This window comes from Halolamina sp. C58, from assembly GCF_051195095.1.
Classification (GTDB): Archaea; Halobacteriota; Halobacteria; order Halobacteriales; family Haloferacaceae; genus Halolamina.
Genome location: NZ_JBNTJY010000001.1, coordinates 554,648 through 771,545, shown reverse-complemented (window position 1 = coordinate 771,545; position 216,898 = coordinate 554,648). Strand labels below are relative to the sequence as shown.

Genomic DNA, 216,898 nt, shown 5'->3' with positions numbered 1-216,898 from the left:
GGGGCGGGCGCCCCATAAGCCTGCACCGCCGACACCGATGGGCCTTACTCGGGGGCGCTCGAACCGCCGAGCATGAGCGACTCCGAGGGCGAGACCGAACTGACGGCCGGCGACGTGACCGCCAGCTACGTCGAGGAGGCGGGCGAACGCCGACTCGACTTCGTGCGTGAGGGACGAACCGCCTCGATCGCACAGAACGTCGACGGCTACGCCATGCTCAAGGTCCGAACCGGTCCCGAGGGCGACGAACTCGAACGCTACTACGGGTTCGACATGGCGCTGGATCACGCTGCGGAACTGCTCGGCGTCGCCGTCGACGACCTGCCCGTTCCCGGCCCCGCCGAAGACATGGGGATGTAGCGAGCGGGCGAGACTTTATCACCGATAGCGGGACCACCCGTCCCGTGGCGCGACCGCACCGATCACGGAATCCGAGCCGGCTGGCTGTCTCCCTGTTCCTCGTGAGCCTGTTGCTCGTCTCGCCGGCCGGTGTCGCCGTCGGTCACGCTGTTTCGTCTCCGAACGCCGACGTGGCCGGGACTACCGACCGGCCGAGCACCAACGAGACCGCTGCAGTCGTCGAAATCTACCCAGACCCGGTCCGGAACGGCGACGCCGGGGAGTACGTGGTGGTCCGACTCCCCGAACCCGGAAACTGGAGCCTCTCGGACGGCGAGTCGACGACGCGACTCCCGAACCGTTCCGGGAGGCTGCTGGTCACGCCCGACCCCGAGGTTGTCGCCGACCGTGCCGACGACGGGCTGCGGGTGGTCGAGGGGTCGTTCGCGCTCGCGAACACGGGCGAGACGGTCGTCCTCCGGCGCGCCGGGCGGGTCGTCCACCGCGTTCGCTACGCGGAGACGACCGAGGGCGAACGGTACCTCCCCGCGGTCGACGAGTGGCGGCCGCGGGGGCTCGATCCGCGACCACCCGTGACCACCGGACCGGCCAACGCAACTGCGTTCCTGCTGCCCGACTCGCCCGAGATACCGATCGAGACGCTCCGGCGCGCGGACGACCGCATCCTGCTCGCGGGGTACAGCTTCACGTCCGAGCGCGTCACCGAGGCGCTGCTCGCCGCCGAATCGCGCGGTGTCGACGTTCGGGTGCTCGTCGAAGCGGAGCCGGTCAACGGCGCCGCCGCACGGCAGGCCCGGCTCCTCGACCGCCTCGCCGATGCCGGGGTGGCGGTCCGCGTCGTCGGTGTCGGCGCGAGTCGATTCGCGTTCCACCACCCGAAGTACGCCATCGCGGATGGCCGCGCGCTCGTGCTCTCGGAGAACTGGAAGCCGTCGGGCGTCGGCGGCGCGTCGAGCCGCGGCTGGGGCGTCCGCGTCGAGAACGGCAGTACGGCCGACGCGCTCGCGGCGCTGTTCCGGAACGACAGCACCGCCCCGGACACGCAGCCGTGGGCAGCGTTCCGCGAGAACCGCCGGTTCGAGCCGATTCCGACTGCGAACGGGAGCTACCCGACCCAGTTCGCTCCCGAGCAGGTGACGGCGCGAAACGTCACGCTTCTGACCGCGCCCGGCAACGCCGAGTCGGAACTGGTCGCGGCCATCGACGCCGCCGAGTCGCGCGTCGACGTGCTGCAGCCCAGCCTCGGCCGGCAGGACAACGCGCTCGTCCGGGCGACGCTGCGGGCCGCCCAGCGCGGCGTCGAGGTCCGGATCCTGCTCTCCGGCGCGTGGTACTCGGCCGAGGAGAACGAGGCGCTGGTCGCGTGGCTGAACGACTGGGCCGATCGCAACGACGCGCCGCTGTCGGCGCGAATCTCCGAGCCAGCGGGGCGATACGAGAAGATCCACGCGAAGGGGCTGCTGGTCGACGACGACCTCGCCGTGGTGGGCTCGCTGAACTGGAACGAGAACAGCGCGACACGGAACCGCGAGGTGGCGCTCGCGCTCCGCGGGGCGGAGCCAGTCGCCTACTACCGCGAGAGCTTCGACGCCGACTGGCGGGGCGGGAGCGACGCCGGGCGGACGTGGCTGTTCGCTGCCGGAGCCGTCGCCGCGGTGCTAGTGGCGGCGTTAGTCGCGACGCGGTCGCTGAACTTCGCGGCGGTGGAGAAGTGGGAAGAGTGAGGTTAGTCGTCACAGAGGTGCGGCCGACGGTTGCCGCGCCTCAGTCGTCCAGCGCGGTTGACAGCGTACCGCGCTGATCAGTCGTCCAACGCGGCGGCGGTCGAGGAGAGCGCCTCGTCGATCTCGGCGTCGGCCATCTTCTCGACCAGCGCGTCGATCACCTGCTCGCGGCGGCCCTTCACGAACTTGATCGAGCCGACGACGAGGTGGCCGCCGCCGGAGACGCCGGCGCCGGGCAGCTCCTCGTTCAGCTCCTCGACCATCTCGGGGATGTCCAGCCGCACGCCGTCGCTCCGCAGCACGGCGAAGTCCGGCCCGTAACCGATCGTGATCACGGGGTCGCCCGTCTCCTCGACCTTCGTGTCGTGGAGCTCGCCGGTGGTCTTCCCCGGCGCGGGGTAGGTGAAGCGGTGGGCCCACTGGTCGAGGTCGATTCGGTAGAGGTGGGCGTCGCTCTCGAGAGTCTCGTGGTCGACGTGGTCCTCGACGGCGTCGAGCTGTTCGGCCACGTCGCGCTCGGCGCGGTTGGCGAGGAAATCGACGAGCTCCTCGTGGCGGTCGCGGTCGTCACAGCCGACGTTGAGCACGTCGTTGACGACCGAGTGGCCGCTGGAGTAGCGCAGGAAGTGGGCGGCGTAGTCCAGCGCCTCGCCGATGTCGTCGAGATCGCCGCGGTCGTACCCTTCTGCCTCGGCGAGCTCGACGTAGTCGCTCATCGCGTCGGCCCGCGAGCGGTCCGAGACGCCCGCGACGGCGGGGACGTGCCGGAGTTCGTCCGTGATCTGGGGGTCGATCATGCGGGCGAGCTCGACGCACATCATCCCCGTGGTGATGCTGTAGTCCTCGTCGTACAGGTAGGGGTTGACGTGAGCGTCGAGCAGCGGGTCGACGGCCTCCGGGTCGGGGTGGTGGTGGTCGACCACCGCGATGGGCATGTCGTAGTGGGCGAGGTTCCGGTACGCCGGGGTGTCCTCCTCGGTGCTCCCGTTGTCGAGCATCAGCAGGAACGGGAGCTGCTGGCCGTGGCGGGCCCGCCCCTCCAGCGCGAAGTTGAGGTCGCGAGTCACGTCCTCCATCTCGTAGAACGGCGCCTTCGCGGGGAGCCGCTTGAGCAGGTGGCGGCCGGCGTCGGGGTCGGCGTGGACCTCCTCGATGAAGCTCTCCAGCGCGCGCTGGACGGGGACGGCGGCACACATCCCGTCGCCGTCGGCGTGGTGGCGGACTCGGATCGGTCGTCCTTCGAGCACCGTCCGGCGGAGCAGTCGCGCGAGCTCCTCGAGGTCCGGCCGGAGCTTCTCGAACTCGGGCCACTCGACCAGCGGCTCGACCGAGTCGGGGCCGGCGCGTTCGGTGCGGGCCTCCTCGAGCCGCTCGCGGGCGGTCGCTTCCGTTTCACCGTCCAGCACGCTCACGTTGTCGACTTCGAGCTGGCGGACGCCGTCGTGGAGGCCGACCTCGCCGCTCACGCGGACGACGTCGCCGATCTCGGCCTCCGGGTAGGCGCGCACGCCGGCCTCCTCGAACGCGGCGGCGGCGACGATCCCCGTCTCGTCGCCGACGTGGAAGATCGTCGGGCCGCCGGTCTGTTTGATCTGGGTGAGCTCGCCCTCGACGGTGACCGTCTCGCCGCGGCGGAGCTCGTCGACGGCCGTGATCTCGGGCTCGTGCTCGACGGCGACGACGCGGTTCTCGGCGGGGTCGACCTCCTCGAACGCGATGTCGCCGTTCTCCCGGATCTCCGTCAGACGGACGACGAGCTCGTCGCCTTCCTCGTACTCACTATCGAGGCCGGACTCGTGGACCAGCCCCGAGACGTTCTCGGAGGCGTCGACGAAGATGCCGTAGTCGACCACGCCGTTGACTGTCACGAGGTAGCGCGCACCTTCTGCCACGTCGTCGACCGTACAGTCGTCGTCGAGATCGTAAACCACAGTCGCGTCGTCGGGAACATCCCGACGGGCCGAGGGCGAACCGCCCTCGGCGGTGCCGGCGTCCTCGCCGGCTGAGTGCTCAGTCATACGGAAAACTCGGCGGTCGCGGGTGTTAAGTCTTCCAGTTCGAACACGACACGCCCCCGCGGGCGTCCCGGAATCCTTAGTTGGCGCCGCCCCCGAGTACCCGGAGATGGGACTGTTCCGGTCGGGCGATGTGGTCGGCATCGCCGACGACGCCCTCACGTTCGCGCTCGAAGCGTCCCGCGAGACCCACCCCGACGAGTACATGGGGCTCCTGCGCGGGGAGCCCGCCGAGGAGTTCGGGCTCGACCACGAGGGGCTGCTCGTGACGGACGTGCTGATCATCCCCGGCACCGAGTCCAACCCGATCAGCGCGACGGTGAAGACGAGCATGGTTCCCAACGACTTCTCCTCCGTCGGGTCGATCCACTCCCACCCCAACGGCGTCCTCGAACCCTCCCAAGCCGACCTCGCGACGTTCAGCAAGGGGCAGGTGCACATCATCGTCGGCCACCCCTACGGCCGCGACGACTGGGTCGCGCTCGACCGCGAGGGGAAACGTCGGGGCCTCCCGGTGTACGACGTGGAACTGGACGATCCCGAGGAGTTCTTCGACTTCACGCAGGCGGACATCGACGCCGAACTCGGCCTCGACGGGGACGAGCCATGAGCGGGGAAGAGCCCGGCGACACGGGCGGCCCGACTCGCGCGGTCGCACAGGGCACGTTCGACCTGCTCCACCCGGGGCACGTCCACTACCTCCGCGAGGCCGCCGAGCACGGCGACGAACTCCACGTGATCGTCGCCCGGAGCTCGAACGTCTCCCACAAGGAAGATCCCGTGCTCCCTGCCCGCCAGCGCCGCGACGTGGTCGGCGCGATCGACGCCGTGAACGAGGCACACCTCGGCCACGAGTCGGACATCTTCGTCCCGATCGAGCGCATCGACCCGGACGTGATCGTGCTCGGCTACGACCAGCACCACGACGAGGAGGCAGTGGCGGCCGCGCTGGACGACCGCGGGATCGACTGCGACGTGGCTCGTGCCGGCCCGCACGAGCCGAAGTACGACGGGGAACTGCTCTCGACCGGGCGGATCGTCGAGCGAATTCTCGAGCGGCGCGGGTAGCCAGCGGTCGCCCCTCGCCCGCGTGCGTGACTCCCACCGCCCGGGCAGACGCGAAGCGGATAAGTATCGCCGGGCGCTAGCTCGCGTAGTGACTTCAGACCGCCAGTTCGCCGGCCTGCTCGCGGCCGCCGCGATGGGGGTGTACCTCCTCGTCGCCGTCGGCGCGACGACGGCGGTGACCGACGCCGCCGCCGCGTGCCGCGGCTGGCCCGCCTGCGGCGGCGGCTTCGCGCTCCCGACCTCCGCGGACGGCTGGTTCGCCCTCGGCCACCGGATCGGCGCCGTCGGCGCCGGTCTCCTGCTCGTCGGCGCCACCGCCGTCGCGTTCCGCCGCGGCGAGTCCCGGCGCGTGAAGGCCGCCCTCCTGTTCGCGCTCGCGCTGTTCCCGCTCCAGTCCGGCGTCGGCGCCGTCATCGCGACGACGGCCGTGGCGCCGACCGCGGCCGTCTCGGCGATCCACCTCGCCGTCGGCGTCGTCATCTTCGGCGGCGTGCTCGCGGCGCTTGCGTGGACGCTCGAAGCCGCCACGGGCGACCCCGACGACGAGCCCGAGGACCCGCTCGACGACGAACTCCCGCCCGTCGAGGACACCCCCTCGCCGTCGCTCCCCGAGCCGGGCTGGCCCCGGACGAAGGCGAAGCTCGCGGCGTACGCCCGACTCACCAAGCCCCGGCTGATGTGGCTGCTCTGTCTGGTGGCGGCGGCGGCGATGGCGCTGGCCGGCGGCGAGAACTTCACCGTCCCTGTCGTCGCGAAGACGCTCGTCGGCGGTGCGCTCTCGATCGGCGCCTCCGGGACGTTCAACCACGTACTCGAACGTGACGTCGACCGCCGGATGCAGCGCACCAGCGACCGCCCGCTCGCGGTCGACCTCGTGCCGGTCCGCAACGCCGTCGCGTTCGGCCTCACGCTCGCCGCGATCTCGGTCGGGCTGTTCGCCTCGATCAACGTCCTCGCGGCCGTGCTGGGGCTGATCGCGATCGCGTTCTACAGCGTCGTCTACACGCTGATCCTCAAGCCCAACACCGTCCAGAACACCGTCATCGGCGGCGCCGCCGGCGCGCTCCCCGCGCTGATCGGCTGGGCCGCGGTGACCGGCGAGATCGGCTGGGGCGGCGTCGGCCTCGCGACGGTCGTGTTCCTTTGGACGCCCGCCCACTTCTACAACCTCGCGCTCGCCTACAAGGACGACTACGAGGCGGGCGGCTTCCCGATGATGCCCGTCGTCCGCGGCGAGACGACCACGCGCCGACACATCCTCTGGTACCTCGGCGCGACGCTCGCGGCGACGGCCGCGCTGGCGCTGATCCCGCAGCTGGACTGGCTGTTCGTCGCCCTGGGGATCGCCCTCGCCGGGGTCTTCCTCTGGGCGGTCGTCCGCCTCCACTTCGAACGTACCGAGGCGGCGGCGTTCCGCGCGTTCCACGCCTCGAACGCCTACCTCGGCGGCGTGTTGCTCGCCGTCGTGCTCGACACGCTGGCGCTGTGACGATGTCCGTCCTCGACCGCGTGGGCGCCGACGATCTCCCCGAACCGCGGACGGTGCTGTTCTGGACGGGCGTGCTGTACGTCGAGGTGATGGCGCTGACCGGCTACTGGCTGTTCGGCGACACCGTCTCGGTCAGCCAGCCGCGCTTCGCGCTGTACGGCCTGCTCTGGCTCAACGTCTCGCTGTGGGTGTTCCTGCGGACCGACGCCCCCGACGCGAGCGCCGCGGCGGTCCGCCGCGCGGGCGTGCTCGCGCTCGGCTACCTCGCAGTGCTCGCGTACACCGGCGGCGTCGTCGCTCCCGGCATTCCGGTGACGTTCGACTACACGGCCGGCTTCTCGGTGCTGTGGCTCCCGCCGGGGTGGGGGCCCGCACTCACGTTCAAAAGCGAGTTCCTCCGACTCGTCCTGATGCCCGCCCGGGTCGTCGGCTACCTCGCGCTGGCGTATCTCGTCTACGTCACGGTGCTCGACGTGTCCGGCTCGGCAGTGTCGGGGCTGTTGGGGCTGTTCTCCTGTATCTCCTGTTCGTGGCCGATCGTCGCGTCGATCGGGACGGCGGCGCTGGGGGGCGGCTCGTTCGTCGCGGCGGCGACGACGACGTACGCCTACGACGTGTCGACGGCGGTGTTCCTGGTGACGGTGGCGCTGCTGTCGTGGCGGCCGTCGGTCGGCTCGTTGCGGTGAGCTATCGACCGATCGGCGGCATCAGTTCCGGCCGGCACGAACTTTAAGCGTCCGCGAGGATTGGGTTCGGTCGATGACGATCACGACCGAGTTCCGACTCCGGTCGCCGGCGCTGCCGCTCGTCAGCATCCCGGCGACGCTCCCACCCGACGAGGTCGTCTGCTCGCACGCTCTCTGTATCGAGCCCGAAGCCCGGGTGTTCATCGCCGAGATCGACGCCGCGGCCGGCGTCTCCGAGGCCGACCTCGCGGCACTCGACGAGATCCAGTCCGTCTCGTCTCTGGGGGAGCGCAACGGCGAGACCGTCTACAAGCTCACCGCAGACCTCGACGACTCGATCGCCCCGGCGTTCGATCCCGAACGGTTCGACGGCGCGAAGATGGAGTCGACGGTCGTCACGGCCGAGGGGTGGCACGAGACGAAGGTGTTCAAGGACTACGACGTGTTCCAGGACTTCCACACCACCTTCGAGAACCACGGGATCTCGTTCGAACTCATCTCGATCTCCTCCGACGGTTCGTCGTTCGATCGGAGCTCGGACGAGCCACTGACCGATCGACAGCGGGAGGCCCTCGAACTCGCCGTCTCGCGTGGCTACTACGAGAGCCCGAGACAGGTCACAGCCGCGGAACTGGCCGACGAGCTGGGGATCTCACAGCCCTCACTGTCGAGTCTCCTCCGCCGTGGCGAACGGCGGCTGCTCACTGCCTCCCTCGACGTGGAGGAGGACTTGAACACCCTTTCCAGATAGCGTCGAACTGAACCCCCCGGCACCCGTTCGTTCAGGGGATGACAGCCGACTTCGGTGCAGAACTGGAAGGACAGGTCGCGATCGTCACCGGTGCGTCCTCTGGGATCGGTGCCGCCACGGCGGAAGCACTCGCTTCCCGTGGCGCGGACGTCGTTCTCGCCGCGCGCCGCGTCGACGAGCTCGAAGCGGTCGAGGCCCGGATCGAGGAGACCGACGGCGACGCCCTCGTCGTCCCGACGGACATCACCGAGGACGACGACATCGACAACTTAGTCGAAACCACGCTCGGCGAGTACGACCGCATCGACGTGCTCGTGAACAACGCGGGGATCATGCCACTCGCACACGTCGCGGAGCTCGACCGCGAGACGATCGAGACGACGGTCGACGTGAACCTGACGGGGCTGATCAAGCTCACCAACGCGGTCGCGCCGACGATGATGGAACAGGAAAGCGGCCATATCGTCAACCTCTCCTCGGTCGTCGGGCGGTTCCTCCAACCCAACAGCACCCACTACAACGCGGCGAAGGCTGGCGTGAAGATGTTCGGCGACTCGCTCCGGCTCGACCTCGCGGAGGCCGGCGTCCACGTCGCGACCATCGAGCCGGGCGCGGTCGACACCGAACTCCTCGACCACATCCCCGACGAGGAGGTCCGGGAGAGCGTCGAGGAGCACGTCGGCTCGATGGACGCGCTCGCGCCGGAGGACATCGCCCGCACGATCGCGTTCGTCGTCACCCAGCCCCCCCGCGTCGACATCAACGAGGTTCTGATCCGCCCGCTCGATCAGGTCCAACCGTAGCTCGGCTCCCCCGTCGTGGGATAAACACCCTATCTTGATAGCGTCGAAACACAAGGACACTGGCCCCCGATCAGGGGTTGAGATGGAGATAACGAGCGGCAGTTCACGACCTTCCGTCGAGGGGCCCGACGAGTACTTCACCGGCGACACCCGGATCGACCCACTGTTCGATGCGCGCGACGAGGCTCGCGCCGCGGCGGCGAGTGTCACCTTCGAGCCGGGTGCCCGCACCGCGTGGCACACCCACCCGCTCGGCCAGCGGCTGGTCGTGACGAGCGGCTACGGGCTCGTCCAGCGCGAAGGCGGGGAGATCGAACGGATACAGGCGGGCGACGTGGTGTGGTTCCCTCCCGGGGAGAAACACTGGCATGGCGCGACGCCGGAGCACGCGATGACCCACATCGCGATTCAGGAGGAGGACGACGGCGAAGCCGTCGAGTGGCTGGAACACGTCACCGACGAGGAGTACGGGCCGGCGTCGGAGGACTGAGCCGCCCGACGAGGTGGCCGCCTCACCCCACGTCCAGATGCTCCGCGATCCCTTCGCGGATGATCTCCTCACAGTAGCCACAGCGCACGCCGTCGTCGAGCACGTCGAAGCGGCTCTCGACGGGCTCGTCGGCGTTCGTGATACAGCTACTGTTCGGGCAGGCCAGCACGCCCACCACGCTGTCGGGACGCTCGGCCTGCTTCTTCTCCTGTACGTCGTACTCCCGGACGATGTTCACCGTCGCCCGGGGCGCGATCAGCGAGAGCACGTCGACCTCGGCTTGGGAGAGTTCGCGCTCCTCGACTTTCACCACGTCCTTGGTGCCGAGGCGGTCGGAGGGGACGTTCATCGCGACGCTGACGCCGGTGCCCTCGCTGCCGTCGATCCCGAGCATCGCGAGCACGTTCAGCGCGCTGCCGCCGGGGAGGTGGTCGAGCACGGTGCCGTCGCGGATCTTCGAGACGCGGAGTTCGTGGTCACTCATGGTTCTGGAACAGGAAGTCGAGCAGCGCCATCCGGACCGGGACGCCGTTGTGGGCCTGCTCGAAGTAGTCGGCGTGCTCGGTGTCGTCGATCTCGGGAGCGATCTCGTCGACGCGGGGCAGCGGGTGCATCACCGTCAGATCGTCGGCGGCCGCGTCGAGCGTCTCGCGGTCGATCCGGAACTCCCCGGCGACTTTCTGGTACTCGTCCTCGTCGGGGAATCGCTCGCGCTGGATCCGGGTGACGTACAGCACGTCGAGATCGGGCAGTACTTCCTCGAGTTCAGTGTGTTCGCGGACCTGCGCGCCGGCCTCGTGGAGGTCGAACCGGACCGACCGGGGGAGCCGGAGCGACTCGGGGCTGACGAAGTGCATTCGCGTGTCGAACTCCGTCAGCGCGGTCGCGAGCGAGTGGACCGTCCGGCCGTACTTCAGGTCGCCGACGATCCCGATCGTGAGATCGTCCAGTCCCGCGGCCTCCCGGATCGTGTACAGGTCGAGCAGCGTCTGACTCGGGTGGTGGCCCGCGCCGTCGCCCGCGTTGACGACGGGCGCGTCGACGAACTCCGCGGCCATCTTCGCGGCGCCCTCTCGGGGGTGCCGGAGCACGAGCCCGTCGGCGTACCCCTCGATCACCCGAACGGTGTCGGCGAGGCTCTCGCCTTTCTTCACCGAGGAAGCGTCGACGCCGCCCATGTCGACGATATCGCCGCCGAGCCGCTTCATCGCGGCCTCGAACGACATCTTCGTTCGCGTGCTGGGCTCGTAGAAACACAGCGCGAGCAGCTTCTCCGGGTACCGGGCGGGGAGGTCGTCGCCGGCGTCGAGCGCGGCGTCGAACTCGGCGGCGCGGTCGAGCACCCGCTCGACGTCCGCCCGCGAGAGCTGCCCCGCGGCGACGAGGTGGTCCTGACGCATCACTCGTGAGCGGGATGGGCACGACCTTGAATCCCTCGGCTCCGTCTTCGGTAGTGGTGTACACGTCGATGGGGCTGCAAGCCGGGGGCGTTACGAATCTCGAAGCGCCCGGTCGGCGGCCGGGAACCGCATCCGGAGCAGCGGGTCGCCGTCGGTGTCGGCGACCGTGAACTCGCCGTCCGACTGCTCGACCGCCCACCGGAGCAACCAGAGTTCGAGCCCCTGCAGGTGATCGAGGGGGGTCTCCGAGCGCGTCGACACCAGTTCGAGGTCCTCGCGGGGGATCGCGCCGCCGCGGTCGCGCACGTCGAGGCGGACGTCCTCGCCCTCCCGGACCACCGCGATCTCCGCGACCGGCCGTTCGGTGTCGCTCAGCTGGTACAGCAGGTCCTGTACCGCCGCCCGGAGCGTCGGGTGAGCCTGAATCGCTACCGACCCCGACGCCCGGAACTGGACGTCGGCCGTGGGAAACTCCTCGCGCAGCGACGCCACGCCCTCGCCGACGACCGCGTCCAGTTCGATCGCGTCGCCCATCTGCTCCGACTTCCGGACGACGGTGTCGAACTCCCGGACCTGTTCGCTGATCGTGTGCAGCTCCTCGGCGGCGGCGACGATGCGCTCGGCGGCGGCCACCGGATCGACGCCGTCGTCGACGATCGCGTCGGCGTACCCCCGGATCACGTTGGTCTTGTTCCGGACGTTGTGTCGCAGGATACGGTCCAGCACCGCGAGACGCTGTTCGTTCCGGACGCGGTCGGTGATGTCCCGCTGGAGCCCGAGGTAGTGGGTGAGCTCGCCCGCCTCGTCCCGGATGGGTACGATGTCCAGCCGGTTCCAGAACGGCGTGCCGTCCTTCCGGTAGTTCAAGATCTCCACCGACTCGGGCTCGCCGGCGTCGATCGCGGCCCGGATCGTGTCGACGGTGGACTCGTCGGTGTTCTCCCCCTGGAGGAACCGACAGTTACGGCCGAGCACCTCACCGAGAGGGTAGCCGGTGATCCGCGTGAACCCGGCGTTGGCGTAGATGAGCGGCTGGTCGTCCGCGCGGACGTCGACGATCGTGATGCCGTGGGCGGCCGCCTCGACAGCGCGGCCGAACAGCCTGAGCCGGTCCTCGCGGCGATTCGCTTCGGTCCGGTCCTGAACGAGCAGTTGGACGACGTCCGACCCCTCGTAGCTGATCCGGATGGCGGCGACCGAGGCGTCGATCCGCCGACCGCGGGTGCCCCGGAACGTGAGGTCGACGAACTCGGACGCCCCGTCCCCGGCGGGGGGAGTGGCTTCGAGCAGCGCGGTCAGCGCCGTTTCGTCCGCCTCGTCGACGAACTGCGTCACGTCCTCGCCGTAGAGTTCGGTCGCGGCGTCGTCGAGCAGTTCGGCCGCGGCGGTGTTGGCGTAGACGATATCGCCGCCGTCGACCACCAGCACCGCCTCGGGGGAGAGCTCTACCAGTTCGCGGTACTGTGCCTCACGGTGGGCCAGTTCGAGCGACGCCCGCCGGGTCGCGAGGAGGTTCTCGATCCGGCGGGCGAGACCGGTTCTGCGCAGCGGCCGTTCGAGCACGTCGTCGATCAGCGCGTCGCCGACGCCGTCGGCCGTGTCGACCTCGTCCGGGTCGCTGTCGGCTCCGAGCAGCAGGTGCGGGAGGAACCCGTCCGAACTCGCCTTTCGCTCCCGGAGGCGCTCCCGGAACCGGTCGAACCCGGCGCCGTCGAGCAGACAGACGTCGTACTCCTCGGGAATCCCCTCGTCGCCGAGCCACACGTCGTAGCTCCCGACCTCGTCGAGCCACTCTTCGACGAGCTCCCGGTCGCGACCGGGCGCCATCGCTAACAGGACGTGCTCGGTACGACCGGACGACAGTTCCACGCGTACTCGGTACGGTCACACGACCATTATACCACCGAATTTTGTCGTCCCGTTGTCGAGACCGGCGGACGAGCCGGCGGGTGACATCCCGCGCCACGGCGCCGAAACGGCGGGAGCGCTAGGACTGCCACTCCGCGTCCGAGAGCGTCCGCTGGACTGCCTCCTCGCCGACCGCGGCCGCCAGCGACCGGAACGCCGCGCGCTCGTCGCGTTCGCCAGCGTTCGCGACCAGCCGCGAGACGATGAACTCCGGCGTCGAGCGCCCGACGGTGCCGAACCGGGGCTGGTAGTCGACGCGCAGATCGAGCTCGTCGGTCAGCCCCTCGGCGAAGATGCCGTCGATCCGGGCGGTGTCGGGCAGCGGCGAGAGGTCCTCCGCGAGGTGGGTGACGAACACGCCCAGCGCGCCGCGGTCGACGGTCAGGTCCACCAGCCCGTTGAGTAGGTCCGCCGCCCGGCCGGGCTCGGTGATCGCTTCGAACTCGTCGACGAGCATCAGCGCCCGCCCCTCCCCGGTCAGCGGCGGCACGACCGAGCGCAGCGTCGACTCCAGCACGCCCGCGTTGAACGAGGCGTGCCGGCGGTGGAACACGACCGTATCGAAGCGGCCGACCTCCGCGCGCTCGGCGGGCACGGGCAGCCCCATCGCCGCCAGCAGCGCGACGCCACACAGCGTCTCCAGCAGCGTCGTCTTCCCGCCGGAGTTCGCACCCGTCAGCACCGCCACGCGGTCGCCCGAAGGGGGATCAGCTTCGCCCCCGGAGACCGAGTGCGTCCCGACGCCGTAGGTGACCGGCTGGACCTCGCCGTCGACGAAGAGGTTCCGAGCGTTCCGGACGGCGAGCCCGTCCTCGACCAGCGACGGTCGCGTCAGGTCGTGGGTCGCGGCGAAGCGAGCCAGCGAGAGGTCGAACGCGAGCTCGTCGACCGCGTCCACCGCGGCCTCGACCCCCTCGCCGGCGTCGTCCAGCGTCTCCCGGAGGTCGGTCGCGACGGCCGCCTCGCGGTCGGCGACCTGCCCCTCCAGATCGGCGACCAGCGCACGCAGCGTCGCCGAGACGAAGTCGGTTTCGTCGCGGGCCTCGTCGGGCGCGACCGACCGGACCTCGCTCGCGGTCACGCCGGTCTCCTCGGCAACGTAGGAGATCACCGCGCTCTGGAACGCCTCCAGCGAGCGAACGTCCTGCCCCCGGACGGTCTCCAGCACGTCCAGCGCGGCGTCGTCCAGCCGTCTCGCGGCGGTCAGTTGGGTCCGGAGCTCGTCGAGGCGGTCGTCGGCGCCCTCCCCGACCGACAGCGGCTCGTCGCCGTCGCCGAACTCCCCCTCGACGGCCGCCAGCGCGTCGACGGCGGCTTCGAGCGCGTCGGCGTCGAGGTCGGCCAGCCGATCGAACGGGCCGCCCTCGCTCGTCCCCACGCGGCGGAGTTCGAGCGCGGCCTCGACCGCGGCGCGACGGCCGCCGCCGGCCTCGTCGTAGCTCGCAAACGCGTCGACCACCCGTTCGCGATCGTCCTCGCCGAGGTCGCTCCACACCTCGCGTGCTCGGTCGATTCGGTCCAACCGTTCGTCGGCCGCCTCGTGGCTCGCCAGCGGCGTGAGCACGCGGATCCGGTCGGCCGCGCCGCCGGTCAGCGCCTCCCCCGCGGCGAGTTCGAGCAGGTCGCCGTACACGTCGCGGGCGTCGCCGGTGCCCAGCGTGTCCAGCCCGGCCGCGCCCGTGGCCCGCCGGAGGATGCGCGTCGCCCGGCCACGCGGGAGCCCCGCGTCGACGAGCGTGCTCACGTCCGCGGACTCGATGGCGCGCACCGCGCGCTCGACGCCCAACTCGGCTTCGAGCAGGTCGGCCGTCTTCGGACCGACGCCCCAGTACTCCTGCAGTCGCATAGGTGCCAATGCGGCCGGGGGCTCTTCAGCGTTGTCAGAACTCGACGGGGATCTCGATCAGCGTCGGCCGGTCGCGGTCGAACGCCGCCGCGAGCGCGTCGGGCAGTTCGTCGGCGGCGTCCTCGAACGCGATCCGCCGCGCGGCGGCGCCGAAGCTCTCCGCCATGTCGACGAAGTCCGGGTTCTCGATGTCGGTGGCCATCGTCCGGCCGTAGTCCCGGCGCTGGACGTCCTCCAAGATGTCGTAGGAGTCGTCGTTACAGAGCACGATCGGGACGCCGAGGTCGTACTGCACCGCGGTCGCGAGGTCGCCGATCGTGAACAGCGAGCCGCCGTCGCCGACCAGCGACACCACCTGTCGGTCCGTCCCGATCGCGGCGCCGAACGCGGCGGGCGGGCTGAACCCCAACGTCCCGAACCCACGCGGGAAGAGGAACGACCGCGGCGCGCCGGTCGGGAACCGCGTCCGCGCGGCGTAGCTCACCTTCGTCATGTCGTTGACGACGACCGCGTCGTCGTCGAGCGCCTCCCGCAGCACCGCGAGCAGGTGGAGGCGGTCGTCCTCGTCGCCGACCGACAGCGGTTCGGGCCCGGCGTCGTCGGCCTCGGTCGGGCCGTCGTAGGAGGGCCCGCGCTCGCGCACTCGCTCGGTGAGCGCGTCGAGCGTCGCACCCGCGTCGCCGACGATCCCCAGCGCCGTCTCGTGGTTGTTCCCGACGTTCGTCGGGTCGATATCGATGTGGATCAGCCCGTCCGGGAAGGGCGTATCGCCCGTGTCCTGTGCGCTGAGCTCCGTGCCGACCGCGAGCACGAGATCCCGGCTCGCGACGAACTCGGCCGCGGGCTCGTGGCCCAGCGCCGTCGCGACACAGCAGTCGTGGTCGGCGGGGACGACGCCTTTCCCGGCAGCGGTCGTGATCACGGGGATATTCGTCTCCTCGACGAACGCTCGCACCGAGTCGGCGGCGTCGACGGTCCCCCCGCCGACGACGAGCAGGGGTCGGTCCGCGTCGGCGAGCAGCTCGGCCGCGTCCGCGACGCGCTCGGTGTCTGGCCCGGGCGGGGCGGCCGGCTCCCGGTCGACCAGTTCGACCGGCTCCGCGCGTTCGAGCACGTCCGTCGGGATCTGGACGTGGACCGGTCGCGGTCGGTGGCGGTCGAGGTAGTCGAACGCATCGGCGATCGTCCCCGGCACGTCCGCGACGCGGTCGACGTGGTAGCTCTCGGCGGCGATCGAATCCATCACACCCTGCTGGTCCTTGAGCTCGTGGAGGTGGCCCTTCCCGCGGTCGGCCTCGTTGGTCGCGTTCGTCGTCGAGATCACCAGCAGCGGCGAGGAGTCGGAGTACGCCTGCCCCACGGCGGTCGCGACGTTGGTGAGCCCGGGACCGGTGATGACGAAGCAGACGCCGACCCGGCCGGTCGCCCGCGCGTAGCCGTCGGCGCCGAACCCCGCCCCCTGCTCGTGGCGGGTGGTGACGTGGTCGATCCCGCTATCGAGCAGCGCGTCGTAGATCTCCAGCGTGTGGACGCCCGGGATGCCGAACGCCACGTCGACCCCCTCGCGTTCGAGCTGTGCGACGACCGCCTCGCCGCCGGTGATCCTGTCCATGTCCCGAGAGACGGTGGAACCACCGTAGTTCTTTCTCCGGACGGCGCCGGGGATACGGAGCTTTTTGCCCCTCCGGCAAGAGTCGCCGCTATGGCCGAGATCGACGCCGGAACGATCCACGCCGCCCTCGCGGACCGGCTGGGGACCGCGCTCCGCGGGGTGATCAGGTACGACGGCGGGGAGTTCGATCACTCCCTCCGGGAGGACGTGGCGGCCCAGTACAGCGACGACGAGATCAGGGCGTTCGTCGACAACAGCATCGTCCACCAGCTCGACGCGCCGACCGTCGAGTCGTCGTTCCGGCTGGGGAGTCTGGAAGCGGTCGTCCGGACGTTCGAGCGCTCGTGGGTGGTCCGGGTCGCCGACGGTCCGAAACAGGGCTGTCTGTTCTCCGTCGAGCGCGATCGCTCGGTGACGATGGCGGCCGTCGAGGACGGGATCGAGATCGTGCAGGACGAGCTCGGCGTCTGAGAAGCGGCGGGCGCGACGACCGACCCTACCGCGGCGTCTGTCGGTAGATCAGGTTCCGCTGGATCTCGTTGGCCCCCTCGTAGATCACGGGGATGCGGGCGTCGCGGTACGCCCGCGCGATCCGGCGGTCCGTGAAGATCGAGCGGCCGCCGTGGAGCTGCATCCCGCGTTCGGCCACGTCGACCGCGACTTCGGTCGACTTCGTCTTCGCCATCGCCGCCCAGTAGCCGGGGTTGTCGTGGTTCTTGACCTTCTCGGCGGCCTGCCAGTTCAGCGCCCGCGCGGCGCGGAACTCCGTCTGCATGTCCGCGAGGATGTGCTGGACCGACTGGAACTCGTTGATGTTGCGGCCGAACCCCTCGCGCTCGTGGACGAACGCTTCTGCCTCCTCGATCGCCGCGGCGGCGATCCCGAGCCCGTGGCCGCCGACGACGACGCGACCGTGGTTGAAGAAGTCCGCGAGCGCGTAGAAGCCGCCGCCCTCGGTGCCGACGAGGTTCTCCTCGGGGATCCGGCAGTCGTCGAACACGATGTGGCCCTGCTTCGAGGCGCGCATCCCCATCTTCTCGGGGATGTGTTCCGCCTCGTACCCCGGGGCGTCCGTGGGGACGATGAACAGCGAGTAGTTGCCGTAGCGGTCGTCGCGGTCGCCGGTCTTGGCGTAGACGGTGAGCCAGTCGGCCTCGACGGCGTTGCCGACCCAGTACTTCTCGCCGTTGAGCACCCACTCGTCGCCGTCTTTCTCGGCGCTGGTGCTCATCCCCGCGAGGTCCGACCCCGTCTCGGGCTCGGACACCGCGAGCCCGGAGATCTGGTCGTTCTGGGCGACGGGACGGAGGTACTGCTCGTGCTGTTCCTCGCTGCCGTACTGTTCGACCAGCTCACAGCCGAAGGAGGCGAGCATCAGCGTCAGCCCGATCCCCGCGTCGGCGCGGTAGAACTCCTCGGCGATCGCGAGGATCTGTTGGATGTCGAACCCGCGGCCGCCGAGCTCCTCGGGCAGGTCGGCGGCGACGAGCCCGGCGTCCATCCCAGCCTCCAGCACGTCCCACGGGTACTCGCCGGCCGCGAACTTCTCGGCGGCGACGGGTTCGATCTCGTCCGCCGCGAACGCTCTGGCCTCGGCTTTCGCCTCGCGTGCGTGCTCGGGGACGATCCCCTCGTCGAGCAGATCCATACCCCACGATAGGCGCGGGCGGGCAAAAAGCCACCCAGAACTGGCCCCCCGTGGTCCGGGGTTTCCGGCTACTCCTCGTCCGACGCTGTGTCCTCGGTACGTTCGTCCACGGTGTCCCCTTCGCGGCCGTCGCCCTCAGCCGCGGCGTCGCCCTCGACCCCCGCGCCGTCGTCACTCTCGCGGTCGTCGGAGCCCGACTCCTCGTCGTCGGCACCGACGCTCCCCCCGGTGAGTCGGTCGCTCGCCGCGTCGCCGGCGTCGTGCGGCGAGGAGAGGGCGGCGCCGCCCAGTCGCGTCTCGTCCGCGTCGTCGCTCACGCCGAGCGCGCTGTCGCCCTCCCGATCGTCGTCGAGCGCCGGGCGGGTCGAGCCGGCCTCCTCGGTCACGCTCTCGCCGGCGGCGGCGGGCTCCCGATCCAGCGCCGGCTCTTTGTCGGGGGCCTGATCCGAGCCTTCCGTCTCGCCGTCCGACGGCTCCTCGCCCGCCGAGAGTTCGGTCGGTTCGTCCTCGCGAGCGACCGCACGGACGCTCTCGGCGTCGCTGGCGGCGCGGGCACTCGGCTGGTCGCGATCGATCGACGCCACGTCGTCCTCGCGGAGTCGTTCTCGGACGGCGTCGCGTTCGACGGTGCCGGAGACGGTCCGGGGGAGCTCCTCGGCGATCCCGATCGTCCGCGGGAGCTTGAACCCGGCGAGGCGCTCGCGCAGGTGGGCTTCGAGGTCGTCGATATCCACGCCGTCGTCGGTGGGGACGAGCAGCGCGGCGACCTTCTCGCCCCACTCCTCGTCGTCCAGCCCGACGACGGCGGCGTCCTCGACGGATTCGTGGCTCCGGATCGCCTCGACGACCTCGCCGGGGTCGACGTTCTCCCCGCCGGTGAGGATGCGGTCGTCGAGCCTGTTCAGCACGTACAGCCGCCCGTCCTCGTCCTGATACCCCACGTCGCCCGTGTGGAGCCCGTGGGCGCCGATCGCCTCGCCCGTCGCCGCGGGGTCGTCGTAGTAGCCCGGCGTCACGGTCGGCCCGCGGACCACCAGCTCGCCCGACTCGCCGGGCTCGACCGGGGTGCCCGCGGAGTCGACGACGGTCACGTCGGTCCAGAGCAGCGGCCGGCCGACGGTGTCTGGGTGGTCGTACGCCTCCTCGTGGCGCGCGGTCGCGACCTGCGAGGCGGTCTCGGTCATCCCGTACGTCGGGCAGATCGGCACGGAGTAGTCCCGGCAGCGCTCGATCAGCTCCTCGGGGCAGGGCGCGCCGCCGACGAGCGCGAACCGGAGCCCGTCGGGCAGCGTGCCGCGGGCTTCGAGCATCCGGCGCAGCATCGTCGGCACCAGCGAGATGCAGGTGGCGTCGTACTCGCGCAGGTCGTCGACGGTGCCGCCGGGGTCGAACGACTCGCGGACGATCACCGTCGTCCCGTACAGCGTCGAACGGAGGACCGGCGCGATCCCGCCCATGTGGTGGAGTGAGAGCGGGACGAGCCAGCGGTCCGTGGGGTCGATCCCCAGCCGGAACGCGCTGGCGGTGGCGCTCGACAGGAGGTTCCCCGTCGTCAGCTGCACCGCCTTCGCCTCGCCGGTCGTCCCCGACGTGAACAGCAGGAGTTGGGTGTCCTCGCGCTCCCACGTCGCCGGGGTGAACGCCCCGGGTTCGGCGTCCGAAAGCGGCGTCGCGTCGTGCCAGTCGGCCTCGTCGATCGTGAACACTGGGAGCCACGGCTCGGCGCCCTCGACGGCGCCGCGGACCTGTGACTCCGTGTCGGCGTCACAGACGACCGCGTCCACGTCGGCGCGGTCGAAGCGGTCGGCCAGCTCCGGCGGCGTGAACTCCGGCGGGAGCGGCACCAACACCGCCCCCAGCCGCATCGCGGCGTGGATCAAACAGACCTCCTCGACGCCGGTCTCCATCACCGCAGCCAGGTGGTCGCCCTCGGCGACCCCCAGCGCGGCGAGCCGGCCCGCCATCTCCTCGACGGTCTCGTCGAGGGTCGCGTACGTCCACGCGTTGCCCGAACTCGCGTTGACGAGGGCCTCCCGGTCGGGCGTGCTCCGCGCCCGGTGGGCCAGCCAGTCGTGCATGGTCACTGAAGAGGACTGCTGGTACTTCCCTCTTGGCACATCCCGCCGGCAGGTGGTTCGCGACGCATCCGCGACCGCGTTCGGCGAACGGCGCCGCCCCGACGACGAGACCGGCGAGCGTTCGAAAACACACGACGGAGTTACGAACCGGCCGTCTTAACAGTTCGGACGAGTGACACGCTGCGGCGGCGAGAAAAAAGCTCGACCGAGTGATCGATCAGTCGCCGTGGCCCTTGCTCTTGCCCTTCCCGTTCCCCTTGCCCTTCCCGGGTCCTTTGCCGCTCTTGCCCGGAACGCCGGGACCGGCGCGGGGGCCCTTGTAGTTCGTGTCGGGGTCGTAGCCGCCGAACAGGCGGTACCAGTCGTCGAAGTTCGCCGTCGTCGGGAGGCTCGCGCGGTCGGCGAGGTTCGACGACTCGTCGATCACGCGCCCGCTGCCGAGTCGGAGATCCGTCGCCAGCCCCGCGGCGACGGCGTCGAGGTTCGCGCGGTGCTCGGCGGGCACGTCGCCGCCCAGCAGGACGACGCCGCCGCCGTCGGCGACGAACTCCTGCAGCGCGGTGAGCTCCTCGTCGGTGAACGGCTCGGCGGGCGCGGCGATCAGGATCGCGCGGCCGCGCTCCAGCAGGTCGCCGGTGAGGTCGTTCACCTGTTCGAAGCCGAGGTCGACGCCTTCGAGGTAGCGCAGGTAGTCGGCGGCGTCCTCCGCGCCGATCGAGCGGTCGGCGCCGAACTGGCCGTGGCCGCCGTCGATCAGCACGTCGCCCTCGCGGTCGGTGAGCCGGTCGAGCAGGCTGGTGAGGAACGCGTAGTTGCCGTACTCGCTCACGTCGCCGGGGAACTCCTCGTCCTCGAACTGCTCGTCGACGAGCGTCGATCCCGCCATCGCGACGCGGGCGTGCTGGTCGATCCCCACGAGCGGCACGTCGCCGTCGTACGTCAGGTCGGCGTCCTGCTGGGTCGCGGTCGGCGACGCCGCGACGGGCACGCGCTTGGCGTCGATCTCCCCGGCAGTGGTCCGGACGCTGGCCGCGTAGGGCGCGTACAGCTGCGTCACCTCGCCGTTGCGGATCGTCGGCGAGGCGTCGGGGTCGCTCTCTTCCCAGAGGCGCAGCCCCTCCTCGCGGGCGGCGAACTCCTCTTTCAGGAAGCTGTCGTGCTGGCCGAAGCCGGAGTCGTAGACGCGGGCGTACCCCTCGCGGACCGCGGCGCGGTTGTAGGGGTACTCGTAGCTCCCGTCGCCGTCCTCGTCAACGTCGATGTACGCGAGCAGCCGGCCGAAGTCGCCCCGGAGCGGCTCCTCGTCGTCGAAGCGGATCGAGACCGTTTGGTCGCCGAGTTTCTCCCACGCGAACGCGCTCGCGTCGTCGCCCCGGTCCTTGAGGTAGGCCTCGTCGTTCAGCCCCTCCCACTCGGCGAGGTTCTCCTCGGTACTGCCCGTCTCCGGCGTGTCGATCCCGAGGATGCGGACCGTGTCGACCCAGCCGTTATCGAACTGCACGTCGACGGTGTCGCCGTCGGCCACGTCGATCACGTCCACCTCGTACTGCTTGCCTTTCTCGAGGTCGGGCGGGGCGATCCCCGGCCGGTCGGCGAAGTAGTCGAACGCGTCGGTGTTGAACTGGTCGGTCGTCGGGACGAACTGAATCCCGTCGTTGTTCTCCTCGTCGATCACTTGGTCGTCGTTGAACCGGAAGCCGAGGTCGAGCGCCGACGCGATCTCGTTGAGGTTGTCCGTGGCGTCGTAGTTGCCGAAGTCGGACTGATCGAACAGCAGCAGCGTGCCGCCGTCGTCGACGAACGTCTCGAGCGCGTCGAGCTCGTCGTCGGTGAACGCGACCGAGGGCGAGGTGACGATCGCCGCGTCCGCGTCGGGCAGCGCGCCGGCGAGGTCCGTCGTCGCGTCGACCTCGTACCCGTTGTCCTCGGCGTAGCTACTGAACTGCGAGAAGCTGCCGCTGTCGTAGAACTGGCCGTGGCCGTCGTCGAACGCCACCGCCGAGCCGTCGGCCTCGGCGTCGAGGACGTTCAGCACGAACTCCTCGTTGCCGAAGCCGAACGCCGACCCGTTGTCGACGATCGGCGCGCCGAAGCCGACCACGCCGCCGTCGCTGCTGACCAGCGGGATGTCGCCGTCGTCCGGGTAGATTACGGCGTCGTCGTCGCCGTCCTCGTCCACGTTGGTCGCCGTCTCGGCCGCCCAGACCGCTACCAGCGAGTCGTCCTCCAGCGGCTCGCCGTCGGCGTTCAACTGGCTCGCCGTCGAGTCGAACACCAGCGAGTCGATCTCTCCCGTCGCCGCGAGCGCGCTCGTGCTCACGCCGACGCTCCCGAGCAGTGCACCGGCCGCCGCCGTCTTCAGGAGTGCCCGTCGTCGCATGCGGGTCGACGTGCTGAACGGTTCTGCATAAATCGGTCGGTAGCTAACCGAATATATACACTTCCGAGGGTTACGTGAAGGTATATACCTCCTGCACCAACTCAGTGCTCCACGAACTCCACCAACACGCCCGCGGTGTCCCGCGGGTGGAGGAACGCGATGTCGTGGCCCCACGCGCCCGGTCGGGGCTCGTCGTCGATCGTCTCGACGCCGAGGTCGCGGGCGTGGGCGAGCGCCGCGGCCGCGTCGTCGGTCGCGAACGCGACGTGATGGAGCCCCGGCCCGTCTTCCGCGACGTAGTCGGCGATAGTGCTCGTGTCGTCGAGCGGTTCGATCACCTCGACGTACCCGTTGCCCAGATCGAGGAAGACGAACCGCATCCCCCGGTCCTCATCGGTCTCCTCGTGGACGGTCTCGGCGCCCAACAGATCGCTGAACAGCGCGGCGGTCTCGGCGGCGTCGTCGGTCGCGACGCCCGCGTGGTCGAACTCCATGGACGGGGGTGAGAGCGCGTGGGGCAAAAGCGTGGGTCGTCGACGGCGCGGTTCGCGTGGCGCTGCCGCCGACACGATTATGCCCCCGGCAGAACGAACGTTCAGCCATGCAGACCTCCACTACCGAGACGATCGCGGGCGAGGAGATCGCGGAGACGCTGGGCACCGTCCGGGGGAACACCGTCCGGGCGCGGAACGTCGGCCGGGACTTCACCCAGAGCCTGCGGAACCTGATCGGCGGCGAGATGAAGGCGTACACCGAGCTGCTGTCGGACTCCCGCGAGCAGGCCGAGGAGCGCATGGTCGAGGAGGCCGAGGAGATGGGCGCCGACGCCGTCGTCGGGATGCGCTTCGAGACCTCCGAGATCGCCGGCACGGGCGCGGAGATGCTGGCCTACGGGACTGCGGTGACGCTGGAGTAGCACGCTTTCGGCGACGGTCCGACCCCGATCGGTAAAACACACATCGTAGCCACCGTTACTGTCAAATATCCGTCTCCCGTTTGCCAACACGTCAGCGGATCCCCGCTGACGAAGGCAGCCCCCGAACGAGGCGAGTGGTCGGTGTGGCTCGACCACTCGCCTGCTCCCCACCCTACTCCCCTTTTCGATCAGACCGAGACGCCCTGCTGGTACTCGCCGAACACGTCGCGGAACACGTTACAGACTTCGCCGACAGTTGCTTTCGCTTTCACGGCGTCGACGATGTACGGCATCACGTTCTCCTCGCCCTCCGCGGCCGCCGCGAGGTCGTCCAGCGCCGCCTCGACGGCGTCGTCGTCGCGCCGCTCGCGGAGTTCCTCCAACTGGTCGATCTGTCGCTGCTCGTCCTCCTCGTCGACCGACTCCAGATCCATCTCGGGCTCGGCGTCCTCGACCTCGAACTCGTTGACGCCGACGATGACCCGCTCGCCCTCCTCGATCTCCTCCTGACGGTCGAACGCGACTTCCTGAATCTGCCGCTGGACCCACTGCTCCTCGATCGCGCCGCGCATCCCGCCGCGCTCGTCGACCTCGTCCATGATCTCGAACGCCTCCTCCTCGATGTCGTCGGTCAGACTCTCGACGTAGTAGCTACCCGCCAGCGGGTCGATCGTGTCGGCGGCGCCGGACTCGTGAGCGAGAATCTGCTGGGTCCGGAGCGCGGTCCGGACCGACTCCTCGGTGGGTAGCGCCAGCGCCTCGTCCTTCCCGTTGGTGTGGAGGCTCTGGGTGCCGCCGAGCACCGCGGCGAGCGCCTGATAGGAGACGCGGACGACGTTGTTCTCGATCTGCTGGGCGGTCAGCGTCGAGCCGCCGGTCTGGGTGTGGAACTTCAGCTGCTTCGACTTGGGGTTCTCCGCGTCGAAGCGCTCCTCCATGATCTGGGCCCACATCCGGCGGGCGGCCCGGAACTTCGCGGCCTCCTCGAAGATGTTGTTGTGGGCGTTGAAGAAGAAGCTGAGCTGCGGCGCGAACTCGTCCACGTCGAGGCCGGCGTCGATCGCCGCCTCGACGTATTCGATCCCGTTGCCGAGCGTGAACGCGACCTCCTGCGCCGCCGTCGAGCCGGCCTCGCGGATGTGGTAGCCGGAGATGGAGATGGTGTTGAACTTCGGCGTCTCCTCGGCGCAGAACTCGAAGATGTCCGTGATCAGCCGCATCGACGACTCCGGCGGGTAGATGTACGTGTTCCGCGCGGCGTACTCTTTCAGGATGTCGTTCTGGATGGTCCCGCGCAGCTCCTCGCGGTCGACGCCCTGCTCGTCACCGACCGCGATGTACAGCGCGAGCAGCACGCTCGCGGGCGCGTTGATCGTCATCGACGTCGACACCTCGTCGAGCGGGATCCCGTCGAAGACGGTCTTCATGTCCTCGATGGAGTCGATCGCGACCCCCGAGCGCCCGACCTCGCCCTGGGCCATGTCGGCGTCGGAGTCGTGGCCCATCTGTGTGGGCAGGTCAAAGGCCATCGAGAGCCCGGTCTGTCCCTGATCGAGCAGGTAGTGGAAGCGCTCGTTGGTCTCGGCGGCGGTCCCCATCCCGGCGTACTGCCGCATCGTCCAGAGCCGGCCGCGGTGCATCGTCGAGTAGACGCCGCGGGTGTACGGCTCCTCGCCCGGGAAGCCGATCTCGTCCTCGTAGTCCTTGTCGGCGATGTCGTCGGGGGTGTACAGCGGCTTGACCGCCTGCCCCCCGGTGTCGGTGGTGAACTCCTCCTTGCGCTCGCCGAAGCGCTCGACGGTGGGGCCGTAGGTCTCCTCCTCCCAGCTCTCCTTCCCCTCGCGGATCGCCGCGAGGTCCTCGTCGTCGAACATGCCCCGAACTGGGGGCGGTTCGGACTTGAAGGGTAGGGAGACGCCGACGCCCCCGGGCGGCGCCGACTCCGGAGTCACCTGCCTTTATCGGCGATCGGACCAACAGCGGAGTATGGCGATCATCGACACCGCGTTCAGTATGCTCCACGTCCTGTTCGCCGGGATCTGGGCCGGGACGACAGTGTTCTACGCGTGGCGGATCCACCCGCTGCTCTCCGACGGCGACATCGGCGTCACCTCGGCAATGTCGATCACGACCGGCCTCCGCTGGCTGACCCGGATCGGCGCCGTCGTGTTCGTCGTCACCGGCGGCCACATGGCGGCGACGGGCTACCCGGACGGCGCGCTGTTCAGCACCAGCACCGGCCACGCCGTTCTCGGCATGCTCGCGCTCTGGCTGGTCGTCACCGGCCTGCTCGAAGCGTCGATCGGCAAGATTCAGGACTCGCTCGGCGACGGGAAGATCCAGACCGCCGGCCGCGAGAACCAGACGCTGATCCGGCTGGCGGCGACGTTCTCGGTGCTGCTGCTGCTGCTCGGCGGCTTCCTCGCGCGACCGCTGGTCTGATCGGGCCGCCACAGGCGGTTCGCCGGACCAAACGCTTACTTCTCCGCCGGCGAACCGACGCGCATGGATCTGGAGACCGTCGAACGATACGTCCGCGCCACGGGCGCGAGCCACAGCGAGATCCAGTCGGAGATGGCAGAGTACGCCGACGAGCACGGGTTCCCGATCATCGGCCCCGACGCGGGCGCGGTCCTGCGCATGCTCGCGCGCCTGACCGACGCCGAACGCGTGTTCGAGTTCGGCTCGGGCTACGGCTACAGCGCCTCGTGGTTCCTCGACGGCGGCGCCGACGAGGTGGTGCTCACGGAGATCGACGAGGACGAACTCGACATGGCCCGAACGTTCCTCGACCGCGCCGGCGACGCCGACCGCGCCCACTTCGAACACGGCGACGCGCTGGAGACCGTCGACGCGTACGAGGGCCCGTTCGACGTGGTGCTGATCGACCACGACAAGCCGCGGTACGACCAAGGGTTCGACAAGGCGCGAGAGAAAGTTCCCGAAGGAGGCGTGATCGTCGCCGACAACATGACCCGCGGGCCGATCGACCTCGACGCGCTGACGGCCTACTTCGCCGACGACGAACCGCTGCCGGAGGACGCCAGCGACGGCACCGAGGGGATCGCGAACTACGTCGAGCACGTCCGGGCCGACCCGGCGTTCGAGTCGTTCGTCCTCCCCGTCGGCTCGGGGCTCTGCCTGAGTACACGGGTCGCCGAGCGTTAAACGTCCGTCGCGCTCTCGGCGTCGACGTGCTCGCGGGGCATCAGGTCCGCGAAGCGCTGGTCGGCCAGCCACTCGGCCAACTGGATCAGCTCGTCGCAGGCCGCCTCGAAGATGCGTTCACCCTTCTCGGCGCTGGCGTCGGTGGGGTCGCCGAACGCGCCGTTCGCGGAGTTCTCGATCGTGTCGTAGTGGATCCGGGCGCCGTGCCGGCTGTGGCCGGCGCTCCCGAGGTCCTGTAGCCCGCCGTCGCGGGCGTTCTCGAACTCCGCTTCCTTCACCGTCTCCGGCGCGAGGTGGAGGAGCATCGAGGTCTCCTTCGGGCCGGCGTGGGGGCCGTTGGTCTCGAAGACCTCGTTCACCAGCTCGGGGATCGACTCGTCCCACATCCACGGCGTCGCAAACGCCGTCTCGTCCGCGCGGACGCGACGGCCCACTTCTTGCAGGTGCTGTGCGTTCCCGCCGTGGGCGTTCACGAACACCACGCGATCGATCCCGTGGGACGCGAGGTTCCGGGTGAAGTCCTCGACGTAGTTCCGGAAGGAGTCGGGTGACACCCACATCGTGCCGTGGAACTGTCGGTGGTGGTCGCTGACGCCGACGTTGACGGTCGGCGTACAGACGAACCCGGTCCGGTCGGCCGCCGCGCGGGCCAGCCCCTCCGCGATCACGTGATCGGTCGAGAGCGGGAGATGCGGCCCGTGTTGTTCGGTCGAACCCAGCGGCACGAACGCGACGGGGCCGGCGTCGGCTGCCGCGATATCGGGCCACGTCTGGTCGGCGAGGTACATGGAGGAAGCGAGGGGACCGGGGCGCCTAAAGGCTCCCGGGCGCGGCACGCCCCGCTCAGAGCCAGTCCGGCGTGGGTCGGCCGTCGTACGCCTCGATGTGCTGGATCTCCTCGGGCGTCTCGGCGGCGTCGTACGCCTGATACAGCAGGCTAATCGAGTCGTAGAACCCGGTCTGTTCGAGGAGTTCGACCCCGTACTCCGTGACCGCGTAGTACGTCCACGGGAGGTCCCCGCCGGCGTGTTTCTGTTCCTCGTCCTCGAGTTTGACGACGAACGGGCGCTCGCGCTGGGCCATCGCCCGGAGGTGGTCCCGGATCGTGCTGTCCGTCACGTCGGGGTTCCGGACCGCGAGCTCGGCGGGGCTCAGCGACCCCCACTCGGTCGCGAGGATCTGCTGGAGGAGCTTGACCTTCCGCGGTTCGAGGAGGTCCCGCAGGTCCCGGATGCGCTGCTCGTCCGGCGTCCCCTCCCCCGGGGCCACCCCTTCGGCGAGCGGTCCGCTGTCGACGGCCACGCTCCCGTACCCCTCGCCGTCGCCCGGCGTCGCCTGGCCGGCGTTCGGTCCGGTGTCGCTCATACGTCCCGGTTCGCGCCCCGCCGAGAAAAGGGTTGCGACGGCTGTCGCAACACCCACCCGCCGCTCGACAGCCTTTTCCTCGGACCGGGGGTAGCTGCAAGCATGAGTGACGGCGGGGACGTGCCGGACCACCTGTCCGAGGGGCCGACGTTCGACGACCCGGAGTACCTGTTCGGGGAGCGCACCGTCGGGGAGATCGGCGACACCCACGAGGTGATCGCGGACGTGGTGGACCGCCTGCCCGGCGGCTACCGAGACGACTCGGTGCGGTACTTCGTCCTCGGGAACTACGACGACCCCCAGAAGGAACGCCTCCGGACCGCCAAATCGCTGCTGGCGGACCCGCCGCACGTCTCGATCGCGCTGTTGCTCGACGACTTGGACGTGGCGACCGACGACTGGAACAACTTCTACCTCAAGTTCCGCGTCGTGCTCGACCTGACCGACTTCGCGGTCGTCGTCGCCGAGGACAACGACGGCGGCCACGAGCTCGAACTCGGGGAGCTCCCCCTCGACAGCACGTACGTCGCGAAACGCGACTACGCGGACGCCGCTATCGACGAGGATCTGGAGCGGGAGAAGTACGACGCGATGATGGCGAAGCTGTTCGAGCTGCTCGACGCGAACGACCAGCTGGTCGAGTGGCGGAGCCGGCGGGAGTTCGAGCACGCTATCGGCCGGATCGGCGTCTGGACGCTCCCGAACTGACCTGTCAGGGCGTCTCCGGCCGTACCGTCGGTCTCCGGCCCCTTCGCCACGTTTTTGACCTCGCCCCACCGACTCACGTCCATGTTTGGAGGCGGCGGACTCAACCCGCGCAAGATGCAGCAGATGATGAAGCAGATGGGGATCGACGTCGAGGAGCTCGACGCCGAGGAAGTGATCATCCGGACCGGCGACGAGGAGCTCTACTTCGACGGCGCCCAGGTCACCAAGATGGACGCCCAAGGGCAGGAGACCTACCAGATCGTCGGCGAGCCGAACGTCCGTGAGACGGGCAGCGACGAGGCCGAGGCGATCGAAGCGGGCGAGGAGGAGTCCGACGACGAGGGCGGCATCCCCGACGCCGACGTGGAGATCGTCGCCCAGCGTGCGGGCGTCACGGAGTCCACCGCGCGGGAGGTTCTCGAGGAGAACGACGGCGACCTCGCGGCGGCCGTCGATCAGCTGGAGTAGTCCTGTGGGCGCGTTTCTGCTCGTTCACGGCGACCGTGAGTACGTACGCCGTCCCGGTGAGGAGCTACAGACCGACCTCGGCGTGCTCGACGTGCCCGAGGACGTGAGCCACGGCGACGAACTCGAGACCCACCTCGGCGAGCCGTTCACCGTCCGCGAGCTCCGCGGGCCGGACCTGTTCGAGCACTTCGAGCGCACCGGCGCGCCGATGATGCCCCGCGACGCCGGCCTCGTGATGGGTCACACCGGCGCCGGGGGCGGCGACCGCGTACTCGACGCCGGCACCGGAACGGGCGTGCTCGCGGCGTACCTCGCCCGCGCCGGCGCCGAGGTGACGACGTACGAGACCGATCCGGAGTTCGCCGAGGTCGCCCGCGAGAACATGGAGCTCGGCGGCGTCGCCGACCGCGTCGACGTGCGTGCCGGCGACGTGACCGAGCACCTCGACGAGCTCGTCGCGGAGGGGCCGTTCGACGTGCTCACGCTCGACACCGGCGACTCCGCAGCCGTGGTCGAGCGCGCGCCCGAACTTCTCACGGCTGGGGGGTTCGTCGCGGTGTACTCGCCGTTCGTGGAGTCGGTTCGGGAGACCGTCGAGGCCGCCCGCGACGGGCTCACGGACATCCGAACGTTCGAGACGATCCAGCGCCGGATGGACGTGGGCGACCGCGGCACGCGGCCGTCGACGGCCGGCGTCGGCCACACCGGTTATCTGACGTTCGCAAGAAAGGAGTAGCTCCGGCCCGGGGAGAGAACGCTACCGCGTCAGTGGTCGTCCTCGCGCCACTTGTGGCCGCACTCCGTACAGGTGAAAAAGCGCGTCTCGGACTCGTCGGCCGCGCGGATCTGCTTCATCTCGTAGCTCGCGCGGTCGTGGCCGCACTCGGGGCAGCGGATCTCCGTCGTCGGGCCCAGCGTCTCCTCGTCGACGTCGGACATGTCGACGATGTCGCTCTCCTCCTGATCCTGCTGGGTTGTCATCCCGGACTCTTCGGCCTCGTTCCGGGCTTCGGTGGCGCCGCAGCTGCCACACACCCACTCGTCGCCCTCCGCTTTCATCATCGAACCGCACTCGTCGCAGAACTTCATTGGCGGCACCGTAGCGGGTCACCCGGTTTAAGCGTCGGGGTTCGGCGCCGTGGCGGCACCGACCGGCTGGCGCCCGGCACCCAGATCTCCCGATAACACCGTTGTAACCGGGTGACGACGGGGTTCGCGAGCCCTCAAGTGGTTCGCGCTCGTAGCAGGTGACGTGACGCAACCACACTCACACAGCGTATCGACGACGACCGCACCGACGGAGGGAGAGCGATGAGCCTGCTGCAGGCCGCCGCGCTCGACGGCGCCGCCGGGACGATCTTCCTCGTCGCCCGCCTCGTCTTCGGCCTCGTGCTCGCGTTCATGGGCCTGAACCACTTCATGAACCTCGAGACGATGACGGGGTACGCCGACGCGAAGAGCATCCCCGCGCCGGCGTTCGGCGTGATCGCCTCCGGGCTGATGCTGATCCTCGGCGGCCTCGGCATCGCCGCCGGCGCCTACCCCGTCCTCGCGGCGGGGGCGCTCGCGACGTTCTTCGTCGTCGCGACGCCGACGATCCACGACTTCTGGAACGCCGAGGACACGCAGGGCGAGATGACCCACTTCCTGAAGAACGCCGCGCTGCTGGGCGCTTCGCTCGGCTTCCTCGCGCTCGGCGGCGTCGACTGGCCGCTCGCGCTCAACGTCGGCCTGTTCTGATCCGACCGTAACGACCCGCTCACGCGGGATATCCGTTCGATAGAGTCGCCGTCTCTCGCGTCCGTTCGTCGAGCGATAGCGGCGCCCACAGTCTCGCGAACGATAGCCGGGACCCGATCTTTTTCCGGGACGACGGAGCAGTTCGTCCCATGATCCGTGCCGACGGGCTCGAGAAGCGGTACGGCGAGTTCGTCGCCGTCGGCGGCAGCGACTTTTCGGCCGACGCCGGCGAGATATTCGGCATCGTCGGTCCCAACGGCGCCGGCAAGACGACGACGCTGAAGATGCTCGCCGGGCTGGTCGAACCGACCGCCGGCGAGGCGACCGTCGCGGGGTACGACGTCGACGATCCCGAGATGCGCCGGGCGCTGGGGTTCCTCCCCGAGGAGTCGCCGCTGTACGAGAACATGACCGCCCGGACGTATCTCTCCTTCTTCGCGGACCTCTACGACGTGCCCGGCGACATCGCGGACCAGCGCATCGAGTCCACGCTCGACCGTCTCGACCTCGAACACCGTGACCGCCGGCTCGGCGACGTGTCGAAGGGGATGAAGCGGAAAGTCGCGATCGCGCGCTCGCTGGTGAACGACCCCGACGTGCTGGTGTACGACGAGCCCGCATCCGGGCTCGACCCGCTGACGACCCACGAGGTGCTCCAGTTCGTGCAGGAGCTGGCCGACGACGGCAAGACCGTGGTGTTCAGCGCGCACAACCTCTACCACGTCGCCGACCTCTGCGACCGCGTGATCGTGATGAACGAGGGATCGATCATCGCCCGCGGCGGCGTCGAGGAGATCCGCGAGGCCCACGGGCGGACCACCTACCGCGTGTACGCCACGGTCGAACTCCCCGAGAGCGAGCCCGCGGGCGACCGCTACCTCGTCGAGGTCGAGAGCCTCGACGCCGCCGACGCGGTTCGGGAACGAGTGCGGGAAGCCGGCGGCGAGGTGATCGACGTGCGCACCGACGAACCGAGCCTCGAAGACGTGTTCCTCGAACTCACCGGCGAGCACAGCGCCCACAGACGGCGTGAACGGGCGGCCGACTCGCGGGAACGCGAGGGGTCACGGTGAGCGGCGACGACGACCGGCGGGTCCGGGACCCGCGGCGACGCCTCCGCAAGGTCGGCCGGATCGCGCGCTGGGAGGTCGCACACTCCGTGGGCACCGTCGACCGCCGGACGGCGCTGCTCGGACTGCTGGCCGTTGCCGTCGCGCTCGGTGCCGGCGGTGCGACCGCCGCCACGGGCGGCGTCGCGCTCGACGCGGACCTCTACCGCGTGGCGGTCGACGAGGAGAGCCCGTACCACGAACCGGTCGCTGCAGCGTCCTCGTTACAGCCGGTGGGTACGAGCGAGGAGTGGGACGCCAGAATCGTCGACGCCGACCACGGCGACCGCACGGCCGAGTTCGAGGTGCGCGACTCGGGGAAGGGTGAGGCCGCGCTCGCGGCGCTTCGGAGCGCGGTGCGGCGGCAGAACGACCGATTGATGCGCGCCGAGCGGAACGAGTCCGCGGCGTTCCCCGTCGCCGTGACGCTCGCGTACGAGAGTCGGGCGGCGGTTCCCACCGGCGGAACGACCGGCGACGGTGCGGCCGAACCGACCGCGACCGCTACACCGGGAGACAGTACGGGAGTCGGAAGTGAGACGACCGAGACAGCCGCCGCCGACACTGACGACGACAGCGGCGGGTTCGCGATCCCGAACGTCGGGGACGCGCTGTTCCCCGACCCCGCGAGCGGATCGCCCGCCGATATTCGGCCGCCGTTCCCCTTCGCGTCGCTGATCCTCGCCTTCGCCTTCCTCGTCCCGTTGAACTTCGTCGCGCAGGCGTACGGCAGCACCGTGCTCGACGAGCGGATCGGCCGCCGGGGCGAACTCCTGCTGGTCGCACCCGTCGAGCCCGGCGACGTGGTGGCCGGGAAGACGCTGCCGTACCTGCTCGCGTCGGTCGCGCTCTCGGTCGTCGTCGCGCTCGCCGTCGGCGGCGGCGAGATCGGCCCGGTGTCGGTGCTCGCGGTCGTCCCGCTGGCGGTGCTGTATCTCGCGGGCACGTTCGTCGGCGGGATGTTCGCCCGGTCGTTCAAGGAGCTCACGTTCGTCACGGTAACGCTGTCGGTGTTCCTGACCGCCTACGCGTTCGTGCCCGCCATCTTCGCGAACGTCACGCCGGTCGCGTTCATCTCGCCGCTCACCGTGGTGGTCCGGGACCTGCAGGGGATCGCCGTCACCCCGGCGCAGTTCGCGTTCGCGACGGGGCCGCCGCTGTTTGCCGGCGGGACGCTGTTCCTGCTCGGGCTCGGTGTCTACCGCGAGGAGGACATGTTCACCCAGCGCGCGGTGCCGCTGAAGCTGTTGGACGCGCTCGACGCACGGCTGGCGGGCGCACGCTCGGCGGCGACGCTCTCGGCGCTGGCGATCCCGTTCGTGTTCGTCGCGGAGCTGCTCGTCGTCGCGCTGCTGTTCGCGCTCCCGATCTCGGTGAGCCTCCCGCTGCTGCTGGTCGCAATCGCCGGCATCGAGGAGGTCGCGAAGTCGGCCCACCTCTACGCCGGCTTCCGGACCGGAACGTTCGCCCGGACCGGCCGGGCGACGCTGCTGGTCGGCGGGCTCTCGGGGCTGGGCTTCTTCGTCGGCGAGAAGTTCACCGCCGTCGTGCAGGTGGTCGGCCTCCCCGAACTCACGCTCGGCCGGGCGGCGTTCTCCGCCACCGGCACCGGGCTCGGTGCGCTGGGGAACGGGCCGCTGGCGCTGCTCGCGCTGTTTCTCGCGCCGCTGCTGCTGCACGCCGTCACCGCGACGGTGTCGGCCGCCGGGGCCACACGCGGGCGGCGGGCGTACCTCCTCGCGCTCGGGGCGGCGACGCTGCTCCACGCGAGCTACAACCTCACGGTGGTGAGCGCCGTTGTCTGAGCCCCGCCCCGAACCCGGCAGCGACGCCGCGGGCGAGCGGGAGCCGGCCGAGGATCGCGGCCGCCTGCGCTCGATCTGGCACGACCCGCGGATCGTGCTCGCCCGGAAGGAACTGCGCTCGCTGGCCGACGAGAAGACGATCGTGCTCGCGTTGCTGATCCAGCTGTTCGTCGCCGCGTTCTCCTCGTTCCTCGTCGTCGGGCTCGTCTCGATGTACCAGCCCGGCGGCGTGGGCGGCGTGAGCGTCGACGCCGCGGTGGCCGGCGACGCGGCCGACGAGCTGCTCGCGACGCTCGACGACCAGCCGAGCGTCGACGCTCGTGAGTACGAGTCGCCCGACGCGGCCGCCGCAGCGTTCCAGCGCGGGACCGTCGACGCGACGTTCCTCGCGAGCCATTCCGACGAGAACCGGATCGAGGTGGCGGTGACGGTGCCCGACGAGAACGTCCGGACGACAGTGACGGTCGTACAGGTCCGGGACGCGCTGCGGGCGTTCGAGCGCGACCAGCGCGCGAGCCGCGTCGAGTACCTCGGCACCGCGCCGCTCTCGCTGCCGCCCGAGCCCGCGAGCAGCCCGTACTACGGCTTTAGCTACACCGTTCTGGTGCCGCTGCTGCTCCTGCTGCCCGCCTTCATCGGCGGCTCGATCACCGTCGACTCGCTGACCGAGGAGATCGACCGCGGGACGATGGCGCTGCTCCGCGTCTCGCCGCTGTCGCCGGCGGGGATCGTCGACGGGAAGCTGCTGGCGTCGGTGCTACTCGCGCCCGCGCAGGCGGCGCTGTGGATGGCGCTGCTCGCGGTCAACGGCACGCCCGTCGCGAACCTCCCCGCACTCCTGCTGCTGACGACGGCGTTCGCGCTCGCGGTGTCGGCGCTGGGCGCCGCGGTCGCGCTGCTCTCCCCCGAACGCCGCGCCGCGCAGTTCCTCTACTCGACGGGCGTGCTGGGGCTGTTCGGCGCCGCCGCCCTGTTGCCGGGAAGCCCGCCGAACACGATCGCGCGGCTGGCGGTGAACTCCGCGTCGGTCACGACCTACGGCGTCGTCGCGGGCTACGTCGCGCTCGGGATCGGCGCGTACCTCGCGGTCCGTGCGCTGGTCACGCGGCGGGGGGACGCCGCGCTCGAGTAGCCTACTCCACGTACGGCCGCTCGATGTCGATCTCCCCCTCGATGACGCGGTTGAGCCGGCGGGTCACCCAGTCGAACAGCGAGATCAGCGGCGAGAGCAGCCGCTCGACCAGCGCGACGGCGGGGGCGACCGTCAGCGACCACTCGGCGGCGTTGCCGAGGCCGTACGCCTTGGGCACGATCTCGCCGAACACGAGCACGAGCGAGCTCGTGACCACGGTCGCGGCGACGACCGCGGGTCCCGGCGGCAGGCTCCGCGCCACGAGGACGGTGACGATGCTGGAGATCGCGACGTTGACGACGTTGTTCCCGACCAGCAGCGTCACCAGCAGCCGGTGGGGGTCCTCCCGGAGCGCGGTGAGCGTCCGCTCCCTTGAATCGTCGCCGGGGACCGCGTCGTGGTCGGTCGGCAACGAGAAGATCGCGGTCTCGGAGCTGGAGAAGAAGGCGCTGCACGCGAGCAGTACCACGGTCGCGCCGACGCCGCCGACGACGAGTAGGTCGATCATGGACGGACGCTCGACCGGGAGGGTATTCACAGTTCCGCGTCCCCCGTCGTGCTGCCTGCCGTACACTTTTGAGGAGGCAGTACGAGGTACGTCCCATGCCGGCCAAATCGGGCGCCGCCCACTCGCTGGGCTACCTCGTCTGTATCGTCGTCAGCGGGTTCCTGAACAAGACGATCCTGACGTATCTCCCGCCGTTCGAGCGGCTCTCGCGGATCGCCGGGAACCTCCTGCAGGCGTACCTCGAAGTCCCCGTCGAGGAAGAGCTCGCGGGCGTGATGCTCGTCATTGGCGTGCTGCTCGCGGTCTGGGGTGCCGGCTACCACGTCTACCGGAGCTGACGCCCCCGCACCGACACGTCTAACCCGGGGCGCCGAGCAAAGCCGACAGAGATGCCGCTCAAGGCCACCGCGCGAGCCCACCCGATCCAGGGGCTCGTGAAGTACCACGGGATGCGCGACACGGAGCTCCGGCTCCCGTACCACGACTCGATCAGCGTCTGTACCGCGCCGTCGAACACCACCACGACCGTCGAGTTCCTGCCCGACGCGGGCGACGACACGTACATCATCGACGGCGAGGGCGTCGACGGCCGCGGCGCCGAGCGCATCCGGCACGTGCTCGATCACGTCCGCGATCTCGCGGGGTTCGACCACGCGGTCCGGATGGAGAGCGAGAACTCCTTCCCCTCGAACGTCGGCTTCGGTTCCTCCTCCTCGGGCTTCGCGGCGTTAGCGACGGCCGCCACCGAGGCCGCCGGGCTCGACCTCACTCGGCCGGAGATCTCGACGGTCGCCCGTCGGGGCTCCTCCTCGGCCGCCCGCGCGGTCACGGGCGCCTACTCCGACCTCTCCGCGGGACTGAACGACGAGGACTGCCGCTCCCACCGACTCAACACGGGCGAAGGTGAGGACGGGTTCGACCCGGAGGAGGACCTCCGGATCGTCACTGCGCTCGTCCCCGCGTACAAGGAGACCGAGGAGGCCCACAGGGAGGCCGAAGCGAGCCACATGTTCGACGCCCGGCTCGCCCACGTGCAGGACCAGCTCGTGGAGATGCGCGACGCGCTTCGGGCGGGCGACTTCCACCGCATCTTCGGCACCGCCGAACACGACTCCCTGTCGCTGACGGCGACGACGATGACCGGCCCCGCGGGCTGGGTGTACTGGAAGCCCGAGACGATCGCCGTGTTCAACGCGGTCCGCGAACTCCGGGAGACGGGCGTCCCCGTCTACTTCTCGACGGACACCGGCGCGTCGGTGTACGTGAACACGACCGCGGAGTACGCCGACGTGGTCGAGGAGAAGGTCGCGGAGACGGGCGTCGAGACGGAGGTCTGGGAGGTCGGCGGCCCCGCCGAGGTGCTGGACGGGAGCGAGAGCCTGTTCTAGGACTCGCTCGCAATCGTCACGTTTCCACTTTCGCCGGTGACTGAAACCGAGTCGACGAACGTGTCGTTCCCCGTGACGACCGCGACCGTCCGGTCGTCGACGGTCGCGAGCCGGTAGCGGTCGTCGTCGACGCGCCAGCCGTCGGCGGTTCGGTTCCCGCGGGCGTCGAGGTAGTCCGCGAATGCGGTCTCGAACTCGGCCGCGTCGGCGTCGGTGTCCCAGCGCAGGACCCAGACGTATCCCTCGGTGTCGCCCGTGACACTGACGAGCCGGTCGTTGCCCCAGCCGGCGGCGGCTTCGATCGCTCGCTCCTCGGGGAGTTCGGTACCGAGGGCGGTTCGGACGAACAGTTCGCCCTGCCGATCACGTTCCGCAGTCGCTTCCCAGCCCGTGGTTACCGTGAGGTTCGACGGCGAATCGGTCGCCTCGGGGTGGAGCACCTGTTCGGTCGTGTTCGGCAGCCTGAGGTCGCGGTTCGAGAGTTCGCTCGGGGAGTCGAGTCGGGCGGCGAAATACTGGCCGCCGTAACAGTAGGGGGCGTTCACGTAGCGTGCGTAGGGGGTTCCGTTCGCGTACTCCGCACACGTCCGGTCGAGCGAGGAGAACCTCAAGAACTCGCGGGTGTAAAAGTTCTCGACGTAAACCGCGGACCCCTCGACGATAGCCCGCTCGGCCGCGAAACTCTCGGTGTCGTCCGCCCGTTCTAGCAGCCCGATCTGGTCCTGTATCGCGTGGACGAACTCGTGGGCGAGGATCCGTTCGAGTTCGGTCGCGGAGCCGTTCCGCGTGAGGAGCAACACTCGATCCTCCTGCCGCACGTAGCCGCCGCCGGCGTTCTCGGCAGCGAACGCTTCTCCCCCTCGGCCGAGTCCGAGGTGGGTCGCGAACGGCAGCAGTATCGACGTTCCCGTCACGTTTCTGGCGCTTACTAGCGGTGGCTCGTACTCGCCGGGGAACAGTGACTCCACGCGCTCCCAGACCAGCGTGGCGTCGACGGACAGATTGCCGGCGACGGGGACTGGCGCCGGCGTCGAGGCTGCCGCCGGTGTCGCGGTTTCGGTCGGGGTGGGTACGGGTGTGCTCGCCTCGGTGTCCGTCGGCGTGGCGGTCGGCGATGGCGCACCACCGAACGCACCACAGCCGGCCAACACCGTCGCAGAGACCACTATCAGGGTAGCCAGCAGCCGTCGGTTCATCGTCGCCAACGTCGTGGAGGGAGCCCGACCATGAATCATGTAGTAAATGGAAGAAATAAATACCTTCGGGGACCGGTCCGGCTACCGGTTCCTCACTCCCGGTAACGGTCGCCGCCGGAGACCGTCACGTTCCCCTCCCGTTCGGTGACCGACACCGCGTCGACGAACGACTCGTTCCCCGTGACGACGGCGACCGTCCGGTTGTCGACGGTCGACAGTCGGTACCGCTCGTCCCCGGCGGTCCAGACCTCACTAGTCCGGTTCCCGAGAGCGTCGAGGTAGTCCGCGAACGCGGTCTCGAACTCCGTTGCGTCCGCAGCAGTGTCCCACCGAAGCACCCAGACGTACCCCTCCGTCTCGCGGCTCACGCGAACGACGCGGTCGTTCCCCCAACCGTCTGCGGCCTCGATCGCTCGGTCCTCCCGGAGTTCGGTCCCCAACACCGTCCGGACGAACAGTTCGCCCTCGCGGTCGAACGCGCTCGGCGTGGACCAGTCGATCGGCGTCTCGTCGACGACGGTGAGGTTCGCGGGCGGGTCGTTCGTCCCGGGGTGGAGCAGTTGTTCGGTGGTGTTCGGCAGCGTGGTGTTCGGCGACAGGAGCGCGTTCGGCGACTCCAGCGTTTGGTCGAAGTACCGGCCGCCGGGACAGTAGATCTGGTCCACGTAGCGGGCGTAGGGGGAGCCCTCCCGATAGCGCTCACACCGTCGGTCGAGCGAGGAGAACCCGAGATACTCCCGGGCGTAGGCGTCGGCGACGTACGACGCGCTCCCCTCGATCAGCGACCAGGAGATCCAGAACCCCTCGCGCGTGCTGCTCCGGTTGACGAACTCGGTCTGGTACTGGATCGCGTGGACGTACTCGTGAGCGAGGACGCGGGCGATCTGTGCGTCCGAGCCGTTCCTCGGAACGATTCGGACCTGTTCCGGCCGGTGGCGGTAGCTCCCGCCGACCTGCCCTGCACGGAACCGCTCCTTCCCCGCGGACAGGCCGAGGTGGGCGGCGAAGGAGTCCGTCTGCCCCACCAGCCCGGCGTCGGTCACCGCGACCGTCGGCTCGTCGTACTCGCCGCCAAGCATCGACTCGACGCGCTCCCAGACCAGCGTCGCGTTCACCGGCAGATCGCCGTACACCGTCACGCCGCCTTCCGGCGTGGGCGTGGCGGTCGGCATCGGCGCGTCGGTCGATGTGGCGGTCGAAGCGGGCGATGCAGTCGGCGTCGGGGTCGGCGAACGAGGTTCGGTGGGCGACGCTGTTTCCGGCCCGGCGTTCGGCGTGTGGGTCGCGGTCGGCGCGCTACAGCCGGCAACCACGAGCAGCACGGCCGTCAGGAGGGTCGCGGCGGCGTGGCGGCTCACGGCCACCACCACCGTGGCGGGCGATCGGCCATCGGTTCCCCGTTCACCAGTCAGCGACTAATCACTTCTGCCGGCTCAGACGAGCTTCATCATCCGCGTCTCGAACTTCCCAACCCGGACTTTCCACCAGCCCTGAAGCTCCTCGTCCAGTTCCGGATCGTCCGTGTCCGCTCGGAGCACGTTCACGCCGTCGAGCTTCGCCCGCGAGGCGACGATCGTCACGTCACACTGCCGGATCACGTCCGGGGAGAGCTGGGGGTTCCCGCGGCCGAACACGAACCCCTGCCCGCCGATCGGCGAGACGACGATCACGTTCTCCTCGCCCAGCGCGTCGAGGATCTCCGACTCCGCCGCGTCTCTCGCGACAACCTCGCCGTCGCGCCACACGTCGACGCCGATGGGCGAGCCCTCGAAGCCGAGTTCTTCTTTGATCGTTCCGACGGTCGATCCCGGGCCGAGCACGTACGTCTTCCCGGGCTCGGCGCGGATGTCGTCGGCGACACCTTCGGCGAGCGCGTCGACGGTGCCCCCGCCCAACTGCTTGGAGGACTGCATCGCCTCCGCGACGGGCACCCGTGCGACCGCCCGGAGTTCGGGGTTCACCTCGCCCTCGCGGTACTCGTCCTCGTCGATGTCCATCACCTCGCGGCGTTCGGTGCGTTCGTAGCTCGCAAGGATGTAGGCGGCGTCCTCCGGCGACACCGCGAACACCGAGGAGTACACTTTCACGCCGGCGGGGATGCCGAGCATCGGCGTGTCCGTCCCCTCCAGTGCCTCGGCCACGTCCGCGGCCGTGCCGTCGCCGCCGCCGAACAACACTACATCGACGCCGGCGTCGACGAACGCCGCGACGGCCGCGCTGGTGTCCGCGGGCCCCGTTTCCTCGCCGTCCGGCCGGCCGAGCACGTCGGGCTCGAACCCCGCCGCGCGGACCGCCTCCTCGCCCATCGGCTCGCCCCACGTCGCGATTTCGCTGTCCGGCAGGCGATCCCGGAGTTCGGCCAGCGCGCGCTCGGCGCGGTCGGGGGCGCGCGGCTCCGCGCCGCGGGCGCGGGCCTCGGCGACCTTCCCGTCGGTCCCCTTCAGGCCCACGCGGCCGCCCATCCCCGCGATGGGGTTGAGAACGAAACCTACGTGCATACCTCGGCTTCGGCGGGCAGGGGGAAAACGGCCGCGGAGACGTTCACGAGAGCGGTGCTCGCGAGCAGACGAGTCGGGGACTCGTCTTCGTCGACGGCGACCGACCACCAGAGCTAAGCGCCGGCCAGTCGAACGCGGGGGTATGCTTCAGGCTACGGCAGTCGAGGGCGTCTCGCTGGATCCGGCGCTGACCGGCGCCGTCGGACTCGTGCTCGCGATCGCGCTGACGGCGGCGTGGACGCTGGCGTTCTACCGGTAGTTACGACCCGTCTCCTTCGACGGGCTCGACGTGGTCGGCCAGCCACTCGGCCGCCCGGCGGGCGGTCTCGGGTTCGGTCGCGGTGAGTTTCACCGTCACCGTCTCCCCGGGGTAGGAGCCGACGCTCACGTCGAAGCGGTCCTGTACCTCCGAGAGCCGGTCGAGCAGCGCGCTCTCGGGCTCGGGGGTCTCGACGGTCTCGCTGTACGTTCGTTCGCCGTCGAACTCCCCGGCGACGCTGGCGAACATCGCCTGCATCTCCGCGGGGACGCCCGGGAGCACGTAGCAGGACTCGACGACGGCGCCCGGGGCCACGCCCTCGGTGTTGTGCAGCGGCCGCGCGCCGACGGGGAGCTCGGCGGTGCCGGTCGCGAGGTCGTCGGCCGCGTAGCCGCCCTCCTCGCGGAGCCACGTCACGGCCTCGTCGTGCAGTTCCACCTCGCGGCCGAACGCGGCGGCGACCGCCTCCATCGTCACGTCGTCGTGGGTCGGACCGAGTCCGCCGGTGACGATCACGGCGTCGTACTCGGCGTGGTACTCGTTCACGACGCGGGCGATGTCCGAGACGCGGTCCGGGACGGTGGTGACGCGCTCCACGTCGACCCCGCGGTCGTCGAGGCGGGCACAGAGCCACGTCGCGTTCGTGTTCTCGGTGTCGCCGGTGAGTAGTTCGTCGCCGACGGTCACGATGGCAGCGTCCATTTGTCGGCGGTACGCGCGAGCGGGGGAAAAGCGCGACGGCGGCGGCTACGGCCCAACGACCGCGTAGCAGTTCCCGCTGGAGAGCTCCCACTCCAGCAGCTCCAGATCGCTCGCCCGCAGGTCCGCCTCGAACTCGGCGGGGTCGTAGACGTGGTAGTATCGACCGACCGTCTCGCCGCCGGGCAGCGTCCAGTCGATCTCCGTGTCCAGCCCCGAGCCGTCGGTCTCCTCCTCGGCGAACCGGTCGTGTTCGGTGCTCCACGCGCTCACGAGCGCGCGGCCCCCGGGTGCGAGCACGCGAGCCAGTTCGTCGAGGCTCCCCACGCGGCGCTCACGGGGCCGGAGGTGGTGCAGCGTCGCGACGTACACCGCGAGATCCACGGTGTCGGTCCGGAGCGGGATCGTCGCGGCGTCGCCCGCGACGAGGTCGGCGTCGAAACCGCGTTCCGCGGCGCGGTCGGCCGCCTCGGCGAGCAGGCCCGTGCTGGCGTCGACGCCGACGACGCGCTCGGTGTGGGCGGCGAGCACCTCGGCGTGGCGGCCGTTCCCGCAGCCGAGATCCAGCCCGAGTTCGCCCGTCCGGCCGTCGAGGAACGACTCGATCTCCGGCCACGCGTGCTCGCGAGTCTTCGAGAAGTGGGCGGCGATACGGTCGTACGTGTGGCCGGCGTGGGACATGGTTCGGGAACGGACGCCTACAGGAAGAGGAACGCGATCACGGTCAGCGTCAGCAGGACGACGACGTGTTTCGCGCCGTCGGCGAGACTACCTTCACCGAGCTGGCCCGCGACCAGCCCCGAGAAGATCGCCTGCATCACGGCGGCGTGGTAGAACAGCAGGGTGTAGGCGGCGGTGTCGACGCTCCCCAGCCCGGCGAACACGCTGGAGGAGACGCCGCCGGGGAGCCCGCCCCCGCTGGCGCCGCCGAGGTTCGCGTTGTCGATCGCCGGGATGAACGACGACGAGAGCGCGAACACGATACCGATGAACACGAAGAAGGAGATGTAGATCACCATCAGGTACGTCAGCATCTCCTGTCGGCGCTCGCGCTGGAGCCGGCGGCTCGCGCGCGCCTCGTCGGCCGCGATCTCCAGTACGGGCGCGATCTCCCCGCTGGCGGTCATCGCGTTGGTGATCAACACCGTCGCGCGGGTCATCATCGGCGAGTCGATCCGGCGCTCCATCCGGCGGAACGCGGCGCGCACGTCGGCGCCCCAGCGCACGTCCTCCCACGCCCGCCGGAGCTCCGGGCTCAGCGCGTCGAGATCGGAGCGCGTGAGCCGCTCGATGCTCTGGACGATGCTCACGCCGGCGTCGTTGATGCTCGCGAGCCGGTCGAGGAAGTCCGGGATCACCCGCTCGATCGCCTTCACCCGCCGCTTGTTGATCTCGTACAGCAGCGCGAACACGCCCGTCGCGAACAGGATCGCCTCGACGACCGGCGTGTCGATCGTCCGGAGCGCCGCGAGCGGCGAGAGCGGCACCGCGCCCGACCGGACGCCGACCCACCAGAGCCCGATCGGGACCGTGACGACGAAGCTGTACCCGGGGTTGCGGAGCACCAACTCGCCGGGGCTGCGGAGCCACCCGAGGACCCTCTCGAACCTCGTGTACAGTTCGAGGCGCTCGCGGCTCGCCGCCCACTCGTCGGCGACGCCCTCCGCCGACGCCTGTCCGCCGTCGGTCAGCATCGCGTCGGGGATGTCGGTGATCCCGCTGATCTCGATCGAGGGGATCTCGGCACGCTCCTGTCCCAACGTCTCGCTGATCGTCTTCGTCGAACTGTCGATGTAGGCGATAAAGGCGAGGCTCGACAGCGGGATGCCGAGATACACAACCACCCGCAGGAGGTCGAGCGTCTCCTGTAACACCAGCCCGATCACGACGAGGATCGTGATCAGGAACAGCGGCCCCGCCACCAGCACCGTGACGTACGCCTCCGCGAACGTCGACAGCAGGTCGAGGTACTGGCGCTGCTGGGCCTCGGCCTCCTCCTGGTAGCGATCGTACTGATCCTTGAGGAAGTTCGAGAGCGACTGCCCCGAGCCGAGCACCGAGGCGAGGTTCTCGCCGAACTCCTCCATCCCCTCGCTGGGCGTGCGGTCGGCCATCCGGTCCAGCGCGCTCAGCACGTCGGTCCCGAACGTGTTCATGTCCCGGACGGCGACGCCGATCTCGACGGCCGCCTCGCCGTACACGTCGCGGTTACGGGTCAGCGTGTCGAGGATCGCGGGGAACGCCATCCCCGAGCGGGAGAGCGCGTAGATGAACGCGATCGTCCGGGGGAGCGTCGCCTCGATCTCGCTGGCGCGGGTGTCGGCCTTCTCGTCCAGCATCGCCCACCGAAAGTAGTAGGTGCCGAACGCGAGCGCGGTGCCGACGGTCGCGCTGGAGACGAACACCAGCACGAACAGGTTCGTGAGCCCGAGCTCGGTCACCCGGGTCAGATCCGAGAGGAACGCCAGCGCGGTCGGCAGCTGTGCGCGGACGGTGTCGCCGCTGATTCGGAGCACCCAGAGCAGCACCGCGGCGGCGTAGACACCGAGGATGCTGCCGCTGACCCCGAGCAGCAGGCTGTACAGCAGCGTCCGTGCGGCGTAGACGCGGTGGGTGGTCTCGACGTGGGCGGCCCGTAGCCGGGACTGCTGGTCCTGCTTGCGCGGGCTCTCGTTGGCGACGTAGTCGCCGAACAGCGAGAGCGACACCCGAGAGATCACCAGGTTCGTCCCCTGACTCACCTGGTCGGCCAGCAGCGGCGCCAGCAGCGCGGCGGCGAACAACAGCGGCAGCACCCACAGCATCTCACTCCACCGTGTCGGCGAGCTCGTCGCCCGCCGAGAGCTCCACGTCGGCGCTCTCGACCCGTTCCATCACGCGCTCGGGGTGGGCGTAGTACTCGTTGATCAGCGCCGTGAACGCCCGGTAGTCGGTGATACCGCGCTTGAGGAGGAACTCGAGGAACCGCTCGCGGTCGCGGATCTCCGAGAGCAGTTCGGACCGACTCCAGCCCCGTTCGTCCTGAATCTCCTCCAGCAGCGAGGAGTCCTGCCGGCGCACCGTGTCGGAGTCGGCCTCCCACGTGAACGCCGCGGAGTAGTCGAGCTCGCCCGTCCGCTGGTCGATGCCGCCGATCTCGCCGATCGTCTTCGCGCGGCGAACGCGCTCCTCGCCTTTGCGAGTCAGCACCTGGATCGAGATCATGTCGAGGCTCTGAACCATCGCACGGGGGACGTTGATCGGCTCGTTCTCGAGTCGGTTGATCACCGTCTCGATCGAGTCGGCGTGCATCGTCGAGAACGTCGTGTGGCCGGTGTTCATCGCTTGGAACAGCGTGACCGCCTCCGCCCCGCGCACCTCGCCGACGACGATGTACTCCGGGCGGTGGCGCAGCGCCGACCGCAGCAGGTCGTACATGTCGATGTCGGTCCCCTCGTCCAGCCGCTCGCGGGTGACCGAGGAGAGCCAGTTGTCGTGGTACAGCGAGAGCTCGCGGGTGTCCTCGATGGTGAGCACCTTCGCCCGCGGCGGGATGAACATGGAGACGGCGTTCATCGACGTGGTCTTCCCCGACGCGGTCCCGCCGGCGAAGATGAGCGACTTGTTGTGCTCGATGCAGAGCCAGAAGTACGCCATCTCGCCGATCGTGAACGTGTCGTACTTGATCAGGTCGATCGGCGTGAACGGCTCCTCGGCGTACTGGCGGATCGTAAAGGCCGAGCCCCGCGGGGTCACTTCCTCCCCCAGCGCGAGTTCGGCGCGGGAGCCGTCGGGCAGGGTGGTCTCGACGATGGGGTCGCCGACGGAGATGTGGCGGCCGGACTGCTGGGCCAGCCGGATCACGTAGTTGTCCAGCGCCTCCGCCTCGAAGGAGACGTTCGTCTCGATGTCGGTGTAGTCGTCGTGGTAGACGAAGATCGGGAGGTCGTAGCCGTCACACGAGATGTCCTCGATGTGGCGGTCGTTGAGCAGCGGGTCGACCTTCCCGAACCCGCGGAAGTCCCGGAGGAGGTAGTACAGCAGCGCGTGGAACGTCCCCATCCCGGCGTCGACGCCGTACTGCTCGAGCAGCCCCGAGAGCTCCTCGCGCAGCGTCTCCTCGTCGGCCTCGGTGCGGGCCGCGCGGTACAGTAGCGGATCGCGGATGTCCTCGACGACCCGGCGCAGCAGCAGCGTCTCGAACTCGTCGAGGTCGGGCTCGACCGCGTAGTACTGGTGTTCGCTGGCCTCCGGGTCGTGCGTGATCACCACGTAGGCGTACGGCGCGTTCACCCAGTAGCGGTCGACCTCCTCGTGTCCCTCGGGCACGTCGAAGGAGGCCAAGGGACCGTCCTCGCCGGGGCGGAACGGACGGGTCTCGAGCTCGGAGCCCCGGAGCATCTCCACGGTCCGGGAGATGCGTCGCTTGAGGTCCGAGAGCGTGTCCCCGAGATCCGCCCCGTCGATGAACTCCCCCGACATCCGTAGCTATCCTGGCTACCGGCCGGCCGGACTTAAATATGTGCGCCCGCCGCGACCCCGCGCGGACCCGCCGACTCAGCGGAGTATCGCGTAGAAGATCGCGACGAGCCCCACGACGTCCACGGCCTGACTCGTCGACGCGACCGCGAAGACGACCGCCGGGCTGTCGGCCGCGACGAGGGGGACGACGACCGGCAGGAGCAGTTTGAGCGCCGCGTGACCCACCGTCAACAGGAACAGGCCCGCCCCGAACAGCAGCATCGAGCGGTCGTCGTTTCGACGGTAGCCGCGGATCGCCTGATAAGTGAGCAGCGCCCCGATCGCCACGAGGGCGAGCAGGAGGACGGTCTCGACCGGCGAGGTGGCGCCCTGTTCGACGGAGACGCCCTGAAGCGGGGCGAGCGCCGGGCTGAACGCGGCGCCGACGGGTCGGTGCCGTCGGGTGCTCCGGGGGGCGAACCGGTCGTCGGCTGTGTGTTCAGCGGTCATAGATTGCGTAGGTGAGGACGGCCGCGCCGGCGAGGCGGCACAGTTCGGTCGCCGGGCCGATCAGCGCCGTCGACGACAGCGTCGACGAGAGGACGATGTTGACGAGCTTGGAGACCGAGACCAACAGCAGGAGCCCCACGCCGAACAGCAGGAGCGACCGCTGTTCGGTCCGTCGGTAGCCACGGAGCGCCCGGTAGCCGACGACGCCGCCGACGACGATCGAGACGACCGATCCGACGAAGAACAGGACGCCGGTGGCGGCGCCGAGTTCGGTGAGCTGGAGCGGGATCATCTGAGTTGGTTGAGCAGGTCGGTCATGCGGTCGGCGGGGTCACGGGTCCGGTCGAGCTCGACGACGAACTCGCCGTCGTCGAGACGGACGCTGAACTCCTCCAGCGTCGCCGCGTACACCTCGTAGTGGTGGCCGTCCGGATCGTACTCCTGGTAGCTCTCCAGCAGGTCGTGTTCCCGCAGTCGGTCGATACGTCGGTACGTGGTCGCTTTCGAGGCGTCACAACGGTCCATCAGTTCGGTGGCGGAGAGGGGCTGTTCGCTCGTGTGGCGGAGGATGGATCTGGCGTACTCGTCCTCGATCAACGAGGCGATCGCCGCCAGCTCCTCCTCGTCCATCCTCCGGAAGCTGTCGGCGTCGTCTGTTAAATCACCCGACATACCCGGCGACGATCGGGGCATCAGGCCAACTCGGCCGTCCGGAACCGCCAGTAGCCGACCGCGGGGACGACGGCGCCCCACAGGAGCAGCATCCCGAGCCCGAACCACGGGACTGCGTCGGCGGCGCGGGCGGCTTCGACGGGCGCGAACGCCAACTCCATCGCTTCCAGATACGCGCCCACCGGGCTGAGCGCGGTGACGAGTGCGGCGTCACGCGCGGACACCGTGAGCCCGACGGCGCCGCCGACCGTCTCGACGGCGTCGACGAGGTAGCTGCTCCCGACCAGCCACAGCACGTCGCCGACGACGTAGAACCCCGCCGCGAGACTCATCGCCCGGGCCCGCGATGCGGCGAGTGCGGACAGCCCCACCGCGACCGCGGCGTTGGCGAGCGCGAACACCGTCGAGATCGCGACGAACCGACCGAAGACGCCGGCGTCGACCGAGCCGAACATGACGACCGACAGCCCGAGCGCGACCGCGAATCCGGCGCCGAGACCCAGCACGACGGTCGCCCCGCGGGACAGGAGCTTCCCAGCGACGACGGCGAGGCGGCTGTCGGGGAGGCCGAGCCGGAACGTGATCGTCCCGTCCTCCCGCTCCCCGGCGATCGCGAGGTAGCCGGCGACGATGCCGACGACGGGGAGCACAACGGCGGTGACGCTCGTGACGCCCACGAGCAGTTGGGTCGCACTCGTGATGTCGCTCGTCGCCCCGGAGACCACGAGCAGAACGGTGAACAGCGCGTAGGCGCCGACGACGCCCCAGAGCAGCCGTGATCGGCGGACGGTCAGGAAGTCGTGGCGGGCGATCCTGAGCACGCTCCCCGTCACGCCTCCACCTCCGGCGCGCGGCCGTCGAGGGGTTCGCCGTCGGCCGCCGTGACCGTCTCGAACAGGTCGTCGAGCGACGCGTCGTCGATCGTCACGTCCCGGACCGTCGTCGCCGCGGCGACGCGGCTGATCACCGCCGCCTTGGCGGCCGGCTCCGTGCAGGTCACTCGCAGCTCCGAGCCGGCCGTCGTGGCCGCCGAGACGCCCGGCACGTCGAGGAGATCGACCTCGGGCTCGGCGTCGACCCGGAGCGTCACCGTCGACTCGGTCCGGAGCGTCTCTCGGAGTCCGTTGACGGTGTCGACCGTCGCGAGCCGGCCCGCACGCAGGATTCCGACCCGGTCACAGACCGCCTCGACCGCCGGGAGGAGGTGACTGGAGAAGAACACCGTCGTGCCGGCGGCGGCCTCTTCGCGGACCAGCTTGCGGACGTCCGCCATCCCCGAGGGGTCCAGCCCGGAAGAGGGCTCGTCGAGGATCAGCAGGTCGGGGTCGCCGACCAGCGCGATCGCCAGCGCGAGTCGCTGTCGCATCCCCTTCGAGTACCCGCCGGCCCGGCGGTCCCGCGCTTCCGGGTCCAAACCGGTCCGGTCGAGCAGCGCGTCGGGGTCGTCGGCGGCGTCTTTCGCCGCGATCGCGTAGTCGAGGTGCTCCCTCGCAGTCAGTCGGTCGTACGTGTTGTACCCCTCGGGGAAGATACCGATCCGACGGCGGAGCTCGCGTGACTCGGACTCGACGTCGTGGCCGAGGACGCGTCCGCTCCCCGCCGTCGGCGTCAACAGTCCCAGCAGGACGTTGATCGCCGTCGACTTCCCGGCGCCGTTCGGGCCGAGGAAGCCGAACACCTCCCCCTCCCGGACCGTGAGATCGAGGCCGTCGAGCGCCACTACGTCGCCGTAGCGCTTCGTGAGGTCGCGCGTTTCGATCGCTGCCATCGTTACCGTCGACTCGTGGCGCCGGCCCCATAACCCGGGCCGCACGGTTTCAGAACCAGAAACCGCGAGCCTCGACACCGTTCCCGGTGATTACGCCGCGCAAAGTCAGCCGAGCGCGTGGAGGCCCGCGGCGTCGCCGTAGTAGACGCGATCGCCGACCAGCGCGATCGGGTAGCTCCCGTTGGACGCGCCGGGCTCGACCGTCCACAGTCGTTCGCCGCTCGCGGCGTCGAACGCGCGGAGCACGCCCGACTCGGCCGTCGGCTCGCCCTCCGAACACGTCTCGTCGGTTGTCGTCTCCGCCGGGGTCCCGGCCGACTCCTCCCCGCCTTCGGAGACGCAGACGCTCGGTGAGCCCGGGTGGGCGCCGCCGGCGACGACCACCCCACCGCCGACAGCTGGTGTGCCGAGCAGTTCGCCGTCGTCGTGCCACTGCTCGGTCCCCGTCTCCCGATCCAGCGCGACCACCGAGGACTCCAGCGGATCGAGCGTCGCGTGGTAGGGAACGCCGTAGACGCGCTCGTCGTCGACCGCGAGCGCGCTCACGCCGCTCCAGTCGTACGGCGTCACCCAGCGTTCGTCGTCGGTCATGAGGTGGAACTGTCGGGCTGTCGCGTGCAGGTCGGCGACGCTGTCCCCGAACTGGCCGAGGTAGAACGCGCCGTCGACCAGCGCCGCCGAGACGATCTCCGGGTACCAGCCCGGCTCCAGCGTCTCGACGACCCGGGGCGCCGGCTCCCGGAGCAGGCCGTCTTCGACCTCGCCGGGTTCGAAGAAGCGCAGCCGTTCGCCGGTCACGACCGCGACCCGGCCGTCGTTGGCGACGAGCCGGGGGTAGCGATCGGTGTCGATCCGCCAGCGCTCCGCGCCGGAGTCGGCGTGGAGCCCCCGGAGTCGTTCGCGCTCGGTGACGTACACTGTCCCGCTGGACTCGAACACCGAGCCCGGCGCCATCTCCTCGGGCCCACGCCAGATCTCCTCGCCGGAGTCGGCGTCGAGCGCGACCAGCGTGTCCGCACTCACGTACAGCCGGCCCGCGACCCACGCGAGGCTGCCGCCGAACTCGACGCGCCACTGCTCGGTGCCGTCGGGGGCGACCGCGACAGTCGCGTCCTCGGAACTCGCGTAGACGAACTCCGGACCGACGATCACCGTGGAGACGACGCCCGGGAGCGACACTGACCACTCGGTCGCCGGTGCCGACCGCGGCGGGGTCGCGTCGGGGTTGTGGCGGGTGTTCCGCGCGCCGTAGTCTTCGGTCGGCCACGATTCGGCGGGCGGCGTCGTTCGGTGGTCGATCCGGCGCTGTGCAGCCGCCTCCGCGGGGTTCGATCCGCCGAGACAGCCCGCGCTGCCGACCGCGGCTGCGGCGGCGCTCGCCCGGAGGAAGCGGCGACGGGAGCGGGAGACCATAGCTCACGATGCGGCCTGTGCACACTTCGTTCCACCGGCCGCCGGTCGGGATCGGAGTGGCTCCCGAACGCACACGGGCGTTACGGTTTTAGGTGCCCGTCGCTAACTGTCGGGTACCGAATGAGGCGCGACTACTTCGAGCTGGACGTGACGAACGTCGACTGGGCGGCCGAGGGAGGCGAGCCCGCCCAGCCGCTGGTCGAGATCGACTTCAGTGGGCCCGGGGAGACGCTCCGGGAGCGCCTCAGCGACGCCGACGGCGACCTGCTCGACGGCGAGGACGTCGACGTGGCGTTCCGCCTGCAGGACGAGCTCGGGACCGACGACGTGGTGCCGGGGGTCGTCGCCGTCACCAACCGCGTCACCGGGGAGTACGTCCTCGAACTCAACGAGGAGTCCGACGACGTGCTGCGGTTCATCGAGGCCGCCCGGGCGTACGTCGAGGCCGAGGAGGAGGGCGGCTACCGCGTCATCGTCTCCATCGACGGCGACGAGATGGTCGAGTACGAGAAGGAGACGTTCCTCGTGTACGACGCCGACGGGGAGTTCCTGCGGGAGCGGAGCCTCATCCCGCCGGGCGTCGAGCTCTGAGTTTCTGCGGTAGAGGCGTTTTGCGAGCCGGTAGTGGTGTTCTCTCCAGTCTGTCGTGAGTAGGCAGGGTTGACGTTTTAGAGATTTACGGCGTTCTGAACATTGTGGAAATTCTGGATTTGATACGGTGTTCAAACGTTCTTTGGATTCTGGAACGGGGGAGACGGTGTTTGCTGCTTCGGCCACGAACAGGACCGCGGAGTGAGCTAGGCCACTTGCAACCGTGCCGCCCCGCACAGTCCTCAGACCTCCCCAGCCGATTCGCTCACTCCGTTCGCTCATCCCTCGCGCGCTCGTTCGCGCACGGAGGCGTCGTGCGGGCGACCCACGCGTCGCCCGCACTGCCAGCGAGACCGAAGGTCTCGCCCTGCTCACGTCGCGCGCCACCGCCGCCGCGGTGCGGTGGCAGTGGACGCCTCGCGGCCGGCGACGGTCGCCGGCCGCGGGGGGAGGGGTGGGGAATCGGCGCTGCGCCGAACCTCGTGTTCGGCGCACTGCGGTCGCAAGTGGTCAGCGATCGAGATGCTGTGGCGGTCGCTGTCCCAGTAGCCAACGATCGAGATGCTGTGGCGGCAGCCAACCGAAACACGGTCGACTCGCAATGCAGGTACACGTCACCGCCTCGCTCCGCGAAAACGGAACCCTAGACCGACTAGTTCCCGCGGCCCTGGAGCTTCTCCTCCTCGGGCAGGTCGACGTTCGACTCGCCCTTCATGCCGCCGCCCACGTCGGAGGCGATCGAAAGCAGCGCCTCGGGGTCGTCCCAGTTGTTCACCGCCTCGACGATCGCGCTGCCCATCTTCTCGGGGTTCTCCGCGCCGAAGATCCCCGACCCGACGAAGATCCCGTCACAGCCGTGGTACATCATCAGCGCGGCGTCGGCGGGCGTCGCGATCCCGCCGGCCGCGAAGTTGACGACCGGCAGCCGGCCGAGGTCGGCGGTCTCGTGGACGAGTTCACGCGGCGCCTCGTGCTCGCGGGCCCACATCTCGCGTTCCTCGTAGTTCATCCCCTCCAGCTTGCGGATCGCGCTCTTGATGTTGCGCTGGTGGTGGACCGCCTGATTCACGTCGCCCGTCCCGGCCTCGCCCTTGGTGCGGATCATCGCCGCGCCCTCGTCGATGCGCCGGAGCGCCTCGCCGAGGTTGCGCGCGCCACAGACGAACGGCGCGGTGAAGTCGCGCTTGTCGATGTGGTACGCCTCCTCCGCCGGGGTGAGCACCTCGCTCTCGTCGACCATGTCCGCGCCGGCGGCCTCCATGATCTCGGCCTCCTTCCGGTGGCCGATCCGGACTTTCCCCATGACGGGGATCGACACCTCGTCGGTGATCTCCGCGATCTCGGCGGGGTTGGCCATCCGGGCGACGCCGCCGCGCTTGCGGATGTCCGCCGGGACGGCTTCGAGGTGCATCACCGCGACGGCGCCGGCGTCCTCCGCGATCCGGGCCTGCTCGCGGTTCACTACGTCCATGATGACGCCGCCTTTCTGCATCTTCGCGAAGCCGCGCTTCACGAGGTCGGTGCCCCGTTTGAGCTCCTCGATGTCGTCCACTTCGTCCATACCCTCACTTGCGGCGGCCGGGACTTAAGGGGGGTGGCTTCGGCCCGTTCGGCCGGGAGTCGAACCGGCACCGGCAGCCCTTTGCCATCGCTGCCGGTCTGTCCGCACCGGCACCGGCAGCCCTTTGCCATCGCTGCCGGTCTGCCCGCACCGGCACCGGCAGCCCTTTGCCACCGCCGGACTGTCGCCCCAGTATGACTCTCCCGGGCTTCCTCCCGCGCTCGCGCCTGCCCGACCGCGACGCGCTGCCGCGCTGGCTCGCGCCGCTGCCCCGAGCGGTCGAGGACCTCGGACTGCGCGCGGTGTGGCTCGTCGTCCTCACCAATCTCCTCGGCACCGTCTTCGGCTTCTGGTACTACGGCGTCCACCCCCTCCCGCTGTCGGACCCGCTGATCACCGGCCAGCTCGCGGCGGAGCCGGCCGCGTTCTGGCCGCTGGTGCCGGACAGCCCCGTGGCGACGCTGTTCATCGCGCTGGCGTTCGGCGCGTGGGCGCTGGGCCGCGCGAACGAGTACCTCTCGGCGCTGGCCTTTTTCGGCTGCTGGAAGCTCGGCCTCTGGACGCCGTACGTGCTGCTGACGTTCTCGGACGCGTTCCGCGCGGTCAACCCCCTGCCGATGTACCTGTTCCTCCTGTTCAGCCACCTCGCGATGGTGGTGCAGGCGTTCGTCCTCCACCGGATCAGCGAGTTCCCGGTCCGCGCCGTCGCCGTCGCGGTGCTGTGGTACGGGCTGAACGACCTCGTCGACTACTTCGTCCCGGTGCTGGGCACGCCGCATCACACGCTCATTCCGGGGCAGACCATCGGCGTCGACGGCTTCTTCACCCACCCGCCGGAGATCCACGCGCTCGCGGCCGCCGGCGCGGTCGTGCTCACGCTGACGGCGACGTTTCTCACGCTCGCGACGCGAGTGAAGAAGCTGGAACTGCTCGCGAACCCGAGTTAGAGCCGCGAGATCACGGCGTCGGCCACCTCGTCGGTCGACGCCGCCCCGCCGAGATCCGGCGTTCGCGGCCCCTCGTCGAGGACACGCTCGACCGCCGAACGCACGTCCGCGGCCGCGTCCTCGTGATCGAGACTCTCCAGCAGCATCGCCGCGCTCAGGATCGCCGCCGCGGGGTTTGCCACTCCTTTGCCGGCGATGTCCGGCGCGCTGCCGTGGACCGGTTCGAACAGCCCGTTCTCCGCGCCGACGTTGGCAGAGGGGAGCAGCCCCAGCCCGCCCACGAGCCCCGCCGCGAGATCCGAGAGCACGTCGCCCGCGAGGTTCGGGCAGACGATCACGTCGTACTCGGTCGGATCGAGCAGCAGCTTCGTCGCCAGCGCGTCCATCAGCTCCGTCTCGTACGCCGCGTCACGCTCGTCGGCGACGGCGTCGACAGAATCGAGGAACTGTCCGTCGGTGACGCGCATCACGTTCGCCTTGTGGGCGACCGTCACGTCGGCGTCGCGCTCCGCGGCGTACTCGAAGCCGAACTCCGCGATCCGCCGGGAGGCGGACTCGGTGATCACACGTGTGAGCGTCGTCACGCCCTCGCCGAGATCGCTCTCGTGGCCCGCGTACACGCCCTCGGTGTTCTCCCGGACGAAGACGAGATCCGTCTCCGGCCGGAGCGCGTCGACGCCCGGGTAAGCCCGGGCGGGCCGGACGTTCGCGAAACTCCCCACAGCCTCCCGGAGCGGGAGGATCACGTCGGCCGCCGTCTCGCCCGCGGCGCCGAACAGCGTCGCGTCGGCGGCCTCGACGGTTTCGACGGTCGAGTCGGGCAGCGGCGTCCCGCGCTCCTCGGCGACCGCGTCGCCCGCCTCGGCCTCCCGGAAGGAGAAGTCGGGGTCGACGGCCGCCAGCACCCGCACCGCGGCGGGGACGACTTCTTGCCCGATCCCGTCGCCGGGGATCACGGCGATCTCGTCGGTCATCGGTCCGTGTAGGGCAGCGAGGCGGCCGTCTCCGCGACCTCCTCGGGGTTGGCGCCGAGCAGCGCGGTCGTGTCCCACTCGCCCGCGACGAGCGACTGGCGCTGTGCCGAGTCGACCGCGGCGTCGATCTCGCGGCCGTCGTAGCGCACCGTCTCGTCCGCCACGTCGACGGTGATCTCGGTGTCGGGGTGGGCCTCGACGTGATCTTGGAGCGCCTCGATTTCCTCGCTGTCGGCGGTCACGGTCGGAATACCGAGCGCGAGGCAGTTGCCCGCGAAGATCTCCGCGAACGACTCGCCGACGATGGCGTCGATCCCCCAGCGCATCAGCGCCTGCGGGGCGTGCTCCCGGGAGGAGCCACAGCCGAAGTTGGCGTTCACCACCAGCACGTTCCCGTTCCGGAAGCGCTCGTCGTTGAACGGGTGGTCCGTGGGCTGCTCGGCGGCCTCGCTCTCGGCGGCGAGCCCGTCGCCGCCCGCGTCGGCGCCGGTGTTCTCGTAGCGCTGATCGAAAAAGGCGAACTCCCCGAGCCCCTCGAAGGTGAGCACTTTCAGGAACCGCGCGGGGATGATCTGGTCGGTGTCGATGTCGTTCCCGCGCACCGGAACGCCCGTCCCCTCGACGGACTCGATCGCGGGCACGTCGACGGGGTCGCCGTCACCTCCGCTCATCGCGCCACCTCCGGCACCGCGTCGAGTTCGCGCACGTCGGTCACTTCACCCGTTACCGCGGCGGCGGCGACCATCTCGGGGCTCATCAGGATCGTCCGGCCGTCGGCGCTCCCCTGCCGGCCGACGAAGTTCCGGTTCGAGGAGGAGGCACACACCTCGTCGCCGACGAGCTGGTCGTCGTTCATCCCGAGACACATCGAGCAGCCCGCGCCGCGCCACTCGAACCCCGCCGCGCGGAAGATATCGTCCAGCCCCTCGCGTTCGGCGGCGGCTTTCACGCGCTGGCTCCCCGGGACGACGAGCCCGCGGACGCCGTCGGCCAGTTCTCGCCCCTCGACGACCTCTGCTGCCGCCCGCAGGTCCGGGAGCCGCGCGTTCGTACAGGAGCCCAGAAACGCCACGTCGACCGGGAACCCAGCCATCGGCTCGCCGGGCGTGACGCCCATGTGCGCCTGTGCGCGCTCGGCGACCGCGCGGTCCTCGGGCGGGAGGTCGGCCGGGTCGGGGACCGGCTCGGAGATCCCGACCGTCTGTCCGGGCGTCGTCCCCCACGTCACCGTCGGCTCGATCTCGCTGGCGTCGATCGTCACCACGTCGTCGTAGGTGGCGTCCTCGCCCGAGCGGATCGACTCCCAGTACTCCTTGCGTTCGGCGAACTTCTCGGCGTCGTTCTCGAAGGCGTCCGTCCCGGCCATCCACTCGTAGGTGGTCTCGTCGGGGTTGACGTAGCCCGCGCGGGCGCCGCCCTCGATCGACATGTTGCAGATCGTCATCCGGCCGGCCATCGACAGCGACTCGACCGCGGGGCCGCCGTACTCGTACACGTAGCCGACCCCGCCGTCGGTGCCGAGCTCGCCGATGATCGTCAGGATCAGGTCCTTCGCGGTGACGCCGTCGCCGAGTTCGCCCGTCACCTCGATCCGGCGGACGGCCTGCTTCTCCATCGCGACGGTGCCCGTCGCGAGCACGTCCCGGATCTGGGAGGTGCCGATCCCGAACGCCAGCGCGCCGACGGCGCCGTGGGTCGCGGTGTGGGAGTCGCCGCAGACGACGGTCATCCCCGGCTGGGTCAGCCCCTGCTCGGGGCCGACGACGTGGACGATCCCCTGCCGCCCCGTCTCGGGGTGGTCGAACGAGAGGCCGGCGTCGGCGACGTTTTCCTCCAGTTCGCTCATCATCGACTCCGCGGCCTCGTCGTCGTAGGGGCGCTCGCGGTCGTCCGTGGGGACGATGTGGTCGGCCGTCGCGTGAGTCCGTTCGGGGTAGGCAACCTCGAGGTCACGCTCCGCCAGCATCCCGAACGCCTGCGGGCTCGTCACCTCGTGGATGAGGTGGAGCCCCACGAACAGCTGGTCCTGCCCGCTGGGGAGCCGCCGGACGCGGTGGCGGTCCCACACCGCGTCGTACAGCGTCCCCTCACTCATACGGGCTCCTCGTCGGCTCCCTCCTCGGCTTCGCTCTCCTCGTCTGTCTCCCGGTCGACGCCGCGGACGTACGCCTCGTTCGCTTCGGGCGCGTCCTCGCGCGGCGTGTGGTCCACGTCGCCCATCGGCTCGTCGTCGCGGTCGCCCTCCTCGGCGGCCTCGGCCTCGCCGCCGTCGACCATCACGACTGTCCCGCGCTGGAACACCTGCGAGTCGCCGAAGCTCTCCCCCGTCATGGGGTTGGTGTGGCTCACGCCCCCCATCGTCCGCTGGCTGGTCTCCCGTCGGTCCGTCTCGTCGCGTCGTCGGCTCGTTGTGTCGGTGTGTCGGGTCATTGTCTCAGTCGTCCGCCGGCGTGTTGGCTGGCTCCCGGTTCTCCTCCGTCTCGCTCCACGCGAACAGCGCACGGAGCTCCTCGCCCACCTCCTCGATCTCGTGGTTCTTCTCGGCGGCGCGGCGCTGGCCGTAGGACGGCCGGCCGGCCTGATTCTCGGTGATCCACTCCGTCGCGAACTCGCCGTTCTGGACCTGTTCGAGCACGGTCTCCATCTGTTCGCGGGTGTGATCGTCGACGACCACCTCGCCGCGGGTGATCCCGCCGTACTCGGCGGTGTCGGAGACGGAGTCCCACATCCCGCCCATGCCGCCCTCGTACAGCAGGTCGACGATGAGCTTGAGCTCGTTCAGACACTCGAAGTACGCCATCTCCTCACTGTACCCGGCGTCGGTCAGCGTCTCGTACCCCGCCTTCACGAGCTCGGTGACGCCGCCACAGAGCACCGCCTGCTCGCCGAACAGGTCGGTCTCGGTCTCCTCGCGGAACGTGGTCTCGATCACGCCCGCACGGGTGCAGCCGATCGCGTCAGCGTAGGCAAGCGCCTCCTGTTTGGCCTCGCCGGTGGCGTCGCGGTACACCGCGATCAGCCCGGGCGTCCCCTCGCCGTCCGTGTACTGCCGGCGGACGATGTGACCCGGCCCCTTCGGCGCGACCATCGTCACGTCGACGTCCTCGGGCGGCTCGATCTGGTCGTAGTGGATGTTGAACCCGTGCGCGAACTGGAGCGTATCGCCGGCCTCCAGTTCGGGCGCGATGTCGTCGTACACGTCCGGCTGGACGTTGTCCGGGACGAGCATCGACACCACGTCGGCGGCCGCCGCGGCCTCCGTCGGCGTCGCGACGGTGAGTCCGTCCTCGCGAGCCGCCGTCCGGGAGGACGATCCCTCCCGCAGGCCGACGATCACGTCGACCCCGCTCTCCGCGAGGTTCTGTGCGTGTGCGTGGCCCTGACTGCCGTAGCCCAGCACCGCAACCGTCTTCGATTCGATGTAGCTGTGCGTCGCGTCCTCGTCGTGGTAGATGGTGTTCTCAGTCATCGTCAGTGTGCGCTCGCGCGCCCTCCGTGGTCGGCGTCGATCCGGCCGACGCCGCGTCGCTCCGCTGTCGTTCGTAGCGCGATTCCTCCGCGTCGGTGGTCCACTCGGTGCCGCGGGCCAGCGCGGCCGTGCCCGTCCGGGTCAGCTCCCGGACGCCGAAGCGCTGGAACGCCTCGATCGCCCGGTCGACCTCCGCGGAGCTGCCCGTCACCTCGACGGTGACGGTCCCGGGCTCGGCGTCGAGGGTTCGGGCGTCGAACATCTCGGCGACCGCCTCGACCGCCGCCGGGTCGTCGTCGTGGACTTTCAACACCGCCAGCTCGCGCCGGACGGCGTCCCGATCCAGCTCCCGGACCGAGATCACCGGCACCAGCTTCTCCAACTGCTTCTCGACCTGTCGGACGCCCGGCTCGGGCTCCTCGATGGTCAGCGTCATCCGGGCGGTCTCGGGGTTGGTCGTCGGCCCGACGGTCAGCGAGTCGATGTCGAACCGCCGGCGGCTCACCAGCCCCGCGACCTCCGCGAGCACGCCGGGCTCGTGTTTCACCAGCGCCGAGATGGTGGTCCGGCGCTCGGGGTGGCTGGCCTCGGCTTCCGGGTCGACGCGAACGCCCTCCGCCGATCGTCGGCCGCTGGGTCGCTCGCGCTCGTCCGGCCCGGGCCCCTGCAGGCCGTCGCGGTCGGCGTCGGGGTCGGCGAATCCGGCGTCGGTCGGCGACTCCCCGCTCATAGCTGCCCCTCCGACAGCGCGAAGCCGCTGTTGTCGCCGCCGCTCGGCACCATCGGGTAGACGTTCTCCTCGGGGTCGATCCGGGCGTCGACGACCGACGGGCCGTCGTGGGCGAACGCCGCCTCGAGCGTGTCGGCCACCTCGTCGTAGCCGTCGAGGGTGAACCCTTCCGCGCCGAACGCCTCGGCGATGGGCTCGAACTCGGGCATCCAGCCGTACTCCGAGGCGGTGTGTCGCCCCTCGAAGAAGGCGTCCTGCCACTGCCGGACCATCCCGATGGCCTCGTTGTTGAGCACGATCACCGTGATATCGAGGTTCTCGCGCGCCGCGACCGACAGCTCCTGCAGCGTCATCAGGAACGAGCCGTCGCCCTCGAAGCAGACGACCTCGCGGTCCGGTTCGGCGACTTTCGCGCCGATGGCGGCGGGCAGCCCGTACCCCATCGTCCCCAGCCCGTGGCTGGAGACCCAGCAGCGCGGGTCCCGGTACGTCCAGTATTGGGCGGCCCACATCTGGTGCTGGCCGACGCCGGTGGTGACGATCGTGTCGTCCGGTGTCGCGGCGTCGGCGGCCTCGACGACGAACTGCGGCTTCAGCGGCTCGTCGTCGGGCGCCGCGTAGGTCATGGGGTACTGTCGTTCCCACTCGTGGCACTGCTCGCGCCAGTCGGCGTAGCGGTCGTCGGCGTCGTCGGCCCGCGCCGCGAACGCGCCGTGGACCTGCTCGATCACCGCGGCGGCGTCGCCGACCAGCGGATAGTCCGCCTCGACGTTCTTCGAGATCTCGGCGGCGTCGATGTCGGCGTGGATCACCGCGGCCTCGGGCGCGAACGTCTCGACGCCGCCGGTCAGGCGGTCGTCGAAGCGCGTCCCGATCGCGAACAGGCAGTCGGTGTGGGAGATCGCCATGTTCGCCGCGCCGGTGCCGTGCATCCCCGCCCACGAGAGGCAGCGGTCGTCGTCCTCCGGGACGGCCCCGATGCCGGGCATCGTCGTCACCACGGGCACGTCGAACGCCTCGACGAACGCCCGCAGTTCCGGGCTGGCCTCGGCTTTCACCACGCCCCCGCCCGCGAGCACCAGCGGGCGCTCGGCGTCGGCGAGCGCGTCGGCCGCGGCCGCGACCGCCGACTCCTCGGCTCGGTCGGGCGTCTCGTAGTACTTGGGCAGCCCCGTCGCGGGCGCCTCGTCGCCCGTCGTCTCGCCGGTGGTCGCGTCCTTCGGCAGGTCGACCAGCGTCGGCCCGGGTCGCCCGGCGCCGGCGAGTTCGACCGCCTCGCCCACGGACGAGCCGACGGCGTCGGGCTCGCCGGCGACGTAGTTCTCCTTCGTGATCGGTCGGGTGACGCCGACGGTGTCGGTCTCCTGGAACGCGTCGTTGCCCAGGAACTCGGTCGGCACCTGCCCCGTCAGCGCGACGACGGGGTCGGAGTCCATGTCGGCGTCGGCGATCCCGGTCACGAGGTTGGTCGCGCCCGGGCCCGAGGTGGCCATACAGACGCCCGGCTCGCCCGTCACCTGACCGTACGCGTCGGCGGCGTGGGCGGCCGCCTGCTCGTGGGCCATCGTGACGTGCGTGGGCGCGGCGTCGGCCTCGGCGAGCGCGTCGTAGACGGGCATGATCGCGCCGCCCTGCACGCCGAAGACGTGCTCGACGCCCGCCGCCGTGAGCGCGGCGATCGCCGCGTCCGCGCCGGTAGAGGGCGCCTCGGACTCGGTCGACTGTTCGTCGCGCTGTTCCGCTCGGTCGTCGTCGCGCCGGCTCTCGGCCTCCCGTGGCCGTGCTGCGGCGCGTGCTGGCTCGCTCATCGTGTGACGTGACTGCAGGCTCGGTGGTCGGGTGGTGCGACGGTCGGTGGAGAAGTGGTGGCTGTAGGGGTCAGACCCCTACAATGATGAGCGAGACGCTGACGCCGAGCGAACCCGTGTGGCGTCGACGCGTCATATCCGGAGCGATGGCACCGACCGTGATAACTCTTTCCGCGCCACGTCACACCGTGACACGATCGCGAGCGCCGCGGCTGCCGCGGCGCGCCGTCGCGGGGTGGCATCAGGCTGGCCCCTCCGGAACGCGTTCGGTATCGCGGTCGACGTCGTGTGCCGCGGCGACGGCTTCGAGCGTCTCGTCGGTGATCTCGTCGCCGTCGGCGCCGCGATCCTTCACCTCGCGGGTGACCGCCCGTACCTGCTCGTCGGTCGGATCGTAGCCCGCCTCGCGCAGGCGCTCGCGGACGGAGTGGGTGCCGGTGTGCTTGCCCAGCACCAGCTCGCGTTCGGCACCGACCATCTCCGGCGTCATCACGCCGGGCTCGAACGTCGCCGAGTTCTCGATGACGCCCGCGGCGTGGATGCCCGACTCGTGGGCGAACGCGTTGTCGCCGACGATCGGCGCGTTGGCCGGCTGGTCGACGCTGCTGCGCTCCTCGACCGTGCGGGCGAGCCCGGTGATCGCCGTCGTGTCGATCCCGGTGTCGGCGCCGTAGACGCTCTCGGCGGCCATGACGACCTGCTCGAGGGCGGCGTTGCCGGCGCGCTCGCCGATGCCGCCGACGGAGACCTGCGCCTGATCGGCGCCGGCCTCGAAGCCCGCGAGCGCGTTCGCGCTCGCGAGCCCGAAGTCGTCGTGGGTGTGGACGTCGATGCGGGCATCCGTGTGCTCTCGGACCGTCCGGATCAGCTCCGCGAACCGCCCGGGAGTCGCGACCCCGCAGGTGTCCGGGACGTTGATCCAGTCGACGCCCGCCGCCGACACCGCCTCGATCACCTCGGCGAGGTAGTCGGGGTCGGTCCGGGTGGCGTCCATCGGGGAGAACATCACGTCTGCCCCCGACTCCGCGGCGCGGACGACGCTCTCGACCGAGCGCTCGATCACGGCCTCGCGGCTGGCGTGCATCGAGTCCTCGATCTGCACGTCGCTGGTCGACGCGAACACGTGGACCAGATCGACGCCGGCGTCGATCGCTGCCTCGACGTCGTCCTCGACGACGCGAGCCAGCCCGCAGACAGTCGTGTCGACGGCCGACGCGATGTCGCGGACCGCCGCGAACTCCGCGTCGGAGTTCACGGGGAAGCCCGCCTCGATCACGTCGACGCCGGCGCTGTCGAGTGCGGCGGCTATCTCGCGCTTGTCGTCGTAGGAGAACGAAGTCCGGGGCGACTGTTCACCGTCTCGCAGGGTGGTATCGAAGATCCGAGCTGTGGCGAACTCGGGATCAGTTCTCAACGTGCCCTGGGAGAACTCGATCCGCCGGGGTTTCCGACGCTCCCTCAGTGTCGTGAGACATTGCGTCCCACGCTACCTCGTACCAGTACTTGAAACTGTCGCCCGGAACCATCACGATTAATAGCCCATGTATCGTAGCTGAACGGTCTTCCACCACACCCGGGACGGAGTTAAGTGCGCCCGGCCGTGGGTGACGGTATGAGTAAACAGGACACACGAGACGGCGACGAGGCAGGTGGCGGGGGAAAATCCCCGGACCTGCGGAGCAGCGAAGTCACCGAGGGCGCCGAGCGCGCGCCCCACCGCGCGATGTTCCGCGCGATGGGGTTCGACGACGAGGACCTCTCCTCGCCGATGGTGGGCGTCGCCAACCCCGCCGCGGACGTGACGCCGTGTAACGTCCACCTCGACCGCGTGGCCGACGGCGCGATCGACGGCGTGGACGACGCCGGCGGGATGCCCATCGAGTTCGGCACGATCACCATCTCCGACGCTATCTCGATGGGGACCGAAGGAATGCGCGCGTCTCTGATCTCGCGGGAGCTGATCGCCGACTCCGTCGAACTGGTGGCGTTCGGCGAACGCCTCGACGCGCTGGTGACGGTCGCGGGCTGTGACAAGAACCTCCCCGGGATGCTGATGGCCGCGATCCGGACCGACCTCCCGAGCGTGTTCCTCTACGGCGGCTCGATCCTCCCGGGCCAGCACGAGGGGCGGGACGTGACCGTCCAGCACGTGTTCGAGGGCGTCGGCACGTACGCGCAGGGCGAGATGAGCCGCGAGGAACTCGACGAACTGGAGCGCAACGCCTGCCCCGGCGCGGGCTCCTGTGGCGGGATGTTCACCGCGAACACGATGGCCTCCATCAGCGAGGCGCTCGGGCTCGCGCCGCTGGGGAGCGCCTCCCCGCCCGCCGAGAGCGAGGGGCGGACCCGCGTGGCCGAGCGTGCGGGCGAGCTCGCGCTCGACGCCGTCGAGAACGACCGGAAACCATCCGACATCCTCTCGCGGGCGTCGTTCGAGAACGCGATCGCGGTGCAGGTCGCGATGGGCGGCTCGACGAACGCGGTGCTCCACCTGCTCGCGCTCGCGCAGGAGGCGGGGATCGACCTCACGATCGACGACTTCGACGAGATCAGTCGCCGCACGCCGAAGATCGTCAACCTTCAGCCCGGCGGCTCGCGGGTGATGAAGGACCTCCACGACATCGGCGGCGTGCCGGTCGTGATCCGGCGGCTCGTCGAGGCCGGGCTGTTCGACGGCGACGCGATGACCGTCACGGGTCGAACGATCGCCGAGGAACTGGAGACGCTGGACCTTCCCGCGGACAGCACGCTCGACGACACCGACTTCGTCCACCCGGTCGACGATCCGTATCAGGACGAAGGCGCGATCAAGATCCTCAAGGGGAACCTCGCACCCGACGGCGCCGTGCTGAAAGTCACGGGGGAGGACCAGTTCCACCACGAGGGGCCCGCCCGCGTGTTCGAGAGCGAGGAGGACGCGATGCAGTACGTGCAGGAGGGCGGCATCGAGTCGGGTGACGTGATCGTGATCCGGAATGAGGGGCCCCGTGGCGGCCCGGGAATGCGCGAGATGCTCGGGGTCACCGCCGCCGTCGTCGGACAGGGCCACGAGGACGACGTGGCGATGGTGACCGACGGGCGGTTCTCGGGGGCGACCCGCGGGCCGATGATCGGCCACGTCGCCCCGGAGTCGTTCGTCGGCGGCCCGCTGGCCGCGCTCGAGGACGGCGACCACGTCACGATCGACATCCCGGAGCGCAGCCTCGACGTGGATCTGCCCGACGAGGAGATCGAGGCACGGCTCGCCGACCGTGACCGTCCCGAGCCGGCCTACGCCGGCGGCGTGCTCGGGAAGTACGGCGCGCTGTTCGGCTCCGCGGCCGACGGCGCGGTCACCAACCCCGGGCTGGAGCGGTAGCCCGCCCCGGGGGCGGCGGCGCGCTCGGAAGGGAAACGCCTTAATCAGTTTCGGACCCACTCACACGTATGACTGACGAGGAGGAGCCGACCGAGGAAGAGGCGCTCCAGCTCTCCGCCGACGAGATGGAGTCCCGCCTCGACGAAGCGAGCGAGGCACTGGAGGCGGCCGAGACCGAGGCCGACCTCGACGAGGTCGAGGCCACCGTCGACGCCATCGCCGAGGCGTTCGAGACGGCGGAGTTCGAGGAGGACGACGAGCAGGCCGAGGAGATCGAAGGCCGCATCGACGAGCTCCGCGACGGGATCGACGAGCAGCGCGGCCCCTACGCCGAGGACGTGCTCGACGAGCTAGCGGAGCTCCAGACCCAGCTCACCGACACGCGCTGGACCGCCAACGGCGCGCCGGCGACGCAGGACGCCGTCGACGAGTACCTCGACGCCGCGGGCGACGCGCTCGACACCGAGTTCGGCACCGCGGAGGACGAGGAGCCCGAGGCGCTGGCCCACGAGCTCGACGCCGTCGCCGACGCGATCGAGGACGCCGGGCTCGACGCCGACGCGGACGCCGACACCCTCGACGCGCTGGTCGCGGCGACCGACGAGCTCGCCGACGCGCTGGAGGCCGCCGAGGAGTGGGACGACCTCGAGACCAACGAACAGCTCCGCGCGGAGGGGTTCTACGACGTGCTCGGCCACTACAAGGACTACCCCGTCGAGTGGGCCGCGCTGAAGGAGCACGAACAGCAGGGCAACGTCGAGCAGGTGCTCCGGGCGCTTGACGCGCTGGACTCTGAGTTCATGGAACGCCACTGCATGGAGGCGCTGACCCGGATGGGCGATCCCGCGGCGTTCGAGGAGATGCACGGCCGCGCCCAGAAGCGCGACAAGCCCGGGATCGAGGCGCTCGGGAAGATGGGCGCCGGCGCCGAGGACGCCGTCGACACGCTGCTCGAGTACGTCGACGAGGACTCCGACCCGCAGCTCCAGAAAGTCACGTTCCGCGCGCTGGGCGAGATCGGCAGCGAGGAGGCCACCCAAGCGCTCGCGAACAAGCTGGAGATGGAGAACGAGAAGGTCCGCCCGCTCGCGGCGCGCGCGCTCGGCCTGATCGGCGACACCCGCGCGATCGAGCCGCTGGCGGCGACGATCGAGGAGGACGAGGAACGCACCGTCCGGACCGCCGCGGCGTGGGCGCTCCGGCAGATCGGCACCGAGGCGGCGCTGGAGGCCGTCGCCGAGTACGAGGACGCCCGGGAGTACACGCTGCAGGCGGAGGCCGAGAAGGCCCGCGAGGCGCTCGAAGCCGACGACGCGACGGCGGTCGAAGCCTGATCCACCGCCTGACGGCGATTGCTGCCGAGGAAGCGATCTATTAAGACCCCTAGCCGCGAGGAGAAGGTGTGAACGAACGGTACCAGCGGCTCGTCAGACTCGTCGAGGAGGAGGCCAGCGACAACTTTCGGTCGGCGTTTCACTACGACGAGGACGGCTGGTCCGCGCTGTACGTCCGGGAAGATCTCGCGACGCCCGACCTCCAGCGGGTGGTACCGGCGCTCGCACAGCGCGCACGCGAGGAGGAACCGCTCGTCCGCGAACAGGATTACGAAGGGCTCGGCCCCCAGCGCGCGTCGATCTCGCTCCACGCCGAGGCGGTGCTGATCCACTTCCGCGAGGGCGAATCCGCCGGCGTCGCCGTCACCCTCGACAAGGACGTGGCCCGGAACCTCGCCGACTTCGTCGCGCGCTGTGAGGGTATTCTCGCAGCGACGGACGACTGATTCTCAGGGCGGCGGGACGAGGAGGTTCCAGTACCACAGCAGCCAACAGAGCCCCGCGAGCGACGCCGCGACCAGCGTGTAGTGGACTCGCCCGAGCCGGCTGCCGTCGCCCGCGAGCCACAGCCGGCCGGCGTAGCCGAGGCTCCCCACCGCGGCGACGAGCCCCAGCACCGGCCCCGCGAACAGCGCCCGGAACGTGACGGGCGGGTCAGAGAGGGCGCGGAACGGGGTCACCCCGAGGTGGACGATCACCAGCGCCAGCCCGCCTAGCGCCGCGACGAACCCACTCCCCGCCACCAGTTTCGCCCGGTTCGTTCGGGAGCCCAGAAGCGTCTCCCAACTCACGTCGTCGACCTCGCCGGCTCGCTCTGCCCGGAGCCGTCGGTAGAGCGCGCCGGCGGGCCAGCCCCCGACCGACGAGAGCGCTCCGAACATCGTGAGGAGCGCGAGGACGCCGTGCAGTTGGAGCCGGTCGACTCGCTCGACGCGGCCGAACGCGGTCGGGCTGCCGCCGCTGAACAGGTACTGGATCCGCCCGCCCGCCTCGCCGAACGCGATCCGGCGCCCGTCGGACTCGTGTTGGAACACCAGCGGCTCGATCTCCACCCAGCGGTTCGTGCTGTCGCCGCGTTCGGTGACCAGCGCGCCGTCGTCGGCGACGCGGACGCCGATCGTGGGGGCGTTCAGCACCGAGGTCGCGCGGTCGTGCCACGTGTGTGACTGCTGGAGCGCGCGGTAGGTTCCGGTCAGTTCGGCGGCGCGTGTCGGCTCCCCGTCGGGGGCGAGCGAGGGTGGCTCGGTGTCGGGCAGGACGGCGTCGAGCACGCCGTCGACCACGTCGGTCGCGGCGCTTCCGGTCGCGGCGTTGAGTCCGATAAACAGGCCGAAGTCGCGTTCGGGGACCAGCACGAACTGACTGTAGAACGACTGCGTCGCGCCGTTGTGCCAGAGCGTCCGTACGTCGCCGCGATGCTCCTCGATCAGCCCGAACCCCATCCCGTCGAGCTGCTCGTGGTGGGTCGCCCACTGCTCGTGCATCGCGTCGATCGTCCCGGGTTCGAGCACCTGCTCGCCGTCGACTGTGCCGCCGTGCAGGTGGAGTTCGAGGAAGCGCGCCACGTCGTCGGCCGTCGCCGACAGCGAGCCCGCGGGTCGGAGGCCGAGCAGGGGGAACTCGCCGTCGCGAAACGGGCCCAAGGAACTGTGGCCGGTCGCGTGGCTCGCCGCGATCGAGTCGGGGAGCGGCTGTTCGAAGCTGCTGTCGCTCATCCCGGCCGGGCCGAGGAGCGCGTCGTCGATCGCGCGGTGGAACGGGTCGTCGGCCGACGCCGCCAGCACCTGCCCGGCCAGCGCGTAGCCGAAGTTCGAGTACGAGCCGACGGTGCCGGGCTCGCGGACCTGCTTCTGTGGCTCCGTCGCGAGCAGCGTCGCGAGCGGCCGGAGGCTCCCCGCGTCGGGGTACCACATCCCGCGGTTCGAGGCCTCGAACCCGCCGCGGTGGGTGATCAGCTCCGCCAGCGTGACCGACCGTTCGGGGGCGACCCTTCCGTCGACGTGCTCGGAGACGGGCTCGTCCGGGCTGATCTCGCCGCGCTGGATCGCGTCCATCAGCGCGGTCGCGGTGACCGACTTCGAGACGGAACCCAGCCGGAACGCGGTCTCGGCCGGATCGACCTCGCCGCCCCGTTCCCGGTCGGCGACGCCGTACCCCTCCGTGAGGGTGGTGTCGCCGTCCACCACGGCGACAGTGGCGCCGGGCACGTCGTGTTCGTCGAGACTCGCCACCACCAGCTCGTCGAGCGTGGCTTCGATCTCGGACTGGGTGGGGGCGGGCGACGCGGACGCGGTCGCCGTCTGGGGACCGACTGCGGCCGCGGCACAGCTGGCACCGACGCCCGCGAGGAACCGGCGCCGGGAGAGGGCCTGTCGCATGTGTCGGCGTCTCGGTGGCCGCCGTGAAATAGCTCGGGAGTACCGAGTTACTCCTCCGCAACCTATACGTCGGACGAAGAACACGAACGGACGATGACGGGCAGTGACGGCGGGGACGCCTCCCCCCCTGCGGGACCGGACGTCGACGCCGACCCGTTCTCGACGCTGGGCAACGAGACGCGCCTCCGGATCGTCGACGCGCTGTACGAGCAGACGGTCGCCGACAGATCGCGGGACGGCTGTTCGTACTCCCGGCTCAAGGAGGCGGCGGGGGTTCGGGACAACGGGAACTTCAACTACCACCTCGACGTGCTGCGGGATCGCTTCGTGGAGAAAACCGACGCGGGGTACCAACTCGGCTTCGCGGGGTTCGAGATCGCCAAGTCGCTGCGGGCGGACGCGTGGCAGGACCACGAGCCCCGCGAGCCGGTCGAGATCGAGGCGTCGTCGCCGCTGGTCGACGGCCGGCCGCTGTACGCGAGCTACGAGGGGAGTCTGGTCGGGGTCCACGCGGCCGACGAGGAGCCGGTGTTCCGGATCGCCGTCAGACCGACCGGGGCGGCGTATCGGGACCTCCACGATCTCGCCGACGTGATGGCGGCACAGCTGGAGACGGCGATCGAGCAGGCCCAACGCGGCGTCTGCCCGTACTGTCACGCGCCGCCCGAGCGCTCGGTCGAGCGGTCGTCCGACGACGAGCCACGGCACCGCTTCGTCGCCGACTGCCCCGAGTGTGGCCCGCTGTTCGCGGTGCCGGTCGGCGCGGCGGTCGCCCGCCACCCGGCGGTGGTGTCGTTCTACTGGGAACGCGGCGTCGACGTGCGGGAGCGGCGGCTGTGGAATCTCGACGTGTACGGGGATCGCGCGGTCGAAGCGCACGGCGAGCGGACTCGGCTCCGGATCGAGCGGGGTCGGGCGGCGCTGACGCTCGTGCTCGACGACGAGGGGCAGGTGGTCGATTCGACAATCGAGGACGCGCAGGTCGCTCAGCGCCGCCAGTAGAGCACCGGCCCCAACACGAGGTACGCGAGTGCGACGTACAGCAGGCCGAACGCGAAGCCGCGACCGTACAGCCCCGGCAGCAAAACGGCGCCGGCCTGCACGACCCCCATCACCAGCGCGTCCTGCGCGTGGAGGTCGGGGTAGACGGTGTCAGAGAGCATTAGCGGCGTCAACACCGCCGCGAGCGCGAGCAAGAAGCCGGCGTCGTGAAACCCCATCAGCACGGTTCCGGCGCCGCGGTAGCCCGTGAGCACGATCGCGCCGAAGATCGTCGCCGCGAGCGTCGTCGGGACGCCGACGGTCTCGTCGCTGTCGGTGTCGTAGGCGGTGTACAGCCCCAGTCTGGTGACCGCGGCGGCGACGTACAGCGCGGGCACGACGACGCCGGCGAGCGCGAGCAGGCCCTCCGTCGAAACGCCGGAGAGCAGCGCGGCGGGTGTCCCCCACGCTCGGCGGGTGACGACGGCGACGAGGGCCGCGGGAGCGACGCCGAAGGTGGCCACGTCGGCCAGCGAGTCGAGGTACGGGCCGGCCTCGGTGCCGCCGTACTTCCGGGCGACGACGCCGTCGAGCCCGTCGGCGATCGCGCCAAGCAGCACGAGCCGGGCCGCGAGACCGATGTCGACGGTCGCGGCGACGACCGCGAGAAAGCCCAACGCGGCGTTCCCGACGGTGACGGCGTCGGCTGGACCGAGACGGCCGAGAGACCGCAAGCGCATGGCCGACCCGACACACGGCGGCGGTTTACGTGTTTACCTTCGGGGTGACGGAATCGCGTCGCCTAAACCGCTCCGGGACCGATCCCGACCCATGGACCGCCGACGATATCTCGTCGCCGCGGGCGCGGCTGCCGCGGCGAGTCTCGGGGGCTGTCTCGGCCTGACTCGCGACGAAAACACCGAGTTCGACGTGGGGATGCGGCCGACCTCGTTCGACCCGCCGACGATCACCGTCGCCCGCGGCGAGACGGTCGTCTGGGAGAACACGGGCACCCGCGACCACACAGTCACCGCGTACGAGGCGTCGCTGCCCGACGGCGCCGCCTTCTTCGCTTCCGGCGGCTACGAGAGCGAGGCGGCCGCCCGCGAGGCGTGGACGAACAGCACCGGCGGCGGACTGAGCAACGGCGACCAGTTCAGCTACACGTTCGAAATCCCCGGCGAGTACGACTACTTCTGCATCCCCCACGAGAGCGGCGGGATGGTGGGGAGAGTGGTCGTCGAGGACCGAACGCCGACGGCGACGTCGAGCGAGTAGCTGTCGGCGCCCGGATCGGCGACTGAACCGTCGGCGTTCCGGCAGCGTGGCCGGCGCCGCCGCTCGCGACCGGTGAAAAAGCGAAAAGCGCGTGAATCCGTCGAAGCGAGGACTACTCCTCGACGTCTTCCTCGTCCACGTCCACGGAAGCCTCCTCCTCGGCAGCGACCTCCTCGGGTCGGGCTTCGAGGGTCAGCTTCTGGACCTCGACGCGGCGCAGCGGGTAGATCTCCTTGGCCTCGCCGTAGATGGCCGAGGAGACCCGGCCCTCGACGACGCTGTCGACCAGCTGCTCGAACGTGCGCTCCTCGGCGGCCTCCTCGACGATGTCGGTCATCACCGAGCGGATGGCCTGCTCCTGCGAGCGGTCGGCCTTCTGGGTCGTCAGCGCCACGGGCTGGATCTTGACGCGGTAGTCGTCAGTCGTCAGCAGCGTGACGGTGGCGGCGACCTTCGAGGCGCCGCGGCGCACCAGCGAGCGCAGGTAGTCCCGCGTGAGCTCGTACTTGATGAACTCGGTGTAGGCGGCGTCGCTGCCCACGTCGTCGATCTTGAACGTGAGCTTGCTGTTGTTCTGTCCCTGGTCGCCCTCCATCTCGCCCAGCGTGGTCTCGATGGTTCGGCCGACGACCTGGTTCGGTTCCTCCGCGACGGTCTCACCGATCTCGGCCCGGTCGAACTGCTCGGGCGCGAGCACGGTGTACCATCGTTTGCCTTCGATCTTGGTGGATGTCTCGCTCATGGTTGAGTGGTGTCCCGAGCCGTCTCGCAGACGGCGTCGGCGACGGTGAGGTTGACGACGTAGTCGTCGACGGAGGCGGCCAGCCCGCCGGCGTCCTCGCGGACGATGGCGGTCCGAACCGTGTCGCCGTCGACGGTCGTCGTCATCGCATCGGTGTTGTCGGGAGCGAGCGCGGCCGCCACCGTCCCCGCGTCGTCGTGGGTGGTGGCGATCGTCGCCTCGTGGCGGTCCCCGCTCATAGCGCCTCCCGGAACGCGTCCGTGAACTGTTCGGTGTCGCTGTCGAAGCGCGCCCAGCCCGTGGTGTCAGTGCCGTGGCCCGTCCCGTCGACCGCGCGCGTGGCGGCTGCGACGGCGTCGTCGATCCCCGAGTCGCCCGCGGCGGCCGCGGCGCCGTCGGTCACGGCGAGTGCGACCGGCTCAGGCGAGCGGAACGCCCGCGCGAGGCGGGCGATCGCCGGTAGGACCGCGGGGTCGGCCTCAAGTTCGAGGAGCCAGACGCCGTGGTGCCGGCGGGTCGTCGCCGACCGCAGGCCGTCGTGGACCGCCGCGCCGTACTTGCGCCACGCCGCGAGCGCGGCGTCGGTCGCGTCGTCGGAGCCCTCGCCCAGCGCCAGCGAGATGCCGGCAGCCGGGGCGGTCCGCGCGACCGCGTCCAGCACGTCGGCGTAGCCGCCGAGCGTGCGGAACGGCGCGTCGGGCGTGACGTACGGCCGCAGCGCCCGCTCGACCTGTGTGGCGGCGCGCTCGGTGGCCCCCTCTGCGGTCACCGTGTCGACGGCGACCAGCGAGGCGAGCCGGCGGTCGAACGCCTTGCCGTTGCCGGCATCGTCGCCGGCGCCGGCGTCGAGTTCGGCGACCAGCGCGGCCGCCGCCTCCTCGTCGCCGGAGAACGGCCCGTGCAGCAGGGTTGACGCCGCGATCCCGGTCGGCACGTCGTCGGTCGGCAGCGCCAGCCCGGGCTGTCGGTCGATCAGCGCCGCGTCGCGTGCGGCCTCCAGCGCCGTATCGGCCGACTGAACGGTCTCGCCCGCGGCGATCGTGCCGGCGAGGGCGAGGACCGGGTCCGGATCGGTGCCGAGGCGGCGAGCCAGCTCGAACGCGGTCGGGCTCGCCGGTCGGTCGAGCGTCGCGTCGCCGTCGACGGCGGTCGGTCCGACCGTGACGGTGACGCCGTTCTCGGTGTCCGGGGCGTCGTCGAGGCGGAACTGGAACGGGGTGTCGGTCCCGGCACACGCCCGGGCGAGGAGGCCGGCAGCCGCGAGGCTGTCGCCGTCGCTGGCGGCGGCGACCCGGACGAACGGGGCCGCCGACAGGGTTTCGGCGAGTGGCTCCTCGACTGGGCGCGCGCTCGACATTTAGTCTTCGAGGATCTCTTCGGCGGTCTCGTAGTCGTACTCGAAGTCGGCGTCGATCTCGTCGCCCTGGTAGTAGTTGACCAGGCGACGGATCTTGGACTCGGTGTTCTGCAGGGCGCGCTTGTTCTGGGCGTCCTGCGGGTTCCGGTCCATGTGCTTGCGCAGGCGGACTGCGCGCTCCATCAGGTTCCGCAGATCCTCGGGGAGGTCGGAGTCGGCGTCGTTCTCCGCCAGGATCTCGGTGACTTTCTTCCCGGTCGCCAGCTTGACGTCCGGGATGGGCGTGCCCTTCACGCCCTCGTCGCGCAGTTTCAGGCCGATCTGGCTGGGGTCGTGGCCCTGCTCTGCGAGTTCGACGACGCGGGCTTCGATCTCCTCCGCGTCGACGTCGCTCCACTCCGGCGGCTCGTCTGCCACGGGGGCGTCCGAACCGGACGACCCGCGGCGGCGTGTGTGCATTCGTGCCATTGTCTGAGTTGGAACGGCACTGACCGCGAAAAGACCGACTACACGTCGGTACACTTCCGCAATCCCAAGCTCGGTCGGTCCGAGCGAGTCAGATTTGCGGCCGTGCTGTTCCCACTGGAGGATGGCCGTCGAGGGGCTTAATGGCTTTCCATCCGCCTCGACGCGGTGGTCGCCGGCGTCGATGTGGACCTCCCCCACGCCGTCCGGGCATCGAAGCCCTTAATAATTGGACCGCGGTACGGTTGAGTGCGACGAGGGCTCGTAGATCAGTGGTAGATCATCCCCCTGGCACGGGGAAGGCCCGGGGTTCAAATCCCCGCGAGTCCACTCCTTTCGTTCCTTCGCTTCGCTCAGTCACTTCAGCCGTGGACTCGCGTTGTCTCACTCGCTCAGCCTTCGGCTTCGCTCGCGAGACCCCCGCGAGTCCACGCGAATTCTACCGGCGTACAAGGGGTTTGGAGTCTCGACTCTTCGAACCGTCTGCGGGGAGTCGAGGCGCTACACCGGTGAAAAACAGCTATCGGTGGCGACTTGTTCCACCTTTCGGCATTCTTCATTCTAAACTAGGGATCTAAACCGGGTGGATGACCAGTCACTTCGCTCTCAAATTCATCTGAGCTAATCGCGTCACAAGCCAAATTATAATCCCATCATACTTCTAGGAGACCCTATGGACGAATATCTCGTTTCATCACTAAAACGGCTCTATGACGATTGCTACAACGCAATAGAGGAGGATAGAAGTAACAAAGTCGGGGATGCTATAGTCGATCGGTATCACGAACTCCTTGAGGAAATTCAGGATGAGTTCCCTGAGAACGATAGAATTCAACGTTTAGAGAACATTGAAACATCGGGATATGGTGGCCGTGCTATAGCAACTGATGTCCAAGAGGTGAAATTCGCAGTCACAAGCATAGCCGATTCGCTTGGTTTAGATTCGGAAGATTTCAAGAACATTGAGGGAGGTTCAGATATGCCCATTATTCAGATCAAAAACGAACAGTCGCAGACCCAGGAGCAAACTCAGCAACAGTACGTCACTGTCGAAGAGATCCAAGAAGAGGTTGACCGTCTGATGACCTCTCCCGAGAATAGACAGCTTATTGAAAAACGGATTGAAGAGTTCGAATCTGAGATAGAGAAGGAAAATCCCGATAAGGAACGAATGATTGATGCAATTTCCTTCGTGCGTGACACCAGTACACAACTGGCATCAAAGTTGGCAATGAGAGCCCTCCAACACGGAGTCAACATTATCGAATACATCGAATAACGAAATCCCACCTGTACTTACCGAATATAACGCACGCATCTGACGAAATAAGAAGTCCGAGCAATTTGCACAGATGTGCGGAGACGCCGTTTCTGCGCAGGTGGACACGTAAATGGAGAGCTGGCTGTTATCAGCAAGCAGTGACGAATTGTAAGCCGTCACCAGTACATAGCGATTGGTTCGATCTCTGCTGTGTGCCCCTTAACTCGAATGTCTTCGTCATGGATTGTTATACCGAGGTCCTCAGCCCCCTGCCTCATATCTTCGATGAATCCCTCAGAAGTGCCTTCTTCGAGGTTGTACCGCTCGAGTATGTCTAGTACATTGATTGGCTCCCAACTTTGGCTCACAGGTATATGGCGTTTAACGCGCCCAAACAGCTGGTATTCTTCAGTTCTTCCGAATACATCGAAAACAGATTGGCGCATATTCTTTCTCTCCAGTTCGGTACAGTACGTATAATCCCCTGTCTTGAGCCGAATTGGGTACTCCCCGGAGAACCCTTCGATAACGGTTGAAAAGGCATCGAACTTTTTCCTCTGAGTCTCGGAAACCATTGTTCCTTCACCGAGAACTTTCAAAGCTTGATTCAGATCTTCGTCTGATAGTCGACGAAACGCATCGATTGCCATCTCGAATTTCAGAAGGGACATGGGTAATACGTCCCCCGTGATTTTCACCAGATCACCGCGGGATACGCCACGCGGATCAGGATTTTCCTTAACCTCAATTTCGTGCTTCTCAACCTCGTCGAGTAGATCCTGAAATCGGAACGGTGCAGTAATATTTAGGGTAGTCTCGATCTGTTCACTATCCAAATCTGCATACTGTCCATCAGCCCCGATTCCAGCTATTCGTCCTCCTGCGGATCCTCCTTTCTCAGTCTGGTCTTCACTGGAGTGAATTATCTCTGAGGGAACACCTCTTCCAAGCGATGATAAATTGCTGTTGAGGCTTGAATTGTCGATATAGACGAACTCTCTAAGCCGAGGCATGAGTTCACATCCCTCCAACTGAATATAACTCTTTCACAACCAAAACGTCTGCTGGAGTTTCATTCTCGTAGGTGGATGCCAGCCGACATTCTCAACAACATGACGAAAGAGCGAAGCTCTTTCGAACCACTGCAATCCCACCCTGCTCGCGAGACCCCCGCGAGTCCACAGGCGTAGGCAGAATCCGTACAGGTCTATCCACCCGGAACACCGAGCGACAGCACCCTCCGCTTCCTCAATCGATTTGTCCGTTCGGCCACAACGACCGCTATGGAGTTCGACTTCACACGTTCGGTGGCGCCGCTCGTCGTGATCGTCGTCGTCGCGACGGTCGCGCTCACGTCCGTGATGACCCCGTCGACGGTGTTCATGATGGTGCTCCCGTCGATGATCGTCTTCTCGATCGTCGCGTTCTTCCTCGGGCTGAAACACGGCGAGTACCGGGCGTAACGCTCCGGCGCCGTCAGCCCCGGGAACGGTCCAAAGCGGCCGCGAACGGCAGCAGCCCCCGTCAGTCGTCGACTTCCGCCGCCAACCGTCCGAGCGTCGTTCGCTCGTCGATCTGGTACCGAACGTAGTTCTGACATCTTTTAGGTCCCTGCCACCCAGCACCCTCGCATGGACGACCGTATCCAGCGACACGCGGAGATCCTCGTCGAGCACTGTACCGACGTTTCCGCCGGCGAGAACGTCGCCGTCAGCGGGCCGCCGGTGGCCGAGGAGCTGCTGATCGCCGTCGCCGAGAAGCTCGGCGAGGTCGGCGCGAACGCGTCGATCCGGTTGGTCAGCCAGCGCGCGAGCCGGGCGTATCGGCGGGCGATCGACCCCGACGACGTGGAGCTTTCCGAGCACCTGCTCGCGATGGCCGAGGAGACCGACGTGATGATCAACGTCGGTGGCGCGACCAACACCCACGAGACCGGCGACATCGACCCCGAGACGAACGCGGCGTTCGCCGCGGCCAACAAGCCCGTTCAGGAGGTGCGCATGGACAGCCGGTGGGTCACGACCGCGTTCCCCGCCCCCGGCAACGCGCAGGACGCCGAGATGTCGACGCCGGCCTACGAGGAGTTCGTCTGGTCGGCGATCGACAAGGACTGGGAAGCCCAGCGGGAGTTCCAGGCCCAGATGGTCGAGATCCTCGAGGACGCGGAGGAGGTCCGGATCGTCTCCGGCGACACGACCGACGTGACGATGCGCGTCGACGGGATGCTCCCCCAGAACGACTACGGGGAGAAGAACATGCCCGGCGGCGAGGTGTACACCGCCCCGATCAAGGACAGCGTCGAGGGCGAGGTGCTGTTCGACAAGCCGCTGATGGCGCAGGGCCGGGAGGTCGAGGGCGTCCGGCTCACCTTCGAGGACGGGAGAGTCGTCGACCACGCCGCCGAGAAGAACGAGCCCGTACTAACGGAGATGCTGGACACCGACGAGGGCGCGCGCTACCTCGGCGAACTCGGGATCGGCATGAACCGCGACATCGATCAGTTCACGTACAACATGCTGTTCGACGAGAAGATGGGCGACACCGTTCACATGGCGATCGGCCGCGCCTACGAGTGGACCGTGCCCGAGGACCGCGAACGCAACGACAGCGCGGTCCACATGGACATGATCGTCGACATGAGCGAGGACTCCCGGATCGAGGTCGACGGCGAGGTCGTGCAGGAGGACGGCACGTTCGTCTTCGAGGAGTGAGCTCCGGGATCGGACTGCTCAGATCCGTTCGTACTCGACGACGCTGGCGGACTCGTCGACGACGACCGTGAGCGCCTCGCCGTCGATCTCGAACGTCAGCCGGAGTTCGAGCGGCTCGCGGTCGACGACGACCGCCTCGGGGTCCAGTAGCGATCGGAGCTCCCAGACGTACGTCTCCCGGAGGTCGACGCCCGCGTCGTGGAGGAACGAGACGACTGCGGGGTGGTCGAACAGCACCGCCGCGACGTTCAGCCGCGGTTCGGCGCCGCACTCGCGACACGTGAACCGAACGTCGAGCTCCGACCGGTAGGTCACCGCCGCCTCGTCCGTATCTAGCGTGAGCGAGGCGTCGACTCGGCCGTCACAGAGGGTGCAGAACCCGCGACTCAGGCGTTCGGTTCGCGTCAGGACGTGCTTGCTGACCACCGACGGGAGCCGTTCCGGCGCCGTCGACGCGACGACGACCGGCGGCGTCGCCATCTTGACGACCAGTTGTTCACAGGCCGGACAGTCGACGACGAAGTACCCGTCGTCGTACGTCGCGTCGGTCGTCTCGCCGCAGTGCATGCAGTCGCCGGCCGGCACGGGGCCCACATCTGCAGCGTCCGCCGCGTCGAACCGCCCGGAGACCACGCTCCCGACCGCCTGCCGACCGGCGTAGCTCAGTCTGTACCCGTCGTCTTTGCTCACGAATGCCGGCTGCAACTGGTTCAGGTGGTAGTTGAACGTCCCGGAGTCCGCGACGCCGACGCGGTCCCGGAGCGCTGAGAACGAGAGGGGGTCGGGGGCGGCCTCCCAGAGCGCCCGGAGGATGTCGATCCGGACCTCGTTCGCGAGGAGACCGAACACGTCCTCCGTGTCCTCCGGTAGACGGCGTTCGAGCGGCATGGTCTCGATATCCTGCCTCAGTGACAATCAGTATTCTGGAACCGCCTCAGGGCGACGGGCGGCCGCGGGTGAGGCCACGTTCTCCTGTGCTGACCGGCTCGCTCGTAAAACATACACTCCCCAACAGGAAATGGCTCCTGCGAGCGCTTACAGTCCCCCCGCTCGTACGAACTCGACGCGAGAACTCGCAGCAGGCACCCCGTTCGGCCCTCCACTCGCTGACGGTCCACGCTGAACGCACCGGTCGACACCGACTGCACGACGGTGCTCGAACCACCCCACCCTCCACAGCAATGCCAGAGAACACATCTGACGAGCGGACCGACGACGAACCACGAACCGACGGCGCGGGGACGAACGTCGTCCCGCCGGACGACGATACGCCGACGTGGAGCGAACGCAAGCGTCGACGGGTCGGCCTCCCTCGCCTCACCTACGAGTACTTCGAGCGAGCGCGACGCGAGGATCAGGATCTCCGTGAGGAGTCGACGTACGTCGAGCGCGACGTGCTCGCGTTCCCGACGTGGCCCCACGAACTGATCCGGAACCTCGCGCTGACGAGCTTCTTCGTCGGCATGCTCCTACTGCTGGCGGCGACGCTCCCGCCACACATCGGCGCCCCCGCGAACCGGAGCGTGACGCCGTCGATCATCCTGCCGGACTGGTACCTCTACTGGTCGTTCGGCCTCCTGAAGCTCGGCCCGCTGAACCCCGAGCTCGCGGTGCTCGGCGGCGAGAAGGTCGTGAGCGACAAGACCTACGGCGTGTTGGCGAACGTCGTCGTGGTCGGCGTGATCGCGATGGTGCCGTTCCTCAACAAGGGGAGCGCCCGCCGCCCGGTCGAACAGCCGTTCTGGGCGGCGATCGGCGTCGGCGGCACCGTGTTCGCGTTCACGATCGCGGTGTACTCCGCGAAGAACCTCGTGCCGATGTCGCCGCCGCTGCTGTTCGACCTGACGTTCCTCCTCCCGCCCGTGGCGGCAGCGATCAGCTACGCGGTACTGAAGACGATGCGGGAGGGGTACATGTACGACCTCAACCGTCGCTACTACCGGCTCCGGCCGCCGAAGTGAGCGGCCGGTGGGGCTCAGCCGTCGAGGAACGCGTCCACTAACGCCGCTTCCGCTTTTCGCAGGTGAGCCCCGGCCGTCGACGAGGGGCTGTCGCTACAGGCGAGCGCGAACACCCGTCCCGCCGAGCCCGTGCGCCTGCGCGTCCGGGAGCGCGCTCGACCGTCGACGGCTCAGTCGAACGCGTACCACGAGCGAGAGACGCCGGGCAGCCCCTTCACCCGGACCTCGCGGCCGTCCTCGGTCTCCCTGAGTTCGATCACGCAGTCGAACTCGCTGGTGATCGTGTTGGTGGTCTGTGGGTCGTGTGCGGTCTCCTCGAGCGTGAACACGCCCAGCCCGCCGGTGTCCTCGATCCGGGAGGTGTAGATGTGGACGAACTTGAACACCGTCTCGACGTCGAGGTACTGGATCAGCGTCGAGATCGACACCAGCCCGTGGCGCACGTCCGAGACGTCGCGCTCGGAGAACCGCTTGAGCAGCTTCGCGGTGCCGATACTGACGCCGGTCAGGTCGCCCGGCGAGCCGACGCGCTCGGTCGCGATCTGCCGGATCGCCTCCCGGCTCTCGCTCCCGGAGCAGTCCACGATCCCGACCCGATTCGGATCGAGCGTCGGGACCTGCCGTTCGAACTCCCGGAGCAGGCTGGCGGCCGACGCCTTCGTCGTGACGCACAGTACCCCCTCGCCGGCCTCGTGGCCGGCGGCGAGCAGGCGGAACGCGACTTCGCGCTTTCCGACCATCGCGGGCCCGGTGATCAGGACGTTCGTCCCGGACGGTAACGCCTCGACGGTCCCCTCGGGGAGCGCCCCGGCCACGTCGTACTCCGTGCTCATTCCCACTCACCCTCCGCCCCATCGGGGAGTTCCTCGTCGACGATCTCCCGAACCGCGCCGACGAACTCCGTGTCCGAACTCATGTCGCCCAGTTCGTCGTCGGCGTCGGTTTCCGCCTCGTCGATCCGGTTCAGCAACTCCTCGTACTGCTCGCTGTCGGCCAGTTCGGCGTCGGTTTTCTCGGCCTCCAGCGCGCTCCGGCGGGCGACCAGCGAGTAGTACTCCTGGAGTTCCTCGTCGAGGTCGGCCCGATCCAGCAGCCGCTCGATCGTCTCGAACAGCTCCTCGCGCTGGGGTGGTTTGGAGACGTAGGCGTCGAACCCCATCTCCACCACGTCGAAGTCGGGGTCGACCGCGGTCACCATCGCGACCCGGCAGTCGATCCCCCGCTCGCGGATCTCGCGGAGCACTTCCCCCCCGGACATCTCGGGCATCATCCGATCCAACAGCACGACGTCGACGGTCTCGTCGACTGCCACGATCGCCGCCTCGCCGTCGGCGGCCAGACGGACCTCGTAGTCCGACTGGAGCCAGCGGCGGTAGGTTTCGGCCACGTCGGGCTCGTCCTCGACGACGAGGACCACCGGTGCCTCGCTCTCGCTCATACAGCCGGGTTCCGGCGCCACTCGCAAATAGCTACCGCGCTAGGCCGAGTCGGCGTCGGCCGCCGGGAGCCGGATCACGAACGTCGCGCCGCCGGCGTCGTTGTCCTCGACCCAGAGGTCGCCGCCGTACTCCGCGACCATCGCGTCGGCGAAGAAGAGCCCGAACCCCGAGCCGATCGACTTGGCGTGGCCGGTCACGCCCCGGCGGAAGATCGCCTCCTTCCGGTCGTCGTCGACGCCCTGCCCGTTGTCGGCGATCCGGACGGCGATCTCGTCGCCGACACGACCGGCGCGAACAGAGACCGACAGCCCCTCGGTGTCGTTGTGTTCGATCGCGTTGGTGACGATGTTGCCGAGCACGTCGCCCAGCAGCTCGTTCGCGCGCACCGGCATCCCCTCGGGGATCTCCGTGTCGAACGCCACCTCGGGGTAGGTCGCGCGGACCCGCTCGACCTCGGCGCGGAGTTCGGCCCCCACGTCGATCGGTTCGAGTTCGGGGTCGTCCTCGCGGGTCAACGTCTCCAGAACGGTCCGGACCCGCTGGACGATCTCGGTCACGTCGTCGCTCCACCGGACGATCGTCTCCACGTCGTCGAGCTGGTCCCCCTCCAGATCCTCGGCGAGGAACTCCGCCCGTGCCCGGATCACGGTGACGGCGTTGAGAACGTCGTGGCGCAGGATGGAGTTGAAGAACTCCATCTGCTCGGTCTGGCGTTCGAGCTGGGACTCGCGCTCGGAGCGGTCGAGCGCGACCTCCGCGTTGGCGGCGAGCAGTTTGACCAGCATCACGTCGTTGTCGTCGAACGCGCCGGCCGCCTCGGCTCCGACGTTCAACACGCCGTACTCCCCGAGGGGGACGACGAGTTCGCTCCCGATTGGGCTGTCGGGGTTGTACTGGTCCGACGCCGCCGCCATGTCGTCGACGACGAGCGATTCGCCGTCCTCGTACGCGCGCCACGAGAGGCTGTTCCCCGGCGCGTACACCGGGATGTCCCCGAACAGCTCCCGCGCGGCGTCGGTGATCGCGAGCGGTTCGAGCCGCTCCTCGCTCTCGTCGGCCAACCAGACGCCGGCGATGGAGTGGCCGAGCACCGTCTCGGCGGTCTCGACCGCGATCTCACACAGTTCGGTCTCGTCGCTCGCCCCGACCATCTCGCGGGTCGCGTCGTGGAGCTCGGCGATCTGCCGCTCGTGTCGCTTCCGCTCGGTCACGTCGCGAGTGTTGACGACGAACCCCTCGACGGCCGAGTTCGCCGGCGCCGTCGCGCCGCGGGACTCCACCCACCGCCACGAGCCGTCGGCGTGACGGAAGCGGTACTCGACGGTCAGGTCGCGGTCGGGCTGTTCCAGCGCCTCCCGGAACGCGGCGACGACCCGCCCGCGGTCGTCGGGGTGGACGTAGTCGAACGCGCTCTTCCCGAGGAGTGCATCGGGTTCGTACCCCAGGATGCGCTCGACCGAGGGGCTCTGGTACTGGTAGACGCCGTTCTGGTCCAGGATCGTGAGGATGTCGTTCGACTGCTCGACGAACGCTCGGAAGCGCTCCTCCTGCTCCTTGCGCTCGGAGGCGTCCCGGAGGAACGCGAGCAGCCGCTGCTCGCCGCCGATGCGGGCCCGCTTGAGGTTCACCTCACACCAGAGCGGGGTCCCGTCGGCGCGCTCGTGGAGCCAGTCGAACTGCTGGGGCGTGCCCTCGATCGCCGCCCGGATGCGCGCCATGGCCGCCGACTGGTCGAACCCCTCGTCGTCGGCGCTGACGTCGTCGACGCGCATCCCCTGTATCGTCCCGGGCTCGTAGCCCAGCATCTCGGCCCAGCGGCGGTTCACGTGTTCGAACGTCCCCGTCTCGGGGTCGGTGATCGCGATCCCGACCTCGGCCTCGACGAAGATGTCGCGGTACTCGGCGGGCGTGAGCTCCCACGTCGTCGGGTCGGCATCCTCCCCGTCGTCGCGGCGGTGGGTCCGGCGTCGTCGCTCCTCGCGCTCGACCGCGTCCACGACCCGCGCGGGCAGGTCCACGCCGGCGTCCAGCGGGACGTAGTCGGTCACGCCCGCGGCGGTCGCGTCGCTCGCGAGCGTCTCGGAGCCCTCGGCGGCGTACATGACGAACGGGAGCGTCGGCTCGCGCTCGCGGACGCGCTCGAGGAGCTCGACCCCCGTCGCGTCGGGGAGGTCGCCGGCCGCGGCGACGCAGTCGAACGCCTCGTCCTCGAGCAGGGAGCGTGCCGCCTCGGCCCGCGCCGTCGTCGTCACGTCGAGCCGGTCGTCCGCGTCCCCGAGTTCGGCCCCGACGGTGGCGTCGGAGCCCTCCACGTGGAGGACACGGATCCGGTCTGGCGGTGTCTGCATCGGTTGTCGTCCTCGTCTGTCTCTGCGACCGACGGTACGAATAACCGTTGGAAACCGTCAGCCGAGCGCTACGTGGTCGAGGGTGACTCACCCGCCGCGTGGGCTCCCGTCGAGTACTCCCGGGCCGCCTCGCGGATCACCTCCTCCGGGCCGACCACACACTCCCGACGCAGCTCCGGGAACTCCCCGTCGAGCATCGCCGCCACCTCGCCCTCCATCTCGGCGGCCGCCTCGACGGTCCGCCCCTGCAGATACTCGGTGATGAGGCTCGCGACCGCCCGGCTCACCGCACAGGACTCGCTCTCGAACGCGAGGCGCTCGATGGTCCCGTCCGGGGCCACGTCGACGTGGAACTCCCCCTCGTCGCCGCAGGTGGTCTCCTCGGAGGACTTCACCAGCGACGGGTTCGCGAGCCCGCCGGTGTTGTTCGGCTCGCGGTGGTGCTCGTACAGTCGGTCGGCGTAGCGCTCCCGCAGGTGAGTGTCGACTTTGGCCTCGGCGTCGTCGATCGCGTCGAGCAGGCGGTCGATCTCGTCGGTCGTGTTGTACACGTAGAACGACGCCCGGACCGACCCCGGCACGTCGAGGCGGTCGTGCAGCGGCTGCGTGCAGTGGTCGCCCGCGCGGACCGCGATCCCCCGCTCGTTCAGGATCGAGGAGAGGTCGTGGCCGTGGACGCCGTCGACGTTGAAGCTCACGAGCCCCGTGCGCTCCTCGCCCGGCCCCGGGCCGTACGTCTCCACGTCGTCGCGCTCGCGGAGGCGTTCGAGCGCGTACTGCGCGAGGCGGTTCTCGTGGTCGCGCACCCACGCCATCCCGAGGTCGTCGAGGTACTCCACCGCGGCCGCGAGCGCGATCCCCTCGGCGATCGGCGGCGTGCCGGCCTCGAACTTCCAGGGGAGCCCGTTCCACGTCGAGCGGTCGAACGTGACGTGCTGGATCATCTCGCCGCCGTAGAGGAACGGCTCCATCCCTTCGAGCAGCTCCTTCCGGCCGTAGAGCCCGCCGATCCCGGTGGGGCCGGCCATCTTGTGCCCCGAGAACGCGAAGAAGTCCGCGCCCATGGCCTCCACGTCGACGGGACGAGTCGGCGCCGACTGCGCGCCGTCGACGACGAGGACTGCGCCGGCGTCGTGCGCGAGATCGGCGAACGTTCGGACCGGGGTGATGGTGCCGAGCACGTTCGAGACGTGCGGGATCGACACCAGCGCCACGTCGTCGTCGATCAGCGACTTCGCGTGCTCGACGTCGACGTGGCCGTCGTCGGTGAGGCCGACGAACCGCACCTCCGCGCCCGTCCGCTTGGCGACCTGCTGCCACGTCACCAGCGAGGCGTGGTGCTCCATCTCGGTGGTGACGATCGCGTCGCCGGGGCCGAACTCGGGGAGGGCGAGCCCGTGGGCGACGAGGTTGATGCTCTCGGTCGTGTTGCGCGTGAAGATCAGCTCCTCGCGCCCGCCGCTGGCGCCGACGAACGCGGCGACGCGGTCGTGGGCGTCCTCGTACGCCAGCGACGCCTCGTGGCTGAGCTCGTGGATGCCGCGGTGGACGTTGGCGTTGTAGCCCGCGTAGAACTCCTCGAAGATCTCGTACACCTGTCGAGGGGTGTGCGTGGTTGCGGCGTTGTCGAGGTAGGTGAGCGGTTCGCCGTTCACCTCGCGTTCGAGAACGGGGAAATCGTCCCGAACGTCGGCGACCTGTGGGGACATGGAGTGACCATACTTTCCAATCCTGTTAAAAGTTCTCGCGTCGCGGCCAGCCCACGGTGTCGGGCCTCGTTGGGCAACGCCTATGCCCGCCGGCGCCTACCTCCCGTCGATGGACGACGATCGCGCGTTCGCGCTGGAATCCCGGCTCACCAACCACGGCTGCTACCTGCAGTCGATCGCCGTCGACGACGGGGCGTACCGGCTCACCTACCAGTCCGCCGCCGCCGACCAGCACGGCGAGATTCCCCATCAGCAGATCGGCGACGTGGTCAACGACTTCCGGAAGCTGTTCGATCAGCGCGACTGGCCGGTACGCAGCGTCGAGGCGACGGTGACGAACCTCGACGACGAGCCGATGGGGGTCTGGCGCGCCGATGCCGACTGGTTCGCAGCGCTGGAGTCGGGCGAGATGAGCGAAGTCGCGTTCTCCCGGCGCGTGCTCGACAGCCTGCGGGAGTGACTACCCGCCGGCCCGCATCGCCTTCCGTGAGAAATCCTCGATCAGCTCCTCGAACGCCGCCTCGGACAGGTCGTCGGCCTCGAAGACGACCGTGACCTCGGTGAGCTGGAGCGACGGGCCGATACTCACCTTCTCCGCCGAGAGATCGGCGCGCCAGCCCTCGCCCTCGACGCTCGTGTCGTCGACCGCGGTGCCGCCGAGGTTCTCCAGATAGTTCCGAGCGAGACGGACCGAGATACCGCGAAACTCCTTGGTCCGCTCCATCGCTACCCGCCCGCCACCGGCGGGAAGATGCTGAGCCGGTCGCCGTCCTCCAGTTCGGTCTCCATCCCGTCGAGATGCAGCGCCTCGCGCCCGCTCTTGAGGACGTTGATGTGCGGGCGCAGATCGCCGTCCTCGATCAGTTGGCCCGAGAGCCCCTCGTACTCCGCCTCGAGGTCGTGGAGCGCCTCGCCGATCGTGGTCCCCTCCGGGTACTCCCGTTCGACCACCTTCTGCCCGACCGCCTGCCGGAACGTCGCGAAAAACCGGAGTTCGACGTTCATGAGCCACCGAACCGGATGCCGTCCTCGACGAGGCGCTGATTGCGCCGGCGGTCGAGCGCGTCGCCGAGGTCGTCGTGGTCGTACAGCTGGGCGATCAGTTCGGCGTAGAGGTTCCGCCACGAGATGGCGTAGATCGGCGACTGCCCCCACGCCCGGAGTTCGGGGACGAACTCGTCGAACCGCTCCATCCGGCTCTCGAGACGCTCGACGGCGTCGAGCACGTACCCCACCGCCTCGTCGTCGTCCTCGGCGGCCTCGATGGCGTCGTTGATGCGACGCTCCCAGCCCGCGACCGCCTCGCGCATGTCCTGTCGTGCGTCGTCGTCGCCGGGCAACGAGTCGAGGATCGGTTCCGGGGCGCCGAGTGAGACCGTCTCCATACCCCCGAGTGACACGCCGACGCGGATAAAGCTCCCGGCAGGAGAAACCGCTGTAGGGCAACGGGATTCTACGGCTCGACCTGCCAAAAATTGTAATTGGTTCCAGTTACATCGTCGTGAGAACGACTAACACCGAACAGGCCGTATGTAAGTAACGAGCATTACCTATGACTGATCTCGGCGGCTTCCAAGACCGCGTCGCTCGCATCGATCTCGGTGCGGGCGACGTCGGGTACGAGAGCATCGACGACGAGGACGCGCGCAAGTACATCGGCGCGCGCGGCCTCGGCGTGAAGTACGTGTTCGACAACGGCCCCGACGTCGAACCGCTGGGCGAGGAGAACCTCCTCGCGTTCATGAACGGACCGCTCACGGGGACGCAGACCCCGATGAGCGGACGGATCGCCGTCGTCACCAAGTCCCCGCTGACGGACACGGTGACCGACTCCCACCACGGCGGCTGGAGCGGCGCCCGGCTGAAGTGGGCCGGCTTCGACGGGCTGCTGTTCGAGGGGAAGGCCGACGAGCCCGTCTACGCCGTCGTCGAGGACGGCGAGGTCGAACTCCGGGACGCCAGCCACCTCTGGGGCGAGGGTATCCACGACACGATCGACACGCTCGAAGAGGAGGTCGACGGCGCCTACGGCAAGAACCTCTCGGCGATGGCGATCGGTCCCGGCGGCGAGAACCAGGTGCGCTACGCCTGCATCATCAACGAGGACGACCGCGCCTCCGGCCGGGGCGGCACCGGCGCGGTGATGGGGTCGAAGAACCTCAAAGCCGTCGTCGTCAAGTCCGGCACGGAGATGCCCAAGCCCACCGACCGCGAGACGTTCATGGAGGGCCACAAGGCGGCGATGCAGGCCATCCAGGAGTCCGACGTGACCGCGCCCAACGAGGGCGGCCTCTCGGTGTACGGGACGAACGTGCTGATGAACCTCACCGAGGAGATGGACGGGCTCCCGACCCGGAACGGGCGGTTCACCTCGACCAGCATGGAGGCCGAGGAGGAGCCCGACGAGCCGAACATCGACTCCGAGAACGTCTCGGGGGAGAACGTCGAGGAGAACATCCTCGTCAACGACCCGACCTGTCACTCCTGTCCGGTCGCGTGTAAGAAGGAAGTCGAGGTCGACGTCCACCACAAGGGGCAGGACCTCAACATCCGGATGGAGTCGTACGAGTACGAGTCCGCGTGGGCGCTCGGCCCCAACTCGATGAACGACGACCGCGACAAGGTCGCGCTGCTGATGGACCGCTGTAACGACTACGGCATCGACACCATCGACAGCGGCAACATGCTCGCGTTCGCGATGGAGGCCGCCGAGAAGGGGTATCTCGACGCGTTCGACGAGACCCTCGACTGGGGCGACGTGGACGCGATGGTCGAGATGCTCGAGAAGATCGCCTACCGCGACACCGAGCTCGCGGACGTGCTCGCGGAGGGGCAGAAGCGCGCCGCCGCCGAACTCGACGCCCACGACTGCCGCCTCGACGTGAAGGGCCAGTCGATCGCCGCCTACGACCCGCGCGGCCTGAAGGGGATGGGGATCGGCTACGCCACCTCGAACCGCGGCGCCTGCCACCTGCGTGGCTACACGCCCGCGGCGGAGATCCTCGGCATCCCGGAGAAGGTCGACCCGACCGAGTGGGAGGGGAAAGGCGAGCTCACCGCCACGTTCCAGGACCTCCACGCCATCTCGGACTCCTTCGACATCTGCAAGTTCAACGCCTTCGCCGAGGGGATCGAGGAGTACATCGACCAGTACAACGGGATGACCGGCCGCTCCGTCGGCGAGGAGGAGCTGATGGAGGCCGGCGAGCGCGTGTACAACCTCGAACGCTACTACAACAACCTCGCCGGCTTCGACGGCGAGGACGACTCGCTGCCGGACCGCTTCGTCGAGGGCGCCGAGGACGCGGTGCCCGCCGGCGGCGGGATCGAGGGCGAGCTCTGCGAGCTCGACGCGATGAAGGAGGAGTACTACGAGCACCGCGGCTGGGTCGACGGCGTCGTCCCCGACGAGAAGCTCGACGATCTCGGCATCGAGATCGGGCCGGGAACCGGCGTCTCCGCGGGCGGTGCGGCACCTGCGGACGACTGACGGTGTCGCCGACGCGAGCAGCCGGCGACGGGTAAAAATTGGGGGTCGCTACTCCGCGGCCTCGTCCGCCTTCTCGCGCTTGAACCGCGCTTTGAACTCTTCCGCGGGGCCGACTTTCTCCGCGATCGTCGCGCCGATCAGCGCGCCGAACCCGGCGGCAGTGCTCGCCGCGTTCTTGCCCACCAGCCCCCCGAGGCCGCCACCGATGGCGGCGCCCGCGGCGGCGAACTGTGCACGTCGGATCGTCTTCTGAATGCGTTCTTTCACACACGACAGTATTCGCCGACGGAAGAAAAAGCCGTCGGCGGTCCGTCATACCGTCGATCGCGCCGAGACGGTGGGGTGCGGGAAGCCACCCCGACCGGGACCCGTGGATTTATGGCGTTCTCCCGGCTACCCACAGCCGTCGACAGACACGGCGCTTTTCTCGCCGTAACGTCGACAATCCAACACAGCGCTCGACCGCGTGGCGAGGGGTCCGCCACCATCGGCGCACCGTCGGACCGACCACGGGGGCCACCCGGTCCGACACATCCGCCTCCCCCGCCCTCTCCACCCTTCCGACGCCGATCAGCGACGGGTGAGCGTCACGCGATCGCCCGACTCGGCCGCCTCGTAGATCGCGCCCACGATCGCCACGTCCGTCAGCCCGTCGTGGCCGTCGGGCTCGGGCGGCGTCCCCGTCAGCACGCAGTGGGCGAAGTAGTCGAACTCCTCGCGTGTCTCGTCGGCCCCGATCCCCGAGAGCTCCACCTCGCCCTCGTCGGTGCTCACCCGGACGGTCCGGTCGCCGCCCGGGACGAACGCGTTCTCGACGCGGACGCGGCCGTCGCTGCCGACCAGCTCCAGCCACGAGTCCGCCTCGCCGCTGAAGCTCGCGGTGAACTCCCCGACGACGCCCTCGGGGAACGACGCGAGGACGTGGACGTGCTCGTCGGCGAAGCGGTGGCTCTCGGGATCGTCCGGGCGGTCGCCGAACGGCTCGCTCGCGCGGGCCATCGCCTCGACTGCCCCCGGATCCGCGCCGAGCAGGTATCGCGTGGTGTTGAGCGGGTAGACGCCCACGTCCATCAGCGCGCCGCCGCCCGCGAGTTCGGCGTCGAGGCGCCACTGGTCGGGCCCCTTCGACCCGGCGAGGACGGGGAACGTGAACTCGCCCATCGCCTTCGTCGGCTCGCCGATGCCGCCCCGGGAGACGAACGAGCCGAGCGCGCGGATCACGGGGTCGGCCTGCATGCGGTAGGCGGTCATCAGCGTCACGCCGGCGTCCTCGCAGGCGTCGACCGCCGCCGTGGCGCGTTCCGTCGTCGCTTCGAGCGGCTTCTCACAGATCACGTGTTTTCCGTGATCGGCGGCGGTCCGGATCTGGTCGAGGTGGAGGCGGTTCGGCGTCGCAACGTAGACGGCGTCGTAGGCGTCGACGGACTCGCCCTCGGCGTACCCCTCGTAGCTCAGGGGGACGGCGTCGTGCTCGTCGGCCACGCGCTCGGCCTTCTCGAGGTCGCCGGAGACGACGGCGCCGACCTCGGCGTAGTCGCCCGCCACGATCGCCGGGATCGAGACGTTCCGGGCGTAGTTCCCCAGCCCCACGACCGCGATCGGTACCGTTCCCTCGGGGTCGGTGTCCCAGTCGCGGGTCGAGGCCGCGTCAACGAGTGTCTGCAGGTCCATACCTCCGGGTGGGGACGCGCACGGGAAAACGGTTGGCGGAAGGGGAAGCGACGGCCGACCCCGCGGGGAACAGGGGGAGAGCTTTCCCCGCCGAGTCGTACGTCCCCCCATGGAACCGATCAACGAATCCGACCTGCCGTGGACGACGACCGAACGCGGAGGGACGGCGTTCCGGCGGAAGAAGCTCGCCGCCGCGGCGGGCGACGACCACGATCTGGGCTGTAGCCTCTACGAACTCCCGCCCGGGAAGCGGTCGTGGCCCTACCACTACCACACGGGCAACGCCGAGGCGCTCTACGTGCTCGCCGGGCGCGGGCTGCTGCGCGCGGCCGACGACGAGCACCGACTCCGGCCCGGCGACTACGTCTCTTGCCCCGTGGGAGAAGCCGGCGCCCACCGCGTAGTCAACGACGGCGACGAACCGCTGCGCTACCTCGCGCTGTCGACGATGCGCGAGCCCGACGTGACCGTCTACCCCGACTCGGGGAAAGTCGGCGTCTACGCGGGCTCGCCGCCCGGCGGCGAGGGCGAGCGCGACGTGTCGGGCTACTACGACCGCGACGCGACCGTCGACTACTGGGCCGGCGAGGAGTGAGCAGTCCCGACCGACGGCCGCCTCAAATCCGTTTCAGTAACGCCGCTTACAAAAATGTCGTTCAGCTTATCTTAATGGTGCCGGCGGTCGTCGTATGACGTGTATGACTGAACCCAACCCATCCGCGTCACGATCCACGACTCCGGGCACGCGCGAGCCACGGCTCGGCACCTCCTCGGGGATGCTCGTCGGCACGCTGCTCATGGGTGTCGTGCTGCTCGGCGGGCTGTTCACCGCGGTCACCTCGCCGGCGCTGTTCACCGGGCTGGCAGTCGGCCTCGGCGCCGGCGCCGTCGCGGGCGTCGTCGCCACCCGCCGGCGAGCGTCCCGGGACCGACGGTTCTGCGTCCCGCGGACGAGCGCCTGTGTCCGGCTCTGACTCGCGAAATACGGTCATAATTTTTACATAATTGCAGTTCACCGAACACTTTTTCGGGTTCGCCGCCGGATTTCCCGTATGAGCGAACGGATCGGGCCGATTCAGGGCGGTAGTGAGGGCGTCGAGCCCGCCGACGCGTTCGGGCTGGTGGCCAACGAGACCCGGCTCGCGATCCTCGAAGCGCTGTGGACCGCCGACGACTCGCCGGTGCGGTTCTCGGCGCTGCGCGAGGACGTGGGGATGCGCGACAGCGCGCAGTTCAACTACCACCTCGACAAGCTGACCGACCAGTTCGTCCGGAAGGTCGACGAGGGGTACGAGCTCCGCCACGCCGGCGAGAAGGTGGTACAGGCGGTGCTCGCGGGCTCGTTCACGGAACACCCGACGCTCGACCCTATCGACGTGGGCGACCCCTGCGTGAACTGCGGCGCCGACCTCCGGGCGACGTACGAGGACGAACGCCTCTCGATCGCCTGCCCCGACTGTGGCTACGGCCACGGCGAGTACGCGTTCCCCCCGGGCGGGCTGACCGACCGGACCGACGAGGAGGTGCTCGCGGCGTTCGACCAGCGCGTCCGCCACCTCCACTGTCTCGCGAAAGACGGCGTCTGTCCGGAGTGCAGCGGGCGGATGGAGACCACCGTCGAGCGCGCCGAGGACTGCTGTCTCGGCGGCTCGCTCACCGCGATCCACCGCTGTTCGCAGTGTAACCACCAGCTCTGCTCCGCGGTCGGGCTCGCGCTGCTGGACGACAGCGTCGTCGTCGGCTTCCACCGCGAGCACGGCGTCTCGCTGTCGGAACGGCCGTACTGGACGCTGTCGTGGTGTGTCTCCGACGACGCGATCGAGCTCGTCGGCGAGCAGCCACAGCGGTTCGAGGTGACGATCGAACTCGGCGGCGAGGCGCTGACGGTGACGCTCGACGACGACCTGCACGTCCACGACACCGAGCGGTCCGCGGTCTGATTTTCGGCTCGACTTCGTTCCGCTGCCGCGTCCCCCAAAGCCTATGCGACGACCAGTCGGTCGTTTCAGCATGGCGACAGAGTCCCCGCCAGCCGTCGAGATCGACGGCCTCCACAAGCAGTTCGGCAGCGTGACCGCCCTCCGCGGCATCGACCTCACCGTCGAGCGCGGCGAGGTGTTCGGCTTCCTCGGCCCCAACGGCGCCGGGAAGTCGACGACGATCGACTGTCTGCTCGACTACCTCCGGCCGACCGAGGGCCAAGTCGAGGTGTTCGGCATCGACGCCCAGCAGGAGTCCGGCCGCGTCCGCCAGCGCGTGGGCGTGCTCCCGGACGGCTACGACACGTTCCCGGAGTACACCGCCCGCCAGCACGTCGAGTACGCGATCGCCTCGAAGAACGCCGACGCGGACCCCGACGCCCTGCTCGATCGCGTCGGGCTCGCCGGCGCGGAGACGCGCGTCGCCGACGACTTCTCGAAGGGGATGACCCAGCGGCTGATGCTCGCGATGGCGCTGGTCGGCGAGCCCGACCTGCTCGTGCTCGACGAGCCCTCCACCGGGCTCGACCCCAACGGCGTCCGCCTGATGCGCGAGATCGTGCGCGAGGAGGTCGATCGCGGCGCGACCGTGTTCTTCTCGAGCCACATCCTCGATCAGGTCGAGCGCGTGAGCGATCGCGTGGGGATCCTCGCCGACGGCGAACTCGTGGCCGTCGACAGCGTCGAGGGGCTGCGCGGCGCGGGCGCCGTCGCGACGCTCACGGTCCACTGTGAGTCGCTGCCCGACGGCGCCGTCGCCGCCGTCGAGGGCCTCGACGGGATCGACCCCGTGGAGGCCGAGGACGGCCGGCTGACGGCCACCTGCGCCGGTTCGGCGAAAGTCGACGTGCTCGACGTGCTCCGAGAGCACGGCGCCGAGATCCGCGACTTCGAGTCCGACGCCGGCTCGCTGGAGTCGGTGTTCGCCGCCTACACCGGCGAGGGCGGCGACGGCGGCGGCAGAGCGGCAGTCGAGATTTCGGAGGTGGCGGAGTGAGCCTCCGAACCCTCGTCGAGAAGTACGCGCTCGACACCCACCGCACCAAGTCGGCGTGGGTCGTCGCCGCGCTGTTCGTGATCGTGTTCGGCTTCGTCGGCTGGTCGACCGGCGGGCCGACGTATCGGGGGGAGATCCGTCCGCTGGTCGTCGGCGGCGTCCAGAACTCCGCGGGGATACTGGTGGTGCTGACGACGCTGGCGCTGGGCCACGGCGTCGTCGCCGGCGCCCGGGAGTCCGGATCGCTGCGAGTGCTGCTGGCGTACCCACACTCACGACGGGAGGTGGTGCTGGGCGCGTTCCTCGGTCGCGTCGGGCCGTTGCTCGCGGCGATCTCGGGCGGCCTGCTCGCGGCGCCGACGGCCTACACCCTCCGGACGGGGCAGCTTCCGGGAGCGGACTACCTCACCCTCGTGGGGTTCGTCCTGCTGTGGACCGTGTTCTGTACCGCCCTCGCGGTCGGAATCTCGGCGCTCGCGTCGACGGGGCGACGAGCCATCGGCGGCGCGTTCGGCGTGTTCCTCGGCTTCCTGTTCGTCTGGGACTGGCTCCCCACCGAGATCGTGCGCCGGATGTACCCGCCCGAGCAGCAGCGCCCACGTCCGGAGTGGGCACAGCTCTGGGTGAACCTCGACCCCGTCACGGCGTACCAACGCGGGACGAGTATGCTCTCCTACCCGCCGGAGGGGCCGCTGGCGGCGTACGAGACGCTGCCGTTCTTCGCGGCCGTGCTCGCCGCGTGGGCGATCGTCCCGATCGCGCTGGCACTCTGGCGGTTCCCACAGACCGACCTCTGAGGCCGGCGCCGGGCCGCCTACCGGTCGACCTCGCCCATGATCGTGTCCAGACTCCCGAGGGTCGCGATCAGGTCGGGGAGCATCCCGCCGGTCGCCATCTCCGGCAGCACCTGGAGGTTCGAGAAGGAGGGACCGCGGATCTTGAACCGGGCGGGCTGGTCGGTGCCGTCGCTGCGGATGTAGATACCGAGTTCCCCTTTCGCGGCCTCGACGGTCCGGTACACCTCGGCGCCGTCGTCGGGCTTGATCGTCCGCGGGACGCTGGCTTGGATCGTCCGGTCGTCCTCGGGCCAGTCCGCGAGCCGGTCGACACACTGCTCGACGATCGCCGCGGACTCCTCCAGTTCCCGCAGCCGAACGAGCAGCCGGGCGTAGTTGTCACAGCCGTCCTCGGTCACGACGCTCCAGTCGAGTTCGTCGTAGTAGCCGTACGGGTCGTCCCGGCGAACGTCGTAGTCGATGCCCGAGCCGCGGGCGACCGGGCCCGTACAGCCGTACTGCTTTGCGGTTTCGGGAGCGAGGTGGCCGGTGTCGACGGTCCGTAGCTGGAGGAGCTCGTTCTCGGTCAGGAGGCTGTGGTACTCCCGAAGCCGTTCGGGCAGCCCGTCGAGGAACGCCCGCACGTCGGCCAAGAACTCGTCGCGGGGGTCGGGCAGGTCCCAGACGACCCCGCCGAGCCGGAAGTAGTTGAACATCAGGCGCTGGCCCGTCACGTCCTCCAGCAGTTTCTGGATCCGTTCGCGCTCCTGAATCGCGTACATGAACGTGGCCGTGAAGTCGCCCACCACGTCGAGCGCGTACGCGCCGACCGCGAGGAAGTGGCCGAGCATCCGGCTGAGTTCGGCAGTAAGCGTCCGGAGCAGCTGTGCGTACTCGGGCACTTCGATATCGGCCAGCGCCTCGGCCGCACGGGCGTACGCCCACTCGTTGCAGAGCCCGGCGCCGCTCCAGTCCCAGCGATCCGGGTACGGCATGATCTGGTGGCGGTACGTCCCCGACTCGCACATCTGCTCCTCACAGCGGTGGATGTAGCCGATGTCGGGCTCCACGTCGACGACCTGCTCGCCGTCGAGCGTCGTCTCCAGATGCATCACACCGTGGGTCGCGGGGTGGTGGGGGCCGACGTTGAGGAACATCGTCTCGGCGCCGTCGGCGGCCTCCCGCTCCTCGGCGTCCGTGAGCCGTCCCTCGTTCTCCCGCAGCGGCACGATCTGCGGGGCGTCCCCGTCGTCGTCGTGGCTCAGCGGGTGGCCCTGCCACGTCTCGGGCAGGAGGATCCGCCGGAGGTCGGGGTGATCCTCGTACTCGAACCCCAGCAGGTCGTACGCTTCGCGTTCGTGCCAGTCGATCGTCCGGAACGCGTCCGCGCCGGACTGGCTCGCCTTCTCGTCGAGGGGAACCGGGACGGCGACGCCGAGCTCCCGCGTCGGGTCGTCGTACGCCCGGAGGAGGTAGACGCTCTCGGCGTGGGTGTCGTACTCCTGTGCGACCACACAGGAGCAGTGATCGAGTCCGAGCCCCGTCCGGAGCGCGTCGAGGACGGCCGGGACGCGGTCGCCGCGGATCTCCAGCGCGGGGATGTCGCCGATCTCCCGCGAGTCCACGACCGCGGCTGCCAAACCGGCGTCGGCGATGGTCCGTCGGGCGTCCGTGAGCAGCGGGTCCGGCTCGGCGTCGACCGTCTCGATAACCGGCGGTTGCTGAGACACGGGTCGGGATCGGGGCGCCGGTCACTGGCGCGTTCTGCCGCACTCGACCGGGTATTTTTAAGCACCAGCGAGCAGACCCCGCGGTCGATGAAGTACGTCCGGCTGCGTGTCGCGTTCTCCGAGGAGACGATCAACCCCGTCCACGAGGCTATCTGTGACTCCGACGCCGTCGAGCGGGACGTGCTGCTCCACGAGGACCGCTCCGGCCCGGACCGGGACACGCTGCTGTACCGCGTCGACGGCGAGCCCGAGGCGTTCGCCGGGATGCTCCGGGCGGCACCCTCGGTGATCGAGTGGGAGTTCACGCCGGCGGCGGACGGGACGTTCTACGCGTTCGTCGAACAAGAGACGCCCGACCGGGACGAGGAGATCCTCGACGCGATCTCCCGGACGGGGATCATGGCCGTCCCGCCGATCGAGTTCGACAGCGACGGCACCGCGACGGTCACGCTGGTCGGGACGGCGGGCGCGATCCGGCCGGCGCTGGAGAACCTCCCGGACGAGATGCGGACCGAGGTGCTCCGCGTCGGCGAGTACGACCGCCGGCGCGAACTGTTCGACTCGGGGCTGACCGCACGCCAGCGCGAGGCGGTCGCGGCCGCTGTCGACGCCGGCTACTACGACAGCCCCCGGCGCGGCTCGATCGAGGGCGTCGCGGCGGCGCTCGGGGTGTCGCCGTCGACGGCCGCCGAACACCTGCGGAAAGCCGAGAGTCGGGTGATGGCGGCAGTTCTCGAACTCGAATGAAGGTCAGGGCTCCTCGACGCCGGTGAACTCGAAGCGTGCGCCGCCGTCCTCGCCGGCGACGAGCCGAACCGACCAGCCGTGGGCCTCGGCCACCTGCCCGACGATCGAGAGGCCGAACCCGGTCCCCTCGCCGGTGGTGTAGCCGGTTTCGAACACCGAGTCGCGCTCGCTCTCGGGGATGCCGGGCCCGTCGTCGGTGACGGCGAAGCCGCCGTCGATGTCGGCGACGGTGACGGTCACGCCGGGGCCGCCGTGTTCCACCGCGTTCCGGAAGAGGTTCTCGAACAGCTGTGTGAGCCGGCTCCGGTCGGCGACGATCGTTCCCTCGACAGCGATCCGGAGTTCCGCGTCGTCGGTTGCGACGGTCGTCCACGCGCTCTCGGCGACGTCGGCGACGGCGACCGGCGCCGGATCGATCGCGAGTTCGCCCTCGCGAGCGAGGTCGAGGAGCGTGTCGATCAGCGCGTTCATGCGCTCGTGGGCGTCGGCGACGTGACCGAGATGCTCGCTGTTACACTCCTCGGCGGCCAGTTCGAGTCGGCCCGACGCGACGTTCAGCGGATTGCGCAGGTCGTGGGAGACGATGGAGGCGAACCGTTCGAGCCGGCGCTCGCGCTCCTTCCGGGCCGAGATGTCCCGCCCGACGCTCAGGATCACGGTCTCGCCCCGATAGCGGATCAGGCTCGAACTGATCTCGACGGGAATGCGCTCGCCGTCTTTGGTCTCGTGGACCGTCTCGAACACCTGCGTCCCGTCCTCGGGCATCCCCTCGATCAGCGCCGCGATCTCGTCGGGGTCCGTCTCCGGGTTGATGTCGCGGGGGCCCATCCCCAGCAGCTCCTCCCGGCTGTAGCCGAGCCGCTCCACGGCGGCGTCGTTGACCGCGAGGAACTCCGCGTCGGTGTTGATGACCCACACCGTGTCGTTCATCCCGTTGATGAGCTCCTCGTGCTCCTCGCGGACGCGTTCGAGCTCGCGCTCGCGCTGCCGGCGCTCGGTGATGTCCCGGCTGATGACGGCGTACAGCGGCTCGTCGTCGGCCTCGATACGCCGGATGTGGACCTCGACGGGGAACGTCGAGCCGTCGGCGCGTTCGTACTCCCCCTCGAACCGGCGGCTGTCGCCCGGCTCCATGCGCGCCCAGATCTCGGCGGCCGACTCGGAGTCGATCGAGCAGTCGATCTCCCAGACCTTCGTTCCGATCAGCTCCTCGCGGTCGTAGCCGAGCTTCTCACACAGCCGGGCGTTGGGCTCGTCGATCGTCCCCTCGGCGTCGTGGACGTTGATCATGTCCGGCGACTGCTCGAACAGCGCCTCCAGCCGCGCGGTGGTCTGCTCCAAGCGCTTCTCCCGGCGCTCGCGCTCGCTCACGTCGGTGATGAACCCCTCGATCGCGACCAGCTCGTCGTTCTCGTACACGCCGCGGCCGCGCTCCCACATCCAGCGCGTCTCGCCCTCGCGGGTCCGGATCCGGTAGTTCACCTCGAACGTCCCCCGGTCGGCGATCGACGCCTGCACGCGCTCCCACATCTCGTCGCGGTCCGCGGGGTGGAGGATATCCGCCCCCCAGACCACGTCGCCGCGCTCCAGCGCGTCGGCGTCGTAGCCGGTCAGCTCCTCGACCTCGCCCTCCACGGTCTCCATCGGCCAGTCGGGCTCGTTTCGGCAGCGGTACACCATCCCGGGGAGGTTGTCGATCAGGCGCTCCAGCCGGTGGGTCCTGCGGGCGAGTAGCTGTTCGGAACGGACGGCCTCGACGGCGTTGACGATGCGGTTGGCGAGCACGGCGTACTGACTGGTGCCGCCCTCCTTCTGGAGGTAGTCGGTGACGCCCGCGGAGATGGCCTCGCTGGCGATCTCCTCGCTCCCCTTCCCGGTGTAGAGGATGAAGGGGAGGTCGGGATGGTCGGCGCGCACGGCTTCGAGCAGTTCGATCCCCGACCGACCCGGCATGTCGTAGTCGGCGACGACGCAGTCGACGCCCTCGTCGAGCCGGCCGAGCGCCTCGTCGGCGTTTTCGGCCGTCTCAACGGCGATTCGATCGTTCTCGCGCCGGAGGTACGTCGCTGTCAGATCCGCGAGGTCCGCGTCGTCGTCGACGTGGAGGACGCGGATCGTGCCGCCGGAGTCGTCCATCGCTGTTCGCCGTGGCAGAGTGCGCGTGGCGCTAAAAAGGCGGGGGTGGGTTTGCGGCCGACTGCCTGATTCAGTCGTCCTGGGTCTTGATGTCCGCGCTCAGGCCCTGTGCCATCTCGATGTCCTTCGAGTTGTTCAGGGTCCAGGCGGTGCGCTCGGTGACGGCCTCGATGACCTCACGCGCGCTGGGGTAACCGTTGCCGGACTTCTTCACGCCGCCGAAGGGAAGCTGGACCTCCGCGCCGATGCAGGGGAGGTTGCCGTACGCCAGCCCGACCTCGGCGTTGTCGCGGTAGTAGTTGATTTGGCGGTAGTCCTCCGAGATGATCGCGCCGGCGAGCCCGTACTCGGTGTCGTTGTGGATCTCGACGGCGTCCTCGATGTCGCCGCTGTACTTCAGCAGGGCGACGTGCGGGCCGAACACTTCCTCGTGCGTGCAGCGCAGGTCGTCGTGGGGGTCGGCCTCGTAGACGAACGGCCCGACCCAGTGGCCGTCCTCGTGGCCGTCCGGGATCTCGTCGTCGTCGAGCTCCTCGCGGTCGACGAGCACGTTCACGCCCTCGTCTTTCGCGAGCTGGTTGTACTTCGAGACCTTCTCCTTGTGCTCCTCCTCGATCAGCGGCCCCATGAACGTGTTCTCGTCGAGCGGGTCGCCGACGGCGACGGACTTCGCGTTCTCGACGAAGCGCTCCTTGAACTCGTCGTACACGTCCTCGTGGACGACGAGGCGCTCGGAGGAGACACAGCGCTGGCCGGTCGTCTTGAAGGAGCTCATCGTGGCCGAGTGGACCGCCACGTCGAGGTCGGCCTCCTCGGTGACGACGATGTTGTTCTTCCCGCCCATCTCACACGCCGCCAGCTTGCCGGGCTCGCCGCCCACCTTGGAGGCGATCTCGTGGCCGACCTCGGCGCTGCCCGTGAACAGCACCGTATCGATGCGGCCGTCGTCGGTGATCGCCGCGCCGGCGTCGCCGAACCCCTGCACCATGTTGAACACGCCGTCCGGGATGCCCGACTCCTCGAACATCTCGGCGATGATCTGTCCGCACCACGGCGTCTGCTCGGCGGGCTTCCAGACGACGGTGTTGCCCTCGACCAGCGAGACGGCCATGTGCCAGAACGGGATCGCGACCGGGAAGTTCCACGGCGTGATACAGCCCACGACACCGCGGGGCTTGCGGCGCATGTAGGCGTCCTTGCTCGGAATCTCCGACGGGACCACGTCGCCCTTGGGGTGGCGGGCGTCGCCGGCGGCCCACTCGACCATGTGCCAGGCCTCGGTCACGTCGGCTTTCCCCTCGGAGATCTCCTTCCCGCACTCCTTGGTGACGATCTCGCCGAGCTCCTCGTGGCGCTCCTTGAGCTCGTGGTAGATGTCCCAGAGGTACTCCGCGCGGTCGATGTGGGAGAGCTCCTTCCACTCCTCGAACGCCTCGTCGGCGGCCGCGATGGCCTCGTCGACGTCGTCCTCGGTGCCGCGGTGGAACTCCCCGAGCGTCTCGCCGTTCGCGGGGTTCTCGCTGGTGAACGTCTCGCTGCCGGTGCCCTCGACCCACTCGCCGTCGATGTAGTGCTGGTACGGTTCGCTGCTCATGTGTACTGAGAGTGGGGGCGGTGGCGTGAAAAACCCTGCCGGTCGCGAGACGGGGTCGCCCCCGACCGCGAGCGCCCCGCAATCGGCCGCTACTCCTCGCTCGACTGGTCGACGTCCGATCGACGCCGAACGTCCACTTGGTAGTGCTGGAGGATGTCGCGGCCGAGCAAGAGCTGGTAGTCCATGTGGCTGCGGTCCTGCAGCGACGCCGCGACAGTGTGGCGGTCCCCGCCGACGCCGACGACGATGTCGACGACCGGCCGGGCCTGCCCGGACTTGCGGCTCCCGGATCGGACCTTCGTCATCGACTTGATCGGGCCGGCGCCGATCGCCGCCGCCAGCCGGGTGTCGATGCTCGTCCGCGCGGCGCCCGTGTCGGACTTCCCGACGACGCGCTCGGTGCCGCTGGTGCCGGAGACGAGCACGTTCTCGGTGTAGCCGATGGAGCTCACCGCCGCCGGCTCGGGCTCGGGTTCGGTCGCCACGGCCTCGGGTTTGGAGTCGTCGAGCTCGGTCGCGAGTTCGACGACCCGGTCGTCGTCCACCTCGCCGCCCGCCGTCTCGATGGCTAGCTTCGCGATGGCGGGGGCCGGACTCACGCCGGTCGCCGCGAACAGCCCCTTGAACCCGGCGGTGGGGTTGACCTCCAGCAGGTGCCAGCCCGCCTCGCCCTCCACGAGGTCGACGCCGGCGTAATCGAGGCCGATGGCCTCGGTCGCCGAGAGCGCCGCCGCCGCGGCCGCCTCGGGGAGGTCGTCGACCCCCTCGACGTCGCCGCCGAGCGCGACGTTAGTCCGCCAGTCGTTCTCCGGCGCGTACCGCCGCATCGTGCCGACGACCTCGCCGTCGACGACGTAGACACGGAGGTCGCGGTGGCGGTCGCCGTCCCGCTGGATCAGCTCCTGGAGGAACGCGTAGCGGTCGCCGACCCGTGGGTTGACCTGTTCCTCGCTGCCGACCTTCCACGTCCCGCCGCCGTGGGTGCCGATCGCGGTCTTGTACACCACCTCGTCGCCGTACTTCGCCTTCTCGTCGTTCAGCCGGTCGTCGTCGAGCGCGAGCGTCGCGTCGGGCAACTGCACGTCCGAGCCGGCGAGTGCGGTCGCGGTCGCGAACTTGTGAAACGCCGTGAGGACGTTCCGCGGCCGGTTCAGCATGGGCCGTAGGTGGCTCAGCGAGAGCGCGAGCCCGAGCAGTTCCGCGGGCTGTTCGGTCCGTGACAGCAGGAGTCGGTTCGCGATCACGTCGACGTTGGGGTCGAGCGTCGCCGTGCCGTCCGCGATGTCCACACAGAGGCTCTCCTCCCGTAACCAGACGCCGGTGTGACCGAGCGCCTCGACCGCGTTCAGGATCGCCTTCGTCTCCTTGCTGTTGTGGAGGCTGAGAACGCCGACAGAAACGGAGTCGTTCATTGGGGTGGTCTTCGACGGATAGCGACTAAACCGTGCCGATGGGCCGCCCGAAGGGGCGGTCGACCGGGGCCCCAGCTATATACGCCCCGCGCCAAACACGGGACGATGACCGACGGGGCGTTCACGTACAACGGCGGGCGGGTCGAACCCGGGGAGCGCGCGGACATCCGGTACAGCATCAGCGAGACGTACCTTGGCGACCCCGTCCGCATCCCGGTCTCGATCGTCAACGGGGAGCACGCGGGGCCGACCGTGTTCCTCTCGGCGGCCTCCCACGGCGACGAACTCAACGGGATCGAGGTGGTGCGGGAGGTCGCCTACGAGTGGGCGCACACGAACCTCCACGGGACGCTGGTCTGTCTGCCCGTGTTGAACGTGCCGGGGTTCGTCACCCAGCAGCGCTACCTGCCCGTCTACGACCGCGACCTCAACCGCTCGTTCCCCGGGAACGCCGGCTCCACGAGCGCGAAACGGATGGCCGACGAGATCTTCCGGAACTTCGTCGAACCCTGCGATCTCGGGCTGGACTTCCACACGTCCACGCGCGGCCGGACGAACATGCTCCACGTCCGGGCGGACATGGCCGACGGCGACGTCCCGCGGCTCGCGCGGGGGTTCGGCTCGAACGTGATCATCGACAGCGAGGGGGCGTCGGGGACGCTGCGCCGCGAGGCGACCGCCGCCGGCGTCCCGACGATCACCGTCGAGATGGGCGAGGCTCACCGGTTCCAGCGGGGGCTGATCGACCGCGCGCTCGACGGCGTCGCGAGCGTGTTCGCGGAGTACGGCGTCTCCCCCGATCAGTCCGTGACTCGACCGAGCTGGCGGACGATCGTCACCAGCGATCAGAAGACGTGGGTCCGGTCCGACGCCGGCGGACTCGTGGAGATGCACTACGACCGGGGCGAACTCGTCCACGAGGGCGACACGGTCTGTACCATCTCGAGCCCGTTCAAGCAGGACGTCGTCCGGGTCGAGGCACCCTTCACGGGGCTGCTCGTCGGGAAGCTCGAGAACCCCGTCGTCTACCCGGGCAACCCCCTGATCCACCTCGTCGAGCTCGACGAGCCGATCCGGCGCGCCTACGAGCGCGAGCGGTCGGGGACGATGCCCGAGCGGCCGGACTGAGGCGGCTACCCGCCGCGCTCGGCCTCGCCCGCCCGCGTCTCGATCTCCCCTTTCAACGCCGCCGCAGCGAACGTGTGGTCCGGCCGAACGCTCACGAAGTCCAGAAACTCCCGCGCTTCCAGTAGCTCCCGTTCGTCGTAGTGTGCCAGCGCCGCCTTCACCGCCGCTTTCGCACCGATCAGCGGCTCCAGCGCCGCGAGCGCACACGCGAGGTCGTACGACCGCGCGGCGGCCATCGTCGCCCCGGCGTCCGCGTCCTCGCGGACGTTGGTGGCGTCGATGACGTAGATCTCGTTCTCGACCACGAGCACGTTCTCCGCACGCAGGTCGCCGTGAGCGAGCCCGTGGTCGTGCATCCGGCGCAGCGCCGCGAACACGTCCGGGGCGAGTTCGCGCTCGCGCTGCTCGCCGAGGTCGCCCAGCGTGTCGAACGCGGGGAGGTACTCCATCACCAGCACGCCCATCCCCTCGACATCCAGCGCCTCGATCGGCTCGGGGGCGTTCACGCCGACCTCGCGCAGGCGCTCGGTGGCTTCCAGTTCGTGTTCGGCCATCTGGTAGGGCGTGCCGTAGTGGCCGAAGAACCCCTCCGTACCCGAGGAGAACGCGCCGAGGTTCCGGGTCGCGGTGAACAGCGCGTGGACCAGCGAGTTCTGCTCGGTCACCAGCTTCACGAAGAACTCGTCGTCGAGCACCAGCGGCGTCGAGAGCCAGTTGTCGGCGTCGAGGAAGCGGACGTGGACCGACTCGCGGTCGTACCGCTCCGCGAGCTCGCGAACGACCGCCTCGATCCGGTCCCAGTCCGGACTCCCCCGGACGACCCGCCGCAGTTCCATCACGTCGGGGTTGGAGGGGCGAGGGGATAAACGACGGTGGCCGTGTGACGTGTCGAGAGCTACCGACCCCCTTCTCGCGCGGTGCCGTCTCAGTCGGCCGCTTCGACGGTCGGCAGTTCGACGACGAACACCGAGCCGCGCGGGTCGTTGTCGTCGACCCAGACGCTGCCGTCGTACATCTGGACGAGCGTCGAGACCAGATACAGCCCCATCCCCGACCCCGCGCTCTCGACGCCTTTCACCTCGTCGTGGAAGATCTGCTCCCGGATCGAGTCGGGGATGCCGGGCCCGTTGTCCGCGATCTTGACACGCGCGGCGCCGTCGGACGCGGACAGACTGATAGCCACCCTCGGCTCGGCGGCGTCGTTGTGCTGCACGGCGTTGCTGATGAGGTTCCGAAACACCGAGGAGAGCAGGTCGTTCGCCGCCACGGTTATCTCCGGCGGCGAGTCGGGGAGCTCGATGCTGGCCGTCTCGAACGTCGTCCTGCACTTCTCGGCCTCTTCGAGCACGACCTGGGTGAGGTTCATCGGCCGTAGCTCGGGCTCGCCCCCGCTCGCTATGGTTTCCGTGATGTCTCTCGCGGTCGTCGTGAGGTCGAGGATGTGGTTCGACGCGGACTCGATCCGCTCGTACGCCGATCGCTGCTCGGGCGTGATGCTGTCCGACAGCACGTCGAGCCACCCCAGCACGACGGCGATGTCGTTCCGGATGTCGTGCCGGAGCAGGCGGTTCAGTATCTCCAGCTGTCGCCCCCGCCGTGAGATCTCCTGTGACTGGTCTCGGAGTCGGAGCAGCGTGTCGATGCTGTTCGCGAGGTCGTACTTGTCCAGCGGGACCCTGACGGTGCCGTCGACGAGCTCCCAGAGCGCCGGGTGCTGTCGCCGGAGCTCCTCGTTGACCGCGACCCAGCTGCTGTCGGGGACCAGAAGGAGGTACGGCAGCAGGCTATCGGCTTCGTCTTTCCGCCGTCGAAGCGTCGACTGGGACTGCCGCAACGCGGCGGTGTCGAGGACACAGATGTCAAACGACGCGCTGTCGAGCTCGCCTTCGACGAGCTGGTACCGGGAGTTCTCGGCGAGCCACCTCGTGAGGAGGCGCTGGTTCGCCGTGTTCGCGACGAGCGAGAACACCGTCGCCGTCGAGCCCCGGTCGGTGACGGCGCGATCAGGAGCCATCTGTTCGGGGCTGTTTCGACGTGTCGAACGTCGGCGTCCCGGTCAGGATGCCGCTCAGTTCGGTGAGCGGTTCGCCGACGCTGATGCCGTACTCGGTGAAATCGAGGCGCCGGAGCGTGTCCTCGAAGTCGCTCGTTCGCATCTTGAGCACGCCGATGACCTTGTCGATGGAGCCCTGATACTCCAGATGGCGGAGGAAGACGATGTTGTCGGCGACGTTGCTCATCGCCTCCTCCGTGACGCGGAACTCGCCCGTGATCTGGTGGACTTCGTTGGTGACCATCGTCGTCACCCCCATCTCGCGGAGGTAGCGACCGATCGAGCTCAGGTAGTCGACCGGATCCTCGTCGCCGAACCCGCGGAGGTTCTGCTTGAACCCCTGGAACCCGTCGAGCAGGACGACACCCACGTCGTCCTCGGTGACCGCGGTTTCGATCATGTTCGTGACCTGATCGATCGTGTACTCGTCGGGGCGGGCCTCGACGATCTCGACGGTGCCCTCGTCGAGCATGTGTGAGAGGCCGATGTTCAGCGCTTCCGACCGTTGGAGCATCGTCCGCTTCGACTCCTCGAAGGAGAGGATGAGCGACTGGTTGCCGCGGCTTGCGGCCTCCTTGACGAACTGGAGGCTGGTCGTGGTCTTGCCGGCGCCGGTGGGACCGCTGAAAAAGGTCACCGTGCCGCGCTGGAGCCCGCCGCTGAGCAGCTGATCGAGCTCCGGGACGCCGGAGGAGACGGTCCCCGGCTCGAAGTCGACCGGCTCCTGTGTCGGGACGAGCCGCGGCCAGACCTCGACGCCGTCGTCCGTCACCTCGTAGCCGTGCGGGCCGCGTTTGACCGACGGGCCACGGAACTTCGTCACGTCGATGCTCCACGCGTCGGGCGTCCGGTCGAGGTCGATGATCACGTCGGTCAGGAACCGGAGATCGGTGTCGGAGAGGTCCGACGCGACCTGAGAGGTCATCAGCACGGTCGCCCCCTTCCCGCGGAGGAAATCGATGAGCCCCATGATCTGGGAGCGGAACTGGTGTTCGTCCGCCGTGAGAAAGCGGAACTCCGTTATCGGGTCGATCAGGACGCGGTCGGGCTGGAGCTCCTCGACGGTGTCACGGACCTCGTTGATCAGCGACGGCTGTTCCACGTCCGCCGAGGAGAACAGGGTGTACATCTCCTCCTCGGTGAACTGCTCGGCCGTCGGCGCGAGTTCGAGGAAATGCAGCGAGTCGGAGTTGAGGTCGAAGTGGTCGGCCGTTCGCTTGACGTACTCCGTCGGCTCGCCGAAGTTGATGTACAGGCTCTCCTCGCCGTCGCCGGCCGCAGCGAGGAAGTGCAGGCCGAACACGGTTTTGCCGGCGCCGGGTGGCCCCCGAACGAGCGCGTTCTGCCGCTCCAACAGCCCACCCCCCAGAACCCTGTCGAGCCCCTCGATTCCGGTCGATTCACGCGAAATATCGCTCATGACGCTACTGAGGACGCACGAACACATCATGATTACTGTTCCTTCCGTACAGTCGTATCCTCGGAAGAGCGCCGACTACGGCTCGTTCCTGAGTTGCTGGGTGATGGATCGCTGCACCAGTACGTTCACGTTGTACAGCAGGATCCCGACCGAGAGCAGCGTGGTCGCGAAGTACACCACCAGCGCGGGCGGACCGCCGACGGTCGTGCCGAGGATCCCGCCGGCGAGGCCGACGACGGTGAGCTCCGCCCACGTCACAACGATCCGGGAGCCGAGGTTCGGGGACGCCGACCCGTCGGCCGCGTCAGCCATACGACGCCTCCGCGTCGATCGGGCCGCTGAACACGGAGTACAGCACGCCGAAGTACGAGAGGACGATCGGCAGTAGGAACGCCATCATGATCGTCATCAGGTTCAGCGGCAGCGTCGAGACGATCCCCTCCGAGACGGGGATCCCGGCCGCGCGGTCGATCGCCGGGAACATCGCGGTCGCGATCACGCCCACCAGCGCGGCGACCAGTCCCGCGACCGTCCCGAACGCGGCGTGGTACTGTCCCTGCCGGGTGGCAACGACGTAGCCCGCCGCCAGCGCGATCGACAGCAGCACCAGCGCGATCACGGGCACCGAGAGCAGCGCCGACTGCAGGCCGGGCGTCGTGACGTAGATCGCGACGAGCGTGAGCGCGACCAGACCGACGTAGGCGGCGACCGCGCGAATCCCGTACCGGCTCGCGTCGTCCCGGAGCGAGCCGCGTGTCTTGAGGCCGAGGAAGGCGGCGCCGTCGGCGACGGTCAGCGCGACGACCGCGAGCCCGCCGAGCAGCCCCGGGATCGAGACGATCCCCGCGACCCCGGTGAGCCAGTTGATCGCGAACATCCCCAGCAGGAACGGCGTCAGCGCGCTGCCGGCGACGAAGGAGTAGCCCCAGTACCGCCGCCACTGCTCGTCCTCGCGCTCCTCGTACATCTCCGGGGCGAGCCCCCTGAGTCCGAGCGCTGCGAGGATCGCGAACATGAGCAGGTAGTAGCGGCTGAACAGATTCGCGTACACCGACGGGAAGGCGGCGAACAGTGCGCCGCCGAACACCACCAGCCACACCTCGTTCCCGTCCCAGAACGGCCCGATCGCGGCCAGCAGCGTCTCCTTCTCGTGGTCGTCCTCCCGGGTCGCGAACAGGATGCCGATCCCGAAGTCGAACCCGTCGAGGAACAGGAACATCCCCAACACGAAGAACACGAGCCCGAACCAGATCGCCGGCAGCGGCAGCCCGAACAGCGGCTCGCCGGCGAGATCAATCATCGACGCTCACCTCCGCCTCCGGCGGGGCGTCCGTGGGCGCGTCGACGCTCTCGCTCCCGTCGTCGACCTCGGGCGGGCCGTGCTTGATGATCCGCCGGATCACGTAGGTGTACAGCACCAACAGCAGTGCGTAGCCGCCGACGAAGCCGGCGAGCGTGAACGTCGCCTCCGCTCCGGTCAGGTTCGTCGAGACGCCCGACTCGGTCAGCAGCACGTCCTGAATCAGCCACGGCTGGCGGCCGACCTCGGTGACGATCCAGCCCGTCTCGACCGCGACGATCCCCAGCAGCGACGAGCCCATGAACGCCTTGTGGAGCAGGTCGTCGTCGACCAGATCGCCGCGGTACCAGCGGAACGCCGCCCAGAACGCGAGCAGGATGAACCAGAAGCCGAGGCCGACCATGATGCGGAACGCCCAGAACACGATCGCGACCGGCGGCGCCGCCGTCTCGAAAGAGTTCAGCCCGCGGATCTCCGCCTGCGGGTTCCCGCCGCTGGCGAGCCACGACGCGCCGCCGGGGATGCCGATCCCGAACAGCTCCTTCGCCCGCGGGTCGAGGATGTGCGAGGGGTCGGTCGGGAACGCGATGATGTACTCCGGCACGTACGTGTCGGTCTCCCACAGCGCCTCCATCGCGGCGAACTTCTGTGGCTGGGTCTCGTACACGTGGCGGGCGTACAGGTCGCCGTGGAGCACCTGCAGCGGCGCCGTGATCACCAGCGCGACGATCGCGATCTTGAGCGTCTTCACCCAGAAGACGGGGTTGTCGATCTCCTGTCCCCGGACGTGGTGTTTGTACACGAAGTAGGCGGCGACGCCGGCCATGAACAGCGCGACCGACTCGACCGCCGAGTTCTGCATGTGGATGAACATGTACTGGAACCGGGGGTTGAGGTACGCCGCCATGGGGTCCGTGAGGTGGACGACCTCCTGCCCGCCCTCGTTGACGAGTTCGTACCCCCGCGGGGTCTGCATCCAGGAGTTCGCGATCAGGATCCACACCGCCGAGAGCCACGTCCCCAGCCCGACCGCGACGCTCGAGAGGAAGTAGAACGCGTCGGAGACGCGCTCACGGCCGTAGAGGAAGATGCCGAGGAACGTCGCTTCGAGCATGAACGCCATCATCCCCTCCGTCGCCAGCGGGCCGCCGAACAGCTCGCCCGCGAACGTCGAGAACGCCGCGAAGTTGGTGCCGAACTCGAACTCCAGCACGAGCCCGGTGACGGTGCCGACGACGAAGCTGACCGCGAAGATCTTGACCCAGAACCGCCGGAGCCGTTCGTAGACGGCTTCGCCGGTCCGGATCTCCTTCCAGGTGAAGTAGATCAGGAACGGCGCGAGCCCCATGCTCATCACGGGGAAGATGATGTGGACGATGGTGGTGACGGCGAACTGCAGCCGGCTCGCCGCGACGGGATCAACCATCCCCCCACCTCCCACAGGGGGCGGTCCCGCCTCTTCCCGGGGCGGCGGTCGAACGGTCGACGACGCATCCGCTACTCATTGCTCTACGCGGACGTTCGAACGAGACGCAGTTAACTCTGACCCGTTTCCCGTCGTCCTACGGCTTCACCAACACTTTCACCGCGTCGCGCTCGTCCATCGCGCGGTATCCCTCCTCGATCTCCCCCAGGTCGACCTCCTTCGTGAACACCGGCGAGGGGTCGAGCGTCCCCTGCAGCACGTCGGCCATCAGCGCCTCGGCGTACGCCCGAACCGGGGCGACGCCGCCTTCGAGACTGACGTTCTTCCCGAACGCGGTCCCGAGGAACTCGGCGTTCTCGACGCCGCTGGGGACGCCGACGTAGCCGACCGTGCCGCCGGGGCGAGCGACCTCGAACGCGGTCTCCATCGAGGACTGCGCGCCGACACACTCCATGACGTGGTTCGCACCGCCGTGGGTGAGCTCCGTGGCGCGCTCGACCGCTTCCTCGCCACGGGCGGCGATCGTGTCGGTCGCGCCCATCTCCTCGGCGATCTCGAGGCGGTCCTCGTGGTGACCCATCGCGATCACGCGCTCGGCGCCCAGCCGCTTGGCGGCCGCGACGCCACAGAGGCCGACCGCGCCGTCGCCGATCACGACCGCCGTGTCGCCGGCCTCGACGCCCGCGCTGACGGCGGCGTGGTGGCCCGTACACATCACGTCGGTCAGCGGGAGCAGCGAGCGGAGCGTCTCCTCGTCGTCGGCGTGGCGTTCGGGGACGCGGATCAGCGTGCCGTCGGCGTGTTCGGTGTGGACGTACTCGGCCTGTGCGCCGCTCTCGGGGCCGGTCCAGCCGCCGCCCTCGACACAGGAGGTGTGCAGCCCCTTCCGGCAGAACTCACACTCCCCACAGCTCGTCGAGAACGGGCCGAACACGCGGTCACCGGGCTCGACGCTGGTCACGTCGTCGCCGACCGCCTCGACGATCCCCATCGGCTCGTGGCCGATCCCCGAGCCTGCCTCGCGGTCCTGAATACCGCGGTAGGGCCAGAGGTCCGAGCCACAGACCGCGGTGTGGGTCACCCGGACGACCGCGTCCGTCGGGCTCTCGATCTCGGGTTCGGGGCGGTCCTCCACGCGGATGTCGCGTTCGCCGTGGAACACTGCGGCGTCCATACTCGTTCGTGGTGTCGGGACGCGCAAAAATCCGTCCGTCGCGGCGGTCCGCGTGAGGTTCCACACGATCACGGCAAAACGCTCTGTTGCCGAGGCACGGAGGCCTCGGCAGGTCACGAGCCGTCGCCAGAACGCGAGGCGTGCTGGCTGGCGACCGAGAGCGCCGCTCTCGGTAACGTGACTGGCTAGCTGTCGGCGAACGCGCCCGCCACCAGCAGCGGGAACACGAGCGTCGCCTCGGCCTGCACCTGCGTGTAGTTGGTCTCCTCCTCCTTGATCTTCCCCCACGAGACGGCCTCGTTCGGCGGCGCGCCCGACAGCGAGCCGTCGCCCTCCATCCCGGTGGAGATGTAGACGGCGTAGTCGGCGCCGCCGCGGAACAGGTTCGTCATGATCGCGTGGTGCTTGGGGACGCCGCCGCCGACGACCAGCAGCCCCGTTGTGTCGGCAAGCATCCCGTTCTCGATCAGGTCGTCGTAGTCGGCCATGATCTCGATGCCGATGTCGGTGTCGTGCTGCTTTCGGTAGTAGTAGAGGAAGTTCCCCACCTCGGCGTCGTTGAGCGCGGGGCAGTACACCGGCACGTCGTTGTCGGCGGCCTGCTTCAGCACCGAGTCCGGGTCGTCCAGCGTCTCGCCGAGCTCACGGGAGAACTCCGTCGGCGTGCGGACCTTCTCCTCGGCGAAGAAGTCGTCGAAGAAGTCGTAGAGGTACTCTTCGAGCCAGACGTAGCGGTCCGAGGGGACGTAGATGTTGCCGAGGCGGTTGATCCCCTCCTCGCGGAGCGCAGCCTCGTCGGCGTCCCACTCGCCCATCTTGAACGGCTTCTCGGTCTTGATCACGTCCTCGGCGATCGAGCCCGAGGTGGTGATGATCACGTCGACGAACCCCTCGCGGACGAGGTAGGCGACGACCTCCCGCAGCCCCGAGGAGATGATGTTCGAGGTCAGCGTCAGGTAGATCTTCGCGTCCTCCTCGCGCATCTGTTTCGCGATGTCGACGGCCTCGGCGAGATGCGTCGCCTGAAAGCCGGTCGTCGCGTAGGCCTCCAGCATCTCGCCGAGGTCGAACTCGCCGCGGAAGTCGTAGCCCCGCACCGCCTCGCCGCCGGGCTCCGTCTCGCTGCCCGGAACGACGTGTTCGTGGCTCTCGTCTTCGTCCATACCGGCGGTAGCCGGCCGGGACTCTTGAACTGCGTGGGTTCGCCCGGCGGGTGTCTCCCGAGCTAGACCGAGCCGGGCTGCCGCGAAGCGAAGGCCGAAAGGCGCCGCCGGCGTACGAACGGTGTGACCCTCTCGATCCGCCGCTTCCGCCCCGCCGACCGCGACGCCGTCGACGAGACCGTCGAGGCCGCCCTCCGCTCGGCCGACGCCTACTTCGAGGACGTGCCCGCGCTCGAGGACGACGACATCCTCGCGGAGTACGTCGACGCCGGCGGAGAGTTCCTCGTCGGGGAACGTGACGGCGAGATCGTCGCGACCGGCGCGTTCCGCCCCCCGACTGGCGTCGTTACGGAGTTCGTCGAGCCCGCGGGCGCCGCGGAACTCAAGCGGATGCACGTCCACCCCGACCACCACCGCGAGGGGATCGGGCAGGCGATGTACGACGAACTCGAACGCCGCGCCCGCGAGCGCGGGTCCGAGCGGTTCGTGCTCTCGACGACCGGGCGACAGACGCCCGCTCACGCGTTCTACGAGGCCAACGGCTTCGAGCGGGTCGGCGCGACGACCGCCGAGGTGGAGGGGACGACGCTCGACATTCTGGTGTTCGAGAAGTCGTTCGACTGAGTCGCCGTCCCGGCTCGATCCAGCGGTATCTTGATTGTGCCGTCGCCCCGTCCTCTACGTCCATGCCCGCGATACGGACCGACGATCTGACCAAGTACTACGGCGACGTTCGGGGCGTCGAGGACCTCACGTTCGCCGTCGAGGACGGGGAGGTGTTCGGCTTCCTCGGCCCCAACGGCGCGGGGAAGACCACGGCGATCCGGACGCTGATGGGGTTCCAGTCGCCGACGGGCGGGTCGGCGACGGTGCTCGGCGCCGACGTGGAAGACGCCGAGGCGCTGCGGGCGGCTCGGTCCAGCGTGGGCTACCTCCCGAGCGAACCCGGCTTCGACGAACGCGTCACCGGGCGACGGCTGCTGGCGTACCACGGTTCGCTCCGCGGTGACGTTCGCAGCGACGAGCTGCTCGAACTGTTCGACCCGCCGCTGGACCGGCCCGTGGGCGACTACTCCCGGGGGAACCGGCAGATGCTCGCGATCGTCATGGCGTTCATGCACGACCCGGATCTGCTGATCATGGACGAGCCCACCTCGGGGCTGGATCCGTTGAAACAGGAGACGTTCCTCGAGTTCGTCCGGTCGGAGCGTGAGCGCGGGACGACGTTCTTCTTCTCCTCGCACATCCTGAGCGAGGTTCGGAAAGTCTGTGACCGCGTGGGGATCATCCGGAACGGCCGTCTCGTCGAAGTGTCGACCGTCGACGAACTGCTCGACCGCAGCGGGAAGCAGGTCCGGGTGACGCTGGGCGACAGCGTCGACGCCACAGCGTTCGATCTCCCGGGCGCCCACGACGTGACCGTCGGCGGCCGGGCGCGGGAGGAGCGAGAGGATCTCGGGGACGGCGTGACCACCGTCTCGTTCACGTACACCGGCGCGTACGAGCCGTTGCTCCGCCGGCTGCTCGATCACGACCTGCGGGATCTCGCGATCGAGGAGGCACCCCTCGAGGACGTGTTCATGCGCTTCTACGACACCGACACGGAGGAGACCGTCGAACGCGTCGAGTCGGAGGCCGAGGATGCTTGAGACGGTACGCTACGAGTCCGAGAAACGCCTCGCCGGCTCTCTGGTGCTGGCCGGCGGGCTGGCGGCGTTCGCGGCGATGGTCGTCCTGATCGCACCCGGACTGCTCGGCGAGGTGGACATCGACGCGCTGGTCGAGCAGTTCCCCCCGGGGATGGTCGAGGCGTTCGGGCTCGCGACGATGGGGACCATCGAGGGGTTCCTGGCGATCGAGCTGTACGAGTTCCTCTGGCTGGTCGGGCTCGGCGCGTATCTCGCGTACAGCGCCGCGGGGACGGTCGCCGGCGACGTGGAGACCGGGCGGATGGACACGCTGCTCGCCGCGCCGATCTCCCGGGAGCGTCTGCTGGGCGAGAAGTACCTCGCGCTCCTGACGCCGATCCTGCTCGCCAACGTCGCCGTGTTTACCGTCGTCCTCGCCGGCACGCGCCTCGTCGGCGAACCGATCGCCGTCACCGACCTGCTCGCGGTCCACGCGCTCTCGCTCCCGTACTTCCTCTGCTGTGGCGCGTTCGGCACGCTCGCGTCGGTGGCCGCGCCGGATCGGCTCGTCGCCGAGGGGGTCGCCGCGGGCGGGATCGTGGGAGCGTTCCTGTTGGACACCATCGCTTCCGGGGCGGACATCCCGTGGCTGGGCGCGATCTCGCCGACGCGGTACTACGACCCGCTCGGGGTGCTCACCGCCGGCGAGTACGACCTCGCCGGGGCGGCGATCCTGCTCGCTGCGACGGTCGTGCTCTTGGTCGGCAGCGTCGCGTGGTTCCGGGAGGTGGATCTCTCGTGAGCACCGAGTCCGTCGACGCCCGGCGGGGCGGCGCGTCGGTCGCGACCGTCGCGCGGTTCGAGGCCGAACGCCGCCTGCGGGTGGCCGCCGTCGTGGCCGCGCTGCTCTCGGCCTACGGCGCGATGTTCGTCTGGATCGGCCCGAGCTTCGTCGCCGGGGAGGAGATGCAGGCGCTGCTCGACGCGCTGCCGCCGGTGCTGAACGAGCTGCTGGGGTTCGAGAGCCTCGCGTCCCTCGAAGGGCTGCTCGCCGGCGAGTACTACACGTTCGGCTGGCTGGTCGGGCTCGCGGGCTACGTGGCCTACACCGCCGCGGGGGCGGTCGCCGGCGACGTGGAGACCGGGCGGATGGACACGCTGCTCGCCGCGCCCGTCGCGCGGGGGAGCGTCCTCCTCGGGAACTACCTCGCGTTGCTCGTCCCGATACTCGGCGCGACTCTCCTCACGCCGGCGGTGCTCTACGGCACGTCGGTGCTCGTCGGCGAGCCGCTGTCCGTCGAGCGGCTCGTCGCGCTACACGCGCTGATCGTGCCGTACCTCCTCTGCTGGGGCGCCGCCGGCCTGCTGCTCGGCGTGGTGGTCGGGCGGAGCCGGACCGCGGGCCGTGTCGCCCTCGCGCTCGTGTTCGGCTCGTGGCTGGCGGAGTCGGTGCTGGGCGTGTCGGACTACGCGTGGGCGGGCGCCGTCACGCCGACCCACTACCTCGACCCCTCCGCCGTGCTCGTCGGCGGGGAGTACGATCTGATGGGGGCAGGAGTGTTGCTCCTCGCGGCGGCAGTCCTCCTCGGGCTGAGCCGCCGGGCGTTCGCGCGCCGGGACGTTTGAGGGGTTAGCTCTCCGCGGCGACGCTCGGCTCGTCGCTGTACTTGTCGCCGAACTCGCCGATGAGCTGACCCATCTTCGCGTACCAGTCGTTCAGCGTGCGCTGCATCTCGCCGGCGATCTCCTCGGCGTCGCGCGGGTGGTAGACGTGGTGGTAGCCGCCCTGCTCGTAGTTCACCTGCTCCTTCTGGAGGAACCCCGCCGACAGCAGCCGCTGGACCGAGCGGTAGGCGGTGGAGCGCTCGCGGTCGACGGCGTCCGCGATCTCGTCGACGGTCAGCCCCTCGCCGCGCTCGTTCAGCAGGCGGAACACCTCCTTGTCGATCTCCTTCAGGTCGTGGAAACACTCCAGCAGCCCCTCACACTCCATGTCCGACCGGAGCATCTCCTGCATCGAGTTCGCCATCCGTACCGCAGGGTAGCGTCCGTTCGGGTAAAAGAGTTTGCATGAACGACACAATACTGCGCTACGACGTCGTGAGCCGACAGAGCGTGCCGTTCGTCTGCCCGCGGAGCCGGCAGACCGCGGCCAGCACGACGGCGCCGCTGACGAGGAACGCGGCGCCGAAGATCAGCACGGTGCTGAGAGCGTTCAGCGCCTCGATCCCGTACACCGTGCCCAGCTTGTTCGCGGCGACGGCGACGCTCCCGGCGAGCAGCATCGCGGCGAAGTACCCTTTGATCTCCCCCTCGTCGACGAGGTTGGTCGCGCCCGCGCCGACCCGCGCCCCGAGCGCGCTCCCGAGCAGCAGGAACCCCACGACTGGCAGCGCGACCGAGCCGGACTGAGCGTACGTGAACGCGCCGAACGCCCCCGAGATGGTGATCTGGAGGATGTCCGTCCCGACCGCGATCGCGGCGGGCACACCCAGCCCGTACATCATCGCGGGCATGAGCAGGAAGCCGCCGCCGACGCCGAGGAAGCCCGAGAGCACGCCGATTGCGAGCCCGACGGCGACGACGATCGGCGCCGAGACGCGGACGCCGCCGCGAAGGTGCACCATCGGCGGGATCTCCAGCGACTGGACGCGGTCGGATAGGTCGGCCCCTTCCCCGTCGTCGCCCCACGCGTCACGCAGGGTGAACAGGCCGACGATCGCGAGCAGGCCGACGTAGGCGGCGTTGATCACGAGGTCGGCCAGCCCCGTGGCCTCGAGGAGGAACACGACGCGCTTTCCGAGTTCGATCCCGGCGGTCATCGCGACCGTCATGATCGCCGCCAGCTTGTAGTCGACCTGCCCGTGGTCGCGGTGTTTGAGCGCGCCGATCACGCTCGTCCCGAACACGAACGCCAGCCCGCTCCCGACGGCGACCGTCGACGGGTAGCCGAGCACCAACAGCGCGGGCGTCACGAGGAACGACCCACCCATCCCGAAGAAGCCGAACAGCGTGCCGATGAGCAGGCCGAAGCCGACGAACACCGCGACCATGGTGAGCCCAAGACCGAGCAGTTCCACGGTCACTCACCCCCCACAGCCGCGAGCAGCCTCGGCGCTAACGCAGTCGAGAGCACCCCGTAGAGAGCGTACAGCGCGATCGACTCGGCGAACACGAGCCCGACCGTCCGCAGCGCGTCCACGGGAACGGCCAGTTCAGTCGGCAGCATGGCGAAGTTCTGTCTTGTTTAGTAATGTGGTTTCTACACAATACTGTTTGCGAACGGGCGGAGTGGTGTGGTTCGTCATGGTTGTTCAGGCAGTCGACCCCCGCGATCGGAGGTAGCCCTGTGCGTACGCGCCGAGGAACATCCCACCGATCGCCCAGAGGATCGGGAGGTTCCCGATCCCGACGCTGGCGTAGGCTGCGCCCGGACAGATGCCCGAGACGCCCCAGCCGACGCCGAAGATCACGCCGCCGACGACGACGTTGCTGTCGAACTCCTTCACGCGGCGGGTGTACTCGCTCCCGGTCAACGGGGCGGTGCTGTCCAGCCGCGTCGCGACGGCGAAGACGATCCCCGTCACGACCGCGGCGCCGCCCATCACGAACAGCAGGCCGAAGTCCTCGAACTGGAGGAAGTCGAGCACGATCTCCGGCCGTGCCATCCCGCTGATCGCGAGGCCGAGGCCGAAGATCAGCCCGCCGGCGTAGACCGCCGGCATGAACAGGGGGTGACGGTCCTCGGCGCTCACGTGTCGCTCACCCCGTTCGCTCCCGTTGGCGCGTTTCGAGCCGCTCGCGTCTCGTCGCTCACGGCGCCACCCCCAGAGCCTGCACCAGCTGTGCGGTCCCGATCGCGAACGCGAGGAACGTCGCGACGTTCACGAAGGAGGTGTTCGACAGCGAGCCGACGCCGCAGACGCCGTGGCCCGAGGTACACCCCTTGCCGAGCCGGGTGCCGATACCGACGAGGACGCCCCCGCCGAGCAGCCGCCACCACTGCACGTCGGTCGTCCACGCGCCCGGTTCGGCCGCCGGCCCGAGCGCCGACGAGAGCGAGGGCGTCGCGGCCGCCAGCGCGGGAGCGAGTCCGAACGCCCAGAGCGCGGCGCCGCTGACGATTCCCGCGGTGAACACGAGGCGCCAGCCGCGTGACTGGACGTACTTGAAGCGGTTGAAGCGGTCCACGTCGGAGACGTACGACAGCGTCGACTCGAGGAACGTGCTCGCGCCGGCGATGATCCCCGTCGAGAGGTAGATCGCTGCCGCGCCGGCGCCCACGAGCAGGCCGCCGAGCAGGTACGGGAGCACGCCCCGGGGGAACGGCTCCGCCGGGAACAGAAGCGGTGTAGCGTCGATCATCAGTCGGTCATCGCCTCCTCGCTCGCGGCGCAGTTGTTCGGGCCGAGTTCGAGTTCGAACGCCGCCTCGTCGTCGGGCGCCTCGTGCCCGAGGTTGGTCGCGATGATCTCCTCGTAGTTGGCCGGCTGGGGCGGCATATCCTCGACCACGTGCTCGACGAACTTCCCCTCGTCCATCCCGAGCGCGTCCATGCGCTCGACCAGATCACCGAGCTCGGCAGTGTACGTCCCGTCGTCGTCTGGCGTCGCCGCGTCGCCGAAGTGTGCCGGCGCGATCACCGTGTCGTCGGGGAGCGGCAGGACCGTCTCCTGCAGGCTCTCGTAGAGGGTGCGGGCGGCGTCTCTCGCGGCCTCGGGGTCTTCGAGATCCGGCCGGGCGACGCTCTCGACGAACAGCCCGTCGCCGGTGAACAGCACGTCCCCGACGCGGTACGCCGTCATCCCGGTCGTGTGACCGGGCGTGTGGTGCACCTCGATCTCGGCGTCGCCGACCGAGAGCGTGTCGCCGTCCGCGACCGTCTCGTACTCGCGGTCGTAGTCGACGCCCCGCTTCGCCGCCGCCTCGGGGAGCACCGCGGTCGCGTCGGTCTCGGCGGCGAGTTCCCGCACCCCCGAGACGTGATCGGCGTGGACGTGCGTGTCGAGCGCGTACGTCAGGTCGGCACCGAGCGTCTTCGCGTCCCGCACGTACTCGTTGGTGAACGCCCGGAGCGGGTCGATCACCGCCGCCTCGTCGCCGGAGACGACGAGGTAGGCCAGACAGCCACTCGACGGTCGGCGGTACTGGGCGATCGTGGCGTCGCCGTCGGTGTCGAGCTCCTGGTACTCGTAGACGCGTGCCCACCCCTTCATCCCGCGTTCGAGGTGGTCGACTTCGTACCCGGCTTCCTGAAGCTGCTCGGCGACCATCTCGCTGGAGCCGCCTTTCCCGCACAGCACCGTTATCGCGCGATCGTCGGGCAACTGCTCGTGCAGCGCCTCGGGGATGCCGTCGAGGAGTTCGAAGTACGGGTAGTTCACCGTCTCCGGCCCCTCGATGCGCCACTCCTCGAAGTCGGACGTCGAACGCACGTCGAGGAGGAACACGTCCTCGCCCGAGTCGATGCGCCGCTTCAGCCCCTCGGGGCTGATCGATTCGATCGATTCGCTCGTCTGGTGATCGACCATCGTCACCCCCACCTACTGGACTGTCCGGGATAAGCGTTCGGATAGATTTTCACTAACTACACAATACCGGGGCGGGTGATGTGACAGTAACACCGTAATAGGCGATACAACTGGAACTGGCGAAAGTAGTAGTGCACGATACACGAACAGCTACCGATGCGCTTTTACCACCGAAGTCAGTATTGGGCGGTGAAGTCAAAACCATGACCGAGTACGATATCGCGGAGACGCTCGACGTGAAAGGAGAGAACTGCCCGATGCCCGTCGTCAAAACCAAGCAGGCCGTCGACGACCTCGCCGACGGCGACGTGCTGGAGGTGCTCGCGACCGATCCCGGCAGCGTGAGTGACCTCGGCGGCTGGGCCGGCAGCACCGACGGCGTGGAACTGCTCGATCAGGAGGAGGGCGACGAGGTGTACACCCACTACGTGCGGGTGGGCGAATGAGCGCCGACACGTCCGACGACGCCGACACTGGCGCGCCCTCGCGTGCGGAGTTGGCCGCACGCGTCGAGGAGCTTGAGGCCTCGCTGGCCGAGGCCACGGGCGACGACACGAAGAAGATGTCCATCGTCGCGACAAAGGGGACGCTCGACATGGCGTACCCGCCGCTGATCCTCGCCAGCACCGCGGCCGCGTTCGGCTACGACGTGACCGTGTTCCACACGTTCTGGGGGCTGGAGATCCTGCACGAGGAGCGCTCGACGGAGCTCAAACTGAGCTCGGTCGGCAACCCCAACATGCCCGTGCCGAACGCCATCGCGGCGCTGCCGGGGATGGACCGCATGACGACCCGGATGATGGAGAACAAGATCGAGGCGAACGACACGGCGACGATCGAGGAGCTGATCGACACCTCGCTGGAGATGGGCGTGGAGTTCCAGGCGTGTCAGATGACGATGGACCTGATGGGCTACGACGAGGCGGAGTTCTACGACGGCGTGACTGTCGGCGTCGGCGCGGCGACGGCGATCCAGGACATGGCCGAATCGGACATCCAACTCCTGATCTGACGCTACGGCGCCCGGCCGACGAGGAGGAACGTCTCCGACCGGCTCGCACCGAACTCGACCTCGAAGCCCCCGGCCTCGAACCGCGCCTGCGCTTCTTCGAGCCCGAACCGCTCCGCGAGCGGCGGCCCCGCTTCGCCCGCGCCGTCGGCCGACCAGTCGGCGACGGCGACGCGGCCGTCCGCCGCGACGGTCCGGGCGATCTCGGTGATCGCGTCGTCGTCGGCGAACTCGTGGAACGTCATCGTCGAGAACGCGCCGTCGAGTTCCCCGTCGTCGAACGGGAGCGCCGCCACCTCGGCGGTGACCAGTTCGACGTTCTCGGGGACACCGTTCTCCCGGTAGTGGTCGTGCATCGCTTCCTGAACGTCGACGCCGTACACCGTCTCCGCGTGTGCCGCCACGTCGTCGGTGTAGAACCCCGTCCCGCTCCCGAGGTCGGCGAGCGTCGCCGTCCCCGTGGCGCCGACCGCCCAGACGAGCTCCTCGGCCGAGACGTACCGGTACCGCGCGGCCGGATCGTCGAGCTTCGCGGCCTTCGCGGCGTCGAACGTGTGGAACCCCATCGTCGGATCCGGGGGCCGGACCGGCTAAAGGATTACCGACGGTGCCGGCACGGTCGGGGAGCGTTCCGAACGAGCCACGCCCGGAGCGTCGCCAAGACCACGTCGAGAGTGACCAGCCCCGTCGGAACGCCGCCCGACCGTTGGCTTCCCGCCGCGACCGCGTGAATCCAGCCGCCGCGAGACGCGGACAAATATGAACGATTCATACAACCGATAGCGGAGTACTCAGAGGTATTCAGCGCTCACAACTACCTTTAACGGACGTGGTATGCATTCTCGTACTGAGTGACAGTGAGTACCACCCATTTCACGCAGTCCCACAGTTCGACGACCGCGACCACAACCGAGAAACAGTAACACAATGAACGACGACATCACCGACGAGATCAGCCTCGACCGCCGTCGCTTCCTGCAGGCGACGAGCGCGAGCACCGCCGCGGCGATGCTGGCCGGCTGTGCCGGCAGCCCGGGCGGCGACGGCACGGAAACGACCGACGGAACGCCCGCTGGCGGGAACGGCTCGGGCGACGACGAGCTCTCGGTCATCTGGCCCGGCGGCGTGAACAACATCAACCCGCTCGGCTGGCTCACCATCCCGGACTACGACGCCGCCCGGATGATGTACGAGCCGCTGACGAGCGTCGACGCCGAGGGGCAGGCCATCGGCCACGTCGCCTCGGACTGGGAGACGTCCGACGACGGCGCCACGTACACGTGGACGATTCAGGAGGGGATCACCTGGCACGACGGCGAGCCCCTGACCGCGGAGGACGTGGCGTTCACGTTCCGGTCGATCAAGGAGTACGAGTGGCCCTACCTCGGCTCGCTGTCGAGCGTCATCGCGGAGCCGAGCGAGATCACCGTCGAGGACGAGTACACGGTGACGACGCCGCTGACCCAGCCGTACGCGGCGCTGCCGCTGGTGCTGGCCGACCTCGGGCTGGTCATCCCGAAGCACATCTGGTCGGAGTACGACAACCCCACCGAGGTCTCGAACACGGAGGACCCGATCGGGAGCGGCCCGTTCATCTTCGAGGAGCGCGAGCAGGACCAGTTCATCAACTTCTCCGTCGACGACGAGTACTGGGGCGAGATCCCGGACTACGAGAGCGTGAGCATCGAGATCATCTCCTCGACCGACTCGCAGGTGCTGACGATGAAGGAGGGCAGCGGCGACATGCTGCGCCTCCAGCCGGGGCAGTACGTCAACGAGATCGAGAGCGCGAACAACCTCGAAGTGGTCGAGGGCGGCTCGACGTACGTCACCTACATCGGGGTCAACACCAACCGATCCCCCCTCTCGGACGCGGCGCTCCGGAAGGCGATGGCGTACGCGGTCGACCGTGACACCGTCGCGGAGCTGGTCAACGCCGGCTACGCGACGCCGGGCTACTCGCCGGTCCCCCCGGGACTGGAGTTCTACCACAACTCGGACACGAACAGCTACGCCCACGATCAGGAGCAGGCCCGAACAATCCTCTCCGAGAACGGGTACGAGCAGCAGGGGAACGGCCGCGTGACGCCGGGCGGCGACCCCCTCGAGCTCGTCCTCTCGATCCAGAACACGGGGAACTGGCCGCGCATCGCGGAGGTGCTCTCCCGCCAGCTCGGCGAGGTCGGCATCAGCGTCGAGGTCAACTCGATGGAGTCCAACGCCCACACTCAGAAGGTCTCCGTCGAGCAGGACTACGACCTCACGCTCAACACCTGGCGCGTCTGGTTCGACCCCGACCCGTTCCTCTCCCCGGTGTTCGAGGAGGAGGGGACGCTCAACACCAGCCAGTACCACAACGAGGAGTTCGACGAGCTCATGCGCCAGCAGCGGCGCGCCACCGACCCGGAACAGCGCCAGGAGTACCTCTACGACGCACAGGACATCCTGACCGAGGAGCTGCCGTGGGTCGTCCTCTACTACCCGCAGCTGCTCCACGGCATGCGCTCCAGCGCGTGGGAGAACTTCAACCCGATCCCCCGCTACGGGATGCAGAGCCCCTACGGGCTCGAACCCGGGACCGGCCCGATGGTCCAGCTCGACCCCAAGTAGCGCCGCCCTCCACTCTCTAACGAATGGCAAACACGTCTTCCAAGAAAGCGTACATCGCCACGCGGGTCCGGAACTATCTCGCCGCCTTCGCCGCGATCCTCGCGGTGAACTTCGCGATTCCCCGGGTGATGCCCGGCGACCCGACCACGCGGTTCGTCGGTCCCGGCTTCACAGAGGCAGCCCGTCAGCAGTTGCTCCAAGAGTTCGGGCTGAACAGGCCCATCTGGGAGCAGTTCCTGCTCTACCTAGCGAACACCCTCACTGGCGATTTCGGCGTCTCGTTCGCTCGATATCCGACCCCAGTCATGGACCTGGTCGTCGAACGGCTGCCGCGGACGCTGTACCTGATGGGCGCGAGCGTCACCATCAGCGTCGTGATCGGCATCCCGCTCGGCGCGTTCGCGGCCTGGAACTTCGGGGAGCGCGAGGACCTGTTCATCACGCAGTCCTCGCTGTTCTTCCGGTCGATCCCGACGTTCTGGCTCGCGATACTGCTCGTGTTCGTGTTCGGCTACGTCATCCCGATCTTCCCCATCTCGGGGGCGACCGGCAGCGCGAACCACCCGTCGTTTTTCGCGTACTTCGTCGACCTGACGTACCACACGGTGCTGCCGGTGGTGACGATGTCGGCGTACTTCCTCGCGGGCTACACGTTCCTGATGCGGGGGAGCCTGCTCGACATCCTGCCGGAGAACTACATCAAGATCGCCGAGAGCAAGGGGCTCTCCGAACGGCAGGTACTGTTCGGCCACGCCGTCCCGCCGGCGTTCCCGCCCGTGCTGACCCAACTCGGATTCCAGATCGGGCGCCTCGCCGGCGGCGCGGTGCTGGTGGAAACCGTGTTCAGCTACCCCGGGATGGGACAGCTGATGTTCGAAGCGGTGTTGGCGCGGGACTACCCGGTCATCCAGGCGACGTTCTTCTTCCTCGCCGTCATGGTGCTCGGGTCGATGTTCCTCGCGGAGATCCTCTACACGATCATCGATCCACGGATCGGAGGCAGCGAATGATGGGGCAACAGAACACTCTGCCGATGGAGGTGGACCGATGAGCACGACTGAGGAGACGACCGGCGGCAGTTCGAGCAGACGCTTCGACCGCTTCCGGCGGTTCCTGCGGGCGTTCCTGACCAACCGCAAAGGACTGCTGGGGACGATCCTGCTCGGGACGATCGTGTTCATCAGCGTCGCGGCCCCGCTGATCGCGCCGTACGATCCGGAGGCCTACGGCGTCGGGACGGCGCTCGCACCGCCCTCCGCCGAACACCTGTTCGGCACCGACGACCTGGGCCGGGACGTGCTCTCCCGGTTCCTCTACGGCGGCCGGATCTCGCTGCTGGTCGGCGTCGTCAGCGGCGTCGTCGCGACGCTGGCGGCGACGCTGATCGGCGTCCCGGCGGGCTACTACCGCGGCCGGATCGGCCGGTGGATCACGACGGCGATCGACATGAGCCTCGTGTTCCCGCCGTTCGTGCTGGTCGTCGTGTTCGCGGCCTACGCGGGCAGCAGCGTCTGGAACATCATCCTGATCCTGTCGCTGCTCTCGTGGCCGATCCCGGCCCGGACGATCAAGGCCAAGACGCTGAGCGTCCGCGAGAACGACTTCGTGGAGTCGACCGAGGCGCTCGGGGCGTCCGACTTCCGGATCATGCGACAGGAGGTGCTCCCGAACATCCTCCCGGTCGTGTTCGCGAACGGCATCCTCCAGATGGTGTACACCATCCTGATGGAGGCCGCGGTCGGCTTCCTCGGGCTGGGCGACACCGCCCGCATCTCGTGGGGGACGATGCTGTACTTCGCACAGAAACAGGCCGCCCTGAGCAGCGGTGCCTGGTGGTGGATGATCCTCCCCGGGTTCGGCATCGTGCTCGCGGCGTTCAGCTTCATCCTCGTCGGCAGCGCGCTCGACGAGGTGCTCAACCCCCGCCTCCAGCGGCGGACGTGGGGTGACGACTGATGGACCGACAGACCGACCGATCACGCACACAGGACATGAGTACGCAGACCCAGACGCGAGCGACCGACGCCGCGGAGACGTTGCTGTCGGTCCGGAACCTCTCGACGTACTACAGCGAGGACGAGACCGACGTGCCCGTCCGGGCCGTCGACGGCGTCGACTTCGAGATCGAACGCGGCGAGACGTACGGGCTGGTCGGCGAGTCCGGCTGCGGGAAGTCGACGCTCGGGCTCAGCCTCATCCGGGCGCTCCCGCCACAGGGCGACATCGTCGAGGGAGAGATCCGCTTCGAGGGCCGGGAGATCGGCCAGCTGCCCAAGTCCGAGGTGAAGGACGTGCAGTGGGCCGACATCTCGATGATCTATCAGGGCGCCCAGAACGCGTTCAACCCCGTCAAGACCGTCGGCGCACAGATCCGGGAGCCGCTCCGGGTCCACGACATCGTCCCTGAGGGCGAACGAGAGGGACGGGTCCGCGAGCTGCTGGAGAAGGTGAACCTCCAGTCCGACGTGGCCGAGCAGTACCCCCACGAGCTCTCCGGCGGGATGAAACAGCGCGCCGCCATCGCGATGGCCATCGCCTGCGAGCCGGACCTGCTGATCGCCGACGAGCCGACGACCGCGCTCGACGTGATCGTGCAGGCGGAAGTGCTCAACATGCTCCAGCAGCTGCAGGACGACCTCAACTTCGGGATGCTCGTCATCTCGCACAACCTCGCGGCGATCATGAAGCTCTCGGACCGCATCGGCGTGATGTACGGCGGGAAGATCGTCGAGAGCGCACGGGCCGAGACGCTGTACGACGCCCCGAAACACCCCTACTCCGCCCTGCTGCTCCGGAGCCTCATCGACCCGCGACGGCCGCCCGAGCAGGTCGAGACGATCGAGGGGACACCGCCGGATCTCCGGGACCCGCCGAGCGGCTGTCGCTTCGCGGCGCGGTGTCCGCTCGCGACGCAGGAGTGTCGCGACGGGGAGCCGCCGCTGGAGTCGGTGGGCGAGACACACGAAACCGCCTGCTTCCACCACGAGGAGGTGTCCGAGCTATGAGTTCGGAGTCGACCGCGGCCCCGACGGAGACGGGCGAGGAACCGATTCTCGAGATCCGGAACCTCGAGAAACACTACGTGAAGAGCACGGGCTGGCTCGAATCGTTCTTCGCCGAGGAGGAGCGAGTCCGCGCCGTCGACGGCGTGAGCCTCTCGATCGACGAGGGGGAGATCTTCTCCGTCGTCGGCGAGTCCGGCTGCGGGAAGACCACGCTCGGAAAGACCCTGCTCCGGGTGATCGAGCCAACGGCCGGCGAGATCCGGTTCAAGGGGACCGATCTCGCGTCGCTGTCGGACAGCGAGATGCAGGAGATGCGCCAGCACGTCCAGATCGTCTATCAGGACCCGTTCGAGGCGCTCAACCCCAAGCGGACGGTCCGCGGGCTGTTGCGCCAGCCGATGGAGATCCACGGGATCACCGACGACGAGGAGCAGCACGATCGCATCCACCGCGCGCTGGAGGACGTGAACCTCCTGCCCGCGACGGACTTCCTCGACCGCTACCCCGAGGAGCTCAGCGGCGGCCAGCTCCAGCGCGTGCTGTTCGCGCGGGCGCTGGTGCTCGATCCGGAGTTCATCGTGGCCGACGAGCCCTCGAGCATGCTCGACGCGAGCGTCCGGGCGCGCGTGCTCGACCTGATCGACGAACTCCGCGAGGAGCGCAACATCTCCTTCTTCATCATCACGCACGACATCGGCGCGGCGCGCTACCTCAGCGACCGCATCGGCGTGATGTACCTCGGCCGGATCGTCGAGATGGGCGCCGCCGACGGGATCGTCGACGACCCGAAACACCCCTACTCGAAGGCGCTGATCGAGAGCATCCCCTCGCCGGACCCACGGGAACCGCTCGGGAGTTCGGGGATCGGTTCGGAGGTGCCGGAGCCGGTCGACCTCCCCAGCGGCTGTCGGTTCCACCCGCGCTGTCCGATCGCGACCGAGCACTGTACGGAGGTCGATCCGGAGTGGCGCGAGGTCCCCTCCGAGGACGACGCCGTCCGGATGACCGAGTGCCACGAGGTGGAGCCGAAGCAGACGCCGTCGGAGTAGCCGATACGGCGCAGTTCCTGCCGGCGCCTCCGTGCGCCGGCCAAGAACACTCCGCCGTAATCGTGTAGTAGCCATCACGGCGCGGTTCCTGCCGAGACCTCCGTGTCTCGGCGACGAACACTATCGAAGAGAAAATCAGCCAGCCGATGGCTCAGCGATCGACCGCGGTCCGCTTGCGCTCGCGGTAGACACGCTCGCCGTCCCGGTCCACCGCGTACTGCATCGTCGCGAACGACCGCGTCACCGAGTTTCCGACCCGGGACTCGATCGTCTCGGTCGGGAACGAGAGCGTCGTCGTCGTCCGACGGTCGACCGTCTCCGTCTCGAGACTGTCGCGCTGGACGCTGACCTCGGTCGCAGTCTCGTAGTCGAACGTCGCCGCGGGCAACGGCTTCGAGTAGGACTGCGACAGCGACACCGTCACCGTGTCGTCCGTGTGTGAGACGGTCGTCTCCCAGTCCGGCGCCGCGGGCTCGTCGTAGGCGTCCTGCGGCGGGTCGAACGCGCAGCCGTCGTCGAACGTCGGGCTGCCGTCGTGGAACCGCCCGGGCAGGCGACACCGCGAGCCCGCGGTCCGGAGTTCGAAGCCGGCGCTGCCGTCCGGCGGCGACACGTAGGGGAAGAACGCCCCGCTGACTGCGACGCGGAGTTCGTGCCCGGGCTCGAACACGTGGGAGGTCGGCCGGAGCGACACGTCGACCGTGTGGGACTCTCCCGGCGTCAGCGGCTCGGGCTCGGCCCCGGGCTCGCCCGAGGGGTCGATCTCACCGTCGAGTTCGGCGCGAGTCACGCCGTGGGTGACGAGCCGCCCGGTGCCGTCCGGCGCCACGTCGACGACGCGGACCGCGAGAAGCTGGGCCGAACCCTCCGGGACGACCGCCAGCCGCACCTCACCGCTGCCCGTCAGCTCGAACGCGTCCGCGAGCGGTCCGGTCCCGTAGGTGAGCGAGCGGTCGTCGTCCGGCGTGGTGTCCAGATCCGTCCCGCCCGGGATCTCGAAGCCGATGGAGGCGTGGCCGACGCCGTAGTCGACTTGCCAATGGTCGGTCGCGTCCGTCGACGAGCCGTCCGTCGAGAGCCCGTCCCGGCCGAGATCGAACGCCACAGCGTCGTCCGACTCGGCCGTCGGCCACGCCTCGCGGGCACGCCACTCGCCGGCGAGGCGGTCGTCACCGTCGGGGCGCTCGGTCCAGTAGCGGATCGCCGGACTGGATTCCCGATCACCCTCGTCGCGGAGGTGGTGGTCGAACCACGACTCCATCTCGCCGAGGAAGTCGATCCGGGCGGTCTCGCCCTGTTCGGGCATCGCGTGGCGCCACGGCCCGAGGATCACCTCCGTCGGCGCGTCGATGCGGTCGGCGTAGTCGAGCGTCCCGCCGCCGAAAGCGTCGCGATAGCCGCCGACCGCCAGTGTCGGCACCGATATCTCCTCGACGGGCACGTCCTTCGCGGCCCAGTACTCGTCTTTCTCCAGATGGTCGAGGTACTGGAACAGGAACGGCTCGCGGTCGTCGAGGGCGTCGAGGCGGTCGGTCCAGCGCTCGGCCCACCCGTCCACGCTGCGGTCGACCGGCGGCTGGAGTGGGAGGTACTCGAAGTTCGGCGCCCACTGGCCGCAGGTGCGCAGGAACGCCAGCGCGCCGCCGTCGAAGTAGGCGTCGTAGATCTTGGCGGGCGCGTGGATCGGGACGATCGCCGCCAGCCCGTCGGGCTCCTCGGCGGCGATCTCCAGCGCCGTCGTCCCGGGGTAGGACTTCCCGACGATCCCGACGCGGCCGTTCGACCACGCCCGCTCGGCCAGCCACTCGACGACGGCGGCGCCGTGGCGCCCCTCGTCGGCGGTGAACGGCTGCTCGACCAGCCCGTCGGAGGCGCCCGTGCCGACGGCGTCGGCGACGACGACCTCGTAGCCCGCGTCGACGAGGTACTCGACCATCGGGTCCGAGCGCGTGTCCGAGAGGTCGTCCTTGTGGTACGGCGTGTAGACGAGCACGACCGGCTGCGGGCCGTCGGCGGCGGGCTCGTGACGCGTCGCACGGACCGTGCCGTCCGCCAGCGTGATCGCCACGTCGTCGTGGACCGTCGCGTCGCTCACGCGTCGCCCCCTTCGATGGCCTCGATGTAGTCGGCGGCATCGGCGACCAACTCGGCCCAGAGCGCGTCGCCCTTCCCGGCGCTCGCGAGCGTCGGATCGCCGACGTGGCCGAGATCGCCGTCCTCGGGAGAGTGGGCCGTACTCGGCGTGAGCACGCGGTCCTCGTTGCCGACGAGGTTCAGCGTGCCGTACGGGCCGGGGTCGGCGGTCTCCTTCTCGATGGCGTCCTCGTCGACCAGTTCGGGGTAGCGCGCGAGCATGAACGAGGTTTCGAACTCGCCGCCGTGCATCCCGTCTTCGGGATCGCCGTCCCGGAGCCGTTCGTGGACCGAGATCCCGAGCCGCAGCGGATCGATCGCGGCGAACGACGTGTCGGGGTGCTCGGCCGCACTCCGCTGCATCGCCGTCTCGATCGCCGGGAGGTTCGCGATCCGGTGGCCGTTGACGGTGATCACGTTCGCGAAGCCGTGGCCCGCGAGGCTGTCGTACACGTCCGTGAGCACCGACACGACCGTCTCCGTCGACAGCGAGATCGTCCCCGGGAAGCCGAGGTGGTGGTTCGCGTCGCCGTAGGGGATCAATGGCGCCGTCAGCACGTCCGCGGCGACGGCGATCTCCTCGGCGAGGTCCCGCGCTTGGAAGGCGTCGACCGCCAGCGGGAGATGCGGCCCGTGCTGCTCGGTCGAACCGATCGGGACGATCACCGTCGGCGACTCTCGCTCGGTCAGGTACTGTTCGACTGCCGGCCAGGGGAGTTCTTCCAGTCTGTGTGCGTCGGTCATCGCTCCTCGTCCTCCGTCACTTTCCCGTCCAGTCGGTCGGCCTCGCGGTCGCTCTCGGCCCGATCGTCCGGGTCGCCGTACCCGCCGCCGCCGGGAGTCCGGACCGTGACGGTCGTGCCCGCCTCGATCTCCCGGGTGGTCTTCGCGGCCAGCGGCTCGCCGTCGACGAGGTTCTCGCCCAGCGCGCCCGGCTCGCCGCCCGCCGCGCCCTGCGGCCGGTGGCGCCGGCGCTCGGTCAGCAGCGAGACGACGGCGTCGGTCTCGACGGTCAACGAGCGCGTCAGGCCGAGCCCGCCGCGGTGCTCGCCGTCGCCGCCGCTGCCCTCGCGGAACGAGTACTCCTCGACGGTGAAGGGGTACTCCGCCTCCAGCGCCTCGATCGGCGTGTTCAGCGTGTTGGTCATGCCGACCTGTACGCCGTCCATCCCGTCCTTGTCCGGGCGGGCGCCGAACCCGCCGGCGATCGTCTCGTAGTAGGTGAACCCGTCGCGGTCCCGGTTGCCGATGATGAGGTTGTTCATCGTCCCCTGCGAGCCCGCCGGCACGCGCTCGGGCACGGCCTCGGCGAACGCAGCGAACACCACGTCGGTGAGCCGCTGGCTCGTCTCGACGTTGCCGCCGACGACCGCCGCCGGCGGGTTCGGGTTCACGACGGTCCCCTCTGGCGCGACCACGTCGATGTCGGCGTAGCTCCCGTGGTTCGGCGGGATCTCGGGGTCGGTGATGCTCCGGACGACGAAGTACACCGCGCTCTTGGCGACCGACAGCGGCGCGTTCATGTTGCCTGCACACTGCTCGGCGCTACCCGCGAAGTCCACGTCGACGGTCGCCCCGTCGACGGTGATCGACACCTCGATCGGGATGTCCGCGTCGGTCACACCGTCGCCCTCCAGCACGTCACTCGCGTCGTAAGTGCCGTCGGGGAACGCCGCGAGCTCGTCGCTCATCCGGGCACGGGAGTAGTCGACGATGGCGTCGAACGCGCGCTCGACCCGGCCGCGACCGTGCTCCTCGATCAGCTCCGCGAGGCGGTCCTCGGCGCGGTCGTGAGCCGCGAGCTGGGCGCGCAGGTCGGCCCGGCGCTCGGTCCGGTTGCGCACGTTCGCGAGGATCACCGCCATCAGGTCCTCGTTCAGCTCGCCGCCCGAGCGCAGCGCCACGCCGGGCAGGCGCATCCCCTCCTGATAGATGTCCGTTGCCCCCGCGGGCATGCTCCCGGGGGTCATTCCGCCCACGTCGGCGTGGTGGGCTCTGGTGACGGCGTAGCCGACGATCTCGCCCGCCGGCGCGATCGTCGAGACGATCGTCACGTCGGGCAGGTGGGTGCCGCCCTCGAAGGGGTCGTTCAGGATGTACGCGTCGCCCGGCTCGGGGTCGGCCGCCGTCACGGCGGCGACGGCGTCGGGCATCGCGCCGAGGTGGACCGGGATATGTTCGGCCTGCGCGACCATCCGGCCGCCGGCGTCGAACAGCGCGGTCGAGCAGTCCTGCCGCTCCTTGATGTTGGGCGAGTAGGCGCTACGGATCAGCACCTGCCCCATCTCCTCGGCGACGCTCTCCAGTTCGTTCCGGAACACCTCCAGCGAGACCGAGTCGATCTCCTCGGTCCGGGGCTCGGCGCCGCTCATCGCTGCACCTCCGTGAGCACGAGCGAGCCGTTCTCCCTGACGGTCGCTTCCCACGCCGGCGGCACGACGGTCGTGCTCTCGTCCTGTTCGAGCACGGCCGGCCCGGCGAGGGTGGTGCCCGGCGTCGTCGGCCGGCGGTACACTGGCGTCGTGTACTCCTCGCCGCCGAACACGGCGGTGTGCTCGCCGAGCTTCTCGAACGTGTCCTCGGGCAGCGCCGTCTCGGGGACGCTCCGCGGGACCGCCGCGGCGACCCGGAGGTTCACCACCTCGACGGGCTCCTCGGCCGCGTAGCCGTACACGCGTTCGTGGCTCGTCTCGAACGCGGTCCGGAGCGCGTCGGTGTCGACCGGGGAGCCGGCGTCGACTTCGAGTTCGAAGCTCTGCCCGCGGTAGCGGAGGTCCGCGGACCGTCGGACGCTCACGTCGGCGGCGGCCTCGTCGACGGGCAGTTCGCCGACGAGCCCGTCGTACACCGCCTCCAGTTCGTCCCCCGTCGTTTCCGACAGCGGCGTCTGGTAGGTGCGGACGGCGTCGTACGTCTCGTCGGCGTCGAGCAGCCCGTACGCCGACAGCACCCCCCCGACGTGGGGGACGACGACGGTGCCGATGTCGAGGTCGCCCGCGAGCGCGGCGGCGTGCATCGGGCCCGCGCCGCCGAACGCGACGAGGCCGAACTCCCGGGGGTCGTGCCCCCGCTCGACGGTCACCGAGCGGATCGCCCGCGTCATGTTGGCGTTCGCGATGCGGAACACGCCCTCCGCGGCCTCACGGGCCGAGCCCAGCCCGGCATCGTCGGCCAGCCGTTCGAGCGCGGCGACGGCGGCGTCCACGTCCAGCCCGAGCTCGCCGCCCAACTGCGTCTCCTCGCTGATGTAGCCGAGTACGAGGTTCGCGTCGGTCACCGTGGGCTCGGTCCCGCCGCGGCCGTAGCAGGCGGGGCCGGGCTCCGAGCCGGCGGATCGGGGGCCGACACGGAGCGCGCCGCCGGCGTCGACCCACGCGATGCTCCCGCCGCCGGCGCCGACGGTCGTCACGTCGACCATCGGCACGCGGATCGGGTAGCCGTCGATCTCGTTGTCGGTGGTCCGCTCGACGCTCCCGTCGCGGACGAGGCTCACGTCGCTCGACGTGCCGCCCATGTCGAACGTGACGAACCCCTCGAACCCGTGCTCCGCGCCCGTCGACGCGGTGCTGCTGGCGCCGACGACGCCCGCTGCGGGGCCGGAGAGCACCGTCTGGACGGCGTGGCTGCGGATCTCGCTCGCCTCGGCGATCCCGCCGTTTGACTGCATGATGCGGGGCTGGGGGAGGCCGAGGTCGGCCGCGCGCTCCGCCAGCCGACCGATGTAGGAGTCGATCGCCGGCGTAACGTAGGCGTCGACAGCCGCCGTCGACGTGCGCTCGTACTCCCGGAACTCGTTGAGCACCTCGTGGGACGCCGACACCGAGACGTCCAGCGCCGCACGGAGTCGCTCGGCGACCGCCTGCTCGTTGCTCGGGTCGACGTAGGCGTGGAGGAACGAGACGACGACGCTCTCGATATCGCGGTCCCGGAGGCGGTCGATCAGCTCGTCGATCGCCTCGGGATCGGGCGTCGTGCGGACGCCCTCGGTCGTCGTCCGCTCGGGGAGCTCGAACCGGTTCCGGCGCTGCACCAGCGGCGTCGGTTTCTCCGCGTCGAGGTCGTACAGGTCCGGCCGGGTCTGCCGGCCGATCTCGAGCACGTCCCGGAACCCCTCGGTCGTCACGAGTGCGGTCTCGGCCCCGTTCCCTTCGAGGAGCGCGTTGGTCGACACCGTCATCGCGTGTGAGAACTCGGTGATCTCCGACGGGTCGATTCCCGCCTGCTCGCAGGCCTGCTCGATCCCCCGGACGACGCCCTCGCTCTGGTCCGCCGTCGACGGGACTTTCGTCGTCGTGAGCGTGCCGTCCGCGACGAGCACCACGTCGGTGAACGTCCCCCCGACGTCGACGCCGACAGCCGCCGTCACGATCCTGCCTCCCGCCGGCTATCGCGTCGTCCGCTCTCGACCGGCGACAGACAGTCGGCTCGTGTACCGTTCGTCATTGATACTCTCTACCAATGATCCGACCCGGAAAAGGGTGATTAAGAGGTCCACGTACGGCGTATGCAGCCGTGTGAACTTACACCTCGGAGATAAGGACTTTTGAGACACCTTCCGACACCTCGACCTCGAAGTCGAGCTTCTCGGTGCTGCGCTGGATGAAGCGGGTCATGAACCACTTCACCTTCTCGGTCGGGAACACGACGTGGTACGTGCCGTCGTCGGCCTTCCGGGCGGTGAGGAAGCCGCAGAACGAGAGCCAGTCGAGGATGTCCGCGAGGCTGTTGAAGCGGGTGTGGTACTCGTCGGCGTGGAACTCGGCGACGCGGTCGATCACCTCCTGGAACTCCGGGCTGGGCTCGCCGTTCTCCAGTTCGACGTTGTCGAGCAGCCCGTGCAGGAAGTCGATGTCGAGGAGGACGTGTTCGCCGCCGGAGAGCATCCGATGGTACTGTTCCAGATCCACGTCGGTCTCGGAGTTCGCCACCTGAAAGTTCGCCGCGTAGAAGATGATCGCGCGCCGGACCGTCTCGCTCTGACCCTCCCCGGTCAGTTCGACGAGCTCGTCTAGGGCCTCCCGCGACTGCTCGTCGAGGGAGACGGTGAGTCTGTCTCCAGCCATACGGGACCGTAACGCGCGCCGGGGGAAATACGCGCTGGTGGGCCGTCGACGGACCGAACGCCGCACCGACGACCGCACGGGTCGTGGCTGGCGGGGGAGCGACCCTCTCTACTACCACCGGGAGGGAGGTCAATCGCGCGCGGTTTCCCACCGTTCGGGATTCCGCGGAAGTGGCCTTTGGGTCCGGCACCAAACCGGGGTATGGATCGCCGAAAAGTGCTGAAGGCTGCCGGGTTCGCGGCGACTGCAGGACTGACCGGACTCGCCGGCTGTGGCGCGCCGTCGGACGAGACAGACACTCCCGCGGACGACGGGACGGAGACACCCACTGAGGGTGGCTCGGGCGGCGGCGGCACGACCGTCGAGATGATCACCGGCGACAGCGGGGGGTACTACTTCGACCCGATCGGGCTGTTCGTCGAGTCGGGCACGACCGTCACGTTCGAGAACGTCAGCGGGAGCCACTCCGCGACGGCGTACGACGAGTCGATCGACGCGGCGTCGACCACCCGTATCCCGGAGGGGGCGTCGGCGTTCAACAGCGGCATCCTCGGCGAGGAGGGCGCGACGTTCCAACACACGTTCGAGACGACCGGGACGTACGACTACTTCTGTCTCCCGCACAAGAGCCTCGGCATGGTCGGCCGGATCGTCGTCAGCGAGCCGGGCGGCCCCGCCGAGGGGAGCATGCCGCCGGACGGCGACGTTCCCGAGAGCGGGACGATCGTCGATCAGGGGTCGGTGAGCTACGACGCGTTCTCCGGCTGACTCGCCGTCGCAGTCCGCGTTTCTCGCCGTTCGCACCGTGCCGAGGAGCCGTCCGTGCCGTGCCGGAACCGGGCAGCATTTCCGGCGCAGTCACCGAGTTCTGACGATGGTTCGCTTCGCTCTCGAGGACGTGCCCTCACTCGACGCGATCCTCGACGCGCTGGACGACGGGGACTGTCGGACGATCCTCCGCGAGACGGCCGAGCCGACGCCGGCGGCAGAGCTCGCCGACGCCTGTGGGATCCCTCGATCCACGCTGTACCGGAAGCTCGAACTGCTCACCGACGCCTCCCTCGTTCGGGAGCGCGAGACGATCACCCCTGGCGGGGGCCGGACCACGGAGTACGAGCGCGACTTCGACGACGTGACGATCTCCGTCGACGAGGACGACGAGTTCTCGGTCACGGTCGAGCGGCCGGCACGGGACGCCGACGACCGGCTGGCGGACGCCGTGCGGTAGGTGGGCGATCGCCCGAAGGGATTTCGTCCTGCGGGCCGGACGGTGAGACATGGCGCTCCCGATCGACCCCGACCGTATCGACCCCGACGACATCGGCGAAGCACAGGCGACTCTCGAGATGGCCCACGAGGAGGCGGTCGAGCACGTGCGCGACGTGTTCACCGACGCCGGGTTCGGCATCCCGGTGGAGTTCTCCCCCTCGGAGATGCTCAACGAGAAGGTCGACGCCGACCGCGACCCCTACTACGTGCTGGGCGCCTGCAACCCCGAGATGGCCGACCGCGCGCTCGACGCCACCGACAACAAACTCGGCGCGCTGATGCCGTGTAACGTCGTCGTCTGGGAGGAAGAACCCGGGCAACAGCGCGTCTACCACGTCTCGATCATGCGTATTGCGCGGCTAATCGGGATGGCACCCGACGACGAGGAGATGGCCGACATCGTCGCCGACACCGGCGAGCTCGTCGACGAGGCGTTCGAGAACCTCTAACCGACCTTTTGCTGCGGGCCCCGGAGGGCCCTTGCAAAAGCTCGACCAAAAGCCTCCTCGTCGTTCGAGAGAGCGAAGCTCTCTCGTGATGACGAAAGGCACTGCGTGCCTTTCGAACCACTCCTTCCAGTCGCTCGTCGGCCCGCTCGCTCACTGCGCTCGCTCGCGGAAGCCCTCGACGACAACGACAGCCCACGTGCCGCGTCCGCGATAGCGGCAGACTGGACACACGCCCGTGACCTTTTGACCGTCTCAAACCTAGCTCGGGTATGAGCGATCTCGATCTGGACTCGACACAGCTCGACCGCTACTCCCGGCACATCATCATGGACGACGTGGGGCCGGAGGGACAGAGCGACCTGCTCGACGCCGAGGTGTTGGTGCTCGGCGCGGGCGGCCTCGGCTCGCCGATCATCCAGTACCTCGCGGCGGCGGGGATCGGCACGATCGGCATCGCCGACGACGACGAGGTCGAACTGTCGAACCTCCAGCGGCAGGTGATCCACGGGAACGACGACGTGGGGCGGAAGAAGGTCGACAGCGCCGCCGAGTTCGTCGAGAACCTCAACCCCGACGTGACCGTCCGGAAACACGACCTGCGCGTGACGCCGGACAACATCGAGGAGCTGATCGACGGCTACGACTTCGTCGTCGACGGGACGGACAACTTCCAGACGCGCTATCTCGTCAACGACGCGTGTACGCTCGCGGGGATCCCCTTTTCCCACGGCTCGATCTTCCGGTTCGAGGGGCAGGTGACGACGTTCACCGACGCCGACGACTCGCCGTGTTACCGCTGCATGTTCCCCGAGGCGCCGCCGGAGGGGATGGTCCCCAACTGCGCGACCGCGGGCGTGCTGGGCGTGCTCCCGGGCACCGTCGGCAACATCCAGGCCACCGAAGCGGTGAAGTACGTGCTCGGCGAGGGCGAACTCCTCGACGGCGAGATGGTGTTCTACGACGCCGCGAACATGGAGTTCGACAAGGTCGAGATCACGAAGAAAGACGACTGCCCGGTCTGTGGCGACGACCCCATCGACTCCATCCACGAGGTGGAGTACACCGCCTCCTGTTCCATCTCGCAGGAGGACGAGCCCGAAGTTTCGGCGGACTGAGCCGCCGAACTAGCGGTCGACCACGCGGACCACTTCCTGCTCGAACCCGTCTTCCTCGCCCTGCCAACGCCACGAACCGAGGTACGGGTAGCCGTCGAACGCACAGATCGCGTAGGAGTAGCCCGGCCACGCGGCGCGGTCGGCGTCGGTTTCGCTGGGCTGCGTGGGGCCGGCGGGGTGGGTGTGGTAGAAGCCGACGACCTCCAGCCCGGCGTCCTCGATCTCCTCGATGACCTCCAGTTGCTCCTCCGGGTCGATGTAGTACCGAATTTCGGGCGTCTCGGCGACGTTCTCCGTCGGATAGGCCTCGACGACGGTGCTCTCCTCCTCCCCGTACTCCCCCGCGAGGACGCCACAGACCTCCTCCGGGGCGCCGTCGTAGCCGGCGTACACGATATCGTCGTACGCCTCGCGTGCGAACTCGATCACACACGGGGTTCCACGGGCGGGGAGAAAACCCCGACGCCACCGGCGACCGTGTCGCGGTCGGTCCCCACCAATCCGCGTCCCCGACCGTGGCGGTGATTGCCGCCGCCGCGCCGCTTTTTCCCGTCGCTGTCGAACCGACCGTATGGCCGAAATCAAAGTTCCTGCAGTGCTGGGCTCCGGCGGCACGGAGACGGTCGAAGTCGCGGGCGACACCGTCGCCGAACTGTTCGAGAACCACGCCGACGAACACGGGTCGGAGCTCCGGGACAGCGTGATCGAGGACGGCTCGATCAAGGAGTTCATCAACGTCTACGTCGACGGGAGCGAGGTCGACGGGCTGGACACCGCCGTCGATGACGACAGCCGCGTGCGCGTGATCCCCGCGGCGAGCGGCGGTCGGTAGAGCGAAAACTTCGCTTTCTGGTTAGCTGTCCCCGTTCAGGTACGCCTCCCAGAGCGGGATATCGGCGTACTTGTCGCCGCGGTCACAGAGCGGGATCACCACCACGTCGTCGCCGGTGAGCCCGTCCTCCTCGTGGAGTTCGTGGACCGCCTGCACCCCGGCGCCGCTGGAGGTGCCCACGACGAACTGCCCGTCGACCCGGAGATGCTCGCGGACGGTTTCCTCGTCGTGCTGGCCCGTATCTCGGATCGGAATTTCGCGGTCCTGGAACCGGTCCCGAAGCTCGCGGGCGCGCTCGTAGGCCGCCTCGGTGTCGACGTACAGCTTCTCGTCGAGCACCGACTCGTCGTACGTCTCGGGGTGGTAGTGGTCGCCCGAGCGCAGGTACTTCAGCCCGTCAATCGCGTGCAGCGGGTTCGCGGGCTCGAAGCCGACCACCGTCACGTCGCCGCGGTCGTGGAGCCCGCGACCGGTCCCGGTGATCGTGCCGCCGGTCCCGGCGCCGGCGACGAAGTGGGTCACGTCGCCGTCGGTCGCCTCGTAGATCTCGGGGGCGGTCGTCCGTTCGTGCGCGCCGGGGTTGTCGGGGTTCTCGTACTGGTTCGGCCGGTAGTAGCGCTCGGGGTGCTCGTCGATCAGTTCCTCGCAGCGCTCGATCACCGCGTCGTACCCCAGATCGGCGTCGACGAAGTGGATCTCCGCGCCGGCGTCCCGGATCGCGTCGACTTTCCCGCCGCTGGCGTTGTTCGGGACGACGATCTCCACGTCGTACCCCCGGGCGGTCGCGACCCGGGCGAGTTCGCTGCCGGTGTTGCCGCTGGAGGGTTCGATCACGACGCGGTCGCCGTCGAGTTCGCCGCGTTCCTCCGCGCCGTCGAGCATCTCCCGGGCGATGCGGGACTTCACCGATCCGCCGCCGTAGTCGGCGGCGTAGAGGTTGAACCACTCCGCTTTGCCGTAGACGGTCGCGGGCACGTCGACGGCGAGCTCCACCAGCGGCGTCCCGCCGATGGTGGACTCGTCGACGGTGGTCTCGGACATACCGGGGGTAGGCGGCGGGGCGGTGAAGGCTCTGACGCAAGCGGTAGCGGGGCCGATGGCGGCAAGCGAGCCGTCGCCCGCTCCCCACGACGGCTTCCGGGTCGGGGCCGTCCGAGGTAGGGGAGAGGACTGCGGGCGGCGAAACCCGTATATCCCGCTGTGTCGTGAATTCGACTATGAGTCACGCAGACTGGGAGGACGTCGTCGACTCCCCCGAGGAGCTCGACGACGAGACCGCGGAATCGCTCCTGTCGGAGGCGGCGACGGTACAGGACATGACAGGCGAGGTGTGTCCGTACCCCCAGATCGAGGCCAAGAAGGCGATCCAGAGCCTCGACGAGGGCGAGCTCCTCGTGCAGGAGACCGATCACGTCCCGAGCACCGAGAACGTCCCCAAATCCGTCGAGGATCAGACGGAGGCGCAGGTCTGGCGCAGCGGCGACGGACTGTACCGCATCTTCCTCCGGAAAGCGTAATGGTCGACGAAATCACCCCCGAGGAGGTCAACGAGAAGCTCGACGAGGACGGCGTGCAGGTGATCGACATCCGGCCGCCCGCGGCGTTCGAGGAAGGGCACATCCCGGGTGCGATCAACATCCCGATGTCGGAGCTCCCGTCCCGCGTCGACGACGTGGAGTGGGGCGACGACGTGATCGTCGCCTGCCCGATCGGGCAGTCGTCGGTGCAGGCCGCCCGGCTGATCGACTCCTTCGAGGGCGTCGAGGCCGACGACGAGGTCCGGAGCATGGCCGGCGGCTATCAGGACTGGGAGTACGAGCTCGAAACCGGCGAGAACTGACGGTATCGACCACCGGCAGTAACACGTTTCTGCCGCCCGCCCGTAGCCGTGGACACCGATAGATGGGTCGCAGTACCCTCCCGCGAGCGCTCATGGCCGCCGTGGGGCTGTCGCTGCTCGTGTGCTACCTGCTCGTCGCCACGGCCGGCTACCGGCTGCTGGCCGCCCTCTGGGCGACCCGCCCCGACCCGGCGACGATCGCCGCGATCGTCGGCGGGCTGACGCTGCTGAGCGGCTACCTCAGCTACCGCGTCGGCACCGCGCGGCTGCTTGGCAGCCTCGACGCCGTCGAACTGCCCCGCGACCGCGCGCCGGGACTCTACCGCCGGCTGGACGAGCTCGCTGCGGAGTACGGCATCGACCGGCCGCGGGTGCTCGTCGCCGACCTCCCGACGCCCAACGCGTTCGCGCTCGGGGGCGCCCGCGGCGGGACGCTCGTACTCGACCGGGGGCTGCTCCGCATCCTCGACGCCGACGAACTGGAGGGGATCCTCGCCCACGAACTCGCCCACCTGGAGAGCTACGACGCGCTCGTCCAGACGCTGGCCTACAGCGCGCTCCGGACCCTGACGGGGGTGATCTTCCTCGCGCTGTTCCCGTTCCTGCTGGCGGTCACGGGGTTCGCACAGGCCGCCGCGTGGCTCGCCGGACGCCCGCGCTCGTGGCCGTCGACGGCGTTCGGCCGGCTCCGCTACCGGATCGAGCAGGGCGTCCTGACCGTGTTCTCCGCCGTCACGCTGGTGCTGCTCGCCCGGTCGCGCCGGCGGGAGTACGCCGCCGACGACCGCGCGGTGGTGACGACGGGCAACCCGCTCGCGCTGGCTCGGGCGCTCCGGAAGATCGAGCGCTACGCCGAGCCCCGGTGGGGGCTGCTCTCGTTGCTTAACGTCGGCACCGACGAGGACGGGCGGAGCCGGATGCTCTCGACCCACCCCTCGACGGAGGAACGGATCGACCGGCTGATCGAGAAAGCCGACGGCGGGGGCGACCCGTCCGAACCGCTACATCTTTGAGGCACCTCGCCGACCCCCCGACAGAGGCGTCGATGTTCCGCCGGCTCTCGGTTCGTCCGGTGTTCGATCCGACCGCGCCGCCGGCCGCGCGGCGGGCCCGATAGCTGCAGCACTCGGGTTCGCTCCGCTACCGGCGCGGTAGCCGCACTCTTTCGATCGAACACGCCAGATGCCGAACGCCACCGAGCCCGCGGCACACAGCCCGGGCTCACACGACGCCGAATCGCTCGCAGACCGTCAGTCGCATCGCTCGCGTCCGCCGGGACGCGAACCGGACGCTCCCCGTGGCCCCGACGGGGGTGGTCGCCGATGATCCTCCCGAACGTCGGGGAGGATCACCCGCTCCGAGCCAACCGCGACTTCCGGCGGTTCGTCGCCGGCCAGTTCGTCACGAACGCGGGAGACAGCCTCTACACCGTCGCGGTGCTGTGGCTCGTGTTCGAACTCAGCGGTTCGACGACGCTGGTCGGCGTCGCGAACGCCGTCCTCCTGTTGCCGTGGCTGCTGCAGGCCGTGGCGGGGCCGATCGTCGACCGCTTCCCGGTGAAACCGCTGCTCGTCGGCTCCCAGATCGTGCAGGGGGTCGTCGTCCTCGTCTTCCCGTTGGCGGCGGTCGCGGGCCGGCTCGGCGTCGACCTCCTGCTCGGGGTCGTGCCGATCCTGATGCTCGCGACGCTGGTGATGGGCCCGATCGAGGCGACGCTGGTCCCCCGGATCGTCGCGGACGACCGGCTCCCGCAGGCCAACGCCGCGCTCGCGACGGTGACGCTCGGGCTGGACATGCTGTTCGACGCCGCCGGCGGCGGGCTGATCGCGCTGGTCGGCCCGACGGCGCTGTTCGTCGGCGACGCCGCCACGTTCGCACTCGCGGCGTGGCTGTTCGCCCGGATCGGGATTCCGGAGATCGCGCCCGACGACGCTGAGGAGTCGGTCGCCGCGGCGCTGCGCTCCTACGCCGACGACATGCGCGAGGGCGTCGACGTGCTCCGCGGGACGGCGTTCGTCGAACTCGTGCTCACGACCGCGGTCGCGAACTTCGCGACGGGCGTCACCCTCGCGGTGCTGCCGGCGTTCGGCGACGCCGTCGGCGGGCCCGCCGTGTACGGCCTGCTGCTCGGCGCGCTCGGGACGGGCCGGCTGCTCGGCTCGGTCGCGGGACCGCGGTTCGAGCGCGTCCGCTACGGTCGGTTCCTGATCGTCGGCAACGGGCTGGGCGCCTGCGCGTGGCTCGCCTCCGTGCTCGTCCCGTCGCCCGCGCTCACGGTCGGGCTGTTCGCCCTCGCGTGGATCCCGGCCGGCGCGAGCGGCGTCCTCACGTCGACGCTGAACCAACGCCTGTTCCCGCCCGACCGACTGGGCCGGGTGTCCGCGATCAAGGGGACCGCCTCCGGCGCGACGCTGCCACTGGGGTCGCTGCTCGGCGGCGCGCTCGGCGACGCGATCGGCCACGGAACGGCGATGGCGCTGGCGGCGGCCGGGTTCGGGTTCACGGCCGTGTACGTGCTCGTCCGCCCGCGACTGCGCGGGCTCCCGACCGTCGCGAGCGCACAGCCCGCCGACTTCGACGTGGCAGTGTCGAACGAGCAGTAGCGGGTCGCGCCGACCACCGCCTTCTTGGCGGTCTGCCCACACCGTCGACCCGGGATGGTCCCCAGCGAAACGACAGCCTCCGAGACGGCGAGACGTAGCTTCCTCACGGGCGTGGTCGGCGTCGCCGCGGCGCTGGCCGGCTGTAGCGCCTCCGACAGCCACCGGTCACCCCCCGAGGACGGCACGATCGTCACCGATCACGTGACTGCGACGACGCGGGCGCCCGGCGATCAGCCGCCGATCGTCGCACCCCGGGACGACACCGGGGGCGGGAGCACCGACGGCACGTCGACGGCCGAGCCACTCAGCCTCCACACCGTCGAGAGCGAGAGCGACGCCGAAGCGTTCGAGTTCGCCGAGGACGCGACGAACGTCGCCGCCGCCCGCCGGCTCCTCGCGGAGACGGCGTACGACAGCGAGTCGGTGTTCGTCTTCCAGACCCGCGTCGGCGAGTGCTACCGGCTGAAACTGAACTACGTCACGAGAAGCGGCGACGGCGACCCGAACCTCCAGTTCTGCCGGGTGATCCGCGACGCCCACACCGCCTGCGAACGCGGGGCGTTCGACCGCACCGCCGCGCTCGTCCGACTCCCGTTCCCCGGCGAGGAGTACGACGGGCTCTCCGCGGGCAGCGGCGGAAGCTGTGGTCCGATCCCCGACCGGTACAACGGGAGTGATTCGGCGTGAGCCGGCTCACCCGTCGCGCGGCGCTCGCGGCCGTCGGGACCGCGCTCGCTTCCGGACTCGCCGGCTGTAGCGGTCTGAACTCGTCCGAGGCGAGCGTCGAGTACGACCAGTCCGCGATCCGGGCGCTCCCGGGCACGCTCCCGCAGGTCCCCGCCACGATCCCCGTCCAACCGAGCGAGGAACACCTCGCGGCCGCCCGCGAGCGCGTCCGGTCGCTGCTCGACGGTGCGGACGTCTCGGCAGTCCCAAACGCCGCCGTCCGGCACGAGCTCGCCCGCGAACGCGACACCGCACGGGGAGCGCTCTCACAGGACCGGGACGGGGAGACGCCGGCCGACGCGCTCGCCGGGCTCACGCACCCGCGCTCGGAAGCGATGTTCGTCCACGCGGGGCTCGCCGCGTTCGACGGCGAACGCACCGCGGGCGACGTGGAAAGGCGCCGCGAACGCCACCACCGCGACGCGACGGCGTTCCTCGACGACTACCGGTACGCGGGGCCGGCGAACGAGCCCGTCGCGGCGCTCGCCGAACACGCCACGATCACCGACTGGGCGCGGACGGGTGTCCGGCTCACGGAACAGCCTGAACGCGACGAGTACGAGAACACCGTGCTCCACGTCGCCGAGCGCGCACAGGGTGTCGAGTGGGGGCGAGCCTACGCCGCGGACGCCCGCCGGCTCCACGAGCGGTACGTGTCGACGCTCGACGACCCCCACGATCACGGGGAGCGGTTCGCGAGCGTGGCCGACACGCTCGTCGACGACGTTGAGCCGCACACCGCGACGCCCGACTGGGACGCGCTGGGGAGCGATATCGAGCGTGACCTCGCGGGCACCGCTGCCGAGAAACTCCTCGAAGAGCTCGCCTCGATGCGGTGGAGCAGCGCACAGTACGCCGTCGCCCAGCGCGACGCCGGCAGCTTCGCCGGCGCGATCGTCGCTGCGACGCGGTCGCTCGCGGCCGACCGCGCGTTCGCGGACGCGACGGCGGCTATCACCGACGGCGAGTACGAGACTCCGGCGTCGATCGAGCCGATCGCCGCCGAACGGGCTGCCGCGGTGGAGGGGCTCCGGGCGCTCCTCGACACCACGCCCGCGCTGCTCGCGCGCCGGCTCGCCCGAGCCGTCCGCAGCCCCGTACGGCTGGCCGACGAGAACGCACGGGCGGGCGGCGTCACCGAACCGGAGCGCTCCCTCTACGCGGAGTACGCCGTCGCGAACCGACTCGCGGCCACCGCGCCGACGGTCGTCGAGCGCGTCGGCGACGCAGTGACCGACTGAAAGGACTGTTCCGAGTGGTGATTCACTCGATCACGACGGCGCCGAGCGGTCACGCGACGGCGGTACGGTTAAGCCGCCGTTGTGCCACTACCCCGGCATGAGCGATTCTCCCGACGACGGCACCGCCGAGGACTCCCCGTCGGCGAACACGGCGGAGTCGTCGCCCCCCGACGGCCCCACGCCCGACTCGGCCGAAGACGACCAGCCCGGCGTCGCCGCCGAGGCGGGGCTCGACGAGTCGGTCGTCGGCGTCCCCCGGGAACTGGCGTCGACGGTCCGCCTGCAGTGGATCGTCGGCTCGACGATCGGCGCGCTCGTCGCCGGCGCCGTGCTCGGCGCGATCGCCTACGTCGTCGGCACGCGGACCGAACTGCTCGCGGCGGGGGTCGAGCCAGCCGCCCGGATCGGCGTCGCCGCCTTCGCGCTGTTCGCGCTGTTCGGCGTCGTCCGAGCCGTCCTGCTGTACCGCTCGTGGGAGTACGTCGTCCGCGCGGACTCGCTGTTCCTGAGCCGCGGCGTGTTCACCCGCGTCCGGACGGTCGTTCCCTACGTCCGCGTCCAGCACATCGACACGACGCGGAGCCCGCTCGAACGCGTGCTCGGGCTGTCGACGCTGGTGGTGTACACCGCCGGCTCCCGCGGCGCGGACGTGACGATCCCCGGACTGACGCCCGACCGCGCGTCGACGCTGCAGGAGCGCCTCGAACGGCTCACGACCGAGTCCGAGGAGGAAGACGCGGTATGACCGACGGGGAGCCGACGGACGGAGAAACGACGGACGGCGAGACGACGGGCGAGGCCCCCCTCACCGGGCGCGTGTTCCGCCTCCACCCGCTGTCGATCCCCTACCGGATCGTCGAGAACGGCCTCGGCCTCGCGATCGCCGTGCTGTTCATCGGCCCGCCGGCGTTCGGCGCGGTCGCGGGCACCCTCGGCGTCGCCCTCGCGTTCGCGCTCGCCGCGGTGCTCGCGGTCGGCGTCGTGGTCTACGGGATCGCCTACTACCGGCGCTTCGAGTACGAGCTCACCGCCGATACGTTCGACATTCGCTCGGGCGTGTTCGCGAGACGCGAGCGGGAGATCCCGCTGGGGCGGATCCAGAACGTCGACATCAGTCAGAACGTGATCCAGCGCGTGCTGGGGATCGCCGAGCTCCGCCTCGAAACCGCCGGCGCGAGCGGGAGCGAGGCCCACCTGCAGTTCGTCGGCGAGGAGCGCGCGGGACGGCTCCAGACGGAGATCAGCCGGCTGAGCCGCGGGGGAGACGCCGACGCGGCCGACGAGGAGATCGACCGGTTCGAGACGGTGTTCGAGATCGCCGACCGCGAACTGGGCGTGCTCGCGCTGGTGTCGGCCGACGCCCAACTGCTGTCGATCCTGTTCGTCGTCGGCTCCGTGTTCATGCCCGCGATCGGGTCGATCGTCGGTGCCGAGTGGTTCTTCGGCATCGAATCCGGGCTGAGCGGGCTGATCGGCCCGCTGGCGACGCTCGCGGGGATCCTCGCGTTGGGGCTCGTTTACGGCGTCATCAACGCGACGCTGTACTACGGGTTCACGCTCCGCCGGGGCGACGAGGAGCTCCGCTACGAGCGGGGGCTGCTCCAGCGGTACAGCGGGACGATCCCGCTGGACAAGGTCCAGTCGCTCACGATCGAGGAGAACGTGCTCGCGCGGGCGCTGGGCTACGCTTCGCTGGAGATCGAGACCGCCGGCGGGAGCGGCGGTGAGGGCGGGCAGGACACCTCCCAGTCGGCGGTCCCGATCGCGCGGCGGTCGCGGGTGTTCGAGCTCGCGAACTCGATCGAGCCGGCCGGCGAACTGTCGTTCGAGCGCCCGCCCAAGCGGGCCCGCGAGCGCTACGCGGCGCGCTACGCGGGCGTGGTGCTCCTGCTGACCGGGCTGCTCTACCTGATCGAGAGCGTCCTCGCGGCGTCGTTCTTCTGGTGGGCGCCGCTGGGTCTGTTGCTGCTCGTCCCGGTCGCCGCCCACCTGAAGTGGCGGTCTCGGGGCTACTACGCCGGCGAGAACCACGTCGTCACCCGGAACGGGTTCTGGGTGCGCCGGCTGAAAGTCGTCCCGTACTACCGGGTGCAGACGGTGCTGAGCTCCGAGACGGTGTTCCAGCGCCGCCGCCGTCTCGGGACCGTGACCATCGACACCGCGGGCACTCGGAGTCTCGTCGGCGACGACGCCGCGGCCGTCGACGTGAGCAGCGAGACGACCGAGCGACTCCGCGAACACGTCGCGGACGCGCTGTACGAGTCGCTCCGTCGCCGGCGACGGGAAGCGTCGGAGCAGCCGACTGCGACGGAGTCGTCCGTCTCATCCAACGACTCCGGCTGATTCGCCGTCCGAGTCCGACCGACCCGCCACAAACTACTTCAGAAACTCCGCCGAGCGTGGCGGTATGGTCTCCAGCCTCCTCCTCCAGTCGGCCGCCGGCGGGATCGCCCTCCTGTTCGGACTGCTGGTCCTCCTCGTCACGCTCGCGATGATCGTGTGGACGTACAGCGACGCCCAGAAGAACAGCAGCCACCCGGCGTTCCTCTGGGCGATCGTCGTGTTCCTGGCGCCGCTGCTGGGGCTGGTCCTCTACCTGATCCTCGGCCGCGACAGGGTCTGAGGGCCGCGCCGGCGACCCGTTCGCGCAACGGTCGGCGCTCGCCGTCCCGGATCGAACGAAGCGGTCGGCGATCGGGCTCGCGGGAACCGTGCTTTTCAGGTACGCCCGACCCGACCGACACGCTATGCACACTCCGGAATCGGTCCCCGCGGAGGGACGACCGTGACGTTCGTGCTCGTCGCCGGCACGACCGAGACCGCGGCGATCGACGGCATCAGCGCGGCCGGCGAGACGCCGGCGTCGATGGCACACACCCCGGCGGCCGACGCCGAGATCGTCGAGTACGGCCGGCCGGTGTTCGCGCCGATCGTCCCCGTGAGCCCCGCGGGCTGCCCGACGCCCGGGCTCGTGACCCGGGCGGTTCGTGATCTCGTCGAGTTCGATCTCGTCGTCGCCGACGCGGGGATGGCCGGTGAGACGGCCGCGCCGACGGTCGCGTTCGGCGACGAACCCGGCGGCGATATCCGGACCACCGAGCCGGTCGCCGACGCCGGCGCGATCCGGGAGTCGGCGCGGGCGTTCGCCGCTGCCCACCCCGACGACGAGCTCGTGATCGGGGAGACGATCCCCGGCGGGACGACGACCGCGATGGGCGTCCTCCGGGCGCTGGGGGAGTCTTACGGCGTCTCCTCGTCGCTGCCCGCGAACCCCCTCGATCTCAAACGCGAGGTCGTTTCGGACGCGCTCGCCGCCAGCGACCTCGCCGCGGGCGATCTCGACGGGCAGCCGACCGAGGCGATCCGGCGGGCGGGCGACCCGACGCTCGCGGCCAGCCTCGGCCTGCTGGAGGGCGGGCTCGAGCGCGGCGCGTCGGTGACGCTGGCCGGCGGGAGCCAGATGCTCGCCGTCGCCGCGCTCGCCCGCCACGCCGGCGTGAGCGAGCCGTTCGAGATCGCAACCACCTCCTTCGTCGCCGCCGACGACGGCGTCGCGATCCGCGCGGCCGCCGACGCGCTCGACGTGTCGCTCCACGTGACCGACCCCGAGTTCGAGCCCGGCGAGCACGTCGCGACGGACCACTACCTCGACGGCGTCGCGAAGGAGGGAGTCGGGATGGGCGGCGCGCTCTACCTCGCGGAATCGGCGGGAGTCCAGATGCACGCGGTCAAGGAACGGCTGTTCGACCGCTACGGCGCGCTCGTGGGGGACGATGGCGTTTGAGTCGACCGTCCGCGAGGGCGTCCTCCGGGTCGAGGCTGCGGGCGCGCGCTGGCTGTCGAGCGACCCGGACGGAGGGTTCCGCGACGCGGACGCGGCGTACAACGTCTCCGTGCCGACGGGCTGGGACCGGACCGACCTCGACGCATACGCCGCCGAACGCCGGGACCGTGCGGGGTTCGGAACGCCCGGTCCGACGCTGTTCACCGGCGTCGAGATGCAGCACCTCTGTGGCGCCCGGGCCGGCTCGGTCGTCGCGTACGCCACGGCGGGGATCTCCAACCCCGCGGCGCTCCCGATGGCGCCGGACGGGAGAGACGATCGGACAGGAGAGAGCGAGGAGACGGTCGAATCCGACGACGAAGACGACAGGCCGGCCGGGACGGTGAACCTCCTCGTCGGAACGACTCGGGCGCTCGACGACGGCACGCTCGCGAGCCTCTACGGCGTCGTCGTCGAGGCCAAGGCGGCGACGCTGCTCGCCGAGACGGGCTTTCCGGGCACGACGACCGACGCCGCGGTCGTCGGGACGCTCCCGGCGGGCGAGCCGGCGGCGTTCGCGGGCAGCGGGACCGACGTAGGGGACGCGGCCCGTGCCTGCGTCCGGGAGGCGCTGCGGGGGAGCCTGCGATCGCGGTACGCCGAGCAGTCGCTCCCGGCCTCCGTCGACGACGCCGAGCACGGCACGGCCACGACTCGGCGCGCGACCACGTTCGACCCGTGAGCCACAACGCTTAGCGCCCGCCCGCCCAACCCACGAGCATGCACGACGACCGCCCCGGATCGACGCCCGACGCCGAGCCGATCGAGCCCGCCGCGCCCGAGGAGTTCGGGCTCACGCAGGTGTGGTGGGGCGACGGGAAGGGGAAGACGACCGCGGCGCTGGGGATGGGGTTCCGGGCCGCGGGCCACGGCTACCGGGTCCACCTGCTGCAGTTCATGAAGGGCGGCGCCGCGAGCGTCGACCCCGTTCGCGGCGAGTACAACGCGATCGCGGCGATGCCGGGGTTCAGCTACGAGACTACCGGGGAGTTCGGTTGGCACGGGTTCCACGACGGGAGCGAGGACGAGGAGCACGCCGCCCGGGCCCGCGCCGCGCTCGCCCGGGCGGGAGAGCTCGTCGACGCCGCGGCCGACGCTGCACTCGACGAGCCGCTCCCCCTCGACGGCGACCCGGAAGACGGCGTCCACATGCTGCTTCTCGACGAGGTGCTCTATGCTGCCAACCGCGGGCTGGTCGACCCCGAGGACGTGGTCGACCTCGTCGAGCGCAGCCCCGAGGACCTCGAACTGGTACTGACCGGCGGCCATGACGAGCCGACGTATCTCGCGGACGCCGCCGACCTCGTGAGCCGCGTGTCGAAGGAGAAACACCCGATCGACGCCGGCCAGCGCGCCCGGCGGGGGACCGAGTACTGATGGGCGAACGCGACGACCCCGCAGCGCCGACGCTGCTGGTCGCCGGAACCGCGAGCCACGTCGGGAAGTCGACGGTCGCGGCGGGGCTCTGCCGGCAGCTCGCCGATCGCGGGCTCTCCGTCGCCCCCTACAAGGCCCAGAACATGAGCAACAACGCCCGTGCGGTGCCGTCGGCGACCGGCGAGGGCTGGGGCGAGATCGGCGTCTCGCAGTACGTGCAGGCCCGCGCGGCCCGGACGCCGGCGACGACCGACTGCAACCCCGTGCTGCTCAAACCCCGCGGCGCCGGCGAGAGCCAGCTCGTCCTCGACGGCGAGGCGGTCGACCACTACGCCGTCGGCGAGTACTACGACGAGCACTGGGCGGCGGCCCGGGCGGCCGCCGTTGACGCCCACCGACGCCTCGCGGCCGAGCACGACCTGATCGTCGCGGAGGGCGCCGGCGCGGCGGCCGAGCCGAACCTCGCCCACCGCGACCTCGCGAACGTCGAGACCGCCCGCTTCGCGGACGCCGAGATCGTGCTCGTCGCCGACGTCGAGCGCGGCGGGATGTTCGCGAGCGTCGTCGGCACGCTCGACCTCCTCCCCGACGACCTCCGCGAGCGCGTCGCCGGGGTCGTCGTCACGAAGTTCCGCGGCGACCCCGACCTGCTCGCGGACGGGATCGACTGGCTGGAGGATCGAACGGGCGTTCCCGTGCTCGGCGTGCTCCCCTACGACGATCCGGGGCTGCCCGAGGAGGACAGCGTCGCGCTCCCGGACGCCGACGAGCGCCGCGTGCTCGGTGCCGACGACGGCGTGGCCCCGGAGCGATCGGTCACCGTCGCGGTCCCCCGGCTCCCCCGGGTGTCGAACGCGACGGACGTGGAGCCGCTGGCGCGCGTGCCGGGCGTCAGGGTCGCGTGGGTCCCGCTCGAAGCAGGCCTCGACGACGCCGACGCGGTCGTGCTCCCCGGAACGAAGAACACCGTCGACGATCTGCTGGCCTGCCGCGAGGCGGGGCTGCCCGACGCGCTGGCGGCGTTCGACGGCCCAGTCGTCGGGCTCTGCGGCGGCTACCAGCTGCTCGGGCAGCGCCTCCTCGGCGCCGACGTGGAGGGGACCGGCGACGCCGAGGCCGTCGAGGGGGTGGGGCTGCTGCCCGTCCGGACCACCTTCTCGGAAGCGAAACGCGTCGAAGCCGTCGAGCGCGAACTCTCGACGGCGGAAGCCGCCGACCACCCGCTCGCGGGCGCGGCGGGCACGGTCGCCGGCTACGAGATCCACATGGGCGATAGCCGACTCGCCGACGGCGTCGATCCTGCGTCCGTCATCCGCCCGCTCGGGCCCGAGAGCGTCGCCGTCGACGGCGTGCTCGGTACGTACCTCCACGGGCTGTTCGAGAACCGCGTTGCCCGCGAGGCGTTCGTCGCCCGGACGTTCGCGGCGGCCGGGGTCGAACGCCCGAGCGACGCCGCCGGGGAACACGACCCCTACGAGGCCGCGGCGGCGCTGGTCGCCGACAACCTCGATCTCTCGCCGCTCGACCTGCCCGGCTGTGAGGTGGTTCCGGAATGAGTCTGCTCGTACCGGCAGGTCTCTTCGCCGCCGTCGCGGTCGTGGCCGCGGGCGTCGCGGACGCGCTCGTGGGCGAACCGCCGACGCGCCTCCACCCCGTCGCGTGGTTCGGCCGCGCGGTCGGCGCGGTCGATCGGGCGTGGCGCCGGCCCCGGCTCGTCGGACTGCTCGCGGTGATCGCGCTGCCGCTGGGTGCTGCGGGAATGGTCGGCGCCGCGGTCACGCTCGGTTGGCTACTCCACCCGGCGGCGGCCGCGCTAGTCGCCGCGGCAACGCTGTTCGTCAGCCTCAGCCGCCGGATGCTCCGCGAGGAGGCGGTCGCCGTCGTCGACGCGAGCGACGACGACCTCGCGGCGGCCCGCGAGCGCCTGCCCGCGCTGGTGGGCCGGGACCCGAGCGCGCTCGACGCCGGCGAGGCCCGCAGCGCGGCCGTCGAGAGCGCCGCCGAGAACCTCGCCGACGGGCTGGTCGCGCCGCTGCTGGCGTTCGCCGTCGGCGCCGCCGTCTCGCTGCCGGCGGCCGCCGCGCTGGCGGCGTGGGTCAAGGGCGTCAACACGATGGACTCGATGCTCGGCTACCGCGACGAGCCGACGGGCTGGGCGCCCGCACGGCTCGACGACGCCGTGATGTTCGTCCCGGCGCGGCTCTCGGCGGCGCTGCTCGCGGTCGCCGCGGGTCGGCCGGGGGCGCTCCTCGCCGCGAGACGCGACGCTCGGTCGCCGCCGTCGCCGAACTCCGGCTGGCCGATGGCGGCCGCCGCGGCGGCGCTCGACTGCCGACTCCACAAGCCCGGGGGGTACGATCTCTTCCCCGACCGCTCGCTCCCGGATACGGAAACGGCGACCGACGGCGTCGCCCTCGTCGACCGGGCCGGCGGACTGGCGTTCCTGCTGGCGGCCGGCTGGTGTGGCCTCCTCGCCGGTCGGCTGGGAGGTGGCGCGTGGCTCTGAGCGCGCTCCGGGGGGCGGTCGGCTTCCTGACCCGGCTCCCCGTCGGCGGCGACGCGACGGACTGGCGGGCAGTCACGGAATCGCCGTGGGCGTTCCCGGTGGTCGGCGTCGGAACGGGACTGCTCCTCGCGGCTCCCGTGGTCGCGCTGGGCGGGCGGTCACTGCCGCTGCTCGCTGCCGTCGGCTACCTCGGCCTCTGGGTCGGGCTGTCGGGGATCACCCACCTCGACGGCGTCGCCGACCTCGGCGACGCGGCGGTCGTCCACGGCGACGCCGAGGCGCGCGTCGCCGTCCTGAAAGACAGCGAGGTCGGCGTCGGCGCCGTCGTCGCGCTGCTGCTCGCGACGCTGGGCACCGCGCTGGCGGTCGCCTCGCTCGCCGGCGGTTCTCGCCCGCTCGTCGCCGCGGTGATCGTCGGTGCGGAGGTCGGAGCGAAAGCGGCGATGGCGGCGCTGGCCTGCCTCGCGACGGCGCGCCACGAGGGGCTCGGCGCGCAGTTCACCGAGCCGAACGGGCCGCGTGACCTCCTCCCGGTCGCGCTGGTGCTGGTGGCGGCTGCGGGTGGGGTGTGGTTCCTCGTCCCGGCGGCGCTGCCGGGCGCGACGCTCACGTGTGCGGCCGCGCTCGGCGGCAGCTGGCTGCTCGCCCGCTGGGCCAACGGACTACTCGACGGCGTCAACGGCGACGTGTTCGGCGCCGTCGACGTGGCCGCCCGGCTGGCGGGGCTGGTCGCCGGCGCACTCCTCGTCGGAGGTGGGCTGCCGTGAACGCGATCGTGCTCTGTGGCGGGCACGGCAGCCGCCTCGACGGCGACCACGAGAAGCCGCTCCGCCGGGTCGGCGGCGTACCGATGGTCGAGCGCGTCCACGAGGGGCTCCGGGCAGCCGACTCTGTGGAAACCGTTCACGCCGCGGTCTCCCCGAACGCGCCCGAGACGGCCGACTGGGCTCGATCGGCCGAGGGGATCGACGTGATCGAGACACCGGGCGAAGGGTACGTCGCGGATCTCGGCGTCGCGCTGGACGCCGCCGGGACGCCCGCCGTCACCGTCGCCGCGGATCTCCCGCTGCTCGCGGGTGAGCACGTCGACCGCGCCGTTCGGGCGAGCCGGCAGACCGATACCGCCGGCGACGGAACGGCGTCCGTGAGCGTGCTCACTCCCGCGCGGCTCAAGCGCCGGCTCGGCGTCAGCGCCGACGAGTCGGCCGACGACGGCTGGCTCCCGACCGGGCTGAACGTCGTCGGCGACGGCGAGCAGTCGATCGAGCGGCGCAGTTGGGACGCCCGGCTCGCGGTGAACGTCAACTACGAGCGCGACCTCACGGCTGCCGAGGCGTTGCTGGACGGAGGGGATCGATGAACCCCGACGACGTGCGCGAGGCCGAACGGGCGGTCCACGGCGGCAGCGACGACCCGGAACTGCTCGACTTCAGCGCCAACATCAACCCCCGGAGCCCCGAGGGGACGCGTTCGGCGTACGAGGCCGCCTTCGGGGAGTCGCGGCGCTATCCGGACGACGGCTACCCGGCGTTCCGGGAGGCGGCCGCGTCGGCGGTCGGCTGCCGGCCCGAGCAGGTCGTCCCGACGCCGGGCGGGCTGGCGGCGATCCGGCTCGCGATCGCGACCCGGGTCGAGCCCGGCGACGACGTGTTGCTCCCGGCGCCCTCCTTTGCGGAGTACGCCCGGGAAGTGACGCTGCAGGGTGGGAACGCGGACTTTGTCTCCCCGTCGGCGATCGTCGACGAGGACCCCTCGGCGTACGAGATGGCCGTGGTCTGCCAGCCCAACAACCCCACCGGTGAGGCGGTCCCGCCGGCGCGGCTCCGGGCGTTCGCGGACCGGTGTCGCGACGCCGGCACCGAACTGCTCGTCGACGAGGCGTTCCTCGACTACACCGACCTCGACTCGCTGGCCGGCGAGCCCGGGGTCGTCGTCGCGCGCTCGCTGACGAAAATGTACGGGCTCCCGGGGATCCGGGCGGGGTTCGCCGTCGCGACCGGCGACCGGCTGGCCGACATCCGGACCGCGCGGCGGCCGTGGGCGCTGTCGACGCCGGCGGCCGCGGTCGGGGCGCACTGCCTCGCCGACGAGGCGTTCGTCGCGGCAACGCGCGAGCGCGTCGCCGACGAGCGCGAGCGACTGCGGGCGGCGATCGCCGAACGGTTCGACGTTCGGGAGTCGGTCGCGCCGTTCCTGCTGTTCGACGCGGGCGAGGTGGGCGTCGACGCGCTGCTCGCGCAAGCTCGCGAGCGCGGGGTCGTGCTCCGGGACGCCCGGAGCTTCCGCGGGCTGGACAGCCACGTCCGCGTCGCGGTGAAGGACCGAGCAGCGAACGATCGGCTGCTGTGGGCGCTCGGGCTGGCGCCGGAGCCGGAGTCGTAGCTCGGACGCTCTCGGGTCGCGTGCGAGGCGTCGCGACGACGCCTCGGGACGGTTTCAGGGTTCGAGGTGAGCGAGCAGGGCGTCGGTCACGCGATCGGGCCGCTCGTGGGGGAGCCAGTGGGTCGGGCCGGGGAACCGCTCAAGCTGGCAGCCTGCTGTGTGGGTAATTACCAACGATGGATGGGGTTGCTTACATCTTCGACAGCATGGCCGCCGAGGCACAACGGGGCAGTTCGAACACGGAGCACCAACGAGCCCGTCTCGAGGAGCGAAACCGCGGCGGCGGGGAGTGGGGCGTGCTTTCTCCAGTATCGTGTTCGACCGTTGACGGCTGTCTGCGGGCCTGAGCGTGCCAGAACCGACATCGCTTTCGGTATTCGTTGTTCAACCCTGGTCACGAATGGGCACACGTGACACGTGGGTATCGAGCCTCGGGTTCGTCCTCGCGTCGGTGGGGAGCGCCGCGGGGCTGGGCAACGTTTGGCGGTTCCCGTGGTTGACGGCCGAGAACGGCGGGAGCGCCTTTCTGGTAGTGTATCTGCTCGTCGTCGTCGGCGTCGGCGTCCCGGGGCTGCTCGCGGAGTTCGTCCTCGGTCGCCGGGGGCGACAGACGCCGATCGGGGCGTTCCGCTCGCTGATCGACTCCAAGTGGGGGACTGCGCTCGGGACGTTCAACGTCGTCACGACGCTGGTGATCCTCTCGTTCTACTCGGTCGTCGGCGGGTGGATCCTCCGGTACACGCTGGCGTCGCCGACGGGGGCGTACTTCGCACAGCCACAGCAGTACTTCGGCGCGATGGGGTTCGGGCCGGCGTCGGTGGGGTTCCACCTCGCCTTCCTCGCGATCGTGGCCGGGATCGTGTTCTTCGGCGTGGGCCGCGGCATCGAGCGCGTCTCGAAGGTGATGCTGCCCGCGATCGCGGTGCTGCTGGTCGGGCTGGCGGCGTGGACGGCCACCCAGCCCGGCACCGCGGCAGGGTACGAGTACTACCTGCGCTTCGACGCCGGCTACCTCGTGGCGAACCTCCCGTCGGTGCTCGGCCCCGCGGCCGGGCAGGCGCTGTTCACGCTCTCGCTGGGCGCCGGGACGATGCTCACCTACGCCTCCTACATCGACGACGACACGTCGCTGCCGCAGGACACGCTCGTGATCGCGGTGTCGAACACGCTCGTCGGCGTGCTCGCGGGGCTGGTCGTGATCCCGCTGCTGTTCTCACAGGGCGTCGACCCCGGCGGCGGCGGCCCGGGCGCGCTGTTCGTCGCGCTGGCCGGCGCGTTCGGGTCGCTGCCGGGCGGCCCCGTCGTCGCGACGGCCTTCTTCGGGACGGTGCTGTTGGCGGCGGTGACCAGCGGGATCAGCCTGCTCGAAGTGCCGGTCGCGACGCTGGTCGACACGTTCGACGTGCCACGGCGCCGCGCGACGCTGCTCGTGTCGCTGCTGCTCGGCGCGACGGGCGGCGGGCTGGCGCTGTCGAGCGGCGCGTTCCAGTTCGCCTCGGGCACGCTCGCGGACCTGCTGCTGTCGGTCGGGCTGCTCGGCTTCCTCGTGGTCGCCGGCTGGCTGCTCCCGACCGACTCGGTCGCCGAGTTCCGGATCGGGGCGGGTCGCTTCGCGTCGTTCTCCGACCCCTGGATCGCGGTCGTCGGCTGGGTGCTGCCCACGGTGGTCCTCTTCTCGCTGACGAGCAGCGTCGCGCCGCTGGTCGGCGTCACGCTCGGCCTCGGCGGCCGGGCGCTCGTCGCGATCGGCGTGACGGTCGCCTGTCGAGCGGTTGTCGCCGTCGTGTCCGGCGAGGGCGTCCGGCCGAGCTAGTCGGCGAGCTCGTCGAACAGCGCGGCGACGCGGCGCTCGATCTCGTCGCGTATCGCCGCCACCGCGGCCGGTGAGCGTCCGTCCGGGTCGTCGAGCCCCCAGTCGCGGCTCTCGCCGCCCCAGCCGGCGGGGCAGACGTCCGCCGCCGAACAGCCCATCGTGATCACGTAGTCGCTCGCTCGAAGCTCGTCGGCGGTGACATCGCGGGGAGTCCGGTCGGAAACGTCGATCCCGACCGCCGCCATCGCGTCGACGACTTCGGGGTGGACGTGCTCGGCGGGCCGCATTCCGCCGGTCAGCAGGTCGATTCGGTCGTCGAGGCCGCGGCGCGCCAGTTCGCGCCGGGCGAACGCGTACGCCATCTGCGAGCGCCCGGCGTTCTGGACGCAGACGAACGCGACCGTCGTCGTGTCGGCGTCCCGGGCGTCGGTGGGGTCGGCCACGATCAGTCCCCCGTGATCGGGCTGCTCACGCCGACGCTGTCGGGGAACAGCCGGTCTTTCGTCGCCAGCGCGACCCTGACCAGCGCGAGCATCACCGGCACCTCGATCAGCGGCCCGACGACGGTCGCGAGCGCGACGTTGCTGCCGACGCCGAACACCGCGACCGCGACCGCGATCGCGAGCTCGAAGTTGTTCGAGGAGGCGGTGAAGGCCACGCTGACGCTCTCCGTGTAGGAGAAACCGAGCAGCGCGCTGGCGCCGTACGCGAGCGCCCACAGCCCGACGAAGAAGAGGAGCAGCGGGACCGCGATCAGCACGATCTCGCCGGGGTTCGCGACGATGTAGTCGCCCTTCAGCGCGAACATCACGACCACGGTAAACAGCAGCCCGAGCAGGCCGAACGGGCTGATCCGCGGGATCAGTCGGTCGTAGTACGCTTCGCGGCCGATCGTGCGGAACGCGGCTTTCTGGGTCAGGTAGCCGAGCACGAGCGGCAGGCCGAGGAACACGCCGACCATCTGGGCGATCAGCGCCATCGACACGTCGACTGCGGTGCCGCGCATGACCGTCAGGAACAGGAAGGCGTAGGGAACGAACAGCGCGATCTGGAGCAGGCTGTTGACGCCGACACAGACCGCACAGAGCTCCTGATTGCCGGCCGCGAGCTCGTTCCAGACGAGCACCATCGCGATGCAGGGCGCGATCCCGACGAGGATCAGCCCCGTGACGAACTCCGGCCGCCCGTCGAGGAAGAGCGTCGCGAGCCCGTACATGACGAACGGCGCGATCAGCCAGTTGAACGCGAGCGTGAGCCCGATCTCCGTGCGGGCGGTCCGCGTCACTCTGGGCACGCGCCCGTAGTCGATCTCGGCCATGATCGGGAAGATCATCACGAACAGCCCGAGCGCGATCGGGAGGCTGGTCCCGTGCCACGTCACCGCGTTCAGCGCGTCCACGACGCCCGGCGCGAAGCGACCGATGCCGACGCCCAGCAGCATGGCGAGGCCGATCCAGACCGTGAGGTAGCGGTCCAGAACGCCCAGCGAGTCGCTCACGCGGCCTCCCCGTCGGCGACGGCGAGCAGGTCGTCCGCGAGGTCGGTGCTATCGTAGTAGCGCCAGTTCCCCGCCTTCCGCCGGGTCGCGAGCCCGGCGTCCACGAGATCCGCGAGCGCGTGGCTCACCGCGCTCTCGCTCACGTCGACCACGGGCTCCAGCTCACAGACACAGAGCTCGCCGTCGGCCGCCGAGAGGATGCGGGTCAGCCGGTGGCGCGTCTCGTTCCCGAGCGCGGCGAACGCGTCGCGGTCGCCGTCGCTCGCCGACGCCGCGAGATCGTCGAGCTCGGTGAGGCGCTCCCGCACGTCGGCGTCGCAGCACTCCCCCAGCTCGTTTTCGAGCCGGCGTCGCAGGCGCGATTGGGTGTCGCTCACGACCGCCGATTGAGCGAGTGTTCAGATAGCTGCTTCGGTATGAACGACGGTTCAGATAGGTCGGTGTGGGCGATCCGGGATCAGCTGTTTCCGTTGCCGTTCCCGCCGCCGTTCCCACCGTTCGGGCTCGCCGACTTCGTCTCGGGCGGGCAGATCACCACGTCCTCGCCGCGGGACTCGTAGACGCCGCTGCGTTCTTGCTGTGTGAAGAAGGAGACCAACACGACCGCGTCTTGGTAGTCGTGGGAGTCCTCGTTGAAGTCGAACAGGTAGATGGCCTGATTGTCGTCGAGGCTGATGTTGCCGTCCGCGAGGTAGGGGTCGACGTACGCCGCGGCGGACTGCTGGTCGTCGGCGCTCCCGAAGTCGGGCGCCTCGTCGCCGTCGCGGTAGACGCGGACGTTCTCGGTGTTGGCCGTGCTGCTGACGCGTGTCCACTGCCAGCCCACCTGCGTACAGCCGAAGTTCCCCCAGATGCAGTCGTACTCCGGCTTCCGTCCCGCCGCGGTCACTTCGAGGCTCGTGCCGGAGTCCTGCCGGGAGACCCCGGTCGCGCCGACGACAGAGTCGCTGTCTTCCACCATCCGCCACGCGTGCTCGACGGTGTCGCCGACGCTCACGGTGACGTTGACCGGCGCGTCGGCGGTCGCCGAGGACCACCCGGTGCCGACGAACTTCACGTTCGCCGTGTACGGCGCGGTCGCCCGGACCTCGCTCCCGTCGATGACGAACTGGCCGCGCTCGATCGGCACCGTCTCCGAGGAGAGTTCGTAGCCGGTACCGTCGTCGCGGTAGGAGAGCGACACCGACGCCCGATCGGCGTCGCCGGCACAGAGCAGCGACTCGTTCAGGTCGAGCGTGAGCCGCTCCCCGGCGCTCCACTCGCCGTCGGCCAGTGCGCCGTCGTCGCTCTCGGCCGCCGGGAGGCTGATCGTCCGATCGCCGACGGCGATCCGCGTCGTCAGCGCGGCCGCGTCGACGGGGTCGCCGCCGCGGTGGACGACCTCCAGCGTGTGCCGGGTCTCGTTGCCGCGGACCTCGACTTCGACCTCCTCGGCGGTCGACGCGAACGGTGGCGGCGCCCGCAGCGAGTCGCTGAACCCCAGCACCATCACGCCCGCGGTCGCCGCGAGCATGATCACGATCGCGAACAGCAGGACGGCGCCGATAACGGGCGAGATCGCCCTGTCCTCGGGGTCGGGAGGCATAGATCCCGCCACGGAGTCGGCCGATATAAACAGCGGTAGTAGCGAGAACCTACACGTCGGACAGGTGGAACGTCCGCCGTCTCAGACTCGTTCGAAGCGGTGCCGGACGATCTCGTCGTCGTCGTCCCACTCGAACTCGTCGTGGGACATCTCGAGGATCTGCTTGTAGTGGTCGAGGTCACGGGCGCCCTCGGCGCGGGCGTCCTCGTCGGTCAGATCGCCCAGCGTGCGCTCGGTCACGTCGACGATCTCGAACGTCGTGCCGTCGATCTCGAAGCGGTCCCCCACCTCGGCGTACGCCTGCCCGCGGTGAATCTGCGTCACGTCGCCGTCGAGCGCCTGTTCGCGCATTCGCTCGCTCGGGAGCAGCGTCTCCGCGTGTGCCTCGCTCATGGGGGTATCTGGGGTCGCACGGGGTAAATACTCCCGGGCGCCGGCACGGTGGTCGGCCGACGGGATCGACCGGAGACCGCCGCGGGCGCGGGACATATCCCCCTCCAGCGCCTCTCTCCGGTATGAGCGAAGCGTTCGAGAAGCCGCACCGACTCGACACCGGCGAGGAGCTCGACGAGCTGGTCGCCGCGCACGACGTGGTGCTCGTCGACTTCTACACCAAGGGCTGTACGCTCTGTCAGTCGATCGAGCCCGTCGTGGGCAACGTCGCCCGCGCGACCGACGCGACCGTCGCGATGCTGAACCCCCAGACCGATCTGGATCTCGTCGAGGAGTACGAGATCAAGAGCGTCCCGACGCTGCTGCTGTTCGAGAACGGGGAGGTCGTCGGCCGGATGGCCAGCGGCTTCGAGGGAACGGAGTCGATCGTCGGGTTCGTGACCGAGAACAGCAGCGCAGAGCGGCGGTGAACGACCGAATCCACCGCGGGATTCATGCCCACGGATCACGAACGTCGACCATGGACGAACCGTCGATCGCGACCGGAACCGAGGTGACCGACAGCCATTCCGACTGATCGCGCCGTCGTCGCCAAGCGCGTCGACGAAGGCGAGGCCGACCTCGAGGAGATCAGCGAGCTGACCCGCTCGGCGGGGTACGAGGTCGTCGGCGAACTCACCCAACGGCGGACACAGGACGCCGCCTACCACTTCGGCGAGGGGAAAGTCGACGAGCTCGCCGCCCTCGTTCGGGAGACCGACGCCGACACCGTCGTCGTCGACAACGAGATGGGGCCGTTCCAGACGTACAACGTCGGCGGGAAGCTGCCCGAGGGCGTCGACGTGCTCGATCGGTTCACCCTGATCCTCGAGCTGTTCGGCCAGCGTGCCCAGACGCGCAAGGCCCAGCTACAGGTCGAACTCGCGGAGCTGCGCTACGAGCTCCCGCGAGCCGAGGCCAAAGCCAGCCTCGCGAAGCGCGACGAGCGCCCCGGGTTCATGGGGCTAGGGGAGTACGACGAGTCCCGCGAACAGGACATCAAAAACCAGATCGCCCGCATCTCCGAGGAGCTCGACCGGATCGCCGAGAAGGAGGAGAAACGCCGGGCCCAGCGCCGCGATCAGGGGTTCGACCTAGTCGCGCTGGCGGGGTACACCAACGCCGGGAAGTCCACGCTGCTGCGCCGGCTCGCGAGCGAACTCGACGTGGACGAGAACGAACAGCAGCACCCGGATCTCGACTCGACCGCCGAATCGGAGGACCGGCTGTTCACTACGCTCGGCACGACCACTCGGAAGGCCGATACCGGCACGCGAGAGGTGCTGCTGACCGACACCGTCGGGTTCGTCTCGGACCTCCCGCACTGGCTGGTGGAGTCGTTCAAGTCCACGCTCGACTCGGTGTACTACGCCGACCTCGTGCTGCTGGTCGTCGACGCGTCCGAGCCGGTCGAGGAGATGCGCCAGAAGCTGGTGACATCCCACGACACGCTCTCGGACCGCAACGAGGCGCCGATCGTCACGGTGTTCAACAAGGCCGACAAGCTCTCCGAGCCGGAGATCGAGCGCCGAAAGCGCGCGCTCTCGGGGCTCGCGCCCAACCCCATCGTCGTCTCGGGGAAGACCGGCGACAACGTCGACCGCCTGCGCGAGCGCGTCGAGCGGGAACTCCCCGACTGGGAGCGGGAGCGGCTGCTGCTGCCCGTGACCGACGAGGCGATGAGCGTCGTCTCGTGGATCCACGACAACGGCAACGTCGACGAGGAGTCCTACGGCGACCAGCAGGTCGTGATCGAGTTCGAGGCGCCGCCGATGATCGTCTCGAAGGCGCGCTCGAAGGCGGCGGAGCTGGAGCCGGCGACGCCCGAGGCCTGACCGAGCCCGCGTTCATCCGTTCCGGAAACCGTTTATTGGGTGTCGCCTGCGTACACCCATGGTGGTCATTGTTCCGTTCGACGGCTCGGCGCTCTCGAAGACGGCGCTGTTACACGCCGAACGGGCGTCGGAACTGTACGACGAGAGCCCGGTCGCGGTCGCGGTCATCCCGAGACACAACACGGAGTACGCACGGGAGAACGGCTGGATCTCCGAGGAGGAGACGTTCGACGAGGAGACGGTCGTGTCACACCTCCGCGAACAGGTCGCGGCGGTCGATCCCGACATCGATTTCGAACACCTTCTCGTGGACAGGTACGCCTCGTCGGGAACGATCTCGAGTCGGATCCGTCGGTTCGCCCGGAACCGGGGCACGGTGGCGATCTTCATCGGCAGCGAGAACGCGGGCCACAGCATGATCGGCACCACGAGCGTCGGCGGCCGCGTGGCGTTCGAGGGCGCCTACGACATCGCGATCATCCGAAACGTCCACCCGGAGTTCGCGGGCGAGGAGTCGTAACGCGCGTTCGACGAGCCCCACCGCGAGTGCCACCGTCGACGCGCTACTCCGACAGCTCCCGTTTCTCCTTCGAGACGACCTCGACCCCCGAGATCTCCGTCCCCGGGTAGCCGCTCGCTTCCGCCTCGTCGGACTCCTCGACGACTTCCTTCTCGGCGGCTTTCACCATGTCCCAGACGACGTTCAGCCCGGTCGTCACACCCTGTAGCGCCTCCATCTCGCAACCGGTCTTCCCGGTCGTCTCGACCGCGACCTCGAGTTCGATCCGGTCGTCGTCGACCGCGAACTCGGTGTCGACGTTGGTGATCGGAATCTGGTGGCACATCGGGATCGTCTCCCACGTGTGCTTGACCGCCTGAATCGCGCCGATACGGGCGGTCGCGAGCACGTCCCCCTTCCCGATCTCGTCGGCGCGGACAGCGTCGACGGTCGACTCGGCGAGGCTGATCTCCCCGCGAGCGACCGCTCGCCGGCCGGTGTCGGGCTTCTCGCCCACGTCGACCATCTGCACGTCGCCGTCGTCGGTCGTGTGGGTCAGTTCGTCGTCCGGCGTCACGCCGGCTACGTCGTCGTTCTCACTCATCGTCCCCCCCTTGGAGCGCCGTCGGGATGGTCTCTTGGAGTTCGGTCGCGCGCAGACCGTCACCCCGGTCGAGCATCTCTGCGGCGCGGCCGTTGACGTAGCTGCCGACGCAGGCCGCCTCGAACGGCTCCGCGCGGGCGAGCAGCGCGGCGACGACGCCCGCGAGCGTGTCGCCGGTGCCGCCGACGGTCATCCCCGGCGTCCCGGCCCGACAGCGCCGCACCGACTCGCCGTCGGTGATCACGTCGACGGCGCCCTTCGCGAGGATCGTGTGGCCGAGGTCGACCGCGAGCGCTCGGATCTCGTCGGCGTGCGCCACGAGGTCGTCCGCGTCGGGGCCGCCCAGCTCCGCCAACTCGGAGCGGTTCGGCGTGAGCACCAGATCCGCGTCGGTGTCGACCTCCGGCACGAGCGGGAGCGCGTCGGCGTCGACGACGGCGGTGCCCGAGAACTCGGCGAGGAACTGCCGGGCGGCCTCTTCGGTTTCCGGATGGCGGCCGAGCCCCGGACCGAGGATCACCGTGTCGTCGTGGCGCTCGGCCGTGTCGACGAGGTCCGGGACGTGCTCGGGCGTGAGGTGGTCCGTGGGCTCGGAGTCGTCGCCGTAGGACTGGACGATCAGGTCCTCGGAGTAGCCCGCGATCGGCTCGAACACCGACGCGGGGCAGGCGACGAACGCGAGATCCGCGCCGGCCGACAGCGACGCGCCGGCGGCGAGGGCGGGTGCGCCGGTGTAGGGGCCCCCGCCGATCACGAACGTCCGGCCCGAGTCGCCTTTCCGGCTGCCGCCCGCGCCGAGCACCGCCACGTCGCCCGGGCCGACCAGTTCCTCGGCGGCCGCGGGGATGCCGATGTCCGCGACGGTCACGTCGGCGTGCTCGGCGAGCCCGGGCTTCAGGTCGTGGAACGTGACGACGTGCTCGGCCTCGACCACCCCGCCCGGCGTCGCGCCCGTGTCCGCGTCGACGCCCGAGGGCACGTCCACCGCGAGCACGGGCGCCGCGCTGTCGTTGATCGCGCGGGCCGCGCTGGCTGTCGGCTCCCGGAGCGCGCCGGTGATTCCGGTCCCGAGCATCGCGTCGACGATCAGGTCGGGGTCGTCGAGGTCGAACGCGCGGGAGTCGGTCACGCTCTCGGCGTCGATCCCGGCGGCCTCCAGCGCCGCCCAGTTCGCCCGGGCGATCTCGGTGGTGATGCTCTCGGGGCGACCCAGCAGCTTCACCGTCACCTCGCGATCGTCGAGGAAGCGCGCCGCGACGAGCCCGTCGCCGCCGTTGTTCCCCCGGCCACAGACCAGCGTCACCGCGTCGCCGGGGGTCGTCAGCTCCCGGACCCGGCGGGCGACGGCGTTGCCCGAGGACTCCATCAGCGCCCGGAGCGGCACGCCCAGCGCCGCGGCGTTGCGGTCGACCGCGGCCATGCGTCTGCTCGTGATCATGCCGAGGGGTTCGGTGTGGCCCGGATTAAGGGTGGTGGGCCGCCGGAACGCATACCCGCACGGCCGTTCGAGCCCATCCGTGCAGCAGTACCCGCCAATCCCCGCCGTCGGCGACGAGGCAGCGCCCGAGTTCGCGGGCCACCTCTGGCTGCTGGAGGCGGTCGAGGGGTCGATCCTGCGGTTCCAACTCCGGGAGTCGGGCGCGATCCGTTTCGGCGGGCAGCAGCGCGTCTACCGCGCCGACGACGCGGTCCCCCGCCCGTGCCGTCGCGCGATCCGACACGTCCGGGAGCGGCTCGACCGCGCGGCGCTCCGGCGCGCCGTCGACGACGTGGGCAGCCACACGTTCGTCGGCTGGGCGACCCACCGCGAGCGGATCGATTACGACTGGGAGCGGCTGCCGCCGTTTCTCGGCGTCGACGTGTACGGCGCCGAGGACGCGTTCCGCCCGCCCGACGCGACCGAGACGATCTTCGACCGACTCGGCCTCGACCCGGCCAACGCGATCGAGCGCGAGCGCCACAGCCGCGACTTCGACCCCGGCAGCTACCGGATTCCCGAGTCCGCGTGGTACGACGGCCCCGCCGCGGGCGTCGTGATTCGTGACAAGCGCGCCGGGCGTGCACAGCTCGAAAATTCCGAAATTCTCACACAGTCCAAGAGTTCGATAGCGTCCGAGAACGCCGACTCGCTGGCGGCCGCGGTGGCCACGGATCGACGGTTCGAGCGCGTCGCGACGCGACTCCGCGAACGCGGGCAGGCGCCGACCGTCGACGAACTCCGCGATCGCGTGCTGGAGGACGTGTACCGCGAGGAACACGGTCGGCTGTTCGGCGGCGACCGAGCGATCGACGAGTCGGCGTTCCGAACGGCCGTCGCGAGGCGCGCCCAGCGGTTCCTGGGCGGGTAGCGCTCACTCGCCGTCCCACGCGGGGGCAGTCGGCCCGGTCGCGGTCACGAGCCGCTCGATCTCTTCGGCCGAGAGCGCGACATCGTAGAGGCGTGCGTCGTACAGCCGGCCGTCGTACGTCGGGTCGTGGACGCCGGTGTCCCTGCCGCGGTAGTGGTAGCCCAGCGCCGCCCCGATCTCGTCGACGGTGAGCGGGTAGTCGTCCTCGGTCTCGTCGACGAGCTCGCCGTCGAGGTACAGTCGGGCGTGGGACTCGTCGTACGTGTACGCGACGTGCTGCCAGCGTTCCGCGTCGATGCGGTCGACGGGGATCGCGGTGTCGGCGCGCCTCTCCTCGCAGTCGGGGTCGTACACCATCCCGTGGAGCTCCCCGCGTCGGAGAGTGATCGTGACGTAGTCCCACTTGAGGAGGATCTGCCAGCCGCCGTCGGGGTCGTTCGGCTGCATCCAGAACGCCACCGTACACGCCCCCTCCGCGCCGAACGCCGGGGTTCGGAGCTTCCCGCCGTCGACGGCGTAGCCGCCACAGAGGAGACCCTCGGTCCGCTCCTCGGCGTCGCCTTCGGCGACCGCCGACACGCCGCCGAACGGCGGCGTCACGTCACCGATCCCCGTGAACCCCGGGTCCGCGTCGAGCGCCCGGATGCGCGCGGATCGGTCGGTCGCGCCGTCGCGGAGCGTGTCGACCCGCTCGTCGGCCCACGCCGCCCCGGGTCCGCGGCTCCGGAGCACGCCGTGGAGCCGGCCTTCGTCGTACGTGAGCAGGAACGCCTCGCAGTCGTCGCCGGCGCGGCAGACCACGAGGCCGTACTCCGGCACCGGGCCGACCGCGACGCGGCCGGTCCCCGCGAGCACGACCCCGCGGAGCCACCCCGGGAACGTCGACGCCAGCGTCTCGAACAGCGACTCCGAGAACACCAGATCGAGGTCGGCGTCGGCGTTCGCCCGCGCGTACAGCGTCTCCAGCTGCTCCGGGCGGGCGATCCGGGGGAACACCCCCCGGAGCTCGTCCGCGTTCCGGATCGCCGAGCCGAGCTCCGCGAGCAGTCGGACGGCGTCGTCGTCGGCGGCCAGCGACACGTCCGCGTCCCGGAGGAACGCCACGTCGATCTCGGACTCCTTCCACAGCGGCGTCAGCGCGGGCGCCGCCGTCGCGATGGCGTCGGCGTCGCGGTCGTACGCCCGGGACTGCTCGAGCGCCAGCACGCCCGCGAGCGTGGTCTCGTACCCGCCGTCGACTGCCCGCACCAGCCCGCAGTCGAGCAGTTCCTCGGTCGCGCGGTCGATCGTCGACCGCGAGGCGGCGACGCGATCCAGCAGGTCGCGCTTGTCGAGCGGGCCGTCCCGCAAGTAGTCGAGTATCGTCGCCCGGCGCCGCGCAGTGTCGAGGATGGTCGTCATGTGAGAACCGAACGACCGCAAGCGGGAGCCGGAGGCGTATAAGCGCGTTGACGTTCGCCCACGAGGTGACGAACTCCGTCGCCCCGTGAACTATCCCGCCGGAAGCGCCGATGGTCGACCGAGGCCACGGCCGGAGTCGCTCCACTGGCGGACCCGATGGACCAGTCACACAGCGTGACACGGAGCGGTCCGCGTCCGTGGCCGATTTGGTTCCTGATCTCGTCGGAACCCCCAACCAGCGCGCCGCTCAGACTTCGATGACGGGGTTCACCAGCTCCCCGATCCCCTCGATGTCGATGCGGACCGTGTCGCCGGGACTGAGCGTGAACTCCCCCTCGGGAACCAGCGAGGTGCCGGTGAGCAGCACGCCCAGCTCCGGCACCGCGTCGTGAGCGCGCCACCAGTCGGCGAGCTCCTCGCAGGTGCGGGCCATCTCCGCGGTCGAGGTGGCGTCGTCGTACACGGTTTCGCCGTCGCGTTCGATGCGCATCGACATCCCGAGGTCGTGGGGGTCCGGAACGCTGCCCGCGCCGACGACGCAGGGGCCGATCGAGCAGCAGCGATCGTACACTTTCGCCTGCGGGAGGTAGAGTGGGTTCTCGCCCTCGATATCCCGGCTGCTCACGTCGTTGCCGACCGTGTAGCCGACGATCTCGCCGTCGTACAGCACGAGCCCCAGTTCGGGCTCGGGGACGTTCCAGTCGGAGTCGCCGCGGACGCCGATCGCGCCGCCGGGGCCGACCGTCCGGCTCGGCGTCGCCTTGAAGAAGATCTCCGGGCGCTCGGCGTCGTACACGTCGAGGTACACGTCGGCCATCCCGCTCTCCTCCTCGCGGGCCTGTTCGCTGATCTCGTAGGTGACGCCGGCGGCCCACACCTCCTCGGGCGCGACGGGACGTTCGAGTTCGACGACGGAGAACTCGACGACCGGCGCGTTGGCGAACAGGTCGGCGGCCAGCGCGTCGACGCCGCTGTTCGCCACGTCGGCGGCCGCGGCGAGGTCGCGGAACGACCCCAGCCGGGGTTTGATCGCCGTCAGGTCGCGGGCTTCGCCGTCGGCGACGGCGAGCAGGTGGGCGTCGCCGTCGCGCTCGTGGCGGTAGTAGCGCATGCGGGGACTGGGGCGCGTGGACGGTATAAATCTCCGGGGGCGGGCCGCAGCGTAAAGGGTTATCCCCCAACCGCGACAACGGGCGGGTATGGCGAGCAGATCGAACCTCATCGACGGCGAGTGGATCGACGCCGAGAGCGGCGACACGTTCGACACGCACGACCCCGCCAACCCCGATCAGGTCGTCGGCACCTACCCCAAGTCCGGGGCGGCGGACGCCGAACGTGCGGTCGAGGCCGCGGCGGCGGCCACCGACGAGTGGGGCGACACGCCCGCGCCGAAGCGGGGACGGATCCTCTCGCGGGCGAGCGGCATCCTCGCCGACAAGAAAGACGAACTGACCGAACTGCTGGTGCGCGAGGAGGGGAAGACCGAGCGCGAGGCCGGCGGCGAGGTCCAGCGCGCGATCGACATCTTCGACTACTACGGCTCGAAGGCCCGCGACATCGGCGGCGAGGTCAAGAGCGCCAGCGGCAGCGACACGGTGCTCCGAACGAAGCAGGAGCCCGTGGGGGTCGCCGGGCTGATCACGCCGTGGAACTACCCCATCGCGATCCCGGCGTGGAAGATCGCGCCCGCGCTGGCGGCGGGGACGACCGCGGTGATCAAGCCCGCGACGCTCGCGCCCGGCCCGACTCACGAGATCGCCGAGGCGCTCGACGAGGCCGGCCTCCCCGACGGCGCGCTCAACGTCGTCACCGGTCCCGGCGGCGAGGTCGGCGACGTGGTCGCCGGCCACGAGGCCGTCGACGCCGTCTCGTTCACCGGGAGCGCCGCGGTGGGCGACATCGTCTACGACACCGCGACCGAGGACGGCAAGCGCGTCCAACTGGAGATGGGTGGGAAGAACCCCACCGTCGTCTCGGACTCGGCGGACGTAGAGAAAGCGGCCAAGATCGTCTCCTGGGGCGCATTCGGCGTGACGGGACAGGCCTGTACCGCCTGTTCCCGGGCGATCGTCTACGAGGACGTGTACGACGAGTTCGTCGAGGCGATCGTCGAGCAGGCCGCGGGGATCGAGCCCGGTAACGGCCTCGAAGGCGGCGACATGGGCCCGCAGGTCAGCAAGGACGAGCTCGAGAGCACGCTGGAGTACGTCGAGGTCGGGCAGGAGGAGGGGGCGACCCTCGAAACCGGCGGCGACGCGCTCGACCGCAAGGGGTACTTCGTCGAGCCGACGGTGTTCTCGGACGTCGACAACGACAGCCGGCTGGCTCAGGAGGAGATCTTCGGGCCGGTGCTGTCGGTGATCCCCGTGAGCGGCTACGACGAGGCGCTCGACGCCGCGAACGACGTGGAGTACGGCCTCTCGGCTGGCATCGTCACTGACGACCACACCGAGGCCAACAGCTTCGTCGACGACATCGACGCCGGCGTGGTGAAAGTCAATCAGCAGACCACCGGCGTCGAGCTCCACGTCCCATTCGGCGGGATGAAGGCCTCCTCCAGCGAGACGTTCCGCGAGCAGGGCGAGGCCGGGCTCGACTTCTACACCATCTCGAAGACGGTGTACGACAGCTACTGAACGGCGCCGATCGGGCGTCAACGCTTTGCCGGCCGCCGCCGAAGCGCCCCGCCATGGTTCACTCGACGTGGGGCGACTGGTTCGTACGCGAGGAGATCGAGGCGGCCGACCCCGGCGACGGCGTGGTCGGCTGGTACCTCGGCTGTAACGGGTTCGTGCTCCGCTCGGCGTCGACGACGATCTACGTCGACCCGTACTTCGGCGACGGCGACCCGCCGAACATCGTCCGCATGATCCCGGTGCCGATCGACCCTTCCGACGCCAGCGAGTGCGACGCGGTGCTCGTCACCCACGAGCACATCGACCACATGCACCCGCCCTCCTACGGCCCGCTGGTGAACGATCTCGACGCCGACCTCTACGCGCCCGCGGCGTCCTACGAGTCGCCGGACTACGACGGCGACCTCGACGCCCCCGACGAGCAGAAGCACGTGATCGCGGCGGGCGAGACGTTCGAAGTCGGCGACTTCACCGTCCACGTCCGGGGGGCGAACGACCCCGACGCGATCGAGCCCGTGAGCTACGTCGTCGAACACGACTCGGGCACGTTCCTCCACGCCGGCGACAGCCGGCCGGCAGTCGAGGCGTTCCCGGAGATCGCCGCGGAGTTCGACGTCGACGTGGGCGCGCTCGCGTTCGGTTCGGTCGGGAACATCTACGAACCCGAGTCGGGCCACGGCGAGCGGACGCGCTGGTACATGGACGAGAATCAGGTGATCGAGGCGGCGAACCAACTGGAACTCGATCGACTGCTCCCGACCCACCACGACATGTGGCAGGGCGTCGGCGCTGACCCGAAGGTGCTCCACGAACACGCGACCTCGTTCCGCTACCCGCGGGTGCTCGACGTGCCCCACGTCGGCTGTGCGTTCCGGCTCGACGAGCCCGGGATCCAGCGCATGGGCGCGCTCGACGGTCGGTAGCCCGCGGCGCTTCGCGGGTCGCCGGGGTTGGAGGGGTTTTAGGGGCGCGCCCGCGGAGGGAGACGGCATGGCACCCACGATCACGAAGATCGAGAGCCGCGAGTTCGAGTACCCCTTGGAGGACGTGGGGACCGACGAACACGGCTTCAACCTCGTCTACGAGCCGGGCGAGACCACCTACCGCAAGCTGTTCGGCGTGAAGATCCACACCGACGAGGGGATCACCGGCGAGTACGTCGGCGGGAACTCCCCGGCGGCGGCGCAGTACAACATCATCGCGAAGTATCTGATCGGAAAGGACCCGCTCGAACGCGAGAAACACTGGTCGGAGATCAAACGCGCGCTCCGGAAGTACGACCGGATGGGGATGGGCCCCATCGACATCGCGCTGTGGGACTTCGCGGGCAAGTACTACGACGCGCCGATCCACGAGCTGCTGGGCACGTACCGCACCGAGATCCCCGCCTACGCGTCGACGTACCACGGCGACGACGCCGGCGGGCTGGACTCCCCCGAAGCGTTCGCGGACTTCGCCGAGGAGTGTCGCGACGCCGGGTTCGGCGGCTTCAAGATCCACGGCTGGGGCGGCGGCGACGCCTCCCGTGATCTCGATCGCGAGGTCGAGGCGGTCCACGCGGTCGGCGAGCGCGTCGGCGACGAGATGGACCTGATGCACGACCCCGCCTGCGAACTGGAGACGTTCGCCGACGCACTCGAACTCGGGAAGGCGTGTGACGAACAGGAGTTCTTCTGGTACGAGGACCCGTTCCGCGACGGCGGCATCTCCCAGCACGCCCACCGCAAGCTCTCCCAGAAGCTCGACACGCCGATCCTCCAGACCGAGCACGTCCGCGGGCTCGAACTCAAGTCGGACTTCGCCGCGAACGACGCGACGGACTTCCTCCGGGCGGATCCGGAGTACGACGCCGGGATCACGGGCGCGATCAAGGTCGCCCGCGTCGCGGAGGCGTTCGGGCTCGACATCGAGTTCCACGCGCCCGGGCCGGCCCAGCGCCACTGCATCGCCGCCTGCCGCAACTCCAACTACTACGAGATGGCGCTGGTCCACCCGTACTGTCAGAACACCCAGCCGCCGGTGTACGAGGGCGGCTACTCCGACATGATGGCGGCCGTCGAAGGCGGGACTGTCTCGGTGCCGGAGGGGCCGGGGCTGGGCGTCGACTACGACTGGGCGTACATCGAGGAGAACACGACGGGCGAGGTCCACACGTACGAGTAGCTCCCGCGATCGACGCTCCCGGTTCGGGAGAGTCGCCGACGGATATATCGCCCGAGAGGTACAACTCGGAGTGCATGAGCTCCGAGAAAGTCATCGACCTGCTGCGCAAGGCGTACGGCGACGAGATGGAGACGGTGATGAACTACCAGACCAACGCCATCGTGCTCGACGGCGTCCGCGCCGAGGAGATCAAGGAGAGCCTCCAGACCGACATCCAAGAGGAGCTAACCCACGCCGAGCAGCTGGGTAACCGTCTCAAACAGCTCGACGCCCGACCGCCGAGCTCCGCCGACTTCGTCGCGCGGCAGGACTCCCTCCAGCCGCCCGAGGACTCGACGGACGTGCTCTCGGTGATCCGTGGCGTGCTCGACGCCGAGGAGGACGCCATCGACACCTACCGCGAACTGATCGACGCCGCCGAGGCCGCCGACGACCCGGTGACGGAGGATCTCGCAGTCACCATCCTCGCCGACGAGGAGGCCCACCGCACCGAGTTCCGCGGCTTCGAGAAGGAGTACCAGCAGGACTAACGGGGGGAAGCGGCGCGCGTCACCAGTTTCGTTTTTCACCCGACGTTCGTTTTTGCTCGACGCCCATCACTCGACGGAGACCTGCGGATCGAGGTAGCCGTACAGCACGTCCTGCAGGAAGCTGCCGGCGATCCCGAGGAACACGATCACCAGCGTCGTCCACGTCACGAGCGACATGTCGCCCTGATCGACCGCGACGAGGCTCGCGCGGGCGAGCCCGTCGATCGGGAGCACGTTCTCGATCACGTAGATGTTCAACACGAGCACCGCGAGCAGCTCGCTCAGCGACAGGGAGACGATCGGCAGCGCCGCGTTCCGGAGCACGTGCTTGACGAGCGTGAGGCGGGAGATCCCCTTCGCTCGAAGCATCTTCACGAACTCACGGCCCGTCTGATCGAGCACGGCCGACCGACTGAACCGGAGCTGCCCGGCCAGCAGGCTCGCCGCGACCGCGACGGCGGCGATCACCTGCGGGTGGACGAACGGGCCACCTCCGGCGGCCGGGCCGGCCCGGACGGGCGAGACGACCGCGAGGACGTACGTGATCAGCATGAACACGGGGATACCGAGCAGCGCGTACGTGCTCAGCCGGGCGCCCCAGTCGACGGCGCCCTCCTTCTCGAACGCCGCGAGCACGCCCAGCGGCACCCCGAGGGCGACGGCGATCAGGACGCCGGGAACCACGTACTCGAGCGTCGTCACCACCCGCCCGTCGAGCACGGCCGCGACCGGCTCGCCGTACGCGATCGACTGCCCCCACTCCAGCGTCGTGAGGTCGACCAGCCAGTCGACGTAGTGCTCGTAGAGGGGTCGATCCAGCCCGCGCCGGGCGAGATACGCCTCGCGGAAGCGCTCGATCTCCCGTTCGCTCGCCCCCTGCCACCGCAGGAGCGCGAGCTGCTGGCGGAGGATCACCCGCATCTGGAGGATCGTGAACGCGAACATCGCCGTCGCGGCGGCGTACACCGAGAAGACGGCGAACGCGAACCGCCGGAGGAGGTAGCTGACGTAGCTCACGGGGACCACCCGATCACGGGTCGTTCGTCGGAGGGCATCGGCATCATCTGCAGCAGAAAGTCGGATAAAGTTTCCTGTGACTTTCAGGGTCGCAGCGGGCGTCCGTCGCCGCGGGACCGCCGGTCACTCGACGGAGATCTGGGGGTCGAGGTAGCCGTACAGCACGTCCTGCAGGAAGCTGCCGGCGATCCCGAGGAACACGATCACCAGCGTCGACCAGGTGATCAACGACATGTCGCCCTGTTCGACCGCGACGAGGCTCGCGCGGGCGAGCCCGTCGATCGGGAGCACGTTCTCGATCACGTAGATGTTCAACACGAGCACCGCGAGCAGCTCGCTCAGCGACAGGGAGACGATCGGCAGCGCCGCGTTCCGGAGCACGTGCTTGACGAGCGTGAGGCGGGAGATCCCCTTCGCTCGAAGCATCTTCACGAACTCACGGCCCGTCTGATCGAGCACGGCCGACCGACTGAACCGGAGCTGCCCGGCCAGCAGGCTCGCCGCGACCGCGACGGCGGCGATCACCTGCGGGTGGACGGACAGCCCCAAGCTGCCCCGTATCCGGGAGACGCCGACGAGGAGGTACGTGATCACCATGAACACGGGAACGCCCAGCAGCGCGTACGTGCTCAGCCGGGCGCTCCAGTCCCGGGGTTCGTTCTTCGCGAACGCCGCCAACACGCCCAGCGGGACGCCGAGCACGACGGCGACGACGACGCCCGGAACCACGTACTCGAGCGTCGTCACCACCCGCCCGTCGAGGACGACCGCGACCGGCTGCCGGTACGCGATCGACTGGCCCCACTCCAGCGTCGTGAGGTCGACGAGCCAGTCGAGGTACCGCTCGTGCAGCGGGTGGTCCAGCCCGCGCCGGGCGACGTACGACTCCCGGAAGCGTTCGATCTCCTGTTCGGTGGTGTCCGACCCCGCCCAGTTCATAAAGGCGAGCTGTTGGCGGAAGAGCAGCCGTATCTGGAGGACGGTAAACGCGAACATGGCGGTCGCCGCCGCGTACACCGAGAAGACGGCAAACGCGAACCGTCGGAGGAGGTAGCTGACGTAGCTCACGGGGACCACCCGATCGCGTGACGATCGACCGGCGACATCGGTTCAATCACCGACATAAAGTATTATAAGCTTTCCTGATGGTTTCCAGAACCGCGAACATCGATGCCCTCCAAGGACTTCGAGTCGGCAGCGTTCACCGAGGTGGACTGGGACGTGCGCGACCGTGGAATCACGGTACGGAAGCGGACGCTCGGGCTGATCGCCGCCTTCCTCGCACTCGGCGCGCTGTACGCGTACGACGCGATCGTCGCCCCCGAGGAGCTGGTCGCGTTCCTCAACTGGGACGTGACGCGTGCGGACTGGCTCCTCCTCGTCGCCAGCGTGTTCTTCGCGCGCTACGGACTGTTCCCGCTGGCGGCCGACCCCGACCGAACCCGGCGGCTCCTCCGTCGGCTCCGCTCGCACCCGCTGGGGCTGGCCGCGATCCTCTCGCTCGGCGTGCTCACGGCCGTCGGGCTGCTCGGGCCGGGGCTGTTCTTCGACACGGGCTACCCCAAGCTCAAGTACCGCCTCCAGCCGCCGGTGTACACCAGCGTCTTCGTCGAGGACATCCACTACTACAACTGCGTCGGGCAGGTCGTCGACGGCTACTGCCACGGGACGTGGCGGTACCCGCTGGGGACGAACCGCTACGGGGAGAGCGTCCTCGAACTGCTCGTCTACGGGATCCGCGTCGCGCTGCAGGTGAGCCTCCCGACGGTGGTGCTCATGGGCGTCGTCGGCACCGTCGTCGGCGCGCTCGCGGGCTACTACGGCGGCTGGGTCGACGACGCGCTGATGCGCTACGTCGACATCCAGCAGACGGTGCCGGCGATCGTCGTCTACATCCTGCTCGCGACGTTCTTCCTCGGGGAGTACTCCGGGATCACCGACGGCGGCCTGTTCGCGTTCGTCGGCGTGTTCGGCCTCCTCAACTGGGGCGGCGTCGCCCGCGTCGTGCGGAGCGACGCCCTCCAGCAGCGATCCGCGGGCTACGTCCGGGCAGCACGGGCGACGGGCGCGAGCGACCTGCGGATCCTGCGGGACCGGATCGTCCCCAACGCCCGGGGCACGATCGTCACCGAACTCAGCCGCCGGGTGCCGCTGCTCGTCCTCGCACAGGTCGCGCTCGCGTACCTCAGCCTCAGCCGGATCGCCTCGCAGTCGCTCGGCCGGGTGATCCGGGTCGGGCTGCAGAACGAGGTGCTGCCGTGGCACCAGAAGTGGTGGGTGACGACGTTCGCGGTCGCGCTACTCGCGTTTGCCGTCGCGGCGTTCAACGTCTCCGGCGACAGCCTCCGCGACGCGCTCGACACGCGGCAGGGGGGGAGCTCGTGAGCGACCCGCTGCTCTCGGTGCGGGAGCTCCGCACCGAGTTCGACACCGACGCCGGGGTGGTAAAGGCGGTCGACGGCGCCTCCTTCGAGGTCGAGGCCGGCGAAACCGTCTGTCTCGTCGGCGAGTCCGGCTCCGGGAAGACCGTCGCCTGCGAGTCGATCACGCGGCTGATCCCGACGGACTCGGGCTCGATCACCGGCGGCGAGGTCCGCTTCGACGGCGAGGACCTGACCGAGCTCTCGGCGTCGGCGCTGACCGAGTACCGCGGCAACCGGATCGCCCACGTGTTCCAGAACCCTCAGGGCGCGCTCGACGACGTGTACACCGTCGGCGAGCAGGTCGTCGAGACCGTCCGCGCCCACCGCGACCTCGACCGGGCGGCGGCGCGCGAGGAAGCGGTCGACCTGCTCGATCGGGTCGGGATCCCCGACGCCGCCGACCGGATCGACGACTACCCCCACTCGTTCAGCGGCGGGATGAAACAGCGCGTCGTCCTCGCGGTCGCGCTCGCGGGCGACCCCGACCTGCTGGTCGCCGACGAGCCGACGACCGCGCTCGACGTGACGATCCAGGCCCAGATCCTCCGGCTGCTCGCCGAGATTCAGGACGAACGCGGGATGGGGCTGCTGTTCGTGACCCACGACCTCGGCGTCGTCGCGGAGATCGCCGACCGCGTGGTCGTGATGTACGCCGGGAAGGTGATGGAGCGCGGCGACGTGTACGAGCTGTTCGAGAACCCCGCCCATCCCTACACCCGGGCGCTGCTCGACTGCCTGCCGGGCCACGGGGAGGCGTTCGACACGATCGACGGCGTCACGCCCGACCCGACCGACCCGCCCGACGGCTGTCGGTTCCACCCGCGTTGTGACCACGCGATCGAGGACTGTCGCGCCGGCGAGCAGCCGGCGTTCGAGCCCGTCGGCGACGACCACGACGCTGCCTGCGTGCTGTACGGCGACGACCACCAGCCACCGCTGTCGTTCCCCGACAAACACGATGACTGACGACCCCCTCCTCTCGGTACGCGATCTGGAGAAACACTACCCGGTCCGGAGCGGCCTGCTGCGGCGGGTCACCGACCACGTGAAAGCCGTCGACGGGATCTCCTTCGACGTGGAGGCCGGCGAAGTCGTCGGCCTCGTCGGCGAGTCCGGCTGCGGGAAGTCCACCGCGGCGACGACGCTGCTCCACCTCGAGGAGCCGACGGGCGGCGAGGTCCGCTTCCGAGGGGACCGCGTCGCCGACCAGTCCCGGAGCGAGCGGAAGGCGTTCCGCCGGAACGCACAGGTCGTGTTCCAGGACCCCGACTCCGCGTTCGACCCGCAGGCGACCGTCGGCGAGTCGATCGCCGACCCGCTGGCGACCCACGGCCTGCGCGACGAGGACCGGCAGCGGGAGATCGTCGCCGACGTGCTCGAGCGCATCGGGCTCTCGGCCGACGACGCCGACCGCTACCCCCACGAGTTCTCCGGCGGGCAAAAACAGCGCATCGCGCTGGCCCGCGCGCTCGTGCTCGACCCGGACCTGCTGGTCGCCGACGAGCCCGTGAGCGCGCTCGACGTGAGCATCCAGGCGGACATCCTCTCGCTGCTGGCGGACCTCCGGGACGAGCTCGACTTGGGCATCCTCCTGATCAGCCACGATCTGGACGTGGTGCGGCAGATCTGTGACCGCGTCGCGGTGATGTACCTCGGCGAGATCGTCGAGATCGGCCCGACGGAAGCGCTGTTCGAGAACCCACAGCACCCCTACACCGAGGGGCTGCTCGCCGCGATCCCGGACCCGGACCCGCGGAACCGGGGCGGGACGGTCGAGCTGCGTGGGGACGTGCCCGACCCCATCGACCCGCCGTCGGGCTGTTCGTTCCACCCGCGCTGCCCGCGAGTGATTCCCCCCGACGAGTACGCGTTCGACGACGGCGAGTACCGGGCGGTGCTCGACCTCCGGCTCGCGCTCCGGGACGACGACGTCGACACGGCGCGCCACGACACGGCGGCGGCGCTCCGCGAGGCGTACAGCGTTCCGGAGACGCTCACGGACGACGACGCCGAGGCAGTCCTCGGCGACGCGATCGACGACGTGCTCGGCGGCGATCGGGAGCGCGCGCTCGATCGACTCGAAGCGTTCGCGACGCCGTGTGAGCGCCACGATCCGGCGCTCCGGCCGACGAACGAACGCCAGTCGGCGGCCTGCCTCCGCCACACGCGGTGAGTTTCCGGGGTGAGTAGCTTTACCACGGGACGAGCCGTACTTGGGGACGCTATGACGAGCGTCGAAATCGAGTACTGCGTGCCGTGTGGGCACCGCGATCGAGCACAGGACCTGCAAGCGGCGATCCTCGAGCAGTACGGACAGAAGGTCGATCGCGTGTCGCTGGTGACGGGTGACGGCGGCGTGTTCGAGGTCCGCGTCGACGGCGACGAGATATTCGACATCGACGAGGACGAGTACGACGCCGACGCGATCGTGGAGGGCGTCGGCGGCTACGTGAACTGACCGCGAGCGGTCGAACGGCGATCGGCGTCCTTTCTTCAGTCGAGCAGGGCGTCCACGTCGGCGTGGCTGTGGAGCAGTTCCTGCATCCGCTCGACGGTCGCTTCGTCCCGCACGCGGCCGCCGTGGATCAGCGACTCGATCCGCTCGATCGTCGTGATCGTGTCCGTCTGAACCGTCAACACCGGCATCCCCTGCTCCTCGGCCTCGCCGAGGATCGCGCCGGACGGTCGATGACCCCCCGTGAGCACGAGACAGTTGATGCCGGGCGCGTCCAGCGCCGCGGCCTGCACGTCCGCCCGGTCGCCGCCCGTGATGACGGCGGCGTCTTTCGTGCGCCGGAAGTGACTGAGCGCGCTCTCCCCGCTCATCGCCCCGACGAGCACGCGTTCGACGAGGGCGCCGGTGTCGGCGTCGGTGAGCGACTCCGCGCCGAGTTCGTTCGTGAGGTCGGCCACCGAGACGCCGGCCATCGAGCGTTCCCACGGCAGGACACCCAGAACGGGGATGTCGCGCGATTCGAGGAACGGAACCACGTCGGTCTCGACCTCGTCGTACGCGGCGCTGGAGACGGCGTTGAACACGACGCCGAGGCAGCGATCACCGAGATCGTCGGCGGCCGTGAGGATGCGGTCGACGTCGCCGGGCTCCTCGTAGCGGGCGACCAGCACCGCGTGACTCTCCAACAGTGCCGCGATGTCGGCGTCCGTGAGGTCGACGGTCGCCCCCGTGGCGGGGTCGCCGGCGCCCTCGACGACCATCGTGTCCTTCCCTTCGGCGAGACCCGCGTACGCGTCCTGCACACGCTCGCGAAGCGCCGCCGTGTCCTCCTCGCCGCGGATCGCGCCGGCGATGAACGTCGGCGAGTAGACGACGGGCTCCATCTCGTGCATCTCGGCGTCGAGACCGAGCAGTTCCCGGGCGAGCATCGGGTCGGCGTCGAGCGTCTTCCCAACGTTGCTCTGGAGGCGGGTCCCCTTCGGTTTCATGTAGCCGACCGTCGCGCCGCGGTCCGCGGCGAGCCGCGCGAGCGCGAGCGCGACGGCGGTCTTCCCGGTGCCTTCGTCCGTCGAGGTAACGAGTAGCGAGTTCATAGCTGGTCTGGGTCGATGGTCAGTCGTACGTCGAGCGCCTGCACGCCGTCGGCGGTGGCGAGCAGCGGGTTCACGTCGAGTTCGAGGATGGCGTCGAAGTCGGTCACGAGCTGGCTCAGGCGCTGGATCGCTTCCTCGATGGCCGCCTCGTCCGCCGACGGACGGCCCCGCGCCCCCCGGAGCAGCGGCGCCGAATCGAGTTCGTCCACCATCTCGCCCGCCTCGCGCCCGGAGACCGGCGCGATCCGCACGCTCGTGTCCTCCAACACCTCCACGAAGATCCCGCCGAGGCCGAACAGCACCATCGGGCCGAACTGCGGGTCGCGGTTCATCCCGAGGATCGTCTCCGTCCCCGCGTCGGTGTCGACCATCTCCTGGACTTGGACGCCGAGGATGGCCGCGTCCGGCTGGTAGTTCCGAGCCCGGGTGAGGAGCGTCTCGTACGTGTCGGCGACCTCCGACTGGGGGACGCCGACGGCCACGCCGCCGATGTCGGACTTGTGGAGGATGTCCGGGCTGACGATCTTCATCACCACGTCGCCGTCGATGCTCGCGGCCGCCGACGCGGCGGCGTCTGGGTCGTCGACGATCGCCGACTCGGGCGTGGGCAGCCCGTAGGCGTCGAGCAGGTCCATCGCCTCGACGCCGAGCCGGGTGGCCCCGCGGTCGGCGGCGTCGGCGAGGATCTCGCGGGCGCGCTCCCGGTCGACGTCGAACGATTCCGGCGGCTCGTAGTCCCGTGCTTCGACCTCCCGCTGGACCGCGAGTGCGTCCAGGCTGCCGACGGCCCGTGCCGGGTCGAAGTAGTTCGGGATGCCCGCGTCGCCGAGCACCGCCGCCGCGCGGTCGGTTCGCTCCCCGCCCATCAGACACGCGACGACGGGCGTGTCGTGCTCGGCCTGTCGGTCGGCGATCGCCGCGGCGAGCTCCCCGAAGTCGACGACCGCCGTGGGTGCGGAGATGACGATGGCACAGCCGACGTTGTCGTCGGCGAGGACGGTGTCCAGCGCCGTCTCGAACCGCTCGATGTCGGCATCGCCGATCACGTCGACCGGGTTGTAGATGTTCGCCTCGTCGGGCATCGTCGCCTCGAGCTCTGAGAGCGTCTCGTCGGTGAACGACGCCATCGTGAGCCGCGAGTCGCCGACGGCATCGGTCGCCATCACGCCCGGGCCGCCCGCGTTCGTGACGACGCCGACCTGCTCGGAGTCGGGCATCGGCAGCCCGTCGAGCGCGCGAGCGTAGTCGAACAGCTCCTGGACGTTCTCGGCGCGCACGACGCCCGCCTGCTCGAACGCCGCCTCGTAGGCGGCTTCGCTGCCGGCGATCGTCCCCGTGTGGGAGGACGCGGCGTCGGCGCCGGCCTCCGTCCGACCGGATTTGACAACCACGACAGGGGTTTCCTGTGTCACCTCGCGGGCCGTGTCGATGAACGAGCGGCCGTCCTCGACGCCTTCGAGGTAGCCGAGCACCACGTCCGTCTCGGGGTCGTCCCGCCAGTGCGCGAGGAAGTCCGACTCGTCCAGCACGGCCTTGTTCCCCAGCGAGACCACGTCTTTGAACCCGATGCCCTGATCGTTGGCCCAGTCCAGGACTGCCGTGATGAACGCGCCGGACTGGCTCATGAACGACAGCGAGCCGGGAAGCGCGTTCGACGGCCCGAACGTGGCGTTGAGCCCCGGCGGCGTCGAGAGCACGCCCAGCGAGTTCGGTCCGACGAGGTTGAGGTCGTACTCCGCGGCGACGGCGCGGAGCGCCTGTTCGCGCTGTGCGCCCTCCGTTCCGGTTTCGCTGAACCCAGCCGTGATGACCACGACGTTGGCCACCCCCGCCTCGCCGGCCTCCCGAACGGCGTCGACGGCGATCGGCGGCGGGACGACGATAACCGCGAGATCGACGGGGTCCGGAACGGACGTGACGTCCGGGTAGCACGCCGTCCCGAACACGGTGTCGCGGCTCGGGTTCACCGGAACGACCTCGCCCGTGAAGTCGTCGAGGTTCCGGAGGATGGCGGCCCCGATCGACCCCGCACGCTCCGTCGCACCGACGACCGCGACGCGTTCGGGCGCGAACAGCCCACCGATATCGGCGTCCGAGTTCACGTCGCCCACCTCGCGCGGACGACGCTTAAAACCGAGGCCGGGGTCTCACTCGTCGGGAACGCCGTCACGGGACGCGCGGTACGCGGCGGCTTCCTCCGACCCGTCGTGGGCCCGCTTCCTGTTCCGGTCTCGACAGCCCGATTACCAGAACAGAATCGTCGGTCGTTTGGCCACGTCCTCGACCGACTGGTCCTCGGTGAGTCCCGGTAAGCGGGCGGTTGCCTGCGTTCCGGCATCACTGGGCGCTCGTTGCCGTATCTGGAACGAGCCCCCGTATCGCGTGACGACCCAGTTGATCAGCCAGAGCCCGAGGCCCGAGCCGTGTTCGAGCGCCTTCTCCTCGCCTTTCGAGATGACGTTCGCCTCCATGTCGTTGATCCCCGGACCGTTGTCCTCTACGGAGAGGACGATCCACTCGCCCTCGTCTCGCACGTCGATCGCCACGCGTGGCTCGGCGGACGTGTTGTGTTTGGCGGCGTTTTCGATGAGTTCGGACACCGCCTCCTCGATCTCGCCGCCGGCACAGAGAGCGCGGTCGGTCCGCACGGAGACGTCGAACGTGACCTCCGGGTACTCGTCGCGATACGACGTAACGAGATCGGCGAGCACCGAGTCGACGTCGATCCGTTCCGGCTCGGTGTCTCGGCCCGCGATCGCTTCGAGGTCGCGCGCTTTTTCGCCGAGATCGAGCAGTTCGTCGGCTTTCTCTTCGATCGTCTGTCCGAGCTCGACGCTGTTCTCGTGTTGCCGGGCCGCGAGTAGCCCGCCGAGCCCGCTCACGACGCCCAAGTCGTTTCGGAGGTTGTGCCGAAGCACCCGGTTGAGGACCTCGAACAGCTGTTCCCACCGCTTCTGTTGGGTCACGTCGTCCTGAATCCCCAACAGGTGTGTCACGGCGCCCGTCCCGTCCCGGACCGGGGTAATGCGCACGTGGTTCCAGAACGGCGTCCCGTCGTTTCTGTAGTTGATGAGCTCCACGGAAACGGGCTCGTAGGCGTCGATGTGCTCACGGAGTGTCGCGACGGCGCTCGGGTCGGTCTGCTCGCCCTGCAAGAACCGACAGTTCCGTCCGGTCGCGCTCGACGCATCGTACCCGGTGATCTCCTCGAACCCTTGGTTCACGTACACTAACGGTTCGTCCGGCTCCGTCGCGTCGGCGAGCGTGATCCCTGCCTGTGCCTCGTCGATCGCCCTGTCTTTGATCTGCAACTCGCGCAGCGTCTCTTTTCGCTCGGTGATGTCACGAGCGACACCGTGGACGCCGACGACGTCACCGTCTTCGATGGCGGGCGTCCCGTTGACTTCGAGTGTCACGATCTCACCATCGGCAGTGAGAACGTCGAGTTCGACGTCTTCGATGTCGCCGCCGTCAAGCACCGACTCGAACGCCGCCGTCGCTTTCGAGCCCGACTCCGTCGTCGTGTACTCGACGAACGGCTCGCCGACCATCTCCGCGGGCGTGTAGCCCAGAATCCGTTCGCAGGCCGACGAGACGTACGTGAACCGGCCGTCGAGGTCGAACCGGAACAGCAGGTCGAACGTCGTGTCCGCGATCGCCTTGAATCGATCACGCTCGGCTTCGAGATGGGAGCGTGTCGCTGCCAGTTCGCTGATCTCGTGTGCCACGCCGGCGATCGCCAACTCGCCCGACTCCGCCGCCGTCGCGGAGAGTTCGAACTCGACGGGCCGCACGTCCCCGTCCCCGACCCGGAGCTCGGTTTCGACGGTCTCCCGGGATCGTGTCGAGGACGTTCGGACCCGCTTGAGGGCAGCTTCGTACGTGGCCGCCTCACCCGCGGGGACGAGGTCGGAGAGCGAGGAGCCACGGAGTTCGTCGGATTCGCGTCCCAAGAAGGTCGCGAGCGGTTCGGTGACGAACGTCAACGCCCCGTTCTCGTCCAACAGGAAGATCTTCTCGTCGAGTTGGTCGAGCGCCTGCTGAACGCGGCGCATCTCGGTTTCCCGCTCGAGGCGGTCGAACGCACTGACTGCCGTGATGGCCAGGAGCTCCACCAGCGCAGCGTCGCCCTCCTCGAACGCGTCCGCGGCTGTCGATCCGATTCCGAGGACGCCGTACTCGCCCAACGGGAGGAACATCCCCGACTCGACCGGCCCGTAATCGACGCCGGTCGCGCCGGGGAGGTCGTCGATCACGATCGGTTCTTGTGACTGGAACGCTCGGCCGGCCGGCCCCTCGTCGTCCTCGAAAATCGGGGGATCAGCGATGTTCTCGCGTGCCTGAGCGGAGTATCTCGTCGGCGGGAGCGTGCCCGTCTCGGGATCGTGCAGCCGAACGGACGTGATCCCGTGTTCGAACACCCCTCGATCTCCTCGATGAGCACCCTGATGAGTTCGGCTTCGTCCGTGACCTCGATGAACGCCTGCGAGGCAGAGAGGAGGTTGTTGAGCGTCTGTTCGCGGTTCTTGCGCTCGGTCACGTCCTGTGCCGCCCCACGGACCACCACCACGTCGCCGGCATCGTCGGTGATCGGGACACCCTGTACGCGAAGCCACCGGATCTCGTTCTCCGAGTTCCGGTAGCGGAGATCAACGTCGAACGGCTCCGTCGATTCGATCGCGTCTTCGATGGCCTGCTCGATGATCGGTCGGTCCTCCTCGAGGTACACGTTCAGTGCCTCCTCCATCGGCGGTTCCGCCTCCTCGTCCACGCCGAGGAGTTCGAAGAGGTAGTCCGTCCAGAAGATGTCCCTCGTCGCCACGTCGATCTCCCAGCCGGCGACATCGGCGACGCGCTCCGTCTGATTGAGCAGGTCCCGGAACCGTGCAAGCTCCTGCTCGTGTTCCTTCCGCTCGGAGATGTCCGTGAAGTACACGGACAGTCCGCCCTCGTCCGGATACGCCCGGACTTCGAACCACACCTCGAGCGGTGGGTAGTACTCCTCGAACGAGACGGACTCCTGGGTCTCCAGTGCCTCGTGGTAGTTCTCGTAGAACGTGGTTTCGACGGCTTCGGGGATGTTCTCCCAGAGATGCCGGCCACGGACGTCGGCATCGGCGTCGAGCCCCATCGCTTCCCGAAGCACGTCGGCCCCCATCTCGTTGATGTACGTGACCTGCCACTCCGTATCGACGCTGAAGAACGCGTCGTCGACCCGTTCCAGCGTCCGCTCCAGTTCGTCCCGTGCGGACTCGAGCTCGTGGCGATACTCGTGTTGTTCGAGCTGCTGGCGGAGCCACTGCCCCATGATCTCGATCAGTGCCTCCTCCCCCTCGGAGAACTCCGATCGGTGCGGGTCCTCGTCCGCGAAACAGAGGGTGCCGTACAGCTCCCCGTTCACGTCGATACGCGACCCCATGTAACACCCCAGCCCGAACTTTTCGAACGCCGGATCCGACCCCATCTCGTCTGCCGCGTTCTGGACCGTACGTGGCGAGTCAGCGTCGGGGGCGATGGTTCGGCGGCAGTACGTCTCCGAGAGCTCACTGGTCAACCCCGCCTGAATCAGGTCATGCTCGCCCTGGGCGGCTACGATCTCGAAGTCGTTCGATCCCGGCTCGATGTGTGAGAGGAACGCGATGTCCATCCCGAACACGTCGGCGCCGAACCCGAGCAACTGATGCAGCTGCTCTTTGAACGACGACTCTGGGTCCGACGTGATCCGATGCAGTCGCTGCAGTGTCTCCTGATTCGCTTGTAACGCTGCTTCGTGTTCTTGGCGTTCTCGGACCCGAGAGACGACAGATTCGATCTGATTGGCGACGAACCCGCCGTGGACTTTCCCACCCGTCATTTCGACGATCCCAGTGGCCGAACTATCGAGAACCTGATCGGCGTGTGCGGCCCCGGCTGCGATCAGAATCGGTAGTTCCGGATACTCCTCTCGTAACGCAGAGAGCACCGTGACGCCGTCGATATCGGGCGGCTCATGCCGAGTGATGACACAATCGACGTCCTCCGTAGCGAGAACAGTCCGCGCGTCGTCGAGGTCAGCGGCCGTCCGAACGAGAATCCCCTCCTCGTCTTCGAAATCGAGTTGCGACGCGAGGCTGGTTTCCCCAGCGGGGGACGGTTCCACTATAACGGTGCGAATGAGTAGTGTAGATTCATCCCCGTCTACCATCCAATAGCTGGACACTCGTGCTGTGTGTTGATAGTGTTACCGCAGCAGGAAAAAGAAGAGAGTTGACCGCACTGACCGCTCCCGAAACGGTGAGACGAACCGTATCGAACAGCGTCTCACACGCTCACTCCCCGACAGGGACCACACCAAACCCGGGCTGTCCGTCGTCGTCGCACACGTCGTGCCGAGGACCGTCGATGTAGTCCTCCAGAACTCGCGCCACGTAGTCGGTCACACGGTTGAACCGCTTTCCCTGTTCGTCGTTCTTGAGCGACGTTGCCGAGGGAAATCATTTCTTGCTCGTAGAAGGCGACAGCGGCAGCAACGCGTTCTCACAGAAGTCCATGTCTGTACGATGTCTCTAAAGCAGGTTCCGTGATGGAAACAGCAATCGTCAGGAAGTGATGGACAGGTCAACACGCCGGAGCAACTGTGCGTTGATGGCGACGATGACCGTACTCAACGACATCAGGAGCGCACCCACAGCGGGGGAGAGCAGAATCCCGATCGGTGCCAAGACGCCTGCTGCGAGCGGAATCGCGAACACGTTGTAGCCGGCCGCCCAGGCGATGTTTTCCTGCATCTTCCGGTAGCTCGCCTTGCTGAGTTTCACGAGCCGAACGACGTCCATCGGGTTGTTCTGGACGAGGATGACGTCGGCCGACTGGACGGCGACGTCGGTGCCGCTCCCGATCGCGATACCGACGTCGGCCCGGGTCAGCGCCGGCGCGTCGTTCACACCATCGCCGACCATCCCCACGAGCTTCCCCTGGTCTTGGAGTTCCTGGACTTTCTCGTCTTTGTCTTCAGGGAGGACCTCTGCGAACACCGTGTCGATGCCCAGCTCGTCCGCGACGGCGTTGGCGACGTCCTGGGAGTCCCCTGTCAGCATCGCCACCTCGATGCCTAGATCGTGGAGCGCGTCGACGACGCGGAAACTCTCCTCGCGGATCACGTCGGCCATCGCAAAGGCGGCGATCAGCTCTCCGTCACGAACGAGATACACCACAGTCTGGGCGTTCTGTCCGGCCTCGTCAGCGAAGCGCTGGAGATGGTCGGGGATCTCGCTATCGAGCTGGGTCAACAGGTTCGGCCCACCGACGTACACCTCGTTTCCGTCGACGTTCGCGCGAACCCCTCGGCCTTTGATCGCCTCGAAGGCGGTCGCGTCAGGAGTAGTTACGTCGCGCTCGTCGGCCGCCTCGCGAATCGCTCGCGCGATCATGTGTTCGGAGTCGCTCTCGATGGCCGCCGCCAGCGCGAGCGCGTCGTCCTCGTCGACGCCGTTGACGGTCGCCATATCCACGACGCCGTGTTCGCCCTCGGTGAGCGTCCCTGTCTTGTCGAAGACGATCGCGTCCAGGTTCCGCGCATCCTCCATCGCGATACGGTCGCGAACGAGCATCCCATTGCGAGCCGCCAGTGACGTGTTGATCGCGACGACCAGCGGAATAGCGAGTCCGAGGGCGTGTGGGCAGGCGATGACGAGTACCGTGACGACGCGCTCGATGACTGTCGCGTCGAACGACACAGCGAGCGTCCACGCGATGGCTGTCACGACTGCTGCCCCGAGCGCGACGTAGAACAGCCAGCCGGCCGCCCGATCGGCCAGCACCTGCGTCTTGGACTTGCTCTGTTGGGCTTCCTCGACGAGCCGCATGATGCCAGCAAGCGTGGTCTCCTCGCCCGTCGCACCGACGCGCACGCGGAGACTACCATCGCCGTTGATGGTGCCGCCGATGACCTCGTCGCCAGGCTCCTTCGAGACGGGCTTGGACTCGCCCGTGATCATCGACTCGTTGACGTCGGAGTCACCCTCCTCGACGGTGCCGTCAGCAGGGACACTCGCGCCCGGCCGGACGAGCACGAGGTCGCCTTCCGAGAGCTCACTAACGGGGACTTCCTCGGTCTCCCCGCCGTCGGTGATCCGCTCGGCGGTGTCTGGCATCAGTTTCGCCAGCTCGTCGACCGCGCTGGAGGCCCGCCGGACCGACCGCATCTCGATCCAGTGGCCCAGCAGCATGATGTCGATCAAGGTGACGAGTTCCCAGAAGAACGCTGACTGTGTGGGGAAAACCACGCTCGCGAGGCTGTAGACGAACGCGACGGTGATCGCCATCGAGATGAGCGTCATCATCCCCGGCGCACGGTCTTTCAGCTCCGGAAGCGCCATCTTGAGGAACGGAATCCCACCGTACGCGAAGACGATCACCGCGAAGACGGGGTTGATCCACTCGCTCCCCGGGAATGCCGGGACGGAGAAGCCGAGCCACTCCTGCAGCATTTCGCTGTACAGGAGGACGGGAACCGACAGGAGCATCGAGACGAAGAAGCGCCGCCGGAACATCTGCTCGTGGCCTTCGTGCATCCCGCCATGGCCCTCGCCGTCTCCCTCGTGGGAATCGTGACCGTGGCCGTCGCCCTCGTAGCCGGCGTGCTCGTGCTGCTCGTGGGACGCCATCTCACCTGCTGCAGCAGGGTGAGCCTCCTCCTCCAATAGCTCCCGTTCTACCCCTTCCTCGTCAGATTCCGCGACCGCTTCATCGTGCTCGCCGTGTTCGTGCTGCTGACTGGTGGTGTCCTGCTGGTCCTTTCCTCCCGGGGAATTCTCAGTTGTATCTTTGTGGTCGTCCATGAGTCATATTCTCTATTGAGGTGGTTCCGCCGGCTTCCTGAATCTTCGGCCCTGAAACCGTACAGCAAGACCAGCGTAGACGAGCTCCGAAGACAACAGTTAGTCGTCGTCTCGACGCGACTTGTGCTATCCGCAGCGCACGATACTCAGGCGTGAGCGGTGTATCCCGCGTCTTCGACGGCCGCCACGAGGGCCGTGACCTCTGCCTCACCGTCGACACTTGCCTGTTCACTCTCCCTGTCGACGGTCACGGAAGTCACGCCAGTGACCTCTTCAAGGGCCTCTTCGACCGTCTGCTCACAGTGACCGCACGACATTCCTTCCACAGTGATGGTCGTCGTCATACAGAGGTACATACGGCTCCCTCTCTTTAGCGGATTTCTCTTTCGATGATACGGATCTCTTGGGGGTCAAACTTTAGATTCAAAGTGATACGTGCAGCCGCAACGAACCAAATCTCAGATTCTCCAGCTGACGATGGCGGGAAGACTCAGGTATCGTTTGGCGCTCCAGATGCGTCTTCGCCGCTAACCGGGAACGACGCCCAGAGGCCGCTTTTCGAATGAACGTCCCGAATCCTCAGGGGTTTGGGGCATACAGGGCGTAGAGGATCGACAGCATCCCGGCTGCGGTCACGAGTGCTGCGACGAACCCCGCTTCGAAGATCGACACTTGGAGGAGTTCGAAGAGAACGCCTTCAAGGAGGCCGCCAAGGCCGACGAGTGCGAAGCCGGCAGCGACGTACAGGAGTAACTGCGTGTGATGCCGTTGGTATCCGCGATAGGCCTGGTAGGCGATGACCAGCGCCAAGACGGTCGTGAACAGTTTGCCGATGACGAATAGCGTGTGTTCCATGAGTCAGTCTCCCCGCATCTCCTCGAAGATGGACGTAATCCGGTCGGCGGGGTCCGGCCGAACATCGATCTGCACGTCGAAGCCCTCTGCTTGGAGGAGGACTTCGACGCGTTCGAGGCGTGCCTCGTACTCGCTGTAGTGCCGGCCACCGGGATCGACGTGCGTGTACTCCTCGAGAAGGCCCTGCTCGACGAGGCGGGTGACACGCCGCGAGACGGTCGGGCGCGACATGTCGCATTCCTCGCTGAGTTCCTTCGCAGACAGTCGGTCGGTCTTCGTCGCCACGAGGATGTCGCGGGCGTACTCGTCGTCGAGTGTCGCGAAGACCTCCGACGGGTCAGCCTCCTCAGTCACACGTCTCTACTCACGACAGTAGGGTAATATAGCCCCCCGATTTTCTGACCCAGAACGTCGGCTCGCTACTATATCTCTTCTGCACCCCTACGAGTAGTTGTAGGTGAACTAAGCATGTCCACTATCAAATCTGGCGTCAACCAACTCGAGAGCAAAATCGGCGGGCGAACTGTCGGTGGGAAAGTCCACAGTCTCAGCGCGTGGTTCGTGCTGGCGCTCCGGCTCATGATGGGCTACGCGTTCGCGTACTCCGGGTTCACGAAGATCACCGGCGAGTTCGCGGCCGGCGGCTACCTCTCGAACGTTGCGGCGACGAACGGCAACCCGCTGGCGGGCATGTTCGCGTGGATGGGTTCGACGCCGTGGTTCGTCGAGTTCGCGAACGTCGCCGTCCCGTGGGGCGAGCTGTTCATCGGCCTCGGCCTGCTCGTCGGCGCGCTGGTCCGCCTTGCGGCGTTCTTCGGCGCGCTGATGATGCTCATGTTCTACTTCGGGAACTGGGACATGGGCCACGGGTTCATCAACGGGGACTTCGCGTACATGCTCGTGTTCCTCGCGGTCGCCGCGTTCGCCGCGGGCCGCATCCTCGGACTCGACCAGTACATCGAGAACTACGACGTCGGCGGCGAGACGCTCGTCGAGCGCTACCCCGCCCTCGAATACATCCTCGGCTAACCACGCCGAGACCTTTGGGAGTACAACAATGCAAAATCCAATTCAAGCACGCGGGATTCGTTCTCTGGGACTCATCGTCGTCGGAGCGCTGGCTCTGGCCGTCGTCGTCGGAATGGCACTAACACACGCGACTGTCCCAGATGCAATGATGTGGGGCTGGCACGACGGTATGTGGAACGGCGGCCACATGGCCAGCTGGGGTAGCTGGGGCTGGGGGATGATGTTGTTCGGTCTCCTGTGGATGACACTCCTCGTCGCCGTCCCTCTCAGTTTTATCTACTGGCTGGGGACGCGGTCGGAATCGCACGGCCCCGCCGAGGATAGCGCACTCGCCGTCCTCCAAGAGCGGTATGCCCGTGGCGAGATCGGCGACGAAGAGTTCGGTCGCCGTCGTGCAGGGCTCGTCGCAGACGACGATCGTCAGTGACGGCGGTGTCGGTACTCTGTACGGACTCCCGAAACCCGTTACCCCGAGACCTGCCGATACATACCTCGAACAGACGAATTTCGAACCGAGGAGGCACACCGAACACGTCACCGCATCGGCGCCTTCAGGTCGAGGACGGGTGATCCGTCGAACATGTCGACGCCGACGATGTCGACGCGTCGGCGGTCGTCGCTGACCGCCCGGACCGTACAGCGAGTAACACAGATGGGGTTCGGGCGGGCTGGCGACCGCGTCGTGAACACGCCACGGCCACGAGCCTCGAGCACGTCCCTGTCGGCACGGTCGGCGACCCAGAGGACGTCGAGTTCGTCGCCCGGTTCGAGACCCTCGACGCCCGGGACGTACGCTTCAGCGAGGACGACCGTCCCACGGACCTCCTCGATACATCCCTGGCGCGGCGCTTCGGCCGAATCCTCGAACGGCGTCTCGACAACGCCGATCGGGCAGAACTCGAAGGAGGTCGGTTGTGTGGTCATATTCGCCCCGTCAGAACAACCCGTGGACGGAGCCGTCCTCGTCGACATCGATGTGTGCGGCGGCGGGGTCCGCGGGGAGTCCCGGCATCGTCAGTACGTCGCCGGTCAGCACCACCACGAACCCGGCGCCGGCCGAGGGGGAGAGCTCCGTGACGGTGAGCGTCCAGTCCTCCGGCACACCGACCTTTTCCGGATCGTCCGACAGAGAACTGGGGGTCTTAGAGATGCACACCGGTAGGCCGTCCAGGCCCAGTGACTCGATGCGCTCGATATCGGCACGGGCCGCCGACGTGAACTCGACGTCGTCAGCACCGTAGACCCGCGTTGCGACCGCCCGAATCTTCTCCGGGAGCGACGCGTCGAGGTCGTACACGCGCTGCAAGTCGGCATCGCCTGACTCAACCGCTTCCGTCACCAACCGGGCGACATCGGTGCCGCCCGCGCCGCCTTCGGCGTGAACGGTCGAGACAGCTGCCGGCACGTCCTGCTGCTCACAGTGGTCCAGCACCGTACGGACCTCCTCGTCCGTGTCGTCGGGGAAGCGGTTGACGGCGACGACGACCGGGAGACCCATCGACTGGAGCATCTCGACGTGGTGGTCGAGGTTTGCGAACCCGGCCCGGAGCGCGACCATCGGGTCCGATTCGTCCGCCTCGAGTCCGCCGTGTTTCTGGAGCGCGTCGACAGTCGCCACGATCACGGTCGCGTCGGGCTCGATACCCTCCCGGGAGACGATGTCGACGAACTTCTCTGCCCCGAGGTCGGCGCCGAACCCCGCTTCAGTGACGAGGTAGTCACCGAGCCGGAGACCGAGCTCGTCCGCCAGGATGGAGTTCGTCCCCGTCGCGATGTTGGCGAACGGCCCGCCGTGGACGAACGCGGGCGTCCCCTCGATGGTCTGGACGAGGTTCGGCCGGAGGGCGTCCTTCAACTGTACCGCGACCGAACCGGCGACGCCGAGGTCGGCGACGGTGACTGGCGCCCCCGCCGTGTCGTACGCGACGATGATCCGGCCCACGCGCTCGCGGAGGTCAGACACGTCGGTCGCGAGACAGAGCACCGCCATCAGCTCGGAGGCGGCGGTGATGCAGAACCCGTCCTCCCTGGGCGGCCCACTCGCGGTCCCGCCGAGTCCGACGACCGCCTCCCGGAGCGCACGGTCGTTCACGTCCAGCGCCCGCGGCCAGACGACGCGGTCGGGATCGATGTCGAGCTCGTTACCGTGGTGGCGGTGGGCGTCGATCATCGCCGAGACGAGGTTGTGCGCCGATGTCACGGCGTGGATGTCGCCCGTGAAGTGCAGGTTGATCTCCTCCATCGGGAGGACCTGACTGTACCCGCCACCCGCAGCGCCGCCCTTGATGCCGAACACCGGGCCGAGGGAGGGCTCCCGGATCGCGACGACGCTCGTTGCGCCGAGTCTGTCGAACGCCTGGCCGAGTCCAACGGTCGTGACCGTCTTTCCGGCACCGCGCCGCGTCGGCGTCATCGCCGTCACGAGCACGAGGTTCCCTTCTGCCGGTTGGTCCATCGTTCGACGGATCGCATCCCACGTCAGTTTCGCGATTTCGGTCCCCCGTAGCTCGAGGTCGATATCGGCAAGACCCATCTCTGCCCCGACCGATTCGATCGCTCTCCGGTCGGCGTTCCGGGCGATGTCGATGTCTGCAGGGATGCTCTTCTGGAGTTGCTCCATAGCTCTTTTCGATAATTCCGGGCCGGCAGTCCTATAACAGTGAGTCGATTCCCAGGACATGGCAACTCGGGTGGTCACTACGGAACCGCATTTCACCGAAAGCGGGATTCCAGTGGCCGCGGGTGGACAGCGCCTGGATCACTACGACCAGTCGTCGGAGGGCGTCACTCGTCGTGAGCGACCGTGATGACCGGTACTGGTGCCGTGCGAATGGTCTTCTCTGCGACGCTCCCAAGGAGGATTCGCTCGACGCCGCCGCGGCCAGTCGTCCCCATCACGACGGCGTCAACGTCGTGGTCGTCGATGGCAGTCCTGATGGCGCTCGCGGGTGTGCCGTGCTCGACGTTCGTATGGACTCCAGGGATGTCGAAGGGTTTTGCGGCCGCAGCAACGGCATCGACGGCGTCTTCGGCATATCCTTCGAGCTCTACCGCCGACAGTACGGACCGGACATCGGAGCCGAGCGAGGACTCGTCAACGATCGAGAGGACGTGGACAGTCGCCCCGAGCGTCGCGGCGAGTTCCAGGCCGTGTTCCGGGCCTTCGGCTTCGTCGACGTACTCGTCACCACTGTAGGCGTTCACGACGGCGTCGTCGACGACGTAGAGAACCTCGAGGACAGCGTCGTGTGCAGCAGCGAGTTTCAGCGCGTCTTCCTCACCACGACCACCGCGTGGCTCGATTCGAACAGTGCATGTCGGGCGGGCGGGAGGGTCACTTACGGCCACGTTCGACCTCCATTAGTGGTTCAGGAGCTGAGAAGAGTGTGTCGGTCCGATTGATCAATCGAGACCGACGACTTCGGGTCCAGGGATCTCACGGTCGGCGAGCCGATCGCCTCCGTAGATAACGACGAGTCCGATGGCGAGGACGACGAGTGGGACTGCGCCTGTTACTTCGGCGAGGAGGTTTAGCGCCGAATCCGGAACGCCACCGGGAGCCAGTGCCTCCAAGTCAGCGGGGTGGAAGACGCCCATGCCGTTGATGCCAGCGTGGAACACGGCGACAGCGAGGACGCTGCCAGTACTGTTGTACATCCACGTCCAGAGGACGGAGCCTGCGAGGATCGAAACGACCCAGAGCAGTTGCTGCGAAAGACCCCAGCCGCCGTGGGTCGTGGCCGCGTTGAGGAATAGTGGGAGGTGCCAGCCAGCCCAGGAGACGCCAACGATGACACTGGAGACCAGTGCACTGTACTTGTCCTGGAGGAGTGGGAGCATGAAGCCACGCCAGCCCAGGTCCTCCTGGCCGCCGCCCCAGACGGTGCCCCAAGCCAGTACGAAGAGGTAGATTCCCGGGAACGGGAGCGAGTCCAGATCGATGGGGCCACCGAGCGCCACGAACAGGGCAGCTCCCGACCCCAGTATCAGGAAGGGCAGTCCGAGCGCGATTGCCCACCACTTAGCACCGATACGCCAGACGAAGAACTGACCGATCCACTTGCGGAGGTCGCCGCCGCTCGCCCAGATGACGGCGGCGGCGCCGACGGGCGGCCCGAACGCGCCGAAGCCGATGAGGATCGACTGCGTCCACGACGCTTCGAGCTCCATAGCCGCAACGATACCCTGAATCACCCACGTGAACGAGTACGTAATCAGCAGGAACGCGACGAGTCGGTGGCGGTTTATCCATGACCGGACACCTGAGTGCTGTACTTCCTCAGGCATCGGTGTTCATCCCTCCGCCACGATATTGATAGGGTGTTCCCGCGAGAGTCGTCATACCTGACCTCCACCGTCGACTGGCAAAACAGTTGCCCTTCCTACATATTTCAATTCTGATACTCAAAATTTTTCGAGCGAACTCTGCCGGTGTGATTGGTGTCACGGTTGAACAACTCGAGAACCCGGCAAACGCTATCCCTTGGGACAGGATTGACGAGGTAATTACCCACTTCGTCCACAGTTTCATGAAGGGGCCTCTCCCTTGTGGCCCGTTTCATTCGAACCATCCCTTCTACTGCCTCTACAATCCACCCTCGCACCAGAGCTAGTACACAAACAGACTGACCAGAGACGACTCCACGCTGGGGGGTGCTATCCAGACACACAACAGTATTATATTTGATATGATCGTACTCTTTGTATGGTTTCCTCGAAGCAACTTCTCATTATCGGGGTCGCTCTCCTCGTCATTCTCGTGCCAGTCGCGGCAGTCGGCTTTCTCTTCTTCCCGCCGGATTTCGCGTACTCCCACACGTCCACTTACTCCTACACGACGTCTATCAGCACCAATACGACAATCGAGAACGCTACATTCCATCTCCCGTTTCCCGCTGGCACGGACGTAGACGCTGACGCCGCATCGGACCTGTGGATCTACGACGACAACGGCATGGAACTGACTACCTGGGATGCATCCATCGTCCAGACCGTCCCTGGTCCAATGCTTCGACTCCACGTCGATCGTCTCGTCGGCGAAGACCGGTACGTTCTCTGGACGTACGCACCGAACGGCTCGGTACTTGATCGCGAACAGATTGGCCCTGACGAGATTCCCGCGAACATGACCAACAAAGAGCTCTCTCCCGACCCGACTCGGTACTCGATCTCGTGGCAACACTCGGTTGACCACGACATCGAAACGCGGTATCCGATCGGGAACGCGTCGTTCCTCGCACCACTCGGAAACGTCTCTTCGTCCGATTGTGAGTACGCGTGGGACAATTCGGACGCATGCTGGGAGTTCACGACCGTCGCCGCAGCCACGTACGACACGCCGACCGACGCGATCGTTACCGTCGACGAAATCCGATTCGAGGCTTGGAACGAGTGGGGGTTCTGGCTCTCGAACAGCTTCAACACATTCGAAGCGACGACGCCCCCGGCAATCTACGCGGACGACCGCCAGGGATGGACGCAACTCGATGGCCATCTCCACGCCGGAATGGGGCGATACGACGGTCCAGCACGGCAACTCTCGCAGCCCTTCCGCGAACAACCGTGACCCCCATTTAACAGGGATGCAGTCCCACGACACAGCAAGAACGTCGGAATGGAGCTGAAAACACACATCAGAGAACAACGATGGATGACGGTAGCCGGCTACGGCCTCTTCGTCGCGCTGATGGTCGCCGGCTACTACTACAACATCACGTTCGTCCAACTCGGGCTCATCGACCTCGGCACACGCCTCGTCGGACTGTCCGAGACGGCCGTTTCGATGTGGATGGCGGCGCTCGCGCTCTGCACACTCGTCGTCGCCGTCGCGACCGGTGTGACGATGGACCGCCGTGGGTGGAGCACTGACCTTCGCACGAAGCTTCGGCTCCTGATCGGCGTTGTCTGCGTCCAGTTCGCGCTCACGCTCGTCGCCCCGATGATCCGGACCGTTCCCGCCTTCGGCGCGTGGATCCTCATCGCGTCGATCGGGCTCGGTGTCGGCTTCCCGGTCTCGTTCTCGCTCGCGATCGACCTCGTTCCCGCCCCGGACCGGGGCTACGTCGCCGCGGCGATCACGGCCATCGCGTACTTCCTGGCGAACGCGATTCCGCTCTCCTGGTCGGTCGACGTCTTCAGTAATCTGATGGTCGCCGCGATGGCGCCGGGCATCCTCGTACTGGCCGTCCTGTCGTTCGTCCGCGTCGATCAACTCGACGCGATACTCGACACCCTCCGGACACAACACAAGACGTACGGCATTGGGCGGTTCTGCCACGGAGAGCCGGTTCGGGCGCGAAGTCTGGCCTTCGTTGTCCCAGTCGTCCTGATGTTCGGCGTGTTCTTCATCGACAGCCTCGGGTTCCTTCGGATCATCGACACGCCGTCGCTGCTGCTGAGTTCGTGGCAGTCGCCCGAGCTCTCGACGCGCCTGTTCATCGCCGTCGCACACGTCGTCGGCGCGGTGATGGCCGGCGTCATCTACGCGAACTACTCGCTCTCGCGCATCTTCCTCTGGACGTTCGCACTGTTCGCCCTAACACACGTGATGTACACGTCTGACCTGCGGTTCGCCGCGGTGTTCCCCACAATCGCAGGCGACGGAACGTCCATCCTGAACCCAGCCCTGTACGCGATCGCCGTGAGCTTCTACACGACGCTGAACTTCGCGCTCTGGCCCGACCTCTCGACGCCGGAGACGATCGGCACGCACTCCGCGATCGGGATCGGCGTCGCCGGGTGGCTCGCCACGTTCTCAAGCACCGCGCTCGCGCTGTACTTTCAGGCAGTCGACCTCACACTCCTCTCGCACCTGAACGTGGTGCAGGCGCTCTCCCTGCTCCTCCTGTTCGGGCTCGCAGTCGGCCTGTACGCCAGACGGATGGTCGCACTCGCTCGCGGGAACGGAGGTGCGAGTGCATGAGTCCCACGGAGGCCATCCCACTCCTCATCGTCGTCCTCCTCATGATCTCCATCGGAGGTGGCGACGTCGGCGAGATGTCCGTGAGCTTCCAGGGCGACAATACCGTCGACTCACTCGCTGACGTCCACGTCGTCGCCGGCGGGACCACCACAGTCCCTGACAACGTGACTGTCGACGGTGACATCTACGTGATCGGCGGCACCGCAGTTGTTGACGGGACAATCGACGGCGGCGTGACGGTCCTCAGTGGGAATCTCTCGGTACGCGACGACGCGACCGTGACCGGGACTCTCCAGACGTATTCGGGGTCCACTGCGGTCAGTTCTGATGCATCGGTCGGGCGCATGTCACAATTCGAAGCGCCCACACCGTCGAGTTCGCCCGCACAGCGAGTCGGGGCATTCCTCCTGCAGTTCCTTGTTCTTGGCGCGTTCGGGTGGTGGCTCGTCGAGCGACATCCAATCCTTATCGAGAACGTCGGCGCGGCTATCACCGACCACACCCTCATCAGTGGTGTCGTCGGCAGTCTCGGTGCGACGACGCTCCTCGTCCTCTTCGTCTACATGGCGTTCACGCTCATCCTGCTCCCGGTGGCCATCATCGGTCTCTTTGCCGAGTTCCTGGTCATACTCTACGGTCAGGTCGTGTTCGGCTATCTCATCGGGACGTACCTGCCAGTCGAGCGCGATGGAATCGCAACCGTCGCGGGAATCGCCACGTTCCTGCTCGTCCTCGAACTCCTCGGAGTCGTCCCGTACCTCGGCGGTATCGTGCAGCTGACTGTCGCTGTCGTCGGATTCGGCGCCGTCCTGAACACGTACTTCGGCCTCCAGCGATTCGAGCCTATCACCATCCCGGGAGGGAAGTAGACATGTATTTGTCAGTGGCCCTCAACGGAAGTCCCTATGGCAGTGTCGAATGCGACCGGGTTAATCAATAGGATATCGAAGCAACTTGGCCGGTACGTCAATCACGACGATGTCCTCGTCCGGTTCGTCTCCCTGTGGATCGTCGTCGCGAGCCTATTTACGACGGCGTGGGTTCTCAGCTACGTTTTCTTCCCACAAGGCCTACTTCGAGGAGGGAACCCGGCTGCGTCCACTGAGTACGCAGGAAGCGTTTCGCGGGAGTTTCTGACGTTATTTGGATGGAACGTAGCCGTCTCGCTAATTGCCGTCGCAGCGAACACCCTCCGCTCGGTGAACACGCCGCTCGGCTACGTCATTCAGGTCGTACAGGCACCCCGCTACGGAATCGTCTGGGGGACCGGATCACTCGCCATCGGGACGGGAGAGCGCATCGTCCCTTCACTGACAGTAATCGTCGAACGAAGTGGTCCGATGGAGATTACGGCGTTCGTCGCGATCGTCGTCGCGACGCGAGGCGTGATGCTGTGGCACCAGCAATCCGGGCCCCGATGGAAAGAGGAGTTCGAACGAGTCCGTTCCCCGAGAGACTGGTCGCTAACGCGCCGCGAGTGGGGACTACTGGTCGGCGGATATCTGCTGCTAGCAATTGCGTGCTACCGCGAAGCAGTCGCGATCGCACAGGTTGCCGGGTGAAACGGAGAAATTCACGTGCTCACCGGAGACGACTGCGCCGTGTTTAGTAGAACAAATCGGTGTTCACACTCACACAGTAAAATGGGCCCAAAGAGTCTCAAGTCGGCACTAACCGTCGGCGAGTTGTATCCCGCGTGCAACGACGTACATCAACACAATACCGGTGCCGACTGCGAGTATGAACTGAGAGATGACAGTGAGGACGCCACCGAGCAGAGAGTTACCCGCGACCAACAGCGTGATCAAAAACAAGAGAAGCGCCGCTCCTTCGAACAAAACGATGAGACCGGCGAGGGGAAAAATCTCTGCTCGAACCTGGGCTAAATCCAATTCTCTCGATTCCGGGTCGATAAACGGCGGTGACGACATGAGGGTAAATGTTCAGTTACAGCGTATAATATCGGGGGGATTCCTGCTGCGCTAGCTCAGATCGGCCCGGCGGAACCGTAGATACCCGACGAGAGGCGGAACGACCGTCTAGGCGACCAAGACACCGAGGAACACTACCGGATCAAGGTAAGCGGGAGCCGGGCCACCGATACGCGCTTCCACGGACGTTCCGCCACCGAGCAGTACCTGTTGGTCGCGTCAAATCTACCAGCTTACTTGCCGATGAGTGAATACCCCAAACTGGAACCACGGGAGCACTGTGTCCGGTTGAGCCCGTCGTCGTGTAAGGACTCCGTTGACAAACTCACCGATTACTTCGAACAGTCGAGACAAGGGAGACGACCTGCGGTGCTCACCGTTACCGAACACTGATACTCGTGAGGGTTGCTGGTTTACAGTGATGAGCACAACTAACGACTCGAATCGCTCCAAGGCAATCGGTGCAGGAATCGGTATCGGGGCCGGGATTGGTTCCGGATGGGGGCGATGATGGCTCAACTCATGGATGGCAACATCGCGACGGGACTCACAATGGGTGCGGGTGCTGGAGTAGTAATCGCATTGCTCGCCGGAGCTGCCGTCTATCGGACCGCAACAGCCGGGTGAACAACTCGGAGCGTATCGTCAGAAGCGGGCACAGAGACGTCACGCTGGTCAGTACAGCGGAACACGGTGACGTTCTCTTCGAGCATTCCGAATTATTTTACGCGAGTCAAGAGAACCGGATTTGAATCATGTCAGAGCCAGACGAACAAGCAGGAACTGACTCCTTCTGGGACGACGTAGCGGCGGATGACGTGGAAATCGGAACGGTGGCGTTCGTGGCCGTTGCCGTCCTGGTTGGGTTCTCACTCGACATCGTCGGCTTCGAGTGGGCCGCCGTTGCGATGCTCGGTCTGATCGCGGCCGCCAGTGCGACCCAGTGAGCGATTCGTCGTTCCGGTGCCCATCACGGAGGCCTGGGTGGTGACAACCAGGTCTGCCAGTCAAAACACGAGCGGCCACGCGACCCGGAACGTCACCAGCATTCCGGCCGTCGCGAGCACGACCATCACCACGTCGAGCCGCCAGCCCGCGCGGAGCATGTGTTCGCGATTGATCGCGCCCGTGCCAAACGCGATAGCGTTCGGCGGCGTCGCGACAGGGAGCGCGAACCCGAAGCTCGCGGCGACCGCACCCGTAATCGCGAGGAAGACCGCCGCGCCCTCACCGGTGGTGCCGAGCCCGCCGGCGTACTGTGGGCCGATAGTGATGAGTACGGGCGCGAAGATGGCGACCACGGCGGTGTTCGACGCGAGTTCGCTCAGCAACACCGTCACCGCGACCACCACGAGCACGACGAGAAGGATGGATGCGCCGGCGAGGGTCCCGAAGGAAGCGTCGGCGAGCCATTGGGTGGCGTCCGTCGCGGCGAGGCCGTCCGCGAGCGCGAGCCCGCCGCCCAGGAGGACGAGCGTCCCCCAGTCTCTGTTGTAACCCTCTAATGCACCTGACCAGTTAGTCCGGAACGGTATAACGAAGACCGGGAGTTCATCCGGCGGGGTCGGCAGATTGCCGATACTGGAACGATCTGAGTCACCACTGCTTGCGGCACGCCGGAAGACGATTCGCTCGCTTCGCGAAGCCCCACCGTCGCCAGTTGTGCTGCGAGACCGGGCCCGGACAAGATGCGTTACTGACGTTGTTTCCGATCTGCTACCTTTCTGATGTGCCTCGGCGGGTAGTAATGGTACTTTTTCGTTTCCAAGCTTCTTCGCGGCTTCCTTCGCAACTGTTCCATCACTCAGGTCGAGTTCGTCACCCTCTGACGCCGATTGAAGGATACCGTGGACAGCCCCGAAATACTGTTCTGCGTACTTTGTGTCGTTCACACTTATTGCCCAATCACTCGCCGATACATCGGAAGCTTCCCAGTGTTCACAAAGGAGGTCGATGCTTCCGCGTCCTCCCTCGTTGTCACGTGGTCTGTCGAGAATCTCAGTGAGGCCGATATTGGCCGTCCACTCGCCGAATTCCTCGGGATCAGCGACGACGGCGTTACGCCACGCCTGACCTGTCTTAATGGCACCAGCCGCAGGGAGGGGTGGATTTGGGGATCGCTCACGAAGGGCCTCAAACGCGAGCAGCCGCTGTGGATCGACGAGCGTTTCTGACGGTTTCTCTGGCTCGCCGGTGTCAGTCGGAACTATCGGCTCATCTCGAAGTCGGTCAAATGTTTTCTGGATAGCATCGCCAATCGCGCTTGTCTTGTCGTCCAAATGCACTGGCGCGACTGGCGTCATCAGCCAGGGCATCCACTTGGCGAACGGCATCGTGGACCCTGTGTCCGGGCATTTACTTGTCGCGAGGTCAGTCGCTGCGTCTGCGATGAGTGCAGGGAGCTTCTCAAGAATTCGCTGGTTCTGATCATCCTCAGCAAGGGACTGACGGTCGAAATCGACTCGGAACGGAGCGTGGACAGCGAACGGAAACGGCGTCTCAACCTCTTCAATTGGGTAGAACAGGAAGAGTGGCTTGGACGTGGGATGCCATTCCGCATCCAGCTGCGGCCTTTCAATCAGCAGGTGAATATCGTCCTCGGTTTCCTCCTGCTCATCGCTATCGCTAAGGTTGCTGTACGTCCGAGTGTACTGCCGAAACTCCCGAGTGTACGTGATGGGATCGTCATCTCTAGACTCGGCCTTCGTGTACGTCACCGGTCGTTGGCTGACAGCTGGAGCATCCGGAAGCCTCGTCGTGTCCCCAGATTCGACCGTAATCTCGCGGTAGTCGTCCATCCGTAGGGTCCCACCTTCGTCACGAGTAACCCGAACGAGGTCCATCTGATCGATTTGACCAAGGAGGATCAGCGTTTCCGGCGAGATGCTAGTACACTCTTCCCAGAGCGCTTCCTGCCGCTGCTTTGCGAACTCATCTTGATCCGTAGTAGTTGACGAGCGGTTATTACGAAATGTCGAAAGCGCCTCAGTATCGATGCCGTCAAGCCCGCTGTCGACGCGGTCAAGGAGAGTTCGCCATTCGCTATCTACGTAATCCAGTTCAATGATCGTAGTGAACGTGTTCTCCTCTGCACCCAGCCACGACTGGAGATCGTCTCCAAGCCGGTTCGAGGATGTAATAGCTGAGTCAGCCCCCTCGATTAGGCTCGAGCGTAATGGTAAGTCGCTATTCGGCGCCCCGTCTGGGAACGGATAGCGGAACAGCGAAAGCCGAGGAAGATCACCTAAAATGGAAGCGGGACTCGGTGGCTCCTGTTCCCCTTCGAGTAGCTGCGCGCGTATCTGATCGACATCGAGGTACTCAGGGTATACATCAGCGTCTACCTCATCCACGAGCGACCTATACTCCTCAAGGAGTGAATTATTGCTACCATCTTGCAACTGCCCTGTGAATCTCGGCTCGTCGAGAAGATCGTCGTACATCGCGAGCACCATACGAGCAGCGCGCGCCCGTGAGAAGTGTGCCGAGAGATGGTGGTTATCCACCCGGGAGTAAATGCTGAACTGCTCACTCAACTGGAGGATCGACTTGAGACCGACGCCCTTCTCGCCAATCGAGCCACGATCCTGTGCTTTGGCCGAGCGTCCAAGTGATGTTACGGCACTAAAGACATCTTCGTCATCCAGTCGAAAGGGACTGCCCGTGTTGGCGACTATCAAAGATTCTGGACCGACGATTACCGAAACATGCCCGTCCCCATCGCCATCAATAATCGCGTCCCGTGCGTTCTGTACAAGCTCAAGAACGGTCCGGTCATCGTGTGCGACAGAGACAACCTGGTTTCCGTATCCCAGATCGGCTTCTTTACTCCATGCGGTTTTGTTGTTTAGTCCATCGAGAAGCTCAACGTGTTCATTCCGACAAAGATCAGTAAGGCGGCGGGAAACGGGGACTGATTCAGCCATGTTGAGGGTTGTCTAACCAGCATCTCGTCCCGTATTGATAAAATTTGACAAGCAATTCTGAGGCTAGTGTCTTGCATACCTCACGGATACTGCGTGTTGCAAGATTCCATAATAATGTCTCAAGGAAAAACTAATCAGTTAATCGTACAAATTGTTACCAGATGGATCCCAGGTGGCTGACGCCTCTTGCTATCACAATCATCGTTATTCTACTCGTACCCGGTGGAGCTAGGGCTGTGTTTTGGGTCGGTATCCACTACGTATTCCGAATAGTTGACCTTATCAAAACGGTATTCATGCTCACCGTCGTTCCACTGGTCTTGGCCCTTTCCCGTCCCGCTCCCTTTGTGAGCCGCAAACTTGGCGTTGACGACGATATTATTAATGACTGGATTCGCCAGCGCATCAGAGATGGTGTCTTAGGAATGCGAGAGCATGTTTTCGAGTGTCTGCGTCGTCGAAATCTACTCCCCGCTAATGTCAATCATGACGAAACGAGAGCCGAGACGATTCAATATACGACGACTGTCAGTGATCGCTATCGGACAGGAGAATTAATCATTGCTGTCGTCGGCGGGATTGTCTCACTGGCTGCGTCACCGCTTTCACTTCCATATCGAGCTCTCCCTATCCTGTCTTTCTACTTAGTGCTCCTTCCTATCTCGATGGCGTTACGGACGGCCACTGTAGACGTTCTCATGTACGACCGAGAGGCGGTTAATACGGTCAGTGCGCCGAAGCTCGCGTTCATGAGGCACTGGAATAAGGCTATCGCGGAAGATGACGGTACAATCGCTTACCATCTATTCGTCGGCCTTGCAAAGGGCGAGTCTGAGTACGGTTTTGAATTGGGGAAACAGGTTATTGAAGACGTTACAGTCAACGAGAAAGAGTTCGAAGACGCCGTCGAGAATGTGATAACCGAAGCTATGGGAGAAGACGCTAAAGTGCCGGACTGGCTAAAAAGCCGGTTACGAGAATACCGAACGGCAGTTTGAGGAAGACGAGTGATTCGAAACTGCACATCCTATCATAATTTGACAGGACATAACTCCACGAAACTTCGTTCAGGCATTTTTTGAATAGTTGTTGTCCACAGGTTGTTGAGTGATTAGGCCGCCGGAATCTGAGCGACCGATAATGATAATGCGGTCATGTGATACCTCTGCTACATGCCACTACTAACAGAGATCCTATGGATTCTCTTTATTATCGCGGCCTTCGGGGGACTATGGTATCTCCTCAGAGACCAAGATTGGCTTCCCGAGGGCGAGCTGTATACCGCGCTTACGGCCGGATTCATCGGGAGTATATTCTTCGCGCTTATTTCGCCCGTGATTGTCCCAATGGGACACCATGCCCTTGCGATGTATGTGGTTGATTCGCCTGAACCAACGTTTACCGCATCCCACAGTGACGAACCACCGCCTTTCGTCGCGGTTAATGACTCAAACGATACGGACTACTACGCTGTCACAATAATCAATCAGGCAGACAGACCGATCTCGTCATTAAGTTTGAGCATCGATTTTGCGGGATGTATAGACCAGAAAGGTACACGTTCCTATTCTGGAATCGAGCCATCAAACTACGAAGCAGCGTGGGCACCAGGAAGTATCGTCCACTTCTCTAAGCCCTTTGAACAAAGTGGCGAACTCACACAATGTGACGGCGGAGTATACATTGAGACACTCCCGGCGCACAGTATGGTAACGACGTATTTCGTGGTAGACCATGACCCAGAGGAGAATGTTCAGATGGATTTCACTGACGCCAACATTGAATCCGGCCAAGTCTACCTGAGGTATTCTTACTCCTGGGACTATCGGTCGATCAAACGGTTCCCGTCTCCTTCACCGCAGATTGTAAACGCAACTCAATCTTGATTCAAACGACTCTACTGAATTCTCAGCCCCTACCGGAACGGGTACGTCTATCTTCTACGCCTGACAGCAGTATCAGCACCCACTTGTAATAGAGAAATCGGACTACTACCTACTGGCAAACGAGACGTTCTTTGAACCCAGAGATGCTGGAGGGCCACATGTCCAAGCCAGAGATTGACGTTCTCGATGAAGGGGATGCCTATCCATATTCGTCACATATCCGGGTAGAAGAAACAGAACTACAGATCGGTGATCTGCTCCTCGTGTTTGAGTCGGAAGACAGCAATGTCGTCAACTTCTTTGAGCGGGTCTATGGCTTCACCTGGCCTGGGGTCATTACTCATCTCATTGATGGACCAGTACCTGCTGAGTTCCGAGACTTTCAACGACTCGCTGAAGGTTTCGAATCACGCGAGATCGTAACCGCGCCGAAGCGAGAGCAAAGTAGCTTCCTTGTCGAGGACCGTATCGTCCGTTCACTAACCCTCTATCGCTACGTCCACGGGGGCGGTATGCAGCCTATTTTAGTTGATGAACGACGCGATCCAGTTGAGAAGGAGCCATTTGAGCAAGAAGTATTCCTGTGTGAAAACGCGGGAGAGGTGATAGAGACCTTATTCGAAGAGCAATCGCTGACAGACGAAGAAGCGAGCCATGTGAGGCAGTTCCTCCTGGATGCGGGGTATCAAGACGAAGCGCTTCCAGAAGCTGAAGGGTAGTTGACTCGGTAGCCGGTGGAGATTCTACGTTGCATAAAACATCCACAAAGTGGTACTTCCACAGGCTTGCCGAGTCATTTGTGGCGCGCGCACGAGGTCAGAACCGAGATTTATGTCCCTGGACTGTCCAGTAAATCCTGGCGAATCGCAGGACAGCAGGGACCCCCGTTCGATAATCGAATGAAATCAAGCGCGCGCACGACGACTCATTTATAAACGATGTGCCGCCGTCTTGCGAATGTGATCCATTCGAAAAACGAATGGGCGCTGCAGGATTTGAACCCGCGACAGCTTGGTCCGAAGCCAAGTACTCTGTCCAGGCTGAGCTAAGCGCCCGACACGCCTTCGTACTGCGGACCCACAGTTAAGTCACTCGGTTCGTGGCGGCGTTCGCCCGCGGGCGTCGGCGTCGTCGACGCCACCAATCACAAAGAATAATAACGCCTCAGAGCATCGTCTAACCATCCGATGACTCTTGGGCAGATTGGGTACCGCGTAACCGTAGGATCTACTCGCTGTCCCCTCTCTGCCGCGTAATGTACGACCTTCAGCCACATCTCGACGCGACCGTCGAGCCCGGGACCAACATCCTGCTCACGGGGCCGCCGCTCTCGGGAAAGCGAGCGCTCTGTCTCGATCTGCTGGCTGCGGGCACCGAGAACGGCGAGGGGTCGATCATCGTCACCACGAAGGACAGCGGCGACTGGATGCTGGAGCAGTTCGCCGAGCGGACGAGCTACGAGAGCCGCCCGGTCGCCGTCGTCGACTGCGTCACCAAACAGCAGGGCGACGACGTGCCCGAGCGCAACCGCGTCAAGTACGCCTCCTCGCCCGTGGACATGACCGGGATCGGGATCCAACTCTCCGAGTTCCTCCAGGCGTTCTACCAGGACCGAAACATCACCCACAACCGCGTGATGCTCCACTCGCTGACGACGCTGCTGATGTACTCGGATCTCCAGACCGTGTTCCGCTTCCTCCACGTGTTCACCGGCCGCGTCCAGAGCGTCGACGGGCTCGGCCTCTACTGCATCGACGAGACGGCCCACGACCAGCAGACGCTCAACACGCTCAAGCAGCTGTTCGACGGCGTCGTCGAGGTTCGAGAGGACGAGGAGCCCGTGATCCACCTCGCGGACGCCTGAGCCGACCATCTATCACCGTGGAGCCCCAACCGACAGCTATGCCCATCACCGACGACGACGACGGCCTGCGCGAACTGCTCGACGCCGACACCATCGCGGTCGTCGGCTGCTCCACGACCGAAGGGAAAGCCGCCCACGACGTGCCACGCTACCTCCAGCAGCACGGCTACCGGATCGTGCCGATCAACCCCTACGCAGACGAGATCCTCGGCGAACGGGCGTACGACTCACTCGCCGACGTCGAAGAAGCGATCGACCTCGTCGACGTGTTCCGCCCCAGCGAGGAGACGCCCGGGATCGTCGAAAACGTGATCGACCGCCACGAGAGTCACGGCGACGCCGGTGGGGTGTGGCTCCAACTGGGGATCGAGAGCGACGAGGCGGCCGAACTGGCCGAGAACGCGGGTCTCGACTTCGTGCAGGACCGCTGTATCAAGGTCGAACACGACCGACTGATCGCGTCGGCCTGAAAAGGGCCGACACCACGATCACGCGTTTCGGTCGATCCAGCGACACCACGCCTCGAAATCCGTCGCGCCGCACTGGTCCGCGATCGAGCGGAGTGTCCCGATCTTGATCTCGTCGTGCATCGGCACGTCGACGAGCCGAACCTCGCCGGTCTCTTCGTTCTCGTACCTGAGCCGGACGTGACTCCCCGTTCGCTGAGCCGGGAGGTATCCGAAATCGGCCAGAACGGAGATCACCTCACGGCCGGAAAACGCCGTTCGAACCAGTCAGCCAGAGAAGTCGGGCTGCTCGCGATCGCCCTCGATCTCGTCGGGGTCGATATCGAGCTCCTCGCCGAGGAAAGTGTCGGGGTCGGTGATGGGCTCGCCCCCGTTTTCGTGGAGTTCGAGCACTTCCGCCAACTGGGCGAGCGCCTCGGACTTGGTGTCGCCGCCGCGTGCGAGCCCCGTCTCGAGATCCCGGGCGGTGATTGAGCCGTCGTCCTCGACGACGAACTTCACCACGCCCGCCTCGCCGCTACTGCTCGTACTCGCCATACACTCTCGTTTGGCCGTATTCCCGGATAAGAGTTCGCCCCGGATGTGGGAGTCTCGAACGACGGGCAGCAGTCAGGCGGCTACTACCCCTGACCGACGTTACTCCGCCTCGCTGATCGCGTCCTCCACCACCGTCCGCGCGGCCTCCGAGAGCGTCTCCACGTCCTCGCTCTCGGCGTAGATCCGGAGGTACGGCTCGGTCCCGCTCGGGCGCACGAGCACCCACGAGGCGTCCGGCAGCTCCAGTCGGACGCCGTACTCGTCGTCGACCTCGGCCTCCGGGAACCGCTCCGGCAGCGTCTCCGCGAGGCGGGCCATCGCGTCGACCTTGGCGTCGTCGGCGCAGGGAACGCTGACCTTCGTGTACGGCCGCTCGGGGATCGGCTCGCGGCGCTCCGAGAGCGGAATCTCGGCGACGAGGCGGGCTAGCACCGCGGCGGACGCCACACCGTCGATCCAGCCCCCGAAGCGCGTGTGGACGTGTTTCCACGGCTCCGCGGCGAACGCGACGTCCGCCCCTGATTCCCGCGCGTCGGCGATCCCGTCGTGGAGGTAGCCCAGCGCGACGCGCTCGACGCGCCCGCCCGCGGCGCGGACGCGCTCGTCGATGCGCGCGGAGGCGTTCGGCGTCGTCACGACCGTCGGATCCTCGCTCCCGGCGGCGGCGACGTACTCCTCGGCGAGCATCGCGAGGACGGTGTCCTCGTGGACGACCTCGCCGTCGCCGGTGAGGACGACGATGCGGTCGGCGTCGCCGTCGTGGGCGATTCCGAGGTCGAACTCCCCCTCCTCGAGGAACCGGATACAGTCACCGAGCGTCTCCTCGGTGGGCTTGCTCCCGCGGCCGGGGAAGTGACCGTCGACGTTGCCGTTGAGCGTGACGACCTCGGCGCCCAACTCCCGAAGGACGTGCGGCGTCGCGAGCGACGCCATCCCGTTGCCACAGTCCACGACGATTCGGAGGCCGTCGAGGTCCGCACCGAACCCCGCGGCGTAGTCGACGACAGCGTCGCGGTAGTCGTCGAGGGTCTCGGCGGTCTCGTGGCTGCCCCAGCCGTCCCACGCCGTCGGCTCGGTGCCCTCCGCGATGCGGCCCTCGATACGGGCCTCCGCGGCGCCGCTGTACTCGACGCCGTCCGCGAACAGTTTGATGCCGTTGTCCTCCGGGGGGTTGTGCGAGGCCGTGATCGCGACGCCGTACCGGCCGCGACTCGCGTACGCGAGCGCCGGCGTCGGCGCCTGCCCGATCTCGACCACGTCGGCGCCGGCCGAGGCCAGCCCCGACGCCATCGCGTCGACCAGCGCTTGCCCCGTCTCGCGACCGTCCCGGGCGACGACGAACTCGATCGTCCCTTCGTCGGCTTGCGCCCGTGCGTCGGCGGCGGCCGCCTGCCCCACGCGCAGCGCCAGCGACGGCGTCACCGTCTCTCGCGCGTCCCCGCGGATACCGGCGGTTCCGAACAGTTCCATGGTCGGTCGGTCGGCGCGGGGCTACTTTGCCTGCCCGGTTCCGGACGCGCGCCGGCGTCGGCGTTAAGTATCGCTCCCCGGATGCTTTCGACATGCGCGATTCCGACGACTCAGTACGGGTGCGCGTCCACGTCAGCGGTGACGTGCAGGGCGTCGCGTACCGGGCGAACACCGAAGAGACAGCGACGAAACGGGGCGTGAACGGCTGGGTCCGGAACAGGGACGACGGCCGCGTCGAGGCGGTGTTCGAGGGCGACCCGCGGTCGGTGGAGTCGATGATCGGCTGGTGTCACACCGGCAGCCCCCGAGCGACGGTCGAGCGCGTCGAGGTGACGTACGAGGAGCCGCAGGGCGCCGACGGGTTCCGCGTTCGCTGGTCGGGCTGACTCCCGCGCCGGCGGATCGCCGGAGCCGGAACGACTTAGCGGCACGGGACCGACCGACACGGTGATGCGACACGCACGATTCCGCGATCCCGGCGGCGCGGTCCGAACCGGCGAGTGGCACGGCGACTCGGTCAGCTTCGCGGGCGAGACGTACGAGCTCGACGAGATCGAACTGCTCGCACCCAGCGAGCCGAGCAAGGTGCTCTGTGTCGGGCGCAACTACGTCGCCCACGCCGAGGAGCACGACGCCGATGTGCCCGACCGTCCCCTCCTCTTCCTCAAGGGGCCGAACACCGTCGCGGGCCACGGCGACACCGTGACGCTGCCCGCAGGGAAAGAGCGCGTCGAGTGGGAGGCCGAACTCGGCGTCGTGATCGGGAAGCAAGCGAGGCACGTCGACAGCGAGGACGCGATGGAGTACGTCGCGGGCTACACCTGCGTCGACGACGTGTCCAACCGCGACGACCAGCGCAGCGAGTCCCAGTGGGTGCGCGGCAAGGCGTTCGACGGCGCGGCGCCGATCGGCCCCTGTGTGGCCGACCCCGAGCACGTCCCCGAGGACGCGACGATCCAGACCCGGGTCAACGGCGAGGTGAAGCAGGACGCCACGATCGACCAGATGGTGTTCGACGTGCCGACGCTGATCGAGGAGGCCACCCAGTACATGACGCTCGAACCGGGCGACGTGATCGCGACCGGCACCCCCGAGGGCGTCGGCCCGTTCGAGGACGGCGATCACGTCGAGGTCGAAGTCGAAGGCGTCGGCACGCTCGAACACGAGGTGCAGCGGTGAGCGGGAACGGCGGGCCGACGGGGGAGGAGACCGGGCCGATCGTCCGGGTCTGGCACGGCTGGACCGAGCCCGAAGACGCCGACGCTTACGAGCAGTTCCTCACGGACCCCGAGGACGGACTGCTCGAAACCCTCGACGGCGACGGCTACCTCGGCTACGACCTGCTCCGGCGTGAGGCCGGCAGGGAAGTAGAGTTCGTGACCCAGCTCCGGTTCGCGGACTACGACGCCGTCACCGAGTTCGCCGGCGAGGATTACGGGCGAGCGCACGTGCCCGAAGAGGCGCGGGAGCTACTCAGCCGGTGGGAGGACGAGGCCGAACACTACGAACAGCGATCCAGCGACCGGCGCTGACAGGGGCTACTTCCCGTAGGTGAGTCGCTGGACGGCGGCGTTCAGTCGGCCGGTGACTCTCCCCATCCACGCGGCCGGCGAGACGCGCCGGACCGACGACTCGTCGACCTCGATCCGCTCGTCGTCGAACGGGTCCCCCGACACGTCGGCCGCGTCGACGACGGCGGTCATCGAACAGCGTCCACACGCTTCTGTCGGTTTTCCGTCGCTCATGATCGTGCGTTAGGGTTCCCCAGTGTTAGGTCTGCCGCCAGCGGCCACGCGACGGGCTTTTCACCCGTCGTGTGCCACTCACGACCATGCACCGACGAACCGCCCGACACGACTGCGACCGCCCCGCCGGCCGACGATGAGCGACGCCGACGCCCGCGACCCCGAGGATCTCCCCCCCGAGATCCGGGAGGAGGTGCCGACGTGGGACGACGAGTACTTCGACCGAGTCAGCGACCGGCTGATGTACAGCTACGACCTCGAACGCGACTACTCGGTCCGCGGGGAGTCGTTCGACCTCTACGGCGAGTTCCGCGTTCGGACACAGAAGCAGTTCTTCCACCCGGCGCTGAGCTACGCCGACCACGACCGGGCGGAGTACGTGTTCGCCCGGCGGATCGATCGGCCGACCGTCGCCGACCTCGAGTCGCTGGTCGAACTCGGCCACGAGCTCGCCGAGGAGCGGATCGTCCCCAGCGAGGAACACTTCGAGACGGAGTTCACGTTCGTCGTCGTCGCCGACGAGATCACCGAGTCGGTCCGGGAGTTCGTCGAGGGGTTCCGCGAGCGCGAACTGCTCGCGCTCGGCTACTACGGCCACTACGAGATCAACGTCGCCGTCGTCGACCCCGACGAGGAGACGGCGGTCGCGAGCCAGCAGGCCGACACCGCCGAGGCGTTCGCGCTCTGGGGCGACGTGGAGCGGCCGACAGAGAGCTTCCTTTCTCGGTTCGCCAAGCGGTTCTGGACGTAGCCGTCGCTGCTGAGGTTCGAGCGGAGGGAGGTAATCGGGGACCGTGACGGTTCGGCCGCCGTGGCCGGTCGATGCGTCGTCAGTCGTCGCCGGGAACGGTGGAGCGAGGACGGTCAGTCGTCACTCGGCTCCGCCGCCGCGCCGCTGCCGCCCCGAACGTCGCTGATGTTCTCGTAGCCGATCTTGACCAGCGAGAGCGCGAGGTACAGCAGCACGAGCGCAAGCAGGACCCGGATCACGACGGAGATCTGGGCACCCAGACCGCTCGCGCCGCCCATGATCAGCTGGTCGTAGAGCTGCTCTTTGAACGCGATCCACGACAGCCCAAGCACCGTGATAGCCACCATCAGCACCATCGGGACGCCGGTGGAGATCAGCTGCTTGGAGTCGTCCCAGTTGGCGAGCCAGACCGTCGCGGTCAGCAGCGCCAGCGCGGCCAGCAGCTGGTTCGCGCCGCCGAACAGCGTCCACAGCGTCGCCCACTCGCCCGAGACGACCAGCGCGTACGCGACGCCGACCTGAATTACGGGATTGGTGTACCGACCGCGAGCGAACGAGCCGATCCCGCCCGAGAGGCCGGTGTCGGTACCGCTGCCGGGCGTACCGAGGATCTCCTCCATCATGTAGCGGCCCAGCCGAGCGGCGGTGTCCGTCGACGTGAGCAGGAAGCTCACGAGCACCAGCGCCATGAACGGCGCCCCGTAGTCCGCCGGGATGCCGAGGCTGGTGAGGATTACGCCGCCACCGGATGCGAAGTTCGGGAGCGCGCCGCCGATCCCGCCGCCCGCGGCGGCCGAAGCCGCACCGGCGACCGCGAGCGTCGACAGCGCGACGGAGGCGAGCAGCCCCTCGCCGAGCATGCCGCCGTAGCCGATCAGGCGGGCGTCGCTCTCCTTGTTGAGCTGTTTCGCGGTCGTCCCGGAGGAGACCAGCGAGTGGAACCCGCTGATCGTCCCACACGCGATCGTCACGAACAGCATCGGGAACAGCGGGAACGGCGCGACCGCGTCGACGCCGAGGAACCCTTCGAACGCCGCGATACTGCTGTCGATCACGAGCGGTTCGCTGGACGTGCCGAGCAGCGTCCCCACGATGATGGCTACGAGCGCCCCGCCGACACCCGCGTACAGCAGGAACGACGAGAGGTAGTCACGCGGCTGGAGCAGGGTCCATACCGGGAGCGCGCTCGCGACCGCCGCGTAGACGAGGATCACCGGCACCCACGCGGCGGTGTTGCCGCCGAGTGCGCCCGCGCCGGGGACCCACGAGCCTGTGCCACTGAACAGGACGAACGTCCCTGCCGGGTGGGAGGCGTCGCCAGCGAGCTGGAACAGCGCGAAGGGGTACTGGATACCGAGCCAGACGCCCGCGAACACGCCCGCGACGAACACGACCGTCCCGGGGATGAACGGGCCGTCGAGCTGGTAGAGGTACACGCCGAACACCACCGCCAGCGCGATGTACACGAAGCTCGCGGTCGCCGCCGACGGGAACGCGTTCAGCACGATCCCCACGACGAGCGCGAACACCGCGACGACGAGGATGATCGTGAGGAACGCGAACCACAGCAGGAGGTTCTTCCCGCGTTCACCCACGTACTCGCCGATGATGTAGCCGATCGACTTCCCCTCGTGTCGCATCGACCCCGACAGCGAGACGAAGTCGTGGACCGCACCCATCAGGGGGTTACCGATGGCGACCCACAGCAGCGCGGGCACCCAGCCCCAGATGGCGCCGGCCGTGATCGGGCCGACGATCGGCGCGCCGCCCGCGATGCTCGAGAAGTGGTGTCCGAGCAGCACTGGTTTCTTCGACGGAACGTACTCCTGCCCGTCCTCGTACTTGTGGGCCGGCGTCTCCCGTGAGTCGTCGAGATCGACGAACTGTGAGAGATACCGGGAGTACCCGACGTACCCAACGGAGAACGTGATCAACACTGCCGCCACGATCCAGATTACCTGTGTCATTGTAACGTACCTTCGTGATACTCATTGACGTGGGGCACTTAAACATTGACTAATCGTTTCCGGCCGACGCCGCCCGAACTTACCAAATGGGAGCTGTCGATCGGCGACCGATCAGACGAACGACGGCGCCTCGGCGTCGACGGCCACGTCGAGTTCGGCGGCCACGTCGGCCAGCAGATCGCCGCGGATCTCCTCGGTTCGGGTTTCGATCTCCGCGAGCAGCGGCGGGTCGAGCGACTCCCGCACCTGATCGAGCCGGTCGGTTTCGGTGTCGATGCGGTCGCGGAGGTAGCGCGCACCGCGGCCGTTCTCGTCGTCGTCCGGCGGCGGGGTGAGCTTGTTCGCGATCAGCCCCGACACCCCGAGCCCCTCGGCGTCCATGTCGTCGATGGCGCGGGCGGTCTCGTTGACCGAGAGCTGGTCGGGGTTCAAGACGAGGAAGAAGGCGGCGTCCTCCCGGAGCGCGCTGCCCGCGTACTCGAAGAACTCCTTGCGCTCCTGCAGCCGTTCGAGGACGGGGTCGCCCTCCATCACGCGCCGGGGCTCGTTGTTGCCGATCGCGGCCTTCTCGAACAGGTCGATGCTCTGGCGGCGCTTGTGCATCAGGCGGTCCACCCAGTCCTCGAGGAACTCCGGCAGGCCGAGCAGCCGCAGCGTCGACCCCGTGGGCGCGGTGTCGAACACCACGCGGTCGTAGGGGTCGCTCTCGCGCATCACCTCGACGAAGCGGTCGAACAGCGCCGACTCGTAGGCGCCCGGCGTCTGATGGGCCATCTCCAGCTGCTTGTTGATCTCGTTGACCATCGACGCCGACACCTGATCCGAGAGCCGGTTCCGGATCTCGTCGAGGTGGGCGGTCACCTCGTCGTCGGGGTCGATCTCCAGCGCGTGGAGGCCGTCGACGCCGTCGACCGGCTCCGGGCTGTCGCCGAACTGCTGGTCGAACACGTCCGAGACGGAGTGGGCCGGGTCGGTCGAGACGACCAGCGTGTCGACGCCCGCGTCCGCGCACTTCCGTGCGTACGCACACGAGACGGTCGTTTTGCCGACGCCGCCCTTCCCGCCGAAGAAGACGAACGGCTCCATCAGAAGTGGTACTGCTGGCCCTTGCGTTCGATCATGGTGTCCCGGTCCCAGAGCCGCCGTTCCCACGCCTCGAACTCGTCTTCGAGGTACGGCAGGATCTCGGCGGTGTAGTACGACACCGGCGAGGGGATGCCGAAGGCGTCGGGGAAGCAGGCCAGCAGGAACGCGTCCTCCAGGTCCTCGGCCTCCTTCTCGATCTTCTCGTACGCCGGGTGGCTGATCATTCCGTGGTAGAGCCCCCGGAGCCACTCCTCGAGCTCGGTCAGGAACCGATCGATCCGTTCGGAGAGGTCCATGCTGTCCAGTGCTACGCGTTCGTGGGGTAAAAGCTGTCGTGCCCGTGGCGGACGCCGGCGCCCCGTGACGCGTCGCCGCCGAGGGGTTGAAAAGCGAGTGGCACCCACCCACACGCATGAGCGATCGCATCCCGGTGACGGTGCTCTCGGGGAGCCTCGGCGCCGGGAAGACCACGCTGCTGAACCACCTGCTGACCAACGCGGGCGACCGCGACATCGCGGTGCTCGTCAACGACATGGGCGACGTGAACGTCGACGCCGAACTCGTCGCCGAGGGGTCGGAGACCGACGTGGCCGGCGGCGTCGAGGAGCTCTCGAACGGCTGTATCTGCTGTGAGCTGCAGGACGACCTGGAGACCGCGGTGATCCGGCTCGCGCGCAACCGCGAGTTCGACCACCTCGTCGTCGAGTCCTCGGGCATCTCCGAACCCGCGCCGGTCGCGCGGCTGTTCACCACCGAGTCCGCCGCCGCGGCGCGGTACCGCGTGAACGGGCTGGTGACCGTCGTCGACTCCCGGCTGTTCGTGGACACGTTCGGCGGCACGGGGACGCCCGAGCGCACCGCCGCCGAGGAGGACGACCGCCCGCTGTCGGACCTGCTCGTCGAGCAGATCGAGGTGTCGAACGCGGTCGTGCTCAACAAAGCCGACCTCTGTACGGACGACGAACTCGACGAGGCCGAGGCGCTGGTCGCCGCGCTCCAGCCCGACGCCGACACGCTCCGCACGTCGTTCTCCGAGGTCGACCCCGCGTGGCTGCTCGACACCGAACGGTTCGACGAGGGCGAGGTGAACGATCTGCCGGGGTGGAAGCGCGCGCTCGAAGACGACGGGCACGACCACGACGGCCACGAACACGAGGACGGCGATCACCACGGCCACCGCCACCCCGACGAGGTGTACGGCGTCGCGTCGTTCACCTACCGACGGCGGCGGCCGTTCCACCCCGGACGAATCGCCGACGTGCTCCGTGACCTCCCGGAAGGCGTCGTGCGCTCGAAGGGGACGCTCTGGGTCGCGGGCAACGAGCTCCGGCAGACCGTCGGGCAGGCGGGGTCGTCAGTGCGCGTGGAGGCGCGCGGCCCGTGGATCGCGTCGCTGCCCGAGGTCGAACAGGATCTCTACCGCTCGAACCGCCCGAGCCTGGAGTGGGACGAAGAGCACGGCGATCGACGGACGGAGTACGTCGTCATCGGCACGGAGTTCGACGAGGAGACGCTGCGGAGCCGGCTGGACGACGCGCTGGTCACCGACGAGGAGTGGGAAGCCGTCGAGGAGCTCCCCGGGGGACCGTTCCCGACGGAGAACGGCGACGAGGCGCCGATCCGCGAGCCGACGCCGGCCGCGGCGGAGTAGTCTCCGCGGCTCAGCACGCACAGCCGTCGGCGTGGGAGCGCTCGAACCGCATCGCGTCCCCGCAGTCCGGGCACTGCGGCGTCCCCTCGTCGTCGTGATCTAACCCCTCGGCCGCGACCTCCACGTCGCGGATCCGGACGCCGCAGTCGTCACACCAGTACGCCCCCGTCGACTCCGGCCCCGACTCGTCGGCCGATTTCTCGGTTCGCCCGGTCAGCGCGTCCTCGATCGTGCTAACGATGCCCATACCGGTTCTTCCGGCTCGCGACCCTTAGCTCTCCCGGCGACCAATTAGCTAAGTGGCCCCGGCCCGGGCTACCGAGCATGAGCGACGACGACCGCGGCCCCACCGGCCGCGACGGGTTCGAGGCGGCGACGGAGCGCTCCGAAGGGAACCCGTGGGTGGTCCACGGGCTGAACGCCGTGCTGTCGACGCTGTTCGCGGCGACCATCGTCTGGGGGCTCGACTACGTGGGCAGCATGGAGTTCACGCTGATCAACGTCGCGACGGCGGCGGTGCTCATCTTTACCGGGGCGTACCTGATGGCGATCCGATAAACAGTAGGCGGGGCGGGCCGGACTCTCGGGACATGGTGACACGGATCGGTATCCACACGTCGATCGAGGCGCTGTTCCCGCCGGCGGTGCTCCGGGACCGGCTCGACGATCTCGACCCGGAGGCAGTGGTGGTCGACACCGACGAGCTCGACGGCGTCGACGGGCTGGTGACGTTCGCGTACGACGACGCCTTCCTCGACGCCGGACTCGACTGGATCCACTCCGTCCAGTCGGGAGTCGATCGGTTCCCGTTCGACGCGCTGGAGGCGGCGGGGACCAGTCTCACCAACAGCACCGGTGTCCACGGCGACAGCGTCGGCGAGACGGTCGCGGGCTACATGCTCTCCTTCGCCCGCCGGCTCCACGAGTTCCGCAGCAAGCAGGAGCGCGAACAGTGGGCGTGGGCCGACTGGGACGCGCCGTTCACGCTCGCGGACAGCGCCGTCTGCGTCGTCGGGCTCGGCACACTCGGCCGAGGAATCGCCGCCCGCGCCGACGCGCTGGGGATGGACGTGACCGGGGTCAAGCGCACGCCGACGCCGGTCGATCACGTCGACACGGTCCACCCGAGTTCCGAACTGCGGACAGCGATCGACGGGCCGAAGTTCGTCGCGCTGGCGGTGCCGCTGACCGAGGAGACCGAGGGGCTGATCGGCGCCGACGAGCTAGCGGCGATGCGCGACGACGCCGTGCTCGTGAACGTCGCCCGCGGCGCGGTCGTCGAGCAGTCGGCGCTGATCGATGCGCTCCGCGCAGACGAGCTCGCGGGCGCCGCGCTCGACGTGTTCGAGACCGAGCCGCTACCCGAGGGGTCGCCGCTGTGGGGAATGGACGACGTGATCGTGACGCCCCACAGCGCGGCCGCCCACCGCGAGTACCCCGACCGGATGGCTGCGCTGATCCGGGAGAACGTCCGCCGGATCGACCGAGGTGAGCGGCTCGCGAACCAAGTCGTCTGACCCCGACCCACCGGAAACGACACAAACCCCCGCGCCCATTCCCCGGGTATGGTTGGACTCGGAAGCACCGCACAGAAGCTCCAGACCGTCGCGGAGAAAGCCGAGAAGGTGTACGAGCGAATGAACAAGCTCCGCGAGGAGGTCGAGGAGACACAGCAGACCGTCGACGAGACCCAGCGCCGCGTGGGCCGCGTCGAGGAGGAGATGGCCGAGCAGCGCGCCGTCCTCGACGCGATCGCCGAGGAGCACGACATCGACGTCGACGCCGTCGCCGCGGAGGCCCACATCACCGAAGCCGAAGGCGACGACGGGGACGCGGCGGCCGACGACTGAGTCGCCGGGGCGCTTTCTCGGAGATGGTAAGCTACACAAACGCCACCACCCACGTTCGAGTATGACCACCCATCGGGAACCGCTGGACTCGGTGCTCGACACCATCGGCGAGACGCCGCTGGTTCGGGTCCACGACAGCCCCGACGCCGTCCCCGTCTACGCCAAGCTGGAGTCGTTCAACCCCGGCGCCAGCATCAAAGACCGGATCGGGAAGTACATGCTCGAAGGGATGCTGGAGCGGGGCGACGTCGACCCCGGCGGGACGGTCATCGAGCCCACCGCGGGGAACACCGGGATCGGGATCGCGGTCGCCGCGGGGCCGCTCGATCTGGACGCGGTGTTCGTCGTGCCCGAACGCTTCTCCGTGGAGAAACAGCAGCTCATGCGCGCGCTGGGCGCCGACGTGATCAACACCCCGAGCGAGGACGGGATGCCCCGCGCGATCGAGCGCGCCCACGAGCTCGCGGAGGAGCTCGACAACGCCGCGGTGCCCCAGCAGTTCTCGAACCCGCTCAACGCCGAGGCCCACTACGAGACCACCGCGCCCGAGATCTACGACGCGCTCGACGGCGAGGTCGGCGCGCTCGTCGCGGGCTGTGGCACCGCGGGCACGCTGATGGGGATGGCCCGCTACGGCCGCGAGCAGCACGCGGACACCCACGTCGTCGCGGTCGAGCCCGAGGGCTCGCTGTACGGGACGCTGCTCGGCGAGGAGCGCGAGGAGGGCGAGTACAAGACCGAGGGGATCGGGACGCACGACACCTCGACCAACGAGCTGTTCGACCCGGAACTGGTCGACACCGTCCACGCGGTGCCCGACGAGGAGTCCCACGCCGAGGTCCAGCGGCTCGCCGCCGAGGAGGGCCACCTCGTCGCCTCTAGCGCGGGCGCGAACGCGGTCGCGGCGAAGAACGTCGCCCGCGGGATCGCCGACGGCGAGATCGACGCGCCCCACGACGCAGTCGTGACCGTGTTCCCCGACTCCAGCGAGCGCTACCTCTCGAAGGGGATCTACGGCGAGTACGAGGAGTGGGAGGGCTGATTCCGGTTCGCGCGCCACGCGACCGAACGGCCGGCAGCGCGCGCATCGTCACCGTGTGCCCTTCGCTCACTGCCCGCCGCCGTGCCGTCCCCGAGTCGACGGCTCCTGCGAGTTCGTAACGCCGGCGGCACGGGTACCCACGAACGTGTGTACTATCTCGGTGGATAGTGGCGATATCGGGCGGAATTCGTACAGAACCGTGCGACTGACACCCGTGAACCAGTCAGTCGTCGGACTCGAACTACCGGCAAAACGATGGGCTTAACCGCCGGTCACCGAGAGAGAGCCACAACGATGCGCGACCACATCGACCGACGAACGTTCATCGGGGGCGCAACCGGCGCGGCACTGACCGGACTGACTGGCTGTCTCGGCGGCGGCGGCGGCAGTAGCTCCGAGACCAACGTCGGGATGGTGTACGCCCTCGGTGGGCTGGGCGACGAGGCGTTCAACGACATGGCCCACGCGGGGATCCAGCGCGCCGAGGAGGAGCTCGGTGTCTCCTACGACAACACCGAGCCGACGGGCCAGAGCGAGTTCGGCACGTTCCAGCAGCAGTTCGCCACGTCGACCGACCCCAACTACGACCTGATCGCGTGTATCGGGTTCGCCCAGCGCAGCGCGCTGCAGGAGAACGCGTCGGAGTACCCCGACCAGAACTTCATGCTGGTCGACGCCGAGCTCGACGCCGACAACGTCGCGTCCTACACGTTCCGCGAGCACGAGGGCTCGTTCCAGGTCGGCCACCTCGCGGGGCTGCTGTCGACCCGAGAGTTCAGCCACGAGGGGACCTACAGCGGCACCGAGAAGACGTTCGCCACCAACCCCGACGAGAAGGTGGTCGGCTTCGTCGGCGGGAAGGAGAACCCCCTGATCAAGAAGTTCGAGGCCGGCTTCATCGCCGGCGTCCACCACGTCGACTCCGAGATCGAGGTGCGCTCGGCGTACGCCGGCTCGT

Annotated in this window: 222 protein-coding genes, 2 tRNA genes and 1 pseudogene; 111 read left to right on the top strand and 114 right to left on the bottom strand. The window is 68.5% G+C overall.

What is annotated here, in order from left to right; genetic code table 11:
- The first annotated feature begins 72 nt into the window (after positions 1–72).
- Positions 73–360, top strand: coding sequence for a DUF7111 family protein (locus ACQUSM_RS04025; protein WP_435115977.1), 288 nt, complete (start codon positions 73–75; stop codon positions 358–360).
- A gap of 44 nt (positions 361–404) precedes the next feature.
- A complete protein-coding gene (locus ACQUSM_RS04020) occupies positions 405–2,084 on the top strand; it encodes a phospholipase D-like domain-containing protein (RefSeq protein ID WP_435115975.1) in 1,680 nt (559 codons plus the stop codon).
- Between the two features lie 77 nt (positions 2,085–2,161).
- On the opposite strand, the gene ACQUSM_RS04015 is transcribed toward ACQUSM_RS04020, so the two are convergent.
- Positions 2,162–4,102: a DHH family phosphoesterase gene (locus ACQUSM_RS04015; protein ID WP_435115973.1), complete on the bottom strand. Its 1,941-nt coding sequence runs from the start codon at positions 4,100–4,102 to the stop codon at positions 2,162–2,164.
- Between the two features lie 106 nt (positions 4,103–4,208).
- Here ACQUSM_RS04015 and ACQUSM_RS04010 point away from each other — a divergent pair, with 106 nt between their 5' ends.
- The 7 genes from ACQUSM_RS04010 to ACQUSM_RS03980 all read left to right on the top strand — a co-directional run bounded on the left by ACQUSM_RS04010 (position 4,209) and on the right by ACQUSM_RS03980 (position 9,386).
- A complete protein-coding gene (locus ACQUSM_RS04010; protein ID WP_435115971.1) occupies positions 4,209–4,709 on the top strand; it encodes a Mov34/MPN/PAD-1 family protein in 501 nt (166 codons plus the stop codon).
- Positions 4,706–5,167, top strand: coding sequence for an adenylyltransferase/cytidyltransferase family protein (locus ACQUSM_RS04005; protein WP_435115969.1), 462 nt, complete (start codon positions 4,706–4,708; stop codon positions 5,165–5,167). The genes ACQUSM_RS04010 and ACQUSM_RS04005 overlap by 4 nt, the downstream gene beginning before the upstream one ends.
- A 133-nt stretch (positions 5,168–5,300) precedes the next feature.
- A complete protein-coding gene (locus tag ACQUSM_RS04000) occupies positions 5,301–6,656 on the top strand; it encodes a heme o synthase (protein ID WP_435118281.1) in 1,356 nt (451 codons plus the stop codon).
- Positions 6,657–6,658: 2 nt separating this feature from the next.
- Complete coding sequence (locus tag ACQUSM_RS03995) at positions 6,659–7,342, top strand: DUF7546 family protein (RefSeq protein WP_435115967.1); 684 nt, start codon at positions 6,659–6,661, stop codon at positions 7,340–7,342.
- Positions 7,343–7,415: 73 nt separating this feature from the next.
- Complete coding sequence (locus ACQUSM_RS03990) at positions 7,416–8,093, top strand: helix-turn-helix domain-containing protein (protein WP_435115965.1); 678 nt, start codon at positions 7,416–7,418, stop codon at positions 8,091–8,093.
- A gap of 38 nt (positions 8,094–8,131) precedes the next feature.
- Entirely contained in the window at positions 8,132–8,896 is a 765-nt protein-coding gene (locus ACQUSM_RS03985) for an SDR family oxidoreductase (RefSeq protein WP_435115963.1), read from the top strand.
- An 82-nt stretch (positions 8,897–8,978) separates the two neighbouring features.
- Positions 8,979–9,386: a (R)-mandelonitrile lyase gene (locus tag ACQUSM_RS03980; RefSeq protein ID WP_435115961.1), complete on the top strand. Its 408-nt coding sequence runs from the start codon at positions 8,979–8,981 to the stop codon at positions 9,384–9,386.
- Positions 9,387–9,408: 22 nt separating this feature from the next.
- Here ACQUSM_RS03980 and pyrI read toward each other — a convergent pair whose 3' ends face one another.
- From pyrI to ACQUSM_RS03955, 5 genes are all read right to left on the bottom strand, one after another.
- Positions 9,409–9,870 carry an aspartate carbamoyltransferase regulatory subunit gene (gene pyrI, locus ACQUSM_RS03975; RefSeq protein WP_435115959.1) on the bottom strand — a complete coding sequence of 154 codons (462 nt, stop codon included), beginning with the start codon at positions 9,868–9,870 and terminating at the stop codon, positions 9,409–9,411.
- On the bottom strand, positions 9,863–10,786 hold the full coding sequence (pyrB, locus tag ACQUSM_RS03970) for an aspartate carbamoyltransferase (protein WP_435115957.1): 924 nt from the start codon (positions 10,784–10,786) through the stop codon (positions 9,863–9,865). The genes pyrI and pyrB overlap by 8 nt, the downstream gene beginning before the upstream one ends.
- 90 nt (positions 10,787–10,876) lie before the next feature.
- Positions 10,877–12,655, bottom strand: a complete 1,779-nt coding sequence (locus tag ACQUSM_RS03965; RefSeq protein WP_435115955.1) for a PAS domain-containing protein — start codon at positions 12,653–12,655, stop codon at positions 10,877–10,879.
- A 118-nt stretch (positions 12,656–12,773) separates the two neighbouring features.
- Positions 12,774–14,540: a DNA mismatch repair protein gene (locus ACQUSM_RS03960; protein ID WP_435115953.1), complete on the bottom strand. Its 1,767-nt coding sequence runs from the start codon at positions 14,538–14,540 to the stop codon at positions 12,774–12,776.
- Between the two features lie 34 nt (positions 14,541–14,574).
- Positions 14,575–16,152: a thiamine pyrophosphate-binding protein gene (locus tag ACQUSM_RS03955; RefSeq protein ID WP_435115949.1), complete on the bottom strand. Its 1,578-nt coding sequence runs from the start codon at positions 16,150–16,152 to the stop codon at positions 14,575–14,577.
- A 90-nt stretch (positions 16,153–16,242) separates the two neighbouring features.
- Here ACQUSM_RS03955 and ACQUSM_RS03950 point away from each other — a divergent pair, with 90 nt between their 5' ends.
- A complete protein-coding gene (locus ACQUSM_RS03950; protein ID WP_435115947.1) occupies positions 16,243–16,623 on the top strand; it encodes a hypothetical protein in 381 nt (126 codons plus the stop codon).
- Positions 16,624–16,648: 25 nt separating this feature from the next.
- Here the strand turns inward: ACQUSM_RS03950 and ACQUSM_RS03945 are convergent, their stop codons facing one another.
- The 4 genes from ACQUSM_RS03945 to mce form a co-directional block, all read right to left on the bottom strand.
- The gene (locus ACQUSM_RS03945; RefSeq protein ID WP_435115945.1) at positions 16,649–17,800 is read right to left on the bottom strand and encodes an acyl-CoA dehydrogenase family protein; all 1,152 of its coding nucleotides are present in this window, start codon (positions 17,798–17,800) and stop codon (positions 16,649–16,651) included.
- Between the two features lie 68 nt (positions 17,801–17,868).
- Positions 17,869–19,878, bottom strand: a complete 2,010-nt coding sequence (locus tag ACQUSM_RS03940) for an AMP-binding protein (protein ID WP_435115943.1) — start codon at positions 19,876–19,878, stop codon at positions 17,869–17,871.
- Between the two features lie 217 nt (positions 19,879–20,095).
- Positions 20,096–22,258 carry a DUF4350 domain-containing protein gene (locus ACQUSM_RS03935; RefSeq protein WP_435115941.1) on the bottom strand — a complete coding sequence of 721 codons (2,163 nt, stop codon included), beginning with the start codon at positions 22,256–22,258 and terminating at the stop codon, positions 20,096–20,098.
- A 101-nt stretch (positions 22,259–22,359) separates the two neighbouring features.
- Positions 22,360–22,752, bottom strand: a complete 393-nt coding sequence (gene mce / locus ACQUSM_RS03930) for a methylmalonyl-CoA epimerase (protein WP_435115939.1) — start codon at positions 22,750–22,752, stop codon at positions 22,360–22,362.
- A 107-nt stretch (positions 22,753–22,859) separates the two neighbouring features.
- Between mce and ACQUSM_RS03925 the strand changes: the two genes are divergently transcribed.
- Positions 22,860–23,174: a YbjQ family protein gene (locus ACQUSM_RS03925; RefSeq protein WP_435115937.1), complete on the top strand. Its 315-nt coding sequence runs from the start codon at positions 22,860–22,862 to the stop codon at positions 23,172–23,174.
- Between the two features lie 188 nt (positions 23,175–23,362).
- On the opposite strand, the gene ACQUSM_RS03920 is transcribed toward ACQUSM_RS03925, so the two are convergent.
- Entirely contained in the window at positions 23,363–25,048 is a 1,686-nt protein-coding gene (locus ACQUSM_RS03920) for an acyl-CoA mutase large subunit family protein (RefSeq protein WP_435115935.1), read from the bottom strand.
- Between the two features lie 112 nt (positions 25,049–25,160).
- Between ACQUSM_RS03920 and ACQUSM_RS03915 the strand changes: the two genes are divergently transcribed.
- Both ACQUSM_RS03915 and ACQUSM_RS03910 read left to right on the top strand, forming a co-directional pair.
- Positions 25,161–25,616 (top strand): transporter, encoded by a 456-nt coding sequence (locus ACQUSM_RS03915; protein WP_435115933.1) that lies wholly within the window; start codon positions 25,161–25,163, stop codon positions 25,614–25,616.
- Between the two features lie 63 nt (positions 25,617–25,679).
- Positions 25,680–26,342, top strand: coding sequence for an O-methyltransferase (locus ACQUSM_RS03910; protein ID WP_435115931.1), 663 nt, complete (start codon positions 25,680–25,682; stop codon positions 26,340–26,342).
- Here ACQUSM_RS03910 and ACQUSM_RS03905 read toward each other — a convergent pair.
- Both ACQUSM_RS03905 and ACQUSM_RS03900 read right to left on the bottom strand, forming a co-directional pair.
- Positions 26,339–27,130: a creatininase family protein gene (locus ACQUSM_RS03905; RefSeq protein ID WP_435115929.1), complete on the bottom strand. Its 792-nt coding sequence runs from the start codon at positions 27,128–27,130 to the stop codon at positions 26,339–26,341. The two genes, ACQUSM_RS03910 and ACQUSM_RS03905, sit on opposite strands and share 4 nt — an antisense overlap.
- Before the next feature lie 55 nt (positions 27,131–27,185).
- Positions 27,186–27,707: a hypothetical protein gene (locus tag ACQUSM_RS03900; protein ID WP_435115927.1), complete on the bottom strand. Its 522-nt coding sequence runs from the start codon at positions 27,705–27,707 to the stop codon at positions 27,186–27,188.
- 102 nt (positions 27,708–27,809) lie between these two features.
- On the opposite strand from ACQUSM_RS03900, the gene ACQUSM_RS03895 reads away from it, so the two are divergent.
- The 3 genes from ACQUSM_RS03895 to ACQUSM_RS03885 all read left to right on the top strand — a co-directional run bounded on the left by ACQUSM_RS03895 (position 27,810) and on the right by ACQUSM_RS03885 (position 29,619).
- Complete coding sequence (locus ACQUSM_RS03895) at positions 27,810–28,415, top strand: hypothetical protein (RefSeq protein ID WP_435115925.1); 606 nt, start codon at positions 27,810–27,812, stop codon at positions 28,413–28,415.
- Positions 28,416–28,496: 81 nt separating this feature from the next.
- A complete protein-coding gene (locus ACQUSM_RS03890; protein ID WP_435115922.1) occupies positions 28,497–28,883 on the top strand; it encodes a nascent polypeptide-associated complex protein in 387 nt (128 codons plus the stop codon).
- 4 nt (positions 28,884–28,887) lie between these two features.
- Positions 28,888–29,619, top strand: a complete 732-nt coding sequence (locus ACQUSM_RS03885; protein WP_435115920.1) for a methyltransferase domain-containing protein — start codon at positions 28,888–28,890, stop codon at positions 29,617–29,619.
- A 29-nt stretch (positions 29,620–29,648) separates the two neighbouring features.
- Here ACQUSM_RS03885 and ACQUSM_RS03880 read toward each other — a convergent pair whose 3' ends face one another.
- Positions 29,649–29,972 (bottom strand): transcription factor S, encoded by a 324-nt coding sequence (locus tag ACQUSM_RS03880; RefSeq protein WP_435115918.1) that lies wholly within the window; start codon positions 29,970–29,972, stop codon positions 29,649–29,651.
- A 222-nt stretch (positions 29,973–30,194) separates the two neighbouring features.
- Here ACQUSM_RS03880 and ACQUSM_RS03875 point away from each other — a divergent pair, with 222 nt between their 5' ends.
- The 4 genes from ACQUSM_RS03875 to ACQUSM_RS03860 all read left to right on the top strand — a co-directional run bounded on the left by ACQUSM_RS03875 (position 30,195) and on the right by ACQUSM_RS03860 (position 34,669).
- The gene (locus tag ACQUSM_RS03875; RefSeq protein WP_435115916.1) at positions 30,195–30,623 is read left to right on the top strand and encodes a DoxX family protein; all 429 of its coding nucleotides are present in this window, start codon (positions 30,195–30,197) and stop codon (positions 30,621–30,623) included.
- A gap of 149 nt (positions 30,624–30,772) precedes the next feature.
- On the top strand, positions 30,773–31,696 hold the full coding sequence (locus ACQUSM_RS03870) for an ABC transporter ATP-binding protein (RefSeq protein ID WP_435115914.1): 924 nt from the start codon (positions 30,773–30,775) through the stop codon (positions 31,694–31,696).
- Positions 31,693–33,537, top strand: coding sequence for an ABC transporter permease (locus ACQUSM_RS03865; RefSeq protein WP_435115912.1), 1,845 nt, complete (start codon positions 31,693–31,695; stop codon positions 33,535–33,537). Before ACQUSM_RS03870 ends, ACQUSM_RS03865 begins: the two co-directional genes overlap by 4 nt.
- Positions 33,538–33,610: 73 nt before the next feature.
- Entirely contained in the window at positions 33,611–34,669 is a 1,059-nt protein-coding gene (locus ACQUSM_RS03860) for an ABC transporter permease (protein ID WP_435118279.1), read from the top strand.
- Between the two features lies 1 nt (position 34,670).
- Here the strand turns inward: ACQUSM_RS03860 and ACQUSM_RS03855 are convergent, their stop codons facing one another.
- On the bottom strand, positions 34,671–35,177 hold the full coding sequence (locus ACQUSM_RS03855; protein WP_435115910.1) for a DUF21 domain-containing protein: 507 nt from the start codon (positions 35,175–35,177) through the stop codon (positions 34,671–34,673).
- Between the two features lie 95 nt (positions 35,178–35,272).
- Here ACQUSM_RS03855 and ACQUSM_RS03850 point away from each other — a divergent pair, with 95 nt between their 5' ends.
- Complete coding sequence (locus ACQUSM_RS03850; protein WP_435115908.1) at positions 35,273–35,515, top strand: hypothetical protein; 243 nt, start codon at positions 35,273–35,275, stop codon at positions 35,513–35,515.
- 51 nt (positions 35,516–35,566) lie between these two features.
- The gene (gene mvaD, locus ACQUSM_RS03845; protein ID WP_435115906.1) at positions 35,567–36,565 is read left to right on the top strand and encodes a phosphomevalonate decarboxylase MvaD; all 999 of its coding nucleotides are present in this window, start codon (positions 35,567–35,569) and stop codon (positions 36,563–36,565) included.
- On the opposite strand, the gene ACQUSM_RS03840 is transcribed toward mvaD, so the two are convergent.
- From ACQUSM_RS03840 to ACQUSM_RS03780, 13 genes are all read right to left on the bottom strand, one after another.
- Positions 36,562–37,761 carry a hypothetical protein gene (locus tag ACQUSM_RS03840; RefSeq protein ID WP_435115904.1) on the bottom strand — a complete coding sequence of 400 codons (1,200 nt, stop codon included), beginning with the start codon at positions 37,759–37,761 and terminating at the stop codon, positions 36,562–36,564. The two genes, mvaD and ACQUSM_RS03840, sit on opposite strands and share 4 nt — an antisense overlap.
- Positions 37,762–37,853: 92 nt before the next feature.
- The gene (locus ACQUSM_RS03835) at positions 37,854–39,119 is read right to left on the bottom strand and encodes a hypothetical protein (protein WP_435115902.1); all 1,266 of its coding nucleotides are present in this window, start codon (positions 39,117–39,119) and stop codon (positions 37,854–37,856) included.
- 75 nt (positions 39,120–39,194) lie between these two features.
- On the bottom strand, positions 39,195–40,259 hold the full coding sequence (locus ACQUSM_RS03830; RefSeq protein ID WP_435115900.1) for an ATP-NAD kinase family protein: 1,065 nt from the start codon (positions 40,257–40,259) through the stop codon (positions 39,195–39,197).
- 259 nt (positions 40,260–40,518) lie between these two features.
- Positions 40,519–41,220 (bottom strand): competence/damage-inducible protein A, encoded by a 702-nt coding sequence (locus tag ACQUSM_RS03825; RefSeq protein WP_435115898.1) that lies wholly within the window; start codon positions 41,218–41,220, stop codon positions 40,519–40,521.
- Positions 41,221–41,265: 45 nt separating this feature from the next.
- Positions 41,266–41,898 carry a methyltransferase domain-containing protein gene (locus ACQUSM_RS03820; protein ID WP_435115896.1) on the bottom strand — a complete coding sequence of 211 codons (633 nt, stop codon included), beginning with the start codon at positions 41,896–41,898 and terminating at the stop codon, positions 41,266–41,268.
- Between the two features lie 17 nt (positions 41,899–41,915).
- On the bottom strand, positions 41,916–44,021 hold the full coding sequence (locus ACQUSM_RS03815; RefSeq protein WP_435115894.1) for a type II secretion system F family protein: 2,106 nt from the start codon (positions 44,019–44,021) through the stop codon (positions 41,916–41,918).
- Between the two features lies 1 nt (position 44,022).
- The gene (locus ACQUSM_RS03810; protein WP_435115892.1) at positions 44,023–45,678 is read right to left on the bottom strand and encodes a type II/IV secretion system ATPase subunit; all 1,656 of its coding nucleotides are present in this window, start codon (positions 45,676–45,678) and stop codon (positions 44,023–44,025) included.
- 75 nt (positions 45,679–45,753) lie between these two features.
- Complete coding sequence (locus ACQUSM_RS03805) at positions 45,754–46,167, bottom strand: DUF7521 family protein (protein WP_435115890.1); 414 nt, start codon at positions 46,165–46,167, stop codon at positions 45,754–45,756.
- Positions 46,157–46,459 carry a DUF7521 family protein gene (locus ACQUSM_RS03800; protein WP_435115888.1) on the bottom strand — a complete coding sequence of 101 codons (303 nt, stop codon included), beginning with the start codon at positions 46,457–46,459 and terminating at the stop codon, positions 46,157–46,159. The genes ACQUSM_RS03805 and ACQUSM_RS03800 overlap by 11 nt, the downstream gene beginning before the upstream one ends.
- Positions 46,456–46,860: a helix-turn-helix domain-containing protein gene (locus ACQUSM_RS03795; RefSeq protein WP_435115886.1), complete on the bottom strand. Its 405-nt coding sequence runs from the start codon at positions 46,858–46,860 to the stop codon at positions 46,456–46,458. Before ACQUSM_RS03795 ends, ACQUSM_RS03800 begins: the two co-directional genes overlap by 4 nt.
- Entirely contained in the window at positions 46,860–47,672 is an 813-nt protein-coding gene (locus ACQUSM_RS03790) for an ABC transporter permease subunit (RefSeq protein ID WP_435115884.1), read from the bottom strand. The genes ACQUSM_RS03795 and ACQUSM_RS03790 overlap by 1 nt, the downstream gene beginning before the upstream one ends.
- Positions 47,669–48,607 (bottom strand): ATP-binding cassette domain-containing protein, encoded by a 939-nt coding sequence (locus ACQUSM_RS03785; RefSeq protein ID WP_435115882.1) that lies wholly within the window; start codon positions 48,605–48,607, stop codon positions 47,669–47,671. The genes ACQUSM_RS03790 and ACQUSM_RS03785 overlap by 4 nt, the downstream gene beginning before the upstream one ends.
- Before the next feature lie 105 nt (positions 48,608–48,712).
- Complete coding sequence (locus ACQUSM_RS03780) at positions 48,713–50,020, bottom strand: PQQ-binding-like beta-propeller repeat protein (protein WP_435115880.1); 1,308 nt, start codon at positions 50,018–50,020, stop codon at positions 48,713–48,715.
- 120 nt (positions 50,021–50,140) lie between these two features.
- Here ACQUSM_RS03780 and ACQUSM_RS03775 point away from each other — a divergent pair, with 120 nt between their 5' ends.
- Positions 50,141–50,611: a DUF5793 family protein gene (locus tag ACQUSM_RS03775; protein WP_435115878.1), complete on the top strand. Its 471-nt coding sequence runs from the start codon at positions 50,141–50,143 to the stop codon at positions 50,609–50,611.
- Between the two features lie 652 nt (positions 50,612–51,263).
- Here the strand turns inward: ACQUSM_RS03775 and pdxS are convergent.
- The gene (gene pdxS / locus ACQUSM_RS03770) at positions 51,264–52,172 is read right to left on the bottom strand and encodes a pyridoxal 5'-phosphate synthase lyase subunit PdxS (RefSeq protein WP_435115876.1); all 909 of its coding nucleotides are present in this window, start codon (positions 52,170–52,172) and stop codon (positions 51,264–51,266) included.
- 194 nt (positions 52,173–52,366) lie between these two features.
- Between pdxS and ACQUSM_RS03765 the strand changes: the two genes are divergently transcribed.
- Positions 52,367–53,119 carry a DUF1405 domain-containing protein gene (locus ACQUSM_RS03765; protein WP_435115874.1) on the top strand — a complete coding sequence of 251 codons (753 nt, stop codon included), beginning with the start codon at positions 52,367–52,369 and terminating at the stop codon, positions 53,117–53,119.
- On the opposite strand, the gene ACQUSM_RS03760 is transcribed toward ACQUSM_RS03765, so the two are convergent.
- The 8 genes from ACQUSM_RS03760 to ACQUSM_RS03725 form a co-directional block, all read right to left on the bottom strand.
- On the bottom strand, positions 53,116–54,093 hold the full coding sequence (locus tag ACQUSM_RS03760; protein ID WP_435115872.1) for an isocitrate/isopropylmalate dehydrogenase family protein: 978 nt from the start codon (positions 54,091–54,093) through the stop codon (positions 53,116–53,118). The genes ACQUSM_RS03765 and ACQUSM_RS03760 overlap by 4 nt on opposite strands.
- On the bottom strand, positions 54,090–54,764 hold the full coding sequence (locus ACQUSM_RS03755; protein ID WP_435115870.1) for a 3-isopropylmalate dehydratase small subunit: 675 nt from the start codon (positions 54,762–54,764) through the stop codon (positions 54,090–54,092). The genes ACQUSM_RS03760 and ACQUSM_RS03755 overlap by 4 nt, the downstream gene beginning before the upstream one ends.
- The gene (leuC, locus tag ACQUSM_RS03750) at positions 54,761–56,188 is read right to left on the bottom strand and encodes a 3-isopropylmalate dehydratase large subunit (protein WP_435115868.1); all 1,428 of its coding nucleotides are present in this window, start codon (positions 56,186–56,188) and stop codon (positions 54,761–54,763) included. Before leuC ends, ACQUSM_RS03755 begins: the two co-directional genes overlap by 4 nt.
- The gene (locus ACQUSM_RS03745) at positions 56,185–56,523 is read right to left on the bottom strand and encodes a hypothetical protein (protein ID WP_435115866.1); all 339 of its coding nucleotides are present in this window, start codon (positions 56,521–56,523) and stop codon (positions 56,185–56,187) included. Before ACQUSM_RS03745 ends, leuC begins: the two co-directional genes overlap by 4 nt.
- A 4-nt stretch (positions 56,524–56,527) precedes the next feature.
- The gene (ilvC, locus tag ACQUSM_RS03740) at positions 56,528–57,562 is read right to left on the bottom strand and encodes a ketol-acid reductoisomerase (protein ID WP_435115864.1); all 1,035 of its coding nucleotides are present in this window, start codon (positions 57,560–57,562) and stop codon (positions 56,528–56,530) included.
- Positions 57,555–58,292 carry an acetolactate synthase small subunit gene (gene ilvN / locus ACQUSM_RS03735; protein WP_435115862.1) on the bottom strand — a complete coding sequence of 246 codons (738 nt, stop codon included), beginning with the start codon at positions 58,290–58,292 and terminating at the stop codon, positions 57,555–57,557. Before ilvN ends, ilvC begins: the two co-directional genes overlap by 8 nt.
- Positions 58,289–60,100 (bottom strand): biosynthetic-type acetolactate synthase large subunit, encoded by a 1,812-nt coding sequence (gene ilvB / locus ACQUSM_RS03730; RefSeq protein WP_435115860.1) that lies wholly within the window; start codon positions 60,098–60,100, stop codon positions 58,289–58,291. The genes ilvN and ilvB overlap by 4 nt, the downstream gene beginning before the upstream one ends.
- 241 nt (positions 60,101–60,341) lie before the next feature.
- A complete protein-coding gene (locus tag ACQUSM_RS03725) occupies positions 60,342–61,562 on the bottom strand; it encodes a LeuA family protein (RefSeq protein ID WP_435118278.1) in 1,221 nt (406 codons plus the stop codon).
- Between the two features lie 150 nt (positions 61,563–61,712).
- Between ACQUSM_RS03725 and ilvD the strand changes: the two genes are divergently transcribed.
- From ilvD to ACQUSM_RS03710, 3 genes are all read left to right on the top strand, one after another.
- The gene (gene ilvD, locus ACQUSM_RS03720) at positions 61,713–63,458 is read left to right on the top strand and encodes a dihydroxy-acid dehydratase (RefSeq protein ID WP_435115858.1); all 1,746 of its coding nucleotides are present in this window, start codon (positions 61,713–61,715) and stop codon (positions 63,456–63,458) included.
- A gap of 68 nt (positions 63,459–63,526) precedes the next feature.
- Complete coding sequence (locus tag ACQUSM_RS03715; RefSeq protein WP_435115856.1) at positions 63,527–64,792, top strand: HEAT repeat domain-containing protein; 1,266 nt, start codon at positions 63,527–63,529, stop codon at positions 64,790–64,792.
- Between the two features lie 68 nt (positions 64,793–64,860).
- The gene (locus tag ACQUSM_RS03710) at positions 64,861–65,238 is read left to right on the top strand and encodes a hypothetical protein (protein WP_435115854.1); all 378 of its coding nucleotides are present in this window, start codon (positions 64,861–64,863) and stop codon (positions 65,236–65,238) included.
- A 3-nt stretch (positions 65,239–65,241) separates the two neighbouring features.
- On the opposite strand, the gene ACQUSM_RS03705 is transcribed toward ACQUSM_RS03710, so the two are convergent.
- Positions 65,242–67,170: a serine hydrolase domain-containing protein gene (locus ACQUSM_RS03705; protein WP_435115852.1), complete on the bottom strand. Its 1,929-nt coding sequence runs from the start codon at positions 67,168–67,170 to the stop codon at positions 65,242–65,244.
- Positions 67,171–67,263: 93 nt separating this feature from the next.
- Between ACQUSM_RS03705 and ACQUSM_RS03700 the strand changes: the two genes are divergently transcribed.
- Entirely contained in the window at positions 67,264–68,172 is a 909-nt protein-coding gene (locus ACQUSM_RS03700) for a winged helix-turn-helix domain-containing protein (protein ID WP_435115849.1), read from the top strand.
- Here ACQUSM_RS03700 and ACQUSM_RS03695 read toward each other — a convergent pair.
- Entirely contained in the window at positions 68,157–68,891 is a 735-nt protein-coding gene (locus ACQUSM_RS03695; protein ID WP_435115847.1) for a protein sorting system archaetidylserine synthase, read from the bottom strand. The two genes, ACQUSM_RS03700 and ACQUSM_RS03695, sit on opposite strands and share 16 nt — an antisense overlap.
- A gap of 91 nt (positions 68,892–68,982) precedes the next feature.
- Here ACQUSM_RS03695 and ACQUSM_RS03690 point away from each other — a divergent pair, with 91 nt between their 5' ends.
- Complete coding sequence (locus ACQUSM_RS03690; protein ID WP_435115845.1) at positions 68,983–69,429, top strand: cupredoxin domain-containing protein; 447 nt, start codon at positions 68,983–68,985, stop codon at positions 69,427–69,429.
- A 112-nt stretch (positions 69,430–69,541) separates the two neighbouring features.
- Here ACQUSM_RS03690 and ACQUSM_RS03685 read toward each other — a convergent pair whose 3' ends face one another.
- From ACQUSM_RS03685 to ACQUSM_RS03670, 4 genes are read right to left on the bottom strand one after another with little or no spacing between them, the layout of a single operon-like run.
- Positions 69,542–70,171: a 30S ribosomal protein S3ae gene (locus ACQUSM_RS03685; RefSeq protein ID WP_435115843.1), complete on the bottom strand. Its 630-nt coding sequence runs from the start codon at positions 70,169–70,171 to the stop codon at positions 69,542–69,544.
- Positions 70,168–70,410, bottom strand: a complete 243-nt coding sequence (locus tag ACQUSM_RS03680; protein WP_053948061.1) for a KEOPS complex subunit Pcc1 — start codon at positions 70,408–70,410, stop codon at positions 70,168–70,170. The genes ACQUSM_RS03685 and ACQUSM_RS03680 overlap by 4 nt, the downstream gene beginning before the upstream one ends.
- On the bottom strand, positions 70,407–71,528 hold the full coding sequence (locus tag ACQUSM_RS03675) for an exonuclease RecJ (RefSeq protein WP_435115840.1): 1,122 nt from the start codon (positions 71,526–71,528) through the stop codon (positions 70,407–70,409). Before ACQUSM_RS03675 ends, ACQUSM_RS03680 begins: the two co-directional genes overlap by 4 nt.
- Positions 71,529–71,996, bottom strand: a complete 468-nt coding sequence (locus ACQUSM_RS03670) for a 30S ribosomal protein S15 (protein WP_435115838.1) — start codon at positions 71,994–71,996, stop codon at positions 71,529–71,531.
- 255 nt (positions 71,997–72,251) lie between these two features.
- On the opposite strand from ACQUSM_RS03670, the gene ACQUSM_RS03665 reads away from it, so the two are divergent.
- A tRNA-Ala gene (locus tag ACQUSM_RS03665) sits at positions 72,252–72,323 on the top strand.
- A 343-nt stretch (positions 72,324–72,666) separates the two neighbouring features.
- On the top strand, positions 72,667–73,272 hold the full coding sequence (locus tag ACQUSM_RS03660; RefSeq protein ID WP_435115836.1) for a hypothetical protein: 606 nt from the start codon (positions 72,667–72,669) through the stop codon (positions 73,270–73,272).
- A 158-nt stretch (positions 73,273–73,430) separates the two neighbouring features.
- Here ACQUSM_RS03660 and ACQUSM_RS03655 read toward each other — a convergent pair whose 3' ends face one another.
- Positions 73,431–74,267: a DUF6414 family protein gene (locus tag ACQUSM_RS03655; protein ID WP_435115834.1), complete on the bottom strand. Its 837-nt coding sequence runs from the start codon at positions 74,265–74,267 to the stop codon at positions 73,431–73,433.
- Positions 74,268–74,537: 270 nt separating this feature from the next.
- Here ACQUSM_RS03655 and ACQUSM_RS03650 point away from each other — a divergent pair, with 270 nt between their 5' ends.
- Together ACQUSM_RS03650 and ACQUSM_RS03645 are read left to right on the top strand one after the other, a co-directional pair.
- Entirely contained in the window at positions 74,538–74,717 is a 180-nt protein-coding gene (locus ACQUSM_RS03650) for a DUF7333 family protein (RefSeq protein ID WP_435115832.1), read from the top strand.
- A gap of 168 nt (positions 74,718–74,885) precedes the next feature.
- Positions 74,886–75,965, top strand: coding sequence for an aminopeptidase (locus ACQUSM_RS03645; protein WP_435115830.1), 1,080 nt, complete (start codon positions 74,886–74,888; stop codon positions 75,963–75,965).
- Between the two features lie 18 nt (positions 75,966–75,983).
- Here ACQUSM_RS03645 and ACQUSM_RS03640 read toward each other — a convergent pair whose 3' ends face one another.
- Positions 75,984–76,853, bottom strand: a complete 870-nt coding sequence (locus tag ACQUSM_RS03640; RefSeq protein WP_435115828.1) for a DUF7351 domain-containing protein — start codon at positions 76,851–76,853, stop codon at positions 75,984–75,986.
- A 293-nt stretch (positions 76,854–77,146) separates the two neighbouring features.
- On the opposite strand from ACQUSM_RS03640, the gene ACQUSM_RS03635 reads away from it, so the two are divergent.
- Positions 77,147–77,926 carry a cytochrome bc complex cytochrome b subunit gene (locus ACQUSM_RS03635; protein ID WP_435115826.1) on the top strand — a complete coding sequence of 260 codons (780 nt, stop codon included), beginning with the start codon at positions 77,147–77,149 and terminating at the stop codon, positions 77,924–77,926.
- Positions 77,927–78,096: 170 nt separating this feature from the next.
- Here ACQUSM_RS03635 and ACQUSM_RS03630 read toward each other — a convergent pair whose 3' ends face one another.
- From ACQUSM_RS03630 to ACQUSM_RS03615, 4 genes are all read right to left on the bottom strand, one after another.
- Complete coding sequence (locus tag ACQUSM_RS03630) at positions 78,097–78,759, bottom strand: RAD55 family ATPase (protein WP_435115824.1); 663 nt, start codon at positions 78,757–78,759, stop codon at positions 78,097–78,099.
- Positions 78,756–79,364 carry a response regulator gene (locus ACQUSM_RS03625; RefSeq protein WP_435115821.1) on the bottom strand — a complete coding sequence of 203 codons (609 nt, stop codon included), beginning with the start codon at positions 79,362–79,364 and terminating at the stop codon, positions 78,756–78,758. The genes ACQUSM_RS03630 and ACQUSM_RS03625 overlap by 4 nt, the downstream gene beginning before the upstream one ends.
- 39 nt (positions 79,365–79,403) lie before the next feature.
- A complete protein-coding gene (locus tag ACQUSM_RS03620; RefSeq protein ID WP_435115819.1) occupies positions 79,404–81,713 on the bottom strand; it encodes a PAS domain S-box protein in 2,310 nt (769 codons plus the stop codon).
- 68 nt (positions 81,714–81,781) lie between these two features.
- Positions 81,782–83,422 (bottom strand): SufS family cysteine desulfurase, encoded by a 1,641-nt coding sequence (locus ACQUSM_RS03615; protein ID WP_435115817.1) that lies wholly within the window; start codon positions 83,420–83,422, stop codon positions 81,782–81,784.
- A gap of 109 nt (positions 83,423–83,531) precedes the next feature.
- Between ACQUSM_RS03615 and ACQUSM_RS03610 the strand changes: the two genes are divergently transcribed.
- Entirely contained in the window at positions 83,532–83,882 is a 351-nt protein-coding gene (locus ACQUSM_RS03610; protein ID WP_435115815.1) for a hypothetical protein, read from the top strand.
- Here ACQUSM_RS03610 and ACQUSM_RS03605 read toward each other — a convergent pair whose 3' ends face one another.
- The 3 genes from ACQUSM_RS03605 to ACQUSM_RS03595 are packed head-to-tail and all read right to left on the bottom strand — an operon-like array spanning position 83,883 to position 84,807.
- A complete protein-coding gene (locus ACQUSM_RS03605) occupies positions 83,883–84,146 on the bottom strand; it encodes a hypothetical protein (RefSeq protein ID WP_435115813.1) in 264 nt (87 codons plus the stop codon).
- 2 nt (positions 84,147–84,148) lie between these two features.
- Positions 84,149–84,427: a ubiquitin-like small modifier protein 1 gene (locus ACQUSM_RS03600; protein ID WP_435115811.1), complete on the bottom strand. Its 279-nt coding sequence runs from the start codon at positions 84,425–84,427 to the stop codon at positions 84,149–84,151.
- Positions 84,424–84,807, bottom strand: a complete 384-nt coding sequence (locus ACQUSM_RS03595) for a hypothetical protein (RefSeq protein ID WP_053948046.1) — start codon at positions 84,805–84,807, stop codon at positions 84,424–84,426. The genes ACQUSM_RS03600 and ACQUSM_RS03595 overlap by 4 nt, the downstream gene beginning before the upstream one ends.
- A gap of 167 nt (positions 84,808–84,974) precedes the next feature.
- On the opposite strand from ACQUSM_RS03595, the gene ACQUSM_RS03590 reads away from it, so the two are divergent.
- Complete coding sequence (locus ACQUSM_RS03590) at positions 84,975–86,912, top strand: aldehyde ferredoxin oxidoreductase family protein (protein WP_435115809.1); 1,938 nt, start codon at positions 84,975–84,977, stop codon at positions 86,910–86,912.
- 48 nt (positions 86,913–86,960) lie between these two features.
- Here ACQUSM_RS03590 and ACQUSM_RS03585 read toward each other — a convergent pair whose 3' ends face one another.
- Positions 86,961–87,179, bottom strand: a complete 219-nt coding sequence (locus ACQUSM_RS03585; protein WP_435115807.1) for a hypothetical protein — start codon at positions 87,177–87,179, stop codon at positions 86,961–86,963.
- A gap of 303 nt (positions 87,180–87,482) precedes the next feature.
- On the bottom strand, positions 87,483–88,583 hold the full coding sequence (gene gfo6 / locus ACQUSM_RS03580) for a D-xylose 1-dehydrogenase Gfo6 (protein ID WP_435115805.1): 1,101 nt from the start codon (positions 88,581–88,583) through the stop codon (positions 87,483–87,485).
- A 109-nt stretch (positions 88,584–88,692) separates the two neighbouring features.
- Here gfo6 and ACQUSM_RS03575 point away from each other — a divergent pair, with 109 nt between their 5' ends.
- The 5 genes from ACQUSM_RS03575 (at position 88,693) to ACQUSM_RS03555 (ending at position 92,356) form a co-directional block, all read left to right on the top strand.
- Positions 88,693–89,178, top strand: coding sequence for a cupin domain-containing protein (locus ACQUSM_RS03575; RefSeq protein WP_435115803.1), 486 nt, complete (start codon positions 88,693–88,695; stop codon positions 89,176–89,178).
- Between the two features lie 103 nt (positions 89,179–89,281).
- Positions 89,282–89,557, top strand: coding sequence for a hypothetical protein (locus tag ACQUSM_RS03570; protein ID WP_435115801.1), 276 nt, complete (start codon positions 89,282–89,284; stop codon positions 89,555–89,557).
- A gap of 78 nt (positions 89,558–89,635) precedes the next feature.
- Positions 89,636–90,523: a DUF7351 domain-containing protein gene (locus tag ACQUSM_RS03565; protein ID WP_435115799.1), complete on the top strand. Its 888-nt coding sequence runs from the start codon at positions 89,636–89,638 to the stop codon at positions 90,521–90,523.
- A gap of 70 nt (positions 90,524–90,593) precedes the next feature.
- Positions 90,594–91,559, top strand: coding sequence for an ABC transporter ATP-binding protein (locus ACQUSM_RS03560; RefSeq protein WP_435115797.1), 966 nt, complete (start codon positions 90,594–90,596; stop codon positions 91,557–91,559).
- Positions 91,556–92,356 (top strand): ABC transporter permease, encoded by an 801-nt coding sequence (locus ACQUSM_RS03555; protein ID WP_435115795.1) that lies wholly within the window; start codon positions 91,556–91,558, stop codon positions 92,354–92,356. Before ACQUSM_RS03560 ends, ACQUSM_RS03555 begins: the two co-directional genes overlap by 4 nt.
- A 17-nt stretch (positions 92,357–92,373) precedes the next feature.
- On the opposite strand, the gene ACQUSM_RS03550 is transcribed toward ACQUSM_RS03555, so the two are convergent.
- A complete protein-coding gene (locus ACQUSM_RS03550) occupies positions 92,374–94,014 on the bottom strand; it encodes an NADH-quinone oxidoreductase subunit D (RefSeq protein ID WP_435118277.1) in 1,641 nt (546 codons plus the stop codon).
- Between the two features lie 138 nt (positions 94,015–94,152).
- Between ACQUSM_RS03550 and ACQUSM_RS03545 the strand changes: the two genes are divergently transcribed.
- Positions 94,153–94,812: a helix-turn-helix domain-containing protein gene (locus ACQUSM_RS03545; protein ID WP_435115793.1), complete on the top strand. Its 660-nt coding sequence runs from the start codon at positions 94,153–94,155 to the stop codon at positions 94,810–94,812.
- Positions 94,813–94,815: 3 nt separating this feature from the next.
- Here ACQUSM_RS03545 and ACQUSM_RS03540 read toward each other — a convergent pair whose 3' ends face one another.
- The 3 genes from ACQUSM_RS03540 to ACQUSM_RS03530 form a co-directional block, all read right to left on the bottom strand.
- Complete coding sequence (locus ACQUSM_RS03540) at positions 94,816–96,948, bottom strand: PAS domain S-box protein (protein WP_435115791.1); 2,133 nt, start codon at positions 96,946–96,948, stop codon at positions 94,816–94,818.
- Positions 96,949–97,018: 70 nt separating this feature from the next.
- Positions 97,019–98,542, bottom strand: a complete 1,524-nt coding sequence (locus ACQUSM_RS03535; protein ID WP_435115789.1) for an aldehyde dehydrogenase family protein — start codon at positions 98,540–98,542, stop codon at positions 97,019–97,021.
- 89 nt (positions 98,543–98,631) lie between these two features.
- Complete coding sequence (locus ACQUSM_RS03530) at positions 98,632–99,954, bottom strand: RimK/LysX family protein (RefSeq protein ID WP_435115787.1); 1,323 nt, start codon at positions 99,952–99,954, stop codon at positions 98,632–98,634.
- A gap of 105 nt (positions 99,955–100,059) precedes the next feature.
- Here ACQUSM_RS03530 and ACQUSM_RS03525 point away from each other — a divergent pair, with 105 nt between their 5' ends.
- Positions 100,060–101,082 (top strand): succinylglutamate desuccinylase/aspartoacylase family protein, encoded by a 1,023-nt coding sequence (locus ACQUSM_RS03525; protein ID WP_435115785.1) that lies wholly within the window; start codon positions 100,060–100,062, stop codon positions 101,080–101,082.
- 5 nt (positions 101,083–101,087) lie between these two features.
- Here ACQUSM_RS03525 and ACQUSM_RS03520 read toward each other — a convergent pair whose 3' ends face one another.
- From ACQUSM_RS03520 to ACQUSM_RS03485, 8 genes are all read right to left on the bottom strand, one after another.
- Positions 101,088–101,918: an RIO1 family regulatory kinase/ATPase domain-containing protein gene (locus tag ACQUSM_RS03520; RefSeq protein ID WP_435115783.1), complete on the bottom strand. Its 831-nt coding sequence runs from the start codon at positions 101,916–101,918 to the stop codon at positions 101,088–101,090.
- Positions 101,919–102,007: 89 nt separating this feature from the next.
- On the bottom strand, positions 102,008–103,096 hold the full coding sequence (locus ACQUSM_RS03515) for a sensor histidine kinase (protein ID WP_435115781.1): 1,089 nt from the start codon (positions 103,094–103,096) through the stop codon (positions 102,008–102,010).
- Positions 103,086–104,555 carry an ATPase domain-containing protein gene (locus ACQUSM_RS03510; RefSeq protein ID WP_435115779.1) on the bottom strand — a complete coding sequence of 490 codons (1,470 nt, stop codon included), beginning with the start codon at positions 104,553–104,555 and terminating at the stop codon, positions 103,086–103,088. The genes ACQUSM_RS03515 and ACQUSM_RS03510 overlap by 11 nt, the downstream gene beginning before the upstream one ends.
- Before the next feature lie 75 nt (positions 104,556–104,630).
- Entirely contained in the window at positions 104,631–104,867 is a 237-nt protein-coding gene (locus tag ACQUSM_RS03505; protein WP_435115777.1) for a hypothetical protein, read from the bottom strand.
- A complete protein-coding gene (gene cydB / locus ACQUSM_RS03500; protein ID WP_435115775.1) occupies positions 104,860–105,855 on the bottom strand; it encodes a cytochrome d ubiquinol oxidase subunit II in 996 nt (331 codons plus the stop codon). Before cydB ends, ACQUSM_RS03505 begins: the two co-directional genes overlap by 8 nt.
- Positions 105,848–107,281, bottom strand: a complete 1,434-nt coding sequence (locus ACQUSM_RS03495; protein WP_435115773.1) for a cytochrome ubiquinol oxidase subunit I — start codon at positions 107,279–107,281, stop codon at positions 105,848–105,850. Before ACQUSM_RS03495 ends, cydB begins: the two co-directional genes overlap by 8 nt.
- A gap of 136 nt (positions 107,282–107,417) precedes the next feature.
- Positions 107,418–108,455 carry a zinc-dependent alcohol dehydrogenase family protein gene (locus tag ACQUSM_RS03490; RefSeq protein ID WP_435115771.1) on the bottom strand — a complete coding sequence of 346 codons (1,038 nt, stop codon included), beginning with the start codon at positions 108,453–108,455 and terminating at the stop codon, positions 107,418–107,420.
- Between the two features lie 185 nt (positions 108,456–108,640).
- Positions 108,641–109,618 (bottom strand): deoxyhypusine synthase, encoded by a 978-nt coding sequence (locus tag ACQUSM_RS03485; RefSeq protein ID WP_435115769.1) that lies wholly within the window; start codon positions 109,616–109,618, stop codon positions 108,641–108,643.
- Positions 109,619–109,741: 123 nt separating this feature from the next.
- Here ACQUSM_RS03485 and ACQUSM_RS03480 point away from each other — a divergent pair, with 123 nt between their 5' ends.
- The 4 genes from ACQUSM_RS03480 to ACQUSM_RS03465 all read left to right on the top strand — a co-directional run bounded on the left by ACQUSM_RS03480 (position 109,742) and on the right by ACQUSM_RS03465 (position 112,872).
- The gene (locus ACQUSM_RS03480) at positions 109,742–110,242 is read left to right on the top strand and encodes a GNAT family N-acetyltransferase (protein ID WP_435115767.1); all 501 of its coding nucleotides are present in this window, start codon (positions 109,742–109,744) and stop codon (positions 110,240–110,242) included.
- Between the two features lie 62 nt (positions 110,243–110,304).
- The gene (locus ACQUSM_RS03475; RefSeq protein WP_435115765.1) at positions 110,305–111,267 is read left to right on the top strand and encodes an ABC transporter ATP-binding protein; all 963 of its coding nucleotides are present in this window, start codon (positions 110,305–110,307) and stop codon (positions 111,265–111,267) included.
- Positions 111,260–112,048: an ABC transporter permease subunit gene (locus tag ACQUSM_RS03470; protein ID WP_435115763.1), complete on the top strand. Its 789-nt coding sequence runs from the start codon at positions 111,260–111,262 to the stop codon at positions 112,046–112,048. The genes ACQUSM_RS03475 and ACQUSM_RS03470 overlap by 8 nt, the downstream gene beginning before the upstream one ends.
- A complete protein-coding gene (locus tag ACQUSM_RS03465; RefSeq protein WP_435115761.1) occupies positions 112,045–112,872 on the top strand; it encodes an ABC transporter permease in 828 nt (275 codons plus the stop codon). Before ACQUSM_RS03470 ends, ACQUSM_RS03465 begins: the two co-directional genes overlap by 4 nt.
- Before the next feature lie 4 nt (positions 112,873–112,876).
- Here the strand turns inward: ACQUSM_RS03465 and ACQUSM_RS03460 are convergent, their stop codons facing one another.
- From ACQUSM_RS03460 to ACQUSM_RS03435, 6 genes are all read right to left on the bottom strand, one after another.
- A complete protein-coding gene (locus tag ACQUSM_RS03460; protein ID WP_435115759.1) occupies positions 112,877–113,275 on the bottom strand; it encodes a helix-turn-helix domain-containing protein in 399 nt (132 codons plus the stop codon).
- Between the two features lie 61 nt (positions 113,276–113,336).
- Positions 113,337–114,299, bottom strand: a complete 963-nt coding sequence (locus tag ACQUSM_RS03455) for a sulfite exporter TauE/SafE family protein (protein WP_435118276.1) — start codon at positions 114,297–114,299, stop codon at positions 113,337–113,339.
- A gap of 29 nt (positions 114,300–114,328) precedes the next feature.
- Positions 114,329–114,475 (bottom strand): DUF7512 family protein, encoded by a 147-nt coding sequence (locus ACQUSM_RS03450; RefSeq protein ID WP_435115757.1) that lies wholly within the window; start codon positions 114,473–114,475, stop codon positions 114,329–114,331.
- A gap of 85 nt (positions 114,476–114,560) precedes the next feature.
- The gene (locus ACQUSM_RS03445) at positions 114,561–114,971 is read right to left on the bottom strand and encodes a DUF6691 family protein (protein ID WP_435118274.1); all 411 of its coding nucleotides are present in this window, start codon (positions 114,969–114,971) and stop codon (positions 114,561–114,563) included.
- Positions 114,972–115,059: 88 nt separating this feature from the next.
- On the bottom strand, positions 115,060–115,611 hold the full coding sequence (locus ACQUSM_RS03440; protein WP_435115755.1) for a YeeE/YedE family protein: 552 nt from the start codon (positions 115,609–115,611) through the stop codon (positions 115,060–115,062).
- Positions 115,611–116,777, bottom strand: a complete 1,167-nt coding sequence (locus ACQUSM_RS03435; protein WP_435115753.1) for an MBL fold metallo-hydrolase — start codon at positions 116,775–116,777, stop codon at positions 115,611–115,613. The genes ACQUSM_RS03440 and ACQUSM_RS03435 overlap by 1 nt, the downstream gene beginning before the upstream one ends.
- A gap of 203 nt (positions 116,778–116,980) precedes the next feature.
- Here ACQUSM_RS03435 and ACQUSM_RS03430 point away from each other — a divergent pair, with 203 nt between their 5' ends.
- Together ACQUSM_RS03430 and ACQUSM_RS03425 are read left to right on the top strand one after the other, a co-directional pair.
- A complete protein-coding gene (locus ACQUSM_RS03430; protein ID WP_435115751.1) occupies positions 116,981–117,223 on the top strand; it encodes a sulfurtransferase TusA family protein in 243 nt (80 codons plus the stop codon).
- Entirely contained in the window at positions 117,220–117,789 is a 570-nt protein-coding gene (locus tag ACQUSM_RS03425; protein ID WP_435115749.1) for a DsrE/DsrF/DrsH-like family protein, read from the top strand. Before ACQUSM_RS03430 ends, ACQUSM_RS03425 begins: the two co-directional genes overlap by 4 nt.
- Positions 117,790–117,791: 2 nt before the next feature.
- Here ACQUSM_RS03425 and ACQUSM_RS03420 read toward each other — a convergent pair whose 3' ends face one another.
- Positions 117,792–118,352, bottom strand: a complete 561-nt coding sequence (locus tag ACQUSM_RS03420; protein ID WP_435115747.1) for a class I SAM-dependent methyltransferase — start codon at positions 118,350–118,352, stop codon at positions 117,792–117,794.
- 361 nt (positions 118,353–118,713) lie between these two features.
- On the opposite strand from ACQUSM_RS03420, the gene ACQUSM_RS03415 reads away from it, so the two are divergent.
- From ACQUSM_RS03415 to ACQUSM_RS03395, 5 genes are read left to right on the top strand one after another with little or no spacing between them, the layout of a single operon-like run.
- On the top strand, positions 118,714–120,396 hold the full coding sequence (locus tag ACQUSM_RS03415) for an ABC transporter substrate-binding protein (RefSeq protein WP_435115745.1): 1,683 nt from the start codon (positions 118,714–118,716) through the stop codon (positions 120,394–120,396).
- Positions 120,397–120,419: 23 nt separating this feature from the next.
- Positions 120,420–121,406, top strand: a complete 987-nt coding sequence (locus ACQUSM_RS03410; RefSeq protein WP_435115743.1) for an ABC transporter permease — start codon at positions 120,420–120,422, stop codon at positions 121,404–121,406.
- 37 nt (positions 121,407–121,443) lie between these two features.
- Complete coding sequence (locus ACQUSM_RS03405; protein ID WP_435115741.1) at positions 121,444–122,352, top strand: ABC transporter permease; 909 nt, start codon at positions 121,444–121,446, stop codon at positions 122,350–122,352.
- Positions 122,352–123,401, top strand: coding sequence for an ABC transporter ATP-binding protein (locus ACQUSM_RS03400; RefSeq protein ID WP_435115739.1), 1,050 nt, complete (start codon positions 122,352–122,354; stop codon positions 123,399–123,401). The genes ACQUSM_RS03405 and ACQUSM_RS03400 overlap by 1 nt, the downstream gene beginning before the upstream one ends.
- Complete coding sequence (locus ACQUSM_RS03395; RefSeq protein WP_435115737.1) at positions 123,398–124,450, top strand: ABC transporter ATP-binding protein; 1,053 nt, start codon at positions 123,398–123,400, stop codon at positions 124,448–124,450. Before ACQUSM_RS03400 ends, ACQUSM_RS03395 begins: the two co-directional genes overlap by 4 nt.
- 151 nt (positions 124,451–124,601) lie before the next feature.
- Here ACQUSM_RS03395 and ACQUSM_RS03390 read toward each other — a convergent pair whose 3' ends face one another.
- The 5 genes from ACQUSM_RS03390 to ACQUSM_RS03370 all read right to left on the bottom strand — a co-directional run bounded on the left by ACQUSM_RS03390 (position 124,602) and on the right by ACQUSM_RS03370 (position 131,646).
- Entirely contained in the window at positions 124,602–126,545 is a 1,944-nt protein-coding gene (locus tag ACQUSM_RS03390; protein ID WP_435115735.1) for a CocE/NonD family hydrolase, read from the bottom strand.
- Positions 126,542–127,327 (bottom strand): creatininase family protein, encoded by a 786-nt coding sequence (locus tag ACQUSM_RS03385; RefSeq protein WP_435115733.1) that lies wholly within the window; start codon positions 127,325–127,327, stop codon positions 126,542–126,544. The genes ACQUSM_RS03390 and ACQUSM_RS03385 overlap by 4 nt, the downstream gene beginning before the upstream one ends.
- Entirely contained in the window at positions 127,324–128,955 is a 1,632-nt protein-coding gene (locus ACQUSM_RS03380) for a hydantoinase B/oxoprolinase family protein (protein WP_435115731.1), read from the bottom strand. Before ACQUSM_RS03380 ends, ACQUSM_RS03385 begins: the two co-directional genes overlap by 4 nt.
- Entirely contained in the window at positions 128,952–130,949 is a 1,998-nt protein-coding gene (locus tag ACQUSM_RS03375; RefSeq protein ID WP_435115729.1) for a hydantoinase/oxoprolinase family protein, read from the bottom strand. The genes ACQUSM_RS03380 and ACQUSM_RS03375 overlap by 4 nt, the downstream gene beginning before the upstream one ends.
- A gap of 154 nt (positions 130,950–131,103) precedes the next feature.
- Complete coding sequence (locus ACQUSM_RS03370; RefSeq protein WP_053948012.1) at positions 131,104–131,646, bottom strand: ribbon-helix-helix protein, CopG family; 543 nt, start codon at positions 131,644–131,646, stop codon at positions 131,104–131,106.
- 201 nt (positions 131,647–131,847) lie between these two features.
- Here ACQUSM_RS03370 and ACQUSM_RS03365 point away from each other — a divergent pair, with 201 nt between their 5' ends.
- From ACQUSM_RS03365 to ubaA, 4 genes are all read left to right on the top strand, one after another.
- The gene (locus tag ACQUSM_RS03365; RefSeq protein WP_435115726.1) at positions 131,848–132,414 is read left to right on the top strand and encodes a plastocyanin/azurin family copper-binding protein; all 567 of its coding nucleotides are present in this window, start codon (positions 131,848–131,850) and stop codon (positions 132,412–132,414) included.
- A gap of 106 nt (positions 132,415–132,520) precedes the next feature.
- Positions 132,521–132,874 (top strand): helix-turn-helix domain-containing protein, encoded by a 354-nt coding sequence (locus tag ACQUSM_RS03360; protein WP_435115724.1) that lies wholly within the window; start codon positions 132,521–132,523, stop codon positions 132,872–132,874.
- Between the two features lie 49 nt (positions 132,875–132,923).
- Entirely contained in the window at positions 132,924–133,364 is a 441-nt protein-coding gene (locus tag ACQUSM_RS03355; RefSeq protein ID WP_435115722.1) for a DUF302 domain-containing protein, read from the top strand.
- A gap of 269 nt (positions 133,365–133,633) precedes the next feature.
- The gene (ubaA, locus tag ACQUSM_RS03350) at positions 133,634–134,479 is read left to right on the top strand and encodes an SAMP-activating enzyme E1 (RefSeq protein WP_435115720.1); all 846 of its coding nucleotides are present in this window, start codon (positions 133,634–133,636) and stop codon (positions 134,477–134,479) included.
- Between the two features lie 9 nt (positions 134,480–134,488).
- Here the strand turns inward: ubaA and ACQUSM_RS03345 are convergent, their stop codons facing one another.
- On the bottom strand, positions 134,489–134,908 hold the full coding sequence (locus ACQUSM_RS03345; RefSeq protein ID WP_435115718.1) for a desampylase: 420 nt from the start codon (positions 134,906–134,908) through the stop codon (positions 134,489–134,491).
- Between the two features lie 142 nt (positions 134,909–135,050).
- On the opposite strand from ACQUSM_RS03345, the gene ACQUSM_RS03340 reads away from it, so the two are divergent.
- On the top strand, positions 135,051–135,311 hold the full coding sequence (locus tag ACQUSM_RS03340) for a MoaD/ThiS family protein (protein ID WP_435115716.1): 261 nt from the start codon (positions 135,051–135,053) through the stop codon (positions 135,309–135,311).
- Between the two features lie 21 nt (positions 135,312–135,332).
- Here the strand turns inward: ACQUSM_RS03340 and ACQUSM_RS03335 are convergent, their stop codons facing one another.
- On the bottom strand, positions 135,333–136,352 hold the full coding sequence (locus ACQUSM_RS03335; RefSeq protein WP_435115714.1) for a PLP-dependent cysteine synthase family protein: 1,020 nt from the start codon (positions 136,350–136,352) through the stop codon (positions 135,333–135,335).
- 176 nt (positions 136,353–136,528) lie between these two features.
- On the opposite strand from ACQUSM_RS03335, the gene ACQUSM_RS03330 reads away from it, so the two are divergent.
- The 18 genes from ACQUSM_RS03330 (at position 136,529) to ACQUSM_RS03245 (ending at position 153,622) form a co-directional block, all read left to right on the top strand.
- Entirely contained in the window at positions 136,529–136,828 is a 300-nt protein-coding gene (locus ACQUSM_RS03330) for a sulfurtransferase TusA family protein (RefSeq protein ID WP_435115712.1), read from the top strand.
- On the top strand, positions 136,828–137,151 hold the full coding sequence (locus tag ACQUSM_RS03325; protein WP_435115710.1) for a rhodanese-like domain-containing protein: 324 nt from the start codon (positions 136,828–136,830) through the stop codon (positions 137,149–137,151). The genes ACQUSM_RS03330 and ACQUSM_RS03325 overlap by 1 nt, the downstream gene beginning before the upstream one ends.
- A 62-nt stretch (positions 137,152–137,213) precedes the next feature.
- The gene (locus ACQUSM_RS03320) at positions 137,214–138,164 is read left to right on the top strand and encodes a M48 family metallopeptidase (RefSeq protein ID WP_435115708.1); all 951 of its coding nucleotides are present in this window, start codon (positions 137,214–137,216) and stop codon (positions 138,162–138,164) included.
- A 309-nt stretch (positions 138,165–138,473) separates the two neighbouring features.
- On the top strand, positions 138,474–139,754 hold the full coding sequence (locus tag ACQUSM_RS03315; protein ID WP_435115706.1) for an MFS transporter: 1,281 nt from the start codon (positions 138,474–138,476) through the stop codon (positions 139,752–139,754).
- A 54-nt stretch (positions 139,755–139,808) separates the two neighbouring features.
- Positions 139,809–140,441, top strand: a complete 633-nt coding sequence (locus ACQUSM_RS03310) for a hypothetical protein (RefSeq protein ID WP_435115704.1) — start codon at positions 139,809–139,811, stop codon at positions 140,439–140,441.
- Positions 140,438–141,721: a hypothetical protein gene (locus tag ACQUSM_RS03305; protein WP_435115702.1), complete on the top strand. Its 1,284-nt coding sequence runs from the start codon at positions 140,438–140,440 to the stop codon at positions 141,719–141,721. The genes ACQUSM_RS03310 and ACQUSM_RS03305 overlap by 4 nt, the downstream gene beginning before the upstream one ends.
- 97 nt (positions 141,722–141,818) lie before the next feature.
- On the top strand, positions 141,819–142,466 hold the full coding sequence (locus ACQUSM_RS03300; RefSeq protein ID WP_435115700.1) for a PH domain-containing protein: 648 nt from the start codon (positions 141,819–141,821) through the stop codon (positions 142,464–142,466).
- Entirely contained in the window at positions 142,463–144,064 is a 1,602-nt protein-coding gene (locus tag ACQUSM_RS03295; protein ID WP_435115698.1) for a PH domain-containing protein, read from the top strand. Before ACQUSM_RS03300 ends, ACQUSM_RS03295 begins: the two co-directional genes overlap by 4 nt.
- Positions 144,065–144,128: 64 nt before the next feature.
- Positions 144,129–144,344 (top strand): PLDc N-terminal domain-containing protein, encoded by a 216-nt coding sequence (locus tag ACQUSM_RS03290; protein WP_435115696.1) that lies wholly within the window; start codon positions 144,129–144,131, stop codon positions 144,342–144,344.
- Between the two features lie 162 nt (positions 144,345–144,506).
- Positions 144,507–145,505, top strand: coding sequence for a nicotinate-nucleotide--dimethylbenzimidazole phosphoribosyltransferase (locus ACQUSM_RS03285; RefSeq protein ID WP_435115694.1), 999 nt, complete (start codon positions 144,507–144,509; stop codon positions 145,503–145,505).
- The gene (locus ACQUSM_RS03280; RefSeq protein WP_435115692.1) at positions 145,495–146,226 is read left to right on the top strand and encodes an adenosylcobinamide amidohydrolase; all 732 of its coding nucleotides are present in this window, start codon (positions 145,495–145,497) and stop codon (positions 146,224–146,226) included. The genes ACQUSM_RS03285 and ACQUSM_RS03280 overlap by 11 nt, the downstream gene beginning before the upstream one ends.
- Positions 146,227–146,264: 38 nt before the next feature.
- Positions 146,265–146,921, top strand: a complete 657-nt coding sequence (locus tag ACQUSM_RS03275; protein ID WP_435115690.1) for a cob(I)yrinic acid a,c-diamide adenosyltransferase — start codon at positions 146,265–146,267, stop codon at positions 146,919–146,921.
- Entirely contained in the window at positions 146,921–148,477 is a 1,557-nt protein-coding gene (locus ACQUSM_RS03270; RefSeq protein WP_435115688.1) for a cobyric acid synthase, read from the top strand. The genes ACQUSM_RS03275 and ACQUSM_RS03270 overlap by 1 nt, the downstream gene beginning before the upstream one ends.
- The gene (cbiB, locus tag ACQUSM_RS03265; protein ID WP_435115686.1) at positions 148,474–149,427 is read left to right on the top strand and encodes an adenosylcobinamide-phosphate synthase CbiB; all 954 of its coding nucleotides are present in this window, start codon (positions 148,474–148,476) and stop codon (positions 149,425–149,427) included. The genes ACQUSM_RS03270 and cbiB overlap by 4 nt, the downstream gene beginning before the upstream one ends.
- Positions 149,418–150,194, top strand: coding sequence for an adenosylcobinamide-GDP ribazoletransferase (gene cobS / locus ACQUSM_RS03260; RefSeq protein WP_435115684.1), 777 nt, complete (start codon positions 149,418–149,420; stop codon positions 150,192–150,194). The genes cbiB and cobS overlap by 10 nt, the downstream gene beginning before the upstream one ends.
- Positions 150,191–150,787, top strand: a complete 597-nt coding sequence (locus ACQUSM_RS03255; RefSeq protein WP_435115682.1) for an NTP transferase domain-containing protein — start codon at positions 150,191–150,193, stop codon at positions 150,785–150,787. The genes cobS and ACQUSM_RS03255 overlap by 4 nt, the downstream gene beginning before the upstream one ends.
- Positions 150,784–151,809, top strand: a complete 1,026-nt coding sequence (cobD, locus tag ACQUSM_RS03250) for a threonine-phosphate decarboxylase CobD (RefSeq protein ID WP_435115680.1) — start codon at positions 150,784–150,786, stop codon at positions 151,807–151,809. Before ACQUSM_RS03255 ends, cobD begins: the two co-directional genes overlap by 4 nt.
- A gap of 400 nt (positions 151,810–152,209) precedes the next feature.
- Positions 152,210–153,622, top strand: coding sequence for a sodium-dependent transporter (locus ACQUSM_RS03245; RefSeq protein WP_435115677.1), 1,413 nt, complete (start codon positions 152,210–152,212; stop codon positions 153,620–153,622).
- Here the strand turns inward: ACQUSM_RS03245 and ACQUSM_RS03240 are convergent.
- From ACQUSM_RS03240 to ACQUSM_RS03220, 5 genes are all read right to left on the bottom strand, one after another.
- A complete protein-coding gene (locus ACQUSM_RS03240) occupies positions 153,619–154,065 on the bottom strand; it encodes a low molecular weight phosphatase family protein (RefSeq protein ID WP_435115675.1) in 447 nt (148 codons plus the stop codon). The two genes, ACQUSM_RS03245 and ACQUSM_RS03240, sit on opposite strands and share 4 nt — an antisense overlap.
- Positions 154,066–154,067: 2 nt before the next feature.
- Positions 154,068–155,120, bottom strand: a complete 1,053-nt coding sequence (arsB, locus tag ACQUSM_RS03235; RefSeq protein WP_435115673.1) for an ACR3 family arsenite efflux transporter — start codon at positions 155,118–155,120, stop codon at positions 154,068–154,070.
- Entirely contained in the window at positions 155,117–155,497 is a 381-nt protein-coding gene (locus ACQUSM_RS03230; RefSeq protein WP_435115671.1) for an ArsR/SmtB family transcription factor, read from the bottom strand. Before ACQUSM_RS03230 ends, arsB begins: the two co-directional genes overlap by 4 nt.
- Positions 155,498–155,577: 80 nt before the next feature.
- Positions 155,578–156,705, bottom strand: a complete 1,128-nt coding sequence (locus tag ACQUSM_RS03225; RefSeq protein ID WP_435115669.1) for a type IV pilin — start codon at positions 156,703–156,705, stop codon at positions 155,578–155,580.
- Positions 156,706–156,786: 81 nt separating this feature from the next.
- A complete protein-coding gene (locus tag ACQUSM_RS03220) occupies positions 156,787–157,098 on the bottom strand; it encodes an ASCH domain-containing protein (protein ID WP_435115667.1) in 312 nt (103 codons plus the stop codon).
- 122 nt (positions 157,099–157,220) lie between these two features.
- Between ACQUSM_RS03220 and ACQUSM_RS03215 the strand changes: the two genes are divergently transcribed.
- The 3 genes from ACQUSM_RS03215 to ACQUSM_RS03205 all read left to right on the top strand — a co-directional run bounded on the left by ACQUSM_RS03215 (position 157,221) and on the right by ACQUSM_RS03205 (position 159,492).
- Entirely contained in the window at positions 157,221–157,568 is a 348-nt protein-coding gene (locus tag ACQUSM_RS03215) for a thioredoxin family protein (RefSeq protein ID WP_435115665.1), read from the top strand.
- A 96-nt stretch (positions 157,569–157,664) separates the two neighbouring features.
- The gene (gene hflX, locus ACQUSM_RS03210) at positions 157,665–158,972 is read left to right on the top strand and encodes a GTPase HflX (RefSeq protein WP_435118272.1); all 1,308 of its coding nucleotides are present in this window, start codon (positions 157,665–157,667) and stop codon (positions 158,970–158,972) included.
- Between the two features lie 58 nt (positions 158,973–159,030).
- Entirely contained in the window at positions 159,031–159,492 is a 462-nt protein-coding gene (locus ACQUSM_RS03205; RefSeq protein ID WP_435115663.1) for a universal stress protein, read from the top strand.
- 43 nt (positions 159,493–159,535) lie between these two features.
- On the opposite strand, the gene moaC is transcribed toward ACQUSM_RS03205, so the two are convergent.
- Both moaC and ACQUSM_RS03195 read right to left on the bottom strand, forming a co-directional pair.
- On the bottom strand, positions 159,536–160,075 hold the full coding sequence (gene moaC / locus ACQUSM_RS03200; protein ID WP_435115661.1) for a cyclic pyranopterin monophosphate synthase MoaC: 540 nt from the start codon (positions 160,073–160,075) through the stop codon (positions 159,536–159,538).
- Positions 160,068–161,513, bottom strand: a complete 1,446-nt coding sequence (locus ACQUSM_RS03195; protein ID WP_435115659.1) for an NAD(P)H-hydrate epimerase — start codon at positions 161,511–161,513, stop codon at positions 160,068–160,070. The genes moaC and ACQUSM_RS03195 overlap by 8 nt, the downstream gene beginning before the upstream one ends.
- 79 nt (positions 161,514–161,592) lie before the next feature.
- On the opposite strand from ACQUSM_RS03195, the gene ACQUSM_RS03190 reads away from it, so the two are divergent.
- Positions 161,593–162,423 (top strand): hypothetical protein, encoded by an 831-nt coding sequence (locus ACQUSM_RS03190; RefSeq protein ID WP_435115657.1) that lies wholly within the window; start codon positions 161,593–161,595, stop codon positions 162,421–162,423.
- Between the two features lie 3 nt (positions 162,424–162,426).
- Here ACQUSM_RS03190 and ACQUSM_RS03185 read toward each other — a convergent pair whose 3' ends face one another.
- Both ACQUSM_RS03185 and ACQUSM_RS03180 read right to left on the bottom strand, forming a co-directional pair.
- Entirely contained in the window at positions 162,427–163,824 is a 1,398-nt protein-coding gene (locus ACQUSM_RS03185; protein WP_435115655.1) for a LamG-like jellyroll fold domain-containing protein, read from the bottom strand.
- Positions 163,825–164,071: 247 nt separating this feature from the next.
- Positions 164,072–164,935 (bottom strand): fumarylacetoacetate hydrolase family protein, encoded by an 864-nt coding sequence (locus tag ACQUSM_RS03180; protein WP_435115653.1) that lies wholly within the window; start codon positions 164,933–164,935, stop codon positions 164,072–164,074.
- An 88-nt stretch (positions 164,936–165,023) separates the two neighbouring features.
- Between ACQUSM_RS03180 and ACQUSM_RS03175 the strand changes: the two genes are divergently transcribed.
- From ACQUSM_RS03175 to ACQUSM_RS03160, 4 genes are all read left to right on the top strand, one after another.
- Entirely contained in the window at positions 165,024–166,460 is a 1,437-nt protein-coding gene (locus tag ACQUSM_RS03175; protein WP_435115651.1) for an aldehyde dehydrogenase family protein, read from the top strand.
- A 53-nt stretch (positions 166,461–166,513) separates the two neighbouring features.
- Positions 166,514–167,383, top strand: coding sequence for an MBL fold metallo-hydrolase (locus tag ACQUSM_RS03170; RefSeq protein ID WP_435115649.1), 870 nt, complete (start codon positions 166,514–166,516; stop codon positions 167,381–167,383).
- A 67-nt stretch (positions 167,384–167,450) separates the two neighbouring features.
- The gene (locus ACQUSM_RS03165; protein ID WP_435115647.1) at positions 167,451–168,623 is read left to right on the top strand and encodes a mandelate racemase family protein; all 1,173 of its coding nucleotides are present in this window, start codon (positions 167,451–167,453) and stop codon (positions 168,621–168,623) included.
- Positions 168,624–168,697: 74 nt separating this feature from the next.
- Positions 168,698–169,153 (top strand): ferritin-like domain-containing protein, encoded by a 456-nt coding sequence (locus tag ACQUSM_RS03160; protein WP_435115645.1) that lies wholly within the window; start codon positions 168,698–168,700, stop codon positions 169,151–169,153.
- Between the two features lie 66 nt (positions 169,154–169,219).
- Here the strand turns inward: ACQUSM_RS03160 and ACQUSM_RS03155 are convergent, their stop codons facing one another.
- Positions 169,220–170,170, bottom strand: a complete 951-nt coding sequence (locus ACQUSM_RS03155) for an ABC transporter permease (RefSeq protein ID WP_435115643.1) — start codon at positions 170,168–170,170, stop codon at positions 169,220–169,222.
- A 123-nt stretch (positions 170,171–170,293) separates the two neighbouring features.
- Positions 170,294–171,238 (bottom strand): ABC transporter permease subunit, encoded by a 945-nt coding sequence (locus ACQUSM_RS03150; RefSeq protein WP_435115641.1) that lies wholly within the window; start codon positions 171,236–171,238, stop codon positions 170,294–170,296.
- Positions 171,239–171,340: 102 nt separating this feature from the next.
- On the opposite strand from ACQUSM_RS03150, the gene ACQUSM_RS03145 reads away from it, so the two are divergent.
- The 4 genes from ACQUSM_RS03145 to ACQUSM_RS03130 are packed head-to-tail and all read left to right on the top strand — an operon-like array spanning position 171,341 to position 175,051.
- Complete coding sequence (locus ACQUSM_RS03145) at positions 171,341–172,555, top strand: ABC transporter permease (protein WP_435115639.1); 1,215 nt, start codon at positions 171,341–171,343, stop codon at positions 172,553–172,555.
- Entirely contained in the window at positions 172,552–173,559 is a 1,008-nt protein-coding gene (locus ACQUSM_RS03140; protein ID WP_435115637.1) for an ABC transporter ATP-binding protein, read from the top strand. The genes ACQUSM_RS03145 and ACQUSM_RS03140 overlap by 4 nt, the downstream gene beginning before the upstream one ends.
- Positions 173,552–174,766, top strand: a complete 1,215-nt coding sequence (locus tag ACQUSM_RS03135) for an ABC transporter ATP-binding protein (RefSeq protein ID WP_435115635.1) — start codon at positions 173,552–173,554, stop codon at positions 174,764–174,766. The genes ACQUSM_RS03140 and ACQUSM_RS03135 overlap by 8 nt, the downstream gene beginning before the upstream one ends.
- Positions 174,767–174,817: 51 nt before the next feature.
- Positions 174,818–175,051, top strand: coding sequence for a SelT/SelW/SelH family protein (locus ACQUSM_RS03130; protein WP_435115633.1), 234 nt, complete (start codon positions 174,818–174,820; stop codon positions 175,049–175,051).
- A 35-nt stretch (positions 175,052–175,086) separates the two neighbouring features.
- Here ACQUSM_RS03130 and ACQUSM_RS03125 read toward each other — a convergent pair whose 3' ends face one another.
- The 8 genes and pseudogenes from ACQUSM_RS03125 to ACQUSM_RS03090 form a co-directional block, all read right to left on the bottom strand.
- On the bottom strand, positions 175,087–176,142 hold the full coding sequence (locus ACQUSM_RS03125; protein WP_435115631.1) for a phosphotransacetylase family protein: 1,056 nt from the start codon (positions 176,140–176,142) through the stop codon (positions 175,087–175,089).
- A complete protein-coding gene (locus tag ACQUSM_RS03120; RefSeq protein ID WP_435115629.1) occupies positions 176,139–178,244 on the bottom strand; it encodes an acetate--CoA ligase family protein in 2,106 nt (701 codons plus the stop codon). The genes ACQUSM_RS03125 and ACQUSM_RS03120 overlap by 4 nt, the downstream gene beginning before the upstream one ends.
- A gap of 141 nt (positions 178,245–178,385) precedes the next feature.
- Positions 178,386–180,563, bottom strand: a complete 2,178-nt coding sequence (locus ACQUSM_RS03115; RefSeq protein ID WP_435115627.1) for a PAS domain S-box protein — start codon at positions 180,561–180,563, stop codon at positions 178,386–178,388.
- Positions 180,564–180,661: 98 nt separating this feature from the next.
- Positions 180,662–182,326 (bottom strand): annotated as a pseudogene (locus ACQUSM_RS03110) (PAS domain-containing protein); the annotation flags it as partial.
- Between the two features lie 394 nt (positions 182,327–182,720).
- Entirely contained in the window at positions 182,721–184,961 is a 2,241-nt protein-coding gene (locus tag ACQUSM_RS03105) for a copper-translocating P-type ATPase (RefSeq protein ID WP_435115625.1), read from the bottom strand.
- A 146-nt stretch (positions 184,962–185,107) separates the two neighbouring features.
- Entirely contained in the window at positions 185,108–185,305 is a 198-nt protein-coding gene (locus ACQUSM_RS03100; protein ID WP_006183483.1) for a heavy-metal-associated domain-containing protein, read from the bottom strand.
- A gap of 235 nt (positions 185,306–185,540) precedes the next feature.
- Positions 185,541–185,816, bottom strand: a complete 276-nt coding sequence (locus tag ACQUSM_RS03095) for a DUF7521 family protein (protein ID WP_179908279.1) — start codon at positions 185,814–185,816, stop codon at positions 185,541–185,543.
- A gap of 3 nt (positions 185,817–185,819) precedes the next feature.
- Positions 185,820–186,170: an ArsR/SmtB family transcription factor gene (locus ACQUSM_RS03090; RefSeq protein WP_006183485.1), complete on the bottom strand. Its 351-nt coding sequence runs from the start codon at positions 186,168–186,170 to the stop codon at positions 185,820–185,822.
- A 114-nt stretch (positions 186,171–186,284) separates the two neighbouring features.
- On the opposite strand from ACQUSM_RS03090, the gene ACQUSM_RS03085 reads away from it, so the two are divergent.
- Together ACQUSM_RS03085 and ACQUSM_RS03080 are read left to right on the top strand one after the other, a co-directional pair.
- Positions 186,285–186,845, top strand: coding sequence for a DoxX family protein (locus ACQUSM_RS03085; protein ID WP_435115622.1), 561 nt, complete (start codon positions 186,285–186,287; stop codon positions 186,843–186,845).
- A gap of 28 nt (positions 186,846–186,873) precedes the next feature.
- Entirely contained in the window at positions 186,874–187,272 is a 399-nt protein-coding gene (locus ACQUSM_RS03080) for an SHOCT domain-containing protein (RefSeq protein ID WP_435115620.1), read from the top strand.
- Between the two features lie 107 nt (positions 187,273–187,379).
- Here the strand turns inward: ACQUSM_RS03080 and ACQUSM_RS03075 are convergent, their stop codons facing one another.
- From ACQUSM_RS03075 to ACQUSM_RS03060, 4 genes are all read right to left on the bottom strand, one after another.
- The gene (locus tag ACQUSM_RS03075; protein ID WP_435115618.1) at positions 187,380–187,769 is read right to left on the bottom strand and encodes an SAM-dependent methyltransferase; all 390 of its coding nucleotides are present in this window, start codon (positions 187,767–187,769) and stop codon (positions 187,380–187,382) included.
- A 10-nt stretch (positions 187,770–187,779) separates the two neighbouring features.
- Positions 187,780–189,465 carry a formate--tetrahydrofolate ligase gene (locus tag ACQUSM_RS03070; protein ID WP_435115616.1) on the bottom strand — a complete coding sequence of 562 codons (1,686 nt, stop codon included), beginning with the start codon at positions 189,463–189,465 and terminating at the stop codon, positions 187,780–187,782.
- Positions 189,466–189,629: 164 nt separating this feature from the next.
- Positions 189,630–190,193 (bottom strand): universal stress protein, encoded by a 564-nt coding sequence (locus ACQUSM_RS03065; RefSeq protein ID WP_435115614.1) that lies wholly within the window; start codon positions 190,191–190,193, stop codon positions 189,630–189,632.
- 54 nt (positions 190,194–190,247) lie between these two features.
- On the bottom strand, positions 190,248–191,132 hold the full coding sequence (locus tag ACQUSM_RS03060) for a CPBP family intramembrane glutamic endopeptidase (RefSeq protein WP_435115612.1): 885 nt from the start codon (positions 191,130–191,132) through the stop codon (positions 190,248–190,250).
- Positions 191,133–191,550: 418 nt separating this feature from the next.
- On the opposite strand from ACQUSM_RS03060, the gene ACQUSM_RS03055 reads away from it, so the two are divergent.
- The 4 genes from ACQUSM_RS03055 (at position 191,551) to ACQUSM_RS03040 (ending at position 195,329) form a co-directional block, all read left to right on the top strand.
- The gene (locus tag ACQUSM_RS03055; protein ID WP_435115610.1) at positions 191,551–192,411 is read left to right on the top strand and encodes a hypothetical protein; all 861 of its coding nucleotides are present in this window, start codon (positions 191,551–191,553) and stop codon (positions 192,409–192,411) included.
- An 84-nt stretch (positions 192,412–192,495) separates the two neighbouring features.
- Complete coding sequence (locus ACQUSM_RS03050) at positions 192,496–193,767, top strand: MFS transporter (RefSeq protein ID WP_435115608.1); 1,272 nt, start codon at positions 192,496–192,498, stop codon at positions 193,765–193,767.
- A complete protein-coding gene (locus tag ACQUSM_RS03045; RefSeq protein WP_435115606.1) occupies positions 193,764–194,636 on the top strand; it encodes a polymer-forming cytoskeletal protein in 873 nt (290 codons plus the stop codon). Before ACQUSM_RS03050 ends, ACQUSM_RS03045 begins: the two co-directional genes overlap by 4 nt.
- Positions 194,637–194,672: 36 nt before the next feature.
- On the top strand, positions 194,673–195,329 hold the full coding sequence (locus ACQUSM_RS03040) for a hypothetical protein (RefSeq protein WP_435115604.1): 657 nt from the start codon (positions 194,673–194,675) through the stop codon (positions 195,327–195,329).
- Between the two features lie 108 nt (positions 195,330–195,437).
- Here the strand turns inward: ACQUSM_RS03040 and ACQUSM_RS03035 are convergent, their stop codons facing one another.
- Positions 195,438–195,698 carry a hypothetical protein gene (locus ACQUSM_RS03035; RefSeq protein WP_435115602.1) on the bottom strand — a complete coding sequence of 87 codons (261 nt, stop codon included), beginning with the start codon at positions 195,696–195,698 and terminating at the stop codon, positions 195,438–195,440.
- Between the two features lie 755 nt (positions 195,699–196,453).
- Between ACQUSM_RS03035 and ACQUSM_RS03030 the strand changes: the two genes are divergently transcribed.
- On the top strand, positions 196,454–196,645 hold the full coding sequence (locus ACQUSM_RS03030) for a hypothetical protein (protein WP_435115600.1): 192 nt from the start codon (positions 196,454–196,456) through the stop codon (positions 196,643–196,645).
- Positions 196,646–196,705: 60 nt separating this feature from the next.
- Here ACQUSM_RS03030 and ACQUSM_RS03025 read toward each other — a convergent pair whose 3' ends face one another.
- On the bottom strand, positions 196,706–199,624 hold the full coding sequence (locus ACQUSM_RS03025; protein WP_435115598.1) for an SLC13 family permease: 2,919 nt from the start codon (positions 199,622–199,624) through the stop codon (positions 196,706–196,708).
- A 161-nt stretch (positions 199,625–199,785) separates the two neighbouring features.
- Here ACQUSM_RS03025 and ACQUSM_RS03020 point away from each other — a divergent pair, with 161 nt between their 5' ends.
- The 3 genes from ACQUSM_RS03020 to ACQUSM_RS03010 all read left to right on the top strand — a co-directional run bounded on the left by ACQUSM_RS03020 (position 199,786) and on the right by ACQUSM_RS03010 (position 202,229).
- A complete protein-coding gene (locus ACQUSM_RS03020; protein WP_435115596.1) occupies positions 199,786–200,622 on the top strand; it encodes a hypothetical protein in 837 nt (278 codons plus the stop codon).
- Positions 200,623–200,796: 174 nt separating this feature from the next.
- Positions 200,797–201,510 carry a hypothetical protein gene (locus ACQUSM_RS03015; RefSeq protein WP_435115594.1) on the top strand — a complete coding sequence of 238 codons (714 nt, stop codon included), beginning with the start codon at positions 200,797–200,799 and terminating at the stop codon, positions 201,508–201,510.
- A gap of 158 nt (positions 201,511–201,668) precedes the next feature.
- Positions 201,669–202,229, top strand: coding sequence for a hypothetical protein (locus tag ACQUSM_RS03010; protein WP_435115592.1), 561 nt, complete (start codon positions 201,669–201,671; stop codon positions 202,227–202,229).
- A gap of 261 nt (positions 202,230–202,490) precedes the next feature.
- Here ACQUSM_RS03010 and ACQUSM_RS03005 read toward each other — a convergent pair.
- A tRNA-Arg gene (locus ACQUSM_RS03005) sits at positions 202,491–202,565 on the bottom strand.
- 200 nt (positions 202,566–202,765) lie between these two features.
- Here ACQUSM_RS03005 and ACQUSM_RS03000 point away from each other — a divergent pair.
- Complete coding sequence (locus ACQUSM_RS03000) at positions 202,766–203,374, top strand: RAD55 family ATPase (protein WP_435115590.1); 609 nt, start codon at positions 202,766–202,768, stop codon at positions 203,372–203,374.
- Between the two features lie 38 nt (positions 203,375–203,412).
- Positions 203,413–203,844, top strand: coding sequence for a CoA-binding protein (locus ACQUSM_RS02995; RefSeq protein WP_435115588.1), 432 nt, complete (start codon positions 203,413–203,415; stop codon positions 203,842–203,844).
- Positions 203,845–203,862: 18 nt separating this feature from the next.
- On the opposite strand, the gene ACQUSM_RS02990 is transcribed toward ACQUSM_RS02995, so the two are convergent.
- The 3 genes from ACQUSM_RS02990 to ACQUSM_RS02980 form a co-directional block, all read right to left on the bottom strand.
- Positions 203,863–204,108, bottom strand: coding sequence for a type II toxin-antitoxin system HicA family toxin (locus ACQUSM_RS02990; RefSeq protein WP_435118270.1), 246 nt, complete (start codon positions 204,106–204,108; stop codon positions 203,863–203,865).
- A complete protein-coding gene (locus ACQUSM_RS02985) occupies positions 204,109–204,378 on the bottom strand; it encodes a type II toxin-antitoxin system HicB family antitoxin (protein ID WP_435115586.1) in 270 nt (89 codons plus the stop codon).
- Between the two features lie 99 nt (positions 204,379–204,477).
- Complete coding sequence (locus ACQUSM_RS02980) at positions 204,478–205,848, bottom strand: phosphopentomutase/phosphoglucosamine mutase (protein WP_435115584.1); 1,371 nt, start codon at positions 205,846–205,848, stop codon at positions 204,478–204,480.
- Between the two features lie 92 nt (positions 205,849–205,940).
- On the opposite strand from ACQUSM_RS02980, the gene ACQUSM_RS02975 reads away from it, so the two are divergent.
- The 3 genes from ACQUSM_RS02975 (at position 205,941) to ACQUSM_RS02965 (ending at position 207,380) form a co-directional block, all read left to right on the top strand.
- Entirely contained in the window at positions 205,941–206,234 is a 294-nt protein-coding gene (locus tag ACQUSM_RS02975) for an acylphosphatase (RefSeq protein ID WP_435115582.1), read from the top strand.
- Between the two features lie 64 nt (positions 206,235–206,298).
- Positions 206,299–207,027 (top strand): fumarylacetoacetate hydrolase family protein, encoded by a 729-nt coding sequence (locus ACQUSM_RS02970; RefSeq protein WP_435115580.1) that lies wholly within the window; start codon positions 206,299–206,301, stop codon positions 207,025–207,027.
- Complete coding sequence (locus ACQUSM_RS02965; RefSeq protein ID WP_435115578.1) at positions 207,024–207,380, top strand: antibiotic biosynthesis monooxygenase; 357 nt, start codon at positions 207,024–207,026, stop codon at positions 207,378–207,380. The genes ACQUSM_RS02970 and ACQUSM_RS02965 overlap by 4 nt, the downstream gene beginning before the upstream one ends.
- Before the next feature lie 6 nt (positions 207,381–207,386).
- Here ACQUSM_RS02965 and ACQUSM_RS02960 read toward each other — a convergent pair whose 3' ends face one another.
- Positions 207,387–207,593 carry a hypothetical protein gene (locus ACQUSM_RS02960; protein WP_435115576.1) on the bottom strand — a complete coding sequence of 69 codons (207 nt, stop codon included), beginning with the start codon at positions 207,591–207,593 and terminating at the stop codon, positions 207,387–207,389.
- Between the two features lie 136 nt (positions 207,594–207,729).
- On the opposite strand from ACQUSM_RS02960, the gene ACQUSM_RS02955 reads away from it, so the two are divergent.
- On the top strand, positions 207,730–208,344 hold the full coding sequence (locus ACQUSM_RS02955) for a hypothetical protein (protein ID WP_435115574.1): 615 nt from the start codon (positions 207,730–207,732) through the stop codon (positions 208,342–208,344).
- 113 nt (positions 208,345–208,457) lie between these two features.
- Here ACQUSM_RS02955 and ACQUSM_RS02950 read toward each other — a convergent pair whose 3' ends face one another.
- The 3 genes from ACQUSM_RS02950 to ACQUSM_RS02940 all read right to left on the bottom strand — a co-directional run bounded on the left by ACQUSM_RS02950 (position 208,458) and on the right by ACQUSM_RS02940 (position 211,693).
- Positions 208,458–210,311, bottom strand: a complete 1,854-nt coding sequence (locus ACQUSM_RS02950; RefSeq protein ID WP_435115572.1) for a carbon starvation CstA family protein — start codon at positions 210,309–210,311, stop codon at positions 208,458–208,460.
- A 111-nt stretch (positions 210,312–210,422) separates the two neighbouring features.
- Positions 210,423–211,397: an ArsA family ATPase gene (locus ACQUSM_RS02945; RefSeq protein ID WP_435115570.1), complete on the bottom strand. Its 975-nt coding sequence runs from the start codon at positions 211,395–211,397 to the stop codon at positions 210,423–210,425.
- Positions 211,397–211,693, bottom strand: a complete 297-nt coding sequence (locus ACQUSM_RS02940; RefSeq protein WP_435115567.1) for a hypothetical protein — start codon at positions 211,691–211,693, stop codon at positions 211,397–211,399. The genes ACQUSM_RS02945 and ACQUSM_RS02940 overlap by 1 nt, the downstream gene beginning before the upstream one ends.
- A gap of 116 nt (positions 211,694–211,809) precedes the next feature.
- On the opposite strand from ACQUSM_RS02940, the gene ACQUSM_RS02935 reads away from it, so the two are divergent.
- On the top strand, positions 211,810–213,048 hold the full coding sequence (locus ACQUSM_RS02935; RefSeq protein WP_435115565.1) for a CobW family GTP-binding protein: 1,239 nt from the start codon (positions 211,810–211,812) through the stop codon (positions 213,046–213,048).
- 10 nt (positions 213,049–213,058) lie between these two features.
- Here ACQUSM_RS02935 and ACQUSM_RS02930 read toward each other — a convergent pair whose 3' ends face one another.
- Complete coding sequence (locus ACQUSM_RS02930; protein ID WP_435115563.1) at positions 213,059–213,295, bottom strand: hypothetical protein; 237 nt, start codon at positions 213,293–213,295, stop codon at positions 213,059–213,061.
- A gap of 77 nt (positions 213,296–213,372) precedes the next feature.
- Here ACQUSM_RS02930 and ACQUSM_RS02925 point away from each other — a divergent pair, with 77 nt between their 5' ends.
- The 5 genes from ACQUSM_RS02925 to ACQUSM_RS02905 all read left to right on the top strand — a co-directional run.
- Positions 213,373–213,606, top strand: a complete 234-nt coding sequence (locus tag ACQUSM_RS02925; protein ID WP_435115561.1) for a hypothetical protein — start codon at positions 213,373–213,375, stop codon at positions 213,604–213,606.
- 32 nt (positions 213,607–213,638) lie between these two features.
- Positions 213,639–214,565, top strand: coding sequence for a D-2-hydroxyacid dehydrogenase (gene ddh / locus ACQUSM_RS02920; RefSeq protein WP_435115559.1), 927 nt, complete (start codon positions 213,639–213,641; stop codon positions 214,563–214,565).
- Between the two features lie 48 nt (positions 214,566–214,613).
- Complete coding sequence (locus ACQUSM_RS02915; RefSeq protein ID WP_435115557.1) at positions 214,614–214,898, top strand: DUF5798 family protein; 285 nt, start codon at positions 214,614–214,616, stop codon at positions 214,896–214,898.
- A gap of 61 nt (positions 214,899–214,959) precedes the next feature.
- A complete protein-coding gene (locus ACQUSM_RS02910) occupies positions 214,960–215,940 on the top strand; it encodes a PLP-dependent cysteine synthase family protein (protein ID WP_435115555.1) in 981 nt (326 codons plus the stop codon).
- A gap of 306 nt (positions 215,941–216,246) precedes the next feature.
- Positions 216,247–216,898 (top strand): BMP family lipoprotein (locus ACQUSM_RS02905; RefSeq protein ID WP_435118268.1); only part of this gene is annotated, 652 nt, incomplete at its 3' end.

What these genes read in the sequence shown, in the direction of transcription:
- ACQUSM_RS03590 (WP_435115809.1), top strand. Translation starts at nt 84,975, where the DNA reads ATGACTGATCTCGGCGGCTTCCAAGACCGCGTCGCTCGCATCGATCTC.
- ACQUSM_RS03755 (WP_435115870.1), bottom strand. Translation starts at nt 54,764, where the DNA reads ATGAGCGGAGGTGACGGCGACCCCGTCGACGTGCCCGCGATCGAGTCC.
- ACQUSM_RS03160 (WP_435115645.1), top strand. Translation starts at nt 168,698, where the DNA reads ATGAGCTCCGAGAAAGTCATCGACCTGCTGCGCAAGGCGTACGGCGAC.
- ACQUSM_RS03805 (WP_435115890.1), bottom strand. Translation starts at nt 46,167, where the DNA reads ATGACCGCTGAACACACAGCCGACGACCGGTTCGCCCCCCGGAGCACC.
- ACQUSM_RS03425 (WP_435115749.1), top strand. Translation starts at nt 117,220, where the DNA reads ATGAGCGCCGACACGTCCGACGACGCCGACACTGGCGCGCCCTCGCGT.
- ACQUSM_RS04005 (WP_435115969.1), top strand. Translation starts at nt 4,706, where the DNA reads ATGAGCGGGGAAGAGCCCGGCGACACGGGCGGCCCGACTCGCGCGGTC.
- leuC (WP_435115868.1), bottom strand. Translation starts at nt 56,188, where the DNA reads ATGAGTGAGGGGACGCTGTACGACGCGGTGTGGGACCGCCACCGCGTC.
- ACQUSM_RS03840 (WP_435115904.1), bottom strand. Translation starts at nt 37,761, where the DNA reads ATGAACCGACGGCTGCTGGCTACCCTGATAGTGGTCTCTGCGACGGTG.
- ilvC (WP_435115864.1), bottom strand. Translation starts at nt 57,562, where the DNA reads ATGACTGAGAACACCATCTACCACGACGAGGACGCGACGCACAGCTAC.
- ACQUSM_RS04000 (WP_435118281.1), top strand. Translation starts at nt 5,301, where the DNA reads ATGGGGGTGTACCTCCTCGTCGCCGTCGGCGCGACGACGGCGGTGACC.
- ACQUSM_RS02955 (WP_435115574.1), top strand. Translation starts at nt 207,730, where the DNA reads ATGAGCGACGCCGACGCCCGCGACCCCGAGGATCTCCCCCCCGAGATC.
- ACQUSM_RS03950 (WP_435115947.1), top strand. Translation starts at nt 16,243, where the DNA reads ATGGCCGAGATCGACGCCGGAACGATCCACGCCGCCCTCGCGGACCGG.
- ACQUSM_RS02970 (WP_435115580.1), top strand. Translation starts at nt 206,299, where the DNA reads ATGCGACACGCACGATTCCGCGATCCCGGCGGCGCGGTCCGAACCGGC.
- ACQUSM_RS03685 (WP_435115843.1), bottom strand. Translation starts at nt 70,171, where the DNA reads ATGAGCGAGACATCCACCAAGATCGAAGGCAAACGATGGTACACCGTG.
- ACQUSM_RS02960 (WP_435115576.1), bottom strand. Translation starts at nt 207,593, where the DNA reads ATGAGCGACGGAAAACCGACAGAAGCGTGTGGACGCTGTTCGATGACC.
- ACQUSM_RS03095 (WP_179908279.1), bottom strand. Translation starts at nt 185,816, where the DNA reads ATGGAACACACGCTATTCGTCATCGGCAAACTGTTCACGACCGTCTTG.
- ACQUSM_RS03635 (WP_435115826.1), top strand. Translation starts at nt 77,147, where the DNA reads ATGCCAGAGAACACATCTGACGAGCGGACCGACGACGAACCACGAACC.
- ACQUSM_RS03440 (WP_435115755.1), bottom strand. Translation starts at nt 115,611, where the DNA reads ATGATCGACGCTACACCGCTTCTGTTCCCGGCGGAGCCGTTCCCCCGG.
- moaC (WP_435115661.1), bottom strand. Translation starts at nt 160,075, where the DNA reads ATGAGTGAGAACGACGACGTAGCCGGCGTGACGCCGGACGACGAACTG.
- ACQUSM_RS03170 (WP_435115649.1), top strand. Translation starts at nt 166,514, where the DNA reads ATGGTTCACTCGACGTGGGGCGACTGGTTCGTACGCGAGGAGATCGAG.
- ACQUSM_RS03560 (WP_435115797.1), top strand. Translation starts at nt 90,594, where the DNA reads ATGGCGACAGAGTCCCCGCCAGCCGTCGAGATCGACGGCCTCCACAAG.
- ACQUSM_RS03515 (WP_435115781.1), bottom strand. Translation starts at nt 103,096, where the DNA reads ATGGCTCCTGATCGCGCCGTCACCGACCGGGGCTCGACGGCGACGGTG.
- ACQUSM_RS03030 (WP_435115600.1), top strand. Translation starts at nt 196,454, where the DNA reads ATGTCAGAGCCAGACGAACAAGCAGGAACTGACTCCTTCTGGGACGAC.
- ACQUSM_RS03225 (WP_435115669.1), bottom strand. Translation starts at nt 156,705, where the DNA reads ATGCCTCCCGACCCCGAGGACAGGGCGATCTCGCCCGTTATCGGCGCC.
- ACQUSM_RS03075 (WP_435115618.1), bottom strand. Translation starts at nt 187,769, where the DNA reads ATGACCACACAACCGACCTCCTTCGAGTTCTGCCCGATCGGCGTTGTC.
- ACQUSM_RS03600 (WP_435115811.1), bottom strand. Translation starts at nt 84,427, where the DNA reads ATGAACGTCGAACTCCGGTTTTTCGCGACGTTCCGGCAGGCGGTCGGG.
- ACQUSM_RS03455 (WP_435118276.1), bottom strand. Translation starts at nt 114,299, where the DNA reads ATGGTCGCGGTGTTCGTCGGCTTCGGCCTGCTCATCGGCACGCTGTTC.
- ACQUSM_RS03535 (WP_435115789.1), bottom strand. Translation starts at nt 98,542, where the DNA reads ATGAGCAGCGAACCGTACCAGCACTACATCGACGGCGAGTGGGTCGAG.
- ACQUSM_RS03105 (WP_435115625.1), bottom strand. Translation starts at nt 184,961, where the DNA reads ATGGACGACCACAAAGATACAACTGAGAATTCCCCGGGAGGAAAGGAC.
- ACQUSM_RS03450 (WP_435115757.1), bottom strand. Translation starts at nt 114,475, where the DNA reads ATGCTGCCGACTGAACTGGCCGTTCCCGTGGACGCGCTGCGGACGGTC.
- ACQUSM_RS03800 (WP_435115888.1), bottom strand. Translation starts at nt 46,459, where the DNA reads ATGATCCCGCTCCAGCTCACCGAACTCGGCGCCGCCACCGGCGTCCTG.
- ACQUSM_RS03330 (WP_435115712.1), top strand. Translation starts at nt 136,529, where the DNA reads ATGAGTCACGCAGACTGGGAGGACGTCGTCGACTCCCCCGAGGAGCTC.
- ACQUSM_RS03765 (WP_435115874.1), top strand. Translation starts at nt 52,367, where the DNA reads ATGACTCTCCCGGGCTTCCTCCCGCGCTCGCGCCTGCCCGACCGCGAC.
- ACQUSM_RS03135 (WP_435115635.1), top strand. Translation starts at nt 173,552, where the DNA reads ATGACTGACGACCCCCTCCTCTCGGTACGCGATCTGGAGAAACACTAC.
- ACQUSM_RS03705 (WP_435115852.1), bottom strand. Translation starts at nt 67,170, where the DNA reads ATGCGACAGGCCCTCTCCCGGCGCCGGTTCCTCGCGGGCGTCGGTGCC.
- ACQUSM_RS03185 (WP_435115655.1), bottom strand. Translation starts at nt 163,824, where the DNA reads ATGACGACCATCCTCGACACTGCGCGGCGCCGGGCGACGATACTCGAC.
- ACQUSM_RS03810 (WP_435115892.1), bottom strand. Translation starts at nt 45,678, where the DNA reads ATGTCGGGGGAGTTCATCGACGGGGCGGATCTCGGGGACACGCTCTCG.
- ilvN (WP_435115862.1), bottom strand. Translation starts at nt 58,292, where the DNA reads ATGAGCGGGGAGTCGCCGACCGACGCCGGATTCGCCGACCCCGACGCC.
- pyrI (WP_435115959.1), bottom strand. Translation starts at nt 9,870, where the DNA reads ATGAGTGACCACGAACTCCGCGTCTCGAAGATCCGCGACGGCACCGTG.
- ACQUSM_RS03370 (WP_053948012.1), bottom strand. Translation starts at nt 131,646, where the DNA reads ATGGCTGGAGACAGACTCACCGTCTCCCTCGACGAGCAGTCGCGGGAG.
- mce (WP_435115939.1), bottom strand. Translation starts at nt 22,752, where the DNA reads ATGGAGTTCGACCACGCGGGCGTCGCGACCGACGACGCCGCCGAGACC.
- ACQUSM_RS04010 (WP_435115971.1), top strand. Translation starts at nt 4,209, where the DNA reads ATGGGACTGTTCCGGTCGGGCGATGTGGTCGGCATCGCCGACGACGCC.
- ACQUSM_RS03945 (WP_435115945.1), bottom strand. Translation starts at nt 17,800, where the DNA reads ATGGATCTGCTCGACGAGGGGATCGTCCCCGAGCACGCACGCGAGGCG.
- ACQUSM_RS03085 (WP_435115622.1), top strand. Translation starts at nt 186,285, where the DNA reads ATGTCCACTATCAAATCTGGCGTCAACCAACTCGAGAGCAAAATCGGC.
- ACQUSM_RS03050 (WP_435115608.1), top strand. Translation starts at nt 192,496, where the DNA reads ATGACGGTAGCCGGCTACGGCCTCTTCGTCGCGCTGATGGTCGCCGGC.
- ACQUSM_RS03980 (WP_435115961.1), top strand. Translation starts at nt 8,979, where the DNA reads ATGGAGATAACGAGCGGCAGTTCACGACCTTCCGTCGAGGGGCCCGAC.
- ACQUSM_RS03985 (WP_435115963.1), top strand. Translation starts at nt 8,132, where the DNA reads ATGACAGCCGACTTCGGTGCAGAACTGGAAGGACAGGTCGCGATCGTC.
- ACQUSM_RS03245 (WP_435115677.1), top strand. Translation starts at nt 152,210, where the DNA reads ATGGGCACACGTGACACGTGGGTATCGAGCCTCGGGTTCGTCCTCGCG.
- ACQUSM_RS03020 (WP_435115596.1), top strand. Translation starts at nt 199,786, where the DNA reads ATGGATCCCAGGTGGCTGACGCCTCTTGCTATCACAATCATCGTTATT.
- ACQUSM_RS02935 (WP_435115565.1), top strand. Translation starts at nt 211,810, where the DNA reads ATGAGCGATCGCATCCCGGTGACGGTGCTCTCGGGGAGCCTCGGCGCC.
- ACQUSM_RS02930 (WP_435115563.1), bottom strand. Translation starts at nt 213,295, where the DNA reads ATGGGCATCGTTAGCACGATCGAGGACGCGCTGACCGGGCGAACCGAG.
- ACQUSM_RS03915 (WP_435115933.1), top strand. Translation starts at nt 25,161, where the DNA reads ATGGCGATCATCGACACCGCGTTCAGTATGCTCCACGTCCTGTTCGCC.
- ACQUSM_RS03220 (WP_435115667.1), bottom strand. Translation starts at nt 157,098, where the DNA reads ATGAGCGAGGCACACGCGGAGACGCTGCTCCCGAGCGAGCGAATGCGC.
- ACQUSM_RS02940 (WP_435115567.1), bottom strand. Translation starts at nt 211,693, where the DNA reads ATGGACCTCTCCGAACGGATCGATCGGTTCCTGACCGAGCTCGAGGAG.
- ACQUSM_RS03520 (WP_435115783.1), bottom strand. Translation starts at nt 101,918, where the DNA reads ATGGAACTGCGGCGGGTCGTCCGGGGGAGTCCGGACTGGGACCGGATC.
- cydB (WP_435115775.1), bottom strand. Translation starts at nt 105,855, where the DNA reads ATGATTGATCTCGCCGGCGAGCCGCTGTTCGGGCTGCCGCTGCCGGCG.
- ACQUSM_RS03060 (WP_435115612.1), bottom strand. Translation starts at nt 191,132, where the DNA reads ATGCCTGAGGAAGTACAGCACTCAGGTGTCCGGTCATGGATAAACCGC.
- ACQUSM_RS03625 (WP_435115821.1), bottom strand. Translation starts at nt 79,364, where the DNA reads ATGAGCGAGAGCGAGGCACCGGTGGTCCTCGTCGTCGAGGACGAGCCC.
- ACQUSM_RS03910 (WP_435115931.1), top strand. Translation starts at nt 25,680, where the DNA reads ATGGATCTGGAGACCGTCGAACGATACGTCCGCGCCACGGGCGCGAGC.
- ACQUSM_RS03300 (WP_435115700.1), top strand. Translation starts at nt 141,819, where the DNA reads ATGAGCGATTCTCCCGACGACGGCACCGCCGAGGACTCCCCGTCGGCG.
- ACQUSM_RS03715 (WP_435115856.1), top strand. Translation starts at nt 63,527, where the DNA reads ATGACTGACGAGGAGGAGCCGACCGAGGAAGAGGCGCTCCAGCTCTCC.
- ACQUSM_RS03615 (WP_435115817.1), bottom strand. Translation starts at nt 83,422, where the DNA reads ATGTCCCCACAGGTCGCCGACGTTCGGGACGATTTCCCCGTTCTCGAA.
- ACQUSM_RS03815 (WP_435115894.1), bottom strand. Translation starts at nt 44,021, where the DNA reads ATGCTGTGGGTGCTGCCGCTGTTGTTCGCCGCCGCGCTGCTGGCGCCG.
- ubaA (WP_435115720.1), top strand. Translation starts at nt 133,634, where the DNA reads ATGAGCGATCTCGATCTGGACTCGACACAGCTCGACCGCTACTCCCGG.
- ACQUSM_RS02995 (WP_435115588.1), top strand. Translation starts at nt 203,413, where the DNA reads ATGCCCATCACCGACGACGACGACGGCCTGCGCGAACTGCTCGACGCC.
- ACQUSM_RS03995 (WP_435115967.1), top strand. Translation starts at nt 6,659, where the DNA reads ATGTCCGTCCTCGACCGCGTGGGCGCCGACGATCTCCCCGAACCGCGG.
- ACQUSM_RS03290 (WP_435115696.1), top strand. Translation starts at nt 144,129, where the DNA reads ATGGTCTCCAGCCTCCTCCTCCAGTCGGCCGCCGGCGGGATCGCCCTC.
- ACQUSM_RS03955 (WP_435115949.1), bottom strand. Translation starts at nt 16,152, where the DNA reads ATGGACAGGATCACCGGCGGCGAGGCGGTCGTCGCACAGCTCGAACGC.
- ACQUSM_RS04015 (WP_435115973.1), bottom strand. Translation starts at nt 4,102, where the DNA reads ATGACTGAGCACTCAGCCGGCGAGGACGCCGGCACCGCCGAGGGCGGT.
- ACQUSM_RS03485 (WP_435115769.1), bottom strand. Translation starts at nt 109,618, where the DNA reads ATGGACGAAGACGAGAGCCACGAACACGTCGTTCCGGGCAGCGAGACG.
- ACQUSM_RS03660 (WP_435115836.1), top strand. Translation starts at nt 72,667, where the DNA reads ATGGACGAATATCTCGTTTCATCACTAAAACGGCTCTATGACGATTGC.
- ACQUSM_RS03610 (WP_435115815.1), top strand. Translation starts at nt 83,532, where the DNA reads ATGGACGACGATCGCGCGTTCGCGCTGGAATCCCGGCTCACCAACCAC.
- ACQUSM_RS03925 (WP_435115937.1), top strand. Translation starts at nt 22,860, where the DNA reads ATGCAGACCTCCACTACCGAGACGATCGCGGGCGAGGAGATCGCGGAG.
- ACQUSM_RS03870 (WP_435115914.1), top strand. Translation starts at nt 30,773, where the DNA reads ATGATCCGTGCCGACGGGCTCGAGAAGCGGTACGGCGAGTTCGTCGCC.
- ACQUSM_RS03430 (WP_435115751.1), top strand. Translation starts at nt 116,981, where the DNA reads ATGACCGAGTACGATATCGCGGAGACGCTCGACGTGAAAGGAGAGAAC.
- ACQUSM_RS03205 (WP_435115663.1), top strand. Translation starts at nt 159,031, where the DNA reads ATGGTGGTCATTGTTCCGTTCGACGGCTCGGCGCTCTCGAAGACGGCG.
- ACQUSM_RS03320 (WP_435115708.1), top strand. Translation starts at nt 137,214, where the DNA reads ATGGGTCGCAGTACCCTCCCGCGAGCGCTCATGGCCGCCGTGGGGCTG.
- ACQUSM_RS03410 (WP_435115743.1), top strand. Translation starts at nt 120,420, where the DNA reads ATGGCAAACACGTCTTCCAAGAAAGCGTACATCGCCACGCGGGTCCGG.
- ACQUSM_RS03830 (WP_435115900.1), bottom strand. Translation starts at nt 40,259, where the DNA reads ATGCACGTAGGTTTCGTTCTCAACCCCATCGCGGGGATGGGCGGCCGC.
- mvaD (WP_435115906.1), top strand. Translation starts at nt 35,567, where the DNA reads ATGCCGCTCAAGGCCACCGCGCGAGCCCACCCGATCCAGGGGCTCGTG.
- ACQUSM_RS03525 (WP_435115785.1), top strand. Translation starts at nt 100,060, where the DNA reads ATGACCGACGGGGCGTTCACGTACAACGGCGGGCGGGTCGAACCCGGG.
- ACQUSM_RS03325 (WP_435115710.1), top strand. Translation starts at nt 136,828, where the DNA reads ATGGTCGACGAAATCACCCCCGAGGAGGTCAACGAGAAGCTCGACGAG.
- ACQUSM_RS03680 (WP_053948061.1), bottom strand. Translation starts at nt 70,410, where the DNA reads ATGAGCGGGGACCGCCACGAGGCGACGATCGCCACCACCCACGACGAC.
- ACQUSM_RS03780 (WP_435115880.1), bottom strand. Translation starts at nt 50,020, where the DNA reads ATGGTCTCCCGCTCCCGTCGCCGCTTCCTCCGGGCGAGCGCCGCCGCA.
- ACQUSM_RS03495 (WP_435115773.1), bottom strand. Translation starts at nt 107,281, where the DNA reads ATGGTTGATCCCGTCGCGGCGAGCCGGCTGCAGTTCGCCGTCACCACC.
- ACQUSM_RS04025 (WP_435115977.1), top strand. Translation starts at nt 73, where the DNA reads ATGAGCGACTCCGAGGGCGAGACCGAACTGACGGCCGGCGACGTGACC.
- ACQUSM_RS03415 (WP_435115745.1), top strand. Translation starts at nt 118,714, where the DNA reads ATGAACGACGACATCACCGACGAGATCAGCCTCGACCGCCGTCGCTTC.
- ACQUSM_RS03125 (WP_435115631.1), bottom strand. Translation starts at nt 176,142, where the DNA reads ATGAACTCGCTACTCGTTACCTCGACGGACGAAGGCACCGGGAAGACC.
- ACQUSM_RS03380 (WP_435115731.1), bottom strand. Translation starts at nt 128,955, where the DNA reads ATGAGCGGCGCCGAGCCCCGGACCGAGGAGATCGACTCGGTCTCGCTG.
- ACQUSM_RS03695 (WP_435115847.1), bottom strand. Translation starts at nt 68,891, where the DNA reads ATGCGCTTGCGGTCTCTCGGCCGTCTCGGTCCAGCCGACGCCGTCACC.
- ilvB (WP_435115860.1), bottom strand. Translation starts at nt 60,100, where the DNA reads ATGAGCGAGCCAGCACGCGCCGCAGCACGGCCACGGGAGGCCGAGAGC.
- ACQUSM_RS03215 (WP_435115665.1), top strand. Translation starts at nt 157,221, where the DNA reads ATGAGCGAAGCGTTCGAGAAGCCGCACCGACTCGACACCGGCGAGGAG.
- ACQUSM_RS03270 (WP_435115688.1), top strand. Translation starts at nt 146,921, where the DNA reads ATGGGCGAACGCGACGACCCCGCAGCGCCGACGCTGCTGGTCGCCGGA.
- ilvD (WP_435115858.1), top strand. Translation starts at nt 61,713, where the DNA reads ATGAGTAAACAGGACACACGAGACGGCGACGAGGCAGGTGGCGGGGGA.
- ACQUSM_RS02985 (WP_435115586.1), bottom strand. Translation starts at nt 204,378, where the DNA reads ATGGCGAGTACGAGCAGTAGCGGCGAGGCGGGCGTGGTGAAGTTCGTC.
- pyrB (WP_435115957.1), bottom strand. Translation starts at nt 10,786, where the DNA reads ATGCGTCAGGACCACCTCGTCGCCGCGGGGCAGCTCTCGCGGGCGGAC.
- ACQUSM_RS03335 (WP_435115714.1), bottom strand. Translation starts at nt 136,352, where the DNA reads ATGTCCGAGACCACCGTCGACGAGTCCACCATCGGCGGGACGCCGCTG.
- ACQUSM_RS03745 (WP_435115866.1), bottom strand. Translation starts at nt 56,523, where the DNA reads ATGACCCGACACACCGACACAACGAGCCGACGACGCGACGAGACGGAC.
- ACQUSM_RS03570 (WP_435115801.1), top strand. Translation starts at nt 89,282, where the DNA reads ATGACTGAACCCAACCCATCCGCGTCACGATCCACGACTCCGGGCACG.
- ACQUSM_RS03015 (WP_435115594.1), top strand. Translation starts at nt 200,797, where the DNA reads ATGCCACTACTAACAGAGATCCTATGGATTCTCTTTATTATCGCGGCC.
- ACQUSM_RS03905 (WP_435115929.1), bottom strand. Translation starts at nt 27,130, where the DNA reads ATGTACCTCGCCGACCAGACGTGGCCCGATATCGCGGCAGCCGACGCC.
- ACQUSM_RS02980 (WP_435115584.1), bottom strand. Translation starts at nt 205,848, where the DNA reads ATGGAACTGTTCGGAACCGCCGGTATCCGCGGGGACGCGCGAGAGACG.
- ACQUSM_RS03880 (WP_435115918.1), bottom strand. Translation starts at nt 29,972, where the DNA reads ATGAAGTTCTGCGACGAGTGCGGTTCGATGATGAAAGCGGAGGGCGAC.
- ACQUSM_RS03675 (WP_435115840.1), bottom strand. Translation starts at nt 71,528, where the DNA reads ATGTCGAGCGCGCGCCCAGTCGAGGAGCCACTCGCCGAAACCCTGTCG.
- ACQUSM_RS03940 (WP_435115943.1), bottom strand. Translation starts at nt 19,878, where the DNA reads ATGCACGACTGGCTGGCCCACCGGGCGCGGAGCACGCCCGACCGGGAG.
- ACQUSM_RS03165 (WP_435115647.1), top strand. Translation starts at nt 167,451, where the DNA reads ATGGCACCCACGATCACGAAGATCGAGAGCCGCGAGTTCGAGTACCCC.
- ACQUSM_RS03900 (WP_435115927.1), bottom strand. Translation starts at nt 27,707, where the DNA reads ATGAGCGACACCGGACCGAACGCCGGCCAGGCGACGCCGGGCGACGGC.
- ACQUSM_RS03825 (WP_435115898.1), bottom strand. Translation starts at nt 41,220, where the DNA reads ATGGACGCTGCCATCGTGACCGTCGGCGACGAACTACTCACCGGCGAC.
- ACQUSM_RS03630 (WP_435115824.1), bottom strand. Translation starts at nt 78,759, where the DNA reads ATGAGCACGGAGTACGACGTGGCCGGGGCGCTCCCCGAGGGGACCGTC.
- ACQUSM_RS03575 (WP_435115803.1), top strand. Translation starts at nt 88,693, where the DNA reads ATGGAACCGATCAACGAATCCGACCTGCCGTGGACGACGACCGAACGC.
- ACQUSM_RS03895 (WP_435115925.1), top strand. Translation starts at nt 27,810, where the DNA reads ATGAGTGACGGCGGGGACGTGCCGGACCACCTGTCCGAGGGGCCGACG.
- ACQUSM_RS02925 (WP_435115561.1), top strand. Translation starts at nt 213,373, where the DNA reads ATGAGCGACGACGACCGCGGCCCCACCGGCCGCGACGGGTTCGAGGCG.
- ACQUSM_RS03445 (WP_435118274.1), bottom strand. Translation starts at nt 114,971, where the DNA reads ATGCCGGCGGTCTACGCCGGCGGGCTGATCTTCGGCCTCGGCCTCGCG.
- ACQUSM_RS03850 (WP_435115908.1), top strand. Translation starts at nt 35,273, where the DNA reads ATGCCGGCCAAATCGGGCGCCGCCCACTCGCTGGGCTACCTCGTCTGT.
- ACQUSM_RS03540 (WP_435115791.1), bottom strand. Translation starts at nt 96,948, where the DNA reads ATGGACGACTCCGGCGGCACGATCCGCGTCCTCCACGTCGACGACGAC.
- ACQUSM_RS03620 (WP_435115819.1), bottom strand. Translation starts at nt 81,713, where the DNA reads ATGCAGACACCGCCAGACCGGATCCGTGTCCTCCACGTGGAGGGCTCC.
- ACQUSM_RS03470 (WP_435115763.1), top strand. Translation starts at nt 111,260, where the DNA reads ATGCTTGAGACGGTACGCTACGAGTCCGAGAAACGCCTCGCCGGCTCT.
- ACQUSM_RS03650 (WP_435115832.1), top strand. Translation starts at nt 74,538, where the DNA reads ATGGAGTTCGACTTCACACGTTCGGTGGCGCCGCTCGTCGTGATCGTC.
- ACQUSM_RS02950 (WP_435115572.1), bottom strand. Translation starts at nt 210,311, where the DNA reads ATGACACAGGTAATCTGGATCGTGGCGGCAGTGTTGATCACGTTCTCC.
- ACQUSM_RS03130 (WP_435115633.1), top strand. Translation starts at nt 174,818, where the DNA reads ATGACGAGCGTCGAAATCGAGTACTGCGTGCCGTGTGGGCACCGCGAT.
- ACQUSM_RS03920 (WP_435115935.1), bottom strand. Translation starts at nt 25,048, where the DNA reads ATGTTCGACGACGAGGACCTCGCGGCGATCCGCGAGGGGAAGGAGAGC.
- ACQUSM_RS03890 (WP_435115922.1), top strand. Translation starts at nt 28,497, where the DNA reads ATGTTTGGAGGCGGCGGACTCAACCCGCGCAAGATGCAGCAGATGATG.
- ACQUSM_RS03645 (WP_435115830.1), top strand. Translation starts at nt 74,886, where the DNA reads ATGGACGACCGTATCCAGCGACACGCGGAGATCCTCGTCGAGCACTGT.
- ACQUSM_RS03530 (WP_435115787.1), bottom strand. Translation starts at nt 99,954, where the DNA reads ATGAACGACTCCGTTTCTGTCGGCGTTCTCAGCCTCCACAACAGCAAG.
- ACQUSM_RS03310 (WP_435115704.1), top strand. Translation starts at nt 139,809, where the DNA reads ATGGTCCCCAGCGAAACGACAGCCTCCGAGACGGCGAGACGTAGCTTC.
- ddh (WP_435115559.1), top strand. Translation starts at nt 213,639, where the DNA reads ATGGTGACACGGATCGGTATCCACACGTCGATCGAGGCGCTGTTCCCG.
- ACQUSM_RS03795 (WP_435115886.1), bottom strand. Translation starts at nt 46,860, where the DNA reads ATGCCCCGATCGTCGCCGGGTATGTCGGGTGATTTAACAGACGACGCC.
- ACQUSM_RS03275 (WP_435115690.1), top strand. Translation starts at nt 146,265, where the DNA reads ATGCACGACGACCGCCCCGGATCGACGCCCGACGCCGAGCCGATCGAG.
- ACQUSM_RS03340 (WP_435115716.1), top strand. Translation starts at nt 135,051, where the DNA reads ATGGCCGAAATCAAAGTTCCTGCAGTGCTGGGCTCCGGCGGCACGGAG.
- ACQUSM_RS03100 (WP_006183483.1), bottom strand. Translation starts at nt 185,305, where the DNA reads ATGACGACGACCATCACTGTGGAAGGAATGTCGTGCGGTCACTGTGAG.
- ACQUSM_RS03045 (WP_435115606.1), top strand. Translation starts at nt 193,764, where the DNA reads ATGAGTCCCACGGAGGCCATCCCACTCCTCATCGTCGTCCTCCTCATG.
- ACQUSM_RS03035 (WP_435115602.1), bottom strand. Translation starts at nt 195,698, where the DNA reads ATGTCGTCACCGCCGTTTATCGACCCGGAATCGAGAGAATTGGATTTA.
- ACQUSM_RS03700 (WP_435115849.1), top strand. Translation starts at nt 67,264, where the DNA reads ATGACGGGCAGTGACGGCGGGGACGCCTCCCCCCCTGCGGGACCGGAC.
- ACQUSM_RS03000 (WP_435115590.1), top strand. Translation starts at nt 202,766, where the DNA reads ATGTACGACCTTCAGCCACATCTCGACGCGACCGTCGAGCCCGGGACC.
- gfo6 (WP_435115805.1), bottom strand. Translation starts at nt 88,583, where the DNA reads ATGGACCTGCAGACACTCGTTGACGCGGCCTCGACCCGCGACTGGGAC.
- ACQUSM_RS03080 (WP_435115620.1), top strand. Translation starts at nt 186,874, where the DNA reads ATGCAAAATCCAATTCAAGCACGCGGGATTCGTTCTCTGGGACTCATC.
- ACQUSM_RS03775 (WP_435115878.1), top strand. Translation starts at nt 50,141, where the DNA reads ATGAGGCGCGACTACTTCGAGCTGGACGTGACGAACGTCGACTGGGCG.
- ACQUSM_RS02975 (WP_435115582.1), top strand. Translation starts at nt 205,941, where the DNA reads ATGCGCGATTCCGACGACTCAGTACGGGTGCGCGTCCACGTCAGCGGT.
- ACQUSM_RS03490 (WP_435115771.1), bottom strand. Translation starts at nt 108,455, where the DNA reads ATGGACGCCGCAGTGTTCCACGGCGAACGCGACATCCGCGTGGAGGAC.
- ACQUSM_RS03180 (WP_435115653.1), bottom strand. Translation starts at nt 164,935, where the DNA reads ATGCGCTACTACCGCCACGAGCGCGACGGCGACGCCCACCTGCTCGCC.
- ACQUSM_RS03010 (WP_435115592.1), top strand. Translation starts at nt 201,669, where the DNA reads ATGTCCAAGCCAGAGATTGACGTTCTCGATGAAGGGGATGCCTATCCA.
- ACQUSM_RS03935 (WP_435115941.1), bottom strand. Translation starts at nt 22,258, where the DNA reads ATGCGACGACGGGCACTCCTGAAGACGGCGGCGGCCGGTGCACTGCTC.
- ACQUSM_RS03295 (WP_435115698.1), top strand. Translation starts at nt 142,463, where the DNA reads ATGACCGACGGGGAGCCGACGGACGGAGAAACGACGGACGGCGAGACG.
- ACQUSM_RS03545 (WP_435115793.1), top strand. Translation starts at nt 94,153, where the DNA reads ATGAAGTACGTCCGGCTGCGTGTCGCGTTCTCCGAGGAGACGATCAAC.
- ACQUSM_RS03460 (WP_435115759.1), bottom strand. Translation starts at nt 113,275, where the DNA reads ATGGCGAACTCGATGCAGGAGATGCTCCGGTCGGACATGGAGTGTGAG.
- ACQUSM_RS03760 (WP_435115872.1), bottom strand. Translation starts at nt 54,093, where the DNA reads ATGACCGACGAGATCGCCGTGATCCCCGGCGACGGGATCGGGCAAGAA.
- ACQUSM_RS03355 (WP_435115722.1), top strand. Translation starts at nt 132,924, where the DNA reads ATGGCGCTCCCGATCGACCCCGACCGTATCGACCCCGACGACATCGGC.
- ACQUSM_RS03670 (WP_435115838.1), bottom strand. Translation starts at nt 71,996, where the DNA reads ATGGCACGAATGCACACACGCCGCCGCGGGTCGTCCGGTTCGGACGCC.
- pdxS (WP_435115876.1), bottom strand. Translation starts at nt 52,172, where the DNA reads ATGGACGAAGTGGACGACATCGAGGAGCTCAAACGGGGCACCGACCTC.
- ACQUSM_RS03640 (WP_435115828.1), bottom strand. Translation starts at nt 76,853, where the DNA reads ATGCCGCTCGAACGCCGTCTACCGGAGGACACGGAGGACGTGTTCGGT.
- ACQUSM_RS03510 (WP_435115779.1), bottom strand. Translation starts at nt 104,555, where the DNA reads ATGAGCGATATTTCGCGTGAATCGACCGGAATCGAGGGGCTCGACAGG.
- ACQUSM_RS03605 (WP_435115813.1), bottom strand. Translation starts at nt 84,146, where the DNA reads ATGGAGCGGACCAAGGAGTTTCGCGGTATCTCGGTCCGTCTCGCTCGG.
- ACQUSM_RS03280 (WP_435115692.1), top strand. Translation starts at nt 145,495, where the DNA reads ATGGCGTTTGAGTCGACCGTCCGCGAGGGCGTCCTCCGGGTCGAGGCT.
- ACQUSM_RS03820 (WP_435115896.1), bottom strand. Translation starts at nt 41,898, where the DNA reads ATGTCCCACGCCGGCCACACGTACGACCGTATCGCCGCCCACTTCTCG.
- ACQUSM_RS03565 (WP_435115799.1), top strand. Translation starts at nt 89,636, where the DNA reads ATGAGCGAACGGATCGGGCCGATTCAGGGCGGTAGTGAGGGCGTCGAG.
- ACQUSM_RS03420 (WP_435115747.1), bottom strand. Translation starts at nt 118,352, where the DNA reads ATGGGGTTCCACACGTTCGACGCCGCGAAGGCCGCGAAGCTCGACGAT.
- ACQUSM_RS02910 (WP_435115555.1), top strand. Translation starts at nt 214,960, where the DNA reads ATGACCACCCATCGGGAACCGCTGGACTCGGTGCTCGACACCATCGGC.
- ACQUSM_RS02915 (WP_435115557.1), top strand. Translation starts at nt 214,614, where the DNA reads ATGGTTGGACTCGGAAGCACCGCACAGAAGCTCCAGACCGTCGCGGAG.
- ACQUSM_RS03040 (WP_435115604.1), top strand. Translation starts at nt 194,673, where the DNA reads ATGGCAGTGTCGAATGCGACCGGGTTAATCAATAGGATATCGAAGCAA.
- ACQUSM_RS02945 (WP_435115570.1), bottom strand. Translation starts at nt 211,397, where the DNA reads ATGGAGCCGTTCGTCTTCTTCGGCGGGAAGGGCGGCGTCGGCAAAACG.
- ACQUSM_RS03195 (WP_435115659.1), bottom strand. Translation starts at nt 161,513, where the DNA reads ATGATCACGAGCAGACGCATGGCCGCGGTCGACCGCAACGCCGCGGCG.
- ACQUSM_RS03690 (WP_435115845.1), top strand. Translation starts at nt 68,983, where the DNA reads ATGGACCGCCGACGATATCTCGTCGCCGCGGGCGCGGCTGCCGCGGCG.
- ACQUSM_RS03475 (WP_435115765.1), top strand. Translation starts at nt 110,305, where the DNA reads ATGCCCGCGATACGGACCGACGATCTGACCAAGTACTACGGCGACGTT.
- ACQUSM_RS03785 (WP_435115882.1), bottom strand. Translation starts at nt 48,607, where the DNA reads ATGGCAGCGATCGAAACGCGCGACCTCACGAAGCGCTACGGCGACGTA.
- ACQUSM_RS03505 (WP_435115777.1), bottom strand. Translation starts at nt 104,867, where the DNA reads ATGGCTGACGCGGCCGACGGGTCGGCGTCCCCGAACCTCGGCTCCCGG.
- ACQUSM_RS03315 (WP_435115706.1), top strand. Translation starts at nt 138,474, where the DNA reads ATGATCCTCCCGAACGTCGGGGAGGATCACCCGCTCCGAGCCAACCGC.
- ACQUSM_RS03070 (WP_435115616.1), bottom strand. Translation starts at nt 189,465, where the DNA reads ATGGAGCAACTCCAGAAGAGCATCCCTGCAGACATCGACATCGCCCGG.
- ACQUSM_RS03365 (WP_435115726.1), top strand. Translation starts at nt 131,848, where the DNA reads ATGGATCGCCGAAAAGTGCTGAAGGCTGCCGGGTTCGCGGCGACTGCA.
- ACQUSM_RS03405 (WP_435115741.1), top strand. Translation starts at nt 121,444, where the DNA reads ATGAGCACGACTGAGGAGACGACCGGCGGCAGTTCGAGCAGACGCTTC.
- ACQUSM_RS03360 (WP_435115724.1), top strand. Translation starts at nt 132,521, where the DNA reads ATGGTTCGCTTCGCTCTCGAGGACGTGCCCTCACTCGACGCGATCCTC.
- ACQUSM_RS03175 (WP_435115651.1), top strand. Translation starts at nt 165,024, where the DNA reads ATGGCGAGCAGATCGAACCTCATCGACGGCGAGTGGATCGACGCCGAG.
- ACQUSM_RS03395 (WP_435115737.1), top strand. Translation starts at nt 123,398, where the DNA reads ATGAGTTCGGAGTCGACCGCGGCCCCGACGGAGACGGGCGAGGAACCG.
- ACQUSM_RS03875 (WP_435115916.1), top strand. Translation starts at nt 30,195, where the DNA reads ATGAGCCTGCTGCAGGCCGCCGCGCTCGACGGCGCCGCCGGGACGATC.
- ACQUSM_RS03435 (WP_435115753.1), bottom strand. Translation starts at nt 116,777, where the DNA reads ATGGTCGATCACCAGACGAGCGAATCGATCGAATCGATCAGCCCCGAG.
- ACQUSM_RS03025 (WP_435115598.1), bottom strand. Translation starts at nt 199,624, where the DNA reads ATGGCTGAATCAGTCCCCGTTTCCCGCCGCCTTACTGATCTTTGTCGG.
- ACQUSM_RS03595 (WP_053948046.1), bottom strand. Translation starts at nt 84,807, where the DNA reads ATGGAGACGGTCTCACTCGGCGCCCCGGAACCGATCCTCGACTCGTTG.
- cbiB (WP_435115686.1), top strand. Translation starts at nt 148,474, where the DNA reads ATGAGTCTGCTCGTACCGGCAGGTCTCTTCGCCGCCGTCGCGGTCGTG.
- ACQUSM_RS03145 (WP_435115639.1), top strand. Translation starts at nt 171,341, where the DNA reads ATGCCCTCCAAGGACTTCGAGTCGGCAGCGTTCACCGAGGTGGACTGG.
- ACQUSM_RS03385 (WP_435115733.1), bottom strand. Translation starts at nt 127,327, where the DNA reads ATGACCGACGCACACAGACTGGAAGAACTCCCCTGGCCGGCAGTCGAA.
- ACQUSM_RS03960 (WP_435115953.1), bottom strand. Translation starts at nt 14,540, where the DNA reads ATGCGACTGCAGGAGTACTGGGGCGTCGGTCCGAAGACGGCCGACCTG.
- ACQUSM_RS03055 (WP_435115610.1), top strand. Translation starts at nt 191,551, where the DNA reads ATGGTTTCCTCGAAGCAACTTCTCATTATCGGGGTCGCTCTCCTCGTC.
- ACQUSM_RS03655 (WP_435115834.1), bottom strand. Translation starts at nt 74,267, where the DNA reads ATGCCTCGGCTTAGAGAGTTCGTCTATATCGACAATTCAAGCCTCAAC.
- ACQUSM_RS03990 (WP_435115965.1), top strand. Translation starts at nt 7,416, where the DNA reads ATGACGATCACGACCGAGTTCCGACTCCGGTCGCCGGCGCTGCCGCTC.
- cobD (WP_435115680.1), top strand. Translation starts at nt 150,784, where the DNA reads ATGAACCCCGACGACGTGCGCGAGGCCGAACGGGCGGTCCACGGCGGC.
- ACQUSM_RS03400 (WP_435115739.1), top strand. Translation starts at nt 122,352, where the DNA reads ATGGACCGACAGACCGACCGATCACGCACACAGGACATGAGTACGCAG.
- ACQUSM_RS03855 (WP_435115910.1), bottom strand. Translation starts at nt 35,177, where the DNA reads ATGATCGACCTACTCGTCGTCGGCGGCGTCGGCGCGACCGTGGTACTG.